This window comes from Streptomyces sp. NPDC014894 (assembly GCF_043080985.1).
GTDB lineage: Bacteria > Actinomycetota > Actinomycetes > Streptomycetales > Streptomycetaceae > Streptomyces.
In genome coordinates, this window is sequence record NZ_JBIBWD010000013.1 from 56,474 (window position 1) to 227,002 (window position 170,529).

Sequence of the window (170,529 nt, forward strand, 5' to 3'; positions counted from 1 at the left end):
GCGCATCCCCACGCACCAGACCACCGCGTCCGCCTCGACCCGGGCGCCGTCCGAGAGCACGGCGTACCCGTCGCCGACCTCCGTCACCGTCGTCCCGAGGCGGCGTTCGACGCCCAGCTCGTCCAGGGCCGACTCGATCTCCTCGCGCGGCCCGGGGCCGAGCGGACTTCCCGCCGTCCGCGACCGGTCCACCAGCAGCACCCGGGCCCGGGCGGCGAGCGCGGTCGCGGCCTCCAGCCCGACGAAGCCCGCGCCCACGACCACGACGGAGGAGTCCTCCCGGCCGCGCAGCCGCTCGGTGAGCCGCCGGGCCCCGTCCAGGGTGTCGATGTCGAAGAGCCGCTCCGCGCCGGGCAGGCCCCCGGGCCGGACGAGCCCGCTGCCCGCCGCCAGCACCAGCCGGTCGTAGCCGATCTCCCGGCCGTCGGCCACCACCACCCGGCGGGCGGTGTCGATCGTGCTCACCGAGGCCCGTACGTGCTCGACGCCGATCGGTCCGAGAAATCTGGCCAGCTCCACCGCGGCCGACTCGGGCTCGGGCTCGTACAGCCGGGGCCGCAGCACCAGGTGGTCGTTCGGCGCGACGAGCGTGATGCGCAGCTCCGCGTCCCCGCGCGCCAGCGCGGCCCCCGCCGCGCTCCACACACCCGCGAAACCGCCTCCGATGATCACGACATGGGCCATCGTGTGCCGTCCTCTCCCAGCCTCGCCCCCCGGGGATCGGGGGGTCCGCCAGGGAGACAGGACAGCGGGTTCAGATGTGACCGACGCGGGTGAGCTTCTCGGGATTGACCAGGCGGCGGTACGCGGTGATCCGCCCGTCGGCGATCTCCACGGTGTCGAGCCAGAGCAGCCGGCCGCCGCGGTGGGCCGCCAGCGCCGGGTATCCGTTGACCTCGATGATCCGATAGGCGTCGGGACGTCTGATCCGGATCACCCGGACCGACAGCAGGGCGATCGTCCCGGCCCCCAGGACCGGTCGGCGCGCCGCGTGCGCCCTGCCGCCGCCGTCGCCGACATAGACGGCGTCGGGGTGGAGCAGCTCGACGAGCGCGGCCATGTCCCCGGCGACGGCGGCGGCCTTGAACGCCTTGAGCACGCGCTCGGTCTCGGCCCTGGAGGCCCGGGGCCGCCGCTCGACCGCGGCGACCCGCGCCCGCGCGCGGGAGGCGAGCTTGCGGCCGGCGGCGGGGGTGCCGCCGAGCACCTCGGCGATCCGGCCGAACGGGAAGCCGAAGACGTCGTGCAGCACCAGCGCGACGCGTTCGGCGGGGGAGAGGGTCTCCATGACCACCAGCATCGCGGTGCTCACCGACTCGTCCATGAGCACGGGCGCGGCGGCGTCGGGCCCGGTCAGCAGGGGTTCCGGCAGCCAGGGGCCGACATAGGACTCGCGCCGGACCCGGGCCGACTTCAGCACGTTGAGGGACGTCCTGGCGGCCACGGTCACCAGCCAGGCCCGCAGCTCGCGCACTTCGGACAGATCGGCCGCGGCGGCGCGCAGCCAGACCTCCTGGGTCACGTCCTCGGCCTCGGTCACGGTGCCGAGGATCCGGTAGGCCGCCCCGAAGACCGCGGGGCGGTGCGCCTCCCAGTCGTCCTCCGTCAACGTGCCGGCCGGCTCCGCCCTCGGCATCCGTTCCCCCTCGGATCTGTGCGCGACCACCGATTCTAGGCAGCGCGACCCTCCGCCCCGAACGCCCGGGCGCACCCCGCCCCGCCTCTTCGGGACATGGCACGCGTCTGCGCCCTCATCTCGCCATGTGGCGCAACTTGACATTAGTTCGGCTTATGGATGATAAAGAACAAGCTTTGGGTTGAACTTCACGCCAGGTGACATTTACGGCGTGCCATCGATGGACCTCTACGCGAATGAGTCATGCCGTGCCCCACTCCGCACTCCCCGACCCGCAGTCCGACGGCCCCGCCGGGGAGTGGGCCGCCTGGCGCGCCGACCGCAGGCGCTCGGTCACCTCCGCCACCGGCAATCTCGCGCTGACCGAGACCCGCTGGCTGCCGGCCGGCGAACTGCCCGACCTCGACACGGCCCGGGCGGGACTGCCGGAGGGAGTGACGGTCACCGCGGTCCGCCGGACCGACCTCGTCACCGGCGAGCCCGAGCACGGACTGCGGTTCTGGGACGCCGACGCGCCCGCGATCCGCGCCTACGAGGACACCGAGGCCTTCCCGTACGACCCGGACTGGGTGCTGGACGCCGTCTACGCCCCGGCGCCCGGCGCGCGCAAGGTCGCCTTCGAGCACATCCGCGACAACGGCGGCACCCGCGATCTGGTCGTCCCCGGGGACATCTCGCTCACCGTGGCCGGCCGCGACCACACCCTGAGCGCCTTCGACGACGACGGTGTCCTGCTGCTCGTCTTCGGCGACCCCACCAACGGCGACACCACCTACGGAGCCGGGCGCTTCCTCTTCGTCACCCGCACCGGCGACTCCACCGTCCGCCTCGACTTCAACCGCGCCTTCGTGCCGCCCTGCGGATACTCCGACCAGTACAACTGTCCGATGCCGCCGCGGCAGAACCGCTTCCACCTGCCGGTCACGGCCGGCGAAAAGCGGCCGGTCTTCCGCGACGGCTTCCCCAGCGGCAACTGAGTCAGATCCCTGCCCCTCCCCGCAGCACGAAAGTACGTGTACCGCTCATGAGCATCAAGAAGTCGTCCCTGTACGCCTCGTCCGTCGCCGTCGCCCTCGCGCTCACCCTCTCCGCCTGCGGCGGCGGCACGACCAGCGGCAGCGCCTCCGGCGGGGGGCACGACCCCGACGCCACCGTCGGCATCGGCTCGCTCTACGAGCCGCAGAACCTCGACAACACCGCGGGCGGCGGCCAGGGCGTCACCGAGGCCCTCAACGGCAATGTGTACGAAGGGCTGTTCAGACTCACCGACGACGGCGAGGTCGAGAAGCTGCTCGCCCAGGACCACAAGGTCAGCGGCGACGGCCTCACCTACACCTTCACCCTCCGCGACAAGGTCACCTTCCACAGCGGCAAGAAGCTGACCAGCCAGGACGTCAAGTACAGCCTGGAGAAGGTGATCGCGAAGGAGTCCCAGTCCGCGCGCAAGAGCAATCTGGAGGTCATCGACGCCGTCGAGACCCCCGACGCGCGGACCGTGAAGGTCCGGCTGTCGAAGAAGTCGATCTCCTTCGTCTACCAGCTCTCGTACGTCTGGATCGTCAACTCCGAGGCCCGCGACCTCAAGACCAGCGAGGACGGGACCGGCCCGTACACGCTCGGCAAGTGGACCCGCGGCTCCGCCCTCAGCCTCGACCGGTTCCCCGGCTACTGGGGCGAGGCGGCCGCCAACAAGCAGGTTGTCTTCCGCTACTTCAAGGACGCCACGGCGCTCAACAACGCCCTGCTGACCAACGCCGTCGACGTCGTCACCAGCGGACAGTCGCCCGACGCCCTCGACCAGTTCCGGGACAACCCCGCCTACAAGGTCAACGACGGCGACTCGACCACCAAGCTGCTGCTCGCCTTCAACGACCGGGTCAAGCCCTTCGACGACGTCCTCGTCCGCCGGGCCGTCTCCGCCGCGATCGACGACAAGAAGCTGCTGGAGTCCGTCTGGGGCGGCCACGGCAAGCTCATCGGCTCCATGGTCCCGCCCACCGACCCGTGGTACGAGGACCTCACCGCGATCGACGCGTACGACACCGAGCGCGCGAAGAAGCTGCTGGCCGAGGCCGGTTACCAGGACGGCTTCAGCTTCACCCTCGACACCCCGAACTACGACCCGCACCCCACCGCGGCGACCTTCATCAAGTCCCAGCTCGCCAAGGTCGGCATCGACGTCAAGATCAACACCATCACGTCGGACGAGTGGTACACCAAGGTCTACAAGAACCGCTCCTTCGACGCCACGCTCCAGGAGCACGTCAACGACCGCGACCTCGTCTGGTACGGCGACCCCGACTTCTACTGGGGCTACGACGACAAGCAGGTCACCCGGTGGGTCGAGCAGGCCGAGCAGGCTTCCACCACCGAGGAGCAGACCGAGCTGCTGAAGAAGGTCAACCGCAAGACCGCCGAGGACGCGGCGAGCGAGTGGCTGTATCTGTACCCGCAGATCGTGGTCGCCTCCAGCGAACTCTCCGGCTACCCGCTCAACGGCCTGAACTCCCAGTTCCACGCCTACGACATCAAGAAGGGCTGATGACGCGCTACCTCCTGCGCCGCTTCGCCTTTCTGCTGGTGTCGCTCGCCCTCGCGAGCGTGGTGCTCTTCGTGCTGCTCAGGATGCTGCCCGGAGACCCCGCCAACGCGCTCACCGCCGTGGGCGCGACCGACGAGCAGATAGCCGAGGCCCGCCGCTCCATCGGCTCCGACCAGCCGCTCCCGGAGCAGTTCGTCCACTGGATCGGACAGCTGCTCCGGGGCGACCTGGGCACCTCGTTCGTCAGCTCGCTGCCCGTCGGACCCGAGGTCGCCGCCCGGCTGGAGGTGACCGTCCCGCTCACCCTCGCCGCGTTCGTCCTCGCCGTCCTCATCGCGGTGCCGGCCGGCTTCGTCGCCGCGTACCGCCGCCGCACCTGGTACGGAGCGCTCCTCGGCGGAGTCTCCCAGCTCGGCATCGCCATCCCGGTGTTCTGGCTCGGCATGATCCTCATCGCCGTCTTCGCGCTGAACGCCCGCTGGCTGCCCGCGGGAGGCTTCCCGCCGGACGGCTGGGACCGGCCCGCGGAGGCGATCCGCGCGCTCGTCCTGCCCGTCCTCACCATCGCCCTGGTGATGAGCGCCTCCCTGATCCGCTACGTCCGGTCGGCCGCCCTCGACGTCCTCGACAGCGACTATCTGCGCACCGCCCGGGCGCTCGGCTCCTCCTTCGGGCGGGCGATGTGGCGGCACGGGCTGCGCAACGCCTCCGTGCCGGTGATCTCCATCCTCGGCATCGAGCTGGCGTCCACGCTGCTCGGCGCGGTCGTGGTGGAGTCCGTGTTCGCGCTGCCGGGGCTCGGCTCCCTGCTCGTCACCGGGATCGAGCAGCACGACTACCCGGTGATCCAGGGCGTGCTGTTCGTCTCCACCTTCGCGGTGCTGATCATCGGATTCGCCGTCGACCTGGTGCAGCGGATCGTCGACCCGCGGCTGCGCGGCGGACTCTCCGGAGGCGTCCGATGAAACGATCCCCCGCACAGCCGTCCGGCGCCCGGCCCGCCGAGGCCACCGCCCGCCCCCGCGCCCGGCGCCTCACCCGCTCGGCCACCCTGACCACCGGCTGCACGGTCGCCGGACTGATCGGCCTGCTCGCCCTCGTCTCGCTGTTCTGGCTCCCGTACCCCTCCGACGACACCTCCGGCGGACGGCTGACCGCCCCCGGCGCCGACCATCTCCTCGGCACCGACCGGCTCGGCCGCGATCTGTTCACCCAGCTGATGACCGGCTCCCGGATCGCCGTCCAGGCAGGTCTGGGCTCCGTCCTCATCGCGGCCACCGTCGGCGTCACCCTCGGCGTGCTGGCCGCCTTCGCCCAGGGCTGGCTCGACGACACCCTCTCCGTACTGCTCGACATCCTCATCGCCTTCCCGACCCTGCTGCTCGCGATGCTCATCGTCGCCGCGCGCTCGGCCACCCTGGAATCGGCGGTGCTCGCCATCGGCCTGGCACAGAGCGCGGTGGTGGGACGGCTCGTACGCGTCCTGGTCAAACGCGTCCTCGCACAGGAGTACATCACCGCGTCCCGCACCTCCGGCACCTCCTGGCCCCGAATCGTGGCCGGGCACATCCTGCCCAACATCTGGCCCACCCTCGTGGTGAACCTCGCCCTCCAGTTCGGGCTCGCGGTCCTCGCCGAGGCCGGTCTGTCCTATCTCGGCCTGGGCGCGCCGCCGCCCAACGCCTCCTGGGGCCGGATGCTCCACGAGGCACAGGCCACCTTCACCACGGCCCCGGCGGGCGCGCTGGCCCCCGGCATCCTGCTGGTCGCGCTCGTCATCGGGGTGAATCTGATCGCGGACGGACTGCGCGACACCCTCGACCCGGCGGCCCGACGGAGGCGCGCATGACCGTCCTCGACATACGCGATCTCACCGTGCGCGCCGGCGCCCGGACCCTGGTGGACACGGTCTCGCTCCGGCTCGCGCCCGGCGAACGGCTCGGCCTCATCGGCGAATCGGGCTCCGGGAAGTCCCTGACCTCGCTCGCGATCCTCGGTCTGCTGCCCGAGGGCATGGCCGTGACCGGCAGCGTCGAGCTGGCCGGGACCCAGGTGGTCGGCGCGGGCGAACGCGCCCTCACCGCCGTGCGCGGCAGGGACGCCGCGATCGTCTTCCAGGAGCCGCTGACCGCGCTCGACCCGCTCATGCGGGCCGGCCGGCAGATCGCCGAACCGCTGCGCCGGCGGCGCGGCCTCCGCGGCGCGGAGCTGAGACGCGCGGTCCTCGCCGCCCTGGAACAGGTGCTGCTGCCCGAGCCCGAGCGCATCGCCCGCTCCTTCCCACACGAGATGTCCGGCGGGCAGCGCCAGCGCGTCGCCCTCGCCATGGCGCTGGCCTGCGACCCGAAACTGCTCATCGCGGACGAGCCGACCACCGCCCTGGACGTCACCGTCCAGGCCGAACTGCTCGATCTGCTCGACACACTGGTGAAGGAGCGGGAGATGGCCGTCCTGTTCGTCAGCCACGACCTCGCGGTCGTCGCCCGGATCGCCGACCGCGCCCTCGTCCTCAAAGACGGCCGGGCCGTCGAGGAGGGCGAGGTACGCGACATCGTCACCGCCCCCCGCGAGCCGTACACCCGCGCCCTGGTGGCCGGCGCGCGGCAGCTGGAGTCGGCGCTCGACCCGAGGAGCGGACGATGACCGCGCCCGTACTCGAACTCGACGAGGTCTCCTTCGCCCACCGGGGCAGCGGCGCCCCCGCCGTGGCGGACGTCTCCCTCAGTGTGGCGGCCGGCCGGAGCCTCGCCCTGGTCGGCGAGTCCGGCGCGGGCAAGACCACCCTGCTGCGGCTGCTGCTGGGGCTCGCCCGGCCCACCGAGGGGGCCGTGCGCTTCGACGGGGAGGCGCTGCGCCTCGGCGACCGGCAGCTGATGCGGCGGTTCCGGCGCTCGGCGCAGTGCGTCTTCCAGGATCCCTACTCCTCCCTCGACCCGCGCAGACGGGTGGGGAGCATCGTCGCCGAACCGCTGCGCTCCCTCGGCCTCGCGACCCGGCACACCGCCCCGCCCAGGGTGGCCGCCGCGCTGGAGCGGGTCGGGCTCCCGGCCGACGCCGCCGAGCGCTATCCGCACGAGTTCTCGGGCGGCCAGCGCCAGCGCGTCGCCATCGCCCGGGCGACCGTGTGCGACCCCCGGGTGCTGCTCGCCGACGAGCCCGTCAGCGCGCTCGATGTGACGACCCGGGTCACCGTGGTGGATCTGCTGAACGAGCTGAAGCGGGAGCACGGGCTGACGCTGGTCATGGTCTCCCACGATCTGTCCGTGGTTGCCTCCCTGTGCGAGCGGACCGCCGTCCTGGAGCACGGCCGGATCGTCGAGGAGGGCGACACCGGGCAGGTCCTGGGCGCCCCCGCGCACCCGTACACGGCCCGGCTCGTCGCGAGCGTGCCCCGGCTGCCCGGACCGCGCGGCTGACCGCTCGCCGCCGACCGGCCCCGCCGCTCCGGGGCCGGTCACCGGCTCGGGCGGAATTGAAGTACTCATATCACTATGTCACCCACATTGATTAAATGTGGCCTCCGGCGTATTCCATGGTGGACGGTAATCCTGCTTTACTGTCCATCGGATAGAGCGGTAGCGTGCAGGGTTATCCTGTCGAGATCTCAAGTGTTTGAATCCCGGAGCGTGCGCGACGATTTCCGCGCGCCTTCGGACAACTCCTGGGATTCCGCACAGGTTTCGTTCTTTCCGGCCGCCGAAACGCGCTGAAGGCCGGAAATTGAATCCCCGCGATCGAAGTTCCTCGCTCTGTGCCCTCGCTCGTTTCGCTGTGCCGTGCCTCTTGCAGAGGAGCCATGGATGGAAGAGTACGGAGCGTCGTCGGACGATGAGATCAACCCCGCCCGCGCCGCGGCCCCGGGGGAGAAGGCGTCCGTCCTCTCCCCCGGGGCCGTGCTCCGGGCGGCGGTCTATCCCTGTCTGCTGACCGCGACGGTTCTGGTGGGCGCCTCGGCGCTGGTCCTCGAATGGGAACCAGCCCTGGTCAGCCCGCTCTTCCTCATGGGCGTCCTGCTCTATCTGACCATTCTCGAACAAGTCATTCCCTATGAAAGGGAATGGCTCCCCAGCCGCCGGGAATGGCGCTGGTACGGCGTCTACTTCCTGCTCACCATGGCCGCCAGCGCCCTCGCTCAGGCACTGGTCACCCTCGCCGTCTCGGCGCTCTCGCCCGCCGCCCCGTCGCTCGGGCTGTGGGCGGAGATCCCCGGCGCGCTGCTCCTCGGCTCGCTCGCCAGTTATCTCGTGCACCGGCTGGGGCACACCAATCCACTGCTGTGGCGGCTGCACGGAGTGCACCACGTACCGCGGAAGGTGAATGTCGCCAACAACGGCGTCAATCACGTCCTCGACATCGTCCTGGCCCAGGGAATCGTCCAACTCGCCCTCGCCATGGCCGGGTTCTCCCGGGAGTCGGTGCTCGTCGTGGGTCTCTTCGTGACCGCTCAGGGCTACTTCGTCCACGCCGACGTCGATGTGCGCATCGGCCGGCTGAACCATCTGCTCGCCAGCCCCGAACAGCACCGTCTGCACCACAGCACCGCCCTGTCCGAAGCGGGGCACTACGGCTCCGACCTCTCGGTCTGGGACCACCTCTTCGGCAGCTACACCTGGCGGCCCGGACGGAAGCCCGTCGCGGTCGGACTCTCCGACCCGGCGTCCTTTCCCGGCACCGGTGAGATTCTCGCCAGTCTGCTCCACCCCTGCCGCCGCCCGCCGAAGACGGGCGGCGAACCGGCCGGTCCGGCGGACCGGCTGTCCCCAGAAGGCCGCTGACCGGTACTTCCGACAGAGCCCGCCGACCGGGCTCTCTCCCCCGGAAGCCCGGGGCCGGTGCGCCCGCACATCCGCACCGCCCCACCCCTGTCTGCCGCAGCGCGCCACGACGTGAGGAGTTCGACCATGGCTGACGCGACCCGCGACCCCGCGCGAGGCCGAGTGGCGATCATCGGCATGGGCTGCCGCCTGCCAGGCGGCGCGTCGGACCACCGGGCGTACTGGCGAAATCTCGTCGACGGCAAGGACTGCATCACGCCGACGCCCGCCGACCGCTACGACGTCGCCACGCTCGCTAGCCGCCACCAGGACAAGCCCGGCCGGCTGCTCGGCGGCCGGGGCGGATACATCGACGGCTTCGACGAGTTCGACCCCGCCTTCTTCGGCATCAGCCCGCGCGAGGCCGATCACATGGACCCCCAGCAGCGCAAGCTCCTGGAGGTGGCCTGGGAGGCGCTGGAGGACGGCGGGCAGCGCCCCGCCGACCTCGCCGGCACCGACGTCGGCGTCTTCGTGGGAGCGTTCACCCTGGACTACAAGATCCTCCAGTTCTCCGACCTCGGCTTCGGCTCACTGGCCGCGCACACCGCCACCGGCACCATGATGACGATGGTGTCGAACCGCGTCTCGTACTGCTTCGACTTCCGCGGCCCCAGCCTCTCCATCGACACCGCGTGCAGCTCCTCCCTGGTCGCCGTGCATCTGGCCTGCGAGAGCCTCAACAAGGGGGAGACCTCCCTCGCCCTGGCCGGCGGCACCCTGCTGCACATGGCCCCGCAGTACACCATCGCCGAGACCAAGGGCGGCTTCCTCTCGCCCGACGGCCGCTCGCGCACCTTCGACGCCTCGGCCAACGGCTATGTACGCGCCGAGGGCGTCGGCGTCGTCGCCCTGAAACGGCTGCCGGACGCGCTGCGGGACGGCGATCCGATCCACGCCGTCATCCTCGGCAGCGGGGTCAATCAGGACGGCCGCACCAACGGCATCACCGTGCCCAGCCCGGACGCCCAGATCTCCCTGATCCGCCGGGTCTGCGCCGAGGCGGGGATCACCCCCGGCGACCTCCAGTACATGGAGGCGCACGGCACCTCCACCCCGGTCGGCGACCCGATCGAGGCCAACGCGCTGGGCCGGGCGCTGGCCGAGGGGCGCGAGCCCGGCGCGCGCTGCTACGTCGGCTCCGTCAAGACCAACATCGGGCACACCGAGTCCGCCGCGGGCATCGCCGGACTCATCAAGACCGCGCTCTGTCTCGAACACCGGCGGATCCCGCCCCACATCAACCTGGAGCGGCTCAACCCCGCCATCGACGCGGACGCGCTGCCGTACGAGATCCCCACCCGGCTCACCGAGTGGCCCGAGCACCGGGGCCCCGCCCGCGCCGGGGTGAACTCCTTCGGCTTCGGCGGCACCAACGCCCATGTCGTCCTGGAGGAGGCGCCCCCGCGCGAGACGCCCGCCCCCGTCGAGCGCCGCTGGACGATCCTCCCGCTCACCGCGCGCACCCCCGAGGCCCTCGACGACGTCGCCGACGGCATCCGCCGCGAACTGGCCGGGGAGCACGGCGAGCCCGCCGCCCTCGCCGACCTCGGCCACACCCTGGCCCACCGCCGCCAGCACCTGGAGTCCCGGCTCGCCGTCGTCCACTCCTCGACCGCCTCGCTCGACGGGGCGCTCGCCGCCCATCTGCGCGGCGAACCCCACCCGGGAGTCGTCCAGGGCCGCCGCCTCGACCCCGAGGACCGCCGCTCGGTCTGGGTCTTCACCGGCATGGGCCCGCAGTGGTGGGGCATGGGCCGCGGGCTCTACGAGGACGAGCCCGTCTTCCGCGATGCGATCGCCCGCTGCGACGAGGAGATCCGCGCCGTCGCCGGCTGGTCCCTCGTCGACGAGATGTTCGCCGACGAGAACGCCTCCCGCATGGGCGAGACCTGGCTCGCCCAGCCCGCCAACTTCGCCGTGCAGACCGGTCTCGCCGCCCTCTGGCGGCACTACGGAGTCCGCCCCGACGCCGTGGTCGGCCACAGCACCGGCGAGATCGCCGCCTTCCACGAGGCCGGGGTCTACTCCCTCAGGGAGGCGGTCCTCATCGCCGTCCACCGCAGCAGACTCCAGCAGAAGCTCTCCGGCACCGGCACCATGCTCGCCGTCAGCCTCACCGAGGACGAGGCCGAGGAGCGCGTACGCCCCTACGGACACACCGTCTCCGTGGCGGCCGTCAACAGCCCCACCGGCATCACCCTCGCGGGCGACGAGAACGCCCTGACCCGGCTCGCGGACGAACTGCGGGCCGAGGACGTCTTCGCCAGATTCCTGACCGTCAAGGTGCCCTACCACAGCGCCGCCATGGAACCCGTCAAGGAGGAGCTGCTCGCCTCGCTCGCCGGACTGGAGCCGCGGCCCGCGCGCGTGCCGCTCTACACCACCGCCCGGGACGGGATCGCCGAAGGCCCCGAACTGGACGCCGCGTACTGGTGGCAGAACGTCCGCGACCGGGTCCGCTTCCGCGCGGCGGTCGACCGGCTCGCCGACGACGGCCACCGGCTCTTCCTGGAGATCGGCCCCCACCCCGTCCTCGCCCACTCGATCCGCGAGACCCTCGACGCGCGGGAGCTGCCGGGCCGGGCGCTGCCCTCGATCCGCCGCCAGGAGGACGAGAGCGCCCGCTTCGCCGCCTCGCTGGCCGCCCTGCACACCCTCGGCGCCGACGTCGACTGGAACGTCCTGCACCCGGCGGGCCGGCCGGCGCCCCTGCCGCGCTACCCCTGGCGGCGCGACCGCCACTGGACCGAACCCGGACCGGTCGCCCAGGTCCGCCTCGGCCGGCTCGACCACCCCCTCCTCGGCCGCCGCACCGAACACCCCGAACCCACCTGGCGCAGCGAACTCGACACCGAGGCCCACCCCTACCTCGCCGACCACCGCATCCAGGACGCCGTGGTCTTCCCGGCGGCGGGCTATCTGGAGATGGCCGCCCAGGCGGTCCGGGCCCTCAGCGGCGGCGACACCGCCGTCCTCACCGACATCGAACTCCGCAAGGCGCTCTTCCTGCCCGAGGGGGAGAGCCGGGCCGTGACGCTCTCCCTCTCCGCCGACAGCGCCGCCTTCACCGTCGCCTCCGCGCCCGGCCCGGAGCCGGACGCCGAACGGACCGTGCACGCCCGCGGCGTCGTCCGCGCCGGCCAGCGCCGCTCACCCGGGCCCGCGCTCGACCCCGGACCGATCCGCGCCCGCAGCCTCCGCCGGCTCGACGGCCCCGACTGCTACACCGAGCTGGCCGCCCTCGGCTACCACTACGGACCCGCGTTCCAGGCCCTCGACGAGGTGTGGATCGGCCCCGGCGAGGCCCTGGCCCGGCTCCGTCCCCCCGCCGCCGTCGGCGACTCCGCCGCCCGCCACCACCTCCACCCCGTCCTCCTCGACGCCTGCTTCCAGTCGCTGCTCACCCCACAGCTCCTGAACGGGAGCCCGGACGCCGCCGGAGGCACCGGGATCCGGCTGCCGCTCTCCATCGGCGAGGTCCGCGTGGACCCGGCGGGCGACCAGCCGCTGTGGGCCCACGCCACGGTCACCCGCACCGACGACGACGAACTCGTCGGCGACATCGCCGTGTACGACCAGCACGGCGCCGCGCTCGGGCACGTACGCGCCTTCCGCGCCGCCGACGTCGAGAAGGCCGCCACCGCCGTCGCCCGCACCACCATCGACTCCTGGCTCACCGAGACGGTCTGGACCGAACGCCCGCTGCCCGAGGCGGTCCCCGCGGAGACCGGACCCGGCGACTGGCTGATCCTCGCCGACTCCCAGGGCGTCGGCGACGCCCTCGCCGACCTGGTGACCGCCCGCGGCGGCCGCTGCCACCTGGTCCGCCCGGGGGACGCGTACCGCACGAGGGGCGACGACGCCGACCCCGCCGCACCCCCCTCGGGCCGCGAGTTCACCGTCGTACCCGGCTCCGCCGAACAGCTGGAGCGCGTCTTCGCCGATCTGGACATGGACGGCGCGTCCTCCTTCGGCGCGCTGGTCCATCTGTGGAACCTCGATCTGCCCCGTATCGCGGACACCCCGGCGGCCGACGTCGGCGGCCACAGCGGCCTCGGCTCCTACTCCCTGATCGCGCTCGCCCGCGCCCTGCTCTCCTCCGGCGTCGGCGGCGCACTCCACATCGTCACCCGGGGCGCGCAGCCCGTGGTCCCGGGCGAGGACGTCGAGCCGCTCGCCGCGCCCGCCTGGGGCGTCGGCCGGGTGCTGCGCCACCAGGAGCTGATGGCCCACCGCGGCAAGCTGATCGACCTGGACCCCGCCGAAGGGCCCGGGGAGAACACCGGGGACGCAGAGGGCGCCGACGACACCGGAGACCTGCCCCCGGCCGCCCTCCGCCGCGCCGAGGAGCTGCTGCGGGAGATCCTCACCGACGACGAGGAGGAGATCGCGCTGCGCGGCGGCCGCCGCCTCACCAGCCGGATCCGGCGCGCCGAGGAGCTGACCCGGCCGCTCCCGCTGCGGCTGCGCGCCGACGGCAGCTATCTCGTCACCGGAGCCTACGGAGCGCTCGGCCGGCTGCTCTGCCGCACCCTCGTCCGGCGCGGCGCCCGCAGGCTGATCCTCATGGGCCGCACCCGGCTGCCCGACCGCGACCAGTGGCGCGACACCGACCCCGACACCCCCGAGGGCCGGGCCGTCGCCTTCCTCAAGGAGCTGGAGAGCCTCGGCGCGCAGGCGATCCCCGCCCCCGTCGACCTCACCGACGAGCGCGCCCTCACCGACTGGCTCGACGGCCACCGGCGCGGCGACCCGCCGCCGATCAGGGGCGTCTTCCATCTGGCGGGCCAGGTCCGCGACGCCCTGGTGCCCGGAATGGACCGGCGGACCTTCGACGCCGTCCACGACCCCAAGGTCATCGGCTCCCTGCTGCTCCACCGCCATCTGCGGGACGAACCCCTGGAGCACTTCGTCCTCTTCTCCTCCATCGCCTCCCTGCTCACCACGGCGGGCCAGACCAACTACGCCGCCGGAAACGCCTTCCTCGACGCCCTCGCCCACCACCGCCGCGCCCGGGGCCTGCCCGCGCTCAGCCTCGACTGGGGCCCCTGGGCCACCGGCATGATCGAGGAACTCGGCCTGGTCGACCACTACCTCGTCAACCGGGGCATGAGCTCCCTCGCCCCCGACGTCGGCATGGCCGTGCTGGAACGCGTCATCGGCCAGGACCGGGCCCAGCTGCTCATCGCCACCGTCGTCGACTGGCAGGTCTTCCTCGCCTGGTACGCGTCACCGCCGCCGCTCGTCGCCGAACTCGCCGCGACCGCCCCCCGGCGGCGGAGCACCGGCGGCGACGGACTCATCGACGCCTTCCGCGCCGCCGCCGGCGACGAGGAGCGCCGAGCCCTGGCCGCCGAGCGGTTCACCGCGCTCATCGCCTCCGTGCTCCGCACCCCGGCGGACCGGGTCGAGCCCGCCGCCGGACTCGGCGTACTGGGCCTCGACTCCCTCCTCGCGATGGAGCTGCGCGCCCGCGTCCAGGCCGAGTTCGGCATCGCGCTCCCCGTCGTCGCCCTGCTCAGCGGCACCCCGGTCGGCGAGCTGACCGACCAGCTCCACGACGGCCTCACCGCGCTGGCCGCCGCCGGCGACGACAGCGCCGACGCCGCCGCGCCGGACGTGTTCGAGGACGAACACGAGTACCCGCTGACCCAGAACCAGAAGGCGCTCTGGTTCCTCAAGCAGCTCAACCCCGACGGCTACGCCTACAACATCGGCGGCGCGGTCGAGGTCGCCGTCGAGATCGACCCCGACCTCATGTTCGAGGCCGTCCGCCGCACCGTCGCCCGCCACCCCGCGCTGCGCACCAACTTCCTCCTGGCCGACGGCCGGGCCGTCCAGCGGGTCTCCCCGGAGGTCGTTCCGGACCTCAAGCTCTTCGACGTCCAGGACCAGGAGTGGGAGGAGATCCACCGCACGATCGTGGCCGAGTACCGCAAGCCGTACGACCTGGCCCACGACCCGCTCTTCCGCTTCCGGCTCTTCAAGCGCGCCCCCGACCGCTGGGTGATGATGAAGGCGGTCCACCACATCGTCTCCGACGCCATCTCGACCTTCACCTTCATCGAGGAACTGCTCGCGGTGTACGAGGGGCTGCGCCGGGGCGCGGAGCCGGAGCTGCCGCCGGTGACCGCCCGCTATCTCGACTTCCTCAACGACCAGAACCGGTTCCTGGCGAGCCCCGGCGCCGGCCGGATGCTCGACTACTGGCGCTCCCATCTGCCCGACCGGGTGCCGCTGCTCGATCTGCCGGTCGACAAGCCCCGCCCGGCGGTGCAGACCCACAACGGGGCCTCCGAGTTCTTCGTCCTCGACGCCGCGCTCAGCGCGCGCGTCCACGAGCTGGCCCGCGCGCACGAGGTCACCCCGTTCGTCGTCCTGCTGAGCGCCTACTACATCCTGCTGCACCGCTATTCGGGGCAGGACGACATCGTCGTCGGCAGCCCGGTGACCGGCCGCACCCGCCAGGAGTTCGGCTCGGTCTACGGCTACTTCGTCAACCCGCTGCCGCTGCACGCCGATCTCTCCGGCGCGCCGACCGTCGCCGATCTGCTCGAACAGGTCCGCCGCACGGTGCTGGGCGGCCTGGACAACCAGGAGTACCCCTTCGTCCTGCTGGTGGAACAGCTCGGCCTCCAGCACGACCCCAGCCGCTCCGCGGTCTTCCAGGCGATGTTCATCCTGCTCACCCACAAGGTGGCCACCGAGAAGTACGGCTACCGGCTGGAGTACATCGAACTCCCCGAGGAAGAGGGGCAGTTCGACCTCACTCTCTCCGTCTACGAGGACGAGGCCGACCACCGCTTCCACTGTGTGTTCAAGTACAACACCGACCTCTTCCTGCCGGCGACGATGCGACGGCTGGCCTCCCACTACATCCATCTGCTGGACGATCTGACCCGGGCCCCCGCCGACCGGCCCACCACCCGGCTGGAGATGCTCGACGCCCGGGAGCGGGAGCGGCTGACCGTCGAGTGGAGCGGCGCCGCCCGCCTCGCGCCGCCGCCCGGCGCACCGGAGCCGGGCACGGACCCGGCCGCCCCGCCCGTACCCCATCGCGACACCGCCGAGTCCGCCGACCGTCCGGGGAGCGACGCCGCCGAGATCGCCGACCGCCTCGCGAGCGGCACCGGCGACGACCACCGTCCCGCGAGCGACGCCGACCGTCCCGCCGATCGGGACACGGGCCGGGACAAGGGCCGGGACGCGGTCCCCGTGCACCGGCTCATCGCCGAGGCCGCCGCCGAACGCCCCGGCGCGATCGCCGTCTCCGTGCCCCCCTCGCCCCAGGGCCCGGCCCGTCTGCTGACCTACGCCGAACTCGACCACCGGGCCGCCCTCCTCGCCCACCGGCTGCGCGACCGGGGCGTCCGGTCCGGCGCGGTGGTCGCCCTCTGCCTGGAGAAGTCCCCCGAGCTGATCGTCGCGGTGCTGGCGGTGCTCAAGGCGGGCGGCGCCTATCTGCCGCTCCAGCCCGACCAGCCCGTCGACCGCATCGCCCGGATGGTCCGCACCGCCGGCGCCGCCCTGGTCATCGTCGCCGACCTCGCCGCCCGGGCCGGGATGCCGGGACTGGACGCCGACACCCTCACCCTGGCGGAGCTGGGCGTATCGGCGGGGGAGGGCCCGCACACCGGCCCGCACACCGGCCCGCACACCCCGGAGCCGCTCGCCGACCCCGAGGGCGCGGTCGACCCCGACGCCCCCGCCTACGTCATCCACACCTCCGGATCCACCGGCCGTCCCAAGGCCGTCCTGGTCAGCCACCGCAATCTCGCCTCCGCCCACCGCGCGTGGCGCGAGGAGTACCGGCTGGACGAGGAGCCCGGCGTCCATCTCCAGATGGCCGCGCCCTCCTTCGACGTCTTCACCGGCGATCTGGTGCGGGCGCTCTGCTCCGGCGGCACCCTGGTGCTCGCCGACCGCGATCTCCTCTTCGACACCGCGCGGCTGTACCGGACGATGCGCGCGCAAGGGGTCGACTCCGCCGAATTCGTCCCGGCGGTCGTGCGCTCCCTCACCGAGCACTGCGAACGCCGCGGACTGCGGCTCGATTTCATGCGGCTGCTGATCGTCGGCTCCGACGCGTGGAAGGTCGGCGAATACCGCAGACTGCGCGCCCTCGCCGGCCCTCGCACCCGCGTCATCAACTCCTACGGCGTCACCGAGGCCACCGTCGACAGCGCCTGCTTCGAGGGCCCCGCCGACGATCTGGAGGCCGGCCGGATGGTGCCCATCGGCCGCCCGCTCCCCAACAGCACCCTGCACATCCTCGACCGGCACGGCGAACCCGTCCCGCCCGGCGTCCCCGGCGAACTGTGGATCGGCGGCGACGCGGTCGCCATCGGATACGCCGGCGACCCCGACCAGACGGCCCGGCGCTTCACCGTCCGGACCCTCAGCCGCCGGCCCTCGGCCCCGCCCGTACGCCTCTACCGCACCGGCGACCTCGCCCGCTGGGACGCCCACGGCCGGGTCCATCTCCTCGGCCGCGCCGACACCCAGATCAAACTGCACGGCCACCGCATCGAGATCGACGAGATCGAGACCCAGCTCGCCCAGTGGCCGGACCTGGCCCGCGCGGTGGTCGCGGTGCGCGCCGACGCCCGGGGCGAGTCCGTCCTCTGCGCCTACTGCGTACCCGCCCCCGGCGCCGCCCTCGACCGGCGCGCGCTCCGCCGCCATCTCGCCGCCGGTCTGCCCGCCTACATGATCCCGTCGTACTTCGTGGAGCTGCCCGCGCTCCCGCTCACCCCCCACGGCAAGGTCGACACCGCCGCCCTGCCCGCCCCGGCCCCCGAGGAGAGCGACGGGGACGCGGCGGACCACGAGCCCCCCACCACCCCGTTCGAGATCAGCATGGCCCGGCACTGGAGCGCCCTGCTGGGACGGGAACAGCTCAGCACGGACCACGACTTCTTCGAACTCGGCGGCAGCTCGATCAAACTCATCGAACTGATCCACCACCTCCAGGCCGAATTCGGCGTCACCATCCCCGTCAGCGGGCTCTACCAGGTCACCACCCTGCACGGGATGGCCGCCGCCGTGGAGCGGATCAGCACCGCCCCGGCGGCCGGCCCGGCCGACGACGACCGGCACCACATCGGCTTCAACCCCGGCGCCGGGGAGCAGGTCTTCTGCTTCCCGCCCGCGGGCGGCCACGGGCTCGTCTACCGGGGGCTCGCCGGCCACCTCCCCCAGTACCGGGTCACCGCCTTCAACTACCTCCCCGGCGACGACAAGGTGATCCGGTACGCCGACCTCGTCGACGCCCTCCAGCCCGAGGGCCGCTGCCTGCTCCTCGGCTACTCCCTCGGCGGCAATCTCGCCTTCGAGACCGCCAAGGAGCTGGAGCGGCGCGGCCGACAGGTCGCCCATGTCGTCATCCTCGACTCCCACCGGATCCTGGAGCCCTACACCCCGGGCCCCGAGCACCTCGACGGCTTCGCAAGCGAACTCCGCGAACACCTGCGCAAACACACGGGATCGGAGATCGTCGCCCAGGAGACCATGGAGCACGCCGCCGACTACCTCGCCTTCTGCGGACGCACCCCCAACCTCGGCACGGTCGCCGCCGCCGTCAGCGTCGTCACCGACGAGGAGAAGGCCGCGCTGTACGCCGCCGGTGAGCGCGGCGCCTGGCACGGCAGCTCCACCACCGCCCACACCGTGCTCCGCGGCTCCGGCGTCCACGCCGACATGCTCGACGCCGGCCATCTCGCCCGCAACGCGGAACTCGTCCACCGCACCCTGACGCAGAACGGGGCAGCCCATGCGCGATGACGACGACGACTGGTCGAGCCGCCCGCCCGGCCGGAAGGCCGGCGCCCCCCGGGTGATCGTCGTCGGCGCGGGCGTCGCCGGGATGTCCACCGGGTGCTACGCGCAGATGAACGGCATGCGGACCCGGATCTTCGAGAAGCACGTCCTCCCCGGGGGCTGCTGCACCGCCTGGGCCCGCGACGGCTACATCTTCGACTACTGCATCGAATGGCTCATCGGCACCGCGCCCGGCAACGAGGCCCACCAGATCTGGAGCGAGCTGGGCGCGCTCGACGGCAAGGCCGTCACCCACTTCGACATGTTCAACCGGGTCGTCGACGAGGACGGCCGCTCGGTCACCTTCTACAACGACCCCGACCGGCTGGAACGGCATCTGCTCGACCTCTCGCCCGCCGACGCCCGGCTGATCCGCGCCTTCTGCCGCGACCTGCGCCGATTCGCCGCCATCGAGCTGTACCCGTTCCTCACCGCGCCGCCGCTGCGGACCGTACGGGAACGAGCCGCCCTGCTCCGGACCGTCCTCCCCGCCTTCCGGCTCTTCTGGCGCACCGCCGCCACCCCCATGCACGTCTTCGCCGACCGCTTCCAGGACCCGCTGCTGCGCCGGGCGTTCCGCAACATCTTCTTCCAGGACCCCGAGGGCTTCCCCCTGCTGCCGTACCTCTTCAACATGGCCGCCGCCCGCCACCGCAACGCGGGCTTCCCCCAGGGCGGATCCCTCGGACTCGCCCGGTCGATCGAGGAGCGGTACACCGGGCTGGGCGGCTCGGTCTCCTACCGCTCCCGGGTGGCGGAGATCCTGATCGAGGACGACCGCGCGGTCGGCGTCCGGCTGGGGAACGGCCGCCGGTTCTACGCCGACCACGTCGTCGCGGCCTGCGACGGGCACACCGCCATCCGCTCCCTGCTCGGCGGCCGGTACACCTCCCCCCGGATCGACCGGCTCTACGACGAGCTGCTGAACCGGCCGGGCGCCCTCTTCCCCGCCGTGGTCTCGGCCTTCGTCGGCGTCGACGGCGACCCGGGCGACCCCACCCACAGCACCACCCACCTGCTCTCCGCGAAGGACGCCGCCCACCTCCCCGGCGCACTCCAGAACAGCCTCGTGGTGCAGTCCCGCTCCCACTACTCCGACGGCTTCGCCCCACCGGGCAAATCGGTGATCCACTGCACCTACTTCAGCGACTTCGCCCACTGGCGGGAGCTGCGCCGCACCGACCGCAGGGCGTACTGGGCGCAGAAGCGCGAGGTGGCCGCCTTCGTCCGCGGCTTCCTGGAACGCGTACGGCCCGGCATCGGCGAACGGATCGAACTCGTCGACGTCGCGACCCCGGCCACCACCCTGCGCTACACCGGCAACCACCAGGGCTCCATCCTGGCGTGGAAGGCGTTCTCCGACGCCGACGACGTGGCCGCCGGACTGGTCGGCAAGGACCGGATGCGGCTGCCGGGGCTGAGCGGCTTCTCCATGGCCGGGCAGTGGGTCGGCCTCGGCGGACTGATCCGCGCCGCCTCGACCGGCCGCTTCGCCGTCCAGTACCTCTGCGACGAGTGGGGGATCCCCTTCCGGGCGGACCGCAGCACCCCCCGCGAGCCCTGGCGCCCCGAGAGGCTCGGACATCTGCCGAGGCTGGACCGGCGCGAGGGGCGCGAACGCCGGCCCCGGCGGGAGGGCGCCGGCGCATGAGCTGGAACCGGCGGGCACCCCAGGCGAAGGAGAGCGCATCCGTGGCGTCGTCGCAACGCGGCAGAGAATCGATGATCATCATCGGCGCGGGACTCGGCGGCCTCTCCACCGGCTGCTACGCCCGTATGAACGGCTATCGCACCCACATCCTGGAGATGCACGAGATCCCGGGCGGCTGCTGCACCGCCTGGGACCGCGGCGACTTCACCCTGGACTGCTGCGTCAGCTGGCTGCTCGGCAGCGGGCCCGGCAACGAGATGCACCAGATCTGGCTGGAGCTGGGCGCCCTTCAGGGCAAACAGATCCGTCACTTCGACGTCTTCAACATCGTGCGCGGCCGGGACGGCCGGGCGGTCTACTTCTACTCCGACCCCGACCGGCTCCAGGCCCATCTCACCGAGCTGTCGCCCGCGGACGCCCGGCTCGTCCGGCGCTTCTGCGACCAGCTGCGGGCCTTTCGCAAATGCCTCGCGGTCTACCCCTTCCTCACCCCCGTCGGACTGATGGGCAGGGCCGAGCGCTGGCGCATGCTCGCCTCCTTCGTCCCCTACTTCAACGCCGTCCGCACCACCATCAGCGTGCTGATGACCGACTACTCGGCCCGCTTCCAGGACCCGCTGCTGCGCGAGGCGTTCAACTTCATCCTGTACGAGAAGCACCCGGCCTTCCCCGTACTGCCGTTCCACTTCCAGCTCGCCTCGCACGCCAATCTCTCCGCGGGCGTCCCCGAGGGCGGCTCCCTGGGCCTCGCCACCTCCATCGAACGCCGCTACCGCGCGCTCGGCGGCGAGGTCACGTACAACGCCAAGGCCGAGGAGGTGATCGTCGAGGACGACCGCGCGGTCGGCGTCCGGCTCACCGACGGCCGGGAGTACCGGGCCGACATCGTGGTCTCCGCCTGCGACGGCCACACCACGATGATGAACCTCCTCAAGGGGCGCTATCTCAACGACGCCTACCGCAAGCTCTACACCGAGACCATCCTCGAACCCGGCATGGTCTTCCCCGGCTACTTCACCCTCTTCCTCGGCCTGCGGGGCGACTTCCCCGACGGAGAGCCCTGCACCACCCATCTCCTCGACGAGCGGACGGCGGCGGAGCTGACCGGAATCCGCCACCCGAGCATCAATGTGCAGTTCCGCAGCCGGCACTACCCCGAGCTGTCCCCGCACGGCACCACCGTCGTCTACGCCACCTACTTCTGCGACATCGCGCCCTGGCGCGCCCTGGACGAGGGCCCCGAACAGGCCAGCCGCAGCCGCGGCGGCCAGCGGCTGCACACCCTGCCCGTACGCCACGGGCGGGGCTACTACGCGGCCAAGCGGCGGGCCCGCGACGCGATCGTGGCCTTCCTGGAGGAGCGCCACCCCGGCCTCCGCGAGGCGATCGCCGTGCGCGATGTGTCCAGCCCGCTGACCCAGGTCCGCTACACGGGCAACTACGACGGGACCGTCCTCGGCTGGCAGCCGTTCGTGGAGAGCGGCGAGACCCTGGAGGAGCTGGTCAAGAAGCACGGCCCCGGAGTCCCGGGGCTGGCGAACTTCTATCAGTCAGGGGTGTGGGCCACCACCGGCGGGCTCATCCGGGCCGCCGCCGCCGGCCGCCACGTCGCCCAGTTCGTCTGCCGCGACGACGGCCGGCCGTTCACCGCCTCCATCGACGAGAGCGGCCCGCCGCCCACCCATCTCGTCATCCCCGTCGGACTGCGGGGATGAGCCGCGCACACGAGGAGCTGTGATGAGAACGCAGAAATGGGTGGTCCGCGAGCACATGGAGGGCGTGCCCGACGTGGACCGGGTCTACGAGAAGGTCGTCGAGGACATCGACGTCGACCTCGCCCCCGACGAAATGCTGCTGAGAACGGTCTACGTCTCCGTCGACCCCTACCTCCAGGGCATCGCCCTGGACACCGTCCTCGGCGACCACATGGGCGCCGACTCCGTCATGGAGGTGCTGGAGGCCGGACCGCTCGCCGCCCACCGCCCCGGCGACCTGGTCCAGGGATTCGGCGGCTGGCGCACCCATGTGATCGGCACCGGCGCCGCCACCCCCTGGCAGACCGGGACCTTCCCCATGGTCTTCCCCGCCTACCGCAGACTCGATCCGCGCTGGTACGACGAGACCCTGCCGCTGGCGACCGCGCTCGGCGCGATGGGCGGGCCCGGCATGACCGCCTGGGGCACGCTCACCAAGTTCATGACCGTCCGGCCCGGCGACACCGTCGTCATCAGCGGCGCCTCCGGCCCCGTCGGCTCCCTCGTGGGACAGCTGGCCAAACTCTCCGGCGCCCGGGTCATCGGCTCCACCTCCAGCGCCGAGAAGGCGGAACGCCTCACCGAACTCGGCTTCGACGGCGTCCTCCTGTACCGGCACGGGGACAGCGCGGACACCGTCCGCGCCGCGCTGCGCGGCGTCGCCCCCGACGGCGTCGACAAGTACTTCGACAATCTGGGCGGCGCCCTCACCGACGCCGTGTTCTCCATGCTCAACATCGGCAGCCAGGTCGCGGTGTGCTGGCAGTGGGCCACCCAGGTGGGCCGGGAGGGCGTCGGCCCCCGGCTGCTGCCCTACATCATGTTCCCCCGCGCCACCATCCGCGGCATCTTCTCGCTGGAGTGGTTCACCCAGGGGAACTGGCAGGCGCTCCACACCGAACTGGGCGGCCGGATCCGCCGGGGCGAGGTCGTCTGCGACCACACGCTCCACCACGGCTTCGACAGCATCCCCGAGGCGTACGCCAGCCTCTACCGGAGCCGGGGCGGCCGGCTGGGCAAGGTCCTGGTCCGGCTCTGACCCGTCCCCCAACCCGTCTACGTGCCAGGAGGCACCGTGTCCGACGCCGAGACCACCGGCACATGTCCCCGGCAGCACAGACCGCCGCTGCACCGCGTCGTCGTGGGCGAGCCCGGCCCGCCCCGGCCCGCCGAACTCCCCGACGGCTCACACGCCTGGCTGGTGAGCCGCCACCCCGATGTGCGCCAGGTCCTCTCCGACGCCCGATTCCGCCGCTCCCAGCTCTACGAGGCCGACGCGCCGTCCCTGTCCGCCGTGCCCGACCTGGTGAACAACCCCGATCTGATGTTCAACCAGGACGGCAGCGACCACCTCCGGCTGCGCGGCACCCTGCGCCGCGCCTTCACCCCGAGGGCCGTGGCCCGCTGGCAGCCCTGGATCGCCGCGATCGTCGAGGAGTGCCTGGACTCCCTCGCCCGCGCCGAACCCCCGGTGGACGTGGTCGCCGCGTACACCCTCCCGCTGCCCGTCCGGGTGATCAGCCGGCTCATGGGACTCGACGACGAGGTGCGCTCCCGGCTGCGCCACTGGTCCGAGCACGCCTTCTCCGACGGCTCCCACGACGGGCGGGAAGTGGAGACCGTGCTCGCCGAGTTCGCCGAATTCGGCGCCGGACTCCTCGCCCGCCGGCGCCGCGAACCCGGGGACGACCTGATCAGCTCGGTGGTCCGGGCCGCCGACGAGGAGGGCGGGATCCCCGAGACCCAACTGGTCCAGCTCGTCTGCGGACTGGTGGTCGGCGGCCACGACAGCACGATGACCATGCTCGGCAACTCCCTCCTCTACCTCCTCGGCGAACGGCCGGAGTGCTGGGAGCGCCTCGGCGCCGACGAGCCGGCCGCCGAGGCGCTGGCCGAGCGGCTGCTCCATCTGATGCCGCTCGGCGACGACCGGGGCACCGCCCGCCACGCCGCCGAGGACGTCGAGGTCGGCGGTGTGCTCATCCCGAAGGGCTCGGTGGTCCTCGCCGACTGCTTCCTGGCCAACCGCGACCCCGACCTCTTCCCCGACCGGCCCTTCGACGACCTGTTCGCCCCGCTGGAGGGGCCCGGCCTCGCCTTCGGCGCGGGCCCCCACTACTGCCTGGGCGCCTGGCTCGCCCGGCTGGAGCTGCGCCTCGGCCTGCACCGGCTCGCCGCCCGCTTCCCCGGGCTGCGGCTCGCCGAGCCCGCCGACGGCGTCCAGTGGCGGCTGGGCACCACCTCCCGCAGCCCCCGCCGGCTCACCGTGACCTGGTGACCGAACGGAACCGCCCCGCCCGCCCGTTCATACGACTGTCATCCGGGCGACCGCGCCAGGGCCCCCGCGACGACCGATACTGAACCGGTCGTCGCGGGGGGCGGAGCACATGGACTGGTCCACAGGGGCGCTGGCGTTCACCGCCGGGATGCTCATCGCCTCGGCGACCGCGCCCGTCGGGGTCTCCGGCGCGGTCTTCCTGCTCCCGGTCCAGCTGAGCGTCCTGGGAGTCCCCAGCCCCAGCGTCACCCCCACCAATCTGCTCTTCAACGTGGTGGCCGGGCCCGGCGCGCTGCTCCGCCACCACCGGCGCGGGACCCTGCGGGGGCCGCTCACCCGCCGGCTGATCCTCGGCACCCTGCCCGGAGTGGTCCTCGGCGCGGTCGTCCGGGTCTTCGCCGTCCCCGGCCCCGCCGTCTTCCGGCTGCTGGTCGCCGCGCTGCTGCTGCCGCTGGGCCTCTGGCTCTGTCTGCGCACCCTGCGCCCCGCGACCGCCGCGCGCACGGCCCCCGCGGAACCCTCCCCGCGCGCCCTCACCGCCCTCGCCGCCGCCGTGGGCACGGTCGGCGGGATCTACGGAATCGGCGGCGGCTCCCTGCTCGGGCCGATCCTGGTCGGCCGCGGCATGCCGGTCGCCCAGGTCGCCCCCGCCGCACTGGCCTCCACCTTCGCCGCCTCCGTCGCCGGCGCCGGCTCCTACGCGCTGCTGGCCCTCACCACGAGCGGCGACATCGCGCCGGACTGGACCCTCGGCCTGGTCTGCGGACTGGGCGGACTGCTCGGCGGATATCTGGGGGCCCGGCTCCAGCCCCGGCTCCCCGAGACCGCGCTGCGCCTGCTCCTCGGCGTCCTCGCCACCGCCCTCGGCCTCGGCTACGCGATCGCCGCCCTCACCTGAGCCGCCCGGCCCTTCCGCCCCTCCCTATGATCTTCTCCGGCCCGGCCGCGGCCCGCTCGCCCGGTGGCGGAACGACCGCCTCCGGACCTTCGTACCCCCTCCCGGAAGAGGACCGCCCCCGTATGACCGCCCCCGACCGCACCGCGTGGTCCCCCCGGCTGACGGGCGGCGACCCCGAACTGGCCGCACGGATGAAGCGCGCCGCCGGCGCGCCCGGCAATCACCGGGCCCTCTCCGTCGCCCTGATCCAGGACGGCGCACCGCGCTTCGCCGCGCTCGGCACGGAGGACGGCGACACCCCCGCTCCGGCCGCCCCGGACACCGCCTTCGAGATCGGCTCGACCGCCAAGGTCCTCACCGGCATGCTGCTGAGCCGGCTCGCCGAGCGCGGCACGGTCTCGCCCGAACAGCCCGTCGCCGAACTTCTGCCCGACCGCTTCACGGGCCGCCCGGCGGGCCGCGCCCTCCTGGGCGACCTCGCCGCCCACCGCTCCGGACTGCCCCGGCTGCACCACCGCTCCGCCGCCGCCGCGCTGTGGGCCTCCCTCGCCGCGCGCCGGGGCCGCGACCCGTACCGGGGACTGGACCGGGACGCCTTCCTCGACCGCGCCGCGGCCGTCCGCGGGGCCGGATCCGCCGGAACGTTCCGCTACTCCAACCTCGGGACGGCCCTCCTCGGCCACGCCCTGGCCGCCGGGGCGTCGCCGGACGGCGAACCCGACTACGCGCGGCTGGCGGAACGCGAACTCCTCACCCCGCTCGGCATGACCGGGACCCGCTTCCACACCCGGGCCCGACCGCTCCCGCACCCCGCCGCCCTCCCGCACCGGCCCGGCGGACGCCCCGCGGAGCCCTGGACGTCACCGGGGTACGCCCCCTCCGGCGCGGGCGTCTGGTCGACCGCCCGCGATCTCGCCCGGCTGCTGCTCGCGGTCGCCGAGGGCCGGGCCCCGGGGGCGGACGCCGCCAGGGCGCGGTTCGACGCCGAGGGGGAGAACCGCGTGGGACGGGGCTGGTTCACCCGGATCCGCGCCGACGGCACGGAGGTGGTCTGGCACAACGGCGGAACCGGAGGGTCCGCCTCGTTCATCGGCCTCGTCCCGCGCACCGGCCGCGCGGTCGCGGTGCTCTCCAACACCGGCCACGGGGTCGACGCCCTCGCCGCCCGGCTGCTGCTCACCGACGACTGACGGCCGGCGGGCCCGGGGCGCGCGCGGAGCCTCCCGGCCGCCCGGGCGCGACGAGAGCGACCGGGAGCGACCGGGAGCGACCGGGAGGCACGCGGACGGGAACGATCAGGAGGCGCGCGGACGGGAACGGGCCGTTCACAGGCGGACGGGAACGGGCCTCCACACGCGGACGGGGGCGGCCGCCCCATCCGGAAACCCAGGGTGGGGCGACCGCCCCCGATCCGACTCGGCGTCCGCCGGGGATCAGCCGAGCTTCTTCAGCTGGGCGTCGATGACCGCCTTCGGCTGCTCGGCCTTGCCGGCCAGGCTCATCGAGTAGAACGCCGCGACGGTGCCGCCCTTGCGGACCGCCACCAGATGACCGGTGGAGCTCTCGCCGCCCAGGTCCATCGCGAAGGTGTAGGCGACCGCCTCGTCGCCGCCGGTGTAGGAGCCGGTCTCCACCTTCGTGATCTTCGTCTTCTCGGCGCCGGTGATCATGGTGAAGCCGCCCGCGCAGTCCGCGCCCGCCTTCTTCACCGCGGCGATGGCCTCCTCGGCGCCCTTCCCCTCGTACGAGCTGAGGGCGTCGATCGTGATCGTCGCGCCCAGGGCGCTCAGACCGGCCTCGGCCTTCTCCTCCGGCGAGGCGTCCTCGGCCGGGGCCTCCGGCACCGCCATGATCTTGACGACCGAGGTGGCCGAGGGCTTCGCGGTGCCCCGCGCCACCATCACATCGGCCAGCGGCGCGCACTCCGCCTTGTCGGTGCTCGCGCCGTCGGTGCCGGCCAGGTCGGCCTTGGTGGCCTTGCTGATCTCGTGCTGCTCGACGTCGCCCTTGGCCAGCGCGAGCTTGTCCAGCTCCGCCTGCGACAGCGCCTTCCCTTCCGAGTCGGCGGCGGGCGCGCTCGACGCCGTCTTGTCCTTCGACTCGTCCTTCGCGGGGGAGTCGTCCTTGCCGCAGGCGCTCAGGACCAGGGTCAGCGAGAGCGCGGAGGCGGCGATGGCGGTGCGGCGGACGGCGGTGCGGTGCATGGTGGGGCTTCTCTCTGGAATCGGTGGACGACATCGCCCCGCGGCCCTCACTCACCGGCGATCACGCGGGGATCGTCGGAGCCGAATGTACGTCCTGTACGGAGCCCCGGACCGCCCTCCCGGCCGTCGGAACCGATCGTGACGAGGGCGCAACGGCACCTCCACGGGATTGAGACGTTCCTGTGCACAACCGTCCGGCAATTGTCCGGATTTCGACGGAAGTCGCAGGTCAGCCGAGTGCCGACCCGCGCCCGGGCCCCTCGGTCCGCCCGTCCCGCCCGCCAGGCCGCACGGCGAGGACGGGGACCGCTTCCCGGCCCCGGGCGTCCGTACCGTCGTCGATCCGCGCCGCGATCGAGCGGCTCGGGTCCGGACTGCTCACGGACCCGGGGCGCCGACCGCCGCCGGGTCCCGGTCCGGCCGCCGCGAAGGGCCGCCGGACCGGGACCCGCCGATCAGCCGCGCCGTTCGTCGGCGGCCACCGCCAGACAGGCCGCGATCAGAACCACGTTCTTGATCACGTACTGCCCCTCCAGGGTCGGGGTCGCCATCGGGCCGTTCCACATCTCTCCGGGCAGGATGAGCAGGGCCGAGAAGACCCCGGCCATATGCACGAAGAACGCCGCCAGGACCAGCCGCAGCAGCACTCCGGTGACCAGGCCCACGCCGATCGCCGTCTCGAAGAGCGCGAGCAGCGGCCGGGACGCCTCCGCCGGCACCAGCCCGAAGGCCAGTACGTCCATGGTCCTGGTGGCGACGTCCTGCGCCGGGCTGGCCTCGGGCACGAACTTCATCAGGCCGAACCAGATGAAGACGAGTCCCACGGACACCCTGAGGACGGTGGTGCTGTGCGGGCGGTAACGGCTCAGCGCGGCCGCGACCCCGGGTACGGGCCGGTCCCGCAGACGTTCGCCGGGCCGGATCGGCCGCTGGGGCCGCTCGGCCCCTTCTCGGGAGGTGGCGGTGCCTCGATTCCCCATATGACGCGTCATGGTGCGTCCTTCCTGAGACGTGGTTCGGGCTCGCGACATCCACGGTTCACCAAGCCTGGGCGCCAGCCGTCTCCGCGCACGGCGAAGACGGTCCTGAAAGGCGGCCCAGCGGTTCGGACGCTTCCGTCCCGAGCTGTGAACAAGGTGTGCGCCGTGCCCCGGCCCCGGCCGCGCGGCCGCTGTCGCGCCGGGCGCCGGCCGGGGATGCTGACGCGTCCGACCCGGGACGGACCCGGGCGGCGCGCCGCGTCGGCGCGGTTCGAATGATCGTGAGGATGGATCGGTGCCGTACGGCGGCCGTCATGGCCGCTCCGACGCACACGGGGGTCCGCCCGCGTGCGCTGCTCCGGCCGTCCCCCGCCGTGGGGGGCGGGGCGGCCGGGGCTCAGCGGAGGGGCGTGGGCGCTCCGGGTCGGGAGGGCGTGGCCGTACGCGCCGGATCGGGGCGTACGGGGACGGCGGACGGGCGGCCGTCGGGATCCGGTCCGGCCCGCAGGGTCCCGCGGGACCGCGCGGTCGAACGCGGTCTGCCCGCACGGGCGGGCGGCGGGACGGGGGAGGGGACGCGTCCGCGTGGGGCGGCGGTCCGGGTCGCCGGCGGTGCGGCGGAGTGGGAGAGCGGTTCAGACACTCTGAGTAAAGGCGTGGGCGCGCCGACGGCCCCGAACGGGCTGCCCTGTCTTTCGGGGCAGCCTTCGCCCACGAGTCGGGCGTGAGGCGGGCATGACAGGTTTCGTCCCTTCGGACGCTGTGATGCCCAGGTGTGCGGCGCGGCCATCGCCGACAGGATCCCTGTCAACGTAACTCCTTGTGGGGGGAGATGATGAAACTGAGGCCATTCGTTTGCATCTGGCGACACGCTATAAGTTCACGTCCGTCGCGTAAAGGTCTGGACCAATACTGTTTGGGCGGGCGGCCCGGGGATGATCCGGCTGGCCAGGGCGCTGCCCCGCGGCCCGCCCCGGCCCCCCGGTCGTCAGTGACCGAGAGTGATCGCCGGTGTACGGTCCTCGCCCCGGCGGGCGGTCCGTCCTCTGTGGCGCGCCCCGCCCGCGGGAGCCCGAGAGGACCGGGAAACCCCGGTATTGCTGGCCCGTACGGGGTGTTTCCGGCCCGCGCCACGGCGGAAAAGAGGCGAACATCGTGCGTCCGCTCATCTCGTGCTAGTGTTGTTGGAAGTTGCAGTTGTGGTTCCCAAACGCTTCAAGTGCCGCTGATGACTCTTAGTCGTCAGGCACTTTTTGTTTTCGGCGCAGTTTCCGGACGGGGCAATCATCGCGGCGACACCGGAGTTCGCACAGTGTGGATTCCGGATCATGCCCCGAAGGAGATTTTGATATGGCTACTGGCACCGTGAAGTGGTTCAACGCGGAAAAGGGCTTCGGCTTCATCGAGCAGGAGGGTGGCGGCCCCGACGTCTTCGCCCACTACTCGAACATCGCCACCCAGGGCTTCCGTGAGCTGCAGGAGGGCCAGAAGGTGAACTTCGACGTCACGCAGGGCCAGAAGGGCCCGCAGGCGGAGAACATCGTTCCCGCCTGACGCTGAAACGCGCAACGTAGCTGGGGTCCGCACCGCAAGGTCGGGCCCCAGCTCGTTGCCGTTTGCGGGCGGCCCCCGCGAACGGCGACACCCCGGGCGAGGCCTCCCCGCGCCCCCGTGCCGTGGACGACGAGTCCACGGCCGCGGCCGGACGAGGCTCCGCCCGTGTCCGTGCGTCACCGCACCCGGGCACGCTCATCGGCGACCGTATACGGTTGCATTCATTCATATTCTTATTATCGGCTCGTGCTTGCAATTCCTTCGGCTGTTCTCCGCCGAGAATTCCTCGATGCGTGCCCTGTCGAGGAAAGGTTCCCCTTTTGAACCGCTCAGCTCGCACGAACAGTCGCTTTCCCAACCCCCGCAGCGGCGGATCCTCCGGTTCCGGTGGATCCGGCGGTTCCGGCGGCGGTCGCGGCGCCCGATTCCGTCCCAAGGGCCAGGGCGGCCGTTCGGGCGGTCGCTCCAATGGATCCGGCCGTCCCTCCGCCCCGCAGGGCGAATTCGCCCTGCCGGAGTCCACGACCCCGGCCCTTCCCGCCGTCGAGACATTCCGTGAACTCGACATGCCGGCGCAGCTGCTGTCGACGCTCACCGGCCTCGGGGTGACCGAGCCCTTCCCCATCCAGGCCGCCACGCTGCCGAACTCCCTCGCCGGACGCGACGTCCTCGGCCGGGGACGCACCGGATCCGGCAAGACGCTCGCCTTCGGCCTGCCGATGCTGGTCCGCACCGCCGGCCGGCGCGCCGAGCCCAAGCAGCCCCTCGCCCTGGTCCTCGTCCCCACCCGTGAGCTGGCCCAGCAGGTCACCGACGCGCTCACCCCGTACGCCAAATCGCTCGACCTGCGGCTCGCCACGGTCGTCGGCGGTATGTCGATCGGCCGCCAGGCCGGTGCGCTGCGCGGCGGCGTCGAGGTCGTCGTCGCGACGCCGGGCCGCCTCAAGGACCTGGTCGAGCGCAAGGACTGCCGACTGGACCGGGTGAGCATCACCGTGCTCGACGAGGCCGACCAGATGGCCGACATGGGCTTCATGCCCCAGGTGACCGAACTGCTCGACCAGGTCCGTCCCGACGGACAGCGGATGCTGTTCTCGGCGACCCTGGACCGCAATGTCGACCTGCTCGTCCGCCGCTACCTCACCGACCCGGTGGTCCACTCGGTGGACCCCTCGGCCGGCGCGGTGACCACCATGGAGCACCACGTCCTGCACGTCCAGGGCGCGGACAAGTACAGCACCACCACCGAGATCGCGGCCCGCGACGGCCGGGTGATCATGTTCCTCGACACCAAGCACGCCGTCGACAAGCTCACCAAGCACCTGCTGAAGAGCGGCGTCCGCGCGGCCGCGCTGCACGGCGGCAAGTCCCAGCCGCAGCGCACCCGGACCCTGTCCCAGTTCAAGACCGGTCACATCACCGCGCTGGTGGCCACCAACGTCGCCGCCCGGGGCATTCACATCGACGACCTCGACCTCGTCGTCAACGTGGACCCGCCGAGCGACTACAAGGACTATCTGCACCGGGGCGGCCGCACCGCCCGCGCCGGCGAGTCCGGCCGGGTCGTCACGCTGGTCCTGCCCGAGCAGCGCCGGGAGATGACCCGTCTCATGGCCGACGCGGGCATCACCCCGGAGACCACCCGGGTGCGCTCCGGCGAGGCCGAGCTGAGCCGTATCACCGGCGCGCAGGCCCCGTCCGGCGTGCCCGTCGAGGTCACCGCGCCGGTCGTGGAGCGCCCCGCCAAGCGCGGCGGCGCGCCCTTCCTCGGCCGCGGCACCCGCCGGGGACGCCCCGGCGGCGGCGGTGGCACCGGCAGGGCGGGCGGCGGTGGCGGCGGCGAGTCCCGTCGTACCGCGGAGTCCCGCCAGACCGCCGAGGCCCGCAAGGCCGCCCGGGTCCGCCGGGCGCGCTAGACACCACCGGCCGGGGCGCGCGCCGCCCCGGCTCCGGTCCCGCCCCTCCACCGGGCGGCGGCCCCGCACAGCATCGGAAGGCCACGGGAGAACCCCGTGGCCTTCCGGCGTTCCCGGCTGCCGGGCGCGGACGCGTGTACGCCGACCCCGCGACGGGACCGCCGGCCCCGGTCACCCGCCGGTCCATGGCGTACGGCCGGCTCACGACCACGCCCGGTCCACGGCCACGGTCCTTTGCGCGCCCACGGCTCTCCGCCGGTCCACGGCCACGGTCCTTTGCGCGCCCACGGCTCTCCGCCGGTCCACGGCCACGGTCCTCTTCCCGCTCACGGCTCCCCGCCGGTCCACGGCCACGGTCCTCGTCCCGCTCACGACCACTTCCGGTCCTCGTCCCGCTCACGCCCGCCCCTTCTCCACTCCGCGCGGCCCCACGGTCCCGCCACCGCCACGAGTGGTTCCACGGCGTGGCGCGACGGGCGGTGTTGCCCCGGCGCCGCGCGGTGCGGGAGCGTGCTCTGCCATGGACCGTGACCGGACCGCCGCCGCCCGCCTCCCGCTCTCCCGCCGACGGCTCCTCGCCGCCGCGGGCGTCGCCGGGGCCGCGACGGCCGTCGGCGCCGCCCCCGCGCGCCCCCGCCCCCGTTCCCCTCTCTCACTCCGTCTCACCGAGGCCACCAACGGCTCCGCGACCCTCTCGCCCACCGGCGGGACCCTGATCGCCGAGGTCCAGAGCGTTCTGTGGGCCGTTCCCCGCACCGGCGGCCGGGCCGTCCCCCTCACCCCGGCGGACCTGGAACCGAACCGGCCGACGCACTCCCCGGACGGCGCCCTCCTCGCCTTCGGCGCGTACCGGGACGGCGGCTTCCACATCTGGACCGCGCACACCGACGGATCCGGGGCGAGACAGCGCACCGAAGGCCCCTGGGACGACCGGGGACCGGCCTGGTCCCCCGACGGCCGCCGGATCGCCTTCGCCTCCGAACGCGGCGGCGACCCGGTGACCGGCAGCCCCTACCGCGTCCATGTGCTGGAGCTGCGCACCGGCCGCATCACCCGCGTCACCGGCCTCCCCGGGCAGCACGGCCCCGAACAGGACGGCCCCTGGGAGGACTTCGACCCCGTCTGGTCGGCCGACGGCGAGCGGATCCTGTTCGTCCGGGCGCGGGCCGTCACCACGCCCGCCGGGACCGGACTGGAGGCCCGGACCATCGCCTCCGTACCGGCGGACGGCCGAGGACCGGTGACCGTCGAGCACACCGGACCGCCGGGCGCCCAGATCCTGGCCCCGGCCCTCGCCCCGGACGGACGGCGGCTGGCCCATCTGCGGACCACCGCCGCCCCGAACGGCTCCTGCGCCCTCGTGGTCGACGGCCGGCCCGTCGCCGTCGCCGGGGACCTCGCCGCCGTGCCCCCGCGCTGGACCGCCGGGGGCGAGCTGCTGCTCACCGTCGACGGCCGCTTCACCCTCCTCGACCCCGGCCGGCCCGCCGCCGCGCGGACGATCCCCTTCGACGGCGTACTGCCCGTGGACCGGCCCCGCTACCGGACCAAGAGTCACGACCTCGGCGAGGCGGGAGTCCGCCCGGTCCGGGGCATCCACCTCCCCGCGCTCTCGCCCGACGGACGGCACGTCGCCTTCGCCGCCCTCAACGCCCTCTGGACCGCCGGCGTCTCGGGCGGCCGCCCGCCCCGCCGGCTGCGGCCCGCGTCCCCGGCCCGCTATCCGCTCGGACCCGTCTGGGCCCCCGACGGACGCTCGCTGCTGTACGCGGACGACCGCGACGGACTCCTCGGCGTCCGCCGGCACGCCCTCGCCACCGGGGAGGAGAGCACGCTCGCCGCCGGCGGCCGGGTCCACCCCGCGCTCTCGCCCGACGGCCGGCGGCTCGCCTGCCTCGACCTGACCGGGCGGCTGATCGTCCGCGAACTGGCCGCCGGGACCGAACGCGTGCTCGCCGAGCCCCTCGGCGGCGGCGGACTGCCCGGCCGGCCGAGCTGGTCGCCCGACGGCCGCCGCATCGCCCTCTGCGACCGCAACCGGCTCAATCTGCGCTTCCGCGAGGGCTACCACCTCATCCGCGTCCTCGACGCCGCCACCGGCGCGGACCGGCTGCACGCCGTCGCCCCGCACACCTCCCTCTCCGACCGGTACGGCTCAGGACCCGTCTGGTCCCCCGACGGCCGGTGGATGGCCGTGATCGTGGAATCCGCGCTCTGCCTGCTGCCCGTCGCCCCCGACGGAACGCCCCGAGGCCCCCTCCGCACCCTCGCCGACGAACCCGCCGACCACCCCTCCTGGTCCGGCGACTCCACCACCCTGCTCTATCTGTCCGGCTCCCGGCTCCGGCTGATCCCGGCCGGAGGCGGCCGGCCCCGGACCGTCCGGGCGCCCCTGGACCGCCGGGTCCCCGAACCCGCCGACACCGTCGTGCACGCCGGGCGGCTCTGGGACGGCACGGGGGACGCCGTACGCGACGACGTCGACCTCGTCGTACGCCGCGGCCGGATCACCGCCGTCGAACCGCACCGGGCCGCCCGCCCCGCCGCCCTCCACCGGATCGACGCCTCCGGCCGCACCGTCGTCCCCGGGCTCTGGGACGCCCACACCCACCCGTGGCAGACCACCTACGGCGCACGGCAGACCGTGGGCCAGCTGACCTACGGCATCACCACCGCCGTCTCGCTCGGCGGCTTCGCCCACGAACAGGCCAGACTGCGCGACGCGCTCGCCGCCGGACAGCTCGCCGGGCCCCGGCTGCTGACCACCGGCGAACTCCTCGACGGCTCCCGGGTCGCCTACAGCATGGGCCGCGCCCACCGCACCCGGGCGGGGCTCCGCCGGTCCCTGGAGCGCGGCGCGGCCCTCGACTGGGACTCGGTCAAGACCTATGTGCGCGCACCCGCCTGGGTCATGGAGGAGGCCGCCCGCTTCGCCCACGAACGCCTCGGCGTCCGCGTCGGCAGCCATCTGCTCTCCCCCGGCGTCCAGCTCGGACACGACCTCACCACCCACCTCCACGCCACCCAGCGGACCGAGACCGGACACGCCGTCACCGCGTCCGGACGCGCGTACGAGGACGTACGGGAGATCTACCGCGAGGGCGGCCTCGGGCTCATCGCCACCCCCTTCACCGCCGTACCGCTGCTGGGCGCCGACCCCGGCCTCGCCGACGACCCCAGAGTCACCGTCGTGATGACGCCCTGGGACGCCGCCCTGGTCCGGCGGACGGCGGACACCCCGCCCACGGCCGCCCAGCTGGCGACGCTGGACACCGAGACCGGCATCTGCCTGCGGGTGCTGGCCGCGGGCGGGACCGTCGCCCTCGGCACCGACGCACCGCTCACCCCCGTCGGCCTCGCCCTCCATCTGGGGCTGCGCGCACTGCACCGGGCCGGGCTCTCCCCGGCGGCCGCGCTGCGCACCGCGACCGTCCTGCCCGCCCGGCTCTTCGGGCTCGACCGCGACCTCGGCACGGCGGAACCGGGGAAGATCGCCGATCTGACGGTGGTGGACGGCGACCCCTTCACCGACTTCGACACCCTCGTACGGACGGTCTCGGTGCTCCGGGGCGGGGTGCCGTACGCGAACGACGACCTCATCGCCGCGGTGGGGCCGCCGCCCCGGGGCGCCGGGACCGAACCGGACTGGCGGGCCGTCGGCCGTCTCATGCGCCGCGACGGCTGCTGCGCCCCGCCCGGCTGACCGCGCGGGACGCGCGCCGTCCGCCGGGACCTCGGCCGGGCGTTTCCCGGGACCGTGGCCGGGGCGCTCTGCGGGACCCCGGCCCGCGCGCGTCCGGAGGCGGGCGGACGACGACGTGCGCGGACCGGCGACCGGTGCTGAGATGGAGACGCGCGTCCGCCCGCCACCGCGCGGGCCGCGGCCCCGTACCGAACGGAGCGATCCATGAGCGCCCTGCCCTCCTTCGAGGACACCGCCGACTTCGAGAACGCCGACCGCGGATTCCTCGGCGCGCTCGATCCGGCCGTGATCAAGGACGCCGAGGGCCGGGTCGTCTACGACAACGACGCCTACGCCTTCCTGGCCGAGGACTGCCCGGCCACCGCCCACCCCAGTCTCTGGCGGCAGGCACGGCTCTGCGCACGCCAGGGCCTGTACGAGGTCACCGACGGGATCTACCAGGTACGCGGACTCGATCTCTCCAACATGACCCTGGTCGAGGGCGACCGGGGCGTCATCGTCGTCGACCCGCTGATCTCGGCGGAGACCGCGGCCGCCGCCCTCGCCCTCTACCGCGAGCACCGCGGCGACCGGCGCGTCACCGGTCTCGTCTACACCCACTCCCACGGCGACCACTTCGGCGGCTCCCGGGCCGTCCTGCCCCGGGGCGCCGAGGACGGCGTACCGGTCCTCGCCCCCGAGGGCTTCCTCGAGAACGCCGTCAGCGAGAACGTCTACGCGGGGAACGCCATGACCCGCCGCGCGGTCCTCATGTACGGGGACCGGCTCCCCAAAGGGCCGAGGGGGCAGCTCGGAGCCGGTCTGGGCATGACCGTGTCCACCGGCGCGATCACCCTCGTACCGCCGACCAGAAGCATCACCCGCACCGGCCAGGAGGAGACCGTCGACGGGGCGCGGATCGTCTTCCAGCTCACCCCGGGCACCGAGGCCCCCGCCGAGATGAACTTCCTCTTCCCCGACCACCGCGCCCTGTGCATGGCGGAGAACGCCACCCACACCCTGCACAACATCCTGACCCTGCGCGGCGCGGTGGTGCGCGACGCCCGGATCTGGTCCCGCTGTCTTGACGAGGCGATCGACTTCTTCGGCGACGCCTACGACGTCGCCTTCGCCTCCCACCACTGGCCCACCTGGGGCCGGGAGAACGTCGTCCGGTTCCTCGGCGAGCAGCGCGATCTGTACGCGTATCTGCACGACCAGACGCTGCGGCTGCTCAACGACGGACTCACCGGCACCGAGATCGCCGAGGAGCTGCGGCTCCCGCCGGCCCTGGAGCGGGCCTGGCACGCGCGCGGCTACTACGGCTCCGTGAGCCACAACGTCAAGGCGATCTACCAGCGGTACATGGGCTGGTTCGACGGCAACCCCGCCCATCTGTGGGAGCATCCGCCGGCCGAGCAGGCCAGACGGTACGTGGAGATCGCGGGCGGCACCGAACAGGCGCTCGCCAAGGCGAGGGTCTACGCGGCGGACGGCGACCTCCGCTTCGCCGCCACCCTGCTCGATCACATCGTCTTCGCCGATCCCTCCCACGCCGAGGCCGCGGAGACCCTCGCCGGGGTCTACGAACGCCTCGGCCACGGCTGCGAGAACGCCACCTGGCGCAACTTCTATCTGACCGCCGCCGGCGAGCTGCGCCACGGGGTGAACCCGGCCGTGCTGGACACGGCCGACCCGGAGCTGACGTCGGCCCTCACCGTCGGGATGCTGCTGGACTCCGTCGCCGTGCGCGTCGACGGCCCGAGCGCCTGGGACGAGGACCTCACCGTCGATCTCGTCCTCACCGACGAGCGCCGCCGACACCGTCTCACCCTGCGGCACGGGGCTCTCACCCACCGGGACTATCCGCTCTACCACACCTCGGAGATCCCGGCCGGTCTCACCCTCACCCTCGCCAAGCCGCAGCTCCTGGGCGTTCTCGCGGGGGGTGCGCCGGACGCCGACGGGGTGCGGACCGAGGGGGATCCGGGGCTGCTGGCCCGGCTCTTCTCCCATGTGACGGCGGCCGACCCCGGGTTCCCGATCGTCACCCCCTGACCGCCGGGCGGCGGCGGTCAGGGGGAGAGGAGGAGCGGTGCCGGGCCGGGTGGGGTGACCTGCCCGGCACCGCCGTTCACGGGTGGGCGGTCAGCGGCCCTGGAGCGACTTCACATTGTCGCCGAAGGTCCAGTTCCGCGCGCCGTCCCAGTTGAGCGACCAGGTCATCAGGCCCTTGAGCGCGTTGTTGTAGCCGTTCCACGCCTGCGCGACCAGGCTCGGCGACATATGGCCGCCGCCCGCGCCCGGCTGGGCCGGCAGCCCGGGGGCCTGCTTGTCGTAGGGCACCCGGATCGTGGTGCCCTGGATGACCAGGCCCCGGTTCAGACAGTCGGTCTGGGCCCGGAAGCCCGCGACGGTTCCGGCGGAGTACGAGTCGCCGGAGCAGCCGTACATGCTGCCGTTGTAGTACTGCATGTTCAGCCACCACAGCCGGCCGTTGTCGGCGTACTTCTTGATGATGGGCAGATACGAGCCCCAGATCGATCCGTAGACGATGCTGCCCCCGGTGACGTAGGCCGTCTCGGGCGCCATCGTCAGGCCGAAGTTCGACGGCATCTGGGCGAGCACCCCGTCGATGATGCGGATGAGATTGGACTGCGAGGCCGACAGCTGGTTGATGTTGCCGCTGCCCACGAGCCCGGTCTCGATGTCGATGTCGATGCCGTCGAAGTTGTACTTCTTCAGGATCGGGACGATCGTCGCGACGAAGCGGTCGGCGACGGCCGCGGAGCTGAGGTCGATCCCGGCCGCGGCGCCGCCGATCGACATCAGGAGGGTGAGCCCGCCCTGTTTGGCCTGACACATCTCGGCCGGGGTCGCGACCTTCACATTGGTGTCCATCCCGTCCTCCCAGAGGACGGTGCCGTCCGAGCGGATCACCGGGAAGGCGGCGTTGATCACGTTGTAGCCGTGGGCGCGGATACGGGCGTCGGTGATCGGGATCCAGCCGAGCGGCGGATGGACCCCGTTCGCCGCGCCGTCCCAGTTCTCCCAGTACCCCTGGAGCACCTTGCCCTGGGGTTTCGACTGGACCGCGCAGGTGTCGGCCGGGGGCGGCGCGGTCGCCGTGGCGGCGGGGGCGGCGGCGCCGGTCAGCGGAATGAGGAATGCCATCGCCAACCCGACGCCGAGCAGGCGAGATGTCCGGCGGATCATACGGAGCTCCCTTCGTGCCACGCGTCCCGGTCGGGACGGAGCAGACAGACGGGGACCAGGAGCGGTTCGGCCGTGAGCGCGGCCGGTGCGGGGGACGGGGGCGGGGCGGGGAAGTGGGGGGTCACGCTCACCTCCTGGGTGTGGGGGCCTGGAGACGTACGTGGTGCGACGGCCACACCGTAGATTGGTCCAGACCAACCGTCAATGGGTCCCGCACGAAAGGAAGTTGCGACCGGTCGGTAGGGTTCAAGGCCGCCCGCGGCGGAGCCGGGCGGACCATCCGGGGCGACGAGCGCCCCACCTGTGCGGAGGCGGAGAGCGGTATGACGATTCTGGTGACCGGTGCGACGGGGAACATCGGCCGGCACGCGGTCCGGCGGCTCGTGGACGCCGGGGCGGAGGTCCGGGCGCTGACCCGGCGGCCGGGCTCGGCCGCGCTGCCCGCCGGGGTGCCGGTCGCCGAGGGCGATCTCGCCCGGCCCTCGACGCTCCCGGCGGCGTTCCGGGGCGTGGACGCGCTGCTGCTGTTCCCGGTCGGCGAGACCGCCGACGAGGTGGTCGCGCTGGCCGCCGAGGCCGGGGTGCGCCGGATCGTCGTCCTGTCGTCGGCCGCCGTCACCGCCGGGTACGACACCGAGTACCACTACCCGGTGGAGCAGGCCGTGGAGCGGTCGGGGCTGGCGTGGACGCATGTCAGGCCCGGGGAGTTCGCGCTCAACTCGCTCCAGCTGTGGGGGCCGTCCGTCCGGGCCGACCGCCGGGTGGTCGACGTCTACCCCGACGAGCCCGCCACCACCCCCGTCCACGAGGCGGACATCGCCGACGTCGCCGTCGCCGCGCTCACCGAGGACGGTCACACGGGCCGCGCGTACAGCCTCGCCGGGCCGGGGACGCTGACCCATCGTGAGCAGGTGGCCGCCATCGCGGCCGCGATCGGCGAAGGGATCCGGCTGGACGAGGTCACGGCGGAGGAGGCCCGTGCCTTCTACAAGCGGCAGGGCGGCTGGGCGGGTGACAACGCCGACTTCCTCTTCGGCTGGGAGGACTACTCGGGAGCCGCGCTGGGGGAGTCGGAGCCTGAGTCCGGCGGCGACGGTGATGGCGAGTCCGGCGGCGACGGTGAGTCCGGCGGCGACGGTGATGGCGAGGGCCGGGGCCGGGGCGAGGGCGGCGGGGAGCAGGCGTACGAGGAGCCCGACGTGCCCTGGGTCACCGCCGCCGAGGTGACCGGCCGCCCGGCCCGTGACTTCGCCGAGTGGGCCCGGGACCACGCGGACGACTTCCGGTAGCCCGCGCTTCGGGCGGGTCCCGGCGGGTCCCTGGCGGGTCCCGGGGCGCGCGGGCCTCGGGCGTACGGCTCCCAGGGCGTACGCCCCCGGGCGCGCGGTCCTCCCGCGCGGGGCGGGAGGACCGTCGCGGCCCAGGGGCGTCAGGGGGCCTCGGGCGCGTCAGTGGCCGCCGGAGGAGCTGACCGCGAGGCGCTTGGCGAACGTCTTGCCGCCGTCCTTCGACTCGTAGACCCCGTCCTGTGTCGCCGCGATCAGCCGCCGGTCGTCGATCGCGGTCAGCGCCTGGGGCGCGCCCCCGGGCACGGTCCCGGCCTTCCGCCAGCTCGTGCCGCCGTCGGCGCTCAGGCTCAGCCCGCCGGACGGGTCGACGCCGTAGAGGGCGTCGGCCGCGGGCCAGGAGACGAAGGCCATGAGCGGCTTCGTACCGGAGCCGAAGGTCTTGCCGCCGTCGGTGCTCCGGGTGAGCCCGGACTCGGTGGTGGCGAGCACCGTGTCGGGGTCGTCGGGGCTCACGGCGAGGTCGAGCGCGGCCAGCTCGGCGCGCTTCTCCCAGCGCTCGCCGTCCTCGCTGACCCGGAGCAGACCGTTGGTGCTGTCGTAGCCGTAGATCGTGTCGTGGGCGTATTCGAGGGAGTGGAAGTCGACCTCGCCGACGAGCGAGCGGTCCTTCCAGGTCACTCCGGAGTCGGTGCTCTCGATGAGTCCGAGGTTGGCGGGGGCGTCCCGGCCGGGGGCCGGGTGGCCGCTCGCGAGGAACCTGCCCTTCCCGGCGACGGTGAAGCCCATGAAGTCGTCCTTGCGGTCTCCGACGAGCTGGGGACCGCCGTCGGCGTCCGGGGTGTAGACGCCCTCGTGGGTGGCGACGTAGAGCTTTCCGTCGGAGGGGCCGATGCCGACGCCGTGGATATGGCTGATCGTGGCGCCGGCGCCCTTGCCGCCGCTGTCGCCGCTGTCGCCGTCGTCCGAGGAGCCGGAGCAGGCGGTCAGGGCCAGGGCGAGCGCGGCGGCGGACGCGGACAGGGTGAGATGGCGCTTCTTCATGAGGTCCCGATCGTTTCGAGGGAGGGGTCGGGCGACCCCGTCGTGGTGTGGGCTGGGGCGTCCGTCCGCCGGGCCCGCGGGGGAGCGGACCCGGCGGACGGACGGGAGCGGCCGGGCTCAGAGCCGGTCGAGGATCCGTTCGAGCGCGTCGATCTCGGTGGACTGCGTGGCCGCCACGTCGGCGGCGAGCTTCTTGGCGGTGGCGTTGCGGCCGTTCTTCCGCTCGTCCTCGGCCATCTCGACCGCGCCGCGGTGATGGTCGATCATCATCTGCGCGAACAGCCGGTCGAACTCCTCGCCCTGGGCCGCCTTCAGCCGGTCCAGGTCCTTCTCCGACATCATTCCGGACATGCCGGAGCCTTCCGCGGAGTCGCCGCCGTGGTCCATTCCGCCGGCGCCGTGTGCCGAGGCGGGCTTGCCCCAGGACTTGAGCCAGGACGTCATCTTCTCGATCTCGGGGTCCTGGGCCGCGGCGATCGCGTCCGACAGTTCGACGATCTCCGCGTCGGCGGCCCGGCCGTCGGCCAGTTCGGCCATGTCCAGGGCCTGCTCGTGGTGGGGGATCATCATCTGCGCGAACATCACGTCCGCGTCGTTGAACGCGCCGGGCGCGGGGCCGCTCCCGGCGTCGGCGGGGGCGCTCGACGCGGACCGCGCGCCGCCCCCGTGGTCCATGCCGTCCATGCCGTCCCCGCCGCCGGCGGGAGTGCCGCTGTCGCCGCCGCACGCGGTGAGCAGCAGCCCGGCCGCGAGAACGACGGCGGCCAGGGCGGTACGGCGGGAAGCCCGCGCCCGCCGGGGCGCGCGCGTGGGGCTGTCGATGGCTGTCATGAGGACACCTCGTGCTGTTCTGTTCGGTACTGCCGGATCACGGCTGGTGAACGAGTGCGCGGGCGTCGTGGAGCGCCCGCGGAGGCGTTCGGCCTAGATCCGCAGGATCGACAGAGTGGCGAGGTTTGGTCTGGGGGGCGGGGGGTTGGGGCGCAGGGCGGCCAGGGCGGCGGCGCGCAGTGCGGCCGGCCACTCGGGCCGGCGGCCGATGGCGGCCCGGAGCAGCGCGGCGAGGATCCAGGTGGCGAGGACGGCGACGCAGAGCGAGGTCATGTCCATCGCCATGCCGGAGTCGTGCGCCGTGCCGGTGCCGGTGTCGGCCGCCGTACGGGGGTCGGGGGCGGCGCCGGGGGCGTACGAGGCGTCCGCGCCGGCCGTCTCCGTGCCGTCGCCGTACGCGACGGCGGCGCCGGGGGCGTACGCGGTGGCCGTGCCGGGCCCGGCGGCCAGGACGGTGTGCGCGTTCGCGGTGTCGATGCCGGGGCGGCCGGCCGTCGTGGTGACGGCCGAGCCGGGGGCCGCCTGCGGGGCGGCGACGGCGGGGTGGCTCATGGCGGAGCCGCTGTCGGGATGGCCGGTGGTGTGCATGGCGAAGACGCCCAGCGCGAGCACGACCAGCAGCAGATGCCCCCAGGCACCGGCCGCTCGGATCATCCTGCTCGCGTCCACCGCTCCTCCTCTCCCCGACCGACCCTACCCACCGTCCGCCGGATCCCCCCGGCCGCCCCTCGGTCCGGCTACCTCGCGTTCAGCCAGTCGTACGCCGACCGGGCGGTGAACTCGCGCTGGCCCCCCGCGTACAGCAGATCGGCGGCGGCGAACGCCGGGTCCGAGGCCGTCGACGGGACGTAGGGGATCGCGACGCAGCGCATGCCGGCCGCGCGGGCCGCCAGCGCGCCGGGCGGGGCGTCCTCCAGCACCACGCAGTCGGCGGGATCCGCTCCCAGCCGGCGGGCGGCCTCCAGGAAGACATCGGGCTCGGGCTTGCCGCGCGGCACCTCCTCGGCGGAGACGACCGTACGGATGAACGCGTCCAGGCCGGTGCCCGAGAGCACCGCCTCGATCGCGGCGCGGGAGGAGCCGGAGGCCACCGCGAGGGGCACGCCGTCGGCGTGCAGCAGCTCCACGAACGTCCGCATCTGCGGATAGACCTCGGTCGAGGCCCGGGCCAGCTCCAGATAGTGCCGGTTCTTCCCGGCGAGCAGCTCCTCGACCGGCGCGTCGAGGGCGTACTCCGCGCGCAGCGCCTCCAGCGTCTCGCGGGTGCCGATGCCGATGAAGTCGGTGTGCCGCTCCCAGCCGAAGTCCGTCACGCCGTACGCGGCCAGCAGCCGGCGCCCGGCTTCGTAATAGTTCGGCTCGCTGTCCACGAGAGTGCCGTCGAGATCGAAGATGACCGAAGCGCTGCCTGGATTGTTCATGCGCTCCAGCATGCCAAGCCGGGATCGCGCCAGGACATCGGCACCCGTACCCGTGCGTCCCGGGCCCTGTGGACACGGCTCAGCGCGCCGCGCCGCCCGCCTCCCGGCCCAGCGACTCCACCAGGGGCAGCAGCCGGTGCGCCACCCGCTCGCGCAGCGCGATCTCCGTCCGGGTGCGCACCACGCCCGGCAGCCGGATCAGCCGCTGGACGACATCCTCCAGATGCCCGTTGTCCCGCGCCGCCACCCGTGTCAGCAGATCTCCGCCGCCGGTGATCGAGAAGGCCTCGATGATCTCCGGTACGGCCGACAGCCCCTCGCCGACCTCGTCCAGACGGCCCTGGGTGACCTCGATGTGGACGAAGGCGAGCACCGGGTGGCCGAGGGCCGCGGGGGAGAGCCAGGGGCCCGTGGCGGTGATCACACCCTCCCGCTCCAGCCGGTCGATCCGTGCCTGGAGGGTCCCGCGCGCCACGCCCAGCAGCCGGGCGTACTCCCGCACACTGGTCCGCGGCTGCTCGATCATCAGCCGCAGGATGCGGGTGTCGAGCACATCCACCGCCATGGTCCTCCACCGGCCTTTCGCTGGTCGGGCGCTTACGGCCCGACCGTACCAACGGCCCGTACCCGACCGGCCCCGCCGGGCCGGTCCGCAGCCCCCGCCGGAGCGCGCCGAGCGGCCGGGCCGCGCCCGGCGGGGCCGATGTCCTTGCGCACCGGGACTCGGTCGGCCAGGGTCACCCGAAAAGTCCGGCTTCTCCCTCCCGGGCCCGTTCCTCCCCGAAAGCGGGACGGAACGGCGCATCCGGCGCCGCCCCGGAAACGGAAGCGGTACGAAGCCTTCCCGATCCACCTGGAGTGGTGCCATGGCGGTCTCCGTCGTCCTGTTCACCTCGGACCTGCGGCTGCACGACCAGCCCTCGCTGCGCGCCGCGCTCGCCTCGGCCGAGGAGGTGGTGCCGCTCTTCGTGCTGGACGAGGGCGTCCACGACACCGGGTTCGACGCCCCCAACCGGCGCGCCTTCCTCGCCGACTGCCTCACCGACCTGGACGCCGGGCTGCGCGAGCGCGGCGGCCGGCTGGTGGTCCGCTCCGGCCGTACGGCGGAGGAGGTCGCCCGGGTGGTCGCCGAGACCGGGGCCGAGACGGTCCATCTCGCGGCGGGCGTCTCCGCGTACGCCTCCCGGCGGGAGGAGGCCCTGCGGCGGGCGCTGTCGGGCACCGGCTGCCGGCCGCACGTCCACGACGCCGTGATCACCGCCGTGCCCCCGGGGGCGGTCCGGCCGGCGGGCTCCGACCACTACGCCGTCTTCACCCCGTACTTCCGGCGCTGGGCGGGGGAGCGGCTGAGGGACCCGTATCGCGCGCCCCGGGTGGTGCGGGTGCCCGAGGGCGTCGGCTCGGAGCCGGTCCCCGACCGCGCGGACGTCGCAGGAGCGGCCCCCGCGCTCGCCCCGGGCGGGGAGCGCGAGGGGCGCAGGCGGCTGCTCGCCTGGCGGCGGAGCGGACTGGCCGACTACGAGGACCGCCACGACGACCTGCCCGGCGACGCCACCTCCCGGCTCTCGCCCCACCTCCACTTCGGGACCCTCTCACCCGTCGAGGCGGTCCACCGCGCGCGCACCCTCGGCGGGCCGGGCGCGGAGGCCTTCGTCCGGCAGCTGTGCTGGCGCGACTTCCACCACCAGATGCTGGCCGCCCGCCCCGCCGCCGCCCGCGACGACTACCGTCCCCGCCACGACCGCTGGCGCTCCGGGCCCGAGGCCGCCGCGGAGATCGACGCCTGGAAGACGGGACGCACCGGATATCCGGTGGTCGACGCGGCGATGCGGCAGCTGCGCCACGAGGGCTGGATGCACAACCGGGGCAGGCTGCTGACGGCCTCCTTCCTCACCAAGACGCTCTACGTCGACTGGCGGGTCGGAGCCCGGCACTTCCTGGAGCACCTGGTGGACGGGGACATCGCCAACAACCAGCTCAACTGGCAGTGGGCGGCCGGCACGGGCGCGGACACCCGGCCCAACCGGGTCCTCAACCCCGTGCGCCAGGGCCGGCGCTTCGACCCCGACGGCGGCTACGTCCGCCGCTGGGTCCCCGAACTGGCGGACCTCACCGGCCCCGCCGTCCACGAACCCTGGCGTCTGGAGGCGTCCGAGCGCGCCCGCTACGACTACCCGGAGCCGCTGATCGACCTCTCCGACGCGCTGGACCGCTTCCGCGACGCCCGCGACGGCCACTGACCCCGCCCGGTCCCGCCGGTGCGGCCGGGGACTCCCGGCGCGCGGGCCGTCCGTACGGCACACCGGCCCGCGCGCTCGCCGACCGCCCACCGGGGCCGGAGGGCGGCGGTCCCGGCACGGGCCGGTACCGGTCTCGTCGCCCCGGTCTTCGGGCGTCGGCCCCGGAGGCGCGCCTCGGCGGGTGCGCGGGTCGCTCCCGGCGCGCGGGAGTCCCCGGCGGGGCCGTCGCGCATACGGCCGAGCCTGAGTGGGCGGGGCCGGGGCAGAGGTCGCGCGGCGCGGGTGTCCGGCCGGGCCCCGGTGCCGACGCCGTCGTCCCGGTCTCCGGCCGCCGGGTTCGAGGGGGCCTCGGCGGGTGTTCTCGCGGCGCGCGGGAGCCGGGGCACGGCCTCGGTGCGCGGGGCCCGGCCGCGCGACGGGCCGTGCGGTCGTGCCGGCCGTGCCCTTCGGCGCGCTGCGGGCGGGTGCGGCCCGGACTCCGGCGGGCGCGGCCGCTCGCCCCGTCGCCCACGGCGTACCCCCGCCGCCGCGCGAGGGCGCGGCCTACCCCGTATGGCTCTCGCCGATGCGGCCGCGCAGGCGGAGCAGGCCGCGGCGGGCGTGGCTCTTCACCGTGCCCAGGGGGATGCCGGTGCGCTCGGCGATCTGGGTCTGGGTGAGGTCCTCGTAGAAGGCCAGACACAGCACCTCGCGCTGCGGCCGGGGCAGTCTGCCCAGCTCGTCGGCGATGAGCAGCCGGTCGAGCGCGCTCTCCGGGCAGACGGCGGAGTCCACGGCGTGCGGCCGCGCGGGCGTACGGGCGACGGCCGCCGCCAGCTCGCCCCGACGGGTGCGGGCGGCGAGCGCGTCGACCGTCTTGCGCCGGGCGATCCCCACCAGCCAAGCGCCGAGCGGGCCGCGCTCGGGGCGGAACCCCGCCCGCCCGCGCCAGGCCGCGAGGAAGACCTGCTGGGTGACGTCCTCCGCCTCCCGGGAGTCGCCGAGGCTGCGCGCGGCGAGCGCGTGCACCAGCGGCCCCCACCGCCGGTAGATCGCCGCGAAACTCCGCTCGTCGCCCCGGAGCAGCCCGCCGGCCAGCCGCTCGGACACCCCCGCCTCGTCGTCCGCCGGGCAGGGCGGCGCACCGGGCGGCTCCGTCGGTGGGGTGGCGCTCACGCTCTCGCTCCTTCCGGCCGGACTCCCCGGCGGCCAGCGCTGCGGCCCGCCGATCACTCGTCCGCGCACCGCCCGTGCCGGGGCGGCGGGGGCACGCCCCGGCACGGGCGGCCAGTGTCGATTCCGCGCCCGGGGGCCTTCAACATGCGTCGTTTGTGCGTCGTATGATCGGCCGGTGACCACACCCTCCCCGGCGGACCCCGACGGCGCGGCCGCGGGCCTCACCACCGGCGCGGTGGCGCGACGCCTGGGCGTGGCCCCCACCACCCTGCGCTCCTGGGACCGGCGCTACGGCATCGGCCCCGCCCGTCACACCGGCGGCCGGCACCGTCGCTGGACCCCGGACGACATCGCCGTACTGGAGCGCATGTGCGCGCTGACCAGCACCGGACTCCCGCCCGCCGAAGCGGCCAGGCTGGCCGGCACGGCCGCCGGCTCCCCGCGGACCCTGATCCCGGGGCCCGCCGCACCGCGCTCCGGCGCGCGCACCGCGCTGCCGCTCGGCGAAGTCCGCCAGGAGTGCCGGGGGCTGGCCCGCGCGGCGCTGCGCCTGGACGCCGGGGCCGTCGACGCGCTGCTCGCCGCCGCCGTCGAGGACCATGGGCTGATCATCGCGTGGAACGAGATCATCGTGCCCGCCCTGCGCGCCGTCGGCCGCAAGTGGCAGAGCTCCGGCGAGCGGTATGTGGAGGTCGAGCACCTGCTCTCCTGGCATGTCTCCGGAGCGCTGCGCCGGGGCTGCGCGGCCCCGCGCCCCGAGCTGCCCGGCCCGCCCGCGCTGCTGGCCTGTCTCCCCGGCGAGGGGCACACCCTCCCGCTGGAGGCGCTCGCCGCCGTACTGCGCGGACAGCGCCGTCCGGTGCGGATGTTCGGCGCGGCGCTGCCCGTCGAGGCCCTCGACAGCGCCGTACGCCGCACCGGCCCGGCCGCGGTGGTGCTCTGGGCGCAGTCGCGCGCCACGGCCGACCGGACCCTGGCCCGGCACATCGCCGCCGTCACCTGGGGCGTACGCGGCGCGCGCCGTCGGCCCCTCGTCCTGACCGCGGGCCCCGGCTGGGCGGGTCCCCGCGTCCCGGGCACCGTGCGGCCCGCCGGTCTCGTCGAGGCGCTGGACGCGCTGGAGCCCGTCCTCGCCGGCTGACCGGGGGCCGGCGCGGGTTCAGCGGCCGGCCCGGAGGTCCTCGACGGTCCGTTCCACGGCGTCCGCCATGTAGGAGGTCTGCCGTTCCGTCAGCGAGGGGTACAGCGGCAGATTGACCAGCTCGGAGAACCAGACGCGCTCGGCGACCGGGCACTGGCCGTATCGGCCTCCGCGCAGCCGCCACTCGGGCAGGAGGTGCAGCGGGAAGTAGCGCAGCACGATCTCGATGCCGTACCGGTGGTGCAGCCTGCGGACCAGCTCGTCGCGGCCCCCGGGCGGCAGACCGGTCACCCGGAACGTGTAGAGGTGGTAGCAGTGCGCGGAGCCGGGCAGATCGCCGTGGACCGACACCCCGGGGAGCGCGCCCAGACGGGCGTTGAGCCGGTCGGCGACCTCCCGCCTGCGGGCGACGAACGAGGGCAGCCGGCGCAGCTGGGTGCGGCCGACCGCGGCGGCGGGCTCGGACATCACCGCGTTGAGGCCCCCGGTGCGCACGGCGACGCAGTCGTGGCTGTAGGCGTTCTTGGCATGCCGCTCCGGGGCGTCGGGTCCGGGGGCGGGGCCGAAGTCCGGCGCGCCGTCCCGGGCGACGAAGTCGGCGTCCGGGTCCATCTCCCGGATCCGCCGCAGGGTCCGCGCCAGCTCCGCGCTCCCAGTGGTCACCATGCCGCCCTGGCCGAGGGTGGAGATGTTCTTCAGGCTGTGGAAGCTCCAGCAGCCGGCCGTCCCCGAGGTGCCCAGCGGCACGCCCTCGTCGAGACTGCCCAGCGCGTGCGCGCAGTCCTCCACCAGGGCGGCCCCGTGGGCCTTCGCCAGCTCCGCGATGCGCCGCGGCCGGGCGGCGAGGCCGCCGTAGTGGGTGAGGAGGACGGCCCGGGTGCGCGGGGTCAGCAGCGCCTCGACGGCGGCGGGGCTCAGCCCGAGGGTGTCCTCGTCGATGTCGGCGAAGCGCACGGTGACCTCGCGGCCGAGCAGCGGCGCGACGGTGGCCTGGAAGGTGAGCGGGGAGGCGATGACCTCGTCGCCGGGCCGCAGCCCGAGCAGCCGGACGGTCAGATGGAGCGCCATGGTGCAGCTGGTGGTGGCGACCGCGTGCTCCGCGCCGACGGCGGCGGCGAACTCCGCCTCGAACGCGCCGCGTTCCTCCCCGGAGGAGAGATGTCTGCGGGAGCGCAGCAGCGAGGTCACCGCGTCGATGTCCGACTCGTCGAACTCGCTTCCCTGGCCGAGGTACGGGACGACGAAGTCGGTCACGAGAACTCCTCTGCGTCGGAAGACGGCGGATCCGTGAACAGATAAGCCGATGAACGGATATGCCGACGAGTGCGTCCGGTATCACCGGAGCCTCTTTCCGGCTCTTTCCCGGCCTTCTGAAAAACGAGGGTACGGCGAGGTGGCGCGAGAATGACACGCCGCCGAATCTATTCGGCCTTTCCACGGCTCGCCGCACTGCCGCCAAGGCGCTGCCCAGCGGCGTTCGACGCGCGTCCACCCCCGGTGCGGGAGTGGCGCAAACAGCCCTTATCCCACCCGTAATCCGGCCGTGCGACGGCCCCTTCCGTGTTCTACTCGGAGCCCAGTCCGTTTCCGTACGCCGGTTCGGCGCGGCCCGCGCAAGGCCGCCGAGGGATCGCCGTACACCGGGCTGACCAGGCATGTCCCGAGACAATGCGGAGGTTTCCCATGCACTCGGCACACCGATACGGCGATGCCCTGGCGGAATTCGGAACGGTCGCCGTGACCGGCGGATCCGGATTCATCGGCCGTCATCTTGTGAAGGAAATCGTCACACTCGGAAAAAGAGTCGTGGTGATCGATCTGGCCGACCCCGGACACGACATCACCGCACTGCCCGAAGTCCAGCACATCCGGGCCGATCTGAGGGACTACGGAGAAGTCCTGCTGGCCCTCCACGGCGTCGACGCGGTCTTCCATCTCGCCGGAAACGCCAGCGGCCCGCTCTCCGTGGAGAATCCGCGATTCGACTTCCAGATGAACGCCCTGGGCACCTGCAATGTCGGCGAGGCCGCCAGCAGACTGGGGGTGGACCGGCTGGTCTATCTCTCCTCCGCGATCGTCTACGGCATCCCGCGGACCGCCCCGATCACCGAGGACCACCCCACCCGCCCCTTCCTGCCCTACGGAGCCTCCAAACTGGCGGGCGAACTGACCCTGCGCAGCCTCCACGCGGCCTGCGGACTGCCCGCCGTCATCGGCCGCTCCTTCGTCGTCTACGGACCGGGCGAGGACCCCCGGCGGGCCGGCGGCGAGGTCTCCCAGTTCCTGCGCCGACACCTCAACGAGCAGCCCGTCCCCGTCGTGGGCGATCTCGACCGCAAGACCCGGGACTTCATCCATGTGGAGGATCTGTGCCGGGCGCTGATCGTCCTCGCGGACCGCGGAGCCCCGGGCGAGGCGTACAACATCGGCACCGGCCGGGAGGTGTCGATGCGCGAACTCGGCGAGGCGGTCGGGCTGGCGACCTCCCGGCCGGTGGAGCTGAGAAGCGACCCCAGCAGCCTGGAGGACACCTTCCGGCTGGTCGCGGACGTCTCCGCGCTCACCGGACTCGGGTTCGCCCCCCGGCACACCCTCCACGACGGACTGGTCTCGCTCGCCGAACTGCTGGGACCCCGCCCGGAACTGCCCTCCGGACCGGTCGCCCTCAGCCGGCCGCGGAGCGGACGGAGGGTCATCGCGTCCGCGGCGGGCGCGATCTGAGCCGCCGCAGAAGCCGGCGCGGCCGGGCGCGCCCGGGAGAGCCGGGACAGCCGGCGCTGTCGGCGCTGTCGGCACAGGAGAGGAGAGGCGTCATGGCCGAAGCCCCGTGCCCGGGGCGGGAGACCGCCGGGGCGGCGACACGGAGCGGGTCGCCGCGCGGCGCCCGCGCGGCGGTCGGCGCGCTGTTCTTCGCGAACGGGGCGGCCTTCAGCACCTGGGCCGCCCGGGTCCCCGCCGTCACCGAGAACCTCGGACTGTCGGCCGGCGAGCTGGCCGTGGCCCTCATCGGCCTCAGCGTCGGAGCCCTGCTCGGCCTGCCGGTCGCCGGCGGGCTGGTCGCCCAGCGCGGCAGCCGCCCGGTGCTGGCCGGCGGGGTCGCGGTCTATCTCCTCGCCCTGCCGCTGATCGGCTTCGCCCCCGGGCTGATCGGACTCACCGCCGTCCTGACCGTCTTCGCCTGCGGCAACGCCGCCGTCGACGTCGCGATGAACGCCCAGGGCGTCCTGGTGGAACGCGCCACCGGCCGGGCCGTCCTCGGCCGGCTCCACGCCATGTTCAGCCTCGGCGGCATCGCCGGAGCCCTCGTCGGAGGCGTCGCCGCCGCGGCGGACATCGGCGTCCGCCCGCACTTCGCCGTCGCCGCGGTCGCCCTGGCGGCGGTCTTCGCGCTCGCGGGCACCAGGCTGCTGCCGGACGACCCCGGCCGGGAGCGCTCCCGGCTGCGCCTCGCGCTGCCCTCGGCGGGACTGTGGGCGCCCGGCGCCGTGGTCTTCTGCGCGCTGATGAGCGAGGGCGTCATGAACGACTGGGGCGCGCTGTATCTGCGCGACGCGGTCGGCTCCTCGGCCGGCACGGCGGCCTTCGGCTTCGCGCTCTTCAGCGCCGGGATGGTCGTCGGACGGCTGTCCGGCGACACCGTCCACGAACGCTTCGGCACGGTCCGGCTGCTCCAGCTCTCCGGACTCCTCGGCGCGGCGGGCGCACTGCTGACCACGGCCGCCCCCGGGCCGCCCGCCGCGCTCGCCGGATTCGCCCTGCTCGGCCTCGGACTCGCCGCCGTCGTCCCCGCCGTCTTCCGCCACGCGGCCGGCCTCGACCAGGGCCGGCCCGGACCCTCCATCGCCGCCGTCTCCACCCTCGGCTACACCGGCTTCCTGGCCGGCCCTCCGGTCATCGGCGTCATCGCCGAACTGACCGGCCTGCGGGCGGCCATGCTCGTCCTGCTGCTCCTCCTCACCGTGCTCACGATCACCGCGCACCGCCTCCGGGCCCCGGACTCCTGAACCCCGGGCCCCCTTTTTTACGGACCACCACGAGCCCCGCGAGCCCCGCGAGCCCCCGCGCCGAGCCGGCCCGGCACCGCGCCGGACTGCGGGGACCCGCCGACCGGAACCGCTCCGGCCGGTATACCCCTGGCGCGGCGGCCTCCCGTGCTGTTGTGTGTGCCGTACCCGCTCTCCGGCAGAGCGCCGGAGCCGCCGACGGCCCGGCCCGCCCGACGACGCCTCGCACCACTCGCGCCCGACTGATCGAAGGGCTCATCCCATGAAGCGTGACCGCACGGTCGTTCCGCTGCCCACCGCACCGCGCACCCCCCGCCCCCGGCCGGGGGCCGAACTCCGGGAGTCCGCGGGCAAGGGGGCCGGGGTGTTCGCCGTCCGCTCCTTCCGCAGCGGGGAGACCGTGCTCACCGGTGTGATCGAGGCCGAGCTGGGCCGGAACGACTCACACGCCTCCCAGGTCGGCTGGGACCGGTTCGTCCGCCACGGCGGTCTGGTGCCCAAGGTGAACCACTCGTGCGATCCGGCCTGCGGCATCGGGCTGAACGCGGCCGGCGCCCACGATCTCGTCGCGCGCCGGCCCATCCCGGCGGGTCTGGAGATCACCTTCGACTACGCCATGCGGAACTTCTCCATCGAGCACTTCCCCGCCCTCTGCCAGTGCGGCACCGCCCTCTGCCGCGGCCGCATCACCGGCTGGAAAGACCTCCCGGCCGACCGCCGGGCCGCCTACCGAGGCTCGGTCGCCCCCTACCTCCTCGACACGGAGACACCCTCCTAGAACCCCGCCGACGAGGTCCCGTCCCCCGGGCTCTGTGCCGCTCACGCGCGGTGCCGGGGGTCGGGATCTCGCCCGGGATCACGCGCCGAGCACCACGACGACTGGCTACGGGCGAGCCTGGCGTCCTGCTCCATCGCGACGGTGCGGGAGGCCGTGAATGGCTACTCGGCCGGTGGTGCCGCGCGCCCGCCGTCCCTCACTACCCGGTCCGGCGAAGTGTCTCCTCCACGGCGGCCTGCCACGGGTAGGCGCGCTTCTCGCCGGGGGCGTTCGGCACGAACCCGCCGTCCTTCCCGTACAACACCGTCACTCCGGCCGCCCTGAGGGTCTCGACCGAGCGGTCGATCTGAGGGTGTGACGCGTAGGCCGCGTTCACGCACGGCATCGCCACGATGGGGATCGCCTTGCCGATGCCTTCGGCGACCACTCCGACGACGAAGCTCGACGTCAGGCAGAGGGCCCAAGCGTTCAACGAGTTCGCGGTCACCGGGGCGAAGAGGATCGCCTCAGCCTTCGGCCATACGTCCGGCTCGCCCGGCCGCTTGTACCGCGAGCGGACCGGACGCCCGGTCAGCTCCTCCAGGGACTCAAGGTCGTCGCGGAGCCAGTCGGCCGCCGTCGGCGTCAGCCCCAGGCACACAGCCGCCCCGCGCGACTGAAGATCTCGGATCACCGTGCGGACCTCGAAGACCGGCGGCGCGGCGCTCCCGAACAGATAGATCGTCATGGGCTCCATCCGACCATATGCATGCGCCCCCGAGCCGGGCGGATCGGGGGCGAAGCCGAGTCCAACGCCCTTGCGCGTGGGTACCGTTCCGGACGACGAGTCAGGAACGGAGCCCGCTATGCCCCTCCACGACGACGAACACACCGGCGCGCGCATCAAGGAACAGAGAAAGCTGGCCCGCCTCACCCAGAGGCAGTTGGCTGACCGCATGCCCTACTCGTACAGCCTGCTGAATCAGGTGGAGTGCGGCCGCAGGGCAGCCACGATCGCCTTCGTCTCCGCTGTCGCCCGCGCCCTCAGGATCGACGTCGCCGCCCTGACAGGGCCTCCCGCCGCGAGCGACACCCACCACGACCGCCGCGCGATCCTCACCCCCGTCCGCGAAGTTCTCGACCTCCACGACCTGGGGCCCGTCGACGCGCTCACCGCCCGGCCGGTCGCCGCGCTCGCCGTGGAGGCGGACCGGCTGTGCCGGCAGGTCCGGGCCACTCATCTGAAGAAGGCCGCCCAAGACCTTCCGGGGCTGATCATCGAGCTGACCCACACGGCTTGGACCGCCCCGGCGACTCCGGTGTGGCAGGCCCTGGCGTCGGCGTACCGCACCGCGTCCGACATCGCCCTGAAGCTGGGCCACCTCGATCTCGCGCGGATCGCTCTCGACCGGATGGCGTGGGCCGCCGAGCGAGCCTCGGACCCGTGCCTGGCCGCGATCCGTCAGTACAAGCGCGGACTCCTCTACAAGGCGGGCGACACGCGCGGCACGGGGCAGCGGCTCATCGCCGCCGGGCAGCAGCTCCTCGCCGGGGAGACGTCCCGCGAGGCCCTCGCCGTCGCCGGACAGTTGCATCTCGGGGCGTCCGCACTCGCCGCCCGCGCCGAGGACCGGGCCGCCGTCGAGCTGCACCTGGCTGCCGCCCGGGACCTGGCGGACCGGGTCGGCGGCGAAGCGCCGGAAGTGCACTGGCTCTCCTTCGGGCATCGGAACGCTGATCTTCATTGTTTCGGGGCCGCTGTCACGATGCGCCAGTACGACGATGCCCTCGGGCAGGCCCGCGGGATCAAGCTGCCCGCGTCGACCCTCACCAGCCGGCGGGCCCGATACCTGGTGGACCGCGCCCGCGTCGAGATGGAGACCGGGCACCTGGACGCCTCCCTGAAGAACCTCGGCGCGGCCCGTCGTGCGGCGCCCGAACAGGTCCGGCACTACCCGGGCACCCGCGAAACGATCAGCGGCCTGGTGCACAGCAGCCGCCGCACCCCCGACGCCCTCGGCCGCATGGCCGCGTGGATCGGACTCTGATTCGGACGCTCACAGCGCTCACAGAACTGTGAGCGTTCCGCCCTCCTTGAGCCGCCACGCTGGAGATCGCACCCGACCGGCGACCAGAAGGAGCGGACGTGATGACGCTTGAGGTGTATCGCATGGGCAGGGACGGGGCGCGGCTCCCCGTCGCGCCGCGGATCGTGGTCGGCGGGCCGGGCGGGCCGCCGGTGCCGCTGCTGCCGATGCTCTCCTCCGAGTACCCGCCCTGCCGCTGCCCCCAATGCAGCGAGCCGGAAGGCGGCCGCTGATGGGCGCCGAGACGAGGCACGCCGGCCGGGCCGCAGCCGAAGAGGCGGCCCGAGCCATACAGGCCGCACTCGCCGTGCACGGCGTCCCCGAGGCCGTCTGGTCCCGCATCGAGCCGGTGGTCACCCGCAGCGGCGCGTACGTCTCCCTCGGAGTCCTCGATGTCGCCCTGGCCGAGCAGATCGCGGCCGCCCTGCACCGGTCAGCACCCTGCCCCGCGAACCCGGGTGTGCGGGAGTTCCGGCGGCCCGCCCGGTGAGCGCCCCCGCCGCGCCGCTCACTCCAGGAGCGGTGCGCGGTAGCCCGCGACAGCGATCGGGAGCAGGGTGTCGATCTCGTCCATGAGGGTGCGCTGGACGGGGGTGGGGCGGGAGAGCTCCAGGAAGCCGCCGGTCAGGATCGTGCGGAGGGCGGTGTCCACGAACATGGGGTCAGGGTCGGGGAGATCGGGGACGTGGCCGGGGGCGGGGAAGTGGCGCATGGCGTGGGCGGTGAGCCAGGCCGTCCACAGCACTCGGGGGCCGACCAGGCGGAACCAGCGATCGGACAGCTCGCGGGGAGCGGCGGCGAGGAAGGCGTCGTAGCGTTCCGCGAGGCGGTCGACGTCCCAGCCGAGCCGGTGCGCGGAGCGTTCGAAGGGGGCCTTGTCCCAGGGGCCGCCGTACCGGCCGCCGGGGTCCGTGTAGAGGGACAGCCGCCCCTGGCGCAGCACCGGCAGGGCGGTGTAGCCGGTGATCGTCGCCTTGTCCTCGGCGAACCAGCCGGGAGGCGGGGAGCCGAAGCAGGCCGCCCGGATGATCCCGTAGTCGTTGCCGATGAGGCTGTGGACCGGCCGCTGGTCCACGATGGAGGGCACGGTGAGCAGCGGGCGCACGGCTTCGCGGGCGACGAACTCCTGCATCACCACGTCGTCGGGGGTGTCGGGGTCGGGCCAGGACGACGCGAACTCCACGTACCGCCGGGCGAGCCGGGTCGGCATCAGCAGCCCCAGGCACGGCAGGAACTCCGGTATCGCCTCGACGAACCTGGCGCCCTGTGCGGCGGCCCAGCGGACCGCGCAGCCGTTGCGGGAGATCCAGACCGCGCCGAGCGCCACCGGGACGTCGGGCGCGGTGGAGACGATGTCCGCGAGGTGCGCGGTGAAGTCCGGGCTGAGCACCACATCGTCCTGGAGCACCAGATGGTAGGCGCGGTCCGGGTCGGCGCGACGCCACGCCTCGATGGAGGTGCGCAGCGTTCTGGGGGTGTTCCAGGGATCGGGGTCGACGGCCACCTCCATGGCGAGCGGGTGCAGCGCCGCCACCACGTCGCGGGCCAGATGCCGTCGCAGCGGATGGGTCATCACGCTGATCGAGAGATCGTCGAGTCGGGTGAGCGATGGAGTGGTCATGGGTCCTCACTGCCTGCCGGTCGTGGTGGCGTCGGTCATATGTAGGCGCGGGCCTGCAGTCCGTACAGCTCGGCGTAGGCGCCGTCGGCGGCCATCAGCGCGCGGTGGTCGCCGGACTCCAGGACGCGGCCGTCGCGGAGGAAGACGATCCGGTCGGCCAGCCGGACGGTGGAGAGCCGGTGCGAGACGAACACCGTCACCGCTCCGGAGGCGTCGTGCGCCCGTCGCGCCGCGTCGGTGAAGCGGGCGAAGAGGGCGTGTTCGGCGCTCGCGTCCAGCGCGGAGGCCGGTTCGTCCAGGAGCAGCAGGAGCGGGTCCGGGCGCAGCAGGGTCCTGGCCAGCGCGAGCGACTGCCACTGGCCGCCGGAGAGTTCTGCCCCGTCGCCGTAGCCTCGGCCCAGGAGTCCGTCCAGCCCGCCGGGCACCCGCCGCAGCGCGTTGTCGGCGTGGGCGTCGGAGACCGCCCGGCCGATCGCCGCGTCGTCGTCCAGGGCCGTCAGATCGCCGACGCCGACCTGCTCCCTCAGCAGCAGTTCGAGGCGGGCGAAGTCCTGGAACAGCGGGGCGATCCGGGCCGACCAGGCGGCGGGGGAGAGGGTTCGCAGATCCTCGCCGTCCACCAGGATCCGGCCCTCGGTCGGCTGGTACATCCCGCACAGCAGTTTGACCAGGGTGCTCTTCCCCGCGCCGTTCTCCCCCACCAGCGCCACGGTCGTCCCGGCGGCGAGGTGCAGATCGAGTCCGCTGAGGACCGGCGGGCCGCCGGGGTAGCGGAAGCCGACGTTCTCGAACCGGATGCCGTCGGCCAGCACGGGCGGGACCGGAGCGCCCGGTCCGGCGTCCGACGGTACGGAGGGAAGGGCCGGCGCCGCCTCCCTCAGCTCCGCGAGCCGGGTGACCGTGCGCCCCGCGTTCTGGAGGGTGGCGAAGAGGCCGAGCGCGTTGGAGATCTGCGCGGCGACCTGAACGGCCAGGGTGATCAGCAGAATCACATCGCCGACGCTGGACTGCCCGGCGAGCGCGTGGCCCGCCACCAGCAGGATCGCACCGCCGTAGGCGGCCCCGAACACCAGCTGACCCAGCGCCCGCAGGGTCGCGGCCCGCAGCTGCGACCGGACCAGCACCGATCCGGCGCGGTCGAACGCGTCGGTCTGGAGGTCCAGAAGGGCCTGCCGGGCCCGGTGGACGCGGAGTTCGGGCACCGTGGCCGGCGAGGTGCTGAGCGCGAGCAGATGGCGGCTGAGACGGGTGTCCTCGGCGGCCGTCTCCTTCGCGCGGTCGAGCAGCGCCTGTGAGCGGCGGCCGGTCAGCACCGGTACGAGGGCGGCCAGCGGAAGCAGCGCCAGCCAGGGATCGAGGGTGGCCAGGATGACGACGGTGACACCGGCCTGGACGCCCAGCCCCAGCAGTTGCAGGCTCGCCTCCAGCGCGGCCCGGGTGCGGGCCAGATCCTCGGTGACCAGGGCGAGGGTGTCGGCGAAGCCGGGGTCGTCGAGATGGGCGAGGCCCGGGGCGCCGTTGGTGATGCCGAGCAGCTCCTCGTGGAGGACGGCCTCGCTCAGCTCGCCCGCCTCGAAGTAGAGGATGTGCGCGAAGTGGCCCATCGTCAGCTCGACGACCAGCGCGGCCGCGACGGCCAGCGCCAGCCAGGTCGCCGCCGTGGCCTCGCCCGCCCCGGCGGTGTTCACCAGGGCGCGCAGCAGCAGCGCCACGGCGGGGGTGGCGAGGAACCCCAGCAGCAGCAGGGTCGCGGCCCCGATCAGTCTGCGCCGGTCGGTGCGGCCCGCCAGCCGTAGCGAGAAGCGGACGGCGCGGAGCACCGACCTCATCGGACCGCCCCCGTCCCGGCGTCGGCGGCCCCGGCCGGCTCGGGGTCCCCGGCCGGTCCGAAGGCTTCCGTTCCCGCCCGCCCGCCGTCCGCCGGTTCCCGGAAGCGCTCCGCCTGGAGCAGGAACAGCCCGGCGTAGCGTCCGCCGAGCGCGACCAGCTCCTCGTGCGTGCCCTGTTCGACCACCCGGCCGTGCTCGATCACCACGATGTGGTCGGCGCGGCGCACCGAGGAGAAGCGGTGTGAGATGACGACACTGGTCAGCCCCTTCGTCGTGGTCAGGAACCGGTCGAAGAACTCGACCTCGGCGCGCGCGTCGAGCTGTGCCGTCGGCTCGTCCAGGACCAGGAGCCGGGCCCCGTGCTCGACGGCGTACGAGACCCGGGCGAGCGCGACCCGCTGCCACTGCCCGCCGGAGAGATCGCTGCCCCCGGCGTACCGGGACGACAGCACGGTCTCCGGTCCGTGCGGCAGCCGCTCCACGAGGCCCCGGACGCCGGCCCGGTCGACGGCCGCCGACAGCGCCCGGCGCGCGTGGGCGGAGTCCGGTACGTCCGGGGCTCCCATCCGGATGTTGTCGGCGAGGCTCAGCTCGAAGCGGACGAAGTCCTGGAAGACGACGGCCAGCCGGCGCTGCCACCGCTCCTCGCCCACCTCGCGCAGATCCTCGCCGTCCACGGTGATCCGCCCGCCGGTGGGCTCGTGCAGCCGGGTGAGGAGTTTGACCAGGGTGCTCTTTCCCGCGCCGTTGAGCCCCACGATCGCGGTGGAGCGACCCGCCGCGATGTCGAGGTCGAGCCCGTCGAGGACGGTGGGCGAGCCGGGGGCGTACCGGAAGCTCACCCGCTCGAAGCGGACCCCGTCGCGCAGGGCCGGGCCGGGTACGGCGGGGTCCGCCGGGGGAGGCTCCGGCGGCGAGAGCCGTTCGAGACGCCGGAGGGTGTCGTGGGCGAGCAGACCGTACTGGGTCTGGAAGTCGCACTCGGGGAAGTAGACGCCGAACCGCATCAGCACCAGGACGCCCTGGAGGGCGACCGACAGCTGGAGCAGCGACAGTTCGCCGGCGGACGCGGCGGCGGCCAGCAGGGCGAGCGTCAGCGCGCCGCCCGCGAGGCCCACCGCCGCCAGCGCCGCGAAGGGCCGTATCAGCAGCCGCCGCCGGTTGCGCCACACCTGGGTCAGATAGGCGCGCGTCTCGCCGCGGAGCCGCTCCCGGAACCAGTCGGTCAGCCCGAGGATCCGGATCTCCTTGGCCATCGCGGGGCCGCCCGCGATCCGGCGGATGTAGGTGATGCGGCGTCTGGCCCCGGTGAGACCGGACCACATGCCCGCGAACCGGATGAGGGAGCCGCGCTGGCCGAACCTGACCAGCAGGGCGGTGGCCCCGATCAGCAGCCCCTGGAGCGGGCCGAGGGTGATGACGACGAGCAGGGTGGCTCCGGCGAGCAGCGTGTAGCGGGCGACGAGGGCGAGCAGTCCGGCCGCCGCCTGTCCGGGGGTGGGCGTCTGCTGGTCGAAGGCGTTGCGGGCGTCGGCGAGCCGGTCGAGGGTCTCCTTCCGCTCCAGTTCGCCGAGCGGGACGCGGGACAGCGACACCGACATGAGCCGCCGCAGACAGGCGCCGTCCACCCGCCGGGCCACCGCCTCGCCGAGCGCCGCCTGGTAGGGCGTGGTGACCTGCTGTACGGCGAACGCCGTCACGGCCGCCGCGAGCGCCGCCGCGATGCCGTCCCACCCCCCTCCGTCGGGCCGGGCCCCGGCGGGCAGCCGGTTGAGCAGGACGCCCATGGCGACGACGAAGACCAGCGGCAGTACGCCGATCGCCGTGTTCAGCGCGACGGCCGCGGTCAGCAGGCCCGGCCGGGCGTACGGCAGCAGCCGCACCAGCGAGAGCCAGCGCCCGGCCCGCTGTGCGACGAAGCGGGCGAGCCGTGAGCGGTGGGGAGCTGGGGGCACGACGGATCCTTTCCGTGAGTTGGGGGAGGGGCGGGCCGGCGGTACGGGGTCGGCGGGACGCGTCCGCCCGGCGGAGGCGGTCCGTACGCCCCGGTCGTACGCGCCCGGACCGCCGGCCCGCGCGGTGACGGGACGGCGCGCCGCGCGGGCGGGACGGGGCCGGGGCAGGGTCCCGCCGAGCCCCGCGGGCGGCCCGGGCGCCGAGGACGCGTCCCGGACCCGGGCGCGGGACGTCGGCCGGGCCCGCCCCGGCGCGGGTCAGCGGCGCCCGGCGGGGGCCGTGTCCGCCGTACGCCGGGGCGGCGCGCGGTGTCGGCCGGTACGCGGGGAGGGCTCCGGGCGGGGGTTTCGGCCCGAGGCCGGCCGGCCGCTCGGCGCGCCGTCCCCGTACCGCCGCCGGATCACCGGGCGGGAGCCCGTCATACGGCGGCGGACGCACCGGGCCGGGCGGCCCGCCGGTGGTGGGGAACGGGCCGGAGCCCGTCACCGGCGGGCCGCGTCGCGCACCGCTCGGGCGCGGCGGCGGGACGGGTCGCCGGTGTACGGCCGACCCGTGTCACGGGGCCGTCGACAGGCGTCATGGCTCTCATCCAAGCCCTCCCCCTTGAGCGGTCCCCGGCGGCTCCTGACCGGAGGACGTCGCACGGCGCCGCGTGCTCCTTCGTCCGGCCATCTGTTCGGGACCCTAGTTCGCCCGATGACGCCGATGGAAGGTATATACCTTTCTTCCGGCCACGAGTGGCGCGTATTGGACGCCTTGTCACCGGGCCGGTTCGAGCCCCTCATCGGGGTGCCCCGCCGCCCGGGAGGGGGCCTTCGAGGGCTCCGGAGCCCCGGGCGGAGCCGTCGCTTCCACGCTCATGAGCTGCAACAACCGGCGCGCGCCCCAACTCGGCCCGCGCCGCCGGACCCTGCGCGACCAGGCCGCCGCGGCCCGGCCGCCCGACCCCAGCAACGCCTTCGCGTGATCCGAGATATCACGCGGTGTCGCCCTATTGGGGTCCGCGCACCGCCCCACGCCCAGCGACTCGGCGTCGGCCGCGATCGCGAATTGGTCGCTGGAGAAGGGCAGCACGAGCGCCGGGACCCCCGCCCGCAGACACTCCGTGAACGAGTTGTTGCCCCCGTGGTGCACCATCAGATCCATGGACGGCAGCAGCGCCCGCTGCGGTACGAAGGGCTCCACCACCGTGCGTTCGTCCACGAGGTCCGCCAGCCGCCCCGCGTTCTCCCCGGCGGCGACGACGATCGCGGCGGCCGGCGCGGCCGCCCGCACCCCCGTCACCACCGTGCGCAGCACATCGTCGCGGGCCGACAGGAACGTCCCCAGGGCCACCAGCACCCGGGGCGGCCCCCCGAGCCCGGCGAGCCGCGCCCGCCAGTCGGGCGAGAGCCGCTCGGGGACCGTGCAGTGCCCCTGGTACAGATCGCGGTCCGCCGCCGCCCCGCTCCCGGCCGCGGGAGCGCCGGACGGCCTCGGATAGGTGAACAGCCGGGCCCGGCCCGAGGCCAGGGCGAAGGCCCGGCCGACCGGCTCGGCCCCCGTCCCCGAGGCGGCCACGACCTCGTTGAACGCCGCGGTGAAGCGTTCCTCCGTGGCGGCCGCAGTCTCCCGCAGCCCGGCCAGCTCCGCCGCGTCGGGCCGCAGCGCGCCGGGCCACCGGCCCGGCACCCCGAAGAGCTGCCCGTCGGCGGGTATGTAGCCCGGATGCCCGGGGCAGTACGTCGCGAAGGGCAGCCCGAGGCAGTGCAGGGCGAGGGTGACGGGATAGCTGAGCTGGTCCACCAGATACCAGTCCGGCCGGACCTCCCGGTGCAGCTCGCGCACCGCCTCCAGCACCTCCAGCGGCCGGTTCAGCATGTCCGCCCGGCGGTGCCGGGACTGGAGCAGCAGGGTCGGCACCGCGCCCTGCCGGGTCGCGTCGAGGAAGGCGCGCAGCCGGTCCCGGTCGTCCGCGCCCTGCCGGGTCCGCCCGGCGACGCCCGTATTGCGGTTGGAGGTGGACTCGAAGACCCGGAAGGCGAGCCCCGACTCCTTCGCCAGGGAGGCGAATTCGGCGCCCGAGGCGAAGAGGACGTCCGCCCCCGCCCGGCACAGCTCCCGGCCCAGCACCGACAGCGGGCGGGCGTGCGAGTAGAACGGCGGGCTGAGGACGGCCACCCGGGGGCCGGGGCCGGACGGCCGCGGACGGTCGCCCTCCCGGTCGCCGGCCGGCCGTCCGTTCGGTGATTGTTGTCCCACGGTAGGCATGCGGCCATAGTGAAACGCATGCCGAACCCCGACCACAACGGCGATCACGCCGCAGCGCACGGAGTCGTCCCCGCGCCGCGCGGCTGGGAACGGCGGCCGGGCGCCTTCGTGTTCGACCGGGACGTACGGATCATCGCGGACGGGGCCGCCGCTGACGCCGCCTGGCTGCTGCACGACACCCTGCGGTCCGGCCTCGGGCTGCGGACGCCCGTCGCCGGCGGCGCGCCCGGCCCCGGACGCGCGGTGACCCTGCGGCTCGATCCCGGCGGCGTACCGGCCGCCGAGGGCTATCTGCTGGACGTCACCCCGGACGCCGTCGACCTGGTCGCCGCGACCCCGGCCGGACTGCACTGGGGCGTACAGACCCTCCGTCAGCTGCTGCCGCCGGACGCCCTGCGGTCCGCCCCGGCGGCCGGCGTCCGGGGCGAGATCCCCTGCTGCCGGGTGGCGGACGAACCGCGCTTCCCCTGGCGCGGGGTGATGCTCGACGTGGCGCGCCACCACATGCCGACCGACTTCGTGCTCCGGCTGATCGACCTCGCCGCCCTGCACAAGCTCAACCGGCTCCATCTCCATCTCACCGACGACCAGGGCTGGCGGCTGGAGGTGCCCGGCTGGCCGCGGCTGACCGAGCACGGCGGCTGGCGCGCGGAGACCGTCCGGGGACCGGCCGCGTCCCCGAAGGGCTACGACGGCACCCCCCACGGCGGGTTCTACTCCCTCGCCGCCCTGCGCGAGATCGTCGCCCACGCGGCCGCGCGCCAGATCACCGTCGTCCCCGAGGTCGGTCTGCCCGGCCATGTGCAGGCCGCGGTGGCCGCCTACCCCGAACTGGGCAACGGCGGACGGCCCCCGGTACGGACCCGGTGGGGCGGATCCACCCGTACGCTCGGCCCGGGACCGGAGACCTCCCGCTTCCTCGACGATGTGCTGACGACCGTCCTCGACGTCTTCCCCTCGCCCCATGTGCACCTCGGCGGCGACGAATGCCTCCCCGACGAGTGGCGGGCGAGCCCCCGGGCCCGCGCGTTCGCGGCCCGGGCCGGACTGCCGTCCGTCGACGGCCTCGCGAGCTGGTTCCTCCGCTCGCTGGCCGGGCGGCTCACGGAGGCGGGCCGCCGGACCGTGGTCTGGGACCAGGCCCTGGAGGGCGGCGGAGCGCCCGCCGGCACGGTGGCCGCGATCTGGCGCGACTGGACGGCCGACGACCTCGCCGCCCGTGCGCTGGCCGCCGGTCACGACGTCATCAACTGCCCGACCCGGACCACCTATCTCGACCACTACCAGTCCGACCACCCCGGCGAGCCGGTCGCCTTCCCCGAAGTGACCTCGCTCGACGACGTCGTGGCCTTCGACCCCGCCCCCGCCGCCCTGATCGCCGCGGGCGGCGGCCGGGCCCGGGTGCTCGGCACCCAGGCACAGCTGTGGACCGAGCATCTGACCTCGCCCCGGCAGGTCGAGTACATGGCCTTCCCCCGGCTGGGCGCGCTGGCGGAGGCCGCCTGGTCCGCGCCCGAGACGCGCGCCGCCCACCCCTTCGGGTCGCGGCTGCCGGAGTATCTGGCCCGGCTGGACGCCCTGTCCGTCGAGTACCGCCCGCCCGGCGGCCCCCGGCCCTGGCAGCGCGGCGGCACCGGAGACCGGGCCCGGCCCGCTCCCGGCGGCCCGTCCGCCGCCGGACCCGCCGACTGACCGTCCGCCGCCCCCACCGGCCCGCCGCCCCCGCCCCGGCCCGACCTGTCCCTTTCCGCGACTTTCCGCCCCTTCGCGGCCCCTGCCCGGCCCCGCCCTGCCCACTTCCGGCCCCACCGCCCGACCACCCGCCCGCCGGCCCCGCCGACCGCGGGCGCCGCCGCCCGCCCGGATCCAGGAGGCTCGACCCGTCATGCGAGGCGCTCCCGACCACCGCACCACCGCCCCCGGCGACCTGGCCCTGCTGAGATCCTGGTGCCGGGACGGGACCACCGTCCCGCCCGCCGAACTCCTCGCCCACGCGGGCGTCACCCCGCGCGCCGATGTGCTCGCCGGACTGCTGCTGCCCGCGAGCGCCGCCCGCCAGGGCCTCGCCGAGACCCGCCGGGCGCTGGCCGCCCGGCTCGCCGAACCGCGATCGCCCGACGCCGCCGCCTCCCTGCTCGAACTGGCCGCCCTCGTACCGTCGCTGCCCGTGGACGGCGAACGCGTGCTGCGGACCCACGGAGCCGCGCCCGAGCGCAGACTGCGCCACGCGGCCTGGCGGTACGCCGCCCGCTGCGCCCCCGACCGCGGGCTGGACGGGGCCCTGTGGGCCCTCGGCGGCGCGGCGGGCCCCGGCGACCTCCTCACCTGGGCCGCCGCCGCGCGCGAACGCGGCCTCGGCCGGGCGGACATGGCCGCCGCGCTGCCGTCGGACGGACCCGCCGCGCCGCCCGCGCCCCCGCCCCTGCCGACGCCGGCCGGACCCGGACTCACCGTCGTCCAGACCTCCCTGCGCGGCTCCCTCTTCCACCCCGGCCGGGGCGACAGCGGCGGACTGAGCGTCTTCCTCACCGGTCTGGGCACCGCGCTGGCCGGCCACCGGGCCGTCCGGCGGGTCGTCACGGCGACCCTGCTGAGCGAGACGGAGTACGCCGGAGGCGACGGCCCGCGCGAACTCGCCCCCGGCCACTTCGTCGTACCCCTCCCCGACGTCGACTACGGGCCGTGGGGCACGGACCCCGCGGCCGCGCCCGGGACGGGCCCGCGAGGCCGGACCCACCCGGCCGCCGGCTGGTGGTTCACGCATCTGATGAACGCCCACCGGATCCGCCCCGACCTCGTCCACGTCCGCTTCGCCGACGACGCGTCCTGCGCGATCAGCGGCCCGGTGGCCGCGCTGGGCGCGAAGCTCGTCTTCACCGTCACCCCCGACCCGCACCGCGGTTACTTCGCCCGCCGGGACCGCGGCGAGTCCGCCCCGCAGGACGCCGACGACCAGCACCGCGTACTCCTCGCCGACGCCCTGGTGGAGCGGGCGGACGCCGTCGTCGCCCTGCCCGGCCCGCAGAGCCGCGCCGATCTCGCCCGCTTCTTCCCGCGTCTGACGCCCGGCCGGGGGGACCGGCCCGTACGGATGATCCGCGAGGGCATCCCCGCGCTGCGGCCCGCCCCGGACGACGACCGGGAGCGCGCCGAACTCGTCGACCTGCTCTTCGCACCGCACCCCGGGGCCCCGAGCCCCGGACCGCCGAACGCCGAGCACCCGCCCGCCGGCTCCCCCCGCGCCGGAGCCCCGCGGCTCGACGAGCGCGCCGCCGGACTCCCGCTGCTGCTCAACGTCGGCCGGCTCAACCACGTCAAACAGCAGGACGTGCTCGTCGAGGCCTGGCTGCGGAGCGGAGCCCATCACACCTGCGGTCTCGTCCTCGTCGGCGGCGGCCACGGCACGTCCACCGCCCAGGAGGACGAGGTCCTCGCCCGCATCCGGGCCCTGCTCGCCGAGGCGCCCTCCGCCGAGGGCCGCGTCGCCCTGCTCCCCGCCCTCTCCAACCGGCGGGTACGGCTGCTGGAGAGCGCCCTGGACCGGCTGCTGCCCGCCCCGCTCCCGCACCTCTACATCTGCGCGAGCGCCAAGGAGGAGTTCGGCATCGCCGTCCTGGAGGCCATGGACGCCGGAATGCTCGCCGCCGGACCGCTGCGCGGCGGCGTCGCGGACTATGTGACCCACGGCGAGACCGGGTTCCTGATCGACACCTCCACCGCCGCCACGATGGCCGGCGGCATCACGGCCGTGATGGGCCCGCGCGGACAGGACCGGGCCCATGAGCTGCGGGCCGTCGCCCGCGCGGGCCAGGAGAGGGTCCGCGCCGACTACGGCATCGCCCGGGTCCGCGACGCCTTCGCCGAGCACTACACCCGTACCGTCGCCGAGCCCGCCCGGCCGTCCCGCCGCGCCGCCCACGGGGCCCCTGTCGCCCCGGGGCACGGCCCGGGCGGCTGACCGCCCCGGGCCGGACGCCGCCACGCCCCGGGCGGTTCGCCACCCCCCGCCCCCCGCCCCCTTCGGCGGGAGTAGATTGACACCGGGGCGGCCGCCGGGTCCGCCCGTACCCCGAACGGGAGGTTGCGGCTCTGCACATGGGGATCGCGGGACTGTTTCCGATCTGGCTGCTCGTGCTCGTCGTCGCCGTCGGCGGCGTCGTGTACGCCTTCCACGCGGAGAGGACCCCGAGGGGAGGATGTCTCCTGATCTCCACGACCTTCGTGGGGCTCCTGCTCTTCGTCCCCCTCGCCTTTCTGACCGGCTGACCGGCCCGCCGGAGCACCCCCCGAGCCGCCCCGAGGACCGCCGGGCGGCGCGGCCGACGGGCCGCCGCGCCGCGCCGGGGCACGCCGTCGGCGCGCCGGGTGTGGACGGACCACCGGCCGCCGCCGGTACGGGGGCGGTTACGTCCGGTACGGGTGGTGATCCCACCACACCCACTACCAACGGGTAGTGCCGACCGGGCGACGGGCGGCCGCGATCCGCGCACGGCGCTGGTGGGCGGGCGACCACTCCGCGTGGGCTCGATGGGCGTGATGGTGTGATGCTCACCTTCCTCAGCGGGACGCCGGGCGGCGAGCCTGGTCCGGGCAGCAGGGGAGCTGCCTCGTCCATCGATTGGGGAATCCTGTGAAGACGCCTCAAGCCGGGCTCACATCAGGCACGACGTGGTGGCGGGCTCCGGAGAGCAGAAGCACGCGCCTGAAGGAGGACATCACCGCCGAACTGTGCGACACGCTCTTCGGTTCGCTCTCCAGACGCGACCAGCGGGAGAAGGGAGAGCAGTATCTGCGGGCCCTGCTGGAGGCACGGGGGCGCAAATCCATCAGGAACCTCGCCACACAACTGGGCGGCGCCGCCGCGGAACAGCGGCTTCAGCACTTCATCTCCAACGCGCCGTGGGACTGGATGCCGGTCCGCGACGCGCTCGCCTCCTATCTGGAGCGCAAGAACCTCCCCCTGGCGTACGTCGTACGGGCGCTGTCCATCCCCAAGGCGGGCAACCGGTCCGTCGGCGTGGACCAGGGCTTCGACCCGCACCTGGGCAGGATCTTCCGCGGACAGCGCGCCTTCGGCATGTGGCACGCCTCCCCGGCCCTGAGCGTCCCCGTCAACTGGCGCATGCTCCTTCCCGACACCTGCTTCGACGCCGAACCCGCCCGCCGCTGGGCGGGCGTGCCCACGGAGACCTCGAAGGAGACCCTGGAGGAGTGCGCCGTCACATCCGTCCTGGAGACCCTGCCGCTGCGCGGAGTGCCGCTGGCGCCCGTCGTACTGGACCTCCCGATGAACCGGGTCGACTCCGCGTTCCGGGGATTCGCCGAAGCGGGCGTGCCGGCCGTGGCCCGGCTGCGCCCCACGGCCCGTCTCACCGTCCAGGACCCCGCCCTCGCCGGATTCTCCGGCGGCCCGCTCCAGGCCCGGCAGATCGCGATGTCGGCCCGCTCCCTGCGCCGCCCCGTCACCTGGAGCGACCCCGCCGCGCCCAAGGTCTCCCACCACTCCCTGGTGGCCGCCGTGCAGGTGCGGGAGCCGGGCCGGCCGAGCGGCCCCCGGCACTCCGCCGACGGCCGGCTGCTGCTCCTCGCCGAGTGGCGGGACCCGCAGCGCGCCCCCGAGAACCTGTGGGTGGCCAACGCGCACATGCTCCGCGCCGAGGCGCTGCTGCTCGTCACCAAACTGACCGCCCGGGTGGACCTCGACGTCACCCAGGTCGGCTTCAACACCGGGCTCCGGGACTTCGAGGGACGGTCGCTGCGCGGCTGGCACCGGCACATGTCACTCGCGTCGGCCGCCCACGCCATCGAGATCCTCGCCTCGGCCGAGGGACGCCACTCCGCGCAGCGACCCCACCGTCAGGTCTCCCGTCTGTCCGCCTGACCGCGACGGCCCGGGCCGTGCCGGTGCCGGAGCACCTGCCGGGTCCGCAGCAGCCGCAGCGCCAGCTGGATCTCCAGGGCGTCGGAGGGCTCCTGCCACTTCGGCCCCAGGAGTTCGGTCAGCCGCTCCAGCCTGCGGGAGACGGTGTTCGCGTGCACATGCAGCACTCCGGCGGCCCGCGTCGGACTGGCGTGTGAGCTGAAGTAGGCGTCGAGGGTGCGCACCAGCTCGGTGTCCCGCTCGTTGTCGTAGTCCAGCACCGCGCCGAGCGTCGAGTTGATGTACCGGTCGACATCGTGGTCGTCGGAGAGCAGCACGCCCAGAAAGCCCAGGTCCTCCGTCGCCGCGGCGCTGCCCTGTCCGTCGATGGCGATCAGGGCGTCCAGGCAGCGCTGGGCCTCACGGTAGACCTCCCGCACCGCGGCCAGATCGCGGGTGGGGCCGGCCGCGCCCACCGACACCGGCTGGGCGAGAAGCGGAGACAGCTCGTGATGGACCGACTGCGCCAGGGACGAGGGATCCTCGCCCGGCAGCAGCAGCAGGATGCAGCCGCTGCGCACCGTCTTCAGACCGGACCGCCGATGGGCGTACGACGAGGCCCACACCACGGCGCGCCCCTGCTCGCTGCCCTCCACCCGGATCACCAGCAGCGAGTGCGGACGGCCCGGGTCGATGCCGACCCGCCGGGCCTGCTCCGCCAGATGCCGGACCGACCGGGTGGAGTCGGCCAGCAGATTGTCGAACAGCTCGTCGCGCACCGGACCCGCCGCGACCGCCGTGCTCCGCTGGAGCAGCAGCACGAGGGCGACCGCCTGGCCCGCGAAGTGGAGGAACCGCGCCTCCTCGTCGGAGAGCGGGCGCTGGGTACGGGTGATCAGCGCCCCCAGGTCCTCCGCCCCGGCGATCACGGGCGCGGCCCACAGAGTGGGGCTCAGCGCGATCGGGGCCCGCATGGCCAGCGCGTCCAGGCAGGCCTTCGCCGAGACGGCCTCGTCGATGTCCTGCGGCGCGCCCACCTCGACGATCAGACAGCCGGCCGCGTCGTGGACGGCGACGGAGCCCGCCAGGACGTCCCCGGTGACGGTGGCCACATCACGGAGGTCACAGCCGTCCAGCACCATCCCGGCGAGCTTGCCCCGGGCTTCGGAGAGGAACCGCGAACGCGAGGAGACGGCCAGCTCCCTGGCCCGGCGCGCCCCCACCTCCGCCAGATCGGTCTGCACCCGCTCCATCAGCCGGGTCCGGTCCAGTGCCGTGCCCGCGAGATCGGCGAGCGATCGCATCAGACCGATCTCGTCGGGGGTGAAGTGCCTGATCTTCCGGTCCGCCGCGTAGAGCGCGCCCGCCGTCTTGCCCGCGTGGCGCATGGGGACCGCCAGAATCGCCCGCAGCCCCTCGGCCCGCACCACGTCGTCGATCCGGTCGGAGCGGGGGAAGGCGGTGTCGCCCAGATAGTCGGCCGTCCACAGCGGGCCCCCCTCGCCCTGCGCGACCTCGCCGAGGCCGTGGCCCGGCTCGATCTCCAGCCCGACGTTGAACATGGTCGTCTCGCCGTCCGAGGCGTGGACGTAGGAACCGCCCTCGGGGCGCGGCAGGCTGACATAGGCCACATCGCACCCCAGCAGCCGGCGGGCCCGGGCGGTGACGACGCTCAGCAGATACTCGGGGTCCTGGATCGAGTTGATCTCCCGGGCCGCGTCGATCAGCGCGGCCATCGCCGACTCCCGGCGCCGCCGCTGCTCGCTGGACTCGCCGATCGAGAGGCCCAGTTGGACGGCGCGCTCCAGGGCCGCGAAGGAGGCCGCGGGCATGGGGGTCGTCTGGGCCTGGCGTAAGAGTTCCTCCAAGTGGGTTCTCGGCACCTCCCGGGCCACCAGCTCGAGCACCGTCAGCGCGCGGGTCTGGTCAAACAGCTCTTCCGACATAGAGCAGCCCCCCGGAGTAAATATGATTCAAATGTGAGGAGGATCGTAAGTCTCTGTGATCATGAGGGTCAATGCATCCACATCCTCGTCTGATCGGCTATGTGTGCCCCGGGCACCGCACCGGGGGCGACCGGGTGTCGCGGGCCCACCTTCCGACGGCAACTCCCTCCGGCGACGATGAATGGAGGGGTTTTTGAGGGGGTTCACCCCCCCTGGCCTGGAAAGGGACACCCATGACTGAGATCAAGAGCTATACACGGTCGCTCGAACGCAGCCGGACCGCACGCACCCGCCGGGACCGGCCTTCGGTCTTCTCGATGGAGAATCGGACCTGGCAATTGCTGGACGATGTATTCGCGCCACCTTTCTCCCGGTCCACCGGCGTGGCCATGGAACTCATGGGACTCTCCGGGAGGCCCGCTCCACGGAGCGGTTCATTCCTGGAAATCGGGTGTGGAACCGGAATCATCGCGATCTCGGCCGCGCTGGCCGGCTGCGACCGCGTGGTCGCCACCGACATCAACCCCCGGGCGGTGGCCAATACGGAACTGAACGCACGACGCCACGGTGTGGCCGACCGGGTCGAAGCCCGCTCCGGGGACCTCTTCGGCGCGGTATCGCCCACCGAACGATTCGACACGATCTACTGGCATTCGAATTTCGTCCTGGCTCCGGAGGACTATGAATACGAGTCGGATCACGACCGGGCCTATGTCGACCCCGGCTATCGGGCGCACCAGCGTTATCTGACCGAGGCCCATGGACTCCTCTCGGCGGAAGGCCGGGTGCTGCTGCACTTCAGCGACCGGGGCAACATGGCCAAGCTCCATGACATGGCCGCCCGGTCCGGCCGGGAATTGCGCAGAGTCGACGCCCGGCGAGACCATGACGGCGGCGATACCGTGGAGCACATTCTGTTCGAGGTGCTGGCCGCGCCCCGCTGATTTCCCGGCAGTCCGCACTCTCCTTGCTCGCAGCGCCGCCGTGCGAGCCCGGTCGTCTACCTACGGACTTGATATGCGCACTCTCCTCGTCGACAACTACGACTCCTTCACCTACAACCTCCACCATCTGCTCGCGGAAGTCAGCGGAACCGAGCCCGTCGTGATCCGGAATGACGACCCGGGGTGGAGCCCCGACCGACTCCGGGAATTCGACAATGTCGTGCTGTCGCCCGGCCCGGGCAGCCCGGAGGTCCCCGCAGACTTCGGCATCTGCCGCGAGATACTCGAGCACGGCGGCCTTCCCGCGCTCGGCGTCTGTCTCGGGCACCAGGGCGCGGCCCTGCTGTACGGAGCGACCGTCGGCCGGGCGCCCGAGCCCCGCCACGGACGGGTCTCGCCGGTGGAGCACCGGGGGCAGGGGCTGTTCGCCGGACTGCCCTCCCCCTTCGACGTGGTGCGGTACCACTCGCTCGCGGTCACCGACCTCCCGGACGAGCTGGAGGCCGTCGCCTGGACCCCGGACGGGGTGCTCATGGGATTCCAGCACCGCGAACGCCCGCTCTGGGGAGTGCAGTTCCATCCCGAGTCCATTCTCACGCGCCACGGCCACGGTCTGCTGGCCAACTTCATGCGGCTGACCTCCGAGCGGAGGAACTCCTCCGGCCGCCCGGCGGGACGCGCTCCCCGGCCCGCGCGGGACACCGCGCTGGAGGCCCTCGCCGCCCCGGCCGGCCGCCGGGGCGCCCGCGCGCTGCGGGTCCTCGCGGAGCGGACCGCCGCCCCCCTCGACCAGGAGCGCGCGTTCGAGCGGCTCTTCGGGGGCGACGAGCACACCTTCTGGCTCGACAGCAGCAGGCCGGACGAGGGGGCGGGGCGCTTCTCGGTCATGGGCGCGGCCTCCGGCCCGCTCGGCCGGGTGGCCCGGGCGAACACCTGGGACGGGACGGTGACGGTCGAGTCGGCCGACGGCGAGGACACCGTCACGGGGAGCTTCTTCGACTGGATCGACGAGGACCTCCGGAGCGTCGAGACGGACATTCCCCCGCTTCCCTTCGACTTCGCCCTGGGGTGGGTGGGCTATCTCGGGTACGAACTCAAGGCCGAGTGCGGGGGCGACAAGGCGCACAAGTCGGAGGACGCGGACGCGGTCATGCTCTTCGCCGACCGCGCCGTCGTCCTCGACCACGCCACCGGACACGCCTATCTGCTGGCTCTCGCCGAGCCGTCCGACGAACGGGCGGCCCGCGACTGGCTCGCGTCCGCCGCCGCCCTGGCGGCGGAGCCGGACCCAGGGGCCCGGCGGGACGCCGGACCGCCCGGAGGACTGCACGGAGTGGCGCTCCGCCACGACCACGAGACCTATCTCAGAATGATAGGCACCTGCCAGGACGAGATGGCGGCGGGGGAAACCTACGAGGTCTGTCTCACCAACATGATCGAGGCCCGGGGCGATCTGGACCCGCTGACCGGCTACCGCTTCCTGCGCCGGCTCAGCCCGGCCCCGTACGGCGCGCTGCTCTCCTTCGGCGAACTCTCCGTGCTCAGCACCTCCCCCGAGTGCTTTCTGCGCATCGGCGCCGACCGTGTCGCCGAATCCAGGCCGATCAAGGGGACGCGGCCGCGCGGGACCTCGGCCCGGGCGGACGCCGAGCTGGTGGCCGATCTGCTCGCGAACGAGAAGGACCGCGCCGAGAATCTGATGATCGTCGACCTCGTCCGCAACGACCTCGGCCGGTGCGCCGAGATCGGCTCGGTCGACGCGAGCGAGATCTTCCAGGTCGAGACCTACGCGACCGTGCACCAGCTGGTGAGCACCGTCCGGGCGCGGCTGCGCCCGGGGGTGAGCGCGGTCGAGTCCGCCCGGGCGGCCTTTCCCGCCGGTTCCATGACCGGCGCGCCGAAGATCCGGACCATGCGGATCATCGACCGCCTCGAAGAGGGCGCGCGCGGCGTCTACTCGGGCGCGATCGGCTACTTCTCGCTCTCCGGGGCGGCGCGGCTGAGCGTGGTGATCAGAACGGCGGTCGTCACACCGGGCCGGGTGCGCTACGGCGTGGGCGGCGCGGTGGTGGCCCTGTCCGACCCCGAGGCCGAGTTCGAGGAGACCGCGGTCAAGGCCCGCCCCCTGCTCGCCCTGGCCGGCGCCGGCTTCCCGGGCCTGCCCGCAGGCGCGGCCCGTACCACGGTGTGAGATCGGGGGCCTTGTGGTGTGCGACCACGGGGCCCCCGCGGTGCGGGACAACGGCGCGCGGCCGTGGTGTGCGACCACGGCCGCGCGCCCGCCGTGCGGGTGATGGCCGGGTCGCCGGCCGGGTGCCGTCACCGGGCCGCCCCCGCCGTGCGCGACCGCGAGGCCGCCCCGCTCCCCGCGCTCGCAGGGCCGCCCCCCGCCGTGCGGGATCGCGAGGGCGCCCCGCGATGTGCGACCACCGACGTGCCCCGCCGTGTGGAACCGCGGGGTTGACCCGTCGTGCGAGGGGCCGGCGGGGGCCGATGACGGCCGACCGCCGGGCGCGGCCGCCGTGTGCGACCACAGGACCGACCCGCCCTGTGCGGCCGAAAGGCCCCCCGCGCGCCGTCACGGCGTGGCGTTCAGCCGGTCACCCCGTCGGAGAGCGCCGGGCGGGGCGCTTCCCAGCCGTGGGCGGTGAGGGCCTGGCGCATCTGGTCGACGGGTGCGTCGGTGCGGCCTGTCATCAGCTCGACCTGGGCGGCGGCCTGGTGGAGGAGCATGGCGAGTCCGCCGACCACCGTGCCGCCGTACGCGGCGACCGCGCGGGCGCACCGCGTCGGCCAGGGCGCGTAGACGACGTCGAACAGCGCCTCGCACCGGAGGGCGTCGGCGAAACCGTCCGCCGCGCCCGCCGGGAGGGTTGAGATCACCAGCTCCGCGCGGGCGGCCGCGTCCCCGGCGGAGGACAGCGGGCGGATCGCGATCCGGCTGCCCAGCCGTTCGGCCGCCTCCTCCACGAGGGCGGCGCGCGACCGGTCGCGTACGAGCACCACGGCCTCGCCCACCCCGAGCCGGCGCAGCGCGGCCAGCGACGAGCAGGCGGTCGCCCCGCCGCCCAGGACGACGGCGGAGCCCGGCGAGGCGACGCCGGCCTCGCGCAGCGCCGCGACGATGCCGTGGACGTCGGTGTTGTCGCCGTGCAGCCCGCCGTCGCGCGGCAGGACGGTGTTGACCCCGCCGACCGCGCGGGCGAGGTCGCTCACCGAGTCGAGCAGGGGGATCGCCGCCCGTTTGAGCGGCATGGTCAGCGAGAGCCCGGCCCAGGAGGCGTCCAGTCCGCCGAGGAATCCGGGGAGTTCCCGCTCCGCGCACTCCACGGCCGCGTAGCTCCAGTCCAGTCCCATGCCCCGGTAGGCGGCCCGGTGCAGCACGGGCGACAGCGAGTGGGCGATCGGCGAGCCGAGGACGGCGGCGCGTACGGGCCCGGTGCTCACCGCAGGGTCCGCTGGTAGGCGGCGAGCAGGACGGCCGGGTCGGGACCCTCCAGTACGGACGGTTTGGCCGGCCCGTCCAGGACGATGAAGCGGAGCAGGTTCCCTCGGGTCTTCTTGTCGACCTTCATGGTCTCCAGCAGCTTGGGCCACTGGTCGCCCCGGTAGGTCAGCGGCAGTCCGACCGACTCCAGGACCGTGCGGTGCCGGTCGGCGGTCGCGTCGTCCAGGATCCCCGCCAGACGGCCGAGTTCGGCGGCGAAGACCATGCCGACGGAGACGGCCGCGCCGTGCCGCCAGGTGTAGCGCTCGTTCTTCTCGATGGCGTGGGCGAGGGTGTGCCCGTAGTTGAGGATCTCGCGCCGGCCCGCTTCCCGGAGATCGTCCGAGACCACCTCGGCCTTGACCCGGATGGAGCGCTCGATCAGCTCGGGGGTGTGGCGTCCGGCGGGGGAGCGGGCTCCCTCGGGGTCGGCCTCGATCAGGTCCAGGATCACCGGGTCGGCGATGAAGCCCGCCTTGATGATCTCGGCGAGACCGCTGACGTAGTCGTCGGCGGGCAGCGAGTCGAGGGCGGCGAGGTCGCAGAGGACTCCGGCGGGCGGGTGGAAGGCGCCCACGAGGTTCTTGCCCTCGGCGGTGTTGATGCCGGTCTTGCCGCCGACGGCCGCGTCGACCATGCCGAGCACGGTGGTCGGCACGGCGATCCAGCGCACCCCGCGCAGCCAGGTGGCCGCGACGAAGCCCGCGAGGTCGGTGGTGGCCCCGCCGCCGACGCCGACGATGACGTCGGTGCGGGTGAAGCCGCGCATGCCGAGGGCCTTCCAGCAGTACGCGGCGACCTCGGCGGTCTTGGACTGCTCCGCGTTCGGCAGCTCGATCGCCACGGCCTCGTACCCCTGGGCGGCGAGCCCTTCCCTGATCGCCTCCCCGGTCTCGGCCAGCGCCTCGGGGTGGAGCACGGCCACGCGGCCGCCATTGCCGGCGAAGGGGCCGCCCGCGGGGCCGATCAGACCGCTCAGCTCGCCGAGCAGATGACGCCCGACCCGGACCTCGTACGGTTCCGTTCCGGCCGGGCCGCCGACCCTGATACGCGCGGTCCGGCGATCGGGACTGTCCATGACTACCTCATTCCGCTGCGGAGGATCTCCTGCTTTGCTACGCCGCGGGGGCTCGGGAGAGGTGACACGGGACCGGTGGGGGCGGCCCATGTCAGACTCCCGGCTCCGCGCCGTCGTCGTGCGTGAGGACGTGCCGGGCCAGGGCCACGCGACCGCTGATCTGCAGCTTGCCGAAGATATGGCGCAGATGTGTGTCGACGGTGTGCGGGGACACGTTGAGCACTCCGGCGACCGCCCGGTTGGTGAGGCCGTCGGCGACCAACCGGGTCACCCGCAGCTCGGCGGGGGTGAGACTCGCCCAGCCGGAATTCATGACGGTCGCAGGCATGACGGCATCCACCTCTGTCGTTACGCGCCACCGGCGTTCGCCGCCGCTTGTCGGGATCGACTATGCGGTTTCGGGGAACGCGGCGGCAACGGAGCCCGGCAGACTCCGTCAAGTACCCCCTGTCCTGCCGGAACGGCGCCCGCGCGCCGGGGTGTCACCGGGCGGCGAGCCGGGGGAGGAGGGCCAGCGCGTTGTCCCGGCCGACGGCCGCCCGCCGTTCGTCCGTCCACTCCCGGTACGAGGCGAATCCCGCCACGTTCTCCGCGGTGCGGTCCGCGGGCGTGAACGGGAAGTCGCTGCCGAACAGGATCCGTTCGGGGGCGGCGAGCCGGGTCAGAGCCGGCAGCGCGTCGTCGTTCGCGGACCCCGCGATATCGAAGTACAACCCCCTGAGCTGGGCGATCACATCGACCGGGGCCCGCTCGGCGTGGTGCTCGCCCAGCTCCGGTCCGTAGGTGAGCCGCTTGCCCAGCTCCGGTCCGTAGGTGAGCCGTTTGGCCAGGAAGGGCAGGGTGCCGCCCGCGTGCGAGACGATCAGCTTCAGATGCGGCAGCCGGTCTAGCACCCCGTTGAACAGCAGACTCACCACCGTGCGGGTGGTCTCGAAGGCGAGGTCGTACGGCGCCGGCGGCAGATCGCGCGCGCCGGGGCCCTGCGCGGGCGGGGGCCCGGGGTGCACATGCACGGGCAGACCGCGATCGGCGATCTCCGCGAGCAGCGGTTCGAACTCCGGATCGCCCAGATAGCGGTGGCCGTAGCAGGTGAGCAGGCCGACGCCGTCGAGCCTCAGCACGTCGGCGACGTGGTCCAGCTCCTCCATGGCCGCGCCGACGTCGGGCAGCGGGAGTACGGCGAACGCCCCGAAGCGCGTGGGGTGTTCCGCGACCAGCGCGGCGAAGTACTCGTTCACCTGGCGGGCCAGCGCGCGGCTCGCGCCGCCCTCGACGAAGGTGACCCCGGGAGGCGGGACGGACAGCACGGATGTGGCGATGCCCTGGGCGTCCATGACCTCGAGGCTCTCTCGCGGGGACCAGCCGGGGCGGTCCGAGCCCGGAAGGGCGAACCGGGCGCCGATCGCCCGCGCGTAGAGCGGCGGAATCGCGTGGTGGTGCACATCGATCAGACCCGTGGGCCGTGTCATGAATTCCTCCGTGGTTCTCTGGTTCTCATCGCCGGCCCGCACCGCCCGGCAGCGCGCCGGGGCCGTATCCGGACCACTTCCGACCGGCGGCGGGCACAGTCGTGTGGTCAGGGATTTCCTTCTGTACACGGCGTCCTTCTCTCGTGCTGGTGAGGGTGCGCCCGCCGTGGCGGTCCGCCCTTCGGGGAACGGAGGGGAGCACACCGGCAGGGGGCGGAACGCGGCCGCCGGGGCGCCCGCGTCGGCACGCGGGCGTTTCTCCGGCCGGCGCCGCCGAGGGGCCGGGGCGATCGGGTGGACGCCCCGGGGATCCCGCCGGGCGGAGCCGGTCGCCCGGCCGGTGCGGACGGCCGGGTCCGGCGTCCACGGGCCACCGCCCGGCCGCGCGCGGGGCCGTCCGCCCGGACGGCGGACCCGGCTCGCCGCCCTCCGGGACCCGTCCGCCGAACGGTTTCACACGGAATCCGCGTACGGACGGCATTGCGGCGAGAACGCCGCCGAGTTCGGGGCGGCGGCCGCCTCGATTCGTGCCGACGGCCTTCTCCGGAACCTTCGCGCTCCGCCGGATCGGAGTGCTCCGGGCGTCGAAGGCGGAGCCGAGGCTCTCGAACGGGACGGCGGGGACTCGGCGTCGCCGGAGACGGCTCGCCGCCGGGCCGGAGCGGTCCCGCCGATTCGCGCGGTCGCGGCGCGGATAGGAGACGATCGCGCCCCGGGCGGTATCTCGGACAGTCCCCGAGAGGAATCGGGCCACCGTCCGCTGAGCATTCTCCGTATCGGTCGCGCACCGCGACGGCGGGGGAGTCCTTTCGCTCCCGTCGGCCGATACGCCCGGCTCGCGGGAGGAGTTCCCGAATCCGGCGGACGGGAAGAGGCACGGTTCTCCCCCGGACTTCTCGAACGCCCGCGGTGTGCCGCGCGGCACGAAGACGAACCCGCTCGCGGATACCGTCCGCGACTTCTTCTGCCGGTGCGTCCGGAGTTCTCCGTGGTGGCGGACGCCCGGCGGCGGTCCGCCCCGGGGCGGCGGCGGAGCCCCGGTCGGTCCCGGCGGCCCGAGGGCGTTCTTCCGCTCCGCCCCGATCGCGCACGGGACGCCGAGGACCCGGCGCGAGGGCCCCGGCCGCGGTGGAATGCGGACGATTCCCCCGGATTCCTCGAAGCTCAATCCTCCGGCCCTTCCCGGCGACATGTGGAATCCCCATTTCACGTCCTCCGGGCCCGGGTGCCATCACGTGTTCGCGTGATGGCCGTTCACGCGTGTCCTGTGAAACGGGATGGTCCCGGACCGGGAATCGGCGACGGCCGCGCACGTGCCCCGGCTCCCCCGTACGCACGCGGGAGCCGGGGCGCGGGGCCGTTCGGCCGGCGGTCAGACGTCCACCGCCGTGGGCTTCCGGTCGGCCGGGCGACCGGTCACGACGGTGCTGGGCCGGGCGCCGCGCCTCTCCAGACGTCCGGCCCACAGGGCGCCGAGGAGCCCCGCCGCGCCGAGCGCGGCGCCGACCCAGGCGACGGAGGCGTAGCCGAGGCCCGCCGCGATGGTCAGGCCGCCCAGCGCGGGGGCGACGGTGTTGCCGATGTTGAACGCCGCCGTGTTGGCGGCTCCGACCAGGGTCGGCGCGCCCGGCGCGAGGGTGAACACCCGGGCCTGGAGCGCCGGGTTGGTGACGTATCCGGCGATTCCCAGGACGAAGACCAGGATCAGGGTGACGACCATGTGCCGTGCCGTGACCGCGAGCACCGCGGAGGCGATGACCAGCGCGCCGAGCCCGAGCACGAGGGAGCGTGTCGAGTGCCGCTCGGGAAGCCGCCCGCCGATCGTCATCCCGATCAGACCGCCGACGCCGAAGAGCGCGAGCACCGCGGGCACCCAGCCCTCGGCGAGCCCGCTCTCCTCGGTCAGCAGGGAGGCGAGGTAGCTGAAGGTGACGATGACCGCGCCGAAGGCGAAGGCCGTGATGGCGTACGAGAGCCACAGCCGCGGCTCGCGCATGGCGCGCAGCTCGGAGCGGACCGTACGGGTCTCCTCCTTGACGCCCTTTCCGCCCGCCACCGCGAAGACCGTGCAGACCAGACTGATGAGGGTGAGCGCCGCCACGCCCCAGAACGCCGCCCGCCATCCGGCGGACTGGCTCAGCACGGTGCCGGCCGGGACGCCCACGATGGTGGCGAGGGTGAGACCGCTCGCGACCACCGCGACCGCCTTGGCCTTGGCGTCCGCCGGTGCGAGCGCCACCGCCGCGGCCACGGCGACGCCCCAGAATCCGGCGTACGCCAGCGCGCTGACCACGCGGGTGGCGAAGAGGAGTCCGTAACCCGGCGCGAGCGCGCCGGCCACGTGCGCCGCGATGAAGACGGCCTGGAGGGCGACGAGCGCGGTGCGGCGCGGCCAGCGCAGTGTGGCGACGGCCAGCAGGGGCGCGCCGATGACCATGCCGATCGCGAAGGCGGAGATGAGCAGTCCGGCGTCGGGGATGGAGACCCCGAGGTCGTCGGCCATTGCGGGGAGCAGACCGGAGAGCATGAACTCCGACGTCCCTTGGGTGAAGATGCCCAGTCCGAGGACGTAGACGGCAAGGGGCATGAGATTTTCCTCCGCTGACTGGGTGGTTGATGGAGCGTCCGGTCCGACGGGTCGTCAAACGGCGTGCCGGCGAACCGAATGCGGCGCTCCTGCCTCACTCAGGACGCTAGCATGTTTTAGAGCGGACGCTTCATAACCGAGGTGCGCGGATCGAGGGGCGGATCGCCGGGCGATCGGCCGGCGGCCCGCCCGCGCCGCGCCTACGAGAGGCTCGGCGGGGCGTTCGGCGGAGTGCTCGACGGGCCGTTCAGCGGTGTGTTCAACCTCCAGAGGACCAGGGCCGTCTGGGCCCGCTGCCGACCGTGCGGCTCGCTCAGGGCGATCCCGAGAGCGCGCTCGATCCGGGTGACGCGCTGGGCGACGGAGCTGTGGTGCAGATGCAGCAGCTCGGCCGCGTCCCGCAGCGACCTGCTCCGGCAGACGGCGTCCAGGGTGCCCAGCGACTGGGCCCCGCCCGGTCCGCCCGCGAGCCGGGCGACGGCCGACACGTCCGGATGGGCCAGCGCCGCGCCCGCCGGAATGTCGGCGAGCAGGGCGAGCGCGCCGAGTTCGGCCGCGTCCGCCCAGCGCGGCCAGGTGGGGCCGAGATCCGCGAAGCGCGCCGCGCGCCGGGCCTGGGCCCAGGAGTCCGCCAGCGCCGCGGCCGGCCCCGCCGGGCCCAGCCCGACCGCCGCGCCCGCCGGCGGGGCGGATCCCTCCGCCGGGCGGCCGAGGGATCCGGGGAGCAGGATCGCGCCGCCGGTGGACCACAGGACGCCCCGGGGCGCGGCCCGGCCGCCCGCCGAGGGGGCGTCGCCCAGGGCCAGGGCGATCTCCCGCAGAGCCCGGGGCAGCGCGGCCGCCTCCGGCGCCAGGACGGCCGCCACCCGCAGCCGCTCGTCCCCGCGCAGCCCCAGCAGCCGCAGCGCGCGCGAGCGCTCCGCCTCGGTGGCCCGGTCGGAGAGCGCGGTCCGCAGCGGGGACGGGTGTCCCGGGCGGGCCGGATCCCCGGCGCGTCCGGGCGCGGAGCCCGCCGTCCGCGACAGCGGCCCGGGCGCGCCGCCGGGGGAGGAGTCGGGGGAGAAGCCGGAGGGGATGCCGGGGGCGAGGGCGTGCGGGGAGGGGGCCGGGAAGGAGGGCGGGCGGCTGAGCCGGACCTGGCCGAGCGGCAGCCCCTCGACGGTCACTTCCAGCCGCAGGGGCCCTTCGGGCGGCGGCGAGCAGCCGGGGTCGTGACCCGGGCGCCCGTCCGCCGCCGCGGTCCCGGACTCGGCGGCCGCGGAGCCCTCCGCGGCCGGTGCGAAGGAGAGGGTGATGCTCAGCTCCGGGCCGCCGGGGGACCCGCGAGACGTCTGGGTGGCAATCGGAACACGCATCCCTGGACCCTAGGCAGCTGTCGCCCGGCTCGCGAAGCCCCGCCCCCACACACCGTCAAGTCGGCACGCCGACGGGGCTCACGGCGGCGACATGTCCTGACTTGACGCCCCTCCGCCGGAGCTTCGCGGCGGGCCCGCCCCGGGACCGGCCGAGCGCCGCGCGGTGCGCGACCGCTCCCGTACGCCCGATTCGCGCCCCCTTCGTCCCTGATCCGGCCCGACCCGGCCCGGCCCGATCCCGATGCGGCCGGGCTCGGGGCGGGCTCCGGTACGAGTCCGGTCGGGCGACGGCCCGGCTCCGATACGGGTCGCCGTGCGACGGCCCGGACCGGAGCGCCGATCACGCGGTGCTCACGCGGCGTTCGGGCCCACGTCCGCCGGGGTCAGCGGGGAACGGAGCGGCGCCGCCGTCGTGTACTCGTCCGAGCCGATGTCGCGGCTGCCGCCGCGCGGGTGGCCGTCGAGGTCGTCGGTCACGGCCGGGTTCGTCGGCACGGCGGCCCCGATGGCCGGGCTGTTCGACGCGAGTCGGAACACCCCGTCGGCCCCCTCCTGGAGGCGCGGATCGGCGCGGACGAAGCCGCCCGAGGGGATGGTGCCGTCGGACGCCCCGCCCCACAGCAGATTGCTCTGCCAGGTGAAGCCGGTGTTCTGCCCCAGCGCGACCAGGCTGCCCGAGTCCGCGACCAGGATGTTGTTGCTGAGGACCACGTCCCGGGGCTCGTGCGCGCGGTTCTCGCCCACGATGGTGCGGGCGTTGCGGACCAGCGTGTTGTGCGTGATCAGCGCCCGGTCGCAGGCGTCGTTGCCCCGCTGCTGCGTCGGGGGCTCGCCGGCGACGTGGTCGCGGACCGAGCCGCTGCCGATCACCAGGGCGCGGTCGGACAGCTTGGCGAGGTGGTTGTTGAACACCCTGTGGTCGTTCCCGTAGAGACGGATGCCCACGACTCCGCCGACGAGGTGGTTGCCGTGCACGAGCGTCTCGTTGCCGTGGCGCAGCACGATGCCGCCGGCGCAGTCCCGGAGGGTGTTGTGGCGGATGATGTTCTTGGAGGACTTCACCGAGATGGCCTCGGGGTCCCCGTTGCACTGCTCGAAGAGGTTGTACTCCACCGTGGCCTCGGCGTGGTCGAGCGCCCGGTGGCTGGTGCCGAGCCGGATGGACTCGCCGCCGTTGTCCCCGGGGTAGGTGTGGCGGGCGAAGTGGTTGCGCAGGACGGTGAGCTTCTTGGCCATCGTCTTCCTCTCGGGGTCGACGGGGCCGTCGGGGCCGTCGGCGACGAGGAACACGCCCTGGGTGGAGCGGTCGTGGAAGTAGTTGCGGTCGATCTTGACCGCGTTGCCCTTCACCACGACCCAGTGGACGTCCGCGATGTCGGCGTGCTTGAAGTCGTTGCGGGTGAGCCGGATGTCGGAGCAGTCCGCCGGGATCACCAGCGTGTCCCGCTGGCGGAAGGCGAAGCCGCTGATGGTGATGCCGGTCGAGTCGCGGAGGACGAAGCTCTGGTCGCCCTGGAGCACCGCGCCGCCCCGGCTCTGGGAGACGATGGTGATGTGGGCGCCGACGCCGTGCCTGCCCGTGATCCGGATACCGCCGGCGGGGACGTCGTACGCGCCGTTGGCCAGGACGATCCGGTCGCCGGGCGCGGCGCGGTCGATCTCCCGCTGGAGGTCGGCGATGGAGCCGACGGTCACCGTGGCGGCGGACGCGGCGGTGGTGGTCAGGGCGGTGATCGGCACGGTGGCGAAGGCCGTGCCGAGCAGGGAGCCGGTGAGGAAGGTACGTCGCTGCATGATGCCTCTTCTGCCTGGGGAGCCTCGTGGGCCTCCCGTGAACCTGGGCCACTGTCGGAGCCCGCTTCAGGGCCCGTCTCATGGCCCGCCGAGAGGAGGACGGGGCGGGGGCGCTTCTCGTTGCCTGCCCGTCCCCCGAATTCGGGCCGGCGCGCGGTCGAACCGGTGGGACCCGTCCGACATGCGGACATAACTCCGGGGACGGCGGGGCCGGTCGGCGGAACGGCCGCGTCCGGGCGGCGCGCCCGCGTCCTCGCCGTACGGCGTGCTCGCTCCCTCGCCGTACGGCGCGCCTTCGCCCCCAGCCGTCCGGCGCGCCCGCGCCCGCCGTCCGGCGTGCGGCGGCCTCCAGCGGCCGACAGTTGGCGGTGGCGGACGCCCCTCGGGAACGGGGAGGATGGGCACAGCTCGGCGCGGGGGCGTTCTTGTCCGGTTTTTGTGCAACTGCTCCAAAACTTGTAGGATGCGGAGCATGGCGAGGCCACGGAAGTTCGACGAGACTCATGCGGTCGGATCGGCGATGGAAGCGTTCTGGCGGCAGGGCTATCGGGCGACCTCCACCCGGGATCTGTCCGACTGCACCGGCATCGGCCCGTCGAGTCTCTACAACGCCTTCGGCGACAAGCGTCAGTTGTATCTGCGCACCCTGCGCCAGTACTACAGCACCAACACCGTGGCGCAGACCGAGGTCCTGAGGGCCGAGGGACCGGCCAAGAGCCGTATCCGTGAACTGATGGTCCACTCCATCGACATCGATCTCTCCGGCAAAGGGCCCGCCGGCTGTTTTGCCATCAATGCATTGATCGAAATGGGCGATGAGGACCCCGAGGTCAATGATGAACTCATGCGGCACTTCGGCGCTGTCGAAGAAGCCCTCCGCGAAACCATTGCGCAGGGGCAGCGAGCCGGTGAGATCGACCCCGGCGGCGACGCCCGCATTCTGGCCCGTCAGGTATTGAGCACCTATTACGGACTGCGTGTCCTGGCCCGGATCCAGAAGGACCGCAAGGCGCTCATGGACGTCGTCGAGAGCGCACTCGCCGCTCTCTGACGCGCCTCGCCGCGACCGTGATTCCCCCGACGCGTTCCGCGCGGCGCGCGCTCCGTCGCGCGATGACCCGAGCGCCGTACCGCCGTATCCGAGGGCCGTCCCGCCGTACCGGGGCCATGCCCTCCACGACCGGGCCCGACCTGCCCCGGCACCGGGCTCAGGCCCCCCTGACCATGGATTCCGTTCCGCTGCCCCACACGGATCGCGGGTCGGGCGCCCCGTGCGATCCGGGCCGCGCACACCCCGTGCGCCCGGGCCGCACCCCCGCGTCCGTGCCGAACCGTACACCGGGACGCCCCGGCGGCCCACCCTTTCGAACCGCGCGGAGACAATTCCCGTAACAGCCGTCACGGATTCGCCCGCTCGCGTGAACTATCGCGGCGATACTCGGCCACTTCAAGTCGGCGGAGCGCCACTAAGTCAAGTCCGCACGAGAATCACATGGCATCTGACGTAGTCGCCTCCCCTCCCTTCCCCTCGCTTCCCCAAAACCCTCAGTGTTGAACTGCAACCTCCTCCCGCATCGCTATCGGGAGGCGGCATCACTCTGTTCTGGGAGGCGTGAGGTGCACAGTGTTCAGGAACTCCTCCGATCACTGCCGGCGATTCAGCAGCCGGACTGGCAGGGACACGCGGATATTCAACAGGTGAGAGAGGAGATATCGTCCCTCCCGCCGCTCGTGGACATCGACGACGTCGACGATCTCCGCGCCCTGCTCGCGGAGGCCGCGGCCGGCCGGGTGGGCGTCATCCAGTCCGGCGACTGCGCCGAGGACTGGGACGAGTGCGCGCCGGGCGACATCGCCCGCAAGGCGGGACTGCTCGAAGCCCTCGCCGGCGTGATGAAGATGGCCTCCCGCAAGCCCGTCCTGCGGGTGGGCCGGATGGCCGGCCAGTTCGGCAAACCCCGCTCCAGCCCCACCGAGACCATCGGCGGCGTGGAGTTCCCCGTATACCGGGGGCACATGGTCAACGGACCCGAGCCGGACCTCCGGCAGCGGACGCCCGACCCGAGGCGCATGCTCAAGGGCTACCACTCGGCCCGCAGCGTGCTCGACTCCCTGGGCTGGACCGGCCGGGGCCGGGGCGCGCACTCCACCACGCCCGTCTGGACCAGCCACGAGGCGCTGCTCCTCGACTACGAACTGCCCATGCTGCGCACACAGCCCGACGGCCGGCTGCTGCTCACCTCGACGCACTGGCCCTGGATCGGCGAGCGCACCCGCCAGCTGGACGGCGCGCACGTCGCGATGCTCGCGGCCGTGAGCAATCCGGTCGCCTGCAAGGTCGGCCCCACCATGACCGTCGACGATCTGCTCGGACTCTGCCAGAAGCTCGACCCGGAGCGGATCCCCGGCCGGCTCACCCTCATCGCCCGGATGGGCGCGGACAATGTGGCGGAGAAGCTCCCCGCGCTGGCCGCCGCCGTCCGCGCCGCCGGCCACCCGGTCATCTGGCTGACCGACCCGATGCACGGCAACACCGTCAGCGGCCCCGAGGGCCTCAAGACCCGGCTGGTGACCACCGTCGTCCGCGAGGTCGTGGAATTCCACCGCGCCGTCACCGAGGCGGGCGGAGTCGCGGGCGGCATCCACCTGGAGACCACGCCCGACGAGGTCACCGAGTGCGTGCCCGACCAGCACGGACTGCACGAGGTCGGCCACAAGTACACCAGCCTCTGCGACCCGCGCCTCAACCCCCGGCAGGCCATCGCGGTGGCCTCCGCCTGGCTGGGCTGACATGGGAACCGCAACGATGGAGCACCGGATCGCCCTGGTCACCGGCGCGGCCGGCGGCATCGGCGAGGCGATCGTCCGCACCCTGGCCGGCCGCGGCGCGCGCGTCGCCGCCGTGGACCGGGACGCCTCCGCCCTGGAGAAGACCGTCGACGGACTGCGCGCCGAAGGACTCCCGGTCGACGCGTTCCCCTGCGACGTGACCTCGGTCGCCGAGGTGGAGGCCCTCGCCGAGGCCGTCGAAGCGAGCCTCGGCCCGGTCGACTACCTCGTCAACGCTGCCGGTGTGCTGCGGCTCGGCGACGCCACCGCCCTCACCGACGAGGACTGGGCCGTCACCTTCGCGGTCAACACCACGGGCGTCTTCTTCGTCTCCCGCGCCGTGGTCGGCCGGATGGTCGCCCGGGGCCGCGGCGCGGTGGTCACCGTCGCGTCCAACGCCGCCGGCACCCCCCGTACGGGCATGGCCGCCTACGCCGCCTCCAAGGCCGCCACCACCATGTACACCAAGTGCCTGGGCCTGGAGGTCGCCCGGCACGGCATCCGGTGCAATCTGGTCGCGCCCGGCTCCACCGCCACACCGATGCTCACCTCCATGTGGACCGACGAGAGCGGCGAACGCGGCTCCATCGACGGAGTGCCCTCGGCCTACCGGGTCGGCATCCCCCTCGGGAAGCTCGCCGCCCCCTCGGACGTGGCCGACTCCGTCGCCTTCCTCCTCTCGGACCAGGCCTCCCACATCACCCTGCACGCCCTCACCGTCGACGGCGGCGCCGCTCTCGGCGTCTGACCCGCGCGCCGTCCCCCGCGGCCCCGCCGCCGAGGGACGGAGAACCGAAGGGACCATCCATGGGGGGAATCCCGCCCATCGAGACCTATCCGATGCCCACCCAGGGCGAACTGCCCGCGAACACCGCCGACTGGACCGTCGACCCCGACCGGGCCGTCCTGCTCGTCCACGACATGCAGCGCTACTTCCTGCGGCCGTTCCCCGCGAACGGCTCCCCCGGGAACGAGCTGCTGAGCAACGCCGTACTCCTGCGCGAACGCTGCGCCGAACTGGGCATCCCCGTGGCCTACACGACACAGCCCGGCGGCATGACCGAACAGGAACGCGGCCTCCTCAAGGACTTCTGGGGCCCGGGCATGCAGGTCTCGCCCGAGGACCGCCAGGTGGTCGACCCGCTGGCGCCGGCCCCCGGCGACTGGGTCTTCACCAAGTGGCGCTACAGCGCCTTCTTCAAGTCCGACCTGCTGGAGCGGATGCGCCTCCACGGCCGCGACCAGCTCATCGTCTGCGGCGTCTACGCCCACGTCGGTGTGCTGATGACCGCGGTGGAGGCCTTCACCAACGACATCCAGCCCTTCCTCGCCGCCGACGCGGTGGCCGACTTCTCGCCCGCCTACCACCGGCTGGCGCTCGACTACGCCGCCGAGCGCTGCGCGGTCGTCGCCACCGCCAAATCCCTCCTCGCCGACCTCGGCCCGGCCGAAGGAGCGGCCCGATGAGCGCGACGAACGACCCGACGAACGTCACGAACCCGGTGAACGGCCCGGCGAACGTCACGAACCCGGCGAAAGGCCCGGCGACCGCTGCGAACGGCCCCGCCCCCCAGGACCTGCTGGAACGGGTGCTCACCGACCCCCCCGGCGCCTACGCGCTGCTGCGCCGCCCGGAGGCCTCGGGCGAGGACACCGTCGAGGTGCTGCTCTGCGAGGCGTCCACCGTCGACGCCCTCGCCGACATCCCGGTCTCCGCCGCGCCGGCCGACGGCGGCGGCGCCCGCCACGAGACGCTGGCGATCGTCCCGTACCGGCAGATCTCCGAACGCGGCTACCAGAGCAACGACGACGGCGAACCGCTGATCACCCTGGCCGTCAGGGAACAGGGCGCGCTGTCGCTCCAGTCGGCGCTGCGCCGGCTCCCCGACGAGTCCGTCACCCTCACCGGCGGCGGCTTCGACGTCGACGACGCCGGCTACGCCGAGATCGTACGGAAGGTCATCGGCGACGAGATCGGTACCGGCGAGGGCGCCAACTTCGTCATCAAGCGCTCGTTCGTCGCCGACATCACCGACTACACCCCCCGCAGCGCGCTGTCGTTCTTCCGGCGGCTGCTGGGCCGGGAGTCGGGGGCCTACTGGACCTTCCTCGTCCACACCGGCGACCGCACCTTCGTCGGGGCCAGCCCGGAGCGCCATGTCAGCCTGCGCGACGGCACCGCCGTGATGAACCCCATCAGCGGGACCTACCGCTATCCGGCGGCCGGCCCCGACCTCCCCGGCGTGCTGGCCTTCCTCGCCGACCGCAAGGAGGTCGACGAGCTGTACATGGTGGTCGACGAAGAGCTGAAGATGATGGCCCGCATCTGCGAGCGCGGCGGCCGGGTCGTCGGCCCCTATCTCAAGGAGATGGCCCACCTCGCGCACACCGAGTACTTCATCGAGGGCCAGACCTCCCGCGACGTACGGGACATCCTGCGCGAGACGCTGTTCGCCCCCACGGTGACCGGCAGCCCGCTGGAGAGCGCGGCCAAGGTCATCACCCGGTACGAGCCGCAGGGACGCGGCTACTACAGCGGGGTCATGGCGCTGATCGGCCGCGACGCCGACGGCGAGCGCGTGATGGACTCCGCCATCCTCATCCGCACCGCCGACATCAGCGCCCAGGGACGGGTCGACATCGGCGTCGGCGCGACCCTGGTCCGGCACTCCGACCCGCTCAGCGAGGTCGCCGAGACGAAGGCCAAGGCGGCCGGACTGCTGGCCGCGCTCGAATCGGACGGCCCCGCCCGATTCGCCGAGCACACCCAGGTCAGCAGGGCGCTGGTGCGCCGCAACGAGCACATCGCCGACTTCTGGCTGCGCGAGAGCGCCGAGCGGGCCGGGCCGATCCCCGCGCTCGCCGGACGCAGCGTGCTGATCATCGACGCCGAGGACACCTTCACCTCGATGATCGGACTCCAGCTGGCCTCCGTCGGACTGCGGGTGACGGTCCGCCGGTTCGACGAGCCCGCCGACCTCACCGGGTACGACCTGGTGGTCATGGGCCCCGGTCCGGGCGACCCGCGCGACACCGCGCACCCCAAGATCGCCCATCTGCGCGCGGCGGTCTCCCGGCTGCTGGACGAGCGGCGGCCGTTCCTCGCCGTCTGCCTCAGCCACCAGGTCCTCGCCACCCTGCTCGGGCTGGACCTGATCCGCCGGAGCGTGCCCAACCAGGGCGTCCAGCGCGAGATCGACCTGTTCGGCGAGCGCCGCCGGGTCGGCTTCTACAACACCTTCGCCGCCCACAGCGGCGAGGAGAAGAAGGACCATCCGGAGTTCGGAGTGATCGAGATCAGCCGGGACGAACAGACCGGCGAGGTGCACGCGCTGCGCGGCCGCGCCTTCGCCTCGATGCAGTTCCACGCCGAGTCCGTGCTGACCGAGGACGGCGTCCGGATCATGGGCGATCTGCTGACCGAGGTGGTGCGCTCGTGCGAGCGGTAATCGTCTGGTGGGACCTCCGGGAGTCCGGGCAGACCATCGCATCCCTCCGGGACTTCCTCCGCGACGAGGCGGTGGACCGCTTCAGCGCACTGCCCGGACTCCGGCTGAAGTTCTGGGTGTCCGACCGGGAGAACGACCGCTGGGGCGCCGTACTCCTCTGGGAGTCCGCCGAGGCGGCGTCGGCCCCGCTGCCCAACCGGGCCGCGGAGCTGATCGGGTACCCGCCCACCCAGCGGGCCTTCTTCGACGTCGAGGCCACCGCCGAGGGCGTCTTCTCGCTCGCCCGGCTCGCCGGCCGCGGCCTGGCGCTGGAGGGCTGAGGGATGACCGCACCCGCCGTGGTGCTGACCGGTGCGCCCGGCTCCGGCAAGTCCACCGTCGGACTCGTCCTCGCGGAGCGCCTGGGAGTGACCTTCCGGGACACCGACGACGACGTCGAGAAGGTCTGCGGCACGACGGTGGCCGAACTCGTCCGGCGGCACGGCGAGGGCCGCTTCCGGGAACTGGAGCACGACGCGGTGCGCACCGCGCTCCAGGAGCACGACGGTGTGCTCGCTCTCGGCGGCGGCGCGGTCCTCCACCCCGGGACCCGGCGTCTGCTCGCCGCCCACCGGGTCGTCCATCTGAGCACCGACCTGCCCACCGCGCTGGCCCGGATCGGCACCGCGGCGACGAGGCCGCTGCTCGCCGACGACCCCGAACGCCGGCTCGGGGAGCTGTTCCGGATCCGCGGGCCGATCTACCGGCGGCTCGCCGTGCTCACCGTCGACGCGGGCACGGGCACACCGGCCGAGACCGTGGACCGGCTGCTTCTCGGCCTGCCCGAGATCCCCGGGGCGGCTGGCGCCCAGGCCGCTCCGGCGACGACGGGAGCCACGACATGACCCGGGTGCTGGTCCTCAACGGCCCCAACCTCAACCGGCTGGGGCGGCGCGAGCCCGAGGTGTACGGCACCCGGACCTACGACGACCTCGCCCGGCTCTGCCGCACCGCCGGCGCGGAGGCCGGACTCGACGTCGACGTCCGCCAGACCGACAGCGAGGCGGAGCTGATCGGCTGGCTCCACGAGGCCGCCGACGGGGGACACCCCGTCGTCCTCAACCCGGCCGCCTTCACCCACTACTCCTACGCCGTACGCGACGCCGTGGCCATGCTCACGGCGCCGGTGATCGAGGTCCATCTCTCCAACCCCGCCGCCCGGGAGCCCTTCCGGCACCTCTCGGTCGTGGCCCCCGTCGCCACCGGCACCATCACCGGCCTGGGCATCGAGTCGTACCGACACGCCCTGCTCGCCGTCGCCACGCTGACCCGCCGGCGAACGAGCCCTCCGACCCGCTGACGAACACCCCTCCGCCGCCGCCGCGCGGACCCGGTGACCGCCGCCCGGCGATCGCCCGCCGCCGCCACGCCCGGTGAACTCCCGCCGCCGCCATGGCCCGGTGACCGCCCGCCGCCACGCCCACCCCTCCCCGCCCGCCGTCGCGGCGCCGATCCGGTGCCGCCCGCCGTCGCCGTGCGCCGACCCGGTGACCGCCCGCCCCCCTCCCGCCCGCCGATCCGGCACACCAAGGAGCCCTGACCGTACGGTGAACATCCAGGCATCCCAGACCACCCCGGCCTTCGAGTGGACCGACCTCGACCGCCGTTCCGTGGACGTCGCGCGCGCCCTGGCCGTCGACGCCGTGGAGCGGGCGGGCCACGGCCACCCCGGCACCGCCATGAGCCTCGCCCCCGCGGCGTATCTGCTCTTCCAGCGGCTGCTGCGACACGACCCCGCCGATCCGCGATGGGCCGGACGCGACCGCTTCGTCCTCTCCTGCGGCCACTCCAGCCTCACCCTCTACACCCAGCTCTTCCTCTCCGGCTACGGACTGGAGCTGGCGGACCTCAAGGCGCTGCGCACCGAGGGCAGCCTCACCCCCGCCCACCCCGAGCACGGCCACACGCCCGGCGTGGAGACCACCACCGGACCGCTCGGACAGGGCCTCGGCAACGCCGTGGGCATGGCGATCGCCGCCCGCCGCGAACGCGGGCTCCTGGACCCCGAAGCGGCCCCCGGCGCCTCCCCGTTCGACCACACCGTCTGGGTCTTCGCCTCCGACGGGGACCTGGAGGAGGGCATCAGCCACGAGGTCAGCTCCCTCGCCGGCCACCAGGGGCTGGGCAATCTCATCGTCCTCTGGGACGACAACCGGATCTCCATCGAGGACGACACCGCCATCGCCGTCTCGGAGGACGTGCTCGGCCGGTACGCCGCGTACGACTGGCACGTCCAGCGTGTGGACTGGACCCGCACCGGCGAGTACCGGGAGGACGTCGAGGCGCTGCACACCGCGCTGACCGAGGCCCGCGCCGAGACCGGCCGCCCCTCCATCATCGCCCTGCGCACCGTCATCGGCTGGCCCGCGCCCACCAAGCAGAACACCGGGAAGGCCCACGGCTCCGCGCTCGGCGCCGCCGAGGCCGCGGCGACCAAGGCCGCCATGGGGCTCGACCCGGAGCAGACCTTCCAGGTCCCGCCCGAGATCCTCCGCCACGCCCGGCGGGTCGGCGAGCGGGGCCGGGCGGACCGCGCGCTCTGGGAGAAGCGCTACCAGGACTGGCGGACCGCCCTGCCCGAACAGGCCGCCCTCCACGACCGGCTGAGCACCCGGCGGCTGCCCGAGGGCTGGACCGAGGCGCTGCCGGACTTCCCCGTCGGCCAGACGATGGCCACCCGCAAGGCGTCGGGCGAGGTGCTCTCCGCGCTGGCCGACGCCCTGCCGGAGCTGTGGGGCGGCTCCGCCGACCTCGCCGAGAGCAACAACACCACCATGCGCGGCGAGCCCTCCTTCGTACCCGAGAAGCACGCCACACAGGCGTTTCCCGGCCATCAGTACGGACGTACGCTCCACTTCGGCATCCGCGAGCACGGCATGGGCGCGATCCTCAACGGCATCGCCCTGCACGGCGGCACCCGGCCCTACGGCGGCACCTTCCTCGTCTTCTCCGACTACATGCGGCCCGCCGTACGGCTCGCGGCCATGATGAAGCTGCCCGTCACCTACGTCTGGACCCACGACTCGATCGGCCTGGGCGAGGACGGCCCCACCCACCAGCCCGTCGAACACCTCTGGTCGCTGCGCGGCATTCCCGGCCTCGACGTCGTCCGCCCGGCCGACGCCCATGAGACCAGCGCCGCCTGGCGCGCCATCCTGGAGCGCACCGACCGGCCCGCCGGACTCTGCCTGACCCGCCAGAACGTCCCGGTGCTGCCCGACCCCGGGGTGGACGCCGTCGCCCGCGGCGGCTACGTCCTCGCCGAGGCCGTGGGCGGCCCCCCGGAGGCGATCGTCCTGGCCACCGGGAGCGAGGTCCACATCGCCCTGGAGGCCCGCGCGATCCTCCAGCGGGAGGGAACGCCCACCCGGGTGGTGTCCCTGCCCTGCCTGGAGTGGTTCGCCGAACAGCGCCAGGAGTACCGCGACGCCGTCCTGCCGCCGAGCGTGCGCGCCCGGGTCTCCGTCGAGGCCGGTTCCGCGCTCGGCTGGTACGCCCTGATCGGGGAGGCGGGCGAGGCCGTCGGCATCGACCAGTTCGGCGCCTCCGCCCCGCTGGACGCGCTCTACCGGCAATTCGGCCTCACCCCCGAGCGGGTGGCCGCCGCCGTCCGCGCCAGTGTGGCCAGAGCGGCGCGCGGGGGCCGGCGATGAGCGGGGCGGGACTGCGCCGGCTCACCGAGTCGGGCGTCAGCCTCTGGCTGGACGACATCAGCCGGTCCCGGATCACCGGCGGCGGCCTGGCCGAACTCGTCCGCACCCGGCGGATCACCGGCGTCACCTCCAACCCCGCCATCTTCGCCCAGGCGCTCGCCGCCGGATCCGACTACGCGGAGCAGCTGCGCGCCCTCGCGTCCCGGGGGGCCGCCGCCGAGGAGGCGGTGTGGGAGCTGATGACCCAGGACATCCGCGGCGCCTGCGACGTGCTGCTGCCGGTGCACGAGCGGACGCGCGGCGCCGACGGACTGGTCTCGATCGAGGTCGATCCCCGGCTCGCCGACGACAGCGCCGCCACGGTCGCCCAGGCCCGGGAGCTGGTCCGCGCCATCGGCCGCCCCAACGTCCTGGTGAAGATCCCCGCCACCGACGCCGGACTGGCCGCCGTCGCCGACTGCCTCGCCGAGGGCATCGGCGTCAACGCCACCCTGATCTTCTCCGCCGAGCGCGCCCGGCTGGCCGCCGAGGCCCATATCGGCGGGCTCGCCCGGGCGGCGGCCGCCGGACGCTCCCTCGCCGGCGCCGAATCCGTCGCCTCCTTCTTCGTCAGCCGTATCGACACCGCCGTCGACGCGCTCCTCGACCGGGACGGCTCCGCCGAGGCCAAGGCCCTGCGCGGCACCGTCGCGCTCGCCGCCGCCCGGCTCGCGCACGAACAGCACACCCGGGCGTACGACGATCCGCGCTGGCCCGCCCTCGAACGCGCGGGCGCCCGGCGCCAGCGGCTGCTGTGGGCCTCCACCGCGGTCAAGAACCCCGCCTACGGCGACACCCGCTACACCGACGGCCTCATCGTCCGGAACACCGTCAACACCATGCCGGAGGCCACCCTGCACGCCGTCGCCGACCACGGCCTTACCCGGGGCCCCGGCTGGGACGAGCGGACCTACGCGCACGCCCGGCATGTCTTCGAGTGCATGAGCTGGTTCAACATCTCCCTCCGCGACATCGCCCTCCATCTGGAGGAGCGCGGGCTCAAACAGTTCACCGCCTCCTGGCACCGGCTTCTGGACACCGTCGCCCCCACCCTCGATGGAGCACCGCGATGACCGCCCCCGCCCTGACCGACATCCCCCTGGTGGCCCGGATCCCGGGCTCCAAGAGCATCACCAACCGCGCCCTTCTGCTGGCCGCCGCGGCCGACGGCGTCAGCTGTCTGCGCGCCCCCCTGGTCAGCGATGACACGGTGGCCTTCCGCGAGGCGCTGACCGCCCTGGGCGTCGGCGTACGGGCCACCCCCCACGACGAGTTCTGGGAGGTCGACGGGGTCGGCCGGGGCCCCTCGGCCGGCAGCGCCGCCGTCTGGTGCGCCGACGCCGGCACCGCCGCCCGGTTCCTGCCGCCCTTCGCCGCCGCGGGCCACGGCTCCTATCTCTTCGACGGCACGGACCAGCTGCGGGCCCGCCCGCTCCGGCCGCTGCTGGAGGCCCTGGCGCGGCTCGGCGCGGTGACGCGCTCCGAGGGCGAGGGCGATCTCCCGCTGCGGATCGAGGCGGCCGGACTCGACGGCGGCGAACTCGCCGTGGACGGCGGGATGAGCAGCCAGTTCCTCTCCGGGCTGCTGATGGCCGCGCCCCTGCTGCGGTCCGATCTGACGGTGACCGTACGGGACCTGGTCAGCCGCCCGTACATCGATATGACGACCGCGCTCATGCGCCGGTTCGGGGCCCGGCTGACCGAGGGCCCCCCGGGCGTCTTCCATCTGTCGGCCGGCGGATACACCGCCGCCGACCTGGTGATCGAGCCCGACGCCTCCACCGCCTCGTACGTCTTCGCGGCCGCCGCCGTCACCGGCCGCACGGTCACCGTGCCCGGCCTCGGCCGGGACAGCCTCCAGGGAGACCTCGGCTTCGTCGAGGTGCTGCGGACCGCGGGCGCCCGGGTGGAGATCGGCGAGCAGAGCACGACGGTCACCGGGACGGGCGGACTGCGCGGCGGCTTCGACGTCGACATGGGAGAGATCTCGGACACCTTCATGACCCTCGCCGCGATCGCGCCGCTCGCCGACGCCCCCATCACCGTCCACGGCATCGCCCACGCCCGGCTCAAGGAGTCCGACCGCATCGAGGCGATGGCCCGCAACCTCGCCGCGTGCGGGGTGCGCACCGAGAGCGGCCCGGACCGGATCACCGTCCACCCGGGCCGGGTGCGCCCCGCGCGGATCGCCTGCCACCGCGACCACCGCATCGCCATGGCCTTCTCGGTGCTGGGACTCGCCGCGCCGGGACTGACCTTCGACGACCCGGCCTGTGTGGCGAAGACCTTCCCCGGCTTCCACGCGGAGCTTCGCCGCCTGTTCCCGGAGCACGCCCCGGCCGCGGACCCGCGGACCGCCGCCCCCTGACCCGTACGCCGGTTCACACGTCCGTTCACCCGAAGACACGTCATACGAGGATGGAAGAGACCATGCGCACACTCGTCGCCGGCGGTGGGATCGGCGGGCTGGCCACAGCGATCGCCCTCGCCGCCCAGGGACACCGGGTCACCGTGCTGGAACGCCACGACACCTTCGCCGAGTTCGGCGCGGGCATCCAGCTGGGGCCCAACGCGTTCCACGCGCTCGACCGGCTCGGCGCGGGCGAGGCGGTGCGCGACCGGGCCGTCTTCATCGACGAGCTGCGGTTCATGGACGCGACCACCGGCCGGCAGGTGGTGCGGATGCCGCTCACCGGGGCCTACCGGGAGCGATTCGCCAATCCGTACGCGGTGGTCCACCGCGGCGATCTCTATCAGCCGCTGCTCGACGCCTGCCGCGCGGCGGACGGCATCGAGCTGGCCCCCGGCCAGTCGGTGGTCCGCTACGACCAGACCGAGGACGAGGTCACCGCGTACACGGCCCTCGGCGACCGCTTCACCGCGGACGCGCTGATCGGCGCCGACGGCATCCGCTCGGCGGTCCGCCGTCAGCTCGTGGGCGACGGGGAGCCCCGGGTCTCGGGCCACACCATCTACCGGTCGGTCATTCCCATGGAACGGGTCCCCGAGGAGCTGCGCTGGAACAGCGTCACCCTCTGGGCCGGGCCCAAGTGGCACTTCGTGCACTACCCCATCGGCGGCGGGGAGTTCCTGAATCTGGCCGCCACCCGCGACGACGGCGCGCTGGAGGCCGTCGCCGGACTGCCCGCCGAACGGGACCATGTGATCGGCGAGTTCCCCGACATCGGCGACGCGGCCCGCCGGCTGCTGGAGCTGGGCGAGGAGTGGAAGACCTGGGTGCTCTGCGACCGCGACCCCGTCGACGTCTGGACGGACGGGCGGGTGGCGCTGCTGGGCGACGCCGCGCACCCGATGCTCCAGTACGCGGCCCAGGGCGCGTGCATGGCCCTGGAGGACGCGGTCGTCATCGGCGACCTCCTCGTCGGCGACGGCGCGGACGTCGTGCCGAGGCTGGAGAAGTACAACGCCCAGCGGCGCGACCGCACCGCCCGGACCCAGCTGATCGCCCGGGAGATGGGCTCCCAGCTCTACCACCCCGCCGGAGCGGCCGCCGCCGCCCGAAACGACATGCTGTCCTCGCTCACCGCCGAGGACCTCTACGACAAGGTGTCCTGGCTGCACGGGGCACGCGAATCCATCGAGGGAGAAGTCCGTTGAGCAGGTTGCGCTGGCTGACGGCGGGGGAGTCCCACGGACCCGCACTGGTGGCGACGGTGGAGGGCCTGCCCGCGGGCATCCCGATCACCACCGAGACGGTGGCGGACCACCTCGCGCGGCGTCGGCTCGGCTACGGGCGGGGCGCGCGGATGAAGTTCGAGCGCGACGAGGTGACCTTCATCGGCGGCGTACGCCACGGCCTGACCATGGGGTCCCCGGTGGCGGTCATGGTCGGCAACACCGAGTGGCCGAAGTGGGAGAAGATCATGGCCGCCGATCCGGTGGACCCCGGTGAGCTGGCGGCGCTCGCGCGCAACGCCCCGCTCACCCGGCCCCGGCCCGGCCACGCCGACCTCGCCGGGATGCAGAAGTACGCCCTGGAGGAGGCCCGTCCGGTCCTGGAGCGCGCCAGCGCCCGGGAGACCGCGGCCCGGGTCGCGCTCGGCGCGGTCGCCCGCTCCTACCTCAAGGAGACGGCCGGCATCGAGATCGTCTCCCATGTGGTGGAGCTGGCCGGGGCGAAGGCCCCCTACGGCCTTCTGCCCACCCCCGCCGATGTGGCGCGGCTGGACGAGGATCCGGTGCGCTGCCTCGACGCGGACGCCTCGAAGGCGATGGTCGCGGAGATCGACCAGGCCCACAAGGACGGCGACACCCTCGGCGGTGTGGTCGAGGTCGTCGCCCATGGCGTCCCGGTCGGCCTCGGCTCGCACGTCCACTGGGACCGCAGGCTCGACGCCCGCCTCGCCGCCGCCCTCATGGGCATCCAGGCCATCAAGGGCGTCGAGGTCGGCGACGGCTTCGAGCTGGCCCGCGTCCCCGGCTCCCGGGCGCACGACGAGATCGTCGCCACCGACGACGGACTGCGCCGCACCTCCGGCCGCTCCGGCGGCACCGAGGGCGGCATGTCCACCGGCGAGCTGCTGCGCGTGCGCGCCGCGATGAAGCCCATCGCGACCGTGCCCAAGGCGCTGAGGACGGTGGACGTGGCGACGGGGGAGCAGGCCGCCGCGCACCACCAGCGCTCGGACGTGTGCGCGGTGCCCGCCGCCGGCATCGTCGCGGAGGCCATGGTCGCCCTGGTGCTCGCCGACGCCGTCGCCGAGAAGTTCGGCGGCGACAGCGTCACCGAGACCCGCCGCAATGTCACCTCGTACCTCGGCAGTCTCTGGCCCGTCTAGAGAGTGCCGGAATCCCGGCCCCCGCGCCCCCCCGGGCCGGCGGCCGGACCGTCCCCCGGCGTCGCCGCACCCCCCCGGCGGCCGTCGCCGGGAGCCGCGCACCGGCGGCGGGAGGGGCTCCGTCAGGGCCGCCCCCATCCTCCCGCCGCCGAGGCGTCCCCCGGACCCCACGGCCTCGTACGAACGGCCGGAAATCGTCCTGACGTTCCCCTCGCCGATGATCAAGCGGATAGCCTGCGGCGGCTTTTCTGATTGATCATCAGTGTGAGGGGACTTCTGGATGAACCGCGTCACCACCGTGCTCGCCGCGCTCGGCGTCACCGCCGGCCTGATGACGGCGCCCGCCGCCGCCAGTGCCGCCCCGCGGCCGGGGGACGACCGCCCCGCCGCCTCCGCCCGGCCCGAGCCCTGCACCGGGAAGTTCCGCGACGACGCCCGCCTCGGCCCGAAGTGGCTCCCGAAGAAGCGGGTCGCGCCCGTCGGCCCGCTGCTCAAGGGCTATCAGCGCACCGGCGATCTGCGGCCCGCGGCCTTCCTCAAGAAGTACTGGGAGGGCCCCGCGGACACCGGCAGCTGGAAGTACCCGCCCAACGACGGCTTCGCCGAGGTCAACGGCGAAATCGACAAGGAGCCCACCAAGCTCCGCCCCGGCCAGCGGCTGGACCGCTTCGGCTCCGAGTACGGCGGCTATCTCGCCCCCGCCGGCGACTCCTACGCCGAGCGCGCGCTGCCCCCGCAGAACCTGAACACCCGCGACGCCGCCGTCGCCTGCGACTACCGCGTCTACAAGGTCGCCAAGCCGTTCTGGGTCTGGCAGGGCGGTATCGCCCCCTGGTTCGAGCAGCCCGGCGGCGGTCAGCAGATCAAGCTCGACCCGGTCTTCCTCGACCCGGGCGAGGGCCTGCGGCTCAATGTGAAGTGGCTGCTGGACCGCGGCTACCTCACGCCCGTCGCGTCGTAACCCCCGCCGTGGACCGCCACGAAGCACGGGCCGCGCTGATCGCGGCGGGCGTGGCCGACGGCCACTACCGCATCGAGGGGGTCCACGAGCCCGTCCCCACGCCTCCCGACTTCCTCTATCTGCGGAGGACGCCGGACGGGGCGTGGGAGACCGGGGCGTACGAACGGGGCGTCCGCCATCCGATCACCCGGCACTCCGACGAGAGCCCCGCCTGCGCCCAGCTGCTGCGGCTGCTCCTCTGAGCCGCCGAATCGCGGGGGCGGGCGCCCGGCCGTGGCGGGCACGTCGATCACAGCGGCCACAGCGGCGTCAGTGGTCCCGGTAGACACAGCGGGTCCTGGCAGACACGGCGGTCCCGGCGGGCACCATGGTCCCCGCCGGTCCGTTGGCCCTCCGGTGGACCAGGATTCCCCCGCAAGACTGTGCCAATGGCCCAGCGCGACCGACACCTCTTGAGCCATTGCCCCCTCGGATGCTTTTCTGTGCGTATCCATGCACAGATCGGCGCCGCGCAGCGCCGGACGGCGACGAGGCCGTTCCCGGAGCGCGGCGCCTTCGTCGTGCCGTCGGCGCCCGCCACCCCCGGGCCGCCCGCGGACGGCGAGCGGCGAGACAAGGGGGCGGCCGACCGCCGTGAAGAGGATGTTCACAGCTCCGGACCCGGGGCGGCTCAGGCTCAGGAACGCGACCAGGGCCGTCGCCGGCGTCGGCCTCGCCGTCGCCGCCGCGGAGACCGCCGGTCTCTCCCTCACCGCCTCCATCACCGGAGGACTCGCGGCCCTGCTCGCCCTCTTCACCGTCACCGACGCCACCGTGCGCGCCCAGGCGGTCACCACCGCCCTGCTCCCGGCCGCCGGACTCCCCGTCCTGGCGCTCGCCGCCACCCTGCACGGCGTACCCCTGGTCCGCGACACGGTCATCCTGCTCATCGTCTTCGCGGGCGTCTACGCCCGCCGCTGGGGCCCGCGCGGCCACGCCCTCGGCATCTTCGCGTTCATGATGTGCTTCGTCACCCAGTTCCTGCACGCCGTACCGGCCCAGCTGCCCGAGCTGTGCGCCGCCGGCGGTCTGGCGCTCGCCGCCGCCGCCCTGGTGCGCTTCGTGCTCTGGCCCATCGAACGAGCCGCCCCGCCCGCCCCCGTGCCGCCGCCGCTCCCCGGCACGGGCCTCGCCCGCCCCACCACCCGCCAGGCCTTCCAGACCACCGCCGCCTGCGCCCTCGCCCTCGCGCTCGGCCAGCTGCTCTCCGACGAGCGCTGGTACTGGGCCGTCGGCACCGCCTGGTGGATCTTCGTGAACACCGTGTCGCGCGGCGAGACGCTGATCCGCGGCTTCCGCCGGGTGCTCGGCACGGTCGTCGGCGTCGTCGTCGGCGTGCTGATCGCCATCCCGCTCCAGGGCGACCCCGCGCCCACCGCCGCCCTGGTCGCCCTCTGCGTCTTCGGGATCTTCTACACGGCCGCCGTCTCCTACAGCTGGATGGTGGTGGCGGTGACGCTGATGGCGGGGCTGCTCTACGGACTGCTCGGCGTGCTCGACCCCGGGCTGCTGGTGCTGCGCCTCCAGGAGACGGCGATCGGCGCGGCGGGCGCGGCGCTGGCCGTGATCCTGGTGCTGCCGGTCACCACCCACGCCACCAACGACGTATGGATCCAGCGCGCGCTGCGCTGTGTCCGGGCCTCCGCCGCGGCCTCGCTCAAGCGGCTGTCGGGCGACGCCGGGGCCGACCCCGCCCCGCACATCGCCGAACTGGAACTCCTGCTGGGCCGGGTGCGGCTCTCGCTCGCCCCGCTGGTCCATCCGCTCAGCCCCTACCGGGCCCGGAAGGCCCGCGCCCGCCGGGTGCTCGCCCTCCTCGACGAATGCGCCCGTGAGCTGCGCGGACTCGTCGCCGTGGCCGCGGTCCCCGAGACGGGTCACGACACCCGTCTCACGGCGGCCTGGGAGCGCGTCGAGACGGCGGTGGAGGCCCTGACCTCCCCCGGCACGGGACCGGCCCGGCGGTCGCCCGCGAGCGCCGTCCCGCACCCCGCCCCGGCCGCCGACGGGCCCGCGCTCACCCACGTACGCGGTCTGGAACGGCTGCTGTCCGAGCTGATCGAGCCCCTGCGCACCCCGCCGACCGCGCCCCTCGCCGGTTCCTGAGCCGTACGCCCCGCACCCCCGCACGACGATCCCGGACGGCCCCCGAGGGCGGTCGCGGGCACAGCGGTCCGGACCGAGTGGAGACACTTGGTCTAGACCGCTGCTACCGTACGCCGGGCCATCGAACGATCAGTGAGGGGAAACACTGTGGGCGACAACAGCACCGGGCGTGCATTCATCGGGTCGTTCACCTCGGCCGGCGGGCGCGGTGTCATCGCGGCCGACGTCGACGGGGAGACCGGTGCGCTGACCGAGACGGGGGCCGCCGACGCCGTCGCCGATCCCTCCTTCCTCGCCGTCGCCGCCGACGGGGGACCGGTGCTCTACGCCGTCTCCGAGACCTCGGAGGGCGCGGTCGCCGCCTTCGACGTCCAGGGCCCGGCCCCCCGCCCGATCGGCGCCCGGACGCCGGTGTGCGGCGCGAGCCCCACCCATCTCGCGGTCGCCGGCGGCCATCTGCTGACCGCGAACTACGGCTCCGGCAGCGTCAGCGTGCTTCCCCTGGGCAAGGACGGCGAACCCGCCCCGGTCAGCGCCGTCCTCCAGCACGAGGGATCCGGCCCGAACCCTGACCGCCAGCTCGGCCCCCACGCCCACCAGGTGCTGCCCGACCCGAGCGGGCGGTGGGTGCTCGCGGTGGACCTCGGCACCGACTCCGTGCACGTCAGCGTCCTCGACACCGCGAGCGGCGAGCTGACCCGGCACGGCGAGACCGCCCTGCGCCCGGGCGTCGGGCCGCGCCATCTGGCCTTCCACCCGTCCGGCGCGCACGCCTATGTGCTCAACGAGCTGGAGCCGACGCTCACCGTCTGCCGCTGGGACGCGGAGCGGGGCCTGCTGGAGCCGGTCGACGAGGTTCCGGTGCTGCCGGACGGGGCGGACGGACCCGCCTACCCCTCCGAGGTCGTCGTCTCGGCCGACGGCCGCTGGCTGTGGGCCGCCAACCGGGGCCACGACAGCATCGCGGTGCTCGCCCTGGACGAGACCGGCGAACGCGCCGAGCTGATCACCACCGTGCCGTGCGGCGGGCACTGGCCGCGCGATCTGACCCTGGACCCGACGGGCCGCAGACTCTACGCGGCCAACGAGCGCTCCGGGGACGTCACCTGGTTCGACGTCGACCCGGCGACCGGTGTGCCGCGCAGGGCGGGCTCCCTGGCCGCCCCCGCGGCCTCCTGCGTGGTCTTCCTCTGAGGAATCCCGGACCGCCGGGGACTCCCGGGGCCTCGCCCGGATCCCGCGGACCTCTCGCGAGACGGCCCGGACGTACCGGGCGTCCGCGCCTGCCCGGACGTGCCGGGGCGGGTCCGCGCCTGCCCGGCGCGGACCCGCCCCGTACCCCGCTCCCAGGGCCTTCCCGGCCTCAGCGCACCGGCGCGCCCTGCGGCTGCGGGGAGATGCCCAGCGTGGTCGTGTACTGCGACAGCACCAGCTTGCCGATCGCCGGGTACGCCCCCAGCGCCTCGGCGGCCGAGCAGCCCGCGTCCTTGACCGCCGCCTCCAGCAGACCGTCCGGCAGCTCGGGACCCACCAGATACGGAGCCAGCGCCAGCTGCGTCGAACCGGAGGCGCGCAGCTGGTCGGCGACCGCCTCGACCGAGCCCTCGCCGTCCAGCGCGGCGGCCATCACGGGCACCGCCAGCCGGGCCGCCAGCAGCATGCCGGTGATCCCGGCCGCCTTGACGGCCTCCTCGCCGCCGACCGTCGCCAGGATGATCCCGTCGGCGGCCGTGGCCACCGTGAAGAGCCTGGCCCGGTCCGCCCGCGCCAGCCCGGCCTCCGACAGCCGTACGTGCACGGCCTCGGCGAGCAGCGGGTGAGGGCCGAGGACGTCGGTCAGCTCGGCCGAGGCCCCGCTCTCCATGACGCCCTGGCGGACCTGCCGCATCAGCACGCTGTCGGGACCCGCGAGCAGCGGCACCACGACCGCCGCCGGGCCCTCGGGCTCGGCGACCTCACGGCCCGCCGCCCGGGCGATCTCGTACCGCTCGGTGCGCCGGGCGGCGGTGTGCGCGAGGACGTACTGCAGTGTCGGGTACTCGGCGTCGTCGCCGTCCAGATACCCGATGCCGACATCGAGGCCCGGCAGTTCGGACCGCGCGATGCTTATGGTCTCTTCGGCCAGGCTGCGGGACGCGGGCGTGGGCACGCCGGGAACGGCGAGGACCAGCGCGGGCGCGCCCTCGGGGGCGGCCACGGGTTCCGGGCGGCGGTGCCGACCGGACTGACGGGGTCGCGGCATTCGTACAGGCAGGCCGGACGCGGGCCCAGTGGGGGAGCTCATGGCGCCGCATGCTACTGGCTTTGAGGGCGCCACCGTTCGGGGAGGGGGTGGTCAAGTGTCATCTGTCCGTATTTATCCGATGGATATCGTCTGTCTGGGTACTCTGCTCCTCATCGTCTTATCTGCCCCGCTCTGGTGCCACATGAAGCAGCGTCGGATGGCGCGGCAGCGTCAGCGCGTCCGCCGCGAGCGCCGCCGCCAGCGCCACCGAACCGTCCAGCGGCTCCCCGGCGGCGGCCACCGCCCGGGCCCCGGGCAGCCGCGCCGACAGCTCCGCGCGCAACGGCACGAGCAGCGGATCGCCCATCCGGAACAGACCGCCCGTCAGCGCGACGTCACCCGTCCGTCCGTCCTCGCCGGCGGGCGGGCACACCGCGGCGGCCGACACCGCGATATGACGGGCGGCCAGCGCGAGGACGCCCGCCGCCCGCTCGTCGCCGGCCTCGGCGCACCGGCCGACCTCCGGCGCGAACGAGGCCAGCACGGCGGGCCGGTCGGTCCGCGGATAGATCTTTCCGGGCAGCTCCCGGGCGGGGCCGAACATCTCCTCGGCGGCCGTCAGCAGCGCGGCCGAGCCGCCTTCGCGCCCGTCGTGGGCGCGGAGCGCCGCGTCCAGACCTGCCTGGCCGATCCAGGCGCCGCCGCCGAGGTCGCCGAGGAGATGGCCCCAGCCGTCGGCCCGCCGCCAGCCGGTCAGATCCGTGCCCAGCGCCACCATCCCGGTGCCCGCGGCCACCACCGTGCCCGGGCGCTGGCCGAGCGCGCCCGCGTACGCGGTCACCGCGTCCGTGGCGAGCGCGAGCCGCCGTACCCCGAGCGCCCCGGCGAGCGCCCCGGGCAGCTCGGCCCGCAGCGCGCCGCCGAGGGTCGCCATACCGGCCGCGCCGATCGCGGCGGCCGCGACGGCGCCGCCGCCGGCCGCGCTCAGCAGCGTCCGCGCCATCGGCACCAGCCGCTCCAGCAGATGGTCCGCGTCGATGCCGGCGGGCCCGGTGCGCACCGGCTCGCGGGACCGCAGGCTCTCGGCGCGGGCGGGATCCGACGGGTCGGCGAGCCGGACCCGCAGCCCCGAGCCCCCGGAGTCGACTCCGAGGACCCAGGCGGTGGTCATGGCAGCCGCCACTCGACGGGCCGCGCGCCCTGGCGTTCGAGCAGTTCGTTGGCGCGGCTGAAGGGGCGCGAGCCGAAGAAGCCCCGGTCGGCCGACATGGGGGAGGGGTGCGCGGACTCGATCGCCGGCAGCTCGCCGAGGAGCGGCCGCAGATTGCGGGCGTCCCGCCCCCACAACACCGACACCAGGGGCTTCCCCCGGGCGGCCAGGGCCCGGATCGCCTGCTCGGTCACCTCTTCCCACCCCTTGCCGCGGTGCGCCGCCGGCTTGCGCGGGGCCGTGGTGAGCGCCCTGTTCAGCAGCAGTACGCCCTGCTGGGTCCAGGGGGTCAGATCGCCGTTGGACGGCCGGGGGTGGCCCAGGTCCGCGTGCATCTCCCGGAAGATGTTGTCCAGGCTGCCGGGCACCGGCCGCACCTCGGGGGCGACCGAGAAGCTCAGGCCCACCGCGTGGCCCGGCGTCGGATAGGGGTCCTGACCGACGATCAGGACGCGCACATCGTCGAACGGCTGCTGGAAGGCCCGCAGCACATGAGCCCCGGCGGGCAGATAGGTCCGTCCCGCCGCGATCTCGGCGCGCAGGAAGTCCCCCATGGCGGCGATGCGTTCGGCGACCGGCTCCAGGGCGTCCGCCCAGCCCGGCTCGATGATTTCCTTCAAAGGTCGTCGCGCTGTCACGAAGCGTCACTCTACTGGGGCAACGCGACGCCTCCGTACGCCCGCTCCCGGCCGGGTCCGCGACCGGCCCCGGCCGGGGAGCCGGGTCAGACCGAGCGGAGGTACTGCGGCGGGACCGGGACCCGTGCCTCCAGCTCACGGGCGGCGTGCCGGGGCCAGAAGGGGTCGCGCAGCAGGGCCCGGCCGAGCAGCACCGCGTCCGCCTCGCCGCCGGCGACGATCTTCTCCGCCTGCCGGGTCTCCGTGATCAGACCGACGGCCGCGACCGCGAGCCCGGTCTCGGCGCGCACCCGCGCGGCGAACGGCACCTGATAGCCGGGGCCGGTCGGGATGCGCACCCGGGGCGCGTTGCCGCCGGTGGAGACGTCCAGGAGGTCGACGCCGTGCTCCTTGAGCAGCCGGGCCAGACGCACCGTGTCGTCGCCGGTCCACCCCTCCTCCCCGAGCCAGTCGGTGGCCGAGACCCGGAAGAACAGCGGCAGTTCCTCGGGCCACTCCGCGCGCACGGCGTCGACCACCTCCAGGGCGAAGCGCGCCCGGTTCTCGAACGAGCCGCCGTACGCGTCCGTCCGGCGGTTGCTGTGCGGGGAGAGGAACTCGCCGATCAGATAGCCGTGCGCGCCGTGGATCTCGGCCACCCGGAAGCCCGCGTCCAGCGCCCGGCGCGCCGCGCGGGCGAACTGGCCGACGATCTCCCGTATCTGGTCCCCGGTCAGCTCGTCGGGGACCGGATGGCCCTCGTCGAAGGGGACCGGGCTGGGGGCGACCGGCTGCCAGCCGTGCTCCCCCGGGGCCACCGGGGCGCCCCCCTTCCAGGGCCGGTCGGTGGACGCCTTCCGTCCGGCGTGCCCCAGCTGGACGCCCGGGACGGCGCCCTGTTCGGTGAGGAACCGGGTGATCCGGCGGAACGCCGTGACCTGCGCGTCGTTCCAGAGGCCGAGGTCCGCGGGGCTGATCCGGCCCTCCGGGGACACCGCGGTCGCCTCGACCAGGATCAGCCCGGCGCCGCCGGTGGCCCGGGCCGCGTAGTGGGCGAAGTGCCAGTCGTGGGGCACCCCCGCGTTCGGGCCCGCCATCTCGGCCGAGTACTGGCACATCGGGGCCATCCACACCCGGTTGGGGATCGTCAGGGATCGCAGGGTGACGGGCTGGAAGAGTGCGTTCACGGCGGGGCTCCTGAGGACGGCCGGCGGCGGGGCGCGGACGGTGGGCCGTACGGCCGGGCCGACCGCACAGCTACTACGATAGACCTCGTAGTACGCGCTCTGTCAAACTACGAGGAGTCTCGTACGATAGAGGAGTCGAGGCCCGCCGGCCCGAACCGAAGAAAGTGGAGCTGCTGTGGAATCCGCGTCCAACCCCCGTGAACTCGCCCATCCCGCACCGGAGGAGATCCGCCTGGAGGACGTGCTGCACGCGCTCGCCGACCCCATGCGGCTGCGGGTGGTGCACACCCTGGCGCGCTCCACCGAGGAGCTGTCCTGTTCCTACTTCGATCTCCCGGTGACCAAATCGACCTCCACCCACCACTTCCGCGTCCTGCGCGAGAGCGGCGTGATCCGGCAGGTCTACCGGGGCACCTCGAAGATGAACGGGCTGCGCCGCGACGAGCTGGAGGCGCTCTTCCCCGGCCTGCTCGACAGCGTCCTCGTCGCCATGGCCCGCCGGAGCGGGACCCCGCAGGGCGCGCCGTCCGCACCCCGGCGCGGCTGACCCGGAGCGCACGTCCTTCGCGCATCGGCACGGCTGACCCGGAGCGTACGTCCTTCGCACCCCGTCACGGTTGGCCCCGGAGCGTATACGCCGCCTCCCCGGCCGCCCGGGCGCGCGCCCCGGTCGCCCGACCGCCGGGCCTGAACATCCGCCCCCCGGGGCCCGGGCGTCGAGCCCTCGCGCCCCGGACTGCCGCGCCCGCGCCGCCCGCGCCCCGGCGCGGCCGGACCCGGGCCGGGGGAGACCGCACCCCGGCGTACGCCGGACCGTCTTCACCGGCGCCCGGCCGCCGCCAGCAGACCCTCCCAGTCGGCGATCTTCACCGACGGCCGGCCCAGCGCCCCGCCGAGCGCCGCCTCCGCCGCCTCGATCGCCCGCCAGCCCGACCAGCGCACCGGCCGGCGTCCCGCCGAGCCCAGCTCCGCCGCCGGATCCCCGGCCGCCACCGGCCGCCGCGCCAGCTCCGCCGCGTCCTCCAGCAGCGACGCCGCCGTCTCCCGGGCGCAGGGCCGATTGGTGCCGATCACCCCGGTCGGACCCCGCTTGATCCATCCGGCCACATACTCCCCGGCCGAGGGGGAGCCGTCCCGCAGCACCCGCCCCGCCGCGTTCGGCACCGTGCCCCGCCGCTCGTCGAAGGGCAGCCCGGGCAGCGGCGCTCCCCGATAGCCGACCGCCCGCAGCACGAGCCCCGCCTCGATCTCCTCGTACACCCCCGTCCCGCGCACCCCTCCCGCGCCGTCGGGCGCGGTCCGCTCGAACCGTACGGCCGCCACCCGGCCGTCCCGCTCCAGCAGCTCCACCGGGCGCAGGAAGAACCGCAGCCGGACCCGCCGCTCCCGGCCGCCCGGGGGCAGCTCCGCCCAGCCCCGCAGGACCTCCAGATTGCGCCGGGCGGCCGCGGGCAGAGAGGCGGCCGCCCCCGGGTCGGCGTACGCCGGATCCCGTGCCAGTTCGCGGGGATCGACCACCGGGTCCGCGGCGGGCAGCGAGCCCAGCTCGCGCAGCTCCTTGGTGGTGAACTTCGCCAGGGACGGGCCGCGCCGCGCCGCCATGTGCACCTCGCGCACCCGGCTCAGCCCCAGCGCGCCGAGCGCGCCCTCGGGCACGTCGGTCGGGCGCAGCTCCGCCGCCCGCCGGGCCAGCATCCGGGCCACGTCCACCGCGACATTGCCCGCGCCGATCACCACGGCCGAGCGGGCGGAGAGCGGGAAGCCGAGGTCCGCCGCGTCCGGGTGCGCGCTGTACCAGGCGACGAAGTCGGTGGCGGAGCAGCTGCCCGGCAGATCCTCGCCGGGGACGCCGAGCCCGCGGTCCCGGGCGGCCCCCACGCAGTACACCACCGCGTGGTACAGCTCCAGCAGCCGTTCGGGGCCCAGGCCGTCCGCGCCGACCTCGACATTGCCGAGGAACTCGATCCGCTCGTGCTCCAGCACCCCGCGCAGATTCCCCTGGAGCGACTTGATCTTCTCGTGGTCGGGCGCGACCCCGTAGCGGACCAGCCCGTACGGACAGGGGAGCCGGTCCAGCACCTGGACCCGGACGTCCGGGACCGCGCTCTGGCCGACCAGCTCCTGCGCGGTGTAGACCCCGCTGGGGCCGGATCCGACGACGGCGACGCGCAGCACGGGCGCTCCTTCCCGCGAGAGGACTCCAGCATCCCACCCGAGCGACAGTTCGGAGGGATATTCGCAGATATTGCCGAGAGTGGCCCGATATGAGCTGACTGAGTGCCGTACGGGGCGGGTCCTGCGCGTGCCGCCGCGCCCGCGCACGACGTGACTGGTTACGTGTCAACGGTGCGAGAAACGGGGATTTTTAACGCTAATGATCAGTATGATCCGGTCGCGGCGCTGCCGTATCCGCCGGTCTGGGAGGTCCAGGGCCGGGGGACCGTCACCGGGGCACGCGCCCCGGACGCCGCTTCCGGGTCCGAGGGCCCGCCGCCCTGGTTCGACGTCCGGCTCACCTTCGCCGACGGCGCTCGGCTCGATGTGCTCGCGGTGGTCGAGGGGGGCCGGATCGCCATCGAGGACCTGCGCGCCGACCCGCCGCTGCCGCTGCCGGGACTGACGGTCCTGGCGGACCGGATCGGGGCCCCGCTCGCGGAGGCCTGCCGCACCGGGGCCCCCGGACCGCCGCCCGCCGCCGAGCCGGGGCCCCGCGCGCCCGGGTCCGGCCACCGCCGGGCGCGTCCCGCGGCGCTCCGGGGCCGCGCGGTCAGACGCGCCGCCGCCGACGCCTACCGGGCGGCCCAGCGCTCCGGGGCCGACCCCGTCCTCGCGGTGATGGGCGCGACCGGCCGCAGCCGCCGCAAATCCCTCCGGCTGATCGCCGGAGCCCGGGACGAGGGCCTGCTCACCCCTCGCCACAACCGCCGCCCGAGGCCCTGAACACCGGGTGCGCGCAAGGGTCGAGGGCGGCTGAAGGCTGCCTGAGGGCTGCCTGAGGACAGGGCGGTGCCCGGTCGCGGCCCGCCCGGTGGACGGTCGCGGTCAGGACGGCGGACGGGTCACGGTCGACCGGCCCGGTGGACGGTCGCGGTCAGGGCGGCGGAGGCTCGGGGTCCGTGGCCAGCCGGGCGTGCAGTTCCACATCGTGACGCACCCCGTCGTACGCCGACTTCCGGCGCTCCCGCCCCTCCACGGCGAAGCCCGCCGCCCGCGCCACCGCGCACGAGGCCGGATTGTTCACCCGGTGCCCCAGCTCCAGCCGGAAGAGGTCCGCGTCGTCGAAGGCCCAGCGGGCGAGCGCGTGCGCGCCGCGCGAGGCGACACCCCGGCCCCTGGCCCCGGGCACGGTCCAGTACGACACCCATCCGGTGCCATGACAACGGTCCACCGCCCCCACGGACATCTGCCCCAGCACGGTGTCGTCCCCGTCGGCCACCGCGAAGGCGAAGGCCGCGCCCGAGGCCCACTCCGCGCCCCGGTCCGCGATCCACCGGCCGGCCGCGGCGGGCGAGTCCACCGGATCCCTCGACTGCCCCCGCGTCAGCGGATCCGCGAACGCGGCGAGCACCGCGCCCCCGTCCCGCGCCGCCCACGCGCGCAGCACCAGCCCGCAGGGGAGTTCCACATGGGTACGCACCCCCCGAGTCTTCCGCCCGGGGCACGGCCTGTCACCCGCTTCTCCGGCGGCCCCGCACCGGTGGACCCGCCCGCGCCGGGGGCCCCGGCGGGCTCGCGCGCCGCGTGACATCGACCGATCCGGTTTTCTCCTGAATAAACGTTCCACGTGTCAAGTTCACTGCATCGAGGGATGGATCATGCCTCTTGTTGGCCCGAACGGGGAATCTGAGCCTACGGTTCTGGTGGTCGGGGACGCCTCGTCCCTCCCCGACATCCACACACCCTTCCGCCGCGCCTCCGGTGCGCCGTGCGCGTGTGCCGCAATGACCGCCCCTACGGAGGAGAGCACTGCCCGTGACCGTCGAGACCAGCCAGGAAGCGCGTGACGAACCGCGCCCCCAGAACAGCCTCAGCACCGCGGCGGCCCGCAATCTCGCCACCACGACCAAGTCCGTCCCGCAGATGCAGGAGATCACCTCCCGCTGGCTGCTCAGGACGCTCCCCTGGGTCGAGGTCGCCGGCGGCGCGTACCGGGTGAACCGCCGTCTGACGTACACGGTCGGCGACGGCCGCGTCGAGTTCATCCAGGACGGCGCCGAGGTCCGCGTCATCCCGCGAGAGCTGGGCGAACTGGCCCTGCTCCGGGGCTTCGAGGACGACGACGCGCTGTCCGCCCTCGCGAGCCGGTGCATCCAGCGCGACTTCCGCGAGGGCGAGGTGCTCGCCGAGCGCGGCGCCCCGGCGGAAAGGATTCATCTGGTCGCCCACGGCCGGATCGAGAAGATCTCCACCGGACCGTACGGCGACGAGAACGTGGTCGGCGTGCTCGCGGACGGCGACCGGTTCGGCCAGGACGCGCTGCTCGACCCGGACGCCGTCTGGGAGTACACCGCCGTTGCCAGGACCGCCGGAACCCTGCTCACCCTCTCCCGCTCCGACTTCACCTCCGTGGTCGCCGCGTCGCCCGCCCTGGAGGCGCACCTCCGCGAGTTCCGCGACCTGTCGGAACAGCGCCAGAACCGCCGCGGCGAGGCGGAGATCGCCATGTCCGCCGGCCACACCGGAGAGCATGAGCTGCCCGGCGCCTTCGTGGACTACGAGCTGAACCCGCGGGAGTACGAACTCTCCCTCGCGCAGACCGTGCTGAAGGTCCACACCCGCGTCGCCGACCTCTACAACCATCCGATGAACCAGACCGAGCAGCAGCTGCGGCTCACGGTGGAGGCCCTGCGCGAGCGCCAGGAGTACGAGCTGATCAACAACCGCGAGTTCGGGCTGCTCCACAACGCCGCCTTCGACCAGCGGATTCAGCCCTTCTCCGGCCCGCCGACCCCGGACGATCTCGACGAGCTGCTCTGCCGCCGCCGGGGTTCCAAGTACTTCTTCGCCCACCCCCGGGCGATCGCCGCGATCGGCCGTGAGTTCAACTCCCGCGGCCTCTACCCCGACCATGTGGACGTCGGCGGCCAGCAGGTCCCCGCCTGGCGCGGGGTGCCGATCCTGCCGTGCAACAAGATCCCGATCAGCAAGGAGAACACCACCTCGATCCTGGTGATGCGGACCGGGGAGGACAACCAGGGCGTGATCGGGCTGAACCAGACCGGCCTGCCGGACGAGTACGAGCCCGGTGTCTCGGTGCGGTTCATGGGCATCGACGAGCAGGCGATCATCTCCTACCTCGTCACCACCTACTTCTCCGCCGCCGTCCTGGTGCCCGACGCGCTCGGGGTGCTGGAGAACGTCCAGATCGCCCGTACCGGCGGCTGAGTCCGCCCGGACGGCCGTCTCCCGGCGGGCGGCCCCCGGGCCGCCCGCCGAGCCCCCGGTCCGGTCCGGTCCGGTCCGGTCCGGTCCGCACGCTCCCGCCCCGGATCCGCCGGAGGCCGGACCCTTCGTCCCGGCGCCGGAAGCGGAACCCGGCCGGCGTTTCCGACAGACCACTCACGCGAGGAGCAGAGGAGCAGTGGTACGACCATGGACACCGATGCCCTGAACCGGATTCTGCGCGGCCCGACCGGTCTGGGCACATCGGGGCTCTACCCGGCGCGGCCCGCGGCCCCGGCCGGCGGCGGCCCCGTTGTTCCGGGCCTGTACCACCATCCCGTACCGGAACCCGACCCCGTACGGGTGGCCGAGATCAGCCGCCGGGTCAAGGAATGGGCGATCGAGGAGATCGAGCTGTATCCCCCCGAGTGGGAGGAGGAGTTCGACGGCTTCCGGGTGGGGCGCTACATGACCGTCTGCCACCCGGACGCGCCCACCGCCGACCATGTGATGATCGCGGCCCGGCTGATGGTCGCGGAGAACGCGGTCGACGACTACTACTGCGAGGATCACGGCGGCTCGCCGATCGGGCTCGGCGGCCGGCTGCTGCTGGCCCACACGGCGCTCGACCCGCTGCACACCGCACGGGAGTACGCGCCTCAGTGGGAGCGCTCGCTCGGAGCCGACGCCCCCCGGCGCGCCTACCGCTCCGCGATGGAGCACTTCCTCGCCGCCGCCGGCCCCTCCCAGGCGGACCGGTTCCGGCACGACATGGCCCGGCTGCACCTCGGATATCTCGCCGAGGGCGCGTGGGACCAGACCGACCACATCCCCGAGGTGTGGGAGTACCTGGCCATGCGCCAGTTCAACAACTTCCGCCCCTGCCCCACCATCACCGACACCGTCGGAGGCTATGAACTCCCGGCCGATCTGCACGCCCGGCCGGCCCTCCAGCGGGTGATCGCGCTCGCCTCCAACGCCACCACGATCGTCAACGACCTCTACTCGTACACGAAGGAACTCGCCAGTCCGGGACGGCACTTGAACCTGCCCGTAGTGATCGCCGAACGCGAGAAATGTTCCGAGAGGGACGCGTACCTCAAGGCGGTCGAGATCCACAACGAGCTGATGCACGAGTTCGAGGCCGAGTCGGCCGCCCTCGCCGCGGCCTGTCCGCTGCCCGTCCTGGTCCGTTTCCTGCGCGGCGTCGCCGTATGGGTCGACGGCAACCACGACTGGCACCGGAGCAACACCTACCGCTACAGCCTGCCGGATTTCTGGTGAGGAAGGAAAACCGACCGTGACCATGTCCGAACTGACCACCACCCCCCGCGAGAGCGCCGTCGACGCGCCCGCGACGCCCTACCAGGGCGACATCGCCCGCTACTGGAACCACGAGGCCAGACCCGTCAATCTGCGGCTCGGCGACGTCGACGGCCTCTACCACCACCACTACGGCGTCGGCGACGTCGACCGGGCCGCCCTCGGCGACCCCGGCGCACCCGGCCACGAGCAGCGTCTGATCGCCGAACTGCACCGGCTGGAGTCGGCCCAGGCCGAACTGCTGCTGGACCACCTCGGCCCGGTCCAGCGGGACGACATAGTCGTCGACGCCGGCTGCGGCCGGGGCGGCTCGATGGTCATGGCGCACCGGCGCTTCGGCTGCCAGGTCGAAGGGGTCACCCTGTCGGCCAAGCAGGCCGACTTCGCCAACGAGCGCGCCCGGCAGCTCGACTACGACGGGTTCGTACGGGCCCAGGTCTGCAACATGCTGGACATGCCCTTCGCGAACGGGCAGGCCAGGGCTTCCTGGAACAACGAGTCCAGCATGTACGTCGATCTGCAGGACCTGTTCGCCGAGCACGCCCGGATCCTCGCCCCCGGCGGCCGGTACGTCACCGTCACCGGCTGCTGGAACCCCGTCTACGGACAGCCCTCCAAGTGGGTCTCGCAGATCAACGCGCACTTCGAGTGCAACATCCACTCCCGCCGCGAGTATCTGCGCGCCATGGCCGACAACCGTCTCGTGCCGCAGACCGTCCTCGACCTGACCGAGGCGACCCTGCCGTACTGGGAGCTGAGGGCGACCTCGTCGCTCGTCACCGGGATCGAGGAGGCGTTCATCAACTCCTACCGGGACGGCTCCTTCCAGTATCTGCTGATCGCCGCGGACCGCGTCTGACCCGCACGCGGCCGGACACGTCCCGGCAGGCCGCCGCACCCCGTCCGACCCGCCGCAACACGGGCCGGACGGGAGCGCGGCGGCTCAGTCGTCCAGAAGGCTGCGCAGGAAGCTCCTCCGCCTCCGGTTGGCGTTCGGGTCGACGGCCGGGCGCGGTGGGCGGTCCGCCGCAACTTTGATCATGGGAACGCCGGGGAGCATCCGGCCGATGGCGTCGAAGCGGTCATCGGTGTGGACGACGGTCAGTCCATGGTCCCGAGCGGTGAGCACCGTCATGACGTCCATGAGGGACGGCGTGTACCCGATGCCCGATGCGCGCAGTCGCTTCACCACGTCGGCGGCTTCGGACTGCCGGTTGAAGTGCTTCAGCGGGACGGAGCCGAAGGCCCGGTCGAGTGCCTGGTAGAAGGGCGCGGGGTCCACCCCGGGGCGCAGGACGTTTCTGAGTTCGGCATGGGCGACAGGACAGATGGTCACGAGCCCTTCGGCGACGCGTGCGGGCCAGGGAGCGCCGACCGTGCCGAAAAGGAGCCGCCAGAGCACGGAGGTGTCGGCGAGGTAGCGCGGGGAGGGCGCACTGGCGGGCGTCATCGCTGCATGTCCTCACGATCGGCGAGGGCGCCGGAGTCCAGATGGCGGCCCGCGTGCTCCTGAAGCCAGCTCAGCGCGTTCGCACGCTCCTCCGGATCGGCGGACGGCAGGACCAGCTCCATGCCTCCGCCCCTGCCGCTCTCGGCCTGCGGAGTCTTCCGTCGCTCCCGGAAACCGAACATCCGGTCACTACCCCCTTGTCGTAGCCCCGTCGCGACCGCTGTCACCGCGGCTGCTCCGGTTGCCATGCGTTCGTCCCACGCCCGCCGTGCCCGTCGCGGCCGGCTTCGCCAGTAGAACACGGCGGCGGCGGGGCCTGCTTGGCGGGCTCGGCGGACGGGATGGTGCCCTGACTGGGCCCTCGGCAGGCCGGATCCCGGTGGCGCTGGTCGCGCCCTGTCGTCCCCGCACGCGCGGGGCTGGTCCCGAGTCGGCGTCGACGGCGGTGTCGCCGTTGATGTCGTCCTCGCGTCCCGCGGGGCTGGTCCCTGGCCCTTCGTGCCCATCACCTTCTGCGTGGTCCACTTCCTTCCAGCCTCGGGGTCACCCAGGAATGCCAGGTCGCCGTGGTCGGCTCCCTTGATGGCATAGCGCGTGCCCGGCTTGGCCGCACGGTTCGCGGGACGGTCCGTCAGGACCGTCCTGTTCGAGTTGAGTCCGAAGACGTAGGCGTTGATGGAGCTGTTGGGCGCCGTGTTCTGGGCCCTGGTCTCCGCGTCGAAGTCGCCGGCGCCCCGACGATCCGGGGTGACCGTGCTGTGGGACGCCGACGTCAGAGTTCGGCGGTGTAGGGGGAGCAGGCCCGGTTGGCCCCGGTCCGGGCGCGGAAGGTGAAGCCGTCCGCCGCCGGCCGCCCGGGGAGCGGCCGGGCCCCCGGCCGTCAGGGCCTCGCCGGGCTTCCGTCCGTCACCACCAGTACACGGGGTAGCGGGCGGTCTTCCCGGTGCGGCCGGCGGCGACGCCGACGGCCACGAGGACGAGGGCGCCGAGCAGGAGGAGGGGGAGGAAGAGGGCCGGGTCGGGGTCGGCGAGGACGGCGATCACGGCGGTGGCGGCGGCCGGGGAGTGCGGGGTGCGGGCCAGCGCCATGGCTCCGACGGCGAGACCGCCGGCGACCGCCGCCGTCCAGAGGGAGTCGCCGGCGACGGCGACCGCGAGAAGGCCCACCGACGCCGAGACGAGCTGCCCGCCGACGACGCCGCGCGGCTGGGCGAGCGGCAGGGAGGGCGCGGCGAAGACCAGCGCGGCGCTGGCGGCCAGCGGCGGGATGAGCACCGGCTGGTCGAGGACGGCGCCGATGACGACGAGGAGCAGCAGACCGGCGGCGCCCGCGACGGTGGCCACCGCGATCGCGGCGAGGGGGGCGCGGGCCGGGGCCCTGCCCGCCAGGGCGGCGGCGAGGGCGGTGCGGGCGCTTCGCGCCCGGGCGGACTCCTCGGCCGCGCCGACGGCTGTGAGCCCGGCGGGCGCGGCGGGCGCGGCGGGCGCGGTGGGCTCGGCGGCTGTCACGGCGGCGGGGGCGCCCGCTCCGGGGCCGGTCGCTCCGGCGGAGGGGGAGGCATCGGGTGAGGGGGTGGTGTCCACGGCGCTCTCCTCGGCGACGGCCGGGTCTCAAAGACCCCGGCGTGAGCAGGACGTATCGGCCAGCTAATGCAATAATACAAGCAGAGGCATTAGCTCGGATTGCTCTCGCCGCACGGGCAGGATGGAACGATGGGCGACAGACCGAAGAAGGACCGCGCGCCGGCGACCGCGACCGCGTGCGGGTCGGCGTTCGACGGACTCCCTCTGTCGGGCGAGCCGTTGCCGCTGGAGCTGGTGAACACGACCTATGTCAAGGGCGGGGTGCGCGGCCGTCTCGTGGACGCCCTGACCGGCCCCGGCGATCTTGATCACTGGCTCGCGCTGCACCGCGACGCGTTCGGGACGCCGCTCGGGGCCGCCCTGGCGGCGGCGGGCCCGTCCGGGCGGCCGCATCTGGACCGTTTCCTGGAGCTGCGGCAGGCGCTGCGGACGCTCGTCGGGGCCCGGGTGTCGGCGCGGCCCGCGGGGCCCGGGGAGATCGGCACGGTGAACGACGCGGCCCGGCTCGCACCCCACTGGCAGGAACTCGGCCCCGGTTTCGTCGCCGTGCCCCGCTGGCCGGAACCCGACCCCCGGCTGGTGGCGCTGGGCGAGGTGGCCACGGCCGGGGTGCGTCTGCTCGCCGGCCCGGACGCCCCTCTGCTGCGCGCGTGCCCGGCGCCGGGGTGCGTCCTGTACTTCGTGAAGACGCGTACGCGCCGCGAGTGGTGCAGCGCGGGATGCGGCAACCGGGTGCGCGTCGCCCGGCACAGCCGCCGGATCGGGAAGGAGGACGAGACCGGCCGGAGACCGGCGTCGATCCCAGGGGGGACCGCGCGCTGAGGCCCCGTACGGGCCCCGCCGCGCAGCGACCGGACGCCGACGGCGCGCCGGACGCCGAACCGAACGAGGTGAACGCGATGACCGAGATCAGCTATGTGGCGAACGTCTTCCGCAGTGGATTCGACCTGGACCAGCTCGACTGGACGAGCTGGGACGAGCCCGGCCGGGCCCATGTGGAGCACCATGTCCTGTGGGCTCCCGACGAGGCGTCGGGAGAGGACTCCGTCGGTCTGCTCCTGCGCTTCCCGCCGGGTGCCCACGGCGACTTCCACGAACATCTCGGCCATGAGCTGATGCTGGTGCTGGACGGGGTGCTCGACCACAGCGACGGCATGTCCTTCGCCAAGGGCGATCTGATCGTGGAGGGCCCCGGCACCGAGCATCAGATGTCGAGCAGCGCCGGATGCACCGTGCTCGCCGTCCGCACCCGGCCCGCCGAGGCCCGCACCCCGAGGAAGCCGATCCGGCCGGTGGGCGGCGCCGCCGCCTGATCGGGCGACCTTCGAACACAGCTCCGCGCCCGAACACAGCTCCGCGCCGAGATCCGCGCGCGCCGCTGGAACGACCGCCGCCGAGCGATCCGCTCGCGCGGGTCCAGGGCGGACGCCCGTCAGGCGCCGCCGTCGGGCGTGCAGGAGTGGAGCACGGTACGTCCCGGGGCTCGGCGGGCGCCTCACTCGTCCCGGTCGGTGCCGTCCCGGCCACGGGGGCGGGCGATTCGGCGCAGTCGATGGTGCCGTCCGGGGCCCGCCTCGGAGATCGCCTCGCCGACCATCGCCCGTACCGCGTCCCGTACGCCGTGCAGCGCCTGGCCGCGCGCGGGTCCGGCGCCGGGGTCCGCGCGCAGTTCCTTGAGCAGTGCCCAGCACAGCAGCAGCATGACCACCACGAACGGCAGCGCCACCAGGATCGTCGCCGTCTGGAGCGACTTCAGCCCGCCGGCCACCAGCAGTACGGCCGCCACCGCTGCCATCAGCACGCCCCAGACGACCACGAGCCAGGTCCGCGGGTTCAGCGCGCCCCTGCTGGTCAAGGACCCCATCACCAGCGACGCGGAGTCGGCGCTGGTCACGAAGTAGGTCATCACCAGCAGCATCGCCACCCAGGACGTGGCCGTCCCCAGAGGCAGCGCGTCCAGCATCGCGAACAGCGACGCCTCCTCGCCCTCCTTGAGCTTCGCCGCCATGTCGACCTCGCCGGTCGCGTCCAGCCGGATGCCGGTGCCGCCCATCACGCAGAACCAGACGACGGTGGCCCCGCTCGGGACGAGCAGCACCCCGACCAGGAACTCCCGGATGCGCCGGCCCCGGGAGATCCGCGCGATGAACGTTCCCACGAACGGCGCCCAGGACAGCCACCACGCCCAGTAGAAGATCGTCCAGGAGCCCAGCCAGGCGCTGTCCGTGAACGCGCCGGTCCGGGTCGCCATCGTGACCAGCTGACTGACATAGCCGCCGACGCTCGCCGGGATCGCGTCCAGGATGTAGACGGTCGGCCCGAGCACGAACACGAAGAGCATCAGACACGCCGCGAGGACGATGTTCATGGTGCTCAGCCACTTCACGCCCTTGTGGAGTCCGGTGAACGCGGAGATCACGAAGGCCGCGGACAGCGAGACGACGATGAGCAGTTGCACGGTCGTCGAATCGCGCACACCCGCGGTGAGGTTGAGGCCCTCGGCGACCTGGAGGGTGCCCACCCCCAGGCTCGTGGCGGTCCCGAACACGGTCGCGAACACCGCCAGGAGGTCGATCAGCTGACCGGGCCGGCCGTTGGCCCGGCGTTCCCCGAGCAGCGGCACGAACACCGAACTGAGCCGGTTGCCACGGCCCTTGCGGAAGCTCGCGTAGGCGAGGGCGAGGCCCGCGATCCCGTAGATCGCCCACGGGGTGAGGGTCCAGTGGAAGAACGAGTACTCCAGCCCCGTTCCCGCCGCCGCGCCGGTGCGCGGCTCCACCCCGCTGTCCGGGGGCGGTTCCAGATAGTGGGTGAGGGGTTCACCGACGCCGTAGAACATCAGACCGATGCCCATGCCCGCGCTGAACATCATCGCGATCCACGCGAGGTTGGTGAACTCCGGCTCGCTGTCGTCCGCGCCGAGCTTGACCCGGCCGTAGCGGGAGAAGGCGAGCAGGACGCACAGGACGAGGAAGGCGTCCGCCGCGATCACGAACAGCCAGGCGAAGTTGCTCAGCACCCAGTCCAGGGCCGAGCCGGACGCGCTGTCGAAGGACTCCTTCCCGATGGCCGCCCAGGCGACGACGCCGAGGACGACCGCGACGCCGACCACCACGACCACGGCGTCGGGGGAGGTGTCCTGGCCGACGGGGCGGTGAGGTTCCTCCGGCCGCCCTGACTCTTCGATCGATTCACTGCTCATCGAGGTCACTATGGTGGGAAACAAGCTGTTATGTACCCGTGGCACGCCGGTCACCCTCACGCGCGCGGTTTCCCACGCCCCCGGCGCGTTCGCGGTGGGCCTCTTCGCGACAGCGGGCGACAGCGGGCGACAGCGGGCCGGCCGCGGGCGGGCCGGGTCCCGTCCGCTCCGGGTCCCGTCCGCTCCGGGTTCCGTCCGGGGGCCGGGGGAGGACGCGCCGCCGGAGGAGGCGTGGACCGGGGCCGCCCACTGTGCCCGGTCCGCCGTCGGGGACGGGACACGCCGGGTCAGTCCAGTCGTACGGCGAGGAGTGCGATGTCGTCGTCCTTCTCCGTCCCGAAGGCCCGCAGCAGCATGTCGCTCATCGCCTCCAGATCGGCCGGGCCGGACGACACCGCCGCGACGAAGTCCTGGAGACTCTCGTCGAGGTCCCGGCCGCGTTCCTCCACCAGTCCGTCGGTCACCATGATCAGACGGGTCCCGGGCGTCGTGTCGTGGACGGTGGGCGCGGGGTGGGCCAGGCCCAGCCCCAGCAGCGGGCCGTGCTCTTCGAGGAAGCGGGTCCGCCCGTCCGGCTCCACGAGCAGCGGGGGGATATGACCGGCGTTGGAGAGATGGACGCGCCGGCCGCCGGGCTCGATGAGGATGAGGCAGAGCGTGGCCGTGATCCCCGGCCGCGAATGCGCCAGGAGCGTATCCAGACGGTCCTGGAGGTGATGCGGGGGATGGCCCTCCAGGGCATAGGCGCGCAGCGCGTGCCGGATCTCGCCCATCACCGCGGCGGCCGCCAGCGAGTGACCGACCACGTCACCGATGGCCAGGAGGAGCCCGTCGGCGGTCTCCAGGGCTTCGTAGAAATCGCCGCCGATCTCCGCGTGGGCGCTGGCGGGGACGTAGCGGAAGGCCAGCTCGATTCCCGGGACCGAGGGGAGCCGGTCGGGCAGGAAGGTCTTCTGCAGCGCGAGGGCGAGGGAGTGTTCCTCGGCGTAGCTGCGCAGCGACTCCAGGGCCAGCGCCGAGGCGACGGCGAGCTGCTGGAGGAGTTCCCGGTCCTCCGTGCCGTGCAGTGCTTCGGCCGGGACCGCGATGCAGAGAGGGGGCCGGCTCCTCTTGGTGCGCGCGAGGATCAGCGAGACGTCCCCCCGCAGCGGGTCGGACGGCATCAAGGCCTGCCACAGCGCCCGGGGAACCTGCGCGATTTCGGCGCCGGTCCCCCCGTCGAGCGCCTGGACGGACAGCCGGTTCAGCACATCGAGACGGGCGGGCGAGAGCTTGGGAGTCTCCGAGGGGCCCGGCACCGTGCTGTGCACCACTTGGCCCTCCGGGGTGAGGAAGACGGCGGTGGCCGGGCAGGACATCAGGGCCGCCGCGCCGCCGGTCGCGGCGACGGCGAAGGAGTGGAACCCCACCGCCCGGTACACGTCCAGGGCGGTCCGGTTCAGTGTCCGCAGCCGCAGGGCCAGAAGCTCCGCCCGTCGCCGCGCCCGGGTGTACCGGAGCGTCGCGGTGACCGTGGCCAGCATCTCGTCGCGGTCGATGGGCTGGTTCAGATAGGCGTCCGCGCCGCCTTGGAGCCCCCGGGCGTGATCGTCGGCGCCCAGGGCGACGGCCGACACATGGATCACCGGTACATCCGCGGTGCGGGGAGTCGTCTTGATGGCCCGGCAGACCTGGAAGCCGCTCATGTCCGGCAGATTGATGTCGACGATCGCCGCTTCCACCGTGGGCGTACCGGCCAGCTCCAACAGCTCCAGCCCGGCGGTCCCGTCCGGTGCTTCGAGGACCGTGTGCCCGGCGCGCCGGAGCCAGCTGCTCAGTACGTAACGGTTCGTCGCGTCGTCATCGACGATGAGAATGACGGCGGGCGCGCCGTCCTGTCGCGCGAACGGATTCATGGGCCGCTCTCCCGCCCGTCGTCGTCCAGGCGGGCGGCGGGTGCGCCGGGGGCCGGCCGCTCCGCCGCGAGCACGGTCGTGCGGCAGGGCTCCGGGCCCGGGCCCGCGGTCGTGTGCGGCAGGCGGAGCTCGACCCGGGTGCCCTGCCCCTCCGCGCTGGTCAGCACCAGCGAACCGCCGAGCAGTTCGGCCAGGGTCCGGGCGTAGGGCAGACCCAGTCCGGTGCCGGGGCGACCACGCTGATGCCGGCCCGGCACCTGGTAGAACTCCTCGAACACCCGTTGCTGTTCCGCCTCGGGGATGCCGATGCCGGTGTCGGTGACGGTCAGGGCGAGCCAGGGGCCGTTCGGCTCCTCGACGACGCCGACCGTCAGACCCACCTCGCCCTTCTCGGTGAACTTCAGCGAGTTGGAGAGCAGATTGCGCAGAATCCTCGTCAGCAGCACCTCGTCCGTGACCACGAGGGGAAAGCCGTGCAGATCGGGCATCTTCATCACGACATGGCTCGCTCGCGGCGTGCCGGTCAGCGCACCGCCGAGCTGACCGATCAGCGCGTGGAGATCGACCGCGTCCAGCCGGACCTCCAGCTGCCCGGACTCCGCCTTGGCGACGTCCAGCAGGTCGTTCACGAGGGACAGCAGAGTCTGCCCCGAGGCCGCGATCATCGACACCTGTCGATGCTGCTCCTCGTCGAGTCTGTTCGATCCGGGTTCCAGCACCAGCCGGGCGAGTCCGACGACGGAGTTGACCGGAGTGCGCAGCTCATGGCTGACATGTGTCCAGAACCGCGTCTTGGCCGCGCTCGCCTCACGCAGCCGGCGCGACTTGTCCTCCAGTTCGGTGTGGAGGGCCACCACACCGCTGTTGGTGGTCTCCAGCTCCTGCGACAGTTCTGTGTAGAGCGCCATGACACCCCGGTTGGTCTCCTCCAGCTCCTCGTTGAGCCGGCGGAGCTCCTCGCGCTGCGCGCGGGTCTCCTCCAGTGTGGCGATCAGGTCGCGGGTCTGCGCGCGCAGATCCTCGGCCATGGTGGCCGGGGCCGTGCGCCGGAGGGCCTCACGAAGATCCCTCCGGCGATCGGACGAGACGACGCCCGCCGGAACCGGCTGCTCCAGGACGAGCCGGCTGCGGGACGCGCCGGCCGTGTGACGGACCCGGTGCACCAGCCGGGTCGCCAGCTCCAGCGCCTCCGGAGCGGGATCGGCGCCCGACTCCCACTGGAAGATCACCGCCAGGACCGGTTCGCCCTCCCCGTGCAGCTCGAAGGTGGCGGTCAGTCCGGTGGCGCCGAGCCTGTCCCGGCCCAGTTCGCTGAGCGCGGTGGCCAGCCGCACCTGGTCCTGGCGTTCCATGCGCAGCGATTCCGCCGCTTGTTGACCGCTGCGTCTCAGCGAGAAGACGTCCTGAGCGGAGGTGACGGGCACCGTCAGCAGATGCCTCGGATCGTGGGGCGTCACGTCACCATGCTCCCTTGACGACGACGACTCCCGCGTCGTCGCGTCGTACGGCCGCCTCCCTGAGCAACTGACCCGCGATCACCGTGGGACCGTGCCCCAGGAGGCCGGGCATGGAGTCCAGGGTCCAGCGTTCCGTCAGTCCGTCCGAGTGGAGGACCAGCGCGCCCCCGGGGACCATCGGCTGCTCGAAGGTCCGGAGCGTACGCATGTGGTGGCCGACGATCCCCGGTGCGGACACCAGGCTCTTGCGGACACCGAGGCCGACGACGAAACCGCTGACGTTGCCGACGCCGCAGAGCAGGACACGCCCGCGGTCGGGCTCCAGCCGCGCGACGGCGACCGCGCCGCCGCGGGTGCCGCGCAGCGCGGTGTGGACCTCGCGCATGATCGCCTCGGGGTCGCCCGACGTGGAACGGCGGAAGGCGCCCGTCGCGGCCTCGCCGGCCCGTGCGGCGAGCGGCCCGTGTCCGAGACCGTCGCAGAGCATCGCGAGCATCGCCCGCCCGGAGCCGTCGCGGCCGTCATCGATCCGTACCGCCCAGGCGTCACCGCAGACCGTCTCACCGCTGATGGGGCGGGTGAGGCCCGCGGCCACGGCGTCCGGGGGGACGGAGGTCCGGGCGTCACGGCGGTTGCGGGGCCAGAACTGGGCGGCCATCACGGTGCCTTTGCCGGGCGAGGAGTGGATGTCGAAGACATCCGCGAGCCGGGCCACCGCGCCCAGCCCGATGCCGAGCGTTCCCGCCGTGGAGACCCCGTCGGAGAGCGCGGCGCCCACATCGGCCATACCCGGCCCGGCGTCCACGGTGACGAACTCCACCGCCGCACTGCTGTCCGTGCGCAGGACACGCAGGGCGAGCGACCCGTCGACAGCATGGCGCTGCAGATTCGTCGCCGCTTCGGTGACCGCGAGCGCGACCTCGGAGACACGGTGGGAGTCGAGCCCGACACGGCGCGCGAGCGCGGCGGCGGCGCCGCGGGCCGAGGCGGGGAGCACCGGATCGTCCCGGAACCAGGCGATGTCCTCGCACTCCACCGGAGCGGGCCCGGTCACCGCGCCCACTTGACCAGTGTCACGGTCGTGCCCCGCCCCACCGCGGTGTCGAGCAGGAACTCGTCCACCAGCCGGCGGGCGCCGCTCAACCCCAGCCCCAGACCGCCGCCCGAGGTCCAGCCGTCGGTCAGGGCGAGGTCGACATCGGGGATCCCCGGTCCGGAGTCCTCGAAGACCGCCCAGGCCCCGAGCCGGCCCGCACCCCGCACCGTACCGACCCGTACCACTCCGCCTCCCCCGTACACCAGCGTGTTGCGGGCCAGTTCACTGGCTGCGGTGACGAACTTCGTCTGATCGACCAGGGAGAGCCTGCACTGCTGCGCCAGCTCCCGGGCCAGCCGCCGTACCCGCACCACATCGTCGTTCGCCGCGATCGGCATCGTCTGCGGCTCGCTCTCGGGAGCCCAGCGGCTGCTCGTGCCCAGACCGCTCATGTCCGGCCCGCGCTGCTCCGCCTCAGGAGGGCGAGCCCCTTCTCCAGGTCGAGAGCGGTCCGTACACCCCCGAGTGACAGACCGAGTTCGACCAGGGTGATCGCCACAGCCGGGCGCATCCCCACCACCACCGTCTCGGCGTCCAGCATGCGCGAGATGGCGGCGGTGGTCGCCAGCATCCGGCCGACGAACGAGTCGACGATCTCCACCGCCGTGATGTCGATGACCACCCCCCGGGCGGAGCGGGCGACGATCTGTTCGGCCAGATCCTCCTGGAGATTCATGACGGTCTGGTCCTCCAGGTCGACCTGGATGGAGACCAGCAGAACGTCACCGATCCGCAGGATGGGCACGCGTTCCGTCATCGCGGGGCGTCCTTGCGGGCGACCATCTCGACGCCGGACTTCTTCAGCGCGAGCTGAAGGGCGTCGGCCAGGCTCGCCTTGGTCACGATGTCGCCGAACTCGATGCCCAGCGCCACGATGGTCTGGGCTATCTGCGGGCGTATCCCGGAGACCGTGCACTCGGCGCCCATCAGACGGGCCGCCACGATGGTCTTCAGCAGATGCTGCGCCACCTGGGTGTCGACCGCCGGAACACCGGTGATGTCGATGATCGCCTGCTCGGAGCCGGTGTCCACCAGGGCCTGGAGCAGCTTCTCCATCACCACCTGGGTACGGGCCGAGTCGAGGGTGCCGACCAGGGGCACGGCGATCACCCCGTCCCACAGCTTGACCACCGGAGTGGACAGCTCCAGGAGTTGATCGGCCTGCGTGGCGATGATCTCCTCGCGTGCGCGGGTGTACGTCTCGATCGTGAAGAGCCCCAGATCGTCCAGGAGCCGGCTCAGCCTCAGATAGGCCTGGACGTCCGCCGCGGTCCCGCTCGCCAGGACCGGCTCCAGGACCTGCTTGAGCGCGAAGACGCTCAGGGCGGTCTCGCTGGGGGTGAATCCCTGCCGGGCGCGGTTGCGCGACAGCTCCGTCAGCAGGGCCCGCAGCTCCGACAGTTCCTCGCTGTGGGCGTGCTGAGCCCCGGCGCGCAGCGCTTCCACCAGGGCCGCGTACAGCTCGTGCAGTTCCCGGTCGAGCTCGGCCTTGCTGATCCGGCCGGAGAGTCCCTGGGAGACATGGGTGACCCACAGGGCGGCCCGTTCCTCCTCACCGGCGGAGAGCAGGGCCACCAGCCTGGCCGAGATGTCTTGCTTTGCGACCACGGCCGCTCCTTGGGAGTCAATTTGTGCGATTGTGCGATTCTGCTGCGCAGCGTACGACATGCCGAGCGGGCGAGGTGCCTTCCCGGTCGCCGGCTGCACGTCGGCGACAGTTCGCTCATCCATGCGGGCTGCCTCACCCGACTACCCCGCTGATCCGGCCGCGCATTCCTGTGATGGTCATCACGCATGCGCCGTGCATGGACGCGGCACTCGTCGCACGTACGACGCCCCGCCGAGCCCGCGGCCTTCGGAGTGGTCGAGGGCCCGGACCCGCCGCCGCGAGCACGGCCTGCGGTTGATGCGGCGCGGGTGGGCGCCTGCTGGCTCGACCCGCCGCGCTCATCGCGTGACCGACCCGCCGCCCTCACTGCGCGACCGGCCCGGACCGGTCCCGTCCTGCCCTGCGACTGCCCGGGCGACGAGGGGCACGGGAGCGCGCGCTCCCGCCGCTCATCGCGTTCCGCCGACGCGGCGACCGCTCCCGGTGACCCGGCCATTCGATGAGCGCCCGCGCCTGCCCGAGTACGGCCGGCGGGGGGAAGCCCCGCGCGATTGTGCGGGGTGCGGCGTGTCACGCGTTCGCGCCGTCTGCCGCTGGGGGAGCGTGTTGTGACCGGGGTGGATCGATCGTCGGCTTTCGGCGAGGTGCGCGGCGGGCCCGGTCGCCGCGTGGCACACGGAGCCGTCCTGATCGGCTTCGTCCGGCCGGCGGGCCGCGCCGGAAAGGGCGCCGATGGACTCCATCAGGAGGGCGGTACGGTGACGGCGTGGGCAGACCGGCTGGGAGGCGGCTCGCATGGCGGGCCGTGACGCGGCGGCCGGGCCGGCGGTCGAAGCAGCCGCACAGGCCGCCACCGGTGGACCGCGCAGGCGTTCGCTGCTGGACGTGCGCAGCGTCGTCGGGCAGATGTTCGTGTTGCAACTGGTCGTCGTGCTGCTGCTCACGGCCGGCGCGGTGGTACTGGTTCTGGTGACGGCTCGCCAGGAGAGCACTAGAGACGGGGGCAGTACGTCGCTGGCGGTGGTCCAGGGCTTCGCGAACGCGCCCGGCACAGCGGCGGCACTGGACCTTCCCGACCCCACCAGGGTGCTCCAGCCGCGTGCCGAGGAGGCACGAAAAGGCTCCGGCGTCGACTTCGTGGTGGTGTTGAACCGGGCCGGCATCCGTCTGACCCACCCCCGCGCGGACCGGATCGGCAAGCGCACCACCACCGATATGGCCCCCCTGCTGGCGGGGAAGACCGTGGTGGAGGAGCGCGAGGGCACACTCGGACCGCAGATCCGCGCCTACGCTCCCATCCGCCTGACGGACGGCACCGTGGTCGGCGCGGTCGGCGCCGGTGTGACGATCGACCGGATCCACTCCGCCGCCGCCGGGAAGCTGCCCGCCATCCTCGCCGCCGGCGCCGGGGCGCTCGCGCTGATCGCGGCCGGAGCCGCCCTGCTCAGCCGCCGGCTACTGCGCCAGACCCACGGCCTGGGGCCGACCGAGATCACACGGCTGTACGAACATCACGACACCGTGCTGCACGCGGTACGCGAAGGCGTGGTGATCCTGGACGACCAGGGACGCCTGCTCCTGGCCAACGACGAGGCGAACCGACTCCTCGCCCTGCCGCCCGACGCCCAGGGCCGCCCGGTCGCGGGCCTCGGCCTGCCCACCGCCACCGCGGACCTTCTCATGTCCAAGCGCGAGGTCACCGACGGGGTGCACCGCGCGGGCAGCCGGATCCTCGCCGTCAACCAGCGGCCCACGGGCGCCTTCGGAGGGACCGTCATCACCCTCCGGGACACCACCGAACTCCTGGCTCTGTCCACCGCCGCCGAGGCCACACGCCGGCGCCTGAAAGTGCTCTACGACGCCGGCCTCGACATCGGCACCACCCTGGAAGTCCCGCGCACCGCCCGCGAACTGGCCCGGACAGTGGTGCCGGATTTCGCCGACTACGCCACCGTCGACCTGGTCGAGCCCGTGCTCCGCGGCGACGAAGTACAGGGCACGGAACGGGAACTGCGGCGGGTGGCCGTCGTCGGACTGGACGCCGCGGCGCCGCTGTACCCGGAGGGCGACGTGATCCGTTTTGTCGCCTCCACCCCCCAGGCGCGAGGTCTCGAACTGGGACGCCCCCTGCTCGAACCCCGGCTGTCCGACGCTCCCGACTGGCATGCGCAGGACCCGGACCGGGCCCGCTCCATCGTCGCCTTCGGCATCCACTCGCTGATCACCGCACCGCTCACGGCCCGCGGCGTGATCCTCGGCGTCGCCAGCTTCTGGCGTTCGAACAGACCCGAGCCGTTCGACGCCGAGGACTTGGCCCTGGCCGGCGAAGTGGTGGCCCGCGCCGCGGTCTGTCTCGACAACGCCCGCCGCTACACCCGTGAGCACACCACCGCCGTCGCGCTCCAGCGCAGCCTCATGCCGCGCTACCTCCCCGCCCAGGACGTCCTGGAGACCGCCTACCGCTACCTTCCCGCCAAGGCCGGCGTCGGCGGCGACTGGTTCGACATCATCCCGCTCCCCGGCGCCCGCGTGGCGCTCGTCGTCGGGGACGTCGTCGGCCACGGCCTGCACGCGGCGGCCACCATGGGACGGCTGCGTACCGCGGTCCACAACTTCTCGGCGCTCGACCTGCCGCTCGACGAACTCCTCACCCACCTCGACGAACTCGTCGCCCGCATGGACCAGGAACAGACGCCCGCCACCGGCCCGGCCGGAGCGGAACCCGACATCACCGGCGCGACCTGCCTCTACGCCGTCTACGACTCCACGACCGGACACTGCGCCATGGCCCGGGCCGGGCACCCCCCGCTCGTGGTCGCCCACCCCGACGGCACCGTGCACATTCCGCCCAGCCCCGTCTCGCCTCCCCTGGGTGCCAACAGCGGCCTGCCCGTCGAGACCACCGAGTTCACCGTGCCCGAAGGCTCCCGGCTCATCCTCTACACCGACGGACTCATCGAAGACCGCGACCGCGACATCGACACCGGACTCAGCCTCCTCACCGACGCCCTGCGCGGACACCCTGACCGAACACCCGACGAGACCTGCGAATCGATCCTGACCGCGCTTCTGCCCGAACAGCCCCGCGACGACATCGCCCTCCTGATCGCCCGCACCCGCCGCCTCGCCCCCGACCGGAGCAGCACCTGGGCCGTGCCCTCGGACCCGGCCGCCGTCGCCGTCGTCCGCGCCCAGTGCGCACAGCGACTCGCCGCCTGGGGCCTGACCGACCTCGCCTTCACCACCGAGCTGATTCTCAGCGAACTCGTCACCAACGCCGTGCGCTACGCCACCCAGCCCATCCACGTCCGCCTCATTCACGACGGCACACTGATCTGCGAAGTGTCCGACGGCAGCAGCACCGCGCCGCACCTGCGCCGCGCCGCCACCACCGACGAAGGCGGCCGCGGCCTGTTCCTCGTCGCCCAGCTGGCCGACCGTTGGGGCACCCGCTACACCCCCCGCGGAAAGATCATCTGGACCGAGCAGACCCTTGAACCCACCGGCCCGGCATCCGGCGGCGACCCCACCGACGCCCTCCTGGACCAATGGGACCTCAATCCCTGACGTCACCCGCGCTACGGGCCGACCCGTCGCCGTCCATGGAAACGAGATCCGCGGCCGGAGCCGACGGCGTCGAACCGCGGCACGCACCGGAGGCGGCGTCCTGTTCCCCGGCCTGGGCGGCCTGATGGCCCTGCCGCCGGTGACGGGCGTCGCCACCGGCAGCGCTCGTAGCGGCAGATGCCTCGAATGAGGCATCGCCATGGAGATAGCGTCCCGGGGAAGTCCCGACGGTTCGCCGGAACGCCGCGAGGAAGGCGCTCGGCGTCGCGTACCCCACGGTGTGCGCGACCCGGGAGACGGGCTGCCCCTCGGCGAGCAGAGGAAGCGCGGCACGCAACCGCACATGGGTGCGCCAGCGGTCGAAGTGCATGCCGGTGTCGTGGGCGAACAGCCGGGTCAGGGTACGTCGGCTCACCCCGACGGCCCGGGCGTGCGCCTCAAGGCTGCGGGAGTCGGCGGGGTCGGCGAGCAGGGCGTCGGCCACGGCGCGCACGCGGTCGTCGGTGGGGTACGGGACGTCGATGGGGGTGGCCGGCAGGGGGCGCAGCAGATCCAGGACGACCGCCTCGGCCCGTAGCCGGTGGGCGTCGTGGAGGTCGTCGCGGCTGAGGTAGGCGATGAGGTGGGCCAGCAGGCCGTCGACGCCGACCGGCGTGGGTTCTGCCCAGTCCCGGTCGCATCTGTCTGGTTCGAAGTAGAGGCCGCACAGGACCGCCTCGCGGGTTGCGCCGGTCCGGTGGACCACTCCGGCGGGCAGCCACAGCGCCCGGGTGGGCGGCAGGACCCAGTAGGCGTCGTCGACGGCGACGCCGAGCACACCGCGGCGCGCCCAGGCCAGCTGGTGTTGTGGGTGGCTGTGCGGGATGAACCACTGCCCGTACGCCAACGGGAAGTTCCCGAGGACGATCGCGCCCACTCCTGGCGGCACGGCTCCCACGACGGCCTTGGTCATGACCGCCAGCCTATGTCCTCCACGCGATATGACATGGCCTCGTAGCGCATCGCGGTCAGCGCGGCCGGTGCATAACGTCATTCGTATGTTGATCGATCACCCACCGCGCCATGGGCGCTACCGCAGTTCACCGGGGCCGTTCACGAGGACAGGACGCCCGTCATGACGTCGGCGCCAACCACGAGGAAGGACAACGCCCTTGGGCGCCGCGGACCGGCCCTGGTCGTGCTGTGCTTCGTTCAGTTCATGCTGATCCTGGACGACAACGTGGTGAGCGTGGCGCTTCCCAGCATGCGGGAGGATCTCGGCTTCAGTACCGCAGGACTGACCTGGGTCGTCAACGCGTACTTCCTCGCCTTCGGCGGGCTGTTGCTGCTGTTCGGCCGCATGGCCGACCTGTTGGGCCGCAGGCGCGTCTTCCTGACCGGTGTGGCGCTGTTCGGTGCGGCGAGCCTGGTCTGCGGGCTCGCGCAGGAGCCCTGGCAGCTCGTGGCCGGACGGTTCGTCCAGGGCGCGGGCGCGGCCATGGCCAGCCCGGCCGCGCTGGCACTGATCGCGCTGCTGTTCCCCGGTACCGAGGAGCGCGCCAAGGCGTTCGGCGTTTGGGGAGGCATCGCGGGTCTCGGCGGCACGATGGGCCTGGTGATCTCCGGCGCGCTGACCGGCCTGGCGTCCTGGCGCTGGATCTTCCTGATCAACCTGCCGGTCGCCCTCGCGGCCGTCGTGCTGCTCCCACGCCTGGTCCCCGAGAGCCGGGCCGGGCGCGCGGTGCGGCTCGACGTACCCGGTGCGGTACTGGGCACCGGCGCCCTGGTGGCCCTGGTCTACGGACTGCTGCGGACCGGGGAGTCGGGCTGGAGCGACCCGGCCGCCGTCGGGACCCTGACTCTGTCCGTGGTCCTGGCCGTCGCCTTCGTCGCGGTCGAGACGCGGACCGCCGAGCCGCTGGTGCCGTTGTCGTTCCTCTCCTTCCGCATCCGCGCCGTGGCCAACGGGGCGACCCTGCTCTTCTCCGCCGCCATGTACGCGATGGCCTTCCTGTTGATGGTGCATCTGCAGACCGTGCTGGGCTACCGCCCGCTCACGGCCGGCATCGCCTACCTGCCCTTCGGCGCCGGCATCCTCGCGGGCATGTGGCTCTCCTCCCGGGCGGTGGCCAGGCTCGGGGTGCGCCCGGCGCTCGTCACGGCGTTCCTGATCACCGCGGCCGGACTGATGCTGCTGTCCGACGTCGCGCCGGGCGACGGCTACGCCTCCGGAGTGCTGCCCGGCATGCTCGTCACGAGCCTCGGATGCGGGCTGAGTCTGCCCGCTCTGACCGTCGCCGCGCTCACGGGCACCACCGAGGAGAACGCCGGAGTCGGCTCGGCCGTCCTGAGCTCCGTTCAACAGGTCGGCGGCGCCGTCGGGGTGGCGGTGCTCGTCGCTCTGGCTTCGCGCCGCAGCGACGCCTCAGCGGCACAGGGCGACTCCCCGCACGCCGCGACGGAAGGGTTCTCCCTCGCGCTCGTCGTCGCCGCCGCCCTTCTCACGCTCGGCGCGGTCCTCATAGGCGCCCTGCTCGGGAAGAAGCACCGCCCGGAAGACGCGCCCGACGCCGTGGAAGCTCCGGCCGACCACGCACAACGTCCGTAGCCACCGCCTCGATCGGCCCCGGTCGGTACGTGCCTGTCTCACCGGACGACTGCGGGGCGTCCGGTTCGGCTGACGGCTCCCGCACCTCGTGGCCCGTGGGTGCGGGCGGCCGCGCGGCCGGGGCCGTGGTCCGGTCCGTGTTCACTGCCGGCCGTGAGCCCGGTCCCGCAGATGCCGCGGCGCGGGCGGGACCGGGCGGCGTGCGGGGGGTATGACGGGTCAGGCGCAGTTGATGAGGAGGGGGGTGGTGGCGGTGCAGGTGCGGCTGGCGGTGTCGTTGCCGGCCGTCGGGTCGGCCGGGGTGCCGGCGGTGCGGGTGGCGGTGAGGGTGTAGGGGGTTCCGAGGCTGAGGAGGGCGACGGGGACCCTGAAGCTCCGCGTCACGCTGTCGCCCGGGGCCACCGCGGTCAGTGAGCATTCGGCGGTCTGGCCGGTCACGGCGCAGTCGGGGCTGGTGGTGCCGGTGACGGGCAGCTGTGCGGTGAGAGTGGCGGAAGCGACCGGGTCGGGGCCGTTGTTGGTGGCGGTGAGGGTGTAGTCGACGCGCCCGCTCAGACCGGGTACCGGCTGCGCGGTCAGCGCGAGGGCGAGGTCGGCGGAGGCCGGGGTGGGCGGGGTCACCAGCACGACGTCGGAGGGGCTGCGGCCGGTGGTGATCCGGGCGGTGGCGGTGTTGGTGGTCGTGTCGATGAGGGAGAGGGTGCCGCTGGTGTTGCCGGTGGCGTAGAGGCGCTGCCCGTCCTCGCTGATCGCGAGGGTGCTGGGGCGCGGGGGCAGGGAGACGGAGCCGGTGACCGTGCGGGTGGCGGTGTCGACGACGGCCACGTCGGCGCCGGAGTTGCGCGCGGTGTAGGCACGGGTCCCGTCGGGGGTGAACACCGTCTCGAAGGGGTTGCCGCCGGTGGGGACGCTGCCGGTGAAGGCGCCGGTGGCGGGGTTGAGGATGTTCACGCGGTTGTCGGTGGCGTTGGAGACGTAGGCGCGGGTCCCGTCCGGGGTGAAGGTGATGTCGCGGTTGCCGCCGGGGGACGGGATCGACGGTTCGAGGGTGTCCGTGGTGGTGTTGAAGACGGTGATGCTGCCGAACTGGGACAGGTAGAGCCGGGTGCCGTCGGGGGAGAGCGCGGCGCCGGTCGGGGCTGTGTCGATGGCGTGGGTGGCGGTGACGGTGTGCGTGGCGGTGTCGATGACCGACAGGGTCTTGTCGAGGTAGTTGCTGACGAAGGCCCGGCTGCCGTCGGCGGAGAAGACGGGGAACTGGGGGCTGCGGCCGACCGGAACGGTGGCCACGACGGACCGGGTGGCGGTGTCGATCACCGAGACGGACCGGTCGGCACCGTCGTTGGCCACATAGACGAGCCTGTGGTCCGGTGAGACCGCCAGATCGATCGGATTGCGCCCGACGGGAATGCGCGCCAGCACCCTGGTCGCCCCGGCGTCGACCACCGCGACCTGGTTGTCGCTCCGATTGGTCACATACGCCACGGTCGGTTCCGCGACCGCCCGCGGCTTCGCCGCAGCGGGCACGCTCTGCGGCCCGGCCGCCTGCACCGGCGGCGCGAGCGCGACCGCCCCCGCCAGCAGCCCGGCCGCGGGCGCCATCACCAGCAGCCGCTTGTGGAACGGACGTAACCCCCACCGCGACATGAACCTCATCAGCACATTCCTCTCGTACGGCAAGTCGGCCCCGGAAGAGCGGCCGGACGGTACGGCGTACCGTCCGGCGACATCTACCGCCGGAAGTCGACCCCAAGCAGCCGCCCAACAGATCCACTCATATGAATTACCGGTAATCGCACGTGCGCCCGAGAGTGCGCCCGCTGTCGAACGCGAAATCGACTCGATGCGGAGGTGCCGGAGCAGCGGGGGGCAGCACAGCCCGACGGCAGAAATCACGGGGCATCGCCAGCCACAGGCTCGGTCTCGTACAGAGAGATACAGGTCGCCGGGATGTGGGGGACAGCTCCTGCTGGAGATTCTCCAATGTGAGGTCGACATGGAGGGCCCGACCGCGGCCCGGGGCAGGGTTCGGCCCCGCTGCCCGGCGCCGCGCCGCGTGTCATGAGGGTCCGGCGCGGGGTGAGGATCTCCGAGGCGGCCGGACGCGGTCTGCGGTCAGGCGGGCGGGGGCGGGCCGGAAGGAGTCGTCGGAGTGGCACACAATGGGGGCGAAGGCTCTGGAATCGGTCCGGATCGGTACACCGATAGACTTCTCGTCATGGTTCAAGCATCCCCCGGGATGTGGCGGCGCGAGGCGGGCACCGTGGTCCGGGGAGTCGAGCCGCTCCCCGAGTCGGGGTCCGCCATCCTCGCCGCGTCCCGGATCGTTCCCGCTCCCACGGAGTGGTCGGCCCACGCGCATCCCCTGCACGAGCTGGTCTGGGCGCGGGGCGGAACGCTGACGTCCCGCGTGGGCGACCGTGTCTACACCGTGGTCGAGGGGTACGGGTTGTGGATGCCCGCCGGAATGGTCCACGAGGGCTGGTCGACGGCGGGTGCGGAGTTCTTCAGCGCCTTCTTCGCTCCCGATCGCATACCGTTCGCGTTCACGCAGCCCATGGCGATCACGATGACGACGTTGCTGGAGTCGCTGCTGACCCATTTGTCCGCTCCGGACCTCGATGTGGAGGCGAGGGCGCGGGCGGAGTCCGTGGTCTTCGATGTGATCCGGCCCTCGGAGCGTCAGTTCGCGTTGCGGCTGCCCGGCGATCCGCGGATCGACGCCATCGCCGAGGCCCTGCTGCGTGATCCCTCCGACGGCCGCTCGCTGGAGGAGTGGGCGCGGCTGCTGGGAACCAGCGACCGTACGATCACCCGTGCCTTCCGCCAGGCGACGGGCCTTCCCTTCGCCCAGTGGCGTCAGATGCTGCGGGTGCACCGGGCGCTGATGCTCCTCGCCGAGGGCATCGACGTGGCGACGGTGTCCGAGGTGCTCGGCTACGCGCAGCCCAGCTCCTTCATCGTCGCCTTCCGGCGGGTCATGGGGACCACGCCGGGCGCGTTCTCCGGTGCGGCGGCCGGGTCGCCGGGGTGTCCGGAATTCCGTATCGCGTGACCAGAACTCCGGATTGTCGCCACAGCAAGCGGAATATAAGCTTCACCGGGTTAGGTAACCCTTAGTTGCTGTTCTCCGCGTGCGGCGCCGCCGTGCACGGGCGAGCGCGCGGCCTGCCCGGTGACATCGGACAGAGGTTGCCGTAGTCCCCGCCCTCCGACCGTCCGGACATCTTCGTGTTCACAAGTCTCTTCCGGTCCGCCGGGAAGCCCGCGGCCGACCCCGCCGCGGCTCCGGCGGCCGCGCTCATCGGGCACGACCTGGTGCTGCGCTACGACGGCAGACCCGTCGTGCACGGCGTCTCGGTCGCGCTGGAACCCGGCCGGGCGACCGCCCTGGTGGGGCCGAACGGCAGTGGGAAGTCCACGCTGCTGCGCGCGCTGTCCCGACTGCACCGGGTGGACGGCGGCCGGGTGACGCTCGGCGGCGCCGAGGGAGAGCCCGAGCGTGACGCGGCCCTGCTCAGCTCCCAGGAGTTCGCGCGCGAGGTCACTCTGTTCTCCCAGGCGAGGCCCGTTCCCCAGGGACTGACGGTCGCGGAGGTCGTCGCGTTCGGGCGCCATCCCTACCGGCGCGGCTTCGCCGGACCGAGCGCCCGGGACCGGAGCGCCGTCGACCGCGCCATGCGGGTCACCGGAGTGCGGGACATGGCCGGACGGCAGGTCGGAGAACTCTCCGGCGGGGAGATGCAACGTGTCTGGCTCGCGGCCTGTCTGGCCCAGGACACCGGCGTCGTCCTGCTCGACGAGCCGACCAACCACCTCGACCTGCGCTACCAGTTCGAGACGCTCGACCTGGTCCGGGACCTCGTGGAGAAGCACGGCATCGCGGTCGGGATCGTGCTGCACGACCTCGATCAGGCCTCCCGGATCGCGGACGCCGTCGTCCTCATGCGCTCGGGCCGGGTGTACGCGGCCGGCGCACCGGCCGACGTCCTCACCGCCGAGAACATCGGCGAGGTCTACGACATCCGCGTCGAGGTGGAAGTCGACCCCCGGACGGGACGGCTCCGTATCGATCCGCTCGGACGTCACCTCTCCTGAACTCGGTGGCGCGCCTCCCGGAGCGCGGCGCCGGCCGTCTCCCCGCGACGAGCCGCCCCCGGAAGCACCGACGCGCCTTCTCCGCGCCGCCCTCATCACCCACATCACCCGCGAAAGAGGAATCCTCATGAACCGTGCCCGCCGCCTGGCGCTGTCAGCCTCGACCGGCCTCGCGCTGCTCGCCGTAACCGCCTGCGGAACGACCGACGTCGACAAGGCGACGGCCCGCGGCGGCGCCGACGCGCCCCCCGCGTCCAAGGACTGCGCCCAGGACACCACGACCACCTCGACGAAGCCGGTCTCCTTCAAGGACGGCGTCGGCCGCCAGATACGGCTCGACAAGCCCGCCGAGCGGATCGCCGTCCTCGAATGGCAGCAGGTCGAAGACGCGCTGACCCTCTGCGTCACCCCCACCGCCGTCTCCGACGCCAAGGGATACCGCACCTGGACCAGCGCGGAGAAGCTGCCTGCCGGCGTGACGGACATCGGCACCCGGGAGGAGCCCGATCTCGACACCCTCTACGCGGCCAAGCCCGATCTCATCGTCGTCGAGGCCTTCGGCGCCCAGGACGAGATGATCAAGAAGCTGGAGAAGAGGGGCGTTCCCGTGATGGCCACCCGGGGAGCGGACCCGAAGGACCCGATCGGGAACATGCGGAAGGTGTTCAGCATGATCGGCGAGGCGACCGGGCGCACGGACCGGGCGGACCAGGTGCTCCAGGAGTTCGACCAGCACCTCGCGACGGCGAAGCAGCGGGTCACCGACGCGAACCTGCCGACGAAGGACTTCCTGTTCTTCGACGGCTGGCTCCAGGGAGGCAACCTGACCGTACGCCCCTACGCGGACGGCGCCCTGTTCACCGAGATCGGCAAGGAACTCGGCATGACCCCGGCGTGGACCAACGACGTCAACAAGAAGCACGGTGACGGGGGCGTGGACGCCGCCTACGGCCTGGCGCAGACCGACGTCGAAGGGCTCACCTCCGTGGGCGACGCCAACCTCTTCTACGCGAACGACGACGGCGCCGGCGGCTACGTCGTGGCGCTGGGCAAGAACCCGATCTGGAAGAAGCTCCCCGCCGTGAAGGAGGGCCGCGCCCACGCGTTCCCGGCCCGGGTCTGGGGCGCCGGCGGTCCCCGCTCCTGCGCGCAGGCGATCGACGCCTACGTCGACGTACTCGGCAAGAAGTGAGCGCAGTACGCACGGCGGCCCCCGAGTCGGGGCCGCTGCCACCCGCCGGGCTCGGCGGCGGCCCCGCCGGGGCAGCCGTCCTGGCACTCCTCCTCGCCGCGACCGTGCTCGCCGGCATGTGGCATCTGACACAGGGGACGTCGGGCGTCGGCGTCGGCGATCTGGTGGGCCATCTCGCCGGGACGGGCGACGGCGCCCACGGCGCGCCCGTCGGCGAGATCCTCACCGGCTCGCGCCTGCCGCGGCTGTTCGCGGGCATCGCCGTCGGCTTCGCCCTCGGCTGCGCGGGCGCACTGCTCCAGTCCGTCACCCACAACCCGCTCGCCTCACCCGACACCCTCGCGGTCACGTCCGGGGCCTACTTCACCCTCGCGCTCGTCGCCGCCCTCGGCCTGACCGTCCCGCTGTGGGCGTCGGGCGCCGTCGCCTTCGCGGGTGGCCTCGCCGCGGCGGCACTCGTGCTGCTGCTCTCGGGCCGCGCCGCGGGCACCGCGGGCACTCGCCTCGTCCTCGCCGGATCGGCGACGGCCATGGCCCTGGACGCGGCGACCGGGACGTTCCTCATCCTGTTCGACCAGAACACGACCGGCCTCTTCGCCTGGGGGAGCGGCTCGCTGGCGCAGCTGAACATCGACGCGTCGGTACGCGCCGCCCCTCTCGTCGCCGTGACGCTGTGCCTGGCTCTGGCACTGTCCCGACGGCTGGACGTGATGCATCTGGGCGACGACGCCGCGTCGACCCTCGGCGTGCCGATCCGGACCACCCGCGTGACCGCCGTGATCTGCGCGGTACTGCTGACCAGCACGGCGGTGACCCTGGCGGGTCCGATCGGCTTCGTCGGTCTCGGCGCCCCCGTCCTCGCCCGGCTGATCGCGGGACGCGTCCACGCGTTGCGCCGGCACCTGTTCCTGATCCCCGCGGCCGGCCTGCTCGGCGCGCTGCTCATTCTGCTCGCGGACGCGGCCCTGCGGGCGATCCAGGGGGCGGACGGGGCCGCCGCCATCCCCACCGGCGTGCCGACCGCGCTGCTCGGCTCCGCCGTGATCGTGATCCTCGCCCTGCGACTGCGTGACACCGGGCAGATCCGGCAGCCCCCGCGCGCGAAGGTCGCCGCACGCTCGCGCCGCGCGTTCCTCCTCGTCACCTCCGGCGCGGTGACGCTGCTCGCCGGAGCGGCCCTCACGGCCGTCCTCGCGGGAAGCCTGTGGCTGCGGACCGGGGACATCGTCCTGTGGCTCCACGGCACGGCTCCGGATCTGGTGGGCCAGGCGCTCGACGACCGGGTCCCGCGCGTGGCCGCCGCGATCCTGGCCGGTGCGGCACTCGGACTGGCCGGCTGCGTCGTGCAGAGCGCGGTACGCAATCCTCTGGCGGAGCCCGGAGTGCTCGGCATCACGGCGGGCGCCGGTCTCGGCGCGGCGAGCGTCGCGACCTCGGGGCTGTCCGGTGGACGGACGGTCCTCGTCGTGGCGGCGGTCGCGGCCGGGCTGATCACGTTCGCGGTGATCGCCCTGCTCGCCCGGCGCGGTGGATTCCTGCCCGACCGGTTCGTGCTGATCGGCATCGGCATGGGGTACGGCCTCAGCGCGGTCACCACCTTCCTGCTGCTGCGCGCGGACCCGTACAACACCCCCCGTATCTTCACCTGGCTCTCCGGCACCACCTACGGCCGGACCTTTCCCGACGTCGTCCCGGTCGCGGTGGGCCTGGCGCTCGCCCTGCCCGTTCTGCTGTCCATGCGCGGTCGGCTCGATCTGCTCGCCGTCGACGAGGACACCCCGCGCGTCGTCGGAGTCAGGGTGGAACGCACCCGCTTCGCCGCTCTGGCGATCGCCGCGGTGCTCGCGGCGCTCAGCGTGGTCGCCGTCGGCGTCGTCGGCTTCGTGGGGCTCGTCGCCCCGCACCTCGCCCGATCCCTGGTGGGCGCCCGGCACAGCCGTTCCATCCCGGTCGCGATGCTCCTCGGCGGCGTACTGGTGTGTGCGGCGGACGCCCTCGGCCGTACCGTCGTCGCCCCCGCCCAAGTGCCGGCGGGCCTCATGATCGCGCTCGTCGGCGGACCGTACTTCGTATGGGTGCTCCGGAAGTCCCGCGCATGACCCCACGGCAGGGGACCGGGTCCGCACGGCCCTCCCCTCCTCTCTCTGTCCCTCGCCCCCGCCGACCCGCCAGGAGTACCGGAATGCCGCCCCGCCAGGAACCGCCCGAGCGGCCCACCGAGCCCGAGCGCCCCGTGGAAAGCCTCGTCGTCCCCTACGAGCCGGACGCCCCGCCGCCCGGTCTCGCGCCCCTCGTCGGCGACGAGGTGCGGGAGCGCTGGCGTGCCGTCGACCGCTCCGCCCACGCGCCCCGTCTCGTGGCCGTTCCCGGAGACGACCGCGAGGAGTGGACCGCCGCGGCGCTCGTGACAGCCCGCCCGAACACGGCCTATCTGAAGATCGTCGACGCCGTCGGCGACGTGCGGGCCGCCGTGGAAGCGGTCGTCGCCCTCGCGGGCCGCCGAGGGCTCGCACAGGTCAAGTGGGAGGGGTGGACGGCGCGTGCCGAGGACGTCGCCGCCGCCGGATTCACCGCGCTGAGGACTCCGCTGACGCAATCGGAGGGCGCGGCCGGACCGGCTGCCGGATACGTCCGCTGGCTGCGCGAAGGCGTCACGAGCACGCCTCTGTACTACGGGCAGACCACGCACTTCACCTGCGGAGCCGTCACCGCTCTGGTCGCCCGGGCGCACGCGGGCGCGCTGGAGTGGGAGGCACTCGACCGGCAGGCGGAGCTGACGCTGTGGCGCGACGCCACCAACTTCCTCGCGTGCGAGCCCGTCGGGCTGGGCGTCGCCGTGCACCGGGCCTGGCCCTCGTCCCAGGTCAGGGTCCACCTGGACACGGACCAGCCGGTGCTGCTCGACCACTACCCGGAGAACGATCGGGAGTGGCGTGCCCTGCTCCAGCGCGCCTCCAGGAAGGACGCGGAGCGCACCGGTGTCCCCATGGACCCGAGCCGTCTCTCCCTGAGCGCGGTCCGGGAAGCGATCGGCCGGCGCGAGCACGTACTGCTCCTGCTCTCGCTCGCCGGGATGCAGGGATTCGACGTGCCGCACTGGGTGCTCTGTCACGGCGTCGTACCCGGCGCCGTCGTGATCGAGGATCCGTGGAGCAACGCGACGACGGGCGACACCTGGGTCGACGCCCATCTCCTGCCGGTGTCCGACGCGTCGCTCGACACGATGTCGGTCCTGTCGCCGCAGAGCTTCCGCGGTGCGGTGACCATCGGTCCTCCGCACGAGTTGGACGCGACGCCCGGCTCATGAACGAACACCATGATCCACTGTGCCGGTGCTCCGGGAAGGAAGCGACAGCGATGGAGATTCGACCCACGGCCGACGAGGACCTGGAGCTGTTCGTCGACACGATCCACACGGCGTTCGGGCACTTTCCCGAAGCCCCGGTCGCGGAGGGCGGACGCTGGTGGTCGGCGCTCGAGATGGACCGCGGCCTGCTCGCCCTGTCCGAGGACGGCCGGCCCGTCGGCACCGCCGCCGCGTACTCCTTCGAACTCACCCTGCCCGGCCGGCACGTCGTTCCCGTCACCGGGGTGAGCGCGGTCGGCGTCCTGCCCTCGCACCGGCGGCGCGGCGTGCTCAGCGCGTTGATGCGGCGGCAGCTCTCCGAGGTGCGGGCCCGGGGCGAGTTCCTCTCGGTACTGCTGGCTTCCGAGGCTCCGATCTACGGCAGGTTCGGCTACGGACCGGCGACCTTCACCACCCGGCTGACGGTGCCGCGCCACCGAGCCGCCCTCGCCGCGCCCCGGTCGCGTACGTCGGCCGACGCACCGGCGTCCGACGCGGACAGCGGCACGGTCGAGGTGATGCGGCGCTCCGCGTGCGACAGGATCCTCGAAGAGGTGTACGACCGGTACCGCCGCGCCCAGCCCGGCGCGCTGTCCCGGCCGCACCGCTGGTGGGCGCTGGGAGCGGGGCAGGCGCCGGTCTCCTCGGCGCCGCGCTACATCGCGGTCCACCGGGACGCCCACGGTGTGGCGGACGGGTACGCCTGCTACTCGATCGGAGAGGGCGGCACCTTGACGGTCGACGAGACCATCGCCACCGATGACACGGTCTTCACGGCCCTGGCCCGGTTCGTCCTCGGGCACGACCTGGTCTCACAGGCCGTGTTCCGGCACGTCCCGCCCGAGCACCCGCTGCGCTGGCAGCTCGCGGACTTCCGGGCCGGCGAGGTCGGCGAGTACGCCGACTGGCTGTGGGCGCGTCTCCTCGACGTCCCTCGCGCCCTCACAGCACGCGGCTGGTTCGCGGACGGCGACCTCGTCCTCGACGTGGACGACCCGTTCCTCGGGGAACACGGCCGCTATCTGCTGACCGTCCGCGAGGGCAGAGCGGCCTGTGTCCCCACAGACCGGCAACCCGATCTGTCCCTGGACATACGCGACCTCAGCTCGCTCTACCTGGGCGGCATCGCCCCCAGCACGCTCGTCCGCGCGGGACACGTCCGGGCCCGCCACCCGGGCGCCGTCTCCCTGGCGGACGCCCTTTTCCGTACCGAACGCCCCCCACACTGCCTGCACTGGTTCTGAGCGCCGCCTGCGCGGGCCCACCCACCGGATCAGCTCGTCCGGCGGGGATCCGGCACGCGCGACGAGACAGGCCGGCAGGACGCAGAGACGCTCGCCGCCGGAACCGGCCCGGTGTGGGCCGTGGGAAGGGGCCGTGTTTCCGGGCGGGCCGTCACAGGACGCCGGCCCGGCCGGCGGCGGTGATCCAGGAAGGGAACTCGGACAGCAGCCGGTCGTAGAGCTCGGTGTCGGGCACGTCGTCGATACGGTCGACCGCGAAGAAGCCGACGTTGTCGACCCGGCGGCCCTGCATGGTGTCCAACCGGGACAGGATTCCGTACTCCGACCGCCCCAGCCCGACGAACTGCCAGAACAGCGGCTCCTCGGCCGCCTCCCGCAGTTCCCGCTCGATCTCGGCGTTGCGGTGGACGCCGCCGTCGGAGAAGAACAGCACCAGGGTGGGAACGGGAACCGGGTTGCGCCGGACGAAGTCACGGACCTCGGCGATCACCTTCTGCTCCTCGTTCTGGATGCCGACTTCGCGCATGTCCACCTGACCGGGCTCCAGGCCCTTCCTCGACCTCCTCCGGAAGAGACTTATCTGCCCGACGCGGACATGGAGCCGCAGCCACTCCGGCAGCTCTCCCAGCGTCAGATCCGGCAGCCGGGCCGGATTCGAGGCGAAGGTCCACGCCTGCATATCGCCGTCATCGTCCAGCTCGGCGGCGACGGCGGCCATGCGCTCCACGACCTCGGCCACGGTGCCCCCGGTGTAGAGGGCCGCCATGGAGCCGGACGCGTCGAGCACCAGGACGACCCGGGCCGACACCCCTTCCGCGCGGTGCTTGCGGAGGCTGACGGCCACCTGTTCCTTGCGCAGCGACAGACGCTTGCGCATATCGACGGGCAACCGCTCCTCTCCCTTCACCAGCCCCCGCCCGGGAACGCCGGGAACGCCGGGAGCGGGAGCCGGAGCGGGCGAACCTGCGGGCGGCGGGGACGCCGGCGCGGGCGGCACGGGTGCGGCAGCAGGGGGAGCGGGCGGCACGGGAGCGGAGGGGGGTGCGGCGGGGGGCTGGGGCTCTTCGTCGACGCTGATGCCGAAGTCGGTGGCGAGTCCGGCGAGACCGGAGGCGTACCCCTGCCCCACCGCGCGGAACTTCCACCGCCCGCCCCGCAGATACAGTTCACCGCCGATGAAAGCGGTCTCGGTCGTCGCCTCCATCGCGAATCGCGCCAGCTCGTTCCGCGTCCCGGCGTCCAGCAGCCGCAGCGTCAGCCCGGACAGCCGGCCGAACGGCCCGCCGTCCGCCGACGCGGCCAGCACCACCCGTTCGACGCCGTGCTCCAGCCGCCCGAGGTCCACTTCGAGGGTGTCGGACACCGTGCCGGACTCCTGCCGCTTCCCCAGGTGGCGCACCGCGCCGCGGGGGTGCTCCGGCTGGTTGTAGAAGACGAAGTCCTCGTCGTCGCGGACCCGTCCGTCGCCGCCGAGCAGGAGCGCCGAGGCGTCCGCGGCCGGTATGCCGGGGTGGTCGGCCCAGGAGAGCACGGCGTGCACCACAGCGGAGTCAATGGGCAGGTTCGCGCCCTTGTCCAGGGAAGTCGTCGTCATGGGCCCCAGTCTGCCCAGCGGTGTGCGGATCCGGCAAAATCCTCCCGGAACCCGCCTGGCCTGCGACGGAAGAGACACCCCGGCCTCCGCCCGGCGGGACGGTGTCGCGAAGGCCGGTCCGGTGCGCCCCCGCCCGCCGGACCGCCCGGCCCACCGCCCCGGTCCGCCGCTTTCCGCCGGGCCCGGTCGCGGCGATCGGGTTCCGTGCTCGCCGAGGAGCGTGCGCGGACCGTGAACCGTCGGGGCTTCAGACGGCCCGACCGTCTGGGCCGGACCTCCCGCAGGGCGTGCGCCATCAGCGGCAGTCCGCCGGGTTCGCCGTCGGCGTCGGCGACGGCGACGATTCGGGCCGTCGGGGCCCGCTCGACGATCACTCGCTGGGCGGCGGCGGGACGCACCACGGCCTGTCTGAGCTGATGCGGCGTCAAGGGGCGGCCCAGCAGAGCCGCGTCTCGCAGTTCCGCGTCCCGCAGATCCGCGTCCCGCAGGGCCTCGGCGAACGGCCCGTACGCGGCGCGGCGTCCGGAGAAGTCGGCGCGTACGGTCAGGGCCGCGCTCAGGCGCCGGGACCGGTCGCGCGCGGTGAGGAGCAGATCCAGGCAGGCCCTGCGTTCGGCCGGACCGGGACGACTACAGGCAGCGTCACGCGGTCGAGTGCGGGATCAACCGGCCCGAGCGCCACCGCTCGGTCGCCACGAGATATGACGAGCTGGCCGTCCGCTATGACGCAACCGTGCTGGTCGCAGCGATAACCGAGCAGCTATGAGACACCATCGGCTGCGACCGTGCGACCGTGCGACCGTGAACGCAGATCTCCCAGACGGCTGGACGATCGAGCGGGCCCGCCGCGCATCGGGCGACGCCGAGGCGGAGCTGGTCTCCCTCGAACGACTCGTCGTCGAGCAGTACGACTCCGCCGACTACGACGTCCTCCAGCCCGACCTCATCTGTCACAGCGCTGTTATATTAGCGCTGTGACAATTTCGGATCCCACAGCGCTCCCCGACCCCTGGCACTCCCTGCACGAGCTTCTGGCAGCCATGGACGCCGAGATCGAGCAGGTCTACGTCGAGCGTGGCATCGAGGGGGTGCGGCCGCGGTTCGCCTATCCGCTGATCCGGCTCGCCCACACCGGACCACTGACCATTCGCGAGCTTGCGAAGTCCCTGGACCGCTCGCACTCAGCGATCAGCCAGACCGTCGCCGCCATGCGCAAGGAGGATCTGGTCACCTCCGAGCCGGGGCCTGACGCCCGCACCCGGCGGATCGACCTGACCGAGCGCGGCCGGTCGCTGGTGCCGTTCCTGGAGGCGGAGTGGCGCGCTACCCACGAGGCGGTCGCCGAGCTGGACGGCGAGGTCCCGTACGCGATGACCACCGTTGTCGAGGAGGTGCGGCGGGCGCTGGAACACCGGTCGATGCGGCAGCGGGTCCTTCACCACCTTGTCGAGCCACCGCGATGAGGGAGCGTGCTCGTGTCCGGTTCCTCGACACCCGCCCGCTGCGCGGCAGTCAGTCGTTTCGCGACCTGTGGATCGGCACCTCGGTCTCTCAACTCGGCGGACAGATAGCCAATGTGGCGGTGCTGGCCCAGGTCTGGGACCTGACCGGCAGCCCAGTGGGCACCGGCGCGATCGGGCTCGCCACCGGCCTGCCGATGGTGCTGTTCGGACTACTTGGCGGCACGTTGGCCGATACCGTTGACCGCCGTGCGCTGGTGCGGGCCACCACAGCGGGCCAATCGCTGGCCGCCGCGGGGCTGTGTGCCCAGGCCCTGGCGGACAACCGCGACGTGTTGCTGCTGCTCGCCCTGGTCGCCATGGGGACGAGCTGCAGTGCTCTCGGAGCTCCTGCCCGGCGGACCTTCCCGGTCCGGCTGTTGCCGGGCGACCAGGTCGCGGCCGGTCTTGCGCTGACCAACGTCTCCTTCCAGGCGGCGATGCTGGCCGGGCCCGCGTTGGCCGGGCTGATCATCGCCCGCTGGGACTTTCCCGCCGCATACGCCGCCCAGGCCGTGGCCATGGTCGTCTCGATGCTCGCGGTGATCCGCCTGCCCGCCATGCGCCCCGAAGGCGCCGACGCGGCAGGCGGCAGGCGCCGGCCGAAGCGTGGCGGCTGGCGGATCGTCCTGCGCCGCCCGACGCTGTGGGGCTCGATGGCCACCGACCTGTCCGCAACGCTGCTCGCCATGCCCATCGCGCTCTTCCCGCTGATCAACGAGATCCGCTTCGGGGGTGACCCGCAGACCCTCGGCCTGTTCCTCTCGGCCGTCGCGGTCGGAGGGATCACCGCCGGTCTGCTCTCCGGTACGGTGACGCGCCGGCGCCGTGGCGGCCTGGTCCAGTTGTCCGCAGCCGGTGTCTGGGGCCTGGCGCTGGCCTGTTTCGGTCTGGCGGGGCCGTTGTGGCTGGCGCTCGCCTGCCTGGCCGTGGCGGGCGCTGCCGACACCGTGTCTGTCGTCACCCGCAGTGCCCTGGTCCAATGGGAGACCCCGGACGCGTACCGGGGTCGGGTCTCCTCGGTAGAACACGTCATCGGTGTCGCGGGCCCCGAACTCGGCAACTTCCGCGGCGGCCTGTTGGCGTCGGCCACTTCCGCCTCCTTCTCCTTGGTCTTCGGCGGGCTGTCCGCCATCCTGGCGATCGCCGCCGTGGCCGCGACCAACGCGCCCCTTCGCGCCTACCGCACGCCGCCTGCTGCCGCGAAGCCGACCGCCCCCGGGGTCCCCGACGCGGCCGCGGCCGCTGGTGAGGTTTCCTGATTCGCGTACAGCCTTGAGCCTCGTGCGAGGGAGGTCGTCGGCGTCCTGCGCCGCTGACGGCCCCTCACCGAGGGTCATTCCTCGTCGGCGGCGTCCGGATCGCGCGGTGGACGCAGGCCGCCAAGCAGGTCGGGGAGGCGGAAGGAGTACCGGTGGGGCATGTGGATGTGATGGCGGACGTACGGGGAGAGGCGGGCCACGTCCTCGTCGCGGACGTCGAACCCCTCCTCGTGTCGAAGAGCACCAGGGCGTTGAGGAACAGTCCGAGTGCGCCGATCCGGTCCTGTCCGAACGAGCCTGCGGCAAAGGAGAGGTGCCGATTCTTCGGGCTCCGTTGCGGAACGCGACTTCAGGAAGGTCGGGCTTGCGCGGCTCGCCGGGCCTGTCGCGGAAGCCCCTTGTGGTGTCAGCCGCCGGCCGGGTTGTGGGCGTACTCCTGAAAGTGCTCACCCGGGTACGGATGAACGTGCTCAGGCCCAGGCGATTCAGCGGAAGGCGTTGGCGTTCTCTGATGCCCACTGCCGGAACGGGAGGGCCGGCGTTCCAGTGATCCGTGAAACCGTGTCGCGCACCATCAGCAGCTCGTCGTTCACGTCGCCGCCCGTGACATCGAGCACCGCGTCCGCGGCTTCGGCCCCGAAGACCGCGGCCATCCGTGCGTGGGCCTGCTGGCGGCTGATCTCGGCGAAGGGAACCTCTCGGCCCAGTGCTGCCGCGATGGCCTCTACCTGCTGTCGGGCGGTCACCTGCTCTGGACCGGTCAAGGCGTACGTGCGTCCGTGGTGGCCGGGCTCGGTCAGTGCCACGCGTGCCACCGACGCGATGTCCGCGGGGTGGATGGTCGGCAGCGCGGTCGCGGCGTACGGCGCGCGGACGGTCTCGTGGCCACGGATGGAAGCGGCCCACATCAGGGTGTTCGAGGCGAACTGCGTCGGTCGCAGAATCGTCCAGGCCATGCCGCTCGCCTTGAGCAGTCGCTCCACCGCCAGCTTCTCGCCGGCGGGGCCGAGGTGCGGGTGGGTCTGGACGGTGATGGACGACACCAGGACTACGTGCTCCACGCCCGCCTGCCGGGCTGCTTCGAGGATGTCGGCGTCTGATCCCAGGCCCGAGACGAGAAACAGCGAGCGCACCCCTTCCAGCGCGGGCTTCAACGACGCCGACTCTGCGAAGTCGCCCTCCACGGTCTCGACCCCTTCGGGGAAGACGGCCCGTGCGGCATCGCGGGTGAGCCCTCTCAATGGCCCGACACCGCGTGCGTGCAGCTCCTTCAGCAGGGCGCTGCCTATGTTTCCGGTGGCTCCGGTCACGAGGATCATGTGCGCGTTTCCCGTCGTCGGATGATCAAGTAGGTGACACGCTAGAACCTCAATCACACTTCAGGTCAAGAGGGCGCCCGGCCCTTCCCGCCGCTGGGCACGTTCATCCGTGCCCGGCTGGGCGTGTTCGCGAGTAGGCCGACACGGGTCGGAGGTGAGGCGGCCTGCGCTGGTTCGGAAGTCGGGCATCCCGAGGGTGCACGGTGGTGTGCCGGGCGGACACGTCGCGCATCGCGGGTGAGCACCGTGGATGTGGGACGGCTCCACAGGTTCACCCTGGCCTTCGGCTCGTCGGTGCCGGTCTGCCTACCGGTTTCCTTGTTCCCCCGCCCGCGTCCCTCAACCCGGCCGGGTTCGATTGCCTCACCTCCGAACTCGCGAAAATCTATGTTGGCGAGAGTAGACATTGGGTGGTGGCGTGGTTATGGTTTCTCTCGTAGCCAGAAAGACAGCAGGGCCTGGCAGAGACGAACTGCCGGTCAGCGGTACACGCAGTCGCAGTACGCAGGACGGTGCGGTGGTGGAGTTCCGGAGCCAGAGCAGACGCAGGACGGTGACGGGACTGACGGCCGGACCGGGTGGCCCGCGGTGATCAGGGGCCGCCGAGCAGGACCGCGGTCGACGCGGTGGCAGTATCCGCGGGTGAACTACGCGGTGACCAGCAGCGAAGTGGATGAGCGGTACTCCGGTGAAGGCGTCGGCTGCGGGCGCGCGCACCGGGAGGTCCGGCAGTGGGGTTCCAAGCCAGAGCAGACGCAGGACGGGCGAGCGGGGCTGGCTGCCGGAGTGTGACGCTTGATCAGGTCACCAGCGGTACGCAGTGGCAGGAAGACGTTCATCGAGGGAAAGAACGGAGGGGCCGAGCGCCATCAGGATCGCCCGGGCGGAACAGAAGCCCGGGTACCGCAGGACATCGACAGTGAGGTGGTCTCCGGTCAAGCAACCGCGATCCCCGCATCGCCGGCCTTCTCCCGGGCAGGCGTGCGGAAACAGAAGGCCGGCGCTGTACCCAGGCCGGCGGATGGTGTAGCAGTTCCTTCGGGGCCCGGGTGCCATATGGCACCCGGGCCCCTCCACGCGTGACACACAGAAGGCGCGGATGACAGCAGAAGACTCGAACGGCCGTCTCGACGACGACGACTACCCCGCCTACACCATGGGCCGGGCCGCCGAAATACTCGGCACCGCCCAGGGCTTCCTCCGCGCCATCGGCGAAGCCCGCCTCATCACCCCCCTCCGCTCCAAAGGCGGACACCGCCGCTACTCCCGCTACCAGCTGCGCATCGCCGCCCGCGCCCGGGAACTCGTCGACCAGGGCACCCCCGTCGAAGCCGCCTGCCGCATCGTCATCCTCGAAGACCAGCTCGAGGAAGCCCAGCGCGTCAACGCCGAGCATCAGCGCACCGCCGCGCAGGCGAACCCGAAGGCCACGGCCTCAGGAGGCTGAGACCCGAGACTCCCCAGTGGTCGCCTCGGTCGCGGTCAAGGGGCGCCGCCCTGCCGGGTGAGCCGGGCAGCGGTGCGGGCCGCCGAGGCCGGGGGCGCTGGAACGGGCAGATCCTCGGCACCGCCTACGGGGTGTCCGATGTCGCCGTGTTCCCGACGGCGGCCGGTATGACCGGCGCCGAGGACCTCGACCTCACCGACCCGGCGACGGCGGAGTGGCGGGGCATCGGGACGGGCACCTGGGCCGGATCCCCGCCGTAGGCATGACCACTGCCGGGCTGGGGGTGGGCTGTGGCGGTGAAATGCGGCGTGTCCAGGGGAGGGGACGGGCGTTGCCGCCGTCCCTGTCGGGGAGGCCGGCTTCCGGTCCACCGCTGCGGACTCAGTCCGCGCCGCGGTCGATGACGCGATGCGCCGGCTGTCCACCGACCCGTACGGGCAGGGATCCATCCCCGTACCGCACAGCCAGGGCAAGGACCGCGGGATGCTCACCCTGCCGAAAGCGATCGTCATCTACCGGATCCACGCCGACGTGCTGGTCAGCACCGCCGTCGACATCGTCCGCTGAACATCGAAGCGGACGCGCGAGGGCAGGGCCGGGCCGGGGGACGGAGCCCTCGGCGCGCCGCGCCGCCCTCGTGTCCGACCTCTGCACGCTGCCGCGCGAAACGCTCCCGGACCCTGCGGCCTGGGCGTCGACGGCCCGCGTGGAGACGGCCCGGATCATCGCCGCCGCCGGCCGGACGGCGGGGAAACAGGCGGTCCGCACAGTCCGCGTGCTCGCCCCGGCACGGTCGGAAGCTGTCACTGACGAGCGGGGCCCCTCGCGCTGAAGGGAGTCGGGGCGGCCGGTGCCCAGGGCCGCCGCGTAACGTAAGACCGCGTCGGCCGGCTGTCATCGCGCGCTCGCCGCGCACCATGAGCACAGAGGCCGTGACGACGACATGGACCTGCGCATCCGCGCTGCCGAAGGAGGTCAGTCCTTCGCTTCGCGGACGTCCTTTCCCCGCTCGGCGAACTCCTTGAAGTCCTGCATGTGCTGTCGCGACTGCTTGCGGAAGGTGCCGGGCATCAGAAGCCCTACCAGCCGCATCAGCAAGCCGCTGAAGCGGTACTCGTTCTCGCTCTCCCAGAGCGTCGTCTCCGGGCCGGCTTCGGTCAGCCGGTCGCGCACGGCGCTCCACATGCCCTCGCCGACGATCTCGCGTTCGAAGTGAACGACGCTCCCTTTCGGGATCCCGTGCAGGTCTGCCGGTTCCCGGCGCGTGATTGTCTCGGTGCCCTCGAACTTCTGCTGCCCCATCTGCAGGACGACCCGTGACTCGGTACCCACCTGCCCGTGCACTCCGCTCAGCGGCTCGTGCAGCACCAGCCCCCGCAGCCACTTCGGCAGGTGTGCCGGGTCGGCAAGCAGTTGGGCGACCCTTTCCCGCGGCAAGAGAATCTTGATCGAGACGGTGTACTTCATGGCGGAGCCCTCCAGGTTCCTCAGTGAGCGGGCGACTCCGCCACAGTGTCGGTGATCTCCTTCTCCCGGTCGCGCAGGAGCGCGGTGGATGGGATCAGGCTCGCTGAGACGGGCCGGCAGTACGCCTGCTGGAGGGTGCGGCCACCGACCTCGTCGTAGCTGGTCACGATGTCGGCGGTGCGGTCTGCGACGCGTGGCCACTGGAGTCTGGGCGGTCAACGATCCGGCGCCTCCCACACTCGCGCGAACTCATCGTCATCGGCGCCAACGAGGGCCCGGCCGCCGCCCGCGGGCCCAGCCCGCTGACGCCCCGGCGCCGCCACCGACGAGGCCGTCCGGGCCGACCGCGACCTCCTGCCCGACCCGGGCCGCTCCATCGCCTCGATCGCCAAGCTCCTCGGAGAGCTTCGTCCACGAGGGTGCGAGGGCCGGCCATCGTAGGATCGGGTACCGATATCGGTTTCGTCACTGCCGGAGGTGTCTGGGTGCGGGAGTTCCAGCGGGGTGCGGTGCGGCTGCACATCCTGCATCACGCGGCCGGGGCGGAGATCCACGGTGCGTGGATGTCCGAGGAACTGGCGCGTCACGGCTACCGGATCAGTCCCGGCACCCTGTATCCGACGCTGCATCGGCTGGAGGCTGATGGGCTGCTGGTCTCCGAGCAGCAGGTGGTCGACGGCCGTACCCGGCGGGTCTACCGGGCGACCGTGGCTGGAAAGCAGGCCCTGGCGGAGGACCGCAGGGCGCTCAAGGAACTGGCCCGCGAGGTCCTGGGCGACGACATGCCCTGATCAGTCGCGTACCGTCGCGCGTGGCGAGCGGGGTCCCGGCGCGGGCGGTGGACCGGTCCACCGCCGCCTCACATGGGCTCGACGAGAGCGGCCCGCCACTCGGGGCGCGGATCGGCTCCGGGACTCGTCCAGTACTCCCGGCCGCGTACGATCCGCCCCTGCCGGACGGTCCGGAACGAGGCCGCGCGGAACACGCCGAGATCGCCGTGCGGCACCTCGACCTCGGAGACCACCTCGTCGCCGTCGGCCACGATCCGCAGCACCCTGATCGACCAGCCCTCGGGATATTCGCTGGTCACCGCGACGAAGTTCTGGCCGCCAACGATGCGTTCCCCGCTGACCGGCCGCTCGACCACGGCCTCATCAGCGAACAGGTCGGCGACACCTGACCAGTCCCGTGCCTGGATCCGGTCCCACCATGCCTCGACCACACTCGAAGACTCCCCGCGGGCACCCTGGCAGGGGCCACTGACACCGCCGTCCCTGGGGCCTCGGGACAGCACGGCACGCCGACCCCGGGAAGCCGTGCCCTCACCGCCGATCGTGGATCCCCGGGTCGTCCGTCGCGGAGCGCGCGGTGTGGATGCGGCGCAGGCCGTGGACGGCGGCCCCCAGCGCGATCACGACGGCGCCGGAGACGGCTGAGGACAGGGGCAGGGCGAAGGCCAGGGCGAGGCATCCGGCAAGTCCGGCGGCGGGGATCAGGCGGTGCGGGCGACCCTCGCCAGGGGTGAGGGTCCAGGCGGAGGCGTTGGCGACGGCGTAGTAGACGAGGACCCCGAAGGAGGAGAACCCGATCGCCCCGCGCAGGTCCCCGGTCGCGGCGGCCACCGCCACCACGGCGCCGACGAGGAGTTCGGCGCGGTGGGGCACCTTGAACTTCGGGTGCACGGCGGCGAGTACGTGCGGCAGGCGCCGGTCGCGGGCCATGGCCAGCGTGGTGCGGGAGACACCGAGAATGAGGGCGAGCAGGGAGCCGAGCGCGGCTACCGCCGCGCCGGCGCGGACGACGGGGACGAGCCAGTCGGCGCCCGCCGCTCGTGCGGCGTCCGACAGCGGCGCCGCCGCTGCCGCGAGCCCGTCCGGCCCCAACACCATCAGGACGGAGACGGAGACGAGGGCGTAGACGACCAGGGTGATGCCCAGCGCCATCGGGATCGCCCGGGGGATTGTGCGGGCGGGCTCGCGGACCTCCTCGCCGAGGGTGGCGATGCGCGCGTACCCGGCGAAGGCGAAGAACAGCAGGCCCGCCGCCTGGAGCACCCCACCGGCAGTGGCGTCGGAGCCGATGTCCAGCCGTGCCGTGTCCGCCCTGCCAGAGGCGAGGGAGGCGACCGCCACGGCGGCGAGCACGGCCAGGACCACCGCGACGATCGCGCGGGTCAGCAGCGCCGACTTCCGCACCCCCGCGTAGTTCACGCACGTCAGCGCCACAACCGCCGCGACCGCGACCGCGTGGGCCTGACCGGGCCACACGTACGCGCCCACCGTGAGGGCCATCGCCGCGCAGGAAGCGGTCTTGCCGACCACGAACGCCCACCCGGCGAGATGGCCCCAGAAGTCGCCGAGCCGCTCGCGGCCGTAGACGTAGGCGCCGCCCGAGGCCGGGTACCGGGCGGCGAGCCGGGCGGAGGAGGTGGCGTTGCAGTACGCGACCAGGGCGGCCAGGGCCAGGCTGATCAACAGCCCGGAGCCGGCCGCCCGCGCGGCAGGCGCCAGCGCCGCGAAGATCCCCGCGCCGATCATCGCCCCCAGGCCGATCACCACGGCGTCGGACACCCCCAGCCGCCGCCGCAACTCGTCCGGCAACCCGGCGGTCGTCGATGACTTGCCCATGGACTCACTCCTCTGCGGCCGGGACCGCATCCTTTTACGGAATCCGATATCGGCTGACGATATACGAGCTCTTCACGTCACGGTCGCCACGCCTCAGGAGGATGACGACCCGGCCGGATTACGCAAGTCCGTTATTCGACCGCCGGGTTGACCGCCGCGAAGGCGTACGGTCGCGGGCGGCGGCGGGACTTCATGGCTGGGGCGGATCGGTGGAGAAGCGGTCGGGGCGGGCGGCGCGGGCGTACGTGACGGCCGTCCGCGGGGATCGCGTCAGCTCCGGTCGTCCGTCGGGTCGGTGAGCCGGTCGACGATTTCGGCGCCGGTCATCACGACCGCTGCGTCTCGTGGGCGTCGCCGTCGTGCTGGATGACAGGGATGCGGCCCGGGTGCCTGCTCTGCTTCGGGACGAGGCCGGCGCTCGGAGCGGCCGGCTCCCCGGGCGGTCGTCCGGTGCTGTCCATGAGCGGGTTCAAGAACACCGGGCGTGCGGGGCGGAAAGGGTTCCGCTCACGGTCGTGAAGTCCCGGTCTCCGCCCGTGGAAGCGACGGTACGACGACGATGTTCCGGCCGGCGCCGAAGCTTCCCGGACCTACGGTTCGGTCATGAGCGCACACGCCTACCATGTCCGTCTGCACTGGGACGGCTCCACGGCCGCCGGGGTCCGCGGCTACTCGCGCGACCACACCGCCGTCGCCCCGCCCGCCACCACGCCGATCGGTCTGAGCGCCGACCCCGCCTTCCGCGGCGACCCCGGCCGGCTCAACCCCGAACAGCTCGTGGTCATGGCCGCCTCGTCCTGCCAGATGCTGTCCTTCCTCGGCGCCGCCGCGCGCGCCGGAGTGGATGTCCTCGCCTACGACGACGAGGCCGCCAGCCGCCTCGATCCGACCGCCAGGCCCACCCGCCTGGCCGCGATCCGCCTGCGGGTGACCGTCAAGGTCGCCCCCGGAACCGACGAGACCACGGTCCAGGAGCTCGCCGTTCAGGCCCACCGCGAGTGCTACGTCGCCAACAGCCTCTCGGTCCCCGTCGAGGTCACCACCACCGTAGCGACCTCATGAGCGCCCGCCCGAACGATGTCGAGACCCACCCGCCGAACCGGCCCGGACCACTGGCCGGCCTGAGCTGTCACCAGGCCATCGGCCAGGTCGCCGCCGGGGATGCCCTCGCGGCCCTGGGAAGCGGCACCGCGCCGACCGGCTTGGCGGCGGACCGTCCGACATCGCGGGGCAGGGCAAACGACTGGCGGCGACAGTCCGCCGGTGGAGCAGATCGCGGTGTCGGCGTACGAAGTGCTCCCGCCCCGCCCGGCGGGGACGCGACCCTCTCCGGGGACTTCACTTCTGGGCTGATTCGAGCAGCTCACGGACGTTCATGCGCTCATTGTCGACGACATGAATCCTTGGGCCGCGCTTGCCTGGTCCCCGCGGGCCATGCTCTCGATATGGTGCAAATTGCCTGATCGCACAGGGGGTACGGGTGTTATCGTCCCTCGCATGCCTGAACTGATCGCTCCCACGGGACGGTTGCATTCCTCGTGGCTCACGGCGCGTGACGAGTGGCAGCCTGACGCTCACCAGGACGGGGCCGGCCTGCGTCTGGTCGGTGACGATGACCTCGACCGCCCAGAAGGGTTCGCCTCATGGGCTGAGAGACTGCGGCGGCAATCGGACCGGTCGCTGCCTGTCGGCGAAGGGCGCGTCCACGCCACCCACTGGTGGATCGTAGACGGTGAGACGTACCTCGGGGCCATCGACCTTCGGCACTACCTGAACGCCGTTCTGTTGGAAGGCGGCGGACACATCGGCTACAGCGTTCGGCCATCTGCCAGGAGACGCGGACTGGCCTCGTGGGCGCTGGGAGCGGTTCTGCTCAAGGCGCCGGCGCTCGGTCTGGACCGGGTCCTCCTCACCTGTGACGACGGCAACGTCGGCTCGACGCGCACCATCGAACGTAACGGCGGCGTCCTCGAAGATGTGCGCAGCACCGAAACCGGCGTCAAGCGCCGCTACTGGATCACTCTCGACGATGCCGGTCGGAGCCATTCGTTGATGGCCGCGACGAGGGCGGTCGTCTCGTAGCGGCCATCGCTGCCCCAGTCGGCCGGAGTACGGCTTGCGTCGCGCTGCATTCCGGCGTCGGCGAGTGCCCGGGTCGGCGGGCGACTGGTACGACTCGATCCCGCTGCCCCGGACGACATCGACTTCGACAAGGAAGCCGTTCACGTCCGGCGGCAGGTCAAGAAGGTCCGGGCGAAGCTGTGCTTCGCGCTGCCCGAGGGGCGCAAGGTCCGGGACGTGCCGCCGCCGTCAAGCGTGGCCCGGGACATCCGGCAGCGTGCGTGGAGCAGTTCGCGCCCGTGCCGGTCACGTTGCCCTGGGACGACCCGGCCCCCGCGGAGACGCTGGCGGAAGCCAAACACCGGCGGCCGAGAACCTAGAGCCTCCTGGCGACGGGACGCGAGCGGAAGGCCGTAGCCGCGGCCGGCCGGCAGAGCCCGTGAAGCGTGGCCCGTATCCCGCCGAGGGCCCAAAGCGCCAAAGCCAAAGCCCCAGATGAGCCCCACAGACGCCGCCGCACCCCCCGCCCGACCTGCGATATGCCAGGTCAGGCGGGGCCTGGCGGCGCTCGTGCGTCACATGTCGCGCATACGGTCGATCTCGGTCGTCTGGCCCGCGATCACATCGCCCGCCATCTCCTCCACCCGGACGTTGTTCCCGTCCGCCAGCACCTGGGTGGCCATGGTGATCGCCCCCTCGTGATGAGTGATCATCAGGGTCAGGAAGAGTTCGTCGAACTCCTTGCCCCGCGACTCGCGCAGCTTCTTCAGCTGCGCCTCGGTCGCCATCCCGGGCATCGACCCCGCGTCGTGCCCCTCGTGCCCCTCATGGCCCTCGTGGCCGCCGTCGCCCTTCCCGTCCTTCGCCGCGTCGCCGCCATGGCTCTTCAGCCATCCCTCCATCGCGCCGATCTCGGGCTTCTGGGAGGCCGAGATGCGCTCCGCCAGCGCCTTGACCTTCTTCGACTCACCGCGGTCCGGGGCCAGCGCGGTCATGGTCAGGGCCTGTCGGTGGTGCTCGATCATCATGCGCGCGTAGGCGAGGTCGGCGTCGTTGGGCGAATCGTCCGGAAGGGCCTTGCGAGCGTCCTCGGCGGAGAGCGTCTTCGCCGGCTCCCCGGGCCTGCCCGGGGCCACCACGGACGGCCCGGCGCTCTTGTCGGCCCGGGGCCCGGCGCCGGAGTCCGACTCACAGGCGGCCAGGGCGAGTACGGCGGCGGTGACCGCCAGCGCGACGACGGGTCCCCGCATGCCTGGGGTCCTGCGGCGGTTCAACATGGAGACCTCCTGTGCCACTTGGGATGTTTGACGGCTGTTTGAGTCCGTCCTAGCACGATTGCAAGGTCCGTTGATCAAAAACTTTCATTACGTCTGTGTTGCCATCTGTTGAGATGTGCATGCTAGGGAAGATACTGCCGGGGTCGGTGAACCGTTCAACCAGGAACGGAACCAAGGGAGGACGCAGTGAGCTTGTTGCACACCAACCGCGTGCGGCGGAGACGACTGGGCGTGGCGACCGCCGCGGCCGGCCTCCTGGCCACGCTGCTGACGGCCGGGCCCGCGCTGGCCACCCCTGACCCGGGGGACGCCTCGACCCAGAAGGGGAAGGTCTCCTCGGGCGAGCGCGCCGAGGACCGGTCCGCCATCACCAGCGGCGAGATACCCGGCGTCGACGAGATCGTCCGCAGCGACAACGTCGAGCACCTCGTCAACGTGCCCAAGGGCAGCCTCAAGGGCACCAACACGGACATCTCCTTCCAGGGGAAGTACGCCTACGCGGGCAACTACGACGGCTTCACGATCTACGACATCAGCAACCCGAAGTCGCCGAAGACCGTCTCCGAGGTGCTCTGCCCCGGCGGTCAGAACGATGTCTCGGTCAACGGGGATCTGCTCTTCCTCTCCACCGACTCCTCGCGCAGCGACGACTCCTGCAACAGCACCTCGCAGTCCGCCACGATCAAGGAATCGTGGGAGGGCATCAAGGTCTTCGACATCAGCGACAAGCGGAACCCCAAGTACGTCGCCGCCGTCGAGACCGCCTGCGGCTCGCACACCAACACCATCGTGCCCGAGCGCCGCAATGTGTACGTGTACGTCTCCTCGTACTCGCCGCACGCGTCGCTCCCCGACTGCCAGCCGCCGCACGACGGCATCTCCATCATCAAGGTGCCGCGCAAGGCCCCCGAGAAGGCCCGGGTCATCGACTTCCCGGTGCTCTTCCCGGGTGAGGGCCCGGACGGCGGCGGCAACCCCGGCGGACCCACCAACCCGGGCGTCAGCAAGACCACCGGCTGCCACGACATCACCGTGCTGCCCTCGAAGGACCTGGCGGCCGGAGCCTGCATGGGCGACGGCATCCTGTTCTCCATCAAGAACCCGGAGCGCCCGAAGATCATCGACCGGGTCCAGGACAATGTGAACTTCGCGTTCTGGCACTCGGCCACCTTCAACCAGCGGGCCGACAAGGTCGTCTTCACGGACGAGCTGGGCGGCGGCGGCTCGGCCACCTGCAACGCCGAGATCGGCCCCAACCGCGGCGCGAACGGCATCTACGACATCGTCGGCAAGGGCGACCACCGCAAGCTGGTCTTCCGCAGCTACTACAAGATCGACCGCCACCAGGCCGAGGCCGAGGTGTGCGTCGCGCACAACGGCTCGCTCATCCCGGTGAAGGGCCGTGACCTCATGGTCCAGGCCTGGTACCAGGGCGGCATCTCCGTCTGGGAGTTCACCGACTCCGCCAAGCCCAAGGAGATCGGCTACTTCGAGCGCGGCCCCGTCACCCTCGACCGGGTCACCACCGCGGGCCCCTGGTCCGCGTACTACTACAACGGCCATGTCTACTCCAACGACATCGCCAAGGGCCTCGACGTCCTGAAGATCAACGACAAGCGTACGGATCCGGCGAAGCGGGTCCGGCTGGACGAGCTGAACGCCCAGACGCAGCCCGACTACTTCGACGACGACCACGACCACGACGACTGATCCTCACGGACCGTCGGTCCCGTGCTCGTAGCGCGTTCCGCCGGGCGGCTCCCCGCCCGGCGGAACGCCCAGCTCCCAGTCCAGCCCGTACCGCTGGAAGAGTTCGGCCCGCAGCCGCCGGGGATCCATCGGCACGCCCGGCAGCACGATCGCGAAGACGGCGCCCATCAACAGCGCCCGCAGCAGCGGATAGTCGTCGTCCCCCCGGCCGCGGGCGTACCGCTCGACCGCGCTCCGCAGCAGGACCGCCAGCCGCTGCTGCTCGGGGCACTGGACGAATCCCTCCGCCTGGAGCACCCCCGACATATGCGTCCGCATCAGCACCGGATGGTCCACGGCGAGCCCCAGCACGGCGTCTATCGCCCGCGCCAGCAGCTCGCGCCCGTCCTCGCTGCGCGGCTCGCGGCAGAGCGCCGCCTCCAGGGTGCGGTGCATCAGTCGGTGCACCGCCGACTGCAACAGCTGGCGCTTTCCCGGGAAGTAGTACGAGACCAGCCCGCGCGCCGAACCCGCCCGGTCGGCGATGTCGGCCAGCGTGGTCGCCTCGTAACCCCGCTCGCCGACCAGCTCCACCGTCGCTTCCAGAAGCCGCTCGCGCGAACGCCTGCGCATTTCTTCATTGACCGATGGGCTCCGCGGGGACATGCTTGACTCCTGCGTTGACTGGCTCTGAGCCAATATACTCAGCGCGGCACGCCGGAAGAGCCTCGGTTCCAGGTCGGCGTGGGTTGTTCCGGACCGGGCGACGCGGGGGATCGCCCGGTCCGGAAGACCTGCTTCCGCAGTCGCGCACACGCTGCGCACGGCCGCGGACGCGACGACGAGGGCGGCGCGGACCCCGGGTCCGCGCCGCCCTCGTCGTCGTGGGCCCGCCGGGCCCGTGATCCTCGGGGTCTCAGCGCCCGCGCGACAGGACCGCCGTTCGGTGCGCGGCGACGGACAGGGCCACCAGTGCGGCCCCCATCAGCCAGCCGGCCAGCACATCGGTGGGCCAGTGCACCCCGAGATAGAGCCGGGTGACGCCCACCCCGACCACGGAGACGGCGGCCGCGGCGCCGCACCACCGCAGAGCGCGCCGCCCCGCGCCCCGGTGCACGGCGATCCACACCAGCAGACCGCAGACGACGGTGGCGGTCATCGCGTGGCCGGACGGAAAGGCCGCGTAGTGCGCCGAGTCGACCGGGTCGGACCACTGCGGGCGCTCCCGCCCCACCGCCCACTTCAGGGTCTGCTGTACGGCGGAGCCGAGCGCGGTCGTGGCCGCGATCCACACCGCGAACAGCCGGTCGCGCCGCCACCACAGCCACAGGACGGCCGCGGCGATCAGCGCCCGCATCGTCCAGGGGTCCCACACCCAGTCGGTGAGGATGCGGTTGACCTGGACGATTCCCGGTTCGCCGACGGCGGAGCGGTGCAGGGTCCGCACCACCGACCGGTCGAAGGACATCAGCGGCGACCAGGAGAGGGCGACCAGGGTCAGCAGAACGGCCGAGAGGGCCGCCAGCACCGCGCCGATCCGGGCGGGTCCGCCGGTGCGGCGGAGCGTGGGGGAGACGGGGGGAGCCGGTCGCGGGGAGCGCATGGAGGGGATCATTCCTGTCGGGTGGGGATAGAGCCATTCCGCCGGACCCGGACCGTCGCTTTCCGGCCCAGGGTCGTGGCCACACCTTCCCCGACAAAGCGGACGTAGTCGCTCCGGTGTGCGGCGGCGATCAGGTGAGGGCGCGCAGCGCGGGGACGAACGCGACCAGCAGGGGGACCACCGGCACCAGCGCGGCGGCGGCGGTCAGCCGCAGCCGGCGGCCCGGGGTGAGCCGGGGCGTCGCCGACAGCAGCCGGTGCACCCGCCGGGGCAGCTGGGCCTCCGCGTGTCCGCAGGGGCCGAAGACCCCACGGTCCTCGTTCAGCCCGACCAGCGCCAGCGCGGTCGTGAGCCGTCCGAACCGCTTGGAGGCCATGTCGTCGGCGGCCAGCTCCACCAGCCGGTGCATCTCGTCGCGGAACGCGGCGAACACCGGGATCTGCGGAAAGCCGTTGGCCAGGGCGGCGGAGCAGTGCAGCAGCCAGTCGTGCCGGGCTCGCGCGTGCCCCTGCTCATGGGCGAGCACGGCGTCGAGCTGCCGTCCCTTCAGCCGGTGCAGCGCGGCCGTGGTGATCACCAGCCGGGGGGCCGCGCCGGGCAGCCACCAGGCGTCGGGGCGGTCGCCCTCCAGCACCACGAGACGCTCGCTGCCCTGCTCCTCGCCGGGCAACAGCGGGGCGCGGACCAGCAGTTCCGTACGCCGCCTCCGGCGCCGGGCCCGCGCGCCCCCGATCTCCCGGGTCAGCATCGCCGCGGTCCACAGCCCGCCGGACGCCAGGACGACCGCCAGCACGGCGGCCCACGGCTCGTCCGTGCCGAGGGCGTAGGCCTCCACCACCGCGCGCGGCGCGGGCGCGAAGACCTGGCCGCGCACCAGCTGCCAGGCGGCGGCCGCGCTGAAGGTCATGGACAGCGCGAACGACAGCAGCACGGCCGCCACCACGCACTGCCACACCCACAGCGCCACGATCGGCTCACGCTCGGACCAGTCGGCACGCGACACAAGACGCGGGGCCAGCACGGCGGCCAGTGCGCCGAGCGACAGCAGCACGAGGGAGACCAACATGCCGTCACCCTATTTCGGCGGGACTACCTGCGGGTACGGACCTGCACGGCAAGTGACGCAGGACACGTTTCCACGGGGTGCGCGGGCGACGGCGCGCGGGCCCGCCCGGGCCGCCCGGCGGCGGGCCCGGGAGACGCGGAGGGGCCGGGCCGGAGGGCGTCCGGGGGAGGTCGCGCGACGGCGTCCGGGCGGGTGGGGACCGGCCCCGGTGGACGGCCCCGAGGGGCGGGTACGGGTCCGGCGCCGCGGCGGGCGGGCGTGCCCGGGCGCACGGCTTCGGGGCGGTCGCGCAACGGCGTCCGGGAGTGGCCGGCGGCCGTCGCCGTCCCGTCCCGGGCGGGTGGGCCCCGGTCCCGACCCCGGCCCTCCCCGGCCCGGTCCCGGTGGACGGTGCCTTGATGGGCGACGGTACGGGTCCGGCGCCGCGGCGGGCGGGCTCGCGTCCCCCGGCGGACGGGCCGCGAGGGGCGGGAGCGGAACCCGCCCCCGGACTGGTCCCGGACTGGTCCCGGGCCGTCGGCCGGTCGTCTTCGTCGCCCCGGCCCGCCGCCCCGCCGGGACCCGGACTCGCGGCCAAGGGCCCCGAGGGAAGGCGACGCCGCGCCCCGGTAGGGGAGTTCAGAGCGCCAGCAGCATCGTCAGCATCGCGAGCCCCATGGCAGGCCGGCAGGCCCGCGCCGGCCCGGAGTCCTCCTCGGGGGCGGGTCCCGGTCCCGAGGCCGGGGCGGGGACCAGGCCCGCGCCCGCGCGCAGCACATGGACCGTGTAGTACGCGAGGAGCGCGGCGGTCACCAGCGGGAGCCCGCCGCCCGGGTGCCCGCCGTGACCCGCGCCGGTCGTCATGGCCGCCGCCATGTGGACCATCGCGAGCGAGCCGACCAGATGGTGCAGCCGGTGCCGGCCGCCGTGCCGCGCCGACCACAGGGCGCCCAGCGCGGCCGCGCCGAAGACCGCCGTGTACAGCGGCCAGATCCATCCCGGGAGGTCCAGGCCGACCGAGGGCGCGGCCATCGCCGCCATCCCCAGCGCCATCAGGGCCTCGCCGCCCGCGGCCGAGCGGGCCGCGCCCGAGCTGCCCCGCATCCGGGCCAGACAGTAACCGCCGATCGGTCCGCAGAGCGCGACGAGCAGCCATCCGGACACCGCGGGTCCGTGCACGGGGCCCTCCCCAGGGTCGGCGCCGACGGGCCGACGGGTCGATGCCCGCCCCGGGCGGGGCACACACCGGCGCACAGGGGTGCGCGCGTGGCGCGGAGCGCGCGGCGGGGGCACAGTGCGATCCCGCCGCGCCGGGTCAGGGCCGGTACCGCAGCGGGTGCTCGGCCGGCACCTCCACCACCGCGATCCGATGGCCGTCCGGGTCCGCGATCCACATCTCGATCAGCCCCCAGGGCTCCCGTACCGGCGGCCGCAGCACCTCGACGCCCAGGGCCGCCAGCTCCGTGTGGACCGAGGCCACGTCCTCGACCTGGAGCCACAGCGCGACCCCGTCCGCCGCCGGGGCCGCCGCGCGGCCCGACAGCTCCAGGAACCCGCCGCCCAGGAAGTACACGACGCCCCGGTCGGGCCCGGCGCCGAACTCACGGTGGACCGGGAGGGCGAGGGTCCCGCCGTAGAAGGCCCGGGAACGCTCCGGATCGACGGGACGCACGATGATCCGGCTGCTCAGCACATGCACCATGCGCCCAGCGTAGGGCCCGCCCGGTGGACCGGGCCGGACCCGCGGACCGTACCCTCTTGGGGTGTCCGCACCGGGCCGGACCGGCCGGACCAGACCTCGCAGGAGAGCCGCGCATGGACATCGCACCGCCCCGGAACTCGGGTGAACTCACCTTCCGCGACGCCGTGGAGGCCGATGTGCCCGCGCTGCTCGGGCTCATCCAGTCGGCCTACCGGGGGGAGAGCAGCCGGCGCGGCTGGACCACCGAGGCGGATCTCATCGGCGGCGGCCGGATCGGGGCGTCCGGGGTGCTGGAGATCATCGACAGCCCGGTCGGCCGGCTGCTCGCCGTGGAGCGCGACGGCCGGATCGCCGCCTGCTGCCAGCTCGAACACCGGGGCGAGGCGGCCTACTTCGGACTGTTCGCCGTCGATCCCGCGCTCCAGGCCGGCGGTCTGGGCCGTAGGGTCCTCGCCGAGGCGGAGCGCACCGCCCGCGAGAGCTGGGGCGTGCGCACGATGCAGATGACGGTGATCACGCTGCGGGCCGAGCTGATCGCCTGGTACGAGCGCCGGGGGTATCGCCGTACGGGGGAGCTGAGCCCCTTCCCGTACGGCGAGGAGACCGCGGGCCTCCCGTACCGGGACGATCTGGTCTTCGAACTGCTGGTCAAGGAGTTCGACCGGCCCGGGGAGGACCCGGGGGCCGGGGCCCTGTCCTCCTGACCCGGCCGGGCCCGATCCGATCCGATCCGGAGGAAGGGTCCCGCCCGGGCCGCGGGAAGGCCCGGGCGGGACCCGAAAGAACGCCCCTAGGCGGTGAACCGGCCGGTGCGCCTGATCTCGGGGAAGTCGGTGGTCGCGCCGTCGAGTTCGAGGGCGCGCGCCAGCCGCAGCTGCTCCTGGGTGTTCACCACCCAGCCGATCACCTCGATGCCCTCCGTGTGCGCCTGCTCGACGGTCTCCAGGGTCAGTCTGCGGATGTTCAGGGCGAGCGTGTCGGCGCGCACGGCGCGGGCGCGGGCCACGATGTCCGCGCCCCAGCGGCTGGCGATCAGCACCGTCCGCACCCCGGGCACCAGCGCGGAGATCTCCGCGACGGCCTCGTCGTGGAAGGACGAGACGGTGACCCGGGGGACGAGATCGCGGCGCAGCATCACCTCGGCGAGCGCGCGGGCGGCGGCCACGTCCTTGATCTCGGCCTGGAGCGGGCTGCGCACCGCGTCGAGCGCCTCCTCGAAGAGCGGCACCCGCTCGCCGCCGCCCGCGTCCAGCTCGCGCAGCTCGGCGAGGGTCTTCTCGGCGATGGGCCCGGTCCCGTCGGTCGTCCGGTCCACTTCCGCGTCGTGCATGACGACGAGCGCGCCGTCCTTGCTGAGGTGCAGATCCAGCTCGATGGCGTCCATACCGCAGCGCTCGGCCCGGACGAAGGAGCGCAGGGTGTTCTCCGGCTCGACGCCCATGACCCCGCGATGACCGATGGTGAGGAAAGTCAAGATTTTCTCGCTTCCGTCGACGGCGGCATCCGGTCGGCGCGGTCCCGGGCGCCGTCCGGCAAGGACGCAGCCTAATGGCCCGGCCCGGCGGGGCAAGCGTGCGCGCGCGCCGGTCTCCGGGCGGCGGGAGCGCCGGTACGGCGCGGTCCGCCGCCGCCCGGCGGTGAGCCGCGCGCCGGCTTCCGGTCACCCGTGCGTGGGCGTGTCCTCCGCCCTGCTTGACCACGGCCCGCGCCGCCGCCCCGGCCGGGTGAGGGATCGAGTCGCCCGGCCGACCCAGGCATGATCGAACTCCGCGCGGGTACCCTCCCCGACCGAAAAGTTTCCGGTGATCATGGGGGTGCCGCAGGATAATTTCTTTGGGGCTACTTGTCCGGAAGAAGCCCTCATGGATACGGTGTCTTGACGCGAGGTTCTCCCGTGGAGGAAGTGACATGACGGAAATTCTTGTGCAGGAAGCCGCGGGCGCGGCCATATTCACCGGCGACCGGGTGATCGACCACCCGGCCTGGCCCAGGCTCAAGAATGCCGTCGAAGAGATCAGGCCATGGCAGTCCAAGGACGGCTCCATCGACTTCGACGCCGAGGGAGCCCCCGCCCGCGCCGCCGCCGAGGAGGCCCTCGCCCGGGTCGCGGACGCCGTCGGGGAGCTGTCCCCGCTGCTGCCGCACGACGCCGCCTACCACCGCGCCCTCGTCGCCGATCTGCGCGCCTGGGCCGACGGAGCCTTCGGCGTCCCCGACTTCCTGGACTCGCTGCTCGCCTTCCAGCCGGCCGCCTCCCGCGCCGACGGGCTCCAGCACCTCGTCGTCTTCCCCATGTACACCCAGAACGGCAATCCGGACCGCAATCTGGAAGCCGTCGTCCTGCGCATGGTCTGGCCCGACTGGCTCGCCGAGCTGGAGCGCACGCGCTACGACAACCCGCTCTTCTGCGGGATCACCTTCGAGGACTTCACCTCGGGGTACGACACCAACTCCGCGGTCCTCTTCCCGGAGACCATCGCCGTCCGCGAGGCCCCCGAGCGCTTCAGCTGGGGCGGTATCTTCTGCGACCGCGAGGCCGCCCGCTTCCGCGCCGTGACCACCGCCGCCGTGGACGTCCTCGGGGTCGAGCTGCCCCGGGACATCCAGGAGATGGTCGGCGACCAGGAGCGCTGCCAGGAGGCCTTCGTCCTCTGGGACATGATCCACGACCGCACCCACAGCCACGGCGACCTGCCCTTCGATCCCTTCATGATCAAGCAGCGCCAGCCGTTCTGGATGTACGGCCTCGAAGAGCTGCGCTGCGACCTCACCGCCTTCAAGGAGGCCGTGAAGCTGGAGGCCGACGGCGTCGCCCAGGGCCGTGACGTGCAGTACGCCGTCCTCTTCGACCGGATGTTCCGCTTCCCCGTCACCGGCGAGCGTGTGCGCAACTACGACGGACTCGGCGGCCAGCTCCTCTTCGCCTACCTCCACAGGCACGACGTCCTGCGCTGGACGGACAACACCCTCAAGATCGACTGGGAGCGCGCACCCCGGGTCACCAACCAGCTCTGCGCCGAGATCGAGAAGCTCTACCGCGACGGCATCGACCGGCCCAAGCTCGTCCACTGGTTCGCCGCGTATGACCTGGTCTCCGGCTATCTCGCGCCCCACCCCGGCTCCCGCTGGGCCAAGGGTCCCGACGCCCTGGACCTGACCCAGCCGCCCCGCAAACTCGTGGACGACGTGCTTCCGGACGAATTTCCGCTCAGCATGTTCTATGAGGCGCTTTCCAAGAAGCTGAAGAAGGTGATCGCCTCGACGAAGGGGATCACCGCCGCAGGCCCGGCGGCCGGCGCGAGCACGTCCGAGGCCGCCGCGTGAGCACGGAAACCGAGGAGGCGACGACCATGGAGAACTCAGGCGGTCCGCTGGAGGGGGCCGTGGTCGCGGTCGCCGGAGCTGCGGGACCCGCTGGGCGGGCGACCCTGCTGCGGCTGGCCGAGGCCGGAGCCACCGTCGTGGCCGCCGACGCCGACGCCGAGCGACTGGCCTCGGCGGTCGACGCCGCCCGCTACGCGCACGGCGGAGCCACCGTCACCGGGGACACCGTCGATCTGCTGGATCCGGCCGCCACCCGATCGTGGGCGGAGAAGACCGAGAAGGAGTTCGGCCGGATCGACGGACTGGTCCATCTCGTCGGCGGCTGGCGCGGCAGCCCCTCCTTCGCCGCCACCGACCTGGCCGACTGGGACCTGCTGGAGCGGCTGCTCATCCGTACCGTCCAGCACACCTCCCTCGCCTTCCACGACGGGCTGCTCCGCAGCGACCGCGGACGCTATCTGCTGATCAGCGCCGCCGGCGCGGGCGCGCCCACCGCGGGCAACGCCGCCTACGCCGCCTCCAAGGCCGCCGCCGAGGCCTGGACGCTGGCGCTCGCCGACGCCTTCCGCAAGGCGGGGGGCGACGACGGGCCGAAGGCCGCCGCCGCCATCCTGGTGGTCAAGGCCCTGGTGCACGACGCCATGCGCGCCGAGCGCCCGAACGCCAAGTTCGCGGGCTTCACCGACGTCGCCGACCTGGCCGACTCCATCGCCGGCGTCTGGGACCGGCCCGCCGAGGAAGTGAACGGACAGCGCCTGTGGCTGACGCCCCGACCGTGAAGACCGCGACCACGGCGGCCCGCCGCCACCACGACCCGTCCGTACGCGGATTCGCCAGCGACAACTACGCGGGCGCGCACCCGGAGATCCTCGCGGCCGTCGCCCTCGCCAACGGCGGCCACCAGGTCGCCTACGGCGAGGACCAGTACACCGAGCACCTCCAGCGGGTGATGCACAGCCACTTCGGCCCCACCGCCGAGGCGTTCCCCGTCTTCAACGGCACCGGGGCCAACGTCACCGCCCTCCAGGCCCTCACCGACCGCTGGGGCGCGGTGATCTGCGCCGAGAGCGCCCACATCAACGTGGACGAGGGCGGCGCCCCCGAGCGGATGGGCGGGCTGAAGCTGCTCACCGTGCCGACCCCGGACGGCAAGCTCACCCCCGAGCTGATCGACCGGCAGGCATGGGGCTGGGACGACGAGCACCGGGCGATGCCCCAGGTCGTCTCGATCACCCAGAACACCGAGCTGGGCACGGTCTACACCCCGGCCGAGATCCGGGCGATCGTGGAGCACTCCCACGAGCGCGGGATGAAGGTCCATCTCGACGGCGCGCGGATATCCAACGCGGCGGCTTCGCTCGACGTCCCGATGCGGACCTTCACCAACGCCGTCGGCGTCGACGTGCTCACCTTCGGCGGCACCAAGAACGGCATGCTCTTCGGCGAGGCCGTCGTGGTGCTCAACCCCGACGCCGTCAGCCACATGAAGCATCTGCGCAAGCTGTCGATGCAGCTCGCGTCCAAGATGCGCTTCGTCTCGGTCCAGCTGGAGGCCCTGCTCGCCCGCGACCTCTGGCTGCGCAACGCCCGGCACTCCAACGCCATGGCCCGCCGGCTCGCCGACGGGGTGGGGCAGGTCGACGGGGTCGAGATCCTCCACCCCGTCCAGGCCAACGCGGTCTTCGCCCGGCTCCCGCACGATGTCTCCGTGCGGCTCCAGAAGCGCTTCCGCTTCTACTTCTGGGACGAGACCGCCGGCGACGTCCGCTGGATGTGCTCCTTCGACACCACCGAGGACGACGTGGACTCGTTCGTCCAGGCGCTGAAGGAAGAGATGGCGCGCTGACCCGCTCCCCGGCGGATCACGCTGCATGAATATACGGCCGACCGGAAAACGATTGACTCCGGCCGGCCGTTCTTCCTAGGGTCGCGGGCATGGAACTCCGCCCGCAGACCCCGGACCTCTCGGCCTACCTCGCCGCCGACGAGGCCGTCGACCACGAACACCCGCTGGTGCGCGAGACCGCCGCCCGCCTCCGGAGCGGGACCGGCGACGTCCACGCGTACGCCCGGGCCGCCTTCGAGTTCGTCCGCGACACCATTCCGCACTCCCACGACGCCGGCGACCCGCGCGTCACCTGGCGCGCCTCCGACGTACTGCGGCTGCGGACAGGCATCTGCTACGCCAAGGCCCACGCCCTGGCCGCCCTGCTGCGCGCCGAGGGCGTCCCGACCGCGCTCTGCTACCAGAATCTGGGCGTGATCCACGGGCTGATCGCCCTGCGGCTGCCCGGGAGCGAGCGCTGGCACCGCCAGGACCCCAGGGGCAACAAGCCCGGCGTCGACGCGCGGTTCTCCCTCGACGAGGAGCGGCTGGCCTTCCCCGTACGGCCTGAGTTCAATGAAGTGGACTACCCGGTATTGTATGCGGCACCGCATCCCGTGGTGCTCCGCGCCCTCCAGAGCGCGACCGACCGGGAGACCCTCTGGCCGCATCTCCCCACCGAACTGTGAGGCACTCCGGCATGGCGCTCACGCTCACCGTCTCCGACGAGGTCAGGGCCCTCGCGCCCGGCTTCGTCCATCTCGCCGTCGAGGCGCACGGGCTGGTCAACGGGCCCAGCGGCGAGGCGGGATCCGCCCTGCTCGACGACGCCGCCCGCAGGCTCGCGGCCCGGCTCGGCGGACGCGCCCCGCACGAGGATCCGCACATGGCCGCCTGGCGCGAGGTCTACACCGCCTTCGGCTCCAAGCCGTCGCGCACCCGCAACTCCGCCGAGGCGCTGGCCAGAAGGGCGCTCGCCGACGGCGGACTGCCCCGGATCAATGCCCTGGTCGACCTCTACAACGCGATCAGCGTGGCCCACCTCCTCCCCGTCGGCGGCGAGGACCTCGACCTCGTACGGGGCGGGATGCGGCTGCTGCGCGCCACCGGCGAGGAGCCGTTCGTCACCGCGGCCGGGGGCGAGGAGGCGGTGGAGCACCCCGACGCGGGGGAGGTCGTCTGGTGCGACGACGAGGGCGTCACCTGCCGCCGCTGGAACTGGCGGCAGGGCCCGCGCACCCGCCTCACCGAGGAGACGGTGAACGCGGTCTTCCTGCTGGAGGCGCTCGCGCCCATGACGGCGGACGCCCTGGAGGCGGCCGGCGCGGAACTCGCCGAGTCCCTGGAGAAGCTGAGCCCCGGGGCGCGCGTCACCCTGCACCCGCCCCGGTGACGGCACGGGCCCCCCGCTCCGGCACACACCGGGGCGGGGGGCCCGTCAGGACTGTCGGAGGCCGTCAGAGCGCTCCGCGGACCTCGGCGGCCGTCGGGGCGGTCCCCCCGAGGTGCGCCGGCACCCACCAGGTGTCCGAAGCGTCCTTGGGGCGTACGGGGTAGGCCCGCTGGGCCGACTCGAGCAGCTCCTCCACCCGCTCGCGCAGCCGCCGGGTGATCGCCCCCGCGTACTGGTCGACCGGGGCCTCGACCGGCTCGCCCACCCGGATCGTCACCGGGATGTGGCTCCGCTTGAAGTTCCGCGGCCGCCCCTTGGTCCACAGCCGCTGGGTCCCCCACAGCGCCATCGGGATCAGCGGCACGCCGGCCTCCTGCGCCAGCCGGGCCGCGCCGGACTTGAACGACTTCAGGGTGAACGACTCCGAGATGGTCGCCTCGGGGAAGACTCCGACGATCTCTCCGGCGCGCAGCGCGTCGAGGGCGTGCTGATAGGCCGCCTCGCCCTGCTTGCGGTCCACCGGGATGTGCTTCATTCCGCGCATCAGCGGTCCGGAGACCTTGTGGCGGAAGACCGCGTCCTTCGCCATGAAGCGCACCAGGCGCTTCTGGGGGAGGGCGGTGAGACCGGCGAAGATGAAGTCCAGATAGCTGATGTGGTTGCTGACCAGCACAGCACCGCCGGAGCGCGGGATGTTCTCCGACCCCTGAGTGTCGATCTTCAGGTCCAGCGCCTTGAACAGCGTGAGAGCGGCGCCGACGACCGGCCGATAGACGAACTCTGCCATCTGGGGAGGACCCTTCTGTCGTGCCCGGGGAGGGTTCGCCCGGTGTAAGTTACGCAGCCGTAGGTTTTCGGCACTGGGGCAGATCGTGCCCCATGTGCGCCGCTCTGACCAGTCCTGGCGGCTCCGGCGGGCGAGATTCTCGTCACGTCGTACATTTTCAGCCGTTCGTGGTGGCGGTCGCCGCTTGACTGTATCTGCCACCTATCGACAGTCTGACGGTGTGTCCGACCCACTCCCCCTTCCCGCTCAGCGGCCCTCCACGGCGGTCCCGTCCGGGCCCGGCACTCCGCTTCCGGGCTCCGCCGACCTCCTCCGCTCGGTCTTCCGGCGGCACGCGGCCGGCGTCGCGGTGATCACCGCGGGAGGTGAGAGGCCCGCCGGTTTCACCGCCACCTCGCTCGCCTCCGTCTCCGCCGACCCTCCGGCGATCTCCTTCGGCGTCGCCTCGGGCTCCTTCAGTGGGCGGGCCGTCGCCCGGGCCGCCCATGTGGGCGTGCACATCCTCGGCGAGCACCAGGAGGAGCTGGCCGCCCTCTTCGCGCGCGGCGGCGCCGACCGGTTCGCGCCGCCGACGCGCTGGAGCGCCGGCCCCGAGGGCGTCCCGGTGCTCGACGGCGTCCAGGGGTGGCTGGTCTGCCGGGTGATCTCCCGGACCCCGGTCGGCGGCCACTGTCTCGTCGTCGCCCGCGCCGTCGCCGGACGGGTCGCGTCCGACGGTCGTCCGCTCCTCTATCACCAGGGCCGCTTCAACGCGTTGAGGGACTGAGAAGTGCCGGTCCGAACCGGTCGCGCGGGGTTGGCCAGGTCACAGTTCCAAGCGCTTGCTCAGGGGGTAGGTTAGAGACGTACTCGCGAGTAATATTTCGTTCGGAGCGTCGGCCGCCCCGACCGGAAAACCCGCCTCGGGGCACCTATGCTGCCTCGCAAGGCAGGCCCCAGGCCCTGGGCGCGGGGACTCCACGGAGATGACCACTGCTAGGAGGAGAGCCGGCGTGAGCTTGAGGATCGTTGTCTGTGTGAAGTATGTGCCCGACGCGACGGGGGACCGGCACTTCGCCGAGGATCTGACGGTGGACCGTGATGATGTGGACGGTCTGTTGTCGGAGTTGGACGATTACGCGGTGGAGCAGGCGTTGCGGATCGCGGAGGCGTCGGGTGATGCCGAGGTGACGGTGGTGACGATGGGTCCGGAGGATGCGCGGGAGGCGGTGGCGAAGGGTCTGCGGATGGGTGCGGACAGGGGGGTGCATGTGGAGGACGACGCGTTGCACGGTACGGATGTGATGGGGACGTCGCTGGTGCTGGCGAGGGCGGTGGAGAAGGCCGGTTTCGATC

139 protein-coding genes and 4 pseudogenes (1 of these 143 running past the window's edge) are annotated in these 170,529 nt (G+C 73.3%); 83 read left to right on the forward strand and 60 right to left on the reverse strand.

Annotated elements, in window-relative coordinates; all coding sequences use genetic code 11:
- Positions 1-684: the 5' portion of an NAD(P)/FAD-dependent oxidoreductase gene (locus tag ACF089_RS27795; protein WP_392032052.1), read on the reverse strand. Its footprint begins 471 nt before the window's first position; only the first 684 of its 1,155 coding nucleotides appear in the window; it begins with the start codon at positions 682-684; the stop codon falls past the left edge of the window.
- Between the two features lie 70 nt (positions 685-754).
- On the reverse strand, positions 755-1,636 hold the full coding sequence (gene sigJ, locus ACF089_RS27800) for an RNA polymerase sigma factor SigJ (protein WP_392032055.1): 882 nt from the start codon (positions 1,634-1,636) through the stop codon (positions 755-757).
- A gap of 236 nt (positions 1,637-1,872) precedes the next feature.
- Here sigJ and ACF089_RS27805 point away from each other — a divergent pair, with 236 nt between their 5' ends.
- The 14 genes from ACF089_RS27805 (at position 1,873) to ACF089_RS27870 (ending at position 26,585) form a co-directional block, all read left to right on the forward strand.
- On the forward strand, positions 1,873-2,613 hold the full coding sequence (locus ACF089_RS27805; protein ID WP_392032058.1) for a DUF1684 domain-containing protein: 741 nt from the start codon (positions 1,873-1,875) through the stop codon (positions 2,611-2,613).
- 47 nt (positions 2,614-2,660) lie between these two features.
- Positions 2,661-4,178: an ABC transporter substrate-binding protein gene (locus ACF089_RS27810; protein WP_392032061.1), complete on the forward strand. Its 1,518-nt coding sequence runs from the start codon at positions 2,661-2,663 to the stop codon at positions 4,176-4,178.
- Positions 4,178-5,143, forward strand: coding sequence for an ABC transporter permease (locus ACF089_RS27815; protein WP_392032064.1), 966 nt, complete (start codon positions 4,178-4,180; stop codon positions 5,141-5,143). The genes ACF089_RS27810 and ACF089_RS27815 overlap by 1 nt, the downstream gene beginning before the upstream one ends.
- Positions 5,140-6,027 carry an ABC transporter permease gene (locus ACF089_RS27820; protein ID WP_392032067.1) on the forward strand — a complete coding sequence of 296 codons (888 nt, stop codon included), beginning with the start codon at positions 5,140-5,142 and terminating at the stop codon, positions 6,025-6,027. Before ACF089_RS27815 ends, ACF089_RS27820 begins: the two co-directional genes overlap by 4 nt.
- The gene (locus ACF089_RS27825) at positions 6,024-6,821 is read left to right on the forward strand and encodes an ATP-binding cassette domain-containing protein (RefSeq protein ID WP_392032070.1); all 798 of its coding nucleotides are present in this window, start codon (positions 6,024-6,026) and stop codon (positions 6,819-6,821) included. Before ACF089_RS27820 ends, ACF089_RS27825 begins: the two co-directional genes overlap by 4 nt.
- The gene (locus ACF089_RS27830; RefSeq protein WP_392032072.1) at positions 6,818-7,594 is read left to right on the forward strand and encodes an ABC transporter ATP-binding protein; all 777 of its coding nucleotides are present in this window, start codon (positions 6,818-6,820) and stop codon (positions 7,592-7,594) included. The genes ACF089_RS27825 and ACF089_RS27830 overlap by 4 nt, the downstream gene beginning before the upstream one ends.
- 384 nt (positions 7,595-7,978) lie before the next feature.
- Positions 7,979-8,953, forward strand: coding sequence for a sterol desaturase family protein (locus ACF089_RS27835; RefSeq protein ID WP_392032075.1), 975 nt, complete (start codon positions 7,979-7,981; stop codon positions 8,951-8,953).
- Positions 8,954-9,079: 126 nt separating this feature from the next.
- Positions 9,080-18,778 (forward strand): amino acid adenylation domain-containing protein, encoded by a 9,699-nt coding sequence (locus ACF089_RS27840; protein ID WP_392032078.1) that lies wholly within the window; start codon positions 9,080-9,082, stop codon positions 18,776-18,778.
- Positions 18,768-20,465: a phytoene desaturase family protein gene (locus ACF089_RS27845; RefSeq protein ID WP_392032081.1), complete on the forward strand. Its 1,698-nt coding sequence runs from the start codon at positions 18,768-18,770 to the stop codon at positions 20,463-20,465. Before ACF089_RS27840 ends, ACF089_RS27845 begins: the two co-directional genes overlap by 11 nt.
- Before the next feature lie 71 nt (positions 20,466-20,536).
- Entirely contained in the window at positions 20,537-22,180 is a 1,644-nt protein-coding gene (locus ACF089_RS27850; RefSeq protein ID WP_392032439.1) for a phytoene desaturase family protein, read from the forward strand.
- A 22-nt stretch (positions 22,181-22,202) separates the two neighbouring features.
- Complete coding sequence (locus tag ACF089_RS27855; protein WP_392032084.1) at positions 22,203-23,258, forward strand: MDR family NADP-dependent oxidoreductase; 1,056 nt, start codon at positions 22,203-22,205, stop codon at positions 23,256-23,258.
- Positions 23,259-23,294: 36 nt separating this feature from the next.
- Positions 23,295-24,497, forward strand: coding sequence for a cytochrome P450 (locus tag ACF089_RS27860; protein ID WP_392032087.1), 1,203 nt, complete (start codon positions 23,295-23,297; stop codon positions 24,495-24,497).
- A 109-nt stretch (positions 24,498-24,606) separates the two neighbouring features.
- The gene (locus ACF089_RS27865; RefSeq protein WP_392032090.1) at positions 24,607-25,395 is read left to right on the forward strand and encodes a TSUP family transporter; all 789 of its coding nucleotides are present in this window, start codon (positions 24,607-24,609) and stop codon (positions 25,393-25,395) included.
- Between the two features lie 122 nt (positions 25,396-25,517).
- Positions 25,518-26,585, forward strand: coding sequence for a serine hydrolase domain-containing protein (locus ACF089_RS27870; RefSeq protein WP_392032093.1), 1,068 nt, complete (start codon positions 25,518-25,520; stop codon positions 26,583-26,585).
- Between the two features lie 243 nt (positions 26,586-26,828).
- Here the strand turns inward: ACF089_RS27870 and ACF089_RS27875 are convergent, their stop codons facing one another.
- Both ACF089_RS27875 and ACF089_RS27880 read right to left on the reverse strand, forming a co-directional pair.
- Positions 26,829-27,599: a hypothetical protein gene (locus tag ACF089_RS27875; protein ID WP_392032096.1), complete on the reverse strand. Its 771-nt coding sequence runs from the start codon at positions 27,597-27,599 to the stop codon at positions 26,829-26,831.
- A gap of 455 nt (positions 27,600-28,054) precedes the next feature.
- Positions 28,055-28,591 carry a DoxX family membrane protein gene (locus tag ACF089_RS27880; protein ID WP_392032099.1) on the reverse strand — a complete coding sequence of 179 codons (537 nt, stop codon included), beginning with the start codon at positions 28,589-28,591 and terminating at the stop codon, positions 28,055-28,057.
- A 1,338-nt stretch (positions 28,592-29,929) separates the two neighbouring features.
- Here ACF089_RS27880 and ACF089_RS27885 point away from each other — a divergent pair.
- The 4 genes from ACF089_RS27885 (at position 29,930) to ACF089_RS27900 (ending at position 37,789) form a co-directional block, all read left to right on the forward strand.
- Positions 29,930-30,133, forward strand: a complete 204-nt coding sequence (locus ACF089_RS27885) for a cold-shock protein (protein WP_018536328.1) — start codon at positions 29,930-29,932, stop codon at positions 30,131-30,133.
- Between the two features lie 566 nt (positions 30,134-30,699).
- Positions 30,700-32,049 carry a DEAD/DEAH box helicase gene (locus tag ACF089_RS27890; protein ID WP_392032103.1) on the forward strand — a complete coding sequence of 450 codons (1,350 nt, stop codon included), beginning with the start codon at positions 30,700-30,702 and terminating at the stop codon, positions 32,047-32,049.
- Between the two features lie 520 nt (positions 32,050-32,569).
- Positions 32,570-35,752, forward strand: coding sequence for an amidohydrolase family protein (locus ACF089_RS27895; RefSeq protein WP_392032106.1), 3,183 nt, complete (start codon positions 32,570-32,572; stop codon positions 35,750-35,752).
- Between the two features lie 204 nt (positions 35,753-35,956).
- Positions 35,957-37,789 (forward strand): alkyl/aryl-sulfatase, encoded by a 1,833-nt coding sequence (locus tag ACF089_RS27900; RefSeq protein WP_392032107.1) that lies wholly within the window; start codon positions 35,957-35,959, stop codon positions 37,787-37,789.
- Between the two features lie 90 nt (positions 37,790-37,879).
- Here the strand turns inward: ACF089_RS27900 and ACF089_RS27905 are convergent, their stop codons facing one another.
- Together ACF089_RS27905 and ACF089_RS27910 are read right to left on the reverse strand one after the other, a co-directional pair.
- Entirely contained in the window at positions 37,880-38,947 is a 1,068-nt protein-coding gene (locus ACF089_RS27905; RefSeq protein WP_392032110.1) for a chitinase, read from the reverse strand.
- Positions 38,944-39,072: a hypothetical protein gene (locus tag ACF089_RS27910; RefSeq protein WP_392032113.1), complete on the reverse strand. Its 129-nt coding sequence runs from the start codon at positions 39,070-39,072 to the stop codon at positions 38,944-38,946. The genes ACF089_RS27905 and ACF089_RS27910 overlap by 4 nt, the downstream gene beginning before the upstream one ends.
- Positions 39,073-39,270: 198 nt before the next feature.
- On the opposite strand from ACF089_RS27910, the gene ACF089_RS27915 reads away from it, so the two are divergent.
- Positions 39,271-40,236 carry an SDR family oxidoreductase gene (locus tag ACF089_RS27915; RefSeq protein WP_392032116.1) on the forward strand — a complete coding sequence of 322 codons (966 nt, stop codon included), beginning with the start codon at positions 39,271-39,273 and terminating at the stop codon, positions 40,234-40,236.
- A gap of 159 nt (positions 40,237-40,395) precedes the next feature.
- On the opposite strand, the gene ACF089_RS27920 is transcribed toward ACF089_RS27915, so the two are convergent.
- The 5 genes from ACF089_RS27920 to ACF089_RS27940 all read right to left on the reverse strand — a co-directional run bounded on the left by ACF089_RS27920 (position 40,396) and on the right by ACF089_RS27940 (position 44,094).
- Positions 40,396-41,277 carry a F510_1955 family glycosylhydrolase gene (locus ACF089_RS27920; RefSeq protein ID WP_392032119.1) on the reverse strand — a complete coding sequence of 294 codons (882 nt, stop codon included), beginning with the start codon at positions 41,275-41,277 and terminating at the stop codon, positions 40,396-40,398.
- A 117-nt stretch (positions 41,278-41,394) separates the two neighbouring features.
- Complete coding sequence (locus ACF089_RS27925) at positions 41,395-42,108, reverse strand: DUF305 domain-containing protein (RefSeq protein WP_392032122.1); 714 nt, start codon at positions 42,106-42,108, stop codon at positions 41,395-41,397.
- 93 nt (positions 42,109-42,201) lie between these two features.
- Positions 42,202-42,777: a hypothetical protein gene (locus ACF089_RS27930; RefSeq protein WP_392032125.1), complete on the reverse strand. Its 576-nt coding sequence runs from the start codon at positions 42,775-42,777 to the stop codon at positions 42,202-42,204.
- A gap of 68 nt (positions 42,778-42,845) precedes the next feature.
- The gene (locus tag ACF089_RS27935; protein WP_392032128.1) at positions 42,846-43,529 is read right to left on the reverse strand and encodes an HAD family hydrolase; all 684 of its coding nucleotides are present in this window, start codon (positions 43,527-43,529) and stop codon (positions 42,846-42,848) included.
- Between the two features lie 79 nt (positions 43,530-43,608).
- Positions 43,609-44,094, reverse strand: coding sequence for an Lrp/AsnC family transcriptional regulator (locus tag ACF089_RS27940; protein ID WP_392032131.1), 486 nt, complete (start codon positions 44,092-44,094; stop codon positions 43,609-43,611).
- A 301-nt stretch (positions 44,095-44,395) separates the two neighbouring features.
- On the opposite strand from ACF089_RS27940, the gene ACF089_RS27945 reads away from it, so the two are divergent.
- Positions 44,396-45,769, forward strand: a complete 1,374-nt coding sequence (locus ACF089_RS27945) for a cryptochrome/photolyase family protein (RefSeq protein ID WP_392032135.1) — start codon at positions 44,396-44,398, stop codon at positions 45,767-45,769.
- Positions 45,770-46,312: 543 nt separating this feature from the next.
- On the opposite strand, the gene ACF089_RS27950 is transcribed toward ACF089_RS27945, so the two are convergent.
- Complete coding sequence (locus tag ACF089_RS27950) at positions 46,313-46,858, reverse strand: RNA polymerase sigma factor (protein WP_392032442.1); 546 nt, start codon at positions 46,856-46,858, stop codon at positions 46,313-46,315.
- Positions 46,859-47,099: 241 nt separating this feature from the next.
- Here ACF089_RS27950 and ACF089_RS27955 point away from each other — a divergent pair, with 241 nt between their 5' ends.
- Positions 47,100-48,065 (forward strand): MerR family transcriptional regulator, encoded by a 966-nt coding sequence (locus ACF089_RS27955; protein ID WP_392032138.1) that lies wholly within the window; start codon positions 47,100-47,102, stop codon positions 48,063-48,065.
- 18 nt (positions 48,066-48,083) lie between these two features.
- On the opposite strand, the gene ACF089_RS27960 is transcribed toward ACF089_RS27955, so the two are convergent.
- A complete protein-coding gene (locus tag ACF089_RS27960; protein WP_392032140.1) occupies positions 48,084-49,319 on the reverse strand; it encodes a DegT/DnrJ/EryC1/StrS family aminotransferase in 1,236 nt (411 codons plus the stop codon).
- Positions 49,320-49,748: 429 nt separating this feature from the next.
- On the opposite strand from ACF089_RS27960, the gene ACF089_RS27965 reads away from it, so the two are divergent.
- From ACF089_RS27965 to ACF089_RS27975, 3 genes are all read left to right on the forward strand, one after another.
- Entirely contained in the window at positions 49,749-50,786 is a 1,038-nt protein-coding gene (locus ACF089_RS27965; RefSeq protein ID WP_392032143.1) for an NAD-dependent epimerase/dehydratase family protein, read from the forward strand.
- Positions 50,787-50,878: 92 nt separating this feature from the next.
- Entirely contained in the window at positions 50,879-52,069 is a 1,191-nt protein-coding gene (locus ACF089_RS27970; RefSeq protein ID WP_392032146.1) for an MFS transporter, read from the forward strand.
- A gap of 262 nt (positions 52,070-52,331) precedes the next feature.
- Entirely contained in the window at positions 52,332-52,847 is a 516-nt protein-coding gene (locus ACF089_RS27975) for an SET domain-containing protein-lysine N-methyltransferase (RefSeq protein ID WP_392032149.1), read from the forward strand.
- A gap of 199 nt (positions 52,848-53,046) precedes the next feature.
- Here the strand turns inward: ACF089_RS27975 and ACF089_RS27980 are convergent, their stop codons facing one another.
- Positions 53,047-53,583: a flavoprotein gene (locus ACF089_RS27980; protein ID WP_392032152.1), complete on the reverse strand. Its 537-nt coding sequence runs from the start codon at positions 53,581-53,583 to the stop codon at positions 53,047-53,049.
- A gap of 109 nt (positions 53,584-53,692) precedes the next feature.
- Here ACF089_RS27980 and ACF089_RS27985 point away from each other — a divergent pair, with 109 nt between their 5' ends.
- From ACF089_RS27985 to ACF089_RS27995, 3 genes are all read left to right on the forward strand, one after another.
- Complete coding sequence (locus ACF089_RS27985; RefSeq protein ID WP_392032155.1) at positions 53,693-54,874, forward strand: helix-turn-helix domain-containing protein; 1,182 nt, start codon at positions 53,693-53,695, stop codon at positions 54,872-54,874.
- 101 nt (positions 54,875-54,975) lie between these two features.
- The gene (locus tag ACF089_RS27990; RefSeq protein ID WP_392032158.1) at positions 54,976-55,146 is read left to right on the forward strand and encodes a hypothetical protein; all 171 of its coding nucleotides are present in this window, start codon (positions 54,976-54,978) and stop codon (positions 55,144-55,146) included.
- Positions 55,146-55,403: a hypothetical protein gene (locus ACF089_RS27995; RefSeq protein ID WP_392032161.1), complete on the forward strand. Its 258-nt coding sequence runs from the start codon at positions 55,146-55,148 to the stop codon at positions 55,401-55,403. The genes ACF089_RS27990 and ACF089_RS27995 overlap by 1 nt, the downstream gene beginning before the upstream one ends.
- An 18-nt stretch (positions 55,404-55,421) precedes the next feature.
- Here the strand turns inward: ACF089_RS27995 and ACF089_RS28000 are convergent, their stop codons facing one another.
- The 4 genes from ACF089_RS28000 to ACF089_RS28015 form a co-directional block, all read right to left on the reverse strand.
- Entirely contained in the window at positions 55,422-56,534 is a 1,113-nt protein-coding gene (locus ACF089_RS28000; RefSeq protein ID WP_392032164.1) for a hypothetical protein, read from the reverse strand.
- A 35-nt stretch (positions 56,535-56,569) separates the two neighbouring features.
- Complete coding sequence (locus ACF089_RS28005) at positions 56,570-58,363, reverse strand: ATP-binding cassette domain-containing protein (RefSeq protein ID WP_392032167.1); 1,794 nt, start codon at positions 58,361-58,363, stop codon at positions 56,570-56,572.
- Positions 58,360-60,318: an ABC transporter ATP-binding protein gene (locus ACF089_RS28010; RefSeq protein ID WP_392032170.1), complete on the reverse strand. Its 1,959-nt coding sequence runs from the start codon at positions 60,316-60,318 to the stop codon at positions 58,360-58,362. Before ACF089_RS28010 ends, ACF089_RS28005 begins: the two co-directional genes overlap by 4 nt.
- A gap of 760 nt (positions 60,319-61,078) precedes the next feature.
- Positions 61,079-62,569, reverse strand: coding sequence for a glycosyltransferase (locus tag ACF089_RS28015; RefSeq protein ID WP_392032173.1), 1,491 nt, complete (start codon positions 62,567-62,569; stop codon positions 61,079-61,081).
- Between the two features lie 18 nt (positions 62,570-62,587).
- On the opposite strand from ACF089_RS28015, the gene ACF089_RS28020 reads away from it, so the two are divergent.
- The 4 genes from ACF089_RS28020 (at position 62,588) to ACF089_RS28035 (ending at position 68,450) form a co-directional block, all read left to right on the forward strand.
- Positions 62,588-64,261, forward strand: coding sequence for a beta-N-acetylhexosaminidase (locus ACF089_RS28020; RefSeq protein WP_392032176.1), 1,674 nt, complete (start codon positions 62,588-62,590; stop codon positions 64,259-64,261).
- Positions 64,262-64,454: 193 nt separating this feature from the next.
- On the forward strand, positions 64,455-66,527 hold the full coding sequence (locus ACF089_RS28025) for a glycosyltransferase (protein WP_392032179.1): 2,073 nt from the start codon (positions 64,455-64,457) through the stop codon (positions 66,525-66,527).
- Positions 66,528-66,664: 137 nt separating this feature from the next.
- Complete coding sequence (locus ACF089_RS28030) at positions 66,665-66,835, forward strand: hypothetical protein (protein WP_392032182.1); 171 nt, start codon at positions 66,665-66,667, stop codon at positions 66,833-66,835.
- A 364-nt stretch (positions 66,836-67,199) separates the two neighbouring features.
- On the forward strand, positions 67,200-68,450 hold the full coding sequence (locus ACF089_RS28035; RefSeq protein WP_392032185.1) for an IS701 family transposase: 1,251 nt from the start codon (positions 67,200-67,202) through the stop codon (positions 68,448-68,450).
- On the opposite strand, the gene ACF089_RS28040 is transcribed toward ACF089_RS28035, so the two are convergent.
- Positions 68,426-70,375: a helix-turn-helix domain-containing protein gene (locus ACF089_RS28040; RefSeq protein ID WP_392032188.1), complete on the reverse strand. Its 1,950-nt coding sequence runs from the start codon at positions 70,373-70,375 to the stop codon at positions 68,426-68,428. The genes ACF089_RS28035 and ACF089_RS28040 overlap by 25 nt on opposite strands.
- A 233-nt stretch (positions 70,376-70,608) precedes the next feature.
- On the opposite strand from ACF089_RS28040, the gene ACF089_RS28045 reads away from it, so the two are divergent.
- Together ACF089_RS28045 and pabB are read left to right on the forward strand one after the other, a co-directional pair.
- On the forward strand, positions 70,609-71,319 hold the full coding sequence (locus ACF089_RS28045; RefSeq protein ID WP_392032191.1) for a 50S ribosomal protein L11 methyltransferase: 711 nt from the start codon (positions 70,609-70,611) through the stop codon (positions 71,317-71,319).
- Positions 71,320-71,392: 73 nt separating this feature from the next.
- The gene (pabB, locus tag ACF089_RS28050; protein ID WP_392032194.1) at positions 71,393-73,510 is read left to right on the forward strand and encodes an aminodeoxychorismate synthase component I; all 2,118 of its coding nucleotides are present in this window, start codon (positions 71,393-71,395) and stop codon (positions 73,508-73,510) included.
- 401 nt (positions 73,511-73,911) lie between these two features.
- On the opposite strand, the gene ACF089_RS28055 is transcribed toward pabB, so the two are convergent.
- The 7 genes from ACF089_RS28055 to ACF089_RS28085 form a co-directional block, all read right to left on the reverse strand.
- Complete coding sequence (locus ACF089_RS28055) at positions 73,912-74,766, reverse strand: shikimate dehydrogenase (protein WP_392032197.1); 855 nt, start codon at positions 74,764-74,766, stop codon at positions 73,912-73,914.
- A complete protein-coding gene (gene aroB / locus ACF089_RS28060; RefSeq protein ID WP_392032199.1) occupies positions 74,763-75,884 on the reverse strand; it encodes a 3-dehydroquinate synthase in 1,122 nt (373 codons plus the stop codon). Before aroB ends, ACF089_RS28055 begins: the two co-directional genes overlap by 4 nt.
- A gap of 91 nt (positions 75,885-75,975) precedes the next feature.
- On the reverse strand, positions 75,976-76,212 hold the full coding sequence (locus ACF089_RS28065; RefSeq protein ID WP_392032202.1) for a helix-turn-helix transcriptional regulator: 237 nt from the start codon (positions 76,210-76,212) through the stop codon (positions 75,976-75,978).
- 154 nt (positions 76,213-76,366) lie between these two features.
- Positions 76,367-77,353 carry an amidohydrolase family protein gene (locus ACF089_RS28070; RefSeq protein WP_392032204.1) on the reverse strand — a complete coding sequence of 329 codons (987 nt, stop codon included), beginning with the start codon at positions 77,351-77,353 and terminating at the stop codon, positions 76,367-76,369.
- Positions 77,354-78,725: 1,372 nt separating this feature from the next.
- Positions 78,726-79,940: a Cmx/CmrA family chloramphenicol efflux MFS transporter gene (locus ACF089_RS28075; protein ID WP_392032207.1), complete on the reverse strand. Its 1,215-nt coding sequence runs from the start codon at positions 79,938-79,940 to the stop codon at positions 78,726-78,728.
- Between the two features lie 200 nt (positions 79,941-80,140).
- Positions 80,141-81,295 (reverse strand): helix-turn-helix domain-containing protein, encoded by a 1,155-nt coding sequence (locus ACF089_RS28080; RefSeq protein ID WP_392032210.1) that lies wholly within the window; start codon positions 81,293-81,295, stop codon positions 80,141-80,143.
- A gap of 351 nt (positions 81,296-81,646) precedes the next feature.
- Positions 81,647-83,089 (reverse strand): polysaccharide lyase 6 family protein, encoded by a 1,443-nt coding sequence (locus ACF089_RS28085; protein ID WP_392032213.1) that lies wholly within the window; start codon positions 83,087-83,089, stop codon positions 81,647-81,649.
- Between the two features lie 472 nt (positions 83,090-83,561).
- On the opposite strand from ACF089_RS28085, the gene ACF089_RS28090 reads away from it, so the two are divergent.
- The 17 genes from ACF089_RS28090 to ACF089_RS28170 all read left to right on the forward strand — a co-directional run bounded on the left by ACF089_RS28090 (position 83,562) and on the right by ACF089_RS28170 (position 102,197).
- Positions 83,562-84,140, forward strand: coding sequence for a TetR/AcrR family transcriptional regulator (locus ACF089_RS28090; RefSeq protein ID WP_392032216.1), 579 nt, complete (start codon positions 83,562-83,564; stop codon positions 84,138-84,140).
- 566 nt (positions 84,141-84,706) lie between these two features.
- The gene (locus tag ACF089_RS28095; protein ID WP_392032219.1) at positions 84,707-85,879 is read left to right on the forward strand and encodes a 3-deoxy-7-phosphoheptulonate synthase; all 1,173 of its coding nucleotides are present in this window, start codon (positions 84,707-84,709) and stop codon (positions 85,877-85,879) included.
- 16 nt (positions 85,880-85,895) lie between these two features.
- Positions 85,896-86,666 (forward strand): 2,3-dihydro-2,3-dihydroxybenzoate dehydrogenase, encoded by a 771-nt coding sequence (locus tag ACF089_RS28100; RefSeq protein WP_392032445.1) that lies wholly within the window; start codon positions 85,896-85,898, stop codon positions 86,664-86,666.
- Between the two features lie 59 nt (positions 86,667-86,725).
- Entirely contained in the window at positions 86,726-87,385 is a 660-nt protein-coding gene (locus ACF089_RS28105; protein ID WP_392032222.1) for an isochorismatase family protein, read from the forward strand.
- Complete coding sequence (locus ACF089_RS28110) at positions 87,382-89,367, forward strand: anthranilate synthase family protein (RefSeq protein WP_392032225.1); 1,986 nt, start codon at positions 87,382-87,384, stop codon at positions 89,365-89,367. The genes ACF089_RS28105 and ACF089_RS28110 overlap by 4 nt, the downstream gene beginning before the upstream one ends.
- Positions 89,355-89,687, forward strand: a complete 333-nt coding sequence (locus tag ACF089_RS28115; RefSeq protein WP_392032228.1) for a hypothetical protein — start codon at positions 89,355-89,357, stop codon at positions 89,685-89,687. Before ACF089_RS28110 ends, ACF089_RS28115 begins: the two co-directional genes overlap by 13 nt.
- 3 nt (positions 89,688-89,690) lie before the next feature.
- The gene (locus ACF089_RS28120) at positions 89,691-90,251 is read left to right on the forward strand and encodes a shikimate kinase (RefSeq protein WP_392032231.1); all 561 of its coding nucleotides are present in this window, start codon (positions 89,691-89,693) and stop codon (positions 90,249-90,251) included.
- Positions 90,248-90,706, forward strand: a complete 459-nt coding sequence (gene aroQ / locus ACF089_RS28125; RefSeq protein ID WP_392032234.1) for a type II 3-dehydroquinate dehydratase — start codon at positions 90,248-90,250, stop codon at positions 90,704-90,706. Before ACF089_RS28120 ends, aroQ begins: the two co-directional genes overlap by 4 nt.
- Positions 90,707-90,953: 247 nt before the next feature.
- Positions 90,954-93,059 carry a transketolase gene (gene tkt / locus ACF089_RS28130; RefSeq protein WP_392032237.1) on the forward strand — a complete coding sequence of 702 codons (2,106 nt, stop codon included), beginning with the start codon at positions 90,954-90,956 and terminating at the stop codon, positions 93,057-93,059.
- On the forward strand, positions 93,056-94,171 hold the full coding sequence (gene tal, locus ACF089_RS28135; RefSeq protein ID WP_392032240.1) for a transaldolase: 1,116 nt from the start codon (positions 93,056-93,058) through the stop codon (positions 94,169-94,171). Before tkt ends, tal begins: the two co-directional genes overlap by 4 nt.
- Positions 94,168-95,466 (forward strand): 3-phosphoshikimate 1-carboxyvinyltransferase, encoded by a 1,299-nt coding sequence (gene aroA / locus ACF089_RS28140; RefSeq protein WP_392032243.1) that lies wholly within the window; start codon positions 94,168-94,170, stop codon positions 95,464-95,466. The genes tal and aroA overlap by 4 nt, the downstream gene beginning before the upstream one ends.
- A gap of 62 nt (positions 95,467-95,528) precedes the next feature.
- Positions 95,529-96,716, forward strand: coding sequence for a 3-hydroxybenzoate 6-monooxygenase (locus tag ACF089_RS28145; RefSeq protein WP_392032246.1), 1,188 nt, complete (start codon positions 95,529-95,531; stop codon positions 96,714-96,716).
- Positions 96,713-97,897 carry a chorismate synthase gene (gene aroC / locus ACF089_RS28150; RefSeq protein ID WP_392032249.1) on the forward strand — a complete coding sequence of 395 codons (1,185 nt, stop codon included), beginning with the start codon at positions 96,713-96,715 and terminating at the stop codon, positions 97,895-97,897. Before ACF089_RS28145 ends, aroC begins: the two co-directional genes overlap by 4 nt.
- Before the next feature lie 280 nt (positions 97,898-98,177).
- Positions 98,178-98,858 (forward strand): TNT domain-containing protein, encoded by a 681-nt coding sequence (locus tag ACF089_RS28155; protein WP_392032252.1) that lies wholly within the window; start codon positions 98,178-98,180, stop codon positions 98,856-98,858.
- An 8-nt stretch (positions 98,859-98,866) separates the two neighbouring features.
- Entirely contained in the window at positions 98,867-99,100 is a 234-nt protein-coding gene (locus tag ACF089_RS28160) for a hypothetical protein (protein WP_392032255.1), read from the forward strand.
- Between the two features lie 400 nt (positions 99,101-99,500).
- On the forward strand, positions 99,501-101,003 hold the full coding sequence (locus tag ACF089_RS28165) for an FUSC family protein (protein ID WP_392032258.1): 1,503 nt from the start codon (positions 99,501-99,503) through the stop codon (positions 101,001-101,003).
- 147 nt (positions 101,004-101,150) lie between these two features.
- Positions 101,151-102,197 carry a lactonase family protein gene (locus tag ACF089_RS28170; RefSeq protein WP_392032260.1) on the forward strand — a complete coding sequence of 349 codons (1,047 nt, stop codon included), beginning with the start codon at positions 101,151-101,153 and terminating at the stop codon, positions 102,195-102,197.
- 169 nt (positions 102,198-102,366) lie between these two features.
- On the opposite strand, the gene ACF089_RS28175 is transcribed toward ACF089_RS28170, so the two are convergent.
- From ACF089_RS28175 to ACF089_RS28190, 4 genes are all read right to left on the reverse strand, one after another.
- Complete coding sequence (locus tag ACF089_RS28175) at positions 102,367-103,287, reverse strand: sirohydrochlorin chelatase (protein WP_392032262.1); 921 nt, start codon at positions 103,285-103,287, stop codon at positions 102,367-102,369.
- Between the two features lie 118 nt (positions 103,288-103,405).
- A complete protein-coding gene (locus ACF089_RS28180) occupies positions 103,406-104,398 on the reverse strand; it encodes a BadF/BadG/BcrA/BcrD ATPase family protein (protein ID WP_392032265.1) in 993 nt (330 codons plus the stop codon).
- Entirely contained in the window at positions 104,395-105,075 is a 681-nt protein-coding gene (locus ACF089_RS28185; RefSeq protein WP_392032268.1) for a uracil-DNA glycosylase, read from the reverse strand. The genes ACF089_RS28180 and ACF089_RS28185 overlap by 4 nt, the downstream gene beginning before the upstream one ends.
- 86 nt (positions 105,076-105,161) lie before the next feature.
- Positions 105,162-106,241: an NADH:flavin oxidoreductase/NADH oxidase gene (locus ACF089_RS28190; RefSeq protein WP_392032271.1), complete on the reverse strand. Its 1,080-nt coding sequence runs from the start codon at positions 106,239-106,241 to the stop codon at positions 105,162-105,164.
- A 175-nt stretch (positions 106,242-106,416) separates the two neighbouring features.
- On the opposite strand from ACF089_RS28190, the gene ACF089_RS28195 reads away from it, so the two are divergent.
- Complete coding sequence (locus ACF089_RS28195; RefSeq protein ID WP_392032274.1) at positions 106,417-106,788, forward strand: ArsR/SmtB family transcription factor; 372 nt, start codon at positions 106,417-106,419, stop codon at positions 106,786-106,788.
- Positions 106,789-107,060: 272 nt separating this feature from the next.
- On the opposite strand, the gene ACF089_RS28200 is transcribed toward ACF089_RS28195, so the two are convergent.
- The gene (locus ACF089_RS28200) at positions 107,061-108,416 is read right to left on the reverse strand and encodes an FAD-dependent oxidoreductase (RefSeq protein ID WP_392032277.1); all 1,356 of its coding nucleotides are present in this window, start codon (positions 108,414-108,416) and stop codon (positions 107,061-107,063) included.
- Between the two features lie 171 nt (positions 108,417-108,587).
- Here ACF089_RS28200 and ACF089_RS28205 point away from each other — a divergent pair, with 171 nt between their 5' ends.
- Positions 108,588-109,181 carry a DUF6214 family protein gene (locus ACF089_RS28205; protein WP_392032280.1) on the forward strand — a complete coding sequence of 198 codons (594 nt, stop codon included), beginning with the start codon at positions 108,588-108,590 and terminating at the stop codon, positions 109,179-109,181.
- Between the two features lie 151 nt (positions 109,182-109,332).
- Here the strand turns inward: ACF089_RS28205 and ACF089_RS28210 are convergent, their stop codons facing one another.
- Positions 109,333-109,878: a GNAT family N-acetyltransferase gene (locus tag ACF089_RS28210; protein WP_392032283.1), complete on the reverse strand. Its 546-nt coding sequence runs from the start codon at positions 109,876-109,878 to the stop codon at positions 109,333-109,335.
- Positions 109,879-110,213: 335 nt separating this feature from the next.
- Between ACF089_RS28210 and ACF089_RS28215 the strand changes: the two genes are divergently transcribed.
- The 3 genes and pseudogenes from ACF089_RS28215 to ACF089_RS28225 all read left to right on the forward strand — a co-directional run bounded on the left by ACF089_RS28215 (position 110,214) and on the right by ACF089_RS28225 (position 113,805).
- Complete coding sequence (locus tag ACF089_RS28215) at positions 110,214-111,626, forward strand: family 2B encapsulin nanocompartment shell protein (RefSeq protein ID WP_392032286.1); 1,413 nt, start codon at positions 110,214-110,216, stop codon at positions 111,624-111,626.
- 219 nt (positions 111,627-111,845) lie between these two features.
- Positions 111,846-112,907: pseudogene (locus ACF089_RS28220) on the forward strand (family 2 encapsulin nanocompartment cargo protein terpene cyclase); the annotation flags it as partial.
- Positions 112,908-112,923: 16 nt separating this feature from the next.
- A complete protein-coding gene (locus tag ACF089_RS28225) occupies positions 112,924-113,805 on the forward strand; it encodes a geranyl diphosphate 2-C-methyltransferase (RefSeq protein WP_392032289.1) in 882 nt (293 codons plus the stop codon).
- 84 nt (positions 113,806-113,889) lie between these two features.
- On the opposite strand, the gene ACF089_RS28230 is transcribed toward ACF089_RS28225, so the two are convergent.
- The 3 genes from ACF089_RS28230 to ACF089_RS28240 all read right to left on the reverse strand — a co-directional run bounded on the left by ACF089_RS28230 (position 113,890) and on the right by ACF089_RS28240 (position 115,980).
- The gene (locus ACF089_RS28230) at positions 113,890-114,396 is read right to left on the reverse strand and encodes a PIN domain-containing protein (protein ID WP_392032292.1); all 507 of its coding nucleotides are present in this window, start codon (positions 114,394-114,396) and stop codon (positions 113,890-113,892) included.
- Positions 114,393-114,518, reverse strand: coding sequence for a hypothetical protein (locus ACF089_RS28235; RefSeq protein WP_392032294.1), 126 nt, complete (start codon positions 114,516-114,518; stop codon positions 114,393-114,395). The genes ACF089_RS28230 and ACF089_RS28235 overlap by 4 nt, the downstream gene beginning before the upstream one ends.
- Positions 114,519-115,302: 784 nt before the next feature.
- Entirely contained in the window at positions 115,303-115,980 is a 678-nt protein-coding gene (locus ACF089_RS28240; RefSeq protein WP_392032297.1) for an HPP family protein, read from the reverse strand.
- 129 nt (positions 115,981-116,109) lie between these two features.
- Between ACF089_RS28240 and ACF089_RS28245 the strand changes: the two genes are divergently transcribed.
- Both ACF089_RS28245 and ACF089_RS28250 read left to right on the forward strand, forming a co-directional pair.
- The gene (locus tag ACF089_RS28245) at positions 116,110-116,802 is read left to right on the forward strand and encodes a CGNR zinc finger domain-containing protein (protein WP_392032300.1); all 693 of its coding nucleotides are present in this window, start codon (positions 116,110-116,112) and stop codon (positions 116,800-116,802) included.
- A gap of 77 nt (positions 116,803-116,879) precedes the next feature.
- Positions 116,880-117,293, forward strand: a complete 414-nt coding sequence (locus tag ACF089_RS28250) for a cupin domain-containing protein (protein ID WP_392032303.1) — start codon at positions 116,880-116,882, stop codon at positions 117,291-117,293.
- A gap of 182 nt (positions 117,294-117,475) precedes the next feature.
- Here the strand turns inward: ACF089_RS28250 and ACF089_RS28255 are convergent, their stop codons facing one another.
- From ACF089_RS28255 to ACF089_RS28285, 7 genes are all read right to left on the reverse strand, one after another.
- Entirely contained in the window at positions 117,476-119,182 is a 1,707-nt protein-coding gene (locus tag ACF089_RS28255; RefSeq protein WP_392032306.1) for a BCCT family transporter, read from the reverse strand.
- Between the two features lie 287 nt (positions 119,183-119,469).
- Complete coding sequence (locus ACF089_RS28260) at positions 119,470-121,077, reverse strand: SpoIIE family protein phosphatase (protein WP_392032309.1); 1,608 nt, start codon at positions 121,075-121,077, stop codon at positions 119,470-119,472.
- Complete coding sequence (locus tag ACF089_RS28265; RefSeq protein WP_392032312.1) at positions 121,074-122,534, reverse strand: sensor histidine kinase; 1,461 nt, start codon at positions 122,532-122,534, stop codon at positions 121,074-121,076. The genes ACF089_RS28260 and ACF089_RS28265 overlap by 4 nt, the downstream gene beginning before the upstream one ends.
- A 1-nt stretch (position 122,535) precedes the next feature.
- On the reverse strand, positions 122,536-123,597 hold the full coding sequence (locus ACF089_RS28270) for an ATP-binding protein (protein ID WP_392032315.1): 1,062 nt from the start codon (positions 123,595-123,597) through the stop codon (positions 122,536-122,538).
- Positions 123,585-124,022 (reverse strand): ATP-binding protein, encoded by a 438-nt coding sequence (locus ACF089_RS28275; RefSeq protein ID WP_392032317.1) that lies wholly within the window; start codon positions 124,020-124,022, stop codon positions 123,585-123,587. Before ACF089_RS28275 ends, ACF089_RS28270 begins: the two co-directional genes overlap by 13 nt.
- Positions 124,019-124,387, reverse strand: coding sequence for an STAS domain-containing protein (locus tag ACF089_RS28280; RefSeq protein WP_392032319.1), 369 nt, complete (start codon positions 124,385-124,387; stop codon positions 124,019-124,021). Before ACF089_RS28280 ends, ACF089_RS28275 begins: the two co-directional genes overlap by 4 nt.
- On the reverse strand, positions 124,384-125,238 hold the full coding sequence (locus tag ACF089_RS28285) for an STAS domain-containing protein (RefSeq protein WP_392032322.1): 855 nt from the start codon (positions 125,236-125,238) through the stop codon (positions 124,384-124,386). The genes ACF089_RS28280 and ACF089_RS28285 overlap by 4 nt, the downstream gene beginning before the upstream one ends.
- A 796-nt stretch (positions 125,239-126,034) precedes the next feature.
- Here ACF089_RS28285 and ACF089_RS28290 point away from each other — a divergent pair.
- Entirely contained in the window at positions 126,035-128,806 is a 2,772-nt protein-coding gene (locus ACF089_RS28290) for a SpoIIE family protein phosphatase (RefSeq protein ID WP_392032325.1), read from the forward strand.
- Between the two features lie 193 nt (positions 128,807-128,999).
- Here the strand turns inward: ACF089_RS28290 and ACF089_RS28295 are convergent.
- A pseudogene (locus ACF089_RS28295) lies at positions 129,000-129,758 on the reverse strand (AraC family transcriptional regulator); the annotation flags it as partial.
- A gap of 162 nt (positions 129,759-129,920) precedes the next feature.
- Between ACF089_RS28295 and ACF089_RS28300 the strand changes: the two are divergent.
- A complete protein-coding gene (locus tag ACF089_RS28300; protein WP_392032328.1) occupies positions 129,921-131,393 on the forward strand; it encodes an MFS transporter in 1,473 nt (490 codons plus the stop codon).
- A gap of 219 nt (positions 131,394-131,612) precedes the next feature.
- Here the strand turns inward: ACF089_RS28300 and ACF089_RS28305 are convergent, their stop codons facing one another.
- Entirely contained in the window at positions 131,613-133,049 is a 1,437-nt protein-coding gene (locus ACF089_RS28305) for a beta-propeller fold lactonase family protein (protein ID WP_392032331.1), read from the reverse strand.
- A gap of 583 nt (positions 133,050-133,632) precedes the next feature.
- Here ACF089_RS28305 and ACF089_RS28310 point away from each other — a divergent pair.
- From ACF089_RS28310 to ACF089_RS28335, 6 genes and pseudogenes are all read left to right on the forward strand, one after another.
- Positions 133,633-134,506, forward strand: a pseudogene (locus tag ACF089_RS28310) (helix-turn-helix domain-containing protein).
- A gap of 118 nt (positions 134,507-134,624) precedes the next feature.
- Positions 134,625-135,491: an ABC transporter ATP-binding protein gene (locus tag ACF089_RS28315; RefSeq protein WP_392032333.1), complete on the forward strand. Its 867-nt coding sequence runs from the start codon at positions 134,625-134,627 to the stop codon at positions 135,489-135,491.
- Positions 135,492-135,618: 127 nt separating this feature from the next.
- Positions 135,619-136,683 carry an iron-siderophore ABC transporter substrate-binding protein gene (locus ACF089_RS28320; RefSeq protein ID WP_392032336.1) on the forward strand — a complete coding sequence of 355 codons (1,065 nt, stop codon included), beginning with the start codon at positions 135,619-135,621 and terminating at the stop codon, positions 136,681-136,683.
- Positions 136,680-138,782 carry an iron ABC transporter permease gene (locus ACF089_RS28325; RefSeq protein ID WP_392032339.1) on the forward strand — a complete coding sequence of 701 codons (2,103 nt, stop codon included), beginning with the start codon at positions 136,680-136,682 and terminating at the stop codon, positions 138,780-138,782. The genes ACF089_RS28320 and ACF089_RS28325 overlap by 4 nt, the downstream gene beginning before the upstream one ends.
- A gap of 83 nt (positions 138,783-138,865) precedes the next feature.
- The gene (locus ACF089_RS28330; protein WP_392032342.1) at positions 138,866-139,990 is read left to right on the forward strand and encodes a peptidase C39 family protein; all 1,125 of its coding nucleotides are present in this window, start codon (positions 138,866-138,868) and stop codon (positions 139,988-139,990) included.
- A gap of 50 nt (positions 139,991-140,040) precedes the next feature.
- Complete coding sequence (locus ACF089_RS28335; protein WP_392032345.1) at positions 140,041-141,273, forward strand: GNAT family N-acetyltransferase; 1,233 nt, start codon at positions 140,041-140,043, stop codon at positions 141,271-141,273.
- A 151-nt stretch (positions 141,274-141,424) separates the two neighbouring features.
- On the opposite strand, the gene ACF089_RS28340 is transcribed toward ACF089_RS28335, so the two are convergent.
- Both ACF089_RS28340 and ACF089_RS28345 read right to left on the reverse strand, forming a co-directional pair.
- Positions 141,425-142,867: a VWA domain-containing protein gene (locus ACF089_RS28340; RefSeq protein ID WP_392032348.1), complete on the reverse strand. Its 1,443-nt coding sequence runs from the start codon at positions 142,865-142,867 to the stop codon at positions 141,425-141,427.
- Positions 142,864-143,466 (reverse strand): hypothetical protein, encoded by a 603-nt coding sequence (locus ACF089_RS28345; RefSeq protein ID WP_392032448.1) that lies wholly within the window; start codon positions 143,464-143,466, stop codon positions 142,864-142,866. The genes ACF089_RS28340 and ACF089_RS28345 overlap by 4 nt, the downstream gene beginning before the upstream one ends.
- Positions 143,467-143,668: 202 nt before the next feature.
- Here ACF089_RS28345 and ACF089_RS28350 point away from each other — a divergent pair, with 202 nt between their 5' ends.
- Genes ACF089_RS28350 through ACF089_RS28360 form a run of 3 tightly spaced genes read left to right on the forward strand, consistent with a single transcriptional unit; the run spans position 143,669 to position 145,628 of the window.
- On the forward strand, positions 143,669-143,845 hold the full coding sequence (locus ACF089_RS28350; protein WP_392032351.1) for a hypothetical protein: 177 nt from the start codon (positions 143,669-143,671) through the stop codon (positions 143,843-143,845).
- Positions 143,842-144,330 (forward strand): MarR family winged helix-turn-helix transcriptional regulator, encoded by a 489-nt coding sequence (locus ACF089_RS28355; RefSeq protein ID WP_392032354.1) that lies wholly within the window; start codon positions 143,842-143,844, stop codon positions 144,328-144,330. Before ACF089_RS28350 ends, ACF089_RS28355 begins: the two co-directional genes overlap by 4 nt.
- On the forward strand, positions 144,327-145,628 hold the full coding sequence (locus ACF089_RS28360; RefSeq protein WP_392032357.1) for an MFS transporter: 1,302 nt from the start codon (positions 144,327-144,329) through the stop codon (positions 145,626-145,628). The genes ACF089_RS28355 and ACF089_RS28360 overlap by 4 nt, the downstream gene beginning before the upstream one ends.
- 74 nt (positions 145,629-145,702) lie before the next feature.
- On the opposite strand, the pseudogene ACF089_RS28365 reads toward ACF089_RS28360, so the two are convergent.
- Positions 145,703-145,914, reverse strand: a pseudogene (locus ACF089_RS28365) (hypothetical protein); the annotation flags it as partial.
- Positions 145,915-146,113: 199 nt separating this feature from the next.
- Positions 146,114-146,947: an SDR family oxidoreductase gene (locus tag ACF089_RS28370; RefSeq protein ID WP_392032360.1), complete on the reverse strand. Its 834-nt coding sequence runs from the start codon at positions 146,945-146,947 to the stop codon at positions 146,114-146,116.
- Positions 146,948-148,046: 1,099 nt separating this feature from the next.
- Between ACF089_RS28370 and ACF089_RS28375 the strand changes: the two genes are divergently transcribed.
- From ACF089_RS28375 to ACF089_RS28385, 3 genes are all read left to right on the forward strand, one after another.
- Positions 148,047-148,394 carry a MerR family transcriptional regulator gene (locus tag ACF089_RS28375; RefSeq protein WP_392032363.1) on the forward strand — a complete coding sequence of 116 codons (348 nt, stop codon included), beginning with the start codon at positions 148,047-148,049 and terminating at the stop codon, positions 148,392-148,394.
- A gap of 131 nt (positions 148,395-148,525) precedes the next feature.
- On the forward strand, positions 148,526-148,654 hold the full coding sequence (locus tag ACF089_RS28380; protein WP_392032366.1) for a hypothetical protein: 129 nt from the start codon (positions 148,526-148,528) through the stop codon (positions 148,652-148,654).
- Positions 148,655-148,802: 148 nt separating this feature from the next.
- The gene (locus tag ACF089_RS28385) at positions 148,803-148,961 is read left to right on the forward strand and encodes a hypothetical protein (RefSeq protein ID WP_392032369.1); all 159 of its coding nucleotides are present in this window, start codon (positions 148,803-148,805) and stop codon (positions 148,959-148,961) included.
- Between the two features lie 408 nt (positions 148,962-149,369).
- Here ACF089_RS28385 and ACF089_RS28390 read toward each other — a convergent pair whose 3' ends face one another.
- Both ACF089_RS28390 and ACF089_RS28395 read right to left on the reverse strand, forming a co-directional pair.
- Positions 149,370-149,861, reverse strand: coding sequence for an SRPBCC family protein (locus ACF089_RS28390; RefSeq protein WP_392032372.1), 492 nt, complete (start codon positions 149,859-149,861; stop codon positions 149,370-149,372).
- Positions 149,862-149,881: 20 nt separating this feature from the next.
- Positions 149,882-150,028 carry a hypothetical protein gene (locus ACF089_RS28395; RefSeq protein ID WP_392032375.1) on the reverse strand — a complete coding sequence of 49 codons (147 nt, stop codon included), beginning with the start codon at positions 150,026-150,028 and terminating at the stop codon, positions 149,882-149,884.
- A gap of 318 nt (positions 150,029-150,346) precedes the next feature.
- Between ACF089_RS28395 and ACF089_RS28400 the strand changes: the two genes are divergently transcribed.
- On the forward strand, positions 150,347-150,652 hold the full coding sequence (locus ACF089_RS28400) for a PadR family transcriptional regulator (protein WP_392032378.1): 306 nt from the start codon (positions 150,347-150,349) through the stop codon (positions 150,650-150,652).
- Positions 150,653-150,720: 68 nt separating this feature from the next.
- On the opposite strand, the gene ACF089_RS28405 is transcribed toward ACF089_RS28400, so the two are convergent.
- The gene (locus tag ACF089_RS28405; protein ID WP_392032381.1) at positions 150,721-151,083 is read right to left on the reverse strand and encodes a nuclear transport factor 2 family protein; all 363 of its coding nucleotides are present in this window, start codon (positions 151,081-151,083) and stop codon (positions 150,721-150,723) included.
- A 100-nt stretch (positions 151,084-151,183) separates the two neighbouring features.
- The gene (locus tag ACF089_RS28410; RefSeq protein ID WP_392032384.1) at positions 151,184-152,488 is read right to left on the reverse strand and encodes an APC family permease; all 1,305 of its coding nucleotides are present in this window, start codon (positions 152,486-152,488) and stop codon (positions 151,184-151,186) included.
- Between the two features lie 603 nt (positions 152,489-153,091).
- Between ACF089_RS28410 and ACF089_RS28415 the strand changes: the two genes are divergently transcribed.
- Positions 153,092-153,550, forward strand: coding sequence for an OsmC family protein (locus ACF089_RS28415; protein ID WP_392032387.1), 459 nt, complete (start codon positions 153,092-153,094; stop codon positions 153,548-153,550).
- Positions 153,551-153,985: 435 nt separating this feature from the next.
- Positions 153,986-154,570, forward strand: a complete 585-nt coding sequence (locus ACF089_RS28420; protein WP_392032390.1) for a GNAT family N-acetyltransferase — start codon at positions 153,986-153,988, stop codon at positions 154,568-154,570.
- A 554-nt stretch (positions 154,571-155,124) separates the two neighbouring features.
- On the opposite strand, the gene ACF089_RS28425 is transcribed toward ACF089_RS28420, so the two are convergent.
- The gene (locus ACF089_RS28425; RefSeq protein WP_392032393.1) at positions 155,125-155,826 is read right to left on the reverse strand and encodes a DUF305 domain-containing protein; all 702 of its coding nucleotides are present in this window, start codon (positions 155,824-155,826) and stop codon (positions 155,125-155,127) included.
- 186 nt (positions 155,827-156,012) lie between these two features.
- Between ACF089_RS28425 and ACF089_RS28430 the strand changes: the two genes are divergently transcribed.
- On the forward strand, positions 156,013-157,536 hold the full coding sequence (locus ACF089_RS28430) for an LVIVD repeat-containing protein (RefSeq protein WP_392032396.1): 1,524 nt from the start codon (positions 156,013-156,015) through the stop codon (positions 157,534-157,536).
- A gap of 3 nt (positions 157,537-157,539) precedes the next feature.
- Here ACF089_RS28430 and ACF089_RS28435 read toward each other — a convergent pair whose 3' ends face one another.
- The 5 genes from ACF089_RS28435 to ACF089_RS28455 all read right to left on the reverse strand — a co-directional run bounded on the left by ACF089_RS28435 (position 157,540) and on the right by ACF089_RS28455 (position 161,865).
- Positions 157,540-158,181 carry a TetR/AcrR family transcriptional regulator gene (locus ACF089_RS28435; RefSeq protein ID WP_392032399.1) on the reverse strand — a complete coding sequence of 214 codons (642 nt, stop codon included), beginning with the start codon at positions 158,179-158,181 and terminating at the stop codon, positions 157,540-157,542.
- 250 nt (positions 158,182-158,431) lie between these two features.
- The gene (locus ACF089_RS28440) at positions 158,432-159,118 is read right to left on the reverse strand and encodes a phosphatase PAP2 family protein (protein ID WP_392032402.1); all 687 of its coding nucleotides are present in this window, start codon (positions 159,116-159,118) and stop codon (positions 158,432-158,434) included.
- 130 nt (positions 159,119-159,248) lie between these two features.
- Positions 159,249-160,184 carry a M56 family metallopeptidase gene (locus ACF089_RS28445; RefSeq protein ID WP_392032405.1) on the reverse strand — a complete coding sequence of 312 codons (936 nt, stop codon included), beginning with the start codon at positions 160,182-160,184 and terminating at the stop codon, positions 159,249-159,251.
- A gap of 618 nt (positions 160,185-160,802) precedes the next feature.
- Positions 160,803-161,342 (reverse strand): DUF5134 domain-containing protein, encoded by a 540-nt coding sequence (locus ACF089_RS28450; RefSeq protein WP_392032407.1) that lies wholly within the window; start codon positions 161,340-161,342, stop codon positions 160,803-160,805.
- 136 nt (positions 161,343-161,478) lie between these two features.
- Positions 161,479-161,865 (reverse strand): VOC family protein, encoded by a 387-nt coding sequence (locus ACF089_RS28455; RefSeq protein WP_392032410.1) that lies wholly within the window; start codon positions 161,863-161,865, stop codon positions 161,479-161,481.
- Between the two features lie 113 nt (positions 161,866-161,978).
- On the opposite strand from ACF089_RS28455, the gene ACF089_RS28460 reads away from it, so the two are divergent.
- Positions 161,979-162,569: a GNAT family N-acetyltransferase gene (locus ACF089_RS28460; RefSeq protein WP_392032413.1), complete on the forward strand. Its 591-nt coding sequence runs from the start codon at positions 161,979-161,981 to the stop codon at positions 162,567-162,569.
- A gap of 86 nt (positions 162,570-162,655) precedes the next feature.
- Here ACF089_RS28460 and ACF089_RS28465 read toward each other — a convergent pair whose 3' ends face one another.
- Entirely contained in the window at positions 162,656-163,339 is a 684-nt protein-coding gene (locus ACF089_RS28465) for a glycerophosphodiester phosphodiesterase (RefSeq protein WP_392032416.1), read from the reverse strand.
- 434 nt (positions 163,340-163,773) lie between these two features.
- Here ACF089_RS28465 and ACF089_RS28470 point away from each other — a divergent pair, with 434 nt between their 5' ends.
- The 5 genes from ACF089_RS28470 to ACF089_RS28490 all read left to right on the forward strand — a co-directional run bounded on the left by ACF089_RS28470 (position 163,774) and on the right by ACF089_RS28490 (position 168,407).
- Positions 163,774-165,189, forward strand: coding sequence for a DUF6421 family protein (locus ACF089_RS28470; RefSeq protein ID WP_392032419.1), 1,416 nt, complete (start codon positions 163,774-163,776; stop codon positions 165,187-165,189).
- Between the two features lie 26 nt (positions 165,190-165,215).
- Positions 165,216-165,968, forward strand: coding sequence for an SDR family NAD(P)-dependent oxidoreductase (locus ACF089_RS28475; protein ID WP_392032451.1), 753 nt, complete (start codon positions 165,216-165,218; stop codon positions 165,966-165,968).
- Positions 165,947-167,035 carry a threonine aldolase family protein gene (locus ACF089_RS28480; protein WP_392032422.1) on the forward strand — a complete coding sequence of 363 codons (1,089 nt, stop codon included), beginning with the start codon at positions 165,947-165,949 and terminating at the stop codon, positions 167,033-167,035. Before ACF089_RS28475 ends, ACF089_RS28480 begins: the two co-directional genes overlap by 22 nt.
- 89 nt (positions 167,036-167,124) lie before the next feature.
- Positions 167,125-167,703 (forward strand): transglutaminase domain-containing protein, encoded by a 579-nt coding sequence (locus tag ACF089_RS28485; RefSeq protein ID WP_392032425.1) that lies wholly within the window; start codon positions 167,125-167,127, stop codon positions 167,701-167,703.
- A gap of 11 nt (positions 167,704-167,714) precedes the next feature.
- The gene (locus tag ACF089_RS28490) at positions 167,715-168,407 is read left to right on the forward strand and encodes a B3/4 domain-containing protein (protein ID WP_392032427.1); all 693 of its coding nucleotides are present in this window, start codon (positions 167,715-167,717) and stop codon (positions 168,405-168,407) included.
- 64 nt (positions 168,408-168,471) lie between these two features.
- Here the strand turns inward: ACF089_RS28490 and ACF089_RS28495 are convergent, their stop codons facing one another.
- Positions 168,472-169,194, reverse strand: a complete 723-nt coding sequence (locus tag ACF089_RS28495; protein ID WP_392032430.1) for a lysophospholipid acyltransferase family protein — start codon at positions 169,192-169,194, stop codon at positions 168,472-168,474.
- A 220-nt stretch (positions 169,195-169,414) separates the two neighbouring features.
- Here ACF089_RS28495 and ACF089_RS28500 point away from each other — a divergent pair, with 220 nt between their 5' ends.
- Entirely contained in the window at positions 169,415-169,960 is a 546-nt protein-coding gene (locus tag ACF089_RS28500) for a flavin reductase family protein (RefSeq protein ID WP_392032432.1), read from the forward strand.
- Between the two features lie 226 nt (positions 169,961-170,186).
- A partial coding sequence (locus ACF089_RS28505; RefSeq protein WP_392032434.1) for an electron transfer flavoprotein subunit beta/FixA family protein occupies positions 170,187-170,529 on the forward strand: 343 nt, incomplete at its 3' end.

Excerpts from the sequence above, each read along its gene's own strand:
- sigJ (WP_392032055.1), bottom strand. The coding sequence starts at position 1,636 with ATGCCGAGGGCGGAGCCGGCCGGCACGTTGACGGAGGACGACTGGGAG.
- ACF089_RS27805 (WP_392032058.1), top strand. The coding sequence starts at position 1,873 with ATGAGTCATGCCGTGCCCCACTCCGCACTCCCCGACCCGCAGTCCGAC.
- ACF089_RS27810 (WP_392032061.1), top strand. The coding sequence starts at position 2,661 with ATGAGCATCAAGAAGTCGTCCCTGTACGCCTCGTCCGTCGCCGTCGCC.
- ACF089_RS27815 (WP_392032064.1), top strand. The coding sequence starts at position 4,178 with ATGACGCGCTACCTCCTGCGCCGCTTCGCCTTTCTGCTGGTGTCGCTC.
- ACF089_RS27820 (WP_392032067.1), top strand. The coding sequence starts at position 5,140 with ATGAAACGATCCCCCGCACAGCCGTCCGGCGCCCGGCCCGCCGAGGCC.
- ACF089_RS27825 (WP_392032070.1), top strand. The coding sequence starts at position 6,024 with ATGACCGTCCTCGACATACGCGATCTCACCGTGCGCGCCGGCGCCCGG.
- ACF089_RS27830 (WP_392032072.1), top strand. The coding sequence starts at position 6,818 with ATGACCGCGCCCGTACTCGAACTCGACGAGGTCTCCTTCGCCCACCGG.
- ACF089_RS27835 (WP_392032075.1), top strand. The coding sequence starts at position 7,979 with ATGGAAGAGTACGGAGCGTCGTCGGACGATGAGATCAACCCCGCCCGC.
- ACF089_RS27840 (WP_392032078.1), top strand. The coding sequence starts at position 9,080 with ATGGCTGACGCGACCCGCGACCCCGCGCGAGGCCGAGTGGCGATCATC.
- ACF089_RS27845 (WP_392032081.1), top strand. The coding sequence starts at position 18,768 with ATGCGCGATGACGACGACGACTGGTCGAGCCGCCCGCCCGGCCGGAAG.
- ACF089_RS27850 (WP_392032439.1), top strand. The coding sequence starts at position 20,537 with ATGATCATCATCGGCGCGGGACTCGGCGGCCTCTCCACCGGCTGCTAC.
- ACF089_RS27855 (WP_392032084.1), top strand. The coding sequence starts at position 22,203 with ATGAGAACGCAGAAATGGGTGGTCCGCGAGCACATGGAGGGCGTGCCC.
- ACF089_RS27865 (WP_392032090.1), top strand. The coding sequence starts at position 24,607 with ATGGACTGGTCCACAGGGGCGCTGGCGTTCACCGCCGGGATGCTCATC.
- ACF089_RS27870 (WP_392032093.1), top strand. The coding sequence starts at position 25,518 with ATGACCGCCCCCGACCGCACCGCGTGGTCCCCCCGGCTGACGGGCGGC.
- ACF089_RS27875 (WP_392032096.1), bottom strand. The coding sequence starts at position 27,599 with ATGCACCGCACCGCCGTCCGCCGCACCGCCATCGCCGCCTCCGCGCTC.
- ACF089_RS27880 (WP_392032099.1), bottom strand. The coding sequence starts at position 28,591 with ATGACGCGTCATATGGGGAATCGAGGCACCGCCACCTCCCGAGAAGGG.
- ACF089_RS27885 (WP_018536328.1), top strand. The coding sequence starts at position 29,930 with ATGGCTACTGGCACCGTGAAGTGGTTCAACGCGGAAAAGGGCTTCGGC.
- ACF089_RS27890 (WP_392032103.1), top strand. The coding sequence starts at position 30,700 with ATGCCGGCGCAGCTGCTGTCGACGCTCACCGGCCTCGGGGTGACCGAG.
- ACF089_RS27895 (WP_392032106.1), top strand. The coding sequence starts at position 32,570 with ATGGACCGTGACCGGACCGCCGCCGCCCGCCTCCCGCTCTCCCGCCGA.
- ACF089_RS27900 (WP_392032107.1), top strand. The coding sequence starts at position 35,957 with ATGAGCGCCCTGCCCTCCTTCGAGGACACCGCCGACTTCGAGAACGCC.
- ACF089_RS27905 (WP_392032110.1), bottom strand. The coding sequence starts at position 38,947 with ATGATCCGCCGGACATCTCGCCTGCTCGGCGTCGGGTTGGCGATGGCA.
- ACF089_RS27915 (WP_392032116.1), top strand. The coding sequence starts at position 39,271 with ATGACGATTCTGGTGACCGGTGCGACGGGGAACATCGGCCGGCACGCG.
- ACF089_RS27920 (WP_392032119.1), bottom strand. The coding sequence starts at position 41,277 with ATGAAGAAGCGCCATCTCACCCTGTCCGCGTCCGCCGCCGCGCTCGCC.
- ACF089_RS27925 (WP_392032122.1), bottom strand. The coding sequence starts at position 42,108 with ATGACAGCCATCGACAGCCCCACGCGCGCGCCCCGGCGGGCGCGGGCT.
- ACF089_RS27935 (WP_392032128.1), bottom strand. The coding sequence starts at position 43,529 with ATGAACAATCCAGGCAGCGCTTCGGTCATCTTCGATCTCGACGGCACT.
- ACF089_RS27940 (WP_392032131.1), bottom strand. The coding sequence starts at position 44,094 with ATGGCGGTGGATGTGCTCGACACCCGCATCCTGCGGCTGATGATCGAG.
- ACF089_RS27945 (WP_392032135.1), top strand. The coding sequence starts at position 44,396 with ATGGCGGTCTCCGTCGTCCTGTTCACCTCGGACCTGCGGCTGCACGAC.
- ACF089_RS27965 (WP_392032143.1), top strand. The coding sequence starts at position 49,749 with ATGCACTCGGCACACCGATACGGCGATGCCCTGGCGGAATTCGGAACG.
- ACF089_RS27970 (WP_392032146.1), top strand. The coding sequence starts at position 50,879 with ATGGCCGAAGCCCCGTGCCCGGGGCGGGAGACCGCCGGGGCGGCGACA.
- ACF089_RS27975 (WP_392032149.1), top strand. The coding sequence starts at position 52,332 with ATGAAGCGTGACCGCACGGTCGTTCCGCTGCCCACCGCACCGCGCACC.
- ACF089_RS27980 (WP_392032152.1), bottom strand. The coding sequence starts at position 53,583 with ATGGAGCCCATGACGATCTATCTGTTCGGGAGCGCCGCGCCGCCGGTC.
- ACF089_RS27985 (WP_392032155.1), top strand. The coding sequence starts at position 53,693 with ATGCCCCTCCACGACGACGAACACACCGGCGCGCGCATCAAGGAACAG.
- ACF089_RS27990 (WP_392032158.1), top strand. The coding sequence starts at position 54,976 with ATGACGCTTGAGGTGTATCGCATGGGCAGGGACGGGGCGCGGCTCCCC.
- ACF089_RS27995 (WP_392032161.1), top strand. The coding sequence starts at position 55,146 with ATGGGCGCCGAGACGAGGCACGCCGGCCGGGCCGCAGCCGAAGAGGCG.
- ACF089_RS28000 (WP_392032164.1), bottom strand. The coding sequence starts at position 56,534 with ATGACCACTCCATCGCTCACCCGACTCGACGATCTCTCGATCAGCGTG.
- ACF089_RS28005 (WP_392032167.1), bottom strand. The coding sequence starts at position 58,363 with ATGAGGTCGGTGCTCCGCGCCGTCCGCTTCTCGCTACGGCTGGCGGGC.
- ACF089_RS28015 (WP_392032173.1), bottom strand. The coding sequence starts at position 62,569 with ATGCCTACCGTGGGACAACAATCACCGAACGGACGGCCGGCCGGCGAC.
- ACF089_RS28020 (WP_392032176.1), top strand. The coding sequence starts at position 62,588 with ATGCCGAACCCCGACCACAACGGCGATCACGCCGCAGCGCACGGAGTC.
- ACF089_RS28025 (WP_392032179.1), top strand. The coding sequence starts at position 64,455 with ATGCGAGGCGCTCCCGACCACCGCACCACCGCCCCCGGCGACCTGGCC.
- ACF089_RS28030 (WP_392032182.1), top strand. The coding sequence starts at position 66,665 with ATGGGGATCGCGGGACTGTTTCCGATCTGGCTGCTCGTGCTCGTCGTC.
- ACF089_RS28040 (WP_392032188.1), bottom strand. The coding sequence starts at position 70,375 with ATGTCGGAAGAGCTGTTTGACCAGACCCGCGCGCTGACGGTGCTCGAG.
- ACF089_RS28045 (WP_392032191.1), top strand. The coding sequence starts at position 70,609 with ATGACTGAGATCAAGAGCTATACACGGTCGCTCGAACGCAGCCGGACC.
- pabB (WP_392032194.1), top strand. The coding sequence starts at position 71,393 with ATGCGCACTCTCCTCGTCGACAACTACGACTCCTTCACCTACAACCTC.
- aroB (WP_392032199.1), bottom strand. The coding sequence starts at position 75,884 with ATGGACAGTCCCGATCGCCGGACCGCGCGTATCAGGGTCGGCGGCCCG.
- ACF089_RS28065 (WP_392032202.1), bottom strand. The coding sequence starts at position 76,212 with ATGCCTGCGACCGTCATGAATTCCGGCTGGGCGAGTCTCACCCCCGCC.
- ACF089_RS28070 (WP_392032204.1), bottom strand. The coding sequence starts at position 77,353 with ATGACACGGCCCACGGGTCTGATCGATGTGCACCACCACGCGATTCCG.
- ACF089_RS28075 (WP_392032207.1), bottom strand. The coding sequence starts at position 79,940 with ATGCCCCTTGCCGTCTACGTCCTCGGACTGGGCATCTTCACCCAAGGG.
- ACF089_RS28080 (WP_392032210.1), bottom strand. The coding sequence starts at position 81,295 with ATGCGTGTTCCGATTGCCACCCAGACGTCTCGCGGGTCCCCCGGCGGC.
- ACF089_RS28085 (WP_392032213.1), bottom strand. The coding sequence starts at position 83,089 with ATGCAGCGACGTACCTTCCTCACCGGCTCCCTGCTCGGCACGGCCTTC.
- ACF089_RS28090 (WP_392032216.1), top strand. The coding sequence starts at position 83,562 with ATGGCGAGGCCACGGAAGTTCGACGAGACTCATGCGGTCGGATCGGCG.
- ACF089_RS28100 (WP_392032445.1), top strand. The coding sequence starts at position 85,896 with ATGGAGCACCGGATCGCCCTGGTCACCGGCGCGGCCGGCGGCATCGGC.
- ACF089_RS28105 (WP_392032222.1), top strand. The coding sequence starts at position 86,726 with ATGGGGGGAATCCCGCCCATCGAGACCTATCCGATGCCCACCCAGGGC.
- ACF089_RS28110 (WP_392032225.1), top strand. The coding sequence starts at position 87,382 with ATGAGCGCGACGAACGACCCGACGAACGTCACGAACCCGGTGAACGGC.
- ACF089_RS28120 (WP_392032231.1), top strand. The coding sequence starts at position 89,691 with ATGACCGCACCCGCCGTGGTGCTGACCGGTGCGCCCGGCTCCGGCAAG.
- aroQ (WP_392032234.1), top strand. The coding sequence starts at position 90,248 with ATGACCCGGGTGCTGGTCCTCAACGGCCCCAACCTCAACCGGCTGGGG.
- tal (WP_392032240.1), top strand. The coding sequence starts at position 93,056 with ATGAGCGGGGCGGGACTGCGCCGGCTCACCGAGTCGGGCGTCAGCCTC.
- aroA (WP_392032243.1), top strand. The coding sequence starts at position 94,168 with ATGACCGCCCCCGCCCTGACCGACATCCCCCTGGTGGCCCGGATCCCG.
- ACF089_RS28145 (WP_392032246.1), top strand. The coding sequence starts at position 95,529 with ATGCGCACACTCGTCGCCGGCGGTGGGATCGGCGGGCTGGCCACAGCG.
- ACF089_RS28155 (WP_392032252.1), top strand. The coding sequence starts at position 98,178 with ATGAACCGCGTCACCACCGTGCTCGCCGCGCTCGGCGTCACCGCCGGC.
- ACF089_RS28165 (WP_392032258.1), top strand. The coding sequence starts at position 99,501 with ATGTTCACAGCTCCGGACCCGGGGCGGCTCAGGCTCAGGAACGCGACC.
- ACF089_RS28175 (WP_392032262.1), bottom strand. The coding sequence starts at position 103,287 with ATGAGCTCCCCCACTGGGCCCGCGTCCGGCCTGCCTGTACGAATGCCG.
- ACF089_RS28180 (WP_392032265.1), bottom strand. The coding sequence starts at position 104,398 with ATGACCACCGCCTGGGTCCTCGGAGTCGACTCCGGGGGCTCGGGGCTG.
- ACF089_RS28230 (WP_392032292.1), bottom strand. The coding sequence starts at position 114,396 with ATGACGCCCGCCAGTGCGCCCTCCCCGCGCTACCTCGCCGACACCTCC.
- ACF089_RS28235 (WP_392032294.1), bottom strand. The coding sequence starts at position 114,518 with ATGGAGCTGGTCCTGCCGTCCGCCGATCCGGAGGAGCGTGCGAACGCG.
- ACF089_RS28245 (WP_392032300.1), top strand. The coding sequence starts at position 116,110 with ATGGGCGACAGACCGAAGAAGGACCGCGCGCCGGCGACCGCGACCGCG.
- ACF089_RS28250 (WP_392032303.1), top strand. The coding sequence starts at position 116,880 with ATGACCGAGATCAGCTATGTGGCGAACGTCTTCCGCAGTGGATTCGAC.
- ACF089_RS28255 (WP_392032306.1), bottom strand. The coding sequence starts at position 119,182 with ATGAGCAGTGAATCGATCGAAGAGTCAGGGCGGCCGGAGGAACCTCAC.
- ACF089_RS28260 (WP_392032309.1), bottom strand. The coding sequence starts at position 121,077 with ATGAATCCGTTCGCGCGACAGGACGGCGCGCCCGCCGTCATTCTCATC.
- ACF089_RS28275 (WP_392032317.1), bottom strand. The coding sequence starts at position 124,022 with ATGAGCGGTCTGGGCACGAGCAGCCGCTGGGCTCCCGAGAGCGAGCCG.
- ACF089_RS28280 (WP_392032319.1), bottom strand. The coding sequence starts at position 124,387 with ATGACGGAACGCGTGCCCATCCTGCGGATCGGTGACGTTCTGCTGGTC.
- ACF089_RS28290 (WP_392032325.1), top strand. The coding sequence starts at position 126,035 with ATGGCGGGCCGTGACGCGGCGGCCGGGCCGGCGGTCGAAGCAGCCGCA.
- ACF089_RS28300 (WP_392032328.1), top strand. The coding sequence starts at position 129,921 with ATGACGTCGGCGCCAACCACGAGGAAGGACAACGCCCTTGGGCGCCGC.
- ACF089_RS28305 (WP_392032331.1), bottom strand. The coding sequence starts at position 133,049 with ATGAGGTTCATGTCGCGGTGGGGGTTACGTCCGTTCCACAAGCGGCTG.
- ACF089_RS28320 (WP_392032336.1), top strand. The coding sequence starts at position 135,619 with ATGAACCGTGCCCGCCGCCTGGCGCTGTCAGCCTCGACCGGCCTCGCG.
- ACF089_RS28330 (WP_392032342.1), top strand. The coding sequence starts at position 138,866 with ATGCCGCCCCGCCAGGAACCGCCCGAGCGGCCCACCGAGCCCGAGCGC.
- ACF089_RS28335 (WP_392032345.1), top strand. The coding sequence starts at position 140,041 with ATGGAGATTCGACCCACGGCCGACGAGGACCTGGAGCTGTTCGTCGAC.
- ACF089_RS28340 (WP_392032348.1), bottom strand. The coding sequence starts at position 142,867 with ATGACGACGACTTCCCTGGACAAGGGCGCGAACCTGCCCATTGACTCC.
- ACF089_RS28360 (WP_392032357.1), top strand. The coding sequence starts at position 144,327 with ATGAGGGAGCGTGCTCGTGTCCGGTTCCTCGACACCCGCCCGCTGCGC.
- ACF089_RS28370 (WP_392032360.1), bottom strand. The coding sequence starts at position 146,947 with ATGATCCTCGTGACCGGAGCCACCGGAAACATAGGCAGCGCCCTGCTG.
- ACF089_RS28375 (WP_392032363.1), top strand. The coding sequence starts at position 148,047 with ATGACAGCAGAAGACTCGAACGGCCGTCTCGACGACGACGACTACCCC.
- ACF089_RS28385 (WP_392032369.1), top strand. The coding sequence starts at position 148,803 with ATGCGCCGGCTGTCCACCGACCCGTACGGGCAGGGATCCATCCCCGTA.
- ACF089_RS28390 (WP_392032372.1), bottom strand. The coding sequence starts at position 149,861 with ATGAAGTACACCGTCTCGATCAAGATTCTCTTGCCGCGGGAAAGGGTC.
- ACF089_RS28410 (WP_392032384.1), bottom strand. The coding sequence starts at position 152,488 with ATGGGCAAGTCATCGACGACCGCCGGGTTGCCGGACGAGTTGCGGCGG.
- ACF089_RS28415 (WP_392032387.1), top strand. The coding sequence starts at position 153,092 with ATGAGCGCACACGCCTACCATGTCCGTCTGCACTGGGACGGCTCCACG.
- ACF089_RS28420 (WP_392032390.1), top strand. The coding sequence starts at position 153,986 with ATGCCTGAACTGATCGCTCCCACGGGACGGTTGCATTCCTCGTGGCTC.
- ACF089_RS28425 (WP_392032393.1), bottom strand. The coding sequence starts at position 155,826 with ATGTTGAACCGCCGCAGGACCCCAGGCATGCGGGGACCCGTCGTCGCG.
- ACF089_RS28435 (WP_392032399.1), bottom strand. The coding sequence starts at position 158,181 with ATGTCCCCGCGGAGCCCATCGGTCAATGAAGAAATGCGCAGGCGTTCG.
- ACF089_RS28440 (WP_392032402.1), bottom strand. The coding sequence starts at position 159,118 with ATGCGCTCCCCGCGACCGGCTCCCCCCGTCTCCCCCACGCTCCGCCGC.
- ACF089_RS28445 (WP_392032405.1), bottom strand. The coding sequence starts at position 160,184 with ATGTTGGTCTCCCTCGTGCTGCTGTCGCTCGGCGCACTGGCCGCCGTG.
- ACF089_RS28455 (WP_392032410.1), bottom strand. The coding sequence starts at position 161,865 with ATGGTGCATGTGCTGAGCAGCCGGATCATCGTGCGTCCCGTCGATCCG.
- ACF089_RS28460 (WP_392032413.1), top strand. The coding sequence starts at position 161,979 with ATGGACATCGCACCGCCCCGGAACTCGGGTGAACTCACCTTCCGCGAC.
- ACF089_RS28470 (WP_392032419.1), top strand. The coding sequence starts at position 163,774 with ATGACGGAAATTCTTGTGCAGGAAGCCGCGGGCGCGGCCATATTCACC.
- ACF089_RS28475 (WP_392032451.1), top strand. The coding sequence starts at position 165,216 with ATGGAGAACTCAGGCGGTCCGCTGGAGGGGGCCGTGGTCGCGGTCGCC.
- ACF089_RS28485 (WP_392032425.1), top strand. The coding sequence starts at position 167,125 with ATGGAACTCCGCCCGCAGACCCCGGACCTCTCGGCCTACCTCGCCGCC.
- ACF089_RS28490 (WP_392032427.1), top strand. The coding sequence starts at position 167,715 with ATGGCGCTCACGCTCACCGTCTCCGACGAGGTCAGGGCCCTCGCGCCC.
- ACF089_RS28495 (WP_392032430.1), bottom strand. The coding sequence starts at position 169,194 with ATGGCAGAGTTCGTCTATCGGCCGGTCGTCGGCGCCGCTCTCACGCTG.